Annotated in this window: 209 protein-coding genes, 4 tRNA genes, 1 pseudogene and 2 riboswitches (2 of these 216 only partly in view); of the genes and pseudogenes, 69 read left to right on the plus strand and 145 right to left on the minus strand. The window is 72.8% G+C overall.

Annotated elements, in window-relative coordinates; translation table 11 throughout:
• From rplV to rpoB, 26 genes are all read right to left on the minus strand, one after another.
• Positions 1-259, minus strand: partial view of a 50S ribosomal protein L22 gene (gene rplV, locus ABZK10_RS01375; protein ID WP_281884909.1) — the 5' portion only. Its footprint begins 107 nt before the window's first position; 259 of the gene's 366 nt are visible here — the first part of the coding sequence; it begins with the start codon at positions 257-259; its stop codon lies off the left edge, out of view.
• 25 nt (positions 260-284) lie between these two features.
• Positions 285-566: a 30S ribosomal protein S19 gene (gene rpsS, locus ABZK10_RS01380; RefSeq protein WP_281884907.1), complete on the minus strand. Its 282-nt coding sequence runs from the start codon at positions 564-566 to the stop codon at positions 285-287.
• 12 nt (positions 567-578) lie between these two features.
• Positions 579-1418 (minus strand): 50S ribosomal protein L2, encoded by an 840-nt coding sequence (gene rplB, locus ABZK10_RS01385; protein ID WP_353807390.1) that lies wholly within the window; start codon positions 1416-1418, stop codon positions 579-581.
• Between the two features lie 13 nt (positions 1419-1431).
• Complete coding sequence (rplW, locus tag ABZK10_RS01390; protein ID WP_353807391.1) at positions 1432-1734, minus strand: 50S ribosomal protein L23; 303 nt, start codon at positions 1732-1734, stop codon at positions 1432-1434.
• Positions 1731-2381 (minus strand): 50S ribosomal protein L4, encoded by a 651-nt coding sequence (gene rplD / locus ABZK10_RS01395; protein WP_353807392.1) that lies wholly within the window; start codon positions 2379-2381, stop codon positions 1731-1733. Before rplD ends, rplW begins: the two co-directional genes overlap by 4 nt.
• Positions 2382-2384: 3 nt before the next feature.
• A complete protein-coding gene (gene rplC, locus ABZK10_RS01400; RefSeq protein ID WP_353807393.1) occupies positions 2385-3044 on the minus strand; it encodes a 50S ribosomal protein L3 in 660 nt (219 codons plus the stop codon).
• Between the two features lie 8 nt (positions 3045-3052).
• Complete coding sequence (rpsJ, locus tag ABZK10_RS01405; RefSeq protein ID WP_017201594.1) at positions 3053-3361, minus strand: 30S ribosomal protein S10; 309 nt, start codon at positions 3359-3361, stop codon at positions 3053-3055.
• A 459-nt stretch (positions 3362-3820) separates the two neighbouring features.
• On the minus strand, positions 3821-5374 hold the full coding sequence (locus tag ABZK10_RS01410) for a Mur ligase family protein (RefSeq protein WP_353807394.1): 1554 nt from the start codon (positions 5372-5374) through the stop codon (positions 3821-3823).
• Between the two features lie 157 nt (positions 5375-5531).
• Positions 5532-6554 (minus strand): acyltransferase family protein, encoded by a 1023-nt coding sequence (locus ABZK10_RS01415; protein WP_353807395.1) that lies wholly within the window; start codon positions 6552-6554, stop codon positions 5532-5534.
• 105 nt (positions 6555-6659) lie between these two features.
• Positions 6660-7853, minus strand: a complete 1194-nt coding sequence (gene tuf, locus ABZK10_RS01420; protein ID WP_353807396.1) for an elongation factor Tu — start codon at positions 7851-7853, stop codon at positions 6660-6662.
• A 116-nt stretch (positions 7854-7969) separates the two neighbouring features.
• Positions 7970-10084 carry an elongation factor G gene (gene fusA / locus ABZK10_RS01425; RefSeq protein ID WP_353807397.1) on the minus strand — a complete coding sequence of 705 codons (2115 nt, stop codon included), beginning with the start codon at positions 10082-10084 and terminating at the stop codon, positions 7970-7972.
• A 79-nt stretch (positions 10085-10163) separates the two neighbouring features.
• The gene (rpsG, locus tag ABZK10_RS01430; RefSeq protein ID WP_353807398.1) at positions 10164-10634 is read right to left on the minus strand and encodes a 30S ribosomal protein S7; all 471 of its coding nucleotides are present in this window, start codon (positions 10632-10634) and stop codon (positions 10164-10166) included.
• Positions 10634-11008: a 30S ribosomal protein S12 gene (gene rpsL / locus ABZK10_RS01435; protein WP_281884886.1), complete on the minus strand. Its 375-nt coding sequence runs from the start codon at positions 11006-11008 to the stop codon at positions 10634-10636. The genes rpsG and rpsL overlap by 1 nt, the downstream gene beginning before the upstream one ends.
• A gap of 252 nt (positions 11009-11260) precedes the next feature.
• Entirely contained in the window at positions 11261-11914 is a 654-nt protein-coding gene (locus ABZK10_RS01440; protein WP_353807399.1) for a spermidine/putrescine ABC transporter substrate-binding protein, read from the minus strand.
• A gap of 59 nt (positions 11915-11973) precedes the next feature.
• On the minus strand, positions 11974-12459 hold the full coding sequence (locus tag ABZK10_RS01445; protein ID WP_353807400.1) for a DUF6121 family protein: 486 nt from the start codon (positions 12457-12459) through the stop codon (positions 11974-11976).
• Between the two features lie 84 nt (positions 12460-12543).
• Complete coding sequence (locus tag ABZK10_RS01450; RefSeq protein ID WP_353807401.1) at positions 12544-12831, minus strand: WXG100 family type VII secretion target; 288 nt, start codon at positions 12829-12831, stop codon at positions 12544-12546.
• A gap of 119 nt (positions 12832-12950) precedes the next feature.
• Positions 12951-13886: a hypothetical protein gene (locus ABZK10_RS01455; protein WP_353807402.1), complete on the minus strand. Its 936-nt coding sequence runs from the start codon at positions 13884-13886 to the stop codon at positions 12951-12953.
• The gene (locus ABZK10_RS01460) at positions 13879-14475 is read right to left on the minus strand and encodes a hypothetical protein (protein ID WP_353807403.1); all 597 of its coding nucleotides are present in this window, start codon (positions 14473-14475) and stop codon (positions 13879-13881) included. The genes ABZK10_RS01455 and ABZK10_RS01460 overlap by 8 nt, the downstream gene beginning before the upstream one ends.
• On the minus strand, positions 14472-15095 hold the full coding sequence (locus ABZK10_RS01465; RefSeq protein ID WP_353807404.1) for a hypothetical protein: 624 nt from the start codon (positions 15093-15095) through the stop codon (positions 14472-14474). Before ABZK10_RS01465 ends, ABZK10_RS01460 begins: the two co-directional genes overlap by 4 nt.
• A gap of 58 nt (positions 15096-15153) precedes the next feature.
• Positions 15154-16365: a hypothetical protein gene (locus ABZK10_RS01470; RefSeq protein ID WP_353807405.1), complete on the minus strand. Its 1212-nt coding sequence runs from the start codon at positions 16363-16365 to the stop codon at positions 15154-15156.
• A 40-nt stretch (positions 16366-16405) separates the two neighbouring features.
• Positions 16406-16732, minus strand: a complete 327-nt coding sequence (locus ABZK10_RS01475; protein WP_353807406.1) for a hypothetical protein — start codon at positions 16730-16732, stop codon at positions 16406-16408.
• 106 nt (positions 16733-16838) lie between these two features.
• Entirely contained in the window at positions 16839-21314 is a 4476-nt protein-coding gene (locus ABZK10_RS01480) for a type VII secretion EssC family protein (protein ID WP_353807407.1), read from the minus strand.
• On the minus strand, positions 21311-22474 hold the full coding sequence (locus tag ABZK10_RS01485) for an RDD family protein (RefSeq protein WP_353807408.1): 1164 nt from the start codon (positions 22472-22474) through the stop codon (positions 21311-21313). The genes ABZK10_RS01480 and ABZK10_RS01485 overlap by 4 nt, the downstream gene beginning before the upstream one ends.
• Positions 22475-22695: 221 nt before the next feature.
• On the minus strand, positions 22696-23655 hold the full coding sequence (locus tag ABZK10_RS01490) for a hypothetical protein (protein ID WP_353807409.1): 960 nt from the start codon (positions 23653-23655) through the stop codon (positions 22696-22698).
• Positions 23656-23832: 177 nt separating this feature from the next.
• Entirely contained in the window at positions 23833-27729 is a 3897-nt protein-coding gene (locus tag ABZK10_RS01495) for a DNA-directed RNA polymerase subunit beta' (protein WP_353807410.1), read from the minus strand.
• Positions 27730-27773: 44 nt separating this feature from the next.
• Complete coding sequence (rpoB, locus tag ABZK10_RS01500) at positions 27774-31265, minus strand: DNA-directed RNA polymerase subunit beta (RefSeq protein WP_353807412.1); 3492 nt, start codon at positions 31263-31265, stop codon at positions 27774-27776.
• Positions 31266-31562: 297 nt separating this feature from the next.
• On the opposite strand from rpoB, the gene ABZK10_RS01505 reads away from it, so the two are divergent.
• Together ABZK10_RS01505 and ABZK10_RS01510 are read left to right on the plus strand one after the other, a co-directional pair.
• Positions 31563-32309, plus strand: coding sequence for a spermidine synthase (locus ABZK10_RS01505; RefSeq protein WP_353807413.1), 747 nt, complete (start codon positions 31563-31565; stop codon positions 32307-32309).
• A 22-nt stretch (positions 32310-32331) separates the two neighbouring features.
• The gene (locus tag ABZK10_RS01510; protein ID WP_353807414.1) at positions 32332-33198 is read left to right on the plus strand and encodes a spermidine synthase; all 867 of its coding nucleotides are present in this window, start codon (positions 32332-32334) and stop codon (positions 33196-33198) included.
• Positions 33199-33220: 22 nt separating this feature from the next.
• Here the strand turns inward: ABZK10_RS01510 and ABZK10_RS01515 are convergent, their stop codons facing one another.
• Genes ABZK10_RS01515 through ABZK10_RS01525 form a run of 3 tightly spaced genes read right to left on the minus strand, consistent with a single transcriptional unit; the run spans position 33221 to position 35486 of the window.
• On the minus strand, positions 33221-34087 hold the full coding sequence (locus ABZK10_RS01515) for a 5-oxoprolinase subunit C family protein (RefSeq protein ID WP_353807415.1): 867 nt from the start codon (positions 34085-34087) through the stop codon (positions 33221-33223).
• Complete coding sequence (locus ABZK10_RS01520; RefSeq protein ID WP_353807416.1) at positions 34084-34728, minus strand: 5-oxoprolinase subunit B family protein; 645 nt, start codon at positions 34726-34728, stop codon at positions 34084-34086. The genes ABZK10_RS01515 and ABZK10_RS01520 overlap by 4 nt, the downstream gene beginning before the upstream one ends.
• A complete protein-coding gene (locus tag ABZK10_RS01525; protein ID WP_353807417.1) occupies positions 34725-35486 on the minus strand; it encodes a LamB/YcsF family protein in 762 nt (253 codons plus the stop codon). The genes ABZK10_RS01520 and ABZK10_RS01525 overlap by 4 nt, the downstream gene beginning before the upstream one ends.
• 113 nt (positions 35487-35599) lie before the next feature.
• Here ABZK10_RS01525 and ABZK10_RS01530 point away from each other — a divergent pair, with 113 nt between their 5' ends.
• Positions 35600-36100 carry a SprT-like domain-containing protein gene (locus ABZK10_RS01530; RefSeq protein ID WP_353807418.1) on the plus strand — a complete coding sequence of 167 codons (501 nt, stop codon included), beginning with the start codon at positions 35600-35602 and terminating at the stop codon, positions 36098-36100.
• Between the two features lie 22 nt (positions 36101-36122).
• On the opposite strand, the gene ABZK10_RS01535 is transcribed toward ABZK10_RS01530, so the two are convergent.
• Entirely contained in the window at positions 36123-36866 is a 744-nt protein-coding gene (locus ABZK10_RS01535) for a 2-phosphosulfolactate phosphatase (RefSeq protein WP_353807419.1), read from the minus strand.
• A 56-nt stretch (positions 36867-36922) separates the two neighbouring features.
• On the opposite strand from ABZK10_RS01535, the gene ABZK10_RS01540 reads away from it, so the two are divergent.
• From ABZK10_RS01540 to ABZK10_RS01550, 3 genes are all read left to right on the plus strand, one after another.
• Positions 36923-37483 (plus strand): hypothetical protein, encoded by a 561-nt coding sequence (locus ABZK10_RS01540; protein ID WP_353807420.1) that lies wholly within the window; start codon positions 36923-36925, stop codon positions 37481-37483.
• Positions 37484-37665: 182 nt separating this feature from the next.
• Positions 37666-39204, plus strand: a complete 1539-nt coding sequence (locus ABZK10_RS01545) for a DEAD/DEAH box helicase (protein ID WP_353807421.1) — start codon at positions 37666-37668, stop codon at positions 39202-39204.
• A 107-nt stretch (positions 39205-39311) separates the two neighbouring features.
• A complete protein-coding gene (locus ABZK10_RS01550; RefSeq protein WP_353807422.1) occupies positions 39312-39815 on the plus strand; it encodes a GNAT family N-acetyltransferase in 504 nt (167 codons plus the stop codon).
• Positions 39816-39833: 18 nt separating this feature from the next.
• Here the strand turns inward: ABZK10_RS01550 and ABZK10_RS01555 are convergent, their stop codons facing one another.
• Positions 39834-40418 carry an NUDIX hydrolase family protein gene (locus tag ABZK10_RS01555; RefSeq protein WP_353807423.1) on the minus strand — a complete coding sequence of 195 codons (585 nt, stop codon included), beginning with the start codon at positions 40416-40418 and terminating at the stop codon, positions 39834-39836.
• Positions 40419-40492: 74 nt separating this feature from the next.
• On the opposite strand from ABZK10_RS01555, the gene ABZK10_RS01560 reads away from it, so the two are divergent.
• Positions 40493-41200, plus strand: a complete 708-nt coding sequence (locus tag ABZK10_RS01560; protein WP_353807424.1) for an alpha/beta hydrolase — start codon at positions 40493-40495, stop codon at positions 41198-41200.
• Between the two features lie 86 nt (positions 41201-41286).
• On the opposite strand, the pseudogene ABZK10_RS01565 reads toward ABZK10_RS01560, so the two are convergent.
• Positions 41287-41652: pseudogene (locus tag ABZK10_RS01565) on the minus strand (DUF5997 family protein); the annotation flags it as partial.
• Positions 41653-41750: 98 nt separating this feature from the next.
• On the opposite strand from ABZK10_RS01565, the gene ABZK10_RS01570 reads away from it, so the two are divergent.
• Both ABZK10_RS01570 and ABZK10_RS01575 read left to right on the plus strand, forming a co-directional pair.
• On the plus strand, positions 41751-42419 hold the full coding sequence (locus tag ABZK10_RS01570) for a LysR family substrate-binding domain-containing protein (RefSeq protein ID WP_353807425.1): 669 nt from the start codon (positions 41751-41753) through the stop codon (positions 42417-42419).
• Positions 42416-43144 (plus strand): glutamine amidotransferase, encoded by a 729-nt coding sequence (locus tag ABZK10_RS01575; protein WP_353807426.1) that lies wholly within the window; start codon positions 42416-42418, stop codon positions 43142-43144. The genes ABZK10_RS01570 and ABZK10_RS01575 overlap by 4 nt, the downstream gene beginning before the upstream one ends.
• A gap of 12 nt (positions 43145-43156) precedes the next feature.
• On the opposite strand, the gene ABZK10_RS01580 is transcribed toward ABZK10_RS01575, so the two are convergent.
• Complete coding sequence (locus tag ABZK10_RS01580) at positions 43157-45679, minus strand: ATP-dependent DNA ligase (RefSeq protein WP_353807427.1); 2523 nt, start codon at positions 45677-45679, stop codon at positions 43157-43159.
• Positions 45680-45739: 60 nt separating this feature from the next.
• Here ABZK10_RS01580 and ku point away from each other — a divergent pair, with 60 nt between their 5' ends.
• Positions 45740-46540, plus strand: a complete 801-nt coding sequence (gene ku, locus ABZK10_RS01585) for a non-homologous end joining protein Ku (RefSeq protein ID WP_353807428.1) — start codon at positions 45740-45742, stop codon at positions 46538-46540.
• Positions 46541-46615: 75 nt separating this feature from the next.
• Here the strand turns inward: ku and ABZK10_RS01590 are convergent, their stop codons facing one another.
• Positions 46616-46873: a GlsB/YeaQ/YmgE family stress response membrane protein gene (locus ABZK10_RS01590; protein ID WP_353807429.1), complete on the minus strand. Its 258-nt coding sequence runs from the start codon at positions 46871-46873 to the stop codon at positions 46616-46618.
• 157 nt (positions 46874-47030) lie between these two features.
• Between ABZK10_RS01590 and ABZK10_RS01595 the strand changes: the two genes are divergently transcribed.
• The 3 genes from ABZK10_RS01595 (at position 47031) to ABZK10_RS01605 (ending at position 50226) form a co-directional block, all read left to right on the plus strand.
• Positions 47031-48026, plus strand: a complete 996-nt coding sequence (locus ABZK10_RS01595; protein ID WP_353807430.1) for a hypothetical protein — start codon at positions 47031-47033, stop codon at positions 48024-48026.
• A 57-nt stretch (positions 48027-48083) separates the two neighbouring features.
• Entirely contained in the window at positions 48084-48920 is an 837-nt protein-coding gene (locus tag ABZK10_RS01600; RefSeq protein WP_353807431.1) for a hypothetical protein, read from the plus strand.
• 88 nt (positions 48921-49008) lie between these two features.
• Entirely contained in the window at positions 49009-50226 is a 1218-nt protein-coding gene (locus ABZK10_RS01605) for an alpha/beta hydrolase (RefSeq protein WP_353807432.1), read from the plus strand.
• On the opposite strand, the gene ABZK10_RS01610 is transcribed toward ABZK10_RS01605, so the two are convergent.
• Together ABZK10_RS01610 and ABZK10_RS01615 are read right to left on the minus strand one after the other, a co-directional pair.
• A complete protein-coding gene (locus ABZK10_RS01610; RefSeq protein WP_353807433.1) occupies positions 50170-50442 on the minus strand; it encodes a hypothetical protein in 273 nt (90 codons plus the stop codon). The two genes, ABZK10_RS01605 and ABZK10_RS01610, sit on opposite strands and share 57 nt — an antisense overlap.
• Positions 50439-51920 (minus strand): FAD-dependent oxidoreductase, encoded by a 1482-nt coding sequence (locus ABZK10_RS01615; RefSeq protein ID WP_353807434.1) that lies wholly within the window; start codon positions 51918-51920, stop codon positions 50439-50441. The genes ABZK10_RS01610 and ABZK10_RS01615 overlap by 4 nt, the downstream gene beginning before the upstream one ends.
• A gap of 241 nt (positions 51921-52161) precedes the next feature.
• Here ABZK10_RS01615 and ABZK10_RS01620 point away from each other — a divergent pair, with 241 nt between their 5' ends.
• Positions 52162-53421 carry an MFS transporter gene (locus tag ABZK10_RS01620; protein ID WP_353807435.1) on the plus strand — a complete coding sequence of 420 codons (1260 nt, stop codon included), beginning with the start codon at positions 52162-52164 and terminating at the stop codon, positions 53419-53421.
• A 39-nt stretch (positions 53422-53460) separates the two neighbouring features.
• Here the strand turns inward: ABZK10_RS01620 and ABZK10_RS01625 are convergent, their stop codons facing one another.
• Both ABZK10_RS01625 and ABZK10_RS01630 read right to left on the minus strand, forming a co-directional pair.
• Positions 53461-54120 (minus strand): DUF2461 domain-containing protein, encoded by a 660-nt coding sequence (locus ABZK10_RS01625; RefSeq protein ID WP_353807436.1) that lies wholly within the window; start codon positions 54118-54120, stop codon positions 53461-53463.
• Between the two features lie 46 nt (positions 54121-54166).
• Positions 54167-54541 carry a hypothetical protein gene (locus ABZK10_RS01630; protein ID WP_353807437.1) on the minus strand — a complete coding sequence of 125 codons (375 nt, stop codon included), beginning with the start codon at positions 54539-54541 and terminating at the stop codon, positions 54167-54169.
• A gap of 202 nt (positions 54542-54743) precedes the next feature.
• On the opposite strand from ABZK10_RS01630, the gene ABZK10_RS01635 reads away from it, so the two are divergent.
• From ABZK10_RS01635 to ABZK10_RS01650, 4 genes are all read left to right on the plus strand, one after another.
• Entirely contained in the window at positions 54744-56219 is a 1476-nt protein-coding gene (locus tag ABZK10_RS01635) for a multicopper oxidase family protein (protein WP_353807438.1), read from the plus strand.
• Positions 56220-56249: 30 nt separating this feature from the next.
• Positions 56250-57143: a formylglycine-generating enzyme family protein gene (locus tag ABZK10_RS01640; RefSeq protein WP_353809583.1), complete on the plus strand. Its 894-nt coding sequence runs from the start codon at positions 56250-56252 to the stop codon at positions 57141-57143.
• 63 nt (positions 57144-57206) lie between these two features.
• Complete coding sequence (locus ABZK10_RS01645; protein ID WP_353807439.1) at positions 57207-58757, plus strand: arylsulfatase; 1551 nt, start codon at positions 57207-57209, stop codon at positions 58755-58757.
• Between the two features lie 191 nt (positions 58758-58948).
• Positions 58949-59662 carry a trimeric intracellular cation channel family protein gene (locus ABZK10_RS01650; RefSeq protein WP_353809584.1) on the plus strand — a complete coding sequence of 238 codons (714 nt, stop codon included), beginning with the start codon at positions 58949-58951 and terminating at the stop codon, positions 59660-59662.
• A 173-nt stretch (positions 59663-59835) separates the two neighbouring features.
• On the opposite strand, the gene ABZK10_RS01655 is transcribed toward ABZK10_RS01650, so the two are convergent.
• Positions 59836-59922: transfer RNA gene (locus ABZK10_RS01655), tRNA-Ser, on the minus strand.
• A 117-nt stretch (positions 59923-60039) separates the two neighbouring features.
• Between ABZK10_RS01655 and radA the strand changes: the two genes are divergently transcribed.
• Complete coding sequence (gene radA / locus ABZK10_RS01660) at positions 60040-61404, plus strand: DNA repair protein RadA (protein ID WP_353807440.1); 1365 nt, start codon at positions 60040-60042, stop codon at positions 61402-61404.
• 58 nt (positions 61405-61462) lie between these two features.
• Here the strand turns inward: radA and ABZK10_RS01665 are convergent, their stop codons facing one another.
• From ABZK10_RS01665 to ABZK10_RS01675, 3 genes are all read right to left on the minus strand, one after another.
• Positions 61463-61870 carry a dehydrogenase gene (locus tag ABZK10_RS01665; protein ID WP_353807441.1) on the minus strand — a complete coding sequence of 136 codons (408 nt, stop codon included), beginning with the start codon at positions 61868-61870 and terminating at the stop codon, positions 61463-61465.
• 97 nt (positions 61871-61967) lie between these two features.
• On the minus strand, positions 61968-62612 hold the full coding sequence (locus ABZK10_RS01670) for a hypothetical protein (RefSeq protein WP_353807442.1): 645 nt from the start codon (positions 62610-62612) through the stop codon (positions 61968-61970).
• A gap of 80 nt (positions 62613-62692) precedes the next feature.
• Positions 62693-63217: an amino-acid N-acetyltransferase gene (locus ABZK10_RS01675; protein ID WP_353807443.1), complete on the minus strand. Its 525-nt coding sequence runs from the start codon at positions 63215-63217 to the stop codon at positions 62693-62695.
• Between the two features lie 18 nt (positions 63218-63235).
• Here ABZK10_RS01675 and ABZK10_RS01680 point away from each other — a divergent pair, with 18 nt between their 5' ends.
• Positions 63236-64126, plus strand: coding sequence for an aminoglycoside phosphotransferase family protein (locus ABZK10_RS01680; protein ID WP_353807444.1), 891 nt, complete (start codon positions 63236-63238; stop codon positions 64124-64126).
• A 97-nt stretch (positions 64127-64223) separates the two neighbouring features.
• Here the strand turns inward: ABZK10_RS01680 and ABZK10_RS01685 are convergent, their stop codons facing one another.
• Positions 64224-66749: an ATP-dependent Clp protease ATP-binding subunit gene (locus ABZK10_RS01685; protein WP_353807445.1), complete on the minus strand. Its 2526-nt coding sequence runs from the start codon at positions 66747-66749 to the stop codon at positions 64224-64226.
• Positions 66750-66875: 126 nt separating this feature from the next.
• Between ABZK10_RS01685 and ABZK10_RS01690 the strand changes: the two genes are divergently transcribed.
• Together ABZK10_RS01690 and ABZK10_RS01695 are read left to right on the plus strand one after the other, a co-directional pair.
• Complete coding sequence (locus tag ABZK10_RS01690) at positions 66876-68426, plus strand: glycosyltransferase family 39 protein (RefSeq protein WP_353807446.1); 1551 nt, start codon at positions 66876-66878, stop codon at positions 68424-68426.
• 56 nt (positions 68427-68482) lie between these two features.
• Entirely contained in the window at positions 68483-69490 is a 1008-nt protein-coding gene (locus tag ABZK10_RS01695) for a pirin family protein (RefSeq protein WP_353807447.1), read from the plus strand.
• A gap of 76 nt (positions 69491-69566) precedes the next feature.
• Here the strand turns inward: ABZK10_RS01695 and cls are convergent, their stop codons facing one another.
• From cls to hpt, 19 genes are all read right to left on the minus strand, one after another.
• Positions 69567-71042 carry a cardiolipin synthase gene (gene cls, locus ABZK10_RS01700; RefSeq protein ID WP_353807448.1) on the minus strand — a complete coding sequence of 492 codons (1476 nt, stop codon included), beginning with the start codon at positions 71040-71042 and terminating at the stop codon, positions 69567-69569.
• A gap of 3 nt (positions 71043-71045) precedes the next feature.
• Entirely contained in the window at positions 71046-71234 is a 189-nt protein-coding gene (locus tag ABZK10_RS01705) for a hypothetical protein (RefSeq protein ID WP_353807449.1), read from the minus strand.
• 185 nt (positions 71235-71419) lie between these two features.
• Positions 71420-73480 (minus strand): PTS fructose transporter subunit IIABC, encoded by a 2061-nt coding sequence (locus ABZK10_RS01710; RefSeq protein WP_353807450.1) that lies wholly within the window; start codon positions 73478-73480, stop codon positions 71420-71422.
• Positions 73473-74462 (minus strand): 1-phosphofructokinase family hexose kinase, encoded by a 990-nt coding sequence (locus tag ABZK10_RS01715; RefSeq protein WP_353807451.1) that lies wholly within the window; start codon positions 74460-74462, stop codon positions 73473-73475. The genes ABZK10_RS01710 and ABZK10_RS01715 overlap by 8 nt, the downstream gene beginning before the upstream one ends.
• Positions 74459-75247: a DeoR/GlpR family DNA-binding transcription regulator gene (locus ABZK10_RS01720; RefSeq protein ID WP_353807452.1), complete on the minus strand. Its 789-nt coding sequence runs from the start codon at positions 75245-75247 to the stop codon at positions 74459-74461. Before ABZK10_RS01720 ends, ABZK10_RS01715 begins: the two co-directional genes overlap by 4 nt.
• 344 nt (positions 75248-75591) lie before the next feature.
• Positions 75592-78165 carry a M14 family zinc carboxypeptidase gene (locus tag ABZK10_RS01725; RefSeq protein WP_353807453.1) on the minus strand — a complete coding sequence of 858 codons (2574 nt, stop codon included), beginning with the start codon at positions 78163-78165 and terminating at the stop codon, positions 75592-75594.
• 240 nt (positions 78166-78405) lie between these two features.
• Positions 78406-78648 carry a hypothetical protein gene (locus tag ABZK10_RS01730; RefSeq protein ID WP_353807454.1) on the minus strand — a complete coding sequence of 81 codons (243 nt, stop codon included), beginning with the start codon at positions 78646-78648 and terminating at the stop codon, positions 78406-78408.
• 13 nt (positions 78649-78661) lie between these two features.
• On the minus strand, positions 78662-80182 hold the full coding sequence (gene lysS / locus ABZK10_RS01735; protein ID WP_353807455.1) for a lysine--tRNA ligase: 1521 nt from the start codon (positions 80180-80182) through the stop codon (positions 78662-78664).
• Between the two features lie 172 nt (positions 80183-80354).
• Positions 80355-81236, minus strand: a complete 882-nt coding sequence (gene panC / locus ABZK10_RS01740) for a pantoate--beta-alanine ligase (RefSeq protein WP_353807456.1) — start codon at positions 81234-81236, stop codon at positions 80355-80357.
• On the minus strand, positions 81233-81970 hold the full coding sequence (locus ABZK10_RS01745; protein WP_353807457.1) for a Rossmann-like and DUF2520 domain-containing protein: 738 nt from the start codon (positions 81968-81970) through the stop codon (positions 81233-81235). The genes panC and ABZK10_RS01745 overlap by 4 nt, the downstream gene beginning before the upstream one ends.
• A complete protein-coding gene (locus ABZK10_RS01750) occupies positions 81963-83669 on the minus strand; it encodes a PH domain-containing protein (RefSeq protein WP_353807458.1) in 1707 nt (568 codons plus the stop codon). The genes ABZK10_RS01745 and ABZK10_RS01750 overlap by 8 nt, the downstream gene beginning before the upstream one ends.
• The gene (locus ABZK10_RS01755; protein ID WP_353807459.1) at positions 83666-84190 is read right to left on the minus strand and encodes a PH domain-containing protein; all 525 of its coding nucleotides are present in this window, start codon (positions 84188-84190) and stop codon (positions 83666-83668) included. The genes ABZK10_RS01750 and ABZK10_RS01755 overlap by 4 nt, the downstream gene beginning before the upstream one ends.
• Positions 84183-84650, minus strand: a complete 468-nt coding sequence (locus ABZK10_RS01760) for a DUF3180 domain-containing protein (protein ID WP_353807460.1) — start codon at positions 84648-84650, stop codon at positions 84183-84185. Before ABZK10_RS01760 ends, ABZK10_RS01755 begins: the two co-directional genes overlap by 8 nt.
• The gene (gene folK, locus ABZK10_RS01765) at positions 84647-85189 is read right to left on the minus strand and encodes a 2-amino-4-hydroxy-6-hydroxymethyldihydropteridine diphosphokinase (RefSeq protein WP_353807461.1); all 543 of its coding nucleotides are present in this window, start codon (positions 85187-85189) and stop codon (positions 84647-84649) included. The genes ABZK10_RS01760 and folK overlap by 4 nt, the downstream gene beginning before the upstream one ends.
• On the minus strand, positions 85186-85557 hold the full coding sequence (gene folB, locus ABZK10_RS01770) for a dihydroneopterin aldolase (RefSeq protein ID WP_353807462.1): 372 nt from the start codon (positions 85555-85557) through the stop codon (positions 85186-85188). The genes folK and folB overlap by 4 nt, the downstream gene beginning before the upstream one ends.
• Complete coding sequence (folP, locus tag ABZK10_RS01775) at positions 85550-86401, minus strand: dihydropteroate synthase (RefSeq protein ID WP_353807463.1); 852 nt, start codon at positions 86399-86401, stop codon at positions 85550-85552. The genes folB and folP overlap by 8 nt, the downstream gene beginning before the upstream one ends.
• On the minus strand, positions 86394-86993 hold the full coding sequence (gene folE, locus ABZK10_RS01780) for a GTP cyclohydrolase I (RefSeq protein ID WP_353807464.1): 600 nt from the start codon (positions 86991-86993) through the stop codon (positions 86394-86396). Before folE ends, folP begins: the two co-directional genes overlap by 8 nt.
• Before the next feature lie 8 nt (positions 86994-87001).
• Positions 87002-89020, minus strand: coding sequence for an ATP-dependent zinc metalloprotease FtsH (gene ftsH / locus ABZK10_RS01785; RefSeq protein WP_353807465.1), 2019 nt, complete (start codon positions 89018-89020; stop codon positions 87002-87004).
• A gap of 111 nt (positions 89021-89131) precedes the next feature.
• Complete coding sequence (gene hpt, locus ABZK10_RS01790; protein ID WP_353807466.1) at positions 89132-89683, minus strand: hypoxanthine phosphoribosyltransferase; 552 nt, start codon at positions 89681-89683, stop codon at positions 89132-89134.
• Positions 89684-89815: 132 nt separating this feature from the next.
• On the opposite strand from hpt, the gene ABZK10_RS01795 reads away from it, so the two are divergent.
• Positions 89816-90034, plus strand: coding sequence for an SCO4848 family membrane protein (locus ABZK10_RS01795; protein ID WP_353807467.1), 219 nt, complete (start codon positions 89816-89818; stop codon positions 90032-90034).
• A 17-nt stretch (positions 90035-90051) separates the two neighbouring features.
• Here the strand turns inward: ABZK10_RS01795 and tilS are convergent, their stop codons facing one another.
• Positions 90052-91113 carry a tRNA lysidine(34) synthetase TilS gene (gene tilS / locus ABZK10_RS01800; RefSeq protein ID WP_353807468.1) on the minus strand — a complete coding sequence of 354 codons (1062 nt, stop codon included), beginning with the start codon at positions 91111-91113 and terminating at the stop codon, positions 90052-90054.
• 68 nt (positions 91114-91181) lie between these two features.
• Between tilS and ppa the strand changes: the two genes are divergently transcribed.
• On the plus strand, positions 91182-91667 hold the full coding sequence (gene ppa / locus ABZK10_RS01805; protein WP_353807469.1) for an inorganic diphosphatase: 486 nt from the start codon (positions 91182-91184) through the stop codon (positions 91665-91667).
• 72 nt (positions 91668-91739) lie between these two features.
• Here the strand turns inward: ppa and ABZK10_RS01810 are convergent, their stop codons facing one another.
• Positions 91740-93149: a C40 family peptidase gene (locus tag ABZK10_RS01810; RefSeq protein ID WP_353807470.1), complete on the minus strand. Its 1410-nt coding sequence runs from the start codon at positions 93147-93149 to the stop codon at positions 91740-91742.
• On the minus strand, positions 93142-94500 hold the full coding sequence (locus ABZK10_RS01815) for a M23 family metallopeptidase (RefSeq protein ID WP_353807471.1): 1359 nt from the start codon (positions 94498-94500) through the stop codon (positions 93142-93144). Before ABZK10_RS01815 ends, ABZK10_RS01810 begins: the two co-directional genes overlap by 8 nt.
• Positions 94501-94784: 284 nt before the next feature.
• On the opposite strand from ABZK10_RS01815, the gene ABZK10_RS01820 reads away from it, so the two are divergent.
• The 3 genes from ABZK10_RS01820 to ABZK10_RS01830 all read left to right on the plus strand — a co-directional run bounded on the left by ABZK10_RS01820 (position 94785) and on the right by ABZK10_RS01830 (position 95127).
• Positions 94785-94857: transfer RNA gene (locus tag ABZK10_RS01820), tRNA-Glu, on the plus strand.
• Between the two features lie 31 nt (positions 94858-94888).
• Positions 94889-94962 (plus strand) — tRNA-Asp (locus ABZK10_RS01825).
• An 89-nt stretch (positions 94963-95051) separates the two neighbouring features.
• Positions 95052-95127, plus strand: a tRNA-Phe gene (locus ABZK10_RS01830).
• Between the two features lie 73 nt (positions 95128-95200).
• Here the strand turns inward: ABZK10_RS01830 and ABZK10_RS01835 are convergent.
• The 7 genes from ABZK10_RS01835 to ABZK10_RS01865 all read right to left on the minus strand — a co-directional run bounded on the left by ABZK10_RS01835 (position 95201) and on the right by ABZK10_RS01865 (position 102676).
• A complete protein-coding gene (locus tag ABZK10_RS01835; protein WP_353807472.1) occupies positions 95201-96568 on the minus strand; it encodes an L-serine ammonia-lyase in 1368 nt (455 codons plus the stop codon).
• A gap of 127 nt (positions 96569-96695) precedes the next feature.
• A riboswitch (glycine riboswitch) is annotated at positions 96696-96779 on the minus strand.
• A gap of 3 nt (positions 96780-96782) precedes the next feature.
• Positions 96783-96881, minus strand: a riboswitch (glycine riboswitch).
• A gap of 40 nt (positions 96882-96921) precedes the next feature.
• Entirely contained in the window at positions 96922-97587 is a 666-nt protein-coding gene (locus ABZK10_RS01840) for an MBL fold metallo-hydrolase (RefSeq protein ID WP_353807473.1), read from the minus strand.
• 34 nt (positions 97588-97621) lie between these two features.
• Positions 97622-99118 (minus strand): UbiD family decarboxylase, encoded by a 1497-nt coding sequence (locus ABZK10_RS01845; RefSeq protein ID WP_353807474.1) that lies wholly within the window; start codon positions 99116-99118, stop codon positions 97622-97624.
• Positions 99119-99197: 79 nt separating this feature from the next.
• Entirely contained in the window at positions 99198-100031 is an 834-nt protein-coding gene (locus tag ABZK10_RS01850; protein ID WP_353807475.1) for an ABC transporter permease, read from the minus strand.
• A complete protein-coding gene (locus tag ABZK10_RS01855) occupies positions 100028-100894 on the minus strand; it encodes an ABC transporter permease (protein ID WP_353807476.1) in 867 nt (288 codons plus the stop codon). The genes ABZK10_RS01850 and ABZK10_RS01855 overlap by 4 nt, the downstream gene beginning before the upstream one ends.
• Positions 100891-101658 (minus strand): ABC transporter ATP-binding protein, encoded by a 768-nt coding sequence (locus ABZK10_RS01860; protein WP_353807477.1) that lies wholly within the window; start codon positions 101656-101658, stop codon positions 100891-100893. The genes ABZK10_RS01855 and ABZK10_RS01860 overlap by 4 nt, the downstream gene beginning before the upstream one ends.
• Positions 101659-101680: 22 nt before the next feature.
• Positions 101681-102676 carry an ABC transporter substrate-binding protein gene (locus ABZK10_RS01865; protein WP_353807478.1) on the minus strand — a complete coding sequence of 332 codons (996 nt, stop codon included), beginning with the start codon at positions 102674-102676 and terminating at the stop codon, positions 101681-101683.
• 256 nt (positions 102677-102932) lie between these two features.
• Here ABZK10_RS01865 and ABZK10_RS01870 point away from each other — a divergent pair, with 256 nt between their 5' ends.
• Positions 102933-103874, plus strand: a complete 942-nt coding sequence (locus tag ABZK10_RS01870) for an LLM class flavin-dependent oxidoreductase (protein ID WP_353807479.1) — start codon at positions 102933-102935, stop codon at positions 103872-103874.
• A complete protein-coding gene (locus ABZK10_RS01875) occupies positions 103871-105160 on the plus strand; it encodes an MmgE/PrpD family protein (RefSeq protein ID WP_353807480.1) in 1290 nt (429 codons plus the stop codon). Before ABZK10_RS01870 ends, ABZK10_RS01875 begins: the two co-directional genes overlap by 4 nt.
• Before the next feature lie 45 nt (positions 105161-105205).
• On the opposite strand, the gene ABZK10_RS01880 is transcribed toward ABZK10_RS01875, so the two are convergent.
• Together ABZK10_RS01880 and ABZK10_RS01885 are read right to left on the minus strand one after the other, a co-directional pair.
• Positions 105206-105817 carry a UbiX family flavin prenyltransferase gene (locus ABZK10_RS01880; RefSeq protein WP_353807481.1) on the minus strand — a complete coding sequence of 204 codons (612 nt, stop codon included), beginning with the start codon at positions 105815-105817 and terminating at the stop codon, positions 105206-105208.
• Positions 105814-106305 carry a hypothetical protein gene (locus ABZK10_RS01885; protein WP_353807482.1) on the minus strand — a complete coding sequence of 164 codons (492 nt, stop codon included), beginning with the start codon at positions 106303-106305 and terminating at the stop codon, positions 105814-105816. The genes ABZK10_RS01880 and ABZK10_RS01885 overlap by 4 nt, the downstream gene beginning before the upstream one ends.
• A gap of 100 nt (positions 106306-106405) precedes the next feature.
• On the opposite strand from ABZK10_RS01885, the gene ABZK10_RS01890 reads away from it, so the two are divergent.
• On the plus strand, positions 106406-107299 hold the full coding sequence (locus tag ABZK10_RS01890) for a MurR/RpiR family transcriptional regulator (RefSeq protein WP_353807483.1): 894 nt from the start codon (positions 106406-106408) through the stop codon (positions 107297-107299).
• 8 nt (positions 107300-107307) lie between these two features.
• On the opposite strand, the gene ABZK10_RS01895 is transcribed toward ABZK10_RS01890, so the two are convergent.
• The 11 genes from ABZK10_RS01895 to ABZK10_RS01945 form a co-directional block, all read right to left on the minus strand.
• On the minus strand, positions 107308-108540 hold the full coding sequence (locus ABZK10_RS01895) for an MFS transporter (RefSeq protein WP_353807484.1): 1233 nt from the start codon (positions 108538-108540) through the stop codon (positions 107308-107310).
• Positions 108537-108941, minus strand: a complete 405-nt coding sequence (locus ABZK10_RS01900) for a Zn-ribbon domain-containing OB-fold protein (RefSeq protein ID WP_353807485.1) — start codon at positions 108939-108941, stop codon at positions 108537-108539. Before ABZK10_RS01900 ends, ABZK10_RS01895 begins: the two co-directional genes overlap by 4 nt.
• The gene (locus tag ABZK10_RS01905) at positions 108938-110038 is read right to left on the minus strand and encodes a thiolase family protein (RefSeq protein WP_353807486.1); all 1101 of its coding nucleotides are present in this window, start codon (positions 110036-110038) and stop codon (positions 108938-108940) included. The genes ABZK10_RS01900 and ABZK10_RS01905 overlap by 4 nt, the downstream gene beginning before the upstream one ends.
• 62 nt (positions 110039-110100) lie before the next feature.
• Positions 110101-110853: an enoyl-CoA hydratase/isomerase family protein gene (locus tag ABZK10_RS01910; RefSeq protein ID WP_353807487.1), complete on the minus strand. Its 753-nt coding sequence runs from the start codon at positions 110851-110853 to the stop codon at positions 110101-110103.
• Entirely contained in the window at positions 110850-112052 is a 1203-nt protein-coding gene (locus ABZK10_RS01915; RefSeq protein ID WP_353807488.1) for a CaiB/BaiF CoA transferase family protein, read from the minus strand. The genes ABZK10_RS01910 and ABZK10_RS01915 overlap by 4 nt, the downstream gene beginning before the upstream one ends.
• A gap of 8 nt (positions 112053-112060) precedes the next feature.
• On the minus strand, positions 112061-113254 hold the full coding sequence (locus ABZK10_RS01920; RefSeq protein ID WP_353807489.1) for a CoA transferase: 1194 nt from the start codon (positions 113252-113254) through the stop codon (positions 112061-112063).
• A complete protein-coding gene (locus ABZK10_RS01925) occupies positions 113251-114687 on the minus strand; it encodes an aldehyde dehydrogenase family protein (RefSeq protein ID WP_353807490.1) in 1437 nt (478 codons plus the stop codon). Before ABZK10_RS01925 ends, ABZK10_RS01920 begins: the two co-directional genes overlap by 4 nt.
• Positions 114684-116453, minus strand: a complete 1770-nt coding sequence (locus ABZK10_RS01930) for a thiamine pyrophosphate-binding protein (protein ID WP_353807491.1) — start codon at positions 116451-116453, stop codon at positions 114684-114686. The genes ABZK10_RS01925 and ABZK10_RS01930 overlap by 4 nt, the downstream gene beginning before the upstream one ends.
• A 65-nt stretch (positions 116454-116518) precedes the next feature.
• Positions 116519-117565 carry a glucose-6-phosphate dehydrogenase (coenzyme-F420) gene (gene fgd / locus ABZK10_RS01935; protein ID WP_353807492.1) on the minus strand — a complete coding sequence of 349 codons (1047 nt, stop codon included), beginning with the start codon at positions 117563-117565 and terminating at the stop codon, positions 116519-116521.
• 61 nt (positions 117566-117626) lie between these two features.
• Entirely contained in the window at positions 117627-118460 is an 834-nt protein-coding gene (locus tag ABZK10_RS01940; protein ID WP_353807493.1) for a DNA/RNA non-specific endonuclease, read from the minus strand.
• A 19-nt stretch (positions 118461-118479) separates the two neighbouring features.
• On the minus strand, positions 118480-119331 hold the full coding sequence (locus tag ABZK10_RS01945; protein WP_436408479.1) for a GTP pyrophosphokinase: 852 nt from the start codon (positions 119329-119331) through the stop codon (positions 118480-118482).
• Positions 119332-119459: 128 nt separating this feature from the next.
• On the opposite strand from ABZK10_RS01945, the gene ABZK10_RS01950 reads away from it, so the two are divergent.
• Complete coding sequence (locus ABZK10_RS01950; protein WP_353807494.1) at positions 119460-120422, plus strand: DMT family transporter; 963 nt, start codon at positions 119460-119462, stop codon at positions 120420-120422.
• 1 nt (position 120423) lies between these two features.
• Here the strand turns inward: ABZK10_RS01950 and ABZK10_RS01955 are convergent, their stop codons facing one another.
• A complete protein-coding gene (locus tag ABZK10_RS01955) occupies positions 120424-121152 on the minus strand; it encodes an alpha/beta hydrolase (RefSeq protein ID WP_353807495.1) in 729 nt (242 codons plus the stop codon).
• Complete coding sequence (gene pip, locus ABZK10_RS01960; protein WP_353807496.1) at positions 121149-122126, minus strand: prolyl aminopeptidase; 978 nt, start codon at positions 122124-122126, stop codon at positions 121149-121151. Before pip ends, ABZK10_RS01955 begins: the two co-directional genes overlap by 4 nt.
• A gap of 69 nt (positions 122127-122195) precedes the next feature.
• Here pip and ABZK10_RS01965 point away from each other — a divergent pair, with 69 nt between their 5' ends.
• The 3 genes from ABZK10_RS01965 to ABZK10_RS01975 are packed head-to-tail and all read left to right on the plus strand — an operon-like array spanning position 122196 to position 123945.
• Positions 122196-122690 (plus strand): DUF427 domain-containing protein, encoded by a 495-nt coding sequence (locus tag ABZK10_RS01965; RefSeq protein ID WP_353807497.1) that lies wholly within the window; start codon positions 122196-122198, stop codon positions 122688-122690.
• Between the two features lie 39 nt (positions 122691-122729).
• Positions 122730-123737 carry a malate dehydrogenase gene (locus ABZK10_RS01970; protein WP_353807498.1) on the plus strand — a complete coding sequence of 336 codons (1008 nt, stop codon included), beginning with the start codon at positions 122730-122732 and terminating at the stop codon, positions 123735-123737.
• 34 nt (positions 123738-123771) lie between these two features.
• Positions 123772-123945 carry an HPP family protein gene (locus ABZK10_RS01975; RefSeq protein ID WP_353807499.1) on the plus strand — a complete coding sequence of 58 codons (174 nt, stop codon included), beginning with the start codon at positions 123772-123774 and terminating at the stop codon, positions 123943-123945.
• Positions 123946-124008: 63 nt separating this feature from the next.
• Here ABZK10_RS01975 and ABZK10_RS01980 read toward each other — a convergent pair whose 3' ends face one another.
• From ABZK10_RS01980 to ABZK10_RS02015, 8 genes are all read right to left on the minus strand, one after another.
• The gene (locus ABZK10_RS01980) at positions 124009-126084 is read right to left on the minus strand and encodes an acyl-CoA dehydrogenase family protein (protein WP_353807500.1); all 2076 of its coding nucleotides are present in this window, start codon (positions 126082-126084) and stop codon (positions 124009-124011) included.
• A gap of 158 nt (positions 126085-126242) precedes the next feature.
• The gene (locus ABZK10_RS01985; RefSeq protein ID WP_353807501.1) at positions 126243-126623 is read right to left on the minus strand and encodes a DUF7144 family membrane protein; all 381 of its coding nucleotides are present in this window, start codon (positions 126621-126623) and stop codon (positions 126243-126245) included.
• A gap of 13 nt (positions 126624-126636) precedes the next feature.
• Positions 126637-127071: a hypothetical protein gene (locus ABZK10_RS01990; protein WP_353807502.1), complete on the minus strand. Its 435-nt coding sequence runs from the start codon at positions 127069-127071 to the stop codon at positions 126637-126639.
• 47 nt (positions 127072-127118) lie between these two features.
• Positions 127119-129164, minus strand: a complete 2046-nt coding sequence (gene recQ, locus ABZK10_RS01995) for a DNA helicase RecQ (protein ID WP_353807503.1) — start codon at positions 129162-129164, stop codon at positions 127119-127121.
• Between the two features lie 91 nt (positions 129165-129255).
• Complete coding sequence (locus tag ABZK10_RS02000; protein ID WP_353807504.1) at positions 129256-129870, minus strand: copper resistance CopC family protein; 615 nt, start codon at positions 129868-129870, stop codon at positions 129256-129258.
• Positions 129867-130589: a YcnI family copper-binding membrane protein gene (locus ABZK10_RS02005; protein ID WP_353807505.1), complete on the minus strand. Its 723-nt coding sequence runs from the start codon at positions 130587-130589 to the stop codon at positions 129867-129869. The genes ABZK10_RS02000 and ABZK10_RS02005 overlap by 4 nt, the downstream gene beginning before the upstream one ends.
• Before the next feature lie 80 nt (positions 130590-130669).
• Entirely contained in the window at positions 130670-131287 is a 618-nt protein-coding gene (locus ABZK10_RS02010) for a hypothetical protein (RefSeq protein ID WP_353807506.1), read from the minus strand.
• 77 nt (positions 131288-131364) lie between these two features.
• Positions 131365-133359, minus strand: a complete 1995-nt coding sequence (locus tag ABZK10_RS02015) for a bifunctional metallophosphatase/5'-nucleotidase (RefSeq protein ID WP_353807507.1) — start codon at positions 133357-133359, stop codon at positions 131365-131367.
• 316 nt (positions 133360-133675) lie between these two features.
• Between ABZK10_RS02015 and ABZK10_RS02020 the strand changes: the two genes are divergently transcribed.
• The gene (locus ABZK10_RS02020) at positions 133676-134710 is read left to right on the plus strand and encodes an EamA family transporter (RefSeq protein ID WP_353807508.1); all 1035 of its coding nucleotides are present in this window, start codon (positions 133676-133678) and stop codon (positions 134708-134710) included.
• A 27-nt stretch (positions 134711-134737) separates the two neighbouring features.
• Here ABZK10_RS02020 and ABZK10_RS02025 read toward each other — a convergent pair whose 3' ends face one another.
• Positions 134738-137266: a DEAD/DEAH box helicase gene (locus ABZK10_RS02025; RefSeq protein ID WP_353807509.1), complete on the minus strand. Its 2529-nt coding sequence runs from the start codon at positions 137264-137266 to the stop codon at positions 134738-134740.
• Between the two features lie 238 nt (positions 137267-137504).
• The gene (locus ABZK10_RS02030) at positions 137505-138428 is read right to left on the minus strand and encodes an AEC family transporter (protein WP_353807510.1); all 924 of its coding nucleotides are present in this window, start codon (positions 138426-138428) and stop codon (positions 137505-137507) included.
• Positions 138429-138543: 115 nt separating this feature from the next.
• Here ABZK10_RS02030 and ABZK10_RS02035 point away from each other — a divergent pair, with 115 nt between their 5' ends.
• Positions 138544-139524 (plus strand): aldo/keto reductase, encoded by a 981-nt coding sequence (locus ABZK10_RS02035; RefSeq protein ID WP_353807511.1) that lies wholly within the window; start codon positions 138544-138546, stop codon positions 139522-139524.
• 19 nt (positions 139525-139543) lie between these two features.
• On the opposite strand, the gene ABZK10_RS02040 is transcribed toward ABZK10_RS02035, so the two are convergent.
• Positions 139544-140251, minus strand: coding sequence for a DUF1353 domain-containing protein (locus ABZK10_RS02040; protein WP_353807512.1), 708 nt, complete (start codon positions 140249-140251; stop codon positions 139544-139546).
• 148 nt (positions 140252-140399) lie between these two features.
• On the opposite strand from ABZK10_RS02040, the gene ABZK10_RS02045 reads away from it, so the two are divergent.
• Complete coding sequence (locus tag ABZK10_RS02045; protein WP_353807513.1) at positions 140400-142883, plus strand: phosphoketolase family protein; 2484 nt, start codon at positions 140400-140402, stop codon at positions 142881-142883.
• A 243-nt stretch (positions 142884-143126) separates the two neighbouring features.
• Here the strand turns inward: ABZK10_RS02045 and ABZK10_RS02050 are convergent, their stop codons facing one another.
• Both ABZK10_RS02050 and ABZK10_RS02055 read right to left on the minus strand, forming a co-directional pair.
• Positions 143127-143657: a gluconokinase gene (locus ABZK10_RS02050; protein ID WP_353807514.1), complete on the minus strand. Its 531-nt coding sequence runs from the start codon at positions 143655-143657 to the stop codon at positions 143127-143129.
• Between the two features lie 146 nt (positions 143658-143803).
• Positions 143804-144811, minus strand: coding sequence for an aldo/keto reductase (locus ABZK10_RS02055; protein ID WP_353807515.1), 1008 nt, complete (start codon positions 144809-144811; stop codon positions 143804-143806).
• A 155-nt stretch (positions 144812-144966) separates the two neighbouring features.
• On the opposite strand from ABZK10_RS02055, the gene ABZK10_RS02060 reads away from it, so the two are divergent.
• Positions 144967-146955 carry a BCCT family transporter gene (locus tag ABZK10_RS02060; RefSeq protein WP_353807516.1) on the plus strand — a complete coding sequence of 663 codons (1989 nt, stop codon included), beginning with the start codon at positions 144967-144969 and terminating at the stop codon, positions 146953-146955.
• A gap of 17 nt (positions 146956-146972) precedes the next feature.
• On the opposite strand, the gene ABZK10_RS02065 is transcribed toward ABZK10_RS02060, so the two are convergent.
• From ABZK10_RS02065 to ABZK10_RS02075, 3 genes are all read right to left on the minus strand, one after another.
• Positions 146973-147173, minus strand: coding sequence for a hypothetical protein (locus ABZK10_RS02065; RefSeq protein ID WP_353807517.1), 201 nt, complete (start codon positions 147171-147173; stop codon positions 146973-146975).
• Between the two features lie 21 nt (positions 147174-147194).
• On the minus strand, positions 147195-147398 hold the full coding sequence (gene cspE, locus ABZK10_RS02070) for a transcription antiterminator/RNA stability regulator CspE (protein ID WP_281884655.1): 204 nt from the start codon (positions 147396-147398) through the stop codon (positions 147195-147197).
• A 185-nt stretch (positions 147399-147583) separates the two neighbouring features.
• Entirely contained in the window at positions 147584-148681 is a 1098-nt protein-coding gene (locus ABZK10_RS02075) for a fatty acid desaturase family protein (RefSeq protein WP_353809586.1), read from the minus strand.
• Between the two features lie 133 nt (positions 148682-148814).
• Here ABZK10_RS02075 and ABZK10_RS02080 point away from each other — a divergent pair, with 133 nt between their 5' ends.
• Positions 148815-149651 carry an NAD-dependent epimerase/dehydratase family protein gene (locus ABZK10_RS02080; protein ID WP_353807518.1) on the plus strand — a complete coding sequence of 279 codons (837 nt, stop codon included), beginning with the start codon at positions 148815-148817 and terminating at the stop codon, positions 149649-149651.
• A 105-nt stretch (positions 149652-149756) separates the two neighbouring features.
• Here the strand turns inward: ABZK10_RS02080 and ABZK10_RS02085 are convergent, their stop codons facing one another.
• Together ABZK10_RS02085 and sigK are read right to left on the minus strand one after the other, a co-directional pair.
• Positions 149757-150593 carry an anti-sigma factor gene (locus ABZK10_RS02085; protein ID WP_353807519.1) on the minus strand — a complete coding sequence of 279 codons (837 nt, stop codon included), beginning with the start codon at positions 150591-150593 and terminating at the stop codon, positions 149757-149759.
• Positions 150590-151177 carry an ECF RNA polymerase sigma factor SigK gene (gene sigK, locus ABZK10_RS02090; RefSeq protein ID WP_353809587.1) on the minus strand — a complete coding sequence of 196 codons (588 nt, stop codon included), beginning with the start codon at positions 151175-151177 and terminating at the stop codon, positions 150590-150592. Before sigK ends, ABZK10_RS02085 begins: the two co-directional genes overlap by 4 nt.
• 114 nt (positions 151178-151291) lie before the next feature.
• Here sigK and ABZK10_RS02095 point away from each other — a divergent pair, with 114 nt between their 5' ends.
• Both ABZK10_RS02095 and ABZK10_RS02100 read left to right on the plus strand, forming a co-directional pair.
• Positions 151292-152107 carry a sulfite exporter TauE/SafE family protein gene (locus tag ABZK10_RS02095; protein WP_353807520.1) on the plus strand — a complete coding sequence of 272 codons (816 nt, stop codon included), beginning with the start codon at positions 151292-151294 and terminating at the stop codon, positions 152105-152107.
• Between the two features lie 82 nt (positions 152108-152189).
• Positions 152190-152747, plus strand: coding sequence for a YceI family protein (locus ABZK10_RS02100; RefSeq protein ID WP_353807521.1), 558 nt, complete (start codon positions 152190-152192; stop codon positions 152745-152747).
• A 69-nt stretch (positions 152748-152816) separates the two neighbouring features.
• On the opposite strand, the gene ABZK10_RS02105 is transcribed toward ABZK10_RS02100, so the two are convergent.
• Positions 152817-153281 carry a hypothetical protein gene (locus ABZK10_RS02105; protein WP_353807522.1) on the minus strand — a complete coding sequence of 155 codons (465 nt, stop codon included), beginning with the start codon at positions 153279-153281 and terminating at the stop codon, positions 152817-152819.
• A gap of 85 nt (positions 153282-153366) precedes the next feature.
• Here ABZK10_RS02105 and ABZK10_RS02110 point away from each other — a divergent pair, with 85 nt between their 5' ends.
• The 3 genes from ABZK10_RS02110 to ABZK10_RS02120 all read left to right on the plus strand — a co-directional run bounded on the left by ABZK10_RS02110 (position 153367) and on the right by ABZK10_RS02120 (position 155075).
• Complete coding sequence (locus ABZK10_RS02110; RefSeq protein ID WP_353807523.1) at positions 153367-154032, plus strand: alpha/beta hydrolase family protein; 666 nt, start codon at positions 153367-153369, stop codon at positions 154030-154032.
• A 69-nt stretch (positions 154033-154101) separates the two neighbouring features.
• Entirely contained in the window at positions 154102-154563 is a 462-nt protein-coding gene (locus ABZK10_RS02115) for an NUDIX hydrolase (RefSeq protein WP_353807524.1), read from the plus strand.
• 83 nt (positions 154564-154646) lie between these two features.
• The gene (locus ABZK10_RS02120) at positions 154647-155075 is read left to right on the plus strand and encodes a VOC family protein (protein ID WP_353807525.1); all 429 of its coding nucleotides are present in this window, start codon (positions 154647-154649) and stop codon (positions 155073-155075) included.
• Positions 155076-155091: 16 nt separating this feature from the next.
• Here ABZK10_RS02120 and ABZK10_RS02125 read toward each other — a convergent pair whose 3' ends face one another.
• The gene (locus ABZK10_RS02125; protein ID WP_353807526.1) at positions 155092-156054 is read right to left on the minus strand and encodes an oxygenase MpaB family protein; all 963 of its coding nucleotides are present in this window, start codon (positions 156052-156054) and stop codon (positions 155092-155094) included.
• 189 nt (positions 156055-156243) lie between these two features.
• On the opposite strand from ABZK10_RS02125, the gene ABZK10_RS02130 reads away from it, so the two are divergent.
• The 5 genes from ABZK10_RS02130 to ABZK10_RS02150 all read left to right on the plus strand — a co-directional run bounded on the left by ABZK10_RS02130 (position 156244) and on the right by ABZK10_RS02150 (position 161876).
• On the plus strand, positions 156244-156921 hold the full coding sequence (locus ABZK10_RS02130) for a DUF4956 domain-containing protein (protein ID WP_353807528.1): 678 nt from the start codon (positions 156244-156246) through the stop codon (positions 156919-156921).
• A complete protein-coding gene (locus tag ABZK10_RS02135; RefSeq protein WP_353807529.1) occupies positions 156918-157772 on the plus strand; it encodes a polyphosphate polymerase domain-containing protein in 855 nt (284 codons plus the stop codon). Before ABZK10_RS02130 ends, ABZK10_RS02135 begins: the two co-directional genes overlap by 4 nt.
• Positions 157769-159565 (plus strand): carbohydrate-binding domain-containing protein, encoded by a 1797-nt coding sequence (locus tag ABZK10_RS02140; RefSeq protein ID WP_353807530.1) that lies wholly within the window; start codon positions 157769-157771, stop codon positions 159563-159565. The genes ABZK10_RS02135 and ABZK10_RS02140 overlap by 4 nt, the downstream gene beginning before the upstream one ends.
• Positions 159566-159702: 137 nt before the next feature.
• Positions 159703-160317 (plus strand): histidine phosphatase family protein, encoded by a 615-nt coding sequence (locus tag ABZK10_RS02145; protein ID WP_353807531.1) that lies wholly within the window; start codon positions 159703-159705, stop codon positions 160315-160317.
• Positions 160318-160406: 89 nt separating this feature from the next.
• Positions 160407-161876, plus strand: coding sequence for a maltokinase N-terminal cap-like domain-containing protein (locus ABZK10_RS02150; RefSeq protein ID WP_353807532.1), 1470 nt, complete (start codon positions 160407-160409; stop codon positions 161874-161876).
• A gap of 15 nt (positions 161877-161891) precedes the next feature.
• On the opposite strand, the gene ABZK10_RS02155 is transcribed toward ABZK10_RS02150, so the two are convergent.
• Positions 161892-162428, minus strand: coding sequence for a nucleoside deaminase (locus ABZK10_RS02155; protein WP_353807533.1), 537 nt, complete (start codon positions 162426-162428; stop codon positions 161892-161894).
• A 171-nt stretch (positions 162429-162599) separates the two neighbouring features.
• Here ABZK10_RS02155 and ABZK10_RS02160 point away from each other — a divergent pair, with 171 nt between their 5' ends.
• From ABZK10_RS02160 to ABZK10_RS02185, 6 genes are all read left to right on the plus strand, one after another.
• The gene (locus tag ABZK10_RS02160; RefSeq protein WP_353807534.1) at positions 162600-163079 is read left to right on the plus strand and encodes an aromatic ring-opening dioxygenase LigA; all 480 of its coding nucleotides are present in this window, start codon (positions 162600-162602) and stop codon (positions 163077-163079) included.
• A 157-nt stretch (positions 163080-163236) separates the two neighbouring features.
• Positions 163237-164091 (plus strand): SDR family oxidoreductase, encoded by an 855-nt coding sequence (locus ABZK10_RS02165; protein ID WP_353807535.1) that lies wholly within the window; start codon positions 163237-163239, stop codon positions 164089-164091.
• A 104-nt stretch (positions 164092-164195) separates the two neighbouring features.
• On the plus strand, positions 164196-164603 hold the full coding sequence (locus ABZK10_RS02170) for a YchJ family protein (protein ID WP_353807536.1): 408 nt from the start codon (positions 164196-164198) through the stop codon (positions 164601-164603).
• Positions 164604-164731: 128 nt separating this feature from the next.
• Complete coding sequence (msrB, locus tag ABZK10_RS02175) at positions 164732-165253, plus strand: peptide-methionine (R)-S-oxide reductase MsrB (protein ID WP_353807537.1); 522 nt, start codon at positions 164732-164734, stop codon at positions 165251-165253.
• Positions 165250-165801: a peptide-methionine (S)-S-oxide reductase MsrA gene (gene msrA / locus ABZK10_RS02180; protein ID WP_353807538.1), complete on the plus strand. Its 552-nt coding sequence runs from the start codon at positions 165250-165252 to the stop codon at positions 165799-165801. Before msrB ends, msrA begins: the two co-directional genes overlap by 4 nt.
• A gap of 299 nt (positions 165802-166100) precedes the next feature.
• The gene (locus ABZK10_RS02185) at positions 166101-167066 is read left to right on the plus strand and encodes a transcriptional regulator TrmB (RefSeq protein ID WP_353807539.1); all 966 of its coding nucleotides are present in this window, start codon (positions 166101-166103) and stop codon (positions 167064-167066) included.
• Between the two features lie 49 nt (positions 167067-167115).
• Here the strand turns inward: ABZK10_RS02185 and ABZK10_RS02190 are convergent, their stop codons facing one another.
• Positions 167116-168123 carry an SdpI family protein gene (locus ABZK10_RS02190; RefSeq protein ID WP_353807540.1) on the minus strand — a complete coding sequence of 336 codons (1008 nt, stop codon included), beginning with the start codon at positions 168121-168123 and terminating at the stop codon, positions 167116-167118.
• Positions 168120-168470 carry a GntR family transcriptional regulator gene (locus ABZK10_RS02195; RefSeq protein ID WP_353807541.1) on the minus strand — a complete coding sequence of 117 codons (351 nt, stop codon included), beginning with the start codon at positions 168468-168470 and terminating at the stop codon, positions 168120-168122. Before ABZK10_RS02195 ends, ABZK10_RS02190 begins: the two co-directional genes overlap by 4 nt.
• A gap of 130 nt (positions 168471-168600) precedes the next feature.
• On the opposite strand from ABZK10_RS02195, the gene ABZK10_RS02200 reads away from it, so the two are divergent.
• Positions 168601-169902 carry an MFS transporter gene (locus tag ABZK10_RS02200; RefSeq protein WP_353807542.1) on the plus strand — a complete coding sequence of 434 codons (1302 nt, stop codon included), beginning with the start codon at positions 168601-168603 and terminating at the stop codon, positions 169900-169902.
• A gap of 5 nt (positions 169903-169907) precedes the next feature.
• On the opposite strand, the gene ABZK10_RS02205 is transcribed toward ABZK10_RS02200, so the two are convergent.
• Positions 169908-171179, minus strand: coding sequence for an MFS transporter (locus ABZK10_RS02205; protein WP_353807543.1), 1272 nt, complete (start codon positions 171177-171179; stop codon positions 169908-169910).
• 178 nt (positions 171180-171357) lie between these two features.
• Complete coding sequence (locus tag ABZK10_RS02210; protein ID WP_353807544.1) at positions 171358-171825, minus strand: methyltransferase family protein; 468 nt, start codon at positions 171823-171825, stop codon at positions 171358-171360.
• A gap of 114 nt (positions 171826-171939) precedes the next feature.
• On the opposite strand from ABZK10_RS02210, the gene ABZK10_RS02215 reads away from it, so the two are divergent.
• Complete coding sequence (locus ABZK10_RS02215) at positions 171940-173013, plus strand: DUF308 domain-containing protein (protein ID WP_353807545.1); 1074 nt, start codon at positions 171940-171942, stop codon at positions 173011-173013.
• A gap of 35 nt (positions 173014-173048) precedes the next feature.
• On the opposite strand, the gene ABZK10_RS02220 is transcribed toward ABZK10_RS02215, so the two are convergent.
• The 3 genes from ABZK10_RS02220 to ABZK10_RS02230 are packed head-to-tail and all read right to left on the minus strand — an operon-like array spanning position 173049 to position 180098.
• Complete coding sequence (locus ABZK10_RS02220; RefSeq protein ID WP_353807546.1) at positions 173049-176135, minus strand: DEAD/DEAH box helicase; 3087 nt, start codon at positions 176133-176135, stop codon at positions 173049-173051.
• Between the two features lie 46 nt (positions 176136-176181).
• Positions 176182-177843 (minus strand): FAD-dependent oxidoreductase, encoded by a 1662-nt coding sequence (locus ABZK10_RS02225; RefSeq protein ID WP_353807547.1) that lies wholly within the window; start codon positions 177841-177843, stop codon positions 176182-176184.
• A 2-nt stretch (positions 177844-177845) separates the two neighbouring features.
• Positions 177846-180098: a PAS domain S-box protein gene (locus ABZK10_RS02230; protein ID WP_353807548.1), complete on the minus strand. Its 2253-nt coding sequence runs from the start codon at positions 180096-180098 to the stop codon at positions 177846-177848.
• Positions 180099-180419: 321 nt separating this feature from the next.
• On the opposite strand from ABZK10_RS02230, the gene ABZK10_RS02235 reads away from it, so the two are divergent.
• Together ABZK10_RS02235 and ABZK10_RS02240 are read left to right on the plus strand one after the other, a co-directional pair.
• Positions 180420-180770 carry an L-rhamnose mutarotase gene (locus ABZK10_RS02235; RefSeq protein WP_353807549.1) on the plus strand — a complete coding sequence of 117 codons (351 nt, stop codon included), beginning with the start codon at positions 180420-180422 and terminating at the stop codon, positions 180768-180770.
• On the plus strand, positions 180767-181630 hold the full coding sequence (locus ABZK10_RS02240) for an amidohydrolase family protein (RefSeq protein WP_353807550.1): 864 nt from the start codon (positions 180767-180769) through the stop codon (positions 181628-181630). Before ABZK10_RS02235 ends, ABZK10_RS02240 begins: the two co-directional genes overlap by 4 nt.
• A 103-nt stretch (positions 181631-181733) precedes the next feature.
• Here ABZK10_RS02240 and ABZK10_RS02245 read toward each other — a convergent pair whose 3' ends face one another.
• From ABZK10_RS02245 to ABZK10_RS02280, 8 genes are read right to left on the minus strand one after another with little or no spacing between them, the layout of a single operon-like run.
• Positions 181734-183251 (minus strand): aldehyde dehydrogenase (NADP(+)), encoded by a 1518-nt coding sequence (locus ABZK10_RS02245; RefSeq protein WP_353807552.1) that lies wholly within the window; start codon positions 183249-183251, stop codon positions 181734-181736.
• Between the two features lie 23 nt (positions 183252-183274).
• Entirely contained in the window at positions 183275-184489 is a 1215-nt protein-coding gene (locus ABZK10_RS02250; RefSeq protein WP_353807553.1) for a fumarylacetoacetate hydrolase family protein, read from the minus strand.
• A 28-nt stretch (positions 184490-184517) separates the two neighbouring features.
• A complete protein-coding gene (locus ABZK10_RS02255) occupies positions 184518-185300 on the minus strand; it encodes an enoyl-CoA hydratase/isomerase family protein (protein WP_353807554.1) in 783 nt (260 codons plus the stop codon).
• Positions 185297-186436, minus strand: coding sequence for a hypothetical protein (locus ABZK10_RS02260; protein WP_353807555.1), 1140 nt, complete (start codon positions 186434-186436; stop codon positions 185297-185299). Before ABZK10_RS02260 ends, ABZK10_RS02255 begins: the two co-directional genes overlap by 4 nt.
• Entirely contained in the window at positions 186436-187758 is a 1323-nt protein-coding gene (locus ABZK10_RS02265; RefSeq protein ID WP_353807556.1) for a CaiB/BaiF CoA transferase family protein, read from the minus strand. Before ABZK10_RS02265 ends, ABZK10_RS02260 begins: the two co-directional genes overlap by 1 nt.
• Complete coding sequence (locus ABZK10_RS02270; RefSeq protein ID WP_353807557.1) at positions 187755-188846, minus strand: Gfo/Idh/MocA family protein; 1092 nt, start codon at positions 188844-188846, stop codon at positions 187755-187757. Before ABZK10_RS02270 ends, ABZK10_RS02265 begins: the two co-directional genes overlap by 4 nt.
• Complete coding sequence (locus ABZK10_RS02275; protein WP_353807558.1) at positions 188843-189814, minus strand: MBL fold metallo-hydrolase; 972 nt, start codon at positions 189812-189814, stop codon at positions 188843-188845. Before ABZK10_RS02275 ends, ABZK10_RS02270 begins: the two co-directional genes overlap by 4 nt.
• Before the next feature lie 56 nt (positions 189815-189870).
• The gene (locus tag ABZK10_RS02280) at positions 189871-191022 is read right to left on the minus strand and encodes a mandelate racemase/muconate lactonizing enzyme family protein (protein WP_353807559.1); all 1152 of its coding nucleotides are present in this window, start codon (positions 191020-191022) and stop codon (positions 189871-189873) included.
• 129 nt (positions 191023-191151) lie between these two features.
• Between ABZK10_RS02280 and ABZK10_RS02285 the strand changes: the two genes are divergently transcribed.
• Positions 191152-191940, plus strand: a complete 789-nt coding sequence (locus tag ABZK10_RS02285; RefSeq protein ID WP_353807560.1) for a FadR/GntR family transcriptional regulator — start codon at positions 191152-191154, stop codon at positions 191938-191940.
• A 272-nt stretch (positions 191941-192212) separates the two neighbouring features.
• Here ABZK10_RS02285 and ABZK10_RS02290 read toward each other — a convergent pair whose 3' ends face one another.
• The 6 genes from ABZK10_RS02290 to ABZK10_RS02315 all read right to left on the minus strand — a co-directional run bounded on the left by ABZK10_RS02290 (position 192213) and on the right by ABZK10_RS02315 (position 199266).
• Positions 192213-194423 carry a right-handed parallel beta-helix repeat-containing protein gene (locus ABZK10_RS02290; RefSeq protein WP_353807561.1) on the minus strand — a complete coding sequence of 737 codons (2211 nt, stop codon included), beginning with the start codon at positions 194421-194423 and terminating at the stop codon, positions 192213-192215.
• A gap of 3 nt (positions 194424-194426) precedes the next feature.
• Positions 194427-195254 carry a carbohydrate ABC transporter permease gene (locus ABZK10_RS02295; protein WP_353807562.1) on the minus strand — a complete coding sequence of 276 codons (828 nt, stop codon included), beginning with the start codon at positions 195252-195254 and terminating at the stop codon, positions 194427-194429.
• Positions 195254-196207, minus strand: coding sequence for a carbohydrate ABC transporter permease (locus ABZK10_RS02300; protein WP_353807563.1), 954 nt, complete (start codon positions 196205-196207; stop codon positions 195254-195256). Before ABZK10_RS02300 ends, ABZK10_RS02295 begins: the two co-directional genes overlap by 1 nt.
• Before the next feature lie 2 nt (positions 196208-196209).
• On the minus strand, positions 196210-197469 hold the full coding sequence (locus tag ABZK10_RS02305) for an ABC transporter substrate-binding protein (RefSeq protein ID WP_353807564.1): 1260 nt from the start codon (positions 197467-197469) through the stop codon (positions 196210-196212).
• 190 nt (positions 197470-197659) lie between these two features.
• Positions 197660-198418 carry an SDR family NAD(P)-dependent oxidoreductase gene (locus ABZK10_RS02310; RefSeq protein WP_353807565.1) on the minus strand — a complete coding sequence of 253 codons (759 nt, stop codon included), beginning with the start codon at positions 198416-198418 and terminating at the stop codon, positions 197660-197662.
• On the minus strand, positions 198415-199266 hold the full coding sequence (locus ABZK10_RS02315; RefSeq protein ID WP_353807566.1) for a fumarylacetoacetate hydrolase family protein: 852 nt from the start codon (positions 199264-199266) through the stop codon (positions 198415-198417). Before ABZK10_RS02315 ends, ABZK10_RS02310 begins: the two co-directional genes overlap by 4 nt.
• Positions 199267-199313: 47 nt before the next feature.
• Here ABZK10_RS02315 and ABZK10_RS02320 point away from each other — a divergent pair, with 47 nt between their 5' ends.
• Positions 199314-200072 (plus strand): FadR/GntR family transcriptional regulator, encoded by a 759-nt coding sequence (locus ABZK10_RS02320; RefSeq protein WP_353807567.1) that lies wholly within the window; start codon positions 199314-199316, stop codon positions 200070-200072.
• Positions 200073-200106: 34 nt separating this feature from the next.
• Here the strand turns inward: ABZK10_RS02320 and ABZK10_RS02325 are convergent, their stop codons facing one another.
• Positions 200107-201417, minus strand: a complete 1311-nt coding sequence (locus ABZK10_RS02325) for an L-fuconate dehydratase (protein ID WP_353807568.1) — start codon at positions 201415-201417, stop codon at positions 200107-200109.
• A complete protein-coding gene (locus tag ABZK10_RS02330) occupies positions 201414-202424 on the minus strand; it encodes an aldo/keto reductase (RefSeq protein WP_353807569.1) in 1011 nt (336 codons plus the stop codon). Before ABZK10_RS02330 ends, ABZK10_RS02325 begins: the two co-directional genes overlap by 4 nt.
• A gap of 178 nt (positions 202425-202602) precedes the next feature.
• Between ABZK10_RS02330 and ABZK10_RS02335 the strand changes: the two genes are divergently transcribed.
• The 6 genes from ABZK10_RS02335 (at position 202603) to ABZK10_RS02360 (ending at position 208093) form a co-directional block, all read left to right on the plus strand.
• Complete coding sequence (locus ABZK10_RS02335; RefSeq protein ID WP_353807570.1) at positions 202603-203670, plus strand: zinc-dependent alcohol dehydrogenase; 1068 nt, start codon at positions 202603-202605, stop codon at positions 203668-203670.
• The gene (locus tag ABZK10_RS02340) at positions 203667-204422 is read left to right on the plus strand and encodes an SDR family oxidoreductase (protein ID WP_353807571.1); all 756 of its coding nucleotides are present in this window, start codon (positions 203667-203669) and stop codon (positions 204420-204422) included. The genes ABZK10_RS02335 and ABZK10_RS02340 overlap by 4 nt, the downstream gene beginning before the upstream one ends.
• A complete protein-coding gene (locus tag ABZK10_RS02345; protein WP_353807572.1) occupies positions 204419-205036 on the plus strand; it encodes a bifunctional 4-hydroxy-2-oxoglutarate aldolase/2-dehydro-3-deoxy-phosphogluconate aldolase in 618 nt (205 codons plus the stop codon). Before ABZK10_RS02340 ends, ABZK10_RS02345 begins: the two co-directional genes overlap by 4 nt.
• Positions 205033-206046 carry a sugar kinase gene (locus ABZK10_RS02350; protein ID WP_353807573.1) on the plus strand — a complete coding sequence of 338 codons (1014 nt, stop codon included), beginning with the start codon at positions 205033-205035 and terminating at the stop codon, positions 206044-206046. The genes ABZK10_RS02345 and ABZK10_RS02350 overlap by 4 nt, the downstream gene beginning before the upstream one ends.
• Positions 206047-206267: 221 nt before the next feature.
• A complete protein-coding gene (locus ABZK10_RS02355; protein ID WP_353807574.1) occupies positions 206268-207671 on the plus strand; it encodes an alpha/beta hydrolase-fold protein in 1404 nt (467 codons plus the stop codon).
• A 188-nt stretch (positions 207672-207859) separates the two neighbouring features.
• A complete protein-coding gene (locus ABZK10_RS02360) occupies positions 207860-208093 on the plus strand; it encodes a hypothetical protein (protein WP_353807575.1) in 234 nt (77 codons plus the stop codon).
• A 51-nt stretch (positions 208094-208144) separates the two neighbouring features.
• On the opposite strand, the gene ABZK10_RS02365 is transcribed toward ABZK10_RS02360, so the two are convergent.
• From ABZK10_RS02365 to ABZK10_RS02395, 7 genes are all read right to left on the minus strand, one after another.
• Positions 208145-209584, minus strand: coding sequence for an amidase (locus ABZK10_RS02365; protein WP_353807576.1), 1440 nt, complete (start codon positions 209582-209584; stop codon positions 208145-208147).
• Between the two features lie 82 nt (positions 209585-209666).
• Complete coding sequence (gene yicI, locus ABZK10_RS02370; protein WP_353807577.1) at positions 209667-211979, minus strand: alpha-xylosidase; 2313 nt, start codon at positions 211977-211979, stop codon at positions 209667-209669.
• The gene (locus ABZK10_RS02375) at positions 211976-214027 is read right to left on the minus strand and encodes a beta-galactosidase (RefSeq protein WP_353807578.1); all 2052 of its coding nucleotides are present in this window, start codon (positions 214025-214027) and stop codon (positions 211976-211978) included. The genes yicI and ABZK10_RS02375 overlap by 4 nt, the downstream gene beginning before the upstream one ends.
• A 78-nt stretch (positions 214028-214105) precedes the next feature.
• Positions 214106-216655: a glycosyl hydrolase family 95 catalytic domain-containing protein gene (locus tag ABZK10_RS02380; RefSeq protein WP_353807579.1), complete on the minus strand. Its 2550-nt coding sequence runs from the start codon at positions 216653-216655 to the stop codon at positions 214106-214108.
• 21 nt (positions 216656-216676) lie between these two features.
• The gene (locus ABZK10_RS02385; RefSeq protein WP_353807580.1) at positions 216677-217645 is read right to left on the minus strand and encodes a carbohydrate ABC transporter permease; all 969 of its coding nucleotides are present in this window, start codon (positions 217643-217645) and stop codon (positions 216677-216679) included.
• On the minus strand, positions 217635-218579 hold the full coding sequence (locus ABZK10_RS02390) for a carbohydrate ABC transporter permease (protein WP_353807581.1): 945 nt from the start codon (positions 218577-218579) through the stop codon (positions 217635-217637). The genes ABZK10_RS02385 and ABZK10_RS02390 overlap by 11 nt, the downstream gene beginning before the upstream one ends.
• An 11-nt stretch (positions 218580-218590) precedes the next feature.
• Entirely contained in the window at positions 218591-219886 is a 1296-nt protein-coding gene (locus ABZK10_RS02395; protein WP_353807582.1) for an ABC transporter substrate-binding protein, read from the minus strand.
• A 184-nt stretch (positions 219887-220070) separates the two neighbouring features.
• On the opposite strand from ABZK10_RS02395, the gene ABZK10_RS02400 reads away from it, so the two are divergent.
• A complete protein-coding gene (locus tag ABZK10_RS02400; protein ID WP_353807583.1) occupies positions 220071-221042 on the plus strand; it encodes an acetylxylan esterase in 972 nt (323 codons plus the stop codon).
• Between the two features lie 54 nt (positions 221043-221096).
• Here ABZK10_RS02400 and ABZK10_RS02405 read toward each other — a convergent pair whose 3' ends face one another.
• Genes ABZK10_RS02405 through ABZK10_RS02415 form a run of 3 tightly spaced genes read right to left on the minus strand, consistent with a single transcriptional unit; the run spans position 221097 to position 224205 of the window.
• Positions 221097-222236 (minus strand): ROK family transcriptional regulator, encoded by a 1140-nt coding sequence (locus ABZK10_RS02405; RefSeq protein ID WP_353807584.1) that lies wholly within the window; start codon positions 222234-222236, stop codon positions 221097-221099.
• Between the two features lie 10 nt (positions 222237-222246).
• Positions 222247-222768, minus strand: a complete 522-nt coding sequence (locus ABZK10_RS02410; RefSeq protein WP_353807585.1) for a DUF2834 domain-containing protein — start codon at positions 222766-222768, stop codon at positions 222247-222249.
• Positions 222769-222798: 30 nt separating this feature from the next.
• A complete protein-coding gene (locus ABZK10_RS02415; protein ID WP_353807586.1) occupies positions 222799-224205 on the minus strand; it encodes an HNH endonuclease signature motif containing protein in 1407 nt (468 codons plus the stop codon).
• 418 nt (positions 224206-224623) lie between these two features.
• Here ABZK10_RS02415 and ABZK10_RS02420 point away from each other — a divergent pair, with 418 nt between their 5' ends.
• On the plus strand, positions 224624-224932 hold the full coding sequence (locus tag ABZK10_RS02420) for a hypothetical protein (RefSeq protein WP_353807587.1): 309 nt from the start codon (positions 224624-224626) through the stop codon (positions 224930-224932).
• A 111-nt stretch (positions 224933-225043) separates the two neighbouring features.
• Here ABZK10_RS02420 and ABZK10_RS02425 read toward each other — a convergent pair whose 3' ends face one another.
• The 4 genes in view from ABZK10_RS02425 to ABZK10_RS02440 are tightly spaced (at most 35 nt apart) and all read right to left on the minus strand, a layout consistent with a single transcriptional unit that may run on beyond the window.
• On the minus strand, positions 225044-225577 hold the full coding sequence (locus ABZK10_RS02425) for a hypothetical protein (RefSeq protein ID WP_353807588.1): 534 nt from the start codon (positions 225575-225577) through the stop codon (positions 225044-225046).
• Between the two features lie 35 nt (positions 225578-225612).
• Positions 225613-226170, minus strand: a complete 558-nt coding sequence (locus ABZK10_RS02430; protein WP_353807589.1) for an Lrp/AsnC family transcriptional regulator — start codon at positions 226168-226170, stop codon at positions 225613-225615.
• A 35-nt stretch (positions 226171-226205) separates the two neighbouring features.
• On the minus strand, positions 226206-226943 hold the full coding sequence (locus ABZK10_RS02435) for an SDR family NAD(P)-dependent oxidoreductase (RefSeq protein ID WP_353807590.1): 738 nt from the start codon (positions 226941-226943) through the stop codon (positions 226206-226208).
• Positions 226940-227237: the 3' portion of an Lrp/AsnC family transcriptional regulator gene (locus ABZK10_RS02440; RefSeq protein ID WP_353807591.1), read on the minus strand. It continues 209 nt past the right edge of the window; 298 of the gene's 507 nt are visible here — the last part of the coding sequence; its start codon lies off the right edge, out of view; the stop codon is at positions 226940-226942. Before ABZK10_RS02440 ends, ABZK10_RS02435 begins: the two co-directional genes overlap by 4 nt.

Here is a 227237-nt window from a genome sequence, read left to right on the forward strand (position 1 = left end):
TGACACCCTCGTCGACGAATGCGCGCGACACGTAGAGGTCCTGCTCGTCCAGGTAGGTGTTCGAGGCATCGGCCTTGACGCGAGCGTTCGCGATGGCCGAGGCGACGAGCTTGTACACCGGCTCGCTCGCACCCTGGGGCGCGAACTTCAGGATGGCCAGGGCCTCCTGTGCCTGCTTGCCGCGGATCATGTTGACGACGCGGCGGGCCTTCATGGGGGTCACGCGGATGTGACGCACGCGTGCGATCGACTCCACCATTTCTCTCCTCCTTCACGCCACCGCGTCAGCGGCGGCGGCCCTTCTTGTCGTCCTTCACGTGTCCACGGAAGGTGCGGGTGGGCGCGAACTCGCCGAGCTTGTGGCCCACCATGGTCTCGGTGACGAACACCGGGATGTGCTTGCGGCCGTCGTGCACGGCGATCGTGTGACCCAGCATCGCGGGGACGATCATCGAGCGACGCGACCACGTCTTGATGACGTTCTTGGAACCGGCCTCGTTCTGCGTGACGACCTTGCGAAGCAGGTGCTCGTCGACGAAGGGGCCCTTCTTGAGACTGCGCGGCATCTTCTCTTACTCCTACTTGCGCTTCTTGCCGACGGTGCGACGACGGACGATGAGCTTGTCGCTCTCCTTGTTGGGTCGACGGGTGCGACCCTCTGCCTGGCCCCAGGGGCTGACCGGGTGGCGACCACCGGAGGTCTTGCCCTCACCGCCACCGTGCGGGTGGTCGATCGGGTTCATCGCGACACCGCGGACGGTCGGGCGGACGCCCTTCCACCGCTTGCGGCCGGCCTTGCCCCAGTTGATGTTCGACTGCTCGGCGTTGCCGACCTCGCCGACGGTCGCGCGGCAGCGCGCGTCGACGTTGCGGATCTCGCCCGACGGCAGGCGGAGCTGCGCGTAGGGGCCGTCCTTGGCGACGAGGCGCACCGAGGCGCCCGCCGAACGAGCCAGCTTGGCGCCGCCACCGGGGCGGAGCTCGATCGCGTGCACGACGGTACCGGTCGGGATGTTGCGCAGCGGCAGGTTGTTGCCCGGCTTGATGTCGGCCGAGGGGCCCGACTCGATGCGGTCGCCCTGCGAGAGGCGGTTCGGCGCGAGGATGTAGCGCTTGGTGCCGTCCACGAAGTGCAGCAGCGCGATGCGCGCGGTGCGGTTCGGGTCGTACTCGATGTGCGCGACCTTGGCGGGCACGCCGTCCTTGTCGTTGCGACGGAAGTCGATGACGCGGTACTGGCGCTTGTGGCCACCGCCGATGTGGCGGGTGGTGATGCGGCCCTGGTTGTTGCGCCCGCCCGACTTGGACAGGGGCTTCAGCAGGGACTTCTCCGGCGTCGACCGGGTGATCTCCGCGAAGTCGGCGACGGACGAACCGCGACGACCCGGGGTCGTGGGCTTGTACTTGCGAATAGCCATTCTCGGTTGCTCCTTAGCCGACAGCCGTGAAGATGTCGATCGAGCCCGACTTCAGCGTGATGATGGCGCGCTTGGTGTCCTTGCGCTTGCCCATGCCGAAGCGGGTGCGGCGGGTCTTGCCCTGGCGGTTGAGGGTGTTCACCTGCGCGACCTCGACCTTGAAGATCTGCTCGATGGCGAGCTTGATCTCGGTCTTGTTGGCGCGGGGGTCCACGACGAACGTGTACTTGCCCTCGTCGATCAGGTTGTAGCTCTTCTCGGAGACCACCGGCGCGATGATGATCTCGCGGGGGTCCTTGTTCCATGCGGCGCTCATGCGGAGACCTCTTCCTTCGTGGCCTTCGAGGCGATGAAGCCCTCGAGCGCGGCCGTGGTGAAGACGATGTCGTCGGAGACGAGCACGTCGTAGGCGTTCAGCTGGTCGAACGTCAGCACGTGCACGGTCGGGATGTTGCGGACGGCGCGCTCGTTGAGCTCGTCGTCGCGGGTCAGCACGACCAGGACGTGCTTGGACGCGGCCACGCCGTCGAGCAGCTCGACCGCGGCCTTCGTCTTCGGCGCGTCACCGGCGAAGAGGCCCTCGACGACGTGCACGCGGCTGCCGCGGGCACGGTCGGAGAGCGCGCCGAGCAGGGCCGCGGCGATCATCTTCTTCGGGGTCCGCTGCGAGTAGTCGCGCGGGGTCGGGCCGTGGACGACGCCACCGCCGGTCATGTGCGGGGCGCGGATCGAACCCTGGCGGGCGCGACCGGTGCCCTTCTGCTTGAACGGCTTGCGACCGGCGCCGGAGACCTCACCACGGTTCTTGGTCTTGTGCGTGCCCTGGCGCGCGGCGGCGAGCTGGGCGACGACGACCTGGTGGATCAGCGGGACGTTGGTCTGCACGTCGAAGAGCTCTGCGGGCAGCTCGATCGAGCCGGCCTTCTTGCCCTTGACGTCGACGATGTCGAGTGCGGTAGCCATGGACTACGCTCCCTTCACTGCGTTGCGGACGAAAACGAGGCGGCCACGAGCGCCGGGGACGGCGCCCTTGACGAGCAGCAGGCCCTTCTCGGCGTCGACCGAGTGCACCTTGAGGTTGAGCACGGTCACGCGCTCGCCGCCCATGCGGCCGGCCATGCGCATGCCCTTGAAGACGCGGCTCGGGGTCGAGGACGCGCCGATCGAACCGGGCTTGCGGTGGTTGCGGTGGGCACCGTGCGAGGCGGAGACGCCCTTGAAGTTGTGGCGCTTCATGACACCGGCGAAGCCCTTGCCCTTCGAGGTGCCGACGACGTCGACCAGCTGGCCGGCCTCGAAGGTGCCCTCGACGGTGAGCTCCTGGCCGAGCGCGTACTCCGCGGCGTCGGCGGTGCGGACCTCGGCGAGGTGGCGGCGCGGGGTGACCCCGGCGGCCTCGAAGTGGCCGGCGGCCGGCTTCAGGACCTTGCGGGGGTCGATCTGGCCGGCGGCGATCTGGACGGCGCTGTAGCCGTCCTTCTCGGGCGTGCGGAGCTGGGTGACGACGTTCGGAGCGATCTCGATCACGGTCACCGGGACGACGCGGTTCTGGTCATCCCACACCTGGGTCATGCCGAGCTTCGTGCCCAGGAGACCCTTGACGGTCTTGGTAGCAGTCGTGGACATGGGGTTCCTCAGAGCTTGATCTCGATGTTGACGTCGGCCGGGAGGTCGAGGCGCATGAGCGAGTCGACCGCCTTGGGGGTCGGGTCGACGATGTCGATCAGGCGCTTGTGGGTGCGCATCTCGAAGTGCTCGCGGCTGTCCTTGTACTTGTGGGGCGAGCGGATGACGCACACCACGTTCTTCTCCGTGGGAAGCGGCACCGGGCCGACCACGGTCGCACCCGCGCGGGTCACCGTGTCGACGATCTTGCGCGCCGAGGTGTCGATGACCTCGTGGTCGTACGACTTCAGTCGAATGCGGATCTTCTGTCCCGCCATGGCTGACTCTCTCTCTGTCAAGGCGTCGTACAGCTCTCGCTGCATTGGACGCCGTCGTAGCACTCCGTGTGGTGCACCACTGTTCTTCTGTCAACGGCCCGTGATCGAGCCTGTCGAGACCACCGGGGATCCTCGCGGATCCGATCGCCTCGACACGCTCGACCGTCGAACCTGTCACCGGCAGCCGCACGCGGGCGCGAACCCGCTCGAGGACATGGCTGCGCCATGTCCTTGCAGTTGTCGGTTGAGTCGTGTCCTGCTGCCCGCGGCCTAGCCTGACCCCCACGGCATCGGATGCCCGAGGTGGCTATGCACTGCCTGGCAGTGATCCGAAACGCGCGCACGTTCGCCTCGCGTTCGAAATGTTGAACTCAACGAGTTTGCCACATCGCACGACGTTCATGCAACCCGGGCGTGTCGCACCCGGCGTGTCGCCCAGCGGACTCCCAGCGAACCCGCTCAGCGCGCCTCCCAGCCCTGCTCGCGGAGGGCCTGGCGCGCCTGCTCGCGCGCGGAGTAGGCGGTCTTCACGCCCCGGATCTCGCGGTAGTTCTGGTGGCCCGGACCCGCCCAGAGGATCGAGTCCTCGGCCTCGCACAGCGACACGGCGAGGCGGATCGCCCGCGGGGGCGGCGACACCACGTGCAACTCGGCATCGGGCCTGGCCGCGAGCGCACCCTCGGCCAGGGTGCGGCGGATCGACGCGGCGTCCTCGAACCGGGGGTGGTGGTCGGTGACCACCAAGATGTCGCTGCGCCGGACGGCCTCCGCGGCCATGTCGTGCCGCTTCGTCTTGTCGCGGTCGCCGTCGGCGCCGAAGACCATGATCACCTTGCCGCTCGTCACCGCGCGGACCGCGTCGAGGGTCTTGGCGAACGCGTCGGCGCTGTGCCCGAAGTCCACGTACACCGCCGGCGAACCGGGCGCCGCCACGTTCTCCGTGCGACCGGGGATCGGCGGGATCGCGCCGTCGTGCGCGAGCGCCGCCGCGACCTGCGCGAACGGGCGTCCGCCGGCGATGAGCATGACGATCGCGAGGCCCGCGTTCGCCGCGTGGTGCTCGCCGATCGCCGGGATCATCGCCTCGAGGTGCGCCCCGTCGGGGCCGTCCAGCGCGAACCGCGTGCCCTCGCGCGAGACCGCGGTCGTGCGCACGTGCCAGTCGGCAGCGACCCCGTCGCGCGACGTGATCGTCTGCACCGGGATGCCGGCGCGCTCGACCAGCCGCGCACCCCAGTCGGTGTCCAGCGACACGACACCGGTCTCGGCACGGTCGGGCTGGAACAGGGCGACCTTCTGGTCGAAGTACTCGTCCATGGACGCGTAGTCGTCGAGGTGGTCGTGGCTGAGGTTGGTGAAGCCGGCGACCTGGAAGCGGATGCCGTCGATGCGGTGGCGCGTCAGCGCCTGGGCCGAGACCTCGATCGCCGCCGTGGTCACGCCCCGCTCGCGCATCGTGGCGATGAGCGCGTGCATGTCGCTCGCCTCGGGCGTCGTGAGGCCGGCGACGACGATCTCCCCCGCGATGCGGCGCTCGGCCGTGGAGCTCAGCCCAGCGGTCTCGCCGAGCGCGCCGAGCATGCCGTCGAGCAGGTGGACGGTGCTCGTCTTGCCGTTGGTGCCGGTCACCCCGATCAGCTGGGGGTCACCCTCGGTGTACGCGTACACGACCGCGGCCACCGCCCCGAGCACCTCGCGGGGCGCCGGGACCACGAGCACGGGCAGGCCCGTGCCGGCGGCCAGTTCCGCCCCGGCGGCGTCGGTGAGCAGCGCGACCGCGCCCGCGTCGGCCGCCTGGCCGGCGAACTGCGCGCCGTGCGCGTTGGCCCCGCGGATGCCCACGTAGAGGTCACCCGGACGCACCTGGCCGGACGCGAACGTGACGCCGGTCACCCGGACGTCGGCGTGCTCGGGCGCGACCTCGGCGCCGGCCGCAGCCGCGAGGGCCCCGAGCGCGACCGGTTCGGTGCGTTCCGGGCGCAGGGCGATCGGCGCGGGGGCGATCTCGGTCAACGAAGGCTCCTCTCGAGGCCGCAGGCGGCCGGGCGATCCACACGCGTCGACGGCCGGCTCGTGCCCGGCGTCGGCACGCGGGCGGGTCACCCGCGCATGCGCTCCCAGCGATTCTAGGCGAGCGGGCGGCGCGCCCGCGCTCCCCGAGGGGCGATCCTCACTCGACCGCCGCCCCGTCCCCCGACCGCGGTCCGGGGTCGGCCACCGGTGCCGGTCGGCGCCGATCCCGGAGGCGCAGCACGGGCTGCTCGATCCAGCGATACGACGCCTCGGCGACGAGCAGCGAGGCCGCGACGCCGACGATCACGCGGGTCCACCCCGGCACGCCCGCCGGTGCGTGGTGCAGTGCGAGCGACATGATCGGCAGGTGCCAGAGGTAGAGGCTGTAGGAGCGGAGGCCGAACCAGCGCAGCGGTGCCCACTCCATCGGCGGCACCGTCCACGCCACCAGTGCGGCGACCATCGGCGCCGCGAGCACCGCCCCGATCGAGATCGGCCAACCCGTGGTGAGTGCGGCGGGCAGCGGCAGGAATACCGCCAGCGCGAATCCCGCGGCGGCGACCGGCGCGAGCCTCCCCAGCACGCCCAGCGTGCGCGGGCCGGCGAACGCGAGCGCGCAGCCGAGCGGCAGGCCCATGGCGCGTACGTAGGAGTGCACGGCCGGCGGGGCGCCCGGCAGGAGGTCGACCACGAGGATCGCCGCGATGAGCGCGACCTGCGGCAGCCACGCCCAGGGTGCGCGCCAGCGGAGCGAGAGCAGCAGCAGCGCCGGCCAGACGAGGTAGAACTGCTCCTCGAGGCTGAGCGTCCAGGTGTGGTCGAGCAGGCCGCCCTGCATCGCCACGAGGTTGGACGTGTAGGTCAGTGAGACCAGCACGTCGCGCGTCAGTTCCGGGACGGCCCGCCCCGTGACGAGGGCGACGGTCAGCACGAACGCGCACGCCGCGAGCAGGGCCGGGTAGAGGCGGAGGAGACGGCGCGCGGTGAAGCGTGCGAGGCGGATCGTGCCCGTGCGGTCGTACTCGTTGCGCAGCAGGCGCGTGATCAGGAAGCCGGAGAGGACGAAGAACACGTCGACGCCCAGGAATCCACCGGGGGCCAGGCCGGCGTGGAAGAGCACGACGACGATGACCGCGACGCCCCGGAGGCCGTCCAGTCCCCGCCATCGTGCCGCCGACATGGGCCCCATCCTCGCACGCGGCGGCGTCGGGTGCGGGGACGACGAAGGGGCCGGGCCCGAAGGCCCGACCCCTGTCGGCACGACTGCTCCTGACGGAGCGGGTCGCTACTTGATGATCTTCGTGACCGTACCGGCGCCCACGGTGCGACCACCCTCGCGGATGGCGAAGCCGAGGCCCTCCTCCATGGCGATCGGCTGGATGAGCTCGACCGTCATGTCGGTGGTGTCGCCGGGCATGACCATCTCGGTGCCCTCGGGCAGCGTGATGACGCCGGTGACGTCGGTGGTGCGGAAGTAGAACTGCGGACGGTAGTTCGCGTAGAACGGGTTGTGGCGGCCACCCTCGTCCTTGGACAGGATGTACGCGGTGCCCTCGAACTCGGTGTGCGGCGTGACGGAACCCGGAGCGACGACGACCTGGCCGCGCTCGACCTCCTCGCGCTTGAGACCGCGGAGCAGGAGACCGCAGTTCTCGCCGGCCCATGCCTCGTCGAGCTGCTTGTGGAACATCTCGATACCGGTGACCGTGGTCTTCTGCGTCGGGCGGATGCCGACGATCTCGACCTCGGAGTTGATCTTCAGCGTGCCGCGCTCGGCGCGACCGGTGACGACGGTGCCGCGACCGGTGATCGTGAAGACGTCCTCGATCGGCATGAGGAACGGCTTGTCCTTGTCACGCACGGGGTCGGGGATCGAGTCGTCGACGGCCTCCATGAGCTCGACGATCGAGTTGACCCACTGCTCGTCGCCCTCGAGTGCCTTGAGGCCCGAGACGCGCACGACCGGAGCGTCGTCGCCCGGGAAGCCCTGGCTCGAGAGCAGCTCGCGGACCTCGAGCTCGACGAGCTCCAGGATCTCCTCGTCGTCGACCATGTCGGCCTTGTTCAGCGCGACCAGCAGGTACGGGACGCCGACCTGCTTGGCGAGCAGCACGTGCTCGCGGGTCTGGGCCATGGGGCCGTCGGTCGCGGCGACCACGAGGATCGCGCCGTCCATCTGGGCGGCACCGGTGATCATGTTCTTGATGTAGTCGGCGTGACCCGGGGCGTCGACGTGCGCGTAGTGGCGCTTCGGCGTCTCGTACTCGACGTGCGAGATGTTGATCGTGATGCCGCGCTGGCGCTCCTCGGGAGCGGAGTCGATCGAAGCGAAGTCGCGCAGCACGTTGACGTCCGACGGGTACTTCTCTGCGAGCACCTTCGAGATGGCAGCGGTGAGCGTGGTCTTGCCGTGGTCGACGTGACCGATCGTTCCGATGTTGACGTGCGGCTTGGTCCGCTCGAACTTGGCCTTAGCCACTGTGGGTCCTCCTCAGGACTTACGTGTAGAAGCGCCGGGCGCCGGATTGCGCTCGGTGATCTACGGGGTGTGTTGGGTATGTTACGCGAACCGGCTGGTTGCGCGCTGTGCGAGGGCTACTCGCCCTTGTTCTTCTGGACGATCTCGTCGGCGACAGCCTTCGGGACCTCCGCGTAGCTCTCGAAGGTCATCGAGTACACGGCGCGGCCCGAGGTCTTCGACCGCAGGTCGCCGATGTAACCGAACATCTCCGACAGCGGGACGTTGGCGCGAATCACCTTCACACCACTGGCGTCCTCCATCGACTGGATCTGCCCGCGACGCGAGTTCAGGTCGCCGATGACGTCGCCCATGTACTCCTCGGGCGTACGCACCTCGACGGCCATCAGCGGCTCGAGCAGAACCGGGTTCGCCTTCCGAGCGGCCTCCTTGAAGCCCATCGAACCGGCGATCTTGAACGCCATCTCCGAGGAGTCGACGTCGTGCGCGGCACCGTCCAGCAGGGTCGCCTTCACACCCACCATGGGGTATCCGGCGAGGATGCCGTACTGCATCGCGTCCTGGAAGCCGGCGTCGACCGAGGGGATGTACTCCCGCGGGATGCGACCACCGGTGACCTTGTTCTCGAACTCGTAGGTCGTGTCGGCCGTGACCTCCAGCGGCTCGATCGAGAACTGGATCTTCGCGAACTGGCCCGAGCCACCCGTCTGCTTCTTGTGGGTGTAGTCGTGCTTGTCGACCTTGCGCTTCAGGGTCTCGCGGTACGCGACCTGCGGCTTGCCGACGTTCGCCTCGACCTTGAACTCCCGCTTCATGCGGTCGACGAGGATGTCGAGGTGCAGCTCGCCCATGCCCTTGATGACGGTCTGGCCGGTCTCCGCGACCTGCTCGGTGCGGAAGGTCGGGTCCTCCTCGGCGAGCTTCTGGATCGCCGTGCCCAGCTTCTCCTGGTCGGCCTTGGTCTTCGGCTCGATGGCGACCTCGATGACCGGCTCCGGGAAGGTCATCGACTCGAGGATGACCTGGGCGTTCGGGTCGGACAGGGTGTCACCGGTGGTGGTGTCCTTCAGGCCGATGACCGCGTAGATGTGCCCGGCGGTGACGAAGTCGACCGGGTTCTCCTTGTTGGCGTGCATCTGGAAGATCTTCCCGATGCGCTCCTTCTTGCCCTTGGCCGTGTTGATGACCTGGCCGCCCGAGTCGAGGCGACCCGAGTAGACGCGGATGTAGGTGAGGCGCCCGAAGAACGGGTGCGTCATGATCTTGAACGCGAGCGCGGCGAACGGCTCGTCGGCGTCGGCGTGACGCGGGACGATGGTCTCCTCGTCACGGGCGTCGTGCGCCTCGATGGCCGGCATGTCCAGCGGCGACGGCAGGTAGTCGACGACCGCGTCCAGCATCGGCTGCACGCCGCGGTTCTTGAACGCCGAGCCGCAGAGCACCGGGTAGATCTCGCTGTTGATGGTGAGCTTGCGGATCGCGCCCTTGATCTCGGCGACCGTGAGCTCCTCGCCGCCGAAGTACTTCTCGAGCAGCGCGTCGTCGGTCTCGGCGACGGTCTCGAGCAGCGTCTGGCGGTACTCCTCGGCCTTGTCCTTCAGGTCGGCCGGGATCTCCTGGACCTCGTACTTCGCGCCGAGCGTCACGTCGCCCTTCGCGTCGCCGGGCCACACCAGGGCGCGCATCTCGACGAGGTCGATGACGCCGAGGAAGTCGTTCTCCGCGCCGATCGGCAGCTGCAGCACGAGCGGCTTGGCGCCGAGGCGGCTGACGATGGTGTCGACGGTGAAGTAGAAGTCGGCGCCGAGCTTGTCCATCTTGTTGACGAAGCAGATGCGCGGCACGTTGTACTTGTCGGCCTGGCGCCAGACGGTCTCGGACTGGGGCTCGACGCCCTCCTTGCCGTCGAACACGGCGACCGCGCCGTCGAGCACGCGGAGGTTGCGCTCCACCTCGACGGTGAAGTCCACGTGACCGGGCGTGTCGATGATGTTCAGCTGGATGTTGTTCCAGAAGCACGTCGTCGCGGCGGACGTGATGGTGATGCCGCGCTCTTGCTCCTGCGCCATCCAGTCCATCGTCGCGGCGCCGTCGTGCACCTCGCCGATCTTGTGCGTGATGCCCGTGTAGAACAGGATGCGTTCGGTCGTCGTGGTCTTGCCGGCATCGATGTGGGCCATGATGCCGAAGTTGCGGACCTTGGTCAGGTCGGTGAGCACATCCTGTGCCACAGGGTTCCTCCGGGGGATTCAGTGAGTGGGGTGGGGGTGAGCGGATGCCGCGGGTCGCCCTGCGGCATCCGCTCGCCTCTTACCAGCGGTAGTGGGCGAAGGCGCGGTTCGACTCGGCCATCTTGTGGGTGTCCTCGCGGCGCTTGACCGCGGCACCCAGGCCGTTCGAGGCGTCGAGGATCTCGTTGGTGAGACGCTCGGTCATGGTCTTCTCGCGGCGGGCCTTGGCGTAGCTGGTGAGCCAGCGCAGCGCCAGGGTGTTCGCACGGTGCGGCTTGACCTCGACGGGGACCTGGTAGGTCGAGCCGCCGACGCGGCGCGAACGCACCTCGAGGGTCGGGCGCACGTTGTCGAGGGCCTTCTTGAGCGTCACGACGGCGTCCTGGCCGGACTTCGAGGCGACGGTCTCGAGCGCGTCGTACACGATGCGCTGGGCGAGGTCCTTCTTGCCGTCGACGAGGATCTTGTTGACGAGCTGGCTCACGACCGGCGACCCGTAGACCGGGTCGGCGACGACGGGGCGCTTCGGAGCGGGTCCCTTGCGAGGCATTACTTCTTCTCCATCTTCGCGCCGTAGCGGCTGCGCGACTGCTTGCGGTTCTTGACCGCCTGCGTGTCGAGCGCGCCGCGGATGATCTTGTAGCGGACGCCGGGGAGGTCCTTCACACGGCCGCCGCGCACGAGCACCATCGAGTGCTCCTGCAGGTTGTGGCCCTCGCCCGGGATGTAGGCGGTGACCTCGGTGCCGTTGGAGAGCTTCACTCGGGCGACCTTGCGCAGGGCCGAGTTCGGCTTCTTCGGGGTGGTGGTGTAGACGCGCGTGCAGACGCCGCGCTGCTGGGGGTTGGCCTTCAGGGCCGGGGCCTTGGTCTTGTCGACCTTCGGCGAGCGGCCCTTGCGGACCAGCTGCTGAATGGTGGGCACTCGTTCTCCTCGTTCATGCTGCACGGTGACAGCGGTGATGGATTGTGTCGCATCATGACCCACCGGCGCCGCAGAGCTGCGATGCCTTCATATGGTGGGTATGCCGTGGGGGTAGCTCGTCCAGAGCTCCCTTGGAGTGTGATCTCGTTCCCGTTCCCGAACCGACCCGGGGGCACGATTCAGGCGCGCGGCGAAGCGCACACCAGATCAATGTTACCCGTGCCCCGCAAGGCGGTCAAATGGCGCCCGTCCTCACGCCCCCGGCCACATCGGCGAATCGAGTTCGCGGTCGAGGTCGGCCAGCATCTCCGCCACCTGGGGCTCGACCACGCCGGCGATCCCCTCCCCGATCCTGGCGCGGTGCTCGCGCAGCGCGGCGCAGATGCGACGGCCGATCTGCTTCGCGAACTCGTCTGCCAGCCGGACCTCCTCGCGGATGGCCGCCTTCTCCTCCTGGGTCAGCGGTCGCGGCTGGTCGCCGCCCTCGGCTCCGGCCGCCGCGTCGCGCTCGAGGCCGCCGATCGTGAACAGGAACGGCTGGTCGGGCGCGGGGTCGGGGTCGAGGTCGAGGCCGCGGTACTCCGGGTCGAGGCCGTCACCGGGACGATAGGGCCGCCGGGCCTTGCGCTCCTCGGCCTGCCGGAGCTCCCGGTGCAGCAACGGGAGGTTGCGGTCGGTGTAGTCGTCCACCGCGACGTCGATGATGCCCTTCATGCGCATCGAGAACGCGTGCTGCACGCCGTGCGGCACGTCCACCTCGAGACCGGCCGCGGCGAGGATCGGCGAGCCGAAGCAGCGTCGGCAGAGCCGCACCCGGGCACGCGTCGTGCCGGGGCGCCACCGCGGGAGCCAGCGGAGCCAGTTGTCGACCTCGTGGCTGACCCGAGCCTCGATCGAGCCGTCCATCGCGCTTCACGCTAGCGGGTGCGGGCCCCGGATGCACCGCGACGCGGACGCTCGGCGCGTCACGGACGGTCCTCGCGGTCCTCCCACGGCCAGCGGGGCGGGGCGTCGTGCCTGCGGCGTCGGTGCACGAGTGCGATGTCCGCCCAGGTGATCGCCGCGGCGAAGAGCGCGACCATCGACGTGAACGGGCTCAGCACCAGCACGACCGCGAAGTCGAGCGAGTCGACCACGCCCGCGTAGCCGATGACGCCCGTGCACACGTACCCCGCCCAGGCCGCGAGCCCGGTCCAGATGCCGAACCAGGTCGAGGCGGCCTGGTCCCGGAACCGCCGCGCCGGCACGGCGAACAGGAGCATCGCGAACAGGACGGCGACCGCGACGCCGACCATCGCCGGCCCGAGCAGCAGGCCCGCGTCGGGCAGGGAGACCGGGTCGCCGCCGAAGAGCAGCGCGAGGAACCCGAACGCGCAGACGAGCGCGGCCAGGTAGGCCGCGGTCGCGAAGGGGGCGAGTGCGCGTGCGTAGCGTCGATCGACGGCGTCCATCGCGTCGAGCCTACGTCGGCGGACGTACCGAGGGGGAGGCGCGTCGCGCCTCCCCCTCGCCGGTCCGTACTGGTCGCTGCGCGCTCAGCCGCCCGCGAGCTGCGAGTCGAGCTCCTGGATCGCCGTCATCATGCCGCGCAGGGACTCGCCCATCTCGCCGATGCCGTCCACGGCCGACTTGAGGCCCGTCGTCAGCTCCTCATAGCCCTGGCCGAAGCGGCCCGACGCGTGCTGCGTGCGGAAGTCCTCGCCCAGCAGGCTGTCCACCGACGACTTCAGCTGGTCGAGCTGCGACTGGATGTCGTCCCGCGCATCGCCCAGCTTGGTCGCCATGGCCTCCATCTCACCGTAGGACGCTCCGAAGTCCGCCATGAGTTCCACCTTCCCGATCGTCTGAGTCGGTCCCACTCGGACCGAACGACCCCTACGCTAACCCGGGCCGCGGGCACGGGCGATGGGCAGCACTGCCCACCGGTGGATGACTGCGTCGCTCAGGCCGAGCGGGGCGCCCGCGACGGCGGATGCGGCGCATCCGCGGCGACGAGCAGCAGGGCGCCGACCGTCTCGGATGCGAGCGCTCGGGCGCGCCGCTGGGGCAGCAGCCCGCGCCGCACGAGCACGTCGAGCGCCGCAGTCCGTGCGGAATCGATGTCGCGGCGTCGCTCCGCGTCGAGCCGGCCGACCGCCGCCCGAACCTCGTCGAGCGCACGCCGCCTCGCGTCGGCGGACTCCGCGAGGTACGGGTCCGCGATCGCACGGTCGGCCGCCGTGTCGGCCAGCTGCGCGGCATGCATGCGCACCCTGCGCACGGAGTCGACCACGGCGAGCACCACCAGGAGCGCAGCCGCCACCACGATCACCGAAACCATTCCGACCGCCGAGGAGCCGCCCGACGGGTCGCCGGCGATCCGAGCGCCCGCGACGGCCGCGGTCACGACCCCGACGCCCGCCGAGCCGATCGCGATGCGCGGCAGCGGCTGGAGCAGGCGCGGCGACGCGAGCGCGGCGACCAGCAGCACCAGCGCGGCCGCGCCGGAGACGGCCGCGAGCACGCCGCCGACCGCGACGGCGTCGTCCCGCGCGACCGCGCCGCCGGCGGCGAACAGCGCGAGCGCCACCGTGATCGGCAGGAGCAGCGCACCCGTGAGCAGCAGCGATGCGCAGCCCGCACGCGGGTGGTCGGCGTCGACCCGTGCGGCGATGCGCGCCATCGCCGCGACGCCGTCCTGCGCGAGGCCCGACGATGCCGCCGCGTCCGCCTGGCCGCGCGCGGCGCGCTCGACGTCCGCCAGCACGTCCGGCGCGACGGCGAGCAGGCGGCGGTCGAGCTCCGCGAGCTCGGCGGAGCCCGCGCGCTTCAGGGACCGGGCCCAGCCTGCGAGCTGGTCGGCCCGTGGCATCCGGTCGCCCTCGGACCGCTCAGGCATCGACGGGAACGATGCGGAGCGTCTGCACGATCTGCTCGAGCTGCTCCTCGAGCAGCCCGATCACCGTCGGCGGGGTCGGCGAGGTCAGCACGTGGACGACGAACCCGTCGGCCGCGATGGCGTAGCTGATGCCGCCGACCGTGCGCCCCGCGGCATCCGATGCACCCATGACGAAGCTGGACCGGCGCCCTGCGCCGAGTGCCGGTGCGATCATGTCCTCGACCACGGGCGGGATCGCCAGCGGCAGGTCGGGCGTGAGCGCGGTGCGGAGGGCGGAGTCGACGTCGTCGCCCGCGGCGATCTCGGCGACGCGCACGTGCACGACCGCAGTGACCGGCACGAGGTACGGCCGGAACAGCAGCGTGACCACGTCGTCGGGGGCGACCTGCGCACGCACGTCGTCGAGCATCACGCCGAGCGCCATGCGCTGGTCGCCCGTGAGGCCGTCGCCCTCGCGCACGGCCGCATAGCCGGTCGCGAGCTCCGCAGAGAACGCGTCCCACTGCTCGGGCGACGCATCGCGCGGCACGAGGCTCCACGAGACATCCGGAACCTGCAGGTCGAGGCGCATCCCCGTGGTCGCGCTCATGCGGTCGCCCCCTCGCGCGGCATCCACGCGAAGGTGCCCATGATGGCATCTGCGACGAAGATGAAGTCGGCGAGCGGATGCTCCGTGGGTGCCATGCCCACCGGATGGGTGACGACCGCGGCGAAGCGCAGGGCGCTGCGGCGGCGCGTACCCGGGATCGGCGTGAAGTACGACACGGTGTGGGAACCGACGCGCTCGCCGTTCAGCTCGTGCGAGCCCGTGCGCTCCCAGCGGATCATCGAACGGTCCTCGTTCAGGGCGCGCGCGCCGTGCGACCGGATGAGTTCGGCGACCTGGGCGTCGAGCGTGCCGCCGTCGGGCGCGCTCATGCGGGTCGCGGTGATCGACATCGGCATGATCGCGTCGCCCGGCGCGGTCTCCTGCACGTAGTACGCGACGGCATCGAGGCGACGCAGGTCGGCGAACGCCTGGCGGGTGAGCGAGCGCAGCTGCGCGTTCAGGTCGGGCCGGTGCTGCCGGCGCAGGCGATCGGATGCCCGGGAGAGCATCGCCTGCTCCCCCGCCGCGTCCGGTGCGTGCTCGACCCATCCCGGTGGGAGGAGGAGCTGGAACGGGGGGACCTCCGGGCGCGTGCCGAGGAGTTCGTCTCTCAGTGACATCCGTCACATCCTGCCGGTTCGGGGCGGGCCTGTGCGAACCGTCGCGTCACGCGTCGGCTCACGGGGTCGCGGCCAGCTGCTCGCGCCAGGTGTCGGCGGGGTCGTCACCGGGGAACAGGCCCGCGATGTCGCGCATGGTCGTCACCTTCGTCCGGGTGACGTCGAGGTGGCCGATGATCAGATCGGCGACCTTGGACTCGTCCGCGGCGAACTCGGCCAGCTCGGCCGCGCTCCCGGCACCCATGTAGCGGGCGAAGATGTCGGAGGCGACGATGTCGTCCGCGAGCGTGGCGTACAGGTTCCGCCCACCCTGCTGGAGACCCGAGAGGCCGGCGCCACCCGCCGAGAGGCCGGTGCTGACGGCCGTCCAGCCGCTGCTCACCTGGCCCATCGCCGGGCCGATCTCGTCGAGTGCGACGAACCCGCGGAGGAACGTCCGCGTGCCCACCTCGGCGCCGTCGGCGAACGCGCCCAGCTTGCCGAACGGGATCACCCCGACGACCGCCCAGGCGACCTCGCCCCAGTCGGCGCGACCGTAGTGCTTCATGTACAGCGTGCCGATCAGCGAGAGGATGCCCACGATGGTGCCGAGCACCGCGATGAGCGGGCCGCCCACGATGATCGCGAGCACGGCCAGCACGATGCCGACGACGGTCAGCACCGTCAGCGCGGTGTCGACGAAGCCGGCGAGGTCGTCCTTCCACGAGTCGGAGATGCCGCCCTCGGTGGCCGTGCCGATCGCGTCGGTCGCGCGATCGAACGCGGCCTCCCACGTGTCGTAGCGGGCGTCGTAGTCGACCGCGAGCAGCTCCCAGGCGTCGTGGGCGACGTCCCGCGCGATGCGGGCGTTCTCGCGCGTGGTGTCGTCGACCGTGCCCGTCTCCGGGTCGGGCATCGGCAGCGGCATCGTGCCGTACTCCATGTGCCGCGACGTGTACTCGACCCATGCCTGCTCGCAGTCGTCGATGAGGGTCGCGAGGCCCGTCTGCACCGTCTCGAGCGACCCGGCGTAGGTCTGGAGCGCGAGCCCGGTGGGCGTGTAGCGCTCGCCGGCGAGGCGCAGCTCGGTGTACACATCGCCGACGACCTCCCGCAGCTTCTCGACGCTGAGGCCGTCCATGCCCTCGGCGCCGTCGGCGATCGCCTGCAACAGGCCGGCGGACTCGCGCATCTGCATGCCGAGGGAGACGATCTGGTCGGCGCGCAGGGCGATGTCGTCGACGTCGCCCTCGATCGGTTCGATGTCGCGGCCCCTGGGTGTGCGGTCCATTCGCGTCGCTCCTCGTCGGCGTCGGTCGGTCGGTGGTCGGTCAGCTGCGCGGCAACTGGCTGGTCTCGTCGGCGTCGACGCTCAGCGAGGAGGACGCCTCGAGGTCCCAGTCCTCCCAGGCCCGGCCGACCTCCTCGACGTGCTGCTGCACCGTCGCGATGTCCTCGCGGAGGAACCGCCTGCGATCGTCCCAGCCGGACTCGAACTCGTCGACGGCGTTTCGCAGCTCGTTCCGGCCGCACGGGGTGCCGATCGCGTGCTCGAGCGCGCCGGTGCGACCGGCGGCGTCGTCGAGTTCGACGATGATCTGCTTGAGCGAGCCGTTGAGCTCGTTCAGCACCGAGTAGCTGATCAGTACGTCCGACACGGTTCGCCTCCTCGGGGTTCGGCCGGTGCATCGCCGGCGATCGCGAGCCTATTCGCGGCTCGGGCTTCGTGGACATGGGGAGCGATCCCCATCGGCGGCATCCGGCTCATGACAGCGGCAGCTGCACGGTGTGGATGCGCCCGTTCTGCACGAAGATCCCCCGGCCCTCCGGGAAGTCCGCGCGCTTGACCTTGGGGAACGGCACCTTGAACACCGAGTCTCCGTCGAAGGCGTCGGGCCGCAGCGCCACGCCCCGCCGCCCGGCCTTGAAGTCGCCGATGAAGCCGAATCCGCTCGAGAGCAGCGACACGTCGGCATCGCCCACGAGGAAGTGGTCACTGCGGTTGACGGCCTGGAAGAGCTCCTTGAGCGGGCGCTCCGCCTCGGTGTCGGCGAACTGCGTGACCTGCTCGACCACGACCATGATGCGATGGTCGAGGCGCTCGTCGGGGATGAGCTCGACGAGCTCCTTCGCCAGTGCCTTCGCGTCGGCGATGTTCGTGGCGCTGCGGGTCCACGGCGCATGGTCGCCGAGCTGCGCACGCCGGCCAGCGAAGTGGAACAGGCGCACGTCGGGGTCGAACCGCCGCATCGCATCGACGAGGCCGCGCAGGGCCTGCGACTTGCCGCTCTGCGGAGGGCCCGTCACCGCGAACGTGCCCACGGGCTCGAAGCCGATCGGCCCGAGCGTCGCATCGGCGAGCCCGAGCACGGGCTCCCCCGCGACCGTCTCCGGCAGCGTCGAAGCGGGGTACGCGACGGGCAGCGCGCCGATCTCGGGCGCCTCGGGCGCCCCCTCGCGCCGCAGGCGTGCGGCGAGCGCCTCGAGCGCGACGGTCTGGGTGGCGACGTTCGTCGACCCGCCGAGGACCGCGACCTGCGCCTCCGCGCCGTCGACGACCGCACGGCCCGGCACCGAGCGCTCGTCGAGCACGTCCTTCGGCACGCCCAGCACCTGGTACGCGGTCTCCTCCGACAGCCGGAGCACGATGCGCTTCGTGACGTTCGCCGCGACCGCGGTGGGCACCGCACCCGCGCGATCGGCGGTCGCGACCACGTGCACGCCGAGCGGCCGGCCCTCGCCGAGGATGCGCATGAACGCGTTGTAGGAGGGCGCGCGGACCGTCGCCCCGTCCCACTCCGAGCGGAACTGCCCGAACCCGTCGATGAGCACGAACACGCGCGGCTCGGCCGCACCGGTGAGGTCGCGGTACTCGGTGAGGCTCGCCGCGTTGACCGCGCTGAACGCGCGACCCCGGCGATCGAGCAGGTCCCCGACCGTACGCAGCAGGCGCTGCACGCGCTCGGGATCATCGCCCGGAATGACCGCGCCGACGTGCGGCAGCGCCTCGAGCGAGCGCAGGGCGCCCGAGCCGAAGTCCAGCCCGTACACCTGCGCCGTGCCGGCGTCGGGCCGCATGCCGGCCGCGATCGCGACCGTGCGCAGCGCGGTCGACTTGCCCGAGCCGCTCGTGCCGTAGACGAGCATCGAGCCGTCGCGGTCGGGCACGAAGTGCACCGGCTCCTGGAGCTGCCGCTCCGGCCGGTCGGCGAGTCCGACCACGACCTGCGAGTCGCCCGCGACCGGGAGGTCGACGAGGTCGACCGCGGCCGCGAGGTCGTCGAGCCACGGGCGCCGCGGCGTCGGGATCGACGCCTCCGTCGCGGCGGCGACCATGCTGCGCACCATGCGCTTCTGGTCGTTCGGCCCGGGGTCCGCGGCGAGCTCCGTCGCCTCGGGCTCGGCGTCGGCCTCCCAGAGGACGACGCCGCCGAAGCGCAGCTCGGCGACGCGCACCTCGGCGACCGCCTCCTCGTCCACGCTCCAGCCGCCGGCGTACGCCGACTGGAACGGGACCAGCCGCCCGGGCCCCGTCTTCGCGATGCCGCGGCCCGGCAACGACGGGTCGAAGCCCGCCGCGACCGCATCGCCCACGACGTCGCGGGAGTCGGACTCGTCCGCCATGCGCAGCGCGACCCGCAGGTTCGTGTTCGCGCGCAGGTTGTCCTTGATCACGCCCGCGGGGCGCTGCGTGGCCATGATCAGGTGGATGCCGAGCGACCGACCGCGCTGGGCGATGTCGACGACGCCGTCGACGAACTCGGGCACCTCGTTCGCGAGGGCGGCGAACTCGTCGATCACGAGCACGAGTGCCGGCGGGCACTCGGGGTCGCGACGCCGCTCGAGCTCGAGCAGGTCCTTCGCCTTCTTGCGGTTGAACAGCCGCTCGCGATGGTGCAGCTCGGCGCGGAGGCTCGTGAGCGCGCGCCGCACGAGGTGCGGGCTGAGGTCGGTCACGAGCCCGACGCAGTGCGGCAGGTCGACGCAGTCGGCGAACGCCGAGCCGCCCTTGTAGTCGACGAACAGGAAGGTGACCCGGTCGGGGCTGTACTCGGCGGCCATGCCCAGCACCCAGGCCTGCAGGAACTCCGACTTGCCGGCGCCGGTCGTGCCGCCGACGAGCGCGTGCGGCCCCTGACTGCGCAGGTCGAGTGTCATCGCGTCGGGACTCGACTGCCCGACGAACGCCTTGAGCGTGCCGGCGCGCTTCAGGCGTGGCAGCGGTGCGCCGGAGCGGTCGGCGACCGAGTCGTTCTGTCGCCAGCGCTCGACCACGCTCGACGCGGAGTCGGCGAGCTCGTGGCCGATGAGCCCGAGCATCGACACCGAGCGCGGCAGGTCACTCGAGTCGGCGACGACGGTGCTCGCGTCGACCACCGGTGCGAGTCGCTTGGCGAACACGTCGGCGTAGGCGGCCGAGACGCCCTCGACGCGCACGTGCTCGTGGGTGATCCCCGCGCGCACCATGCCGACCGATGCGTCCTCCAGCCCGCCGGACGCGTCGATGAACGTGCGACACGCGGCGGGCAGCGACTCGACGGTCGACCCGAGGAAGATCGTGTAGATGCCGGCATCGGCACCGCGCTCGATCACCTGGGTGAGGCGCGGACGGTCCACCGGGGCATCCGCCGAGACGAACAGCACCAGCGCCATGTCGCCGTCGCCCTGGCCGGTCTGCTCGATCGCGTCGCCGACCTGCGCGCCGAGCTCCATCGCGGTGTCGGCATCGCGCAGGGGACCGCGACGGGTGGCGGGACCGGAGAGACGCTGGAGGATGGTCTCCTCGAGCGCGTTCAGCAGCGCCGTGCCGGTCGCCTGGCTGTCGGCGAGCGCGAACTCGGCGAACGGCGACCGCGGGCTCGTGGTGTGCGGCATCCACTTCAGCCACTCGAGTTCGCGCGCCCACCCGGGGTCGACGATCGCGGCCGTGATGATCTCGTTCGGCGCGTGCAGGCCGAACAACTGCACGCCGAGGCCGCGCACCACGTCGGCCGCCACGGCGCGCGGCCCTGCGACGCCGAGGGCGCCGGCGCTCGGGAGCAGCTCGACCACGGGCACGTCGTCGATCGTCGAGAACCGCTCGCGGAGCTGCTCGACCCGTTCGGCGTACTCGGGCACGCCGCCTCCCCCGGGTGCGGGCGCGATCGAGTTCCGGCTCGCCGCACGGCCCACCCCGAGGCGGAACGACAGGAAGTTCCAGTGCTCGGGTCGCCGTGTCCAGAGCAGCGGTCCGAGTCTCATCCCCTGCTCGTAGACGGTCGCGACCGCCGGCGCCTCGCCCTGGCGACGGTCGAACTCGACCTCGACCTCCGCGGCGAGCCGGTCCTCGAGCGACTCCGCCTGGACCTCGAAGGTCTCGATCTCCTGGCGGAGCTTGCGACTCGTGAAGCTCTTCTGGCCGAACCAGTTGGCGAGCATCATCAGCGGCGCCATCGCCACGATGACGAGCGAGAGCACCCGCTGGGTCAGCGCGAAGATCGACAGCCCCATGATGACCGGCGCGATGATCATCGGCCAGGGGAACATGCGCGGGGACGCCTCGGTCGGCAGGTCGGGGTGCGGGTACTCGGTGCCCGGGTACCGGGCCTCCACCCGGGGCGAGCGGTTGAACATCAGGCCGCCGCCGCGTTCGAGCACCGTGTCGTGCTCCACCTCGGCGGATGCGACCGGGGTGATCGTCACCTCGGTGTCGCCCAGCACGATCGGCTGGCCCGGAATGACCTTGAGGCGCGGCACCAGGCCGCCGTCGACGAGGATGCCGTTCGCGGAGTTCAGGTCGACCAGCTCGATGCCGTGGCCGACCTCGATGCGCGCGTGGCGCTTCGACACGAGCGGGTCGGCCAGCAGGACGTCGGCGTCGCCGCCTCGCCCGATCACGCTGTGCCCCTCGGGGAGCTCGATGCGCCGACCCGCCTCGGGGCCGCTGCGCACCTGGAGCACGGCGGCGGCCGACGGCGTGCGGGCCCCGGACCGTGCGCCGGTGTCGGGGACGACCGCGGCGCGGAACCCCGATCCGATGGCAGCGTCGGCGAACAGCGCGCCCGACGCGAGGGTGGTGGCCTCGCGTGCGGTCGGCGCCGCGACGGCGAGCGTCACCGGCACGTGCGCAGTGCCCGTACCGGCCGGATCGCTGGCCGCGATCGCGCGGGCGACGTCGCCCACCGTCGCGGTGGCGTCGGACGTGATCACGATGTCGACGTCGGCGCCGCCCGGACGCCGATAGCTCAGCTTGACCTTCATGCGCCGACCTCGGCGCGCTCGACCGTGAACGCGCGGCCACCGACCTCGACCCGCGCCCCCCAGGCCAGCGCGGTGCGCTCCCCCGCGACGAGCGCGACCGCGTCGCGACCCGGCTGGCGCACCGCGGTGCCGTTCGTCGAGCCCCGATCGGCGATCCAGAACCCGGCATCGTCGATGCCGAACGCGGCATGGGTCTTCGAGATCTCCATGCGCGCGTCGTCCAGCGGCAGGAGCTGCGCGATCCGCTCACCGCCGCGCGGCTCCGGGGCGCGGCCGAGCAGGCCGTCCCCGGTGACGTCGACCCGAGTGCCGTCGTCGAGCACGAGCACGACCGCGGGCGGCGCGGTGCCGGCCTCGGTCGTCGTCGCGCCGAGCGTGGGAGGCGTCGAGCCCAGCTCCGGCGGCACCCATGTCTCGTCGACCGCGGGCGCGGCGACCACGCCCGACGCGGACCGCGCCTGGGGCACGAACGACGGCGTGCCCGAGGCATCCGTGGCCAGCGACGGCAGCGACTCACGGCGGGTGGACGGCGCCGGCGCGAGGGCGCGACGCGCCTTGCGGATCGCCGTCGCATCCGACGGGTCCAGCCCGTGGCGGGCGTCGACGAGCCAGACCGAGCCCAGCCGGTCGAGCCAGCTGCGGCCGCGACCGCTCGCATCCCAGAGGCCGGAGGCGAACAGCAGGGCCGGTCCGAACACGGGCAGGAACGACCAGGAGAGCCAGAGCACCGCCGCGCGCCAGGTGATGCGCCAGAAGCCGGGGCGGCCGAACGTCACCATGCTGACGCTGCGCAGGCCCGTGCTCGCCTTGCCCACGGTGATGCCGCGTCGGCCGTGCAGGATGAGCTGCACCAGGCCGAACGCCGAGAGCAGCACCTGGCTGACCAGTACCAGCACGAGCGGGAGCGCGAGGTCGGCGGGGTCGACGACGGATGCCTCGCCCAGCGCCGCGGGCAGCGCGACGCGCAGCAGCAGCACCGCGCCCACGGCACCCGGGGCGACGAGCACGGACCAGATCGCGGCGTCGATCACGAACGCGAGCGCGCGCCGACCGGTCGGCGCCGAACGCACGCCGAGCACGTCGGCCTCGGCCGGGTCCGCGATGCCCGCCCCTCGTGCGCCGGGCAGGTCCGCAGCATCCGTTCCGGGGGTGACGCTCACGCCGGGTTCCTTCCTCCTCGGCGCGATCGCGCACCTCGAACGGGTGACGCGCAGCGCCTCACGACGAGGACACCATCCGATCGGCTCCGCTGTCGATGGGGAGCGGTCACCACCGGTGCCAGCCTACGTGGACCGCAGGGTCCTCCACGTTCGCCGGACGTCGTCGGTGGACAGACGGATGCCACGGGCGGTCGTCCGCCCGCGGCATCCGTCGCGTGTCGTCAGGGCCGGCTGAGCTGCGGGCCCGCGGCCAGCTGGCGGTCATACTCCTCGAGCGCCGCGCGGTTGCGCGCCGTGACCGTGCGCCCCCGGGCGGCCACCCAGCCGCCGAACCACAGCGTCACCTCGCGGGCGAAGACACCGGCGAGGATCGCGCGCGGATCGAGCCAGCGTGCGGCGACGAAGTCGCCCACCTCGGCCGCGGTGAGGTTCCATGCCTCGCCCAGCAGCGCGCCCCCGACGTAGGAGAGGTACACGACGATGCCCACGAGCAGGCCGAACACGGCGTACGCCCACCAGCCGTTCCGGTTGACGATGGCCGCCAGCACGATGAACGACAGGAAGAAGACCAGTACCGGCACCCAGAAGGCCGGGTGGCCGAGGAACTGCACGAACGCGTCCACGGGCGCCGCGGTCGAACCCTGGACGAAGACCAGCAGGTACGCGGCGAGGGCGTAGAGCGCGGCGAACGCCACGGTCGCGATGAGCCCGACCACGACGCCGAAGCCGCGGTTGCCCTTCGCTCGGGGCGGGGTGGGCGCCTGCACGTAGATCGCCCGCTGCTGCGCGGGCTCCTCCGCGGCCGCAGCGGCCGCAGCGGGGGCGACGGGCGCCGGCGGTTCGGTGGTGGGACCATCGTCGGTGCCGCCCTCGGCGGCGGGCTCGGTGGGCGCGGCCTCGGGCTCGGCCGCCGCAGGCTCCTCGGAGGCCGGCTCGTCGGGCGCCGGGTGCTCCTCGCGGGCGCGCTGCACCGCCGCGTCGAGCTCGGAGGTGTCGGACGCGGTCGTCTCCTCGTCCGCACGGGTCGGCGGCCCCGGAGGCGTGGGGGCTGCGGCGGGCGGTGCCTCCGCAGCGGTCGACTCGCCGGTGGCCGACTGCTCCTCGGGCGTCTCCGGAGTCGTCTCGGAGGCGGTGGTCGGCTCCTCGTCCTCGGGCCGCGCGCCGGGCGTCGTGTCGCTCATGTGGCACCCCTTCCGGGCGCACCAGCGCCCCGTCGCGGCTCACTCTAGCAACGCGGATCCCCGGCGCCGCGGCGCCTCGCGGCGGGTGTCGCGCGGCGCGATCGGCGGCGCGTCCGGGCGCCGCCGGAGACGACGACGGCCCCGGATCGCTCCGGGGCCGTCGTTTCGGGTCACTCGCTAGGAGTAGTTGCCCGGGGTGAAGTCGTCGCTCGAGAACGAGTCGAAGTCGACGAAGCTGAGGTCACCCTCGGAGAACACCGCGTCCTCGGAGAAGATGCGGTTCGGGTAGCGCTCCGCCTTCGCCTCCTCGGTCGCCTCGACCGTCACGTTGCGGTACTTGCCGAGCCCGGTACCGGCCGGGATCAGCTTTCCGATGATGACGTTCTCCTTGAGGCCGACGAGCGGGTCGGACTTGCCCTCCATGGCGGCCTGCGTGAGCACGCGGGTCGTCTCCTGGAAGGATGCGGCCGACAGCCACGACTCGGTCGCGAGCGAGGCCTTGGTGATGCCCATGACCTCCTGGCGGGCCGACGCGGTCTTCCTGCCCTCGGTGAGCGACGCGCGGTTGATCTCGTTGTACCGGCTGCGGTCGACGAGCTCGCCCGGCAGCAGGTCGGTGTCGCCGTGGTCGACGACGGTGACCTTGCGCAGCATCTGGCGCACGATGACCTCGATGTGCTTGTCGTGGATCGGCACGCCCTGCGAGCGGTACACGTCCTGGACGCCCTCGACGAGGTGCTTCTGCACGGCGCGGACGCCCTTGACGCGGAGCACCTCCTTCGGGTCGACCGTGCCCACGATGATCTGCTCGCCGAGCTCGACGTGCTGGCCGTCCTCGACGAGGAGCGTCGAGCGCTTGAGCACGTTGTACGCGATGGGCTCGTCGCCGTTGTCGGGCGTGAGGATCACCTTGCGCTGCTTCTCGGTCTCGTCGATCGTGATCTTGCCGGGGGCCTCCGCGATCGGCGACGCGCCCTTCGGGGTGCGCGCCTCGAACAGCTCCTGCACGCGGGGCAGACCCTGCGTGATGTCGTCGGCCGACGCGGAACCACCGGTGTGGAAGGTACGCATGGTCAGCTGCGTGCCGGGCTCGCCGATCGACTGGGCCGCGATGATGCCGACGGCCTCGCCGATGTCGACGAGCTTGCCGGTCGCGAGCGAACGGCCGTAGCACTTCGCGCAGACGCCGACGCTCGACTCGCAGGTGAGCACCGAGCGGACCTTGATCGACTCGACGCCCGCCTTGACCAGGCGGTCGATGAGCACGTCGCCCACGTCGGCGCCGGCCTCGGCCAGCACCTCGCCCTTCGCGTCGACCGCGTCGGACGCGAGGTTGCGCGAGTACACCGAGTTGTCGACGTCCGCGGCCTCGCGCAGCACGCCCGCCTCGTCGGCCTCGGCGATGGTGAACGCCAGGCCACGGGTCGTGCCGCAGTCCTCCTCGCGGATGATGACGTCCTGCGAGACGTCGACCAGACGACGCGTCAGGTAGCCCGAGTCCGCGGTGCGGAGCGCGGTGTCGGCGAGACCCTTGCGGGCACCGTGCGTGGCGATGAAGTACTCCGCCACGGTGAGGCCCTCGCGGTAGCTCGAGATGATCGGGCGCGGGATGATCTCACCCTTCGGGTTGTTCACCAGGCCTCGCATGCCGGCGATGTTGCGCACCTGCAGCCAGTTACCACGGGCGCCCGACGACACCATGCGGTTGATGGTGTTGTCCTCCGGGAAGTTCTCGCGCATGGCGTGCGCGACCTCGTCGGTGGCCTTCGTCCAGATCTGGATGAGCTCCTGGCGACGCTCGAGGTCGGTCGTCAGACCCTTCTCGAACTGCGCCTGGACCTTCGCGGCCTCCTTCTCGTGCTTCGCCACGATCTCCGCCTTCTGCGGGGGCGCAACGACGTCGGAGAGGGCGACGGTCACGCCGGAACGGGTCGCCCAGCGGAAGCCGGCGTCCTTGATCCGGTCGAGGGTCGCGGCGACCTCCACCTTCGGGTAGCGCTCGGCGAGGTCGTTGACGATCTGCGAGATCTGGCCCTTGCCGGCCTGCGCGTTGAAGTACGGGTAGTCCGTCGGCAGCGCCTCGTTGAAGAGGGCGCGACCGAGGGTCGTCTCCAGCGCGAACGGCTTGCCCGGCTCGAAGCCCTCGGGGGCCTCGCCCTCGGCGAAGTACAGCCCGTCGAGGCGGATCTTCACCGTGGCGTTCAGGTCGAGCTCCACGTGCGACGGCGAGTTCTGGTCGAACGCCAGGATCGCCTCGGCGACCGAGGAGAACGCACGGCCCTCACCGGCGGCGCCGTCCTTCTGCGTCGTCAGGTGGTGCAGGCCGATGATCATGTCCTGCGAGGGCAGGGTCACCGGACGGCCGTCCGACGGCTTCAGGATGTTGTTCGACGCGAGCATCAGGATGCGGGCCTCGGCCTGGGCCTCGACCGACAGCGGCAGGTGCACGGCCATCTGGTCGCCGTCGAAGTCCGCGTTGAACGCGGCGCAGACGAGCGGGTGCAGCTGGATGGCCTTGCCCTCGACGAGCTGCGGCTCGAAGGCCTGGATGCCGAGGCGGTGCAGCGTGGGCGCGCGGTTCAGCAGCACGGGGCGCTCGCGGATGATCTCCTCGAGCACGTCCCACACCTGCGGACGCGACCGCTCGACCATGCGCTTGGCGGCCTTGATGTTCTGCGCGTGGCTCAGGTCGATCAGGCGCTTGATGACGAACGGCTTGAACAGCTCGAGCGCCATCTGCTTGGGCAGGCCGCACTGGTGCAGCTTCAGCTGCGGGCCGACCACGATGACCGAACGGCCCGAGTAGTCGACGCGCTTGCCGAGCAGGTTCTGGCGGAACCGGCCCTGCTTGCCCTTGAGCATGTCGGACAGCGACTTGAGCGCGCGGTTGCCGGTGCCCGTGACGGGGCGGCCGCGGCGGCCGTTGTCGAACAGCGCGTCGACGGCCTCCTGGAGCATCCGCTTCTCGTTGTTCACGATGATCTCGGGCGCGCCGAGGTCGAGCAGGCGACGGAGGCGGTTGTTGCGGTTGATCACGCGACGGTAGAGGTCGTTCAGGTCGCTCGTGGCGAACCGGCCACCGTCGAGCTGCACCATCGGGCGCAGCTCCGGCGGGATGACCGGGACGACGTCGAGCACCATCGCGGCGGGCGAGTTGCCGGTCGCGAGGAACGAGTTGACGACGCGCAGGCGCTTGATCGCACGGATCTTCTTCTGGCCCTTGCCCTCGGCGATCTGCAGGTGCAGATCCTCCGCCTCGGCCTTCAGGTCGAAGCTCTCGAGGCGCTGCTTGATCGCCTCGGCGCCCATGTAGGCGTCGAAGTAGATGCCGAAGCGGTCCTGGAGCTCGTGGAACACCGGGTCCTCGGGCTTCAGGTCGCCGACCTTCAGCGAGCGGAACTCGTCCCACACGCGCTCGAGGTGCGCGACCTGCTCGTCGGCCGACTTGCGGACGCCGGCCATCTCCTTGTCGGCGGCGGCCTCGGCGCGCTTCTTCTGGTCGCTCTTGGCGCCGTCGGCCTCGAGCTGCGCGAGCTCTTCCTCCTTGCGGGTCATGAGCTCGGCGATGCGCGCGTCGCGCTGGTCGCCGATCGTCTTGATCTCGAGGCGGAGCTCGTTCTCGAGCCCGGGCATGTCGGCGTGACGACCCTCGTCGTCGACGTCGATGATCATGTACGCGGCGAAGTAGATGACCTTCTCGAGGTCCTTCGGCGCCATGTCGAGCAGGTACCCGAGGCGCGAGGGCACGCCCTTGAAGTACCAGATGTGCGTGACGGGCGCGGCCAGCTCGATGTGGCCCATGCGCTCACGGCGCACGGACGACTTGGTGACCTCGACACCGCAGCGCTCGCAGACGATGCCCTTGAAGCGCACGCGCTTGTACTTGCCGCACGAGCACTCCCAGTCGCGGGAGGGCCCGAAGATCTGCTCGCCGAAGAGGCCGTCCTTCTCGGGCTTGAGCGTGCGGTAGTTGATCGTCTCGGGCTTCTTGACCTCGCCGTACGACCAGCGGCGGATGTCCTCGGCGGTTGCCAGGCCGATGCGAAGCTCGTCAAAAGTGGTTGCGTCGAGCAATTTCTCTCCTAGAGATGTTCCTGAGGTTCTTCTATCGGCCTGGTTCAGATCTCGTCGATGTTCGACGACTCGAACCGGGTGGAGATGTTGATGCCGAGCTCCTCCGCTGCGCGGAAGGCCTCGTCATCGGTGTCGCGCAGGCTGACCGCCGTGCCGTCGGCCGACAGCACCTCGACGTTCAGGCACAGCGACTGCATCTCCTTCATGAGCACCTTGAAGGACTCGGGGATGCCGGGCTCCTGGATGTTCTCGCCCTTGACGATCGCCTCGTACACCTTGACGCGGCCGAGGATGTCGTCGGACTTGATCGTGAGCAGCTCCTGCAGCGCGTACGCGGCGCCGTAGGCCTCGAGCGCCCACACCTCCATCTCACCGAAGCGCTGGCCGCCGAACTGGGCCTTACCGCCGAGCGGCTGCTGGGTGATCATCGAGTACGGGCCCGTCGAGCGCGCGTGGATCTTGTCGTCCACCAGGTGGTGCAGCTTCAGGATGTACATGTAGCCGACCGAGGTGGGGTACGGGAACGGCTCGCCGGAGCGGCCGTCGAACAGCTGCGTCTTGCCGGTGGAGTCGATCAGGCGCTCGCCGTCGCGGTTCGGGTGCGTCGAGTCGAGGAGACCTGCGATCTCCTCCTCGAGCGCGCCGTCGAACACGGGGGTCGCGACCTTCGAGCCCGGCGCCGCCTCGCGGGCGACCTCGGGCAGGCGCGCGGCCCACTCGGGCTCGCCGTCGACCTTCCAGCCCTGCTTGGCGACCCAGCCGAGGTGGGTCTCCAGCACCTGGCCGAAGTTCATGCGGCCGGGGATGCCGAGCGGGTTCAGGATGACGTCGACCGGCGTGCCGTCGGCGAGGAACGGCATGTCCTCGACGGGCAGGATCTTCGAGATGACGCCCTTGTTGCCGTGGCGGCCGGCGAGCTTGTCGCCCTCGGTGATCTTGCGCTTCTGGGCGATGTAGACGACCACGCGCTGGTTGACGCCCGAGCCGAGCTCGTCGTCGCCGTCCTGCGCGTCGAACACCTTGACGCCGATGATCGTGCCCTGCTCGCCGTGGGGGACCTTGAGCGACGTGTCGCGCACCTCGCGGCTCTTCTCGTTGAAGATCGCTCGGAGCAGGCGCTCCTCGGCGCTCAGCTCGGTCTCGCCCTTCGGCGTGACCTTGCCGACGAGGATGTCGCCGGGGCGGACCTCGGCGCCGATGCGGATGATGCCACGCTCGTCGAGGTCGGCCAGCAGGTCGGGGCTCACGTTCGGGAGGTCGCGGGTGATCTCCTCCTTGCCGAGCTTGGTGTCGCGGGCGTCGACCTCGTACTCCTCGATGTGGATCGAGGAGAGGACGTCGTCCTTCACCAGGTTCTGGCTGAGGATGATCGCGTCCTCGAAGTTGTGGCCCTCCCACGGCATGAACGCCACGAGGAGGTTCTTGCCGAGCGCCAGCTCGCCGTTGTCGGTCGCGGGGCCGTCGGCGATGACCTCGCCGGCCTCGATGCGCTCACCGGCGTTGACGATCACGCGGTGGTTGTACGAGGTGCCCTGGTTCGAGCGGTCGAACTTGCGCAGCCAGTAGGTCTGCGTGCCGCCCTCGTCGAGCTGCACCGTGACGAAGTCGGCCGACACCTCGGCGACGACGCCCGAGGCGTCGGCGGTGAGCACGTCGCCGGCGTCGATCGCGGCGTAGCCCTCCATGCCGGTGCCGACGTACGGCGAGTCGCTGCGCAGCAGCGGCACGGCTTGGCGCTGCATGTTCGCGCCCATGAGCGCGCGGTTCGCGTCGTCGTGCTCGAGGAACGGGATGAGCGAGGTCGCCACCGACACCATCTGGCGCGGCGAGACGTCCATGTACCCGATCTCGTCGGCGGGGATGAGGTCGACCTCGCCGCCGGTCTTGCGGGCCAGCACGCGCTCCTCGACGAAGTGCCCGTCCTTCTTCAGGGGGGCGTTCGCCTGGGCGACGACGAAGTCCTTCTCGTCCATCGCCGTCAGGTAGTCGATGTGCTCGGTGACCTTGCCGTTCTCGACGCGGCGGTACGGCGTCTCGATGAAGCCGAACGAGTTGATGCGCGCGAACGACGCGAGCGAGCCGATGAGGCCGATGTTCGGGCCTTCCGGCGTCTCGATCGGGCACATGCGGCCGTAGTGCGAGGGGTGCACGTCGCGCACCTCGACGCCCGCGCGGTCGCGCGAGAGGCCGCCGGGGCCGAGCGCCGACAGGCGGCGCTTGTGCGTCAGGCCGGCCAGCGGGTTGTTCTGGTCCATGAACTGCGACAGCTGCGAGGTGCCGAAGAACTCCTTGATCGCGGCCACGACGGGGCGCACGTTGATCAGGGTCTGCGGCGTGATCGCCTCGATGTCCTGCGTGGTCATGCGCTCGCGGACCACGCGCTCCATGCGCGAGAGGCCGGTGCGGACCTGGTTCTGGATCAGCTCGCCGACGGCGCGGATGCGACGGTTGCCGAAGTTGTCGATGTCGTCGACGTCGAGGCGGAGCTCGACGTCCTTGCCACCGCGGCGACCGGGCAGGGTCTTGCGCTCGTCGTGCAGGGCGACCAGGTACTTGATGGTCGACACGATGTCCTGGACGGTCAGCACCGAGTCGGTCAGCGGGGCCTCGAGGCCGAGCTTGTTGTTGATCTTGTACCGGCCGACCTTGGCGAGGTCGTAGCGCTTCGGGTTGAAGTAGAAGTTGTCCAGCAGCGCGCGGGCGGCCTCGGCGGCGACCTGCTCGCCCGGACGGAGCTTGCGGTAGATGTCCTTGAGGGCCTCTTCCTTCGTGAGGATGTTGTCCTTCTCGAGGGTGAGGGCGATCGACTCGTAGCCGGCGAACTCCTCGAGGATCTCCTCGGAGGTGAGGCCGAGGGCCTTCAGGAAGACCGTGACCGACTGCTTGCGCTTGCGGTCGATGCGCACGCCGACCTGGTCGCGCTTGTCGATCTCGAACTCGAGCCAGGCGCCGCGGCTCGGGATGACGCGGGCGGAGTAGATGTCCTTGTCGGAGGTCTTCTCCTGCGCGCGCTCGAAGTACACGCCGGGCGAACGGACGAGCTGCGAGACGACGACGCGCTCGGTGCCGTTGATGACGAAGGTGCCCTTCGGGGTCATGAGCGGGAAGTCGCCCATGAAGACCGTCTGGGTCTTGATCTCACCGGTGAGGTGGTTCATGAACTCGGCGTTCACGTAGAGCGGTGCCGAGTAGGTCTTGCTCTTCTCCTTGCACTCGTCGATCGAGTACTTGGCGGGCTCGAGCTCCGGGTTGGTGAAGCTGAGCTGCATGGTCTCGCCGAGGTCCTCGATGGGCGAGATCTCCTCGAAGATCTCCTCGAGGCCGCTGGCCTCGGCCAGGTCGGTGCGACCGGACTCGAGCCCCTCCTCCACACGCGTCTTCCACGCGTCGTTGCCCACGAGCCAGTCGAACGACTCGGTCTGGAGCGCGAGGAGATCGGGTACGGTGAGGGTGTCGGTGACCTTCGCGAAAGACAGTCGCTTCGCGTTGCGTCCGTTCTTGGGAGTGGGCATGTTCGCGTTACGCGCAGCAGCCAAGGAAATTACCTCCATGGGCCCCGTCGGGCCGGATTACCGTCAGTAGTGGTGGAAGTACCCCGCAGACTCACGTGTTGCGTAGGTGCCGGGCACGCCGACGGACGCCGAATCCGCCGATGTCTCCGGACACACGAAGCCGACCGCAATATGAAGGCAAGAATGGTCTGGGAGCGCAAAGCTCAACTATAGGCCGGATGCCACGCCGTGTCCAGTCGGATTCTTGACCTCGTGATCGGACTGGGGTATAAGCCTCTCACGGAACACCCGGAGACGGCGTCGCAGGGAGCGGAGGTGTGGATGACCGACCCCCACGTGCGCGTCGAGCCGAGCCCCGTCTACCCGGGGGCGCTCGAGCTGATCGTCGACGACCGCCCGCAGTCGGTGGTCGATCCCTCGCGTCCGGTGCGCCTGCACTACGACTACGCGCACCGGGTCGGCGCGGTGCTCGCGGTCGCCGCGCCGCCCGGCGCTCCGCTGCGCGTCCTGCACATCGGCGGCGGCGCGATGACGCTGGCCCGGCACGTGGCCGTGACGCGGCCGGGGTCGCGGCAGCTCGTGGTCGAGGCGGACCCCGAGGTGGTGCGGGCGGTCGGCGAGCGGATGCCCCTGGATGCGATCTCCGCCCGCTCGGTCCGCGTGCGGGTGGGCGACGCGGCGGACGTGCTCACGACGCTGGACGGCCCCTTCGACGTCGCGATCGTCGACGCCTACGTCGGCCTCGACGCCCCGGCGTTCGCCACCTCGTCGCGCTGGTACCGACGGCTGCGTGCGCTCGTGCCGGACGGCGTCATCGTCGCGAACGTCGTCGACGACGGCGACCTCGGGCGCGTGCGGGCGGTGGCCCCCGTGCTCGCCGGTGCCACGGGCGGCCTCGTCGCGCTCGGGCCGCGGGACGTGCTGGACGGCACCGCCGGCGGCAACGTGGTGCTGGTGGGCGGCGACGCGGAGCGCATCGCGACCTGGCTCGACGCCCTCCGGCAGGCCGGCCCCCACCCGGCGACCGTGCTCGGGCCGGACGAGGCCTCGGCCGCGCTGCTCGCCTGAGGCGCTCGGGTAGCGTGGGCGCATGCCAGACGACGTGCCCGAGCGCACCCTCGCCGCGAGCGGGCACCGCGCGCGACTCGAGGAGGACCGCGCCCGCCCGGGGTCGTGGACGCTCTACGTCGACGGCACGCCGCAGTCGCACGTCGACCTCGAGCGACCGGAGTGGCTGGGGTTCGAGTACGTGCGCCGCATCGGGCACGCCGTCGACCTGGTCGCCGAGCCCGGCGCGGCGATCACCGCCGTGCACCTGGGCGCCGGGGCGCTCACCCTGCCGCGGTACGTCGCGGCGACCCGGCCCGGCTCGCGCCAGCAGGTCGTGGAACTCGAGTCGGAGCTCGTCGAGCTGGTGCGCGAGCACCTGCCGCTCCCCCGCACCGCGCAGATCCGGGTGCGCCACGGCGACGCCCGCGAGGTGGCGGCCCGGTTCCCGCGCGGGCTGCACGGCGCGGCCGACATCGTCGTGGTCGACATCTTCTCGGGCGCGCGCACGCCCGCGCACGTGACCTCGACCGAGTTCTACGAGCTGCTCACGCCGCTGCTCGCGCCACGGGGCATCCTCGTCGTGAACATCGCGGACGGGGCCGGCCTCGCGTTCGCGCGCAGCCAGGTGGCGACGCTGTCGCACGTGCTGCCGGAGGTCGCGATCGCCGCCGACCCGGGCATGCTGAAGGGGCGCCGGTTCGGCAACGTCGTCGCGTACGCCAGCCCCCACGAGCTGCCGTTCGCGCAGCTCCCGAGGCTGCTCGCGAGCGATCCCGCGCCGGCGAAGGTCGTCTCGGGCGAGGAGCTGCGCCGATTCGTGGCGGGTGCGTCGTTCGTCACCGACGCGACCGCGGTGCCGTCGCCGCCGCCCGCGCGCTCGGTGTTCCTCACCAAGCCGAACGCCTGAGCCGGCGGCGCCCGCTCGCAGCTCAGGCGTGCCCGTGCCGGAAGCGCACCGTCTGTCCCGGCCGCAACTGCGCGAAGCGGTCGACCGAGGCATCCGACACCACCGCGATCACGGGGTAGCCGCCCGTCACCGGATGGTCGGCGAGGAGCACGGTCGGCGTGCCCTCCGGCGGCACCTGCACCGAGCCGCGCACGACGCCCTCGCTGGCGAGCTCCCCCGGCACGAGCCGCTCGAGCGCCGGACCCTCGAGGCGCACGCCGATGCGGTCGGAGCGCGGCGAGACGCGCCAGTCGGTCTCGAACAGCGCGAGGCGCGCCGCGTCGGTGAACCAGTCGGCACGGGGGCCCGGAGCCAGCTCGGCGACCACCTCGTCGTCGACGGGCGCCCACCGCGTGAGCGAGTCCACCACGGGGATGGCGCCTGCGACCTCGTCGCCGACCGGCAGCACGTCACCGGCTGCGAGGGGCGCGGGGCCGAGGCCCGCGAGCGTGTCGCGCGAGCGTGAGCCGAGCACGCGCGGCACCGCGATGCCGCCGCGCACCGCGACGACGTAGCGCAGCCCGTGGGCGGCGATCGGCAGCACCAGTTCCGCGCCCGGGGCCGCGCGCGTCGCGGTCTCCGGGTGCACGGGCGCACCGTCGAGCGCGACCTCGCCCCACGCGCCCGTCACCGCGAACCAGCCGCCGTCGTCGAGCCGCAGGCGCAGGCCGCCCACCGTGCACTCGAGCGCCGCCGCCTGCGGCGCGTTGCCGACGAGGCGGTTCGCGAGGCCGAGCGCTGCGCGATCGGCCGCCCCCGAGCCGCCGACGCCGAGGTGCGCCCAACCCGGGCGCCCGCGGTCCTCCACCAGCGTGAGGGGCCCGGGCTCGAGCACGGTCAGCCGGGTCATGCGCCGCCCTCGCTCCGCACGAAGCGCACGAGGGCGCCGGGCACGAGTCGCGCAGGCGGGTCCGCCGCGGCGTCCCAGAGGGGCACGTCGGTGCGCCCGATGAGCTGCCAGCCGCCGGGGCTCTCGCGCGGGTACACGCCGGAGTACGGGCCGGCGAGGCCGATCGAGCCGGCCGGCACGCGCGTGCGCGGACTTGCCAGGCGCGGCACGTCGTAGGGCCAGTCGTCGCTCACGAGGTAGCCGAACCCGGGGGCGAACCCCGTGAACGCGACGCGCCAGGTGGCCGCGAGGTGCGCGGCGACGAGGACGTCGGCGGCGAGGCCGATCGCCGCTGCGGCACCCGCGAGGTCGTCGCCGTCGTAGCGGGCGGGCAGCTCGACCGGCTCGGCGGATGCGGCGGCGGCGGTCGCGGCGGGCGTGCGGGCGACCCAGGCCGACGCGGTCTCGAGCGCGATGTGCGCCGGGTCGACGGTCACCAGCACCGTGCGCGCCGCGGGCACCAGGTCGACGACGCCGTCGGGCCGGGTCGCCGTGAGCGCCGCGTGCAGCCCGAGGACGTCCTCGTCGGGCCCGCACTCGACGAGCACGGCGCGCTCCCCCGAGGGCAGGATGCGTCGACCCGCGGACACCGCCGCCGTCATGCGAACGGCTCCACCGGGACGCCCGCATCGGCGAGCGCTGCGCGCACCGCCCGGGCGATGCCGACCGCGCCCGGGGTGTCGCCGTGCACGCAGACGGATGCGGCGTCGAGCCGCACGACCCCGCCGTCGACCGCGACCACCTCGCCCGTCTCCAGCATGCGCACGACGCGCCGCGCGGCGGTGTCGGGATCGGTGACGAGCGCGCCCTCGGCGCTGCGCGGCGCCAGGCGGCCGTCGGGCAGGTACCCGCGGTCGGCGAAGGCCTCGGCGACGAAGCGCAGGCCCGCGTCATCCGCCGCCCGCTCCACCGCGGAACCGGGCATGCCGAGCACCGCGAGGTCGCGATCGAACGCGGCGACGGCGCCGGCGAACGCCGCGGCCAGGTCGGGGTCGGCGGCCACGGCGGCGTACATGGCGCCGTGCGGCTTCACGTAGCGCACGGCGGCCGAGGCGGTCGCGGCGATGCCGGCGAGCGCACCGAGCTGGTAGAGCGTGTCGGCGGCGAGCTCGGAGGGCGAGACGTTGAGGTGCCGGCGGCCGAACCCGACCAGGTCGGGGAACGACGGATGCGCGCCGACGACGACGCCCGCCGCGGCCGCGGTGCGGCAGGTCGCGAGCATGGTCGCGGGGTCGCCGCCATGGAAGCCGCAGGCGACGTTCGCGCTGGAGACCGCGCCGAGCATGGCCTCGTCGTCGCCCATGCGCCAGCTGCCGAACGACTCGCCGAGGTCGCTGTTCAGGTCGATGCTGCCCGCCACGTCTCCATTGTCTCGCGCGCGAACCCGCACCGCACCCGCGGCGGCGCGGCGCTGCCCGGCGCGTCGCGCCGTGCCCCGGCCGCGATGACGTCGGCGCCGCATATCCTCGTGCCATGGCCGAACTCGATCGGGTGCGACGGTGGGCGGATGCGCTCATCGCGCTGCACCTCGACCCCGCGGCGTGGACCTTCGCCTTCGACAACGCGAAGAAGCGCGCCGGCCTGTGCGACTTCCAGGCGCGCCGCATCTCCGTCTCGCGATACCTGGCGGCGCGCTACGACGACGACGAGATCCACCAGATCCTGCTGCACGAGGTCGCGCACGCGCTCGCCGGGCCGAACGCCGGGCACGGCCCGCGCTGGAAGGCCGAGGCCGCGCGCATCGGCTACGTCGGGCGCCGCACGCACGACGGCGAGATCGCCGACGAGCTCGCACCCTGGGTCGGCACCTGCCCGTCGGGGCACCGGCACGTGCGCTACCGCCGGCCGACGCGCTCGCTGAGCTGCGGCGTGTGCGCCCGCGGCTTCGACGACCGCAACCTCATCACCTGGCGCCACCGGGAGATCACCCCCGCCATGCGGCGGCGGGCCGCGGCGAGCGCCGAGCCGCGCTGAGCCGGCCTCGGAGCGGCGCCGATCAGGCCCGGAACACGCCGTGCTGCAGCACCGGCACGACCCGGGTCACGTCGACCTTCGTGGCGAACGCGACGTCGGCGCGACGGCCGTCGGCGGCGAGCTCGCGCGCGCTGCCGGTGGCACTGATGAGGTGGTGCGCCGCGCGGCCGAGGCCGGTGTACGCGGCCGACGCCACGGCCGCCTCGGGAGAGGTGTGGTCGATGCCGAGCTCCATGAGCGCGTCGACCACGGCGCCCGCGGTCAGCTGGTCCTCGACCGAGACGCGCAGCGAGCCGTCGGGCCACTGCTCGCCGGCGGCGACGATGGCGATCGAGGTACGCGCCTGCCGCTCCTCCTGGTAGGCGTGGATGTACCGTGCGACCGCGGCCCGGTTGCGCAGCGACGCGGCGATCACGCGCGCCGGCGAATCGGCCAGGCGTTGCGCGAGGCGCGAGCCGTTGACCGACGGCACCACCACGATGCGGTCGCCGTCGGCAGGCGGCTCCGCGGCGAGCGCCGCGGTGGACGGGCGGTCCGCCAGCTCGGCGCCGAGCTCGGCGGCGCGGGCCTCCGCGCCCTCGCCCCACCACGGGGCGACCGCGATGCCGCGCTCGGCGGCGACCACCACCGCGGTGCTGAACTGCACCGCGTCGACGATCACCACGACGTCGGCGTGGGCGGCCACGGCGTCGACGCCCGCATCGCCCCACTCGAGGCGCACCTGGTACGTGGTCTGGTCGAACGGATCGGTCTGCGGGGCACTCACCCGGACAGGCTAGCCGCCCCCTTCCGCCCCGCCCGACGCACACGTAGCGTGGGGTCATGCGGCTGCTGCTGAAGCTGGTGCTCGACTGCACCCCGGATGCCGCGTGGCGTGCGCTGCACAGCCCCGCGGTGCTCCGCGAGGTCGTCGCGCCGTGGCTCGACTTCTCGTCGCTCGAGGAGGGAGGCCTGCCCACGCGCTGGGAGGCCGACGGCCCGCACCGGGTGATGTCGCTGGCGTTCCGCCGGTTCCCGACGGGCGAGGAGGTCATCGACCTCGACCACCCCGACGGGCTGCCGGCGGGGGTGCGGATGCTCCGCGACACCGGCGGCGGCCGCAGCGGCCTGTTCGCCGCCCTCGACCGCTGGGACCACCGCATGGCGGTCTCACCCGCGCCCGACGGCAGCGGCCGCACGCTGTACCGCGACCAGCTGCTCGCCGGCGGCGGCGCGATCGACCTCGTCGCCTGGTACCCGACCTGGGCGTTCTGGCAGTGGAGGGGGGCGCGCCTGAAGCAGCTCGCGCCGACCTGGTCGTACGACCCGCCGGGCACCGCCGACGCCGACGCCGCGGCCGCCGCCCGCGAGGCGCACAGCGCGCGCACAGCGCACCTGGGCTAGGCTGGCCCTCGGCCGGTGCGCCGTTGCGCCCGCCACGCGTCGTAGAACGCTTCTGCCGGGCACCCGCCCGATGACTCTTCGTACGGCGAATCGGATGCGCGGAATCCCGCGCCTTCGCCACCCGCTCCCCCGCAGCACCCTGCCCGGGCGGAGCTCGATGCCCCGAAAGGCACCACACCTCCGTGACCACGCACACCTTCAGCACGCTCGGCGTGCCCGCCCCGCTCGTCGCCGCCCTCACGGCCGACGGCAAGACCACCCCGTTCCCCATTCAGCAGGACACGCTGCCCGACACGCTCGCCGGCCGCGACGTGCTCGGCCGCGGCAAGACCGGCTCGGGCAAGACCCTCGCGTTCTCGCTGCCCATGGTCGCGCGCCTCGGCGGCGAGCTCGCCGGCGGCCGCCGCCGCGCGGGCCGCCCGCTCGGCCTCGTGCTCGCCCCGACGCGCGAGCTCGCCACCCAGATCGCGGCGACCATGCAGCCGCTCGCCGACGCGTACGGCCTGGCCACCACCACGATCTACGGCGGCATCAACCAGAAGCGCCAGGTCGAGGCCCTGAACCGCGGCGTCGACATCGTCGTGGCCTGCCCGGGCCGCCTCGAGGACCTCATGAAGCAGGGCTTCGTGACCCTCGACGCCGTCGAGATCACCGTGCTCGACGAGGCCGACCACATGGCCGACCTCGGGTTCCTGCCGGTCGTCACCCGCATCATGGACAAGACCCCGAACCGCGGCCAGCGCATGCTGTTCTCCGCGACGCTCGACAACGGCGTGGACAAGCTCGTCAAGCGCTACCTCGAGAACGAGGTGCTGCACTCGGTCGACGAGGCCAACTCGCCCGTCGCCGCGATGACCCACCACGTGTTCGAGGTCGCCGACGTCGACGCGAAGAACGACCTCGTGCGCGCACTCGCGTCGGGCTCCGGCCGTCGCATCCTGTTCATGCGCACCAAGCACCACGCGAAGAAGCTCGCGAAGAAGCTGACGGATGCCGGCATCCCGGCCGTCGACCTGCACGGCAACCTGTCGCAGCCGGCGCGCGACCGCAACCTCGCGGCGTTCCACGACGGCTCGGTCAAGGTCATGGTCGCGACCGACGTCGCCGCCCGCGGCGTGCACGTCGACGACGTCGAGCTCGTCATCCACGTCGACCCGCCGATGGAGCACAAGGCGTACCTGCACCGCTCGGGCCGCACCGCCCGCGCCGGCAGCGAGGGCGACGTCGTCACGATCTGCCTGCCCGCCCAGCGCTCCGACCTGAAGTCGCTGCTGCGCAAGGCCGCCATCACCGTCACGCCCGAGCAGGTCACGCCCGACTCGGCGTCGGTCGTCGCCCTCATCGGCGAGGTCGCCGCGTACGTGAAGCCCGCGCCGCGCGAGCAGCGCCAGCCGCAGGGCGGCGGCCGGTCGCAGGGCGCCAACGCGCAGCGCAAGCGCGCAGCGCGCGACGCCGGTCAGGGCCAGGGGTCGCAGGGCTCGCGCCGCGGCGGCCGCGGACGCGGTTCGCGCGACGCGGTGCCCGCCGGCACGGCCGACCAGGCGCCCGCGCGTCCCCGGCGGGACCGCTCGGGCCGCCCCGCCGACGTGAAGTCGCAGGCCCCCCGCCGCGGCTCCGGCCAGAGCCGCGGCGCGCAGACCACGGGCGCGCAGCGCCAGCAGCGCGCCCAGGCCCCGCAGGGGTCGGGCGGGCAGCGCACGAACCGCCGCGCGCAGGGCTGACGCACCCCGCTCCACGACACCCCGGATGCGGGTGCCCGCGCACCGCGCCGGGCACCCGCATCCGCTCGATTTCGCATCGGGGCCGAGGCTGGCCTACCCTCTGAGCCATGGGCACCGAGGTCGTTGCAGAAGTCGTCATCCGTCCGATCCGCGATGTGGACGCCGAAGCGCTCGGCAGGGTCCACGCGCAGTGCTGGCACGAGGACTACGACCAGCTGGTCGACGCCGCGACGCTGGCGAACCTGTCGCCCCGCCGCATGGCCGAGCTCTGGACCCACTGGGTCAACCAGGGTGACGACTACACGCACGTCGCAGCCCTCGTCGACGGCGAGATCGTCGGCTTCGCCGGCGCCGGCCCCGCCCGCGACGAGGACGCCCCGCGCGAGCGCGAGCTGTTCTTCATCCACCTGCTCGACGCCTTCCACGGGCGCGGCATCGGCCAGCAGCTGTTCGACGCGGCCGTCGGCGAGGCATCCGTCTACTGCTGGGTGCCCGACAGCAACGAGTACGCGCTGCACTTCTACGACCGCAACGGCTTCGCGCGCGACGGCGTGGAGCACGACGAGCCGTTCCTCGGCGAGACGATCCACGAGGTGCGCCTGGTCCGCTGACCCGGCGAGGCGGATGCCCTAGGGCAGGCGGCCGACCGAGGCGAGCGCCTGGCGGATGAGCGTGCCGCGGCCGCCCTCCATCTCGGCGGCGACCTCGGGCGCGCACGCCTCCTCGGGGGTCATCCAGGTGACCTCGAGCGCATCCTGGCGCGGCTCGCAGGTGCCCGTGACGGGCACCACGTAGGCGAGCGACACGGCGTGCTGGCGGTCGTCGGTGAACGGCGAGATGCCCGGCATCGGGAAGTACTCGGCGACCGCGAACGGCACGGGGCTCGCCGGCAGCAGCGGGAACGCCATCGGCCCGAGGTCCTTCTCGAGGTGGCGGAACAGCGCATCGCGCAGCGTCTCGCCGTAGAGCACGCGACCGGAGACCAGCGTGCGGGTGATCTCGCCGGTGGGAGTGCCGCGCAGCAGCACGCCCACCTCCACGACCGTGCCGAGGCCGTCGACGCGCACCGGCACCGCCTCGACGTAGATCAGCGGGAGGCGCTGGCGCACCTCCTCGAGCTCGATGTCGCTCAGCCAGCCCGGGTTGGCCGGCGGCGCGGCCGGCTCGCCCTCGGGCTCCCAGTCGGGATCGGGGTCGGGGGTGCGCACGCTCATGGCTCCATTGTGTCTCAGCGTCCGCGCGTGTCCAGCCCGCATCGCAGCACCTCGGCGGGCGGCCGGATGCGAGGATGGACCCCACGCCCTGCGGGGCACGACGGGAGGGGCGAACCATCGACGCACGCGAACCGGTGACCATCGACGAGGCATCCGTGCTGTGGTCGTCGTCCGACGCCGACCGCGAGGGGCGCCCGCTGCTGGTGCTGCTGCACGGCTACAACTCGCACGAGGGCGACCTGTTCGGGCTCGCGCCCTACCTGCCGCTGCAGCCGGTCATCGCGTCGCTGCGCGCCCCGATCGATACCGGCTACGGGTTCGCGTGGTTCCCGCTGCAGGTGCGCGCCGACGGGGGCGTCGGACTCGGCGAGGCGGAGGCGCGGCGCGCGGAATCGGCGGCCGACGCGGTGATCGCGTGGGCGGAGGCGCTCGACCCGGCGCCGACCGCGATCGGCCTGCTCGGCTTCTCGCAGGGCGGGGCGCTCTCGATCGAGCTGCTGCGCCGGCGCAGCGACCTGTTCGACTTCGCCGTGTCGCTGGCGGGCTTCGTGCTGCCCGGCGAGCGCGCGGGCGACGCGGAGCTCGCGGAGCGGCGGCCGCCGGTCTTCTGGGGCCGCGGCACCGACGACCAGGTGATCCCCGCCGACGCGATCGCGCGCACCCAGGAGTGGCTGCCGGGTCGGGTCGGCCTCGACGCGCGCATCTACGAGGGGCTCGGGCACGCCGTGTCCGAGCGCGAGCTCGGCGACGTGACGGCCTTCCTCAGCGCGCGCTACGCCTGAGCGTCGCCGGGTCGATCGACGGATGCCCCGGAGCTGCGCGGCCCCGCGGCATCCGCTCGCCCCGAGCGCCCGCCGCCGCCCGACTCGTCCGCGCGCCGCGCGGCGCGCTCGGCGTCGCGCTCCTTGACCCGGCGGTTCTCGGCCCGCACGGCGGCCTGCGTCGACCGCTCGGCGGAGAGCCACTCGGGCATCTCGGCGAGGAGGTCCTGGATCTGCGCGGTCGTGAGCGGTTCGTCGATGCCCGCGCGGGCGAGGCCGGAGTTGGAGACGCCGAGCTTGCGCGCGACCTCCTGACGCGGGTGCGGGCCCTCGCGCCGCAGCACCTGCAGCCACTCGGGCGGGTCGGCCTGCAGCTCGTCGAGCGTCGCGCGGGTCACCGGCCCGTCGCGGAACTCCTCGGGCGCCGCGGACAGGAGGATGCCCAGCTTCTTCGCCGCCGTCTCGGGCTTCATGGTCTGGCCGCCTGCACTCACCGGACCAGCGTATAGCCTTGGCATGGCCGCGACACCGGGTGCGGCCGGGGAGGCGATCGGGGCTCGTGGCGCTCAGGATGAGCTACGTCGAGGGCGTGAGCCCGTCGAAGTGGTTGCGTGCGTGGGCCGATCGGCGCCCCGACCAGCCGCTCGAGGCGACCCGCGTGCCCGAGGCCGAGCAGCTCGCGGGTCTCGCGTCGGGCGAGGTCGACCTCGCCTTCGTGCGCCTGCCGGTGCCGACCGACGACCTGCACGCGATTCCCCTCTGGGAGGAGGTCGCGGTGGTCGTCGCCCCGAAGGACCACGCGATCGCCGCGGTCGACGAGGTCACCCTCGCCGACCTGGAGGACGAGCCGCGCGCGCCGGTGCAGCCGAGCCCGGCCGGCACGATCGAGCTCGTCGCCGCGGGCACGGGCGTGGCGATCGTGCCGCACTCGATCGCGCGCCTGCACCACCGTCGCGACGTGGTGGCGGTGCCGGTGACGGATGCCCCGACGACGCGCATCGCGCTGGTCTGGCGCATCGCGCGCGACGACGACGACATCCAGGAGTTCGTCGGCGTCGTGCGCGGGCGCACGTCGCGCTCGTCGCGCGGGGCCGCCGACGAGGCATCCGCCGCCGCCGAACCGAAGCCCGACGATCGCCGCGGTCGCCGCAGCGCACGGCCGGGCCGCGAGCGCCACGACCGGCGCGGCACCACCTCGGCGCGCGACGGCCGCAGCAGCCGACGGGGGCGCCGCCGGTGAAGCCGTTCCTGTTCCTCTCCGCCAGGCCCGAGGTCGAGGCCGTCGGGCCCGAGTACGAGTCGGTGCGCTCCGCGATGGACCTCGATGCGGGCCGCCTCGAGCACCACCGGCTCGACGTGGCGGGCCTCGAGCGCCAGGACCTCTCCGCGTTCGCGGGCGTCGTGGTCGGCGGCAGCCCGTTCAACGTGACGACCGCGCCCGAGCACGTCTCCGACGTGCAGCGGCGCGTCGAGGACGACCTCGCCTGGGTCGCCGAGCGCGGCCTCGCCGGCGAGGTGCCCGTGCTGTTCACCTGCTACGGCATCGGCGTGCTCACGCGCGTGCTCGGCGGCGAGGTCGGGCTCGACCACGGCGAGGAGGCGCAGGCCGTGCGCGTGGAGCTGACCGACGAGGGGCGGCTCGACCCGCTGACCGGCGTGCTGCCGCCCGAGTTCGAGGCGCTCGTCGGGCACAAGGAGGCGACCGTGCGGCTGCCGGAGCGGGCCACGCTGCTCGCCGGCTCGGCGACCTGCCCGGTGCAGGTGTACCGCGTGGGCACGCGCGTCTACGCCACCCAGTTCCACCCCGAGGTCACCTCGGCCGACTTCGTGGCGCGGGCGCGGGTGTACCGCCACCACGGGTACTTCCCGGCGCGCGAGATGGCCGCGGTCGAGGCCCGCATCAACGGCGCGTCCGTCACCTGGCCGCGCACGATGCTCGCGCGGTTCGCCGAGCTGTTCGGGTAGCGGGCCGGCCGGTCACGCCTCCTCGGTGACGTCGGCGGGGTCGACGTCGGGGCGCAGTCCGCGCCAGGTGGGGTGGCGGGCGAGGCCCGCGGGCGTCCACTCGCCGAACGCGATCTCGCCGACGAGACGCGGGTCGACCCACACGGCATCGGATGCCTCGGCCGGCGGCATCTCGACGAACGGGCTGTCCGCCCGGCGCAGCGGCTCCAGCAGCCCCGCGATGCGGGTGAGCTGCGCGTCGCTGAAGCCCGTGCCGACCCGCCCCGCGTAGCGGAGTCCCCCGGCGCCGGGGATGCCGATGAGCAACGAACCGAACGTGCCCTCGCGCATGCCCTTGCCCGGCCGCCAGCCGCCGACGACCACGGACTGCACGCGCTCGTGCTTGACCTTCAGCCAGTCGGGCGAGCGGGCGCCGGGCCGGTAGCGCGAGTCGGCGTCCTTCGCCACGACGCCCTCGAGGCCGAGCGCGCGGCTCTGCTCGATCGCGGCGGCGACGTCGCCGACGAACGCGGGCGGCACCTGCACGGGCGATGCGGGGTCGGGCGGCACGAGGCGTTCGAGCAGGTCGCGGCGGTCGCGGTACGGCCGGTCGACGACCGACTCGCCGTCGACGGCGAGCACGTCGAACAGCAGCAGGCGCACGGGCACGCGCTCGGCCGCGGCGCGGATCTCGCGCGGCGCGGTGAGGTGCATCCGCTGCTGCATGCGCCCGAAGTCGGGGCGGCCGCTCGCGTCGAGCGCGACGACCTCGCCGTCGAGCACCGCTTGAGCGGCATCGACGCGGGTCGGCAGGCCGGCGAGCTCGGGGTAGCGCGCGGCGACTTCGACGCCGTTGCGCGTGAACATCCGGAGCCCGCCGTCGTCGACCTCGACGAGGGCACGCATGCCGTCCCACTTCATCTCGGCGACCCAGTCGCCCTCGCGGAGATCGAGCGGTCGGGCCACGGTGGCGAGCATGGGGCGCCACGTGAAGGGGCGATCGGGCTCGGGGGCCGCAGCCCCGGGCGCCCGCGTGGCGGGAGCCGGCGCGGAGGTCGACGGCGCGGCGGGCTCGGTCGACTCCACGACGCGCGGGCGCGGCGCCGGCCGCATCCGCGCGGGCCGCTTCATGCGGTGCAGCAGCCAGGTCGACTTCTCGCCCGACCCGTCGGTGCGGATGAGCGCGAACCGCCCGTCGCCCGCCGGCCCGCCGCGGTCGGTGTGCAGCGTCACGATCACCTCGTCGTCGCGCCACTTCTCGAGGTCGTAGACCCCGGTATCCCACAGGTCGACCCGGCCGGCGCCGTATTCCCCTGTCGGAATGGTGCCCTCGAAGGTGGCGTACTCGAGCGGGTGGTCCTCGGTCATGACCGCGAGGTGGTTGCGCCCCGACTCCTCGGGCAGCCCCTTCGGCACGGCCCAGCTCACCAGCACGCCGTCGTGCTCGAGGCGGACGTCGTAGTGCTCGCGGCTGGCGAAGTGGTGCTGGATCACGAATCGCGGCAGGTCGCCCGGCGCGGGCGGCGCGGCACCGGCGGCGGGCACGGGTTCTGGCGTGCGGTCGGCCGAGCGCTTCTCGCGGTAGCGGCCGAGGCGATCGGATGCCCCCTGGGCGGCGGCGTCCGCCACGGTCGCCATGAACTCCCCCGGCGACGCGCCCACGTGTCCCTGGCGGAGCGGCTCCATGGGATCGCCGCGCTCTGCGACCAGCGCGAGCACCTCGCCGTACTCGAGGTGGCGCAGCTCGGCGTCGGCGAGCTCCTCCCACGTGCGGGGCGCCGCGACCGTCGGCCGGAACCGGCCGCGCAACGAGTACGGCGCGATGGTCGTCTTCTTGCCGTTGTTCTGGCTCCAGTCGAGGAACACCCGGCCGGGCCGGACGGACTTGCTCATGGAGCTCACGACGAGCTTCGGGTGGTCGGCCTCGAGGCTGCGGGCGAGCTCGCGGGCCAGGGCGCTCGCCTGGTCGCTCGAGAGCGTCCCGTCGAGGGGGGCGTAGAGGTGGATGCCCTTGGACCCGCTCGTCACGGGCACCGAGGCGAGGCCCATGCCGTCGAGGATCTCGCGGACGAGGAACGCCACCTCGGCGCATCCGCCGAGCCCCACCCCCTCGCCCGGGTCGAGGTCGAGCACCAGCCGGTCGGGGTGCTGCGGAGTGCCGGCCGCGTCGAACCGCCACTGCGGCACGTGCAGTTCGAGCGCCGCGAGCTGGGCGAGCCAGACCAGCGTCGGCAGGTCGTCGACCACGGGGTAGGTGTTGTCGTGGTCGGAGTGCGGGATGCGCGCCCGCCGCACCCAGTCGGGAGTGCCCTGGCCGAGGTCCTTCGCGAAGAACGTGCCGCCCGGGGCATCCGCCGTGCCCACCCCGTCGACCCAGCGCTTGCGGGTGCACGGGCGCCCGGCCACGTACGGCAGCAGCACCGGCGCGATCTCGGCGTAGTAGCCGATCACGTCGCCCTTGGTCGTGCCCGCCTCGGGGTACATGACCTTGTCGAGGCTCGTGATGCGCAGGCGGCGTCCGCCCACCTGCACGACCTGCTCCCCCGACCCCGGCATGCCCCCATCCTGCCGCGCGAGGGCTGGCCGTGGCATCCGTTCGGGTGTTCACTAAGGGGTATGCGTTCCATCTGGAAGGGCGCGCTGACCTTCGGGCTCGTCAACGTGCCGGTGAAGTTGTACAGCGCCACCGAAGACCACGACGTGTCGCTGCACCAGGTGCACGAGGCCGACGGCGGGCGGATCCGCTACGAGCGGCGCTGCGAGGTGTGCGGCAAGGTCGTGAAGTACCAGGACATCGACAAGGCGTACGACGACGGCGAGCACACCGTCATCCTCACCAAGGACGACTTCGACGCGCTGCCCGCCGAGCGCAGTCGCGAGATCGAGGTCGTCGAGTTCGTGCCGAACGATCAGATCGACCCGCTCATGTTCGAGCGCAGCTACTACCTCGAGCCCGACTCGAAGTCGCCCAAGGCGTACGTGCTGCTGCGACGCACGCTCGAGTCGACCGACCGCACCGCGATCGTGCGCTTCGCCCTGCGGCAGAAGACGCGGCTGGCCGCCCTGCGCGTGCGCGACGACGTGCTCGTGCTGCAGACGCTGCTCTGGGCCGACGAGGTGCGCGAGGCGAAGTTCGGTTCGATCGACGAGGAGGTGAAGATCTCGCAGAAGGAGCTCGACCTCTCGAACAGCCTCGTCGAGAGCTTCGCCGACGACTTCCACCCCGAGAACTTCGAGGACGAGTACCAGGTCGAGCTGCGCAAGCTCATCGACGCGAAGATCGAGCAGGGCGAGGCGATCGACACCGCCGCGACCTTCGGCGAGCGCGAGGAGGGTGAGCCAGGCGGCGAGGTCATCGACCTCATGGAAGCGCTGCGGCGCAGCGTCGACTCGGCGCGGGCGCGCAAGAGCGGGTAGGGATGGCGGGCGTCAGGGCCCGGAGACGACGGATGCCGCGGCGGAACGTTCCGCCGCGGCATCCGTCGTTCGTGCTCAGCGCTTGCGCGTGAACAGGCTGAAGATGAGGATGACGACGATCGAGCCGAGGATGGCGACGATCCAGGTCTGCCAGCTCCAGAACTCCTCGAGTCCGACGCCGAAGAGGACGCTGCCCAGCCAGCCGCCGAGGAGCGCGCCGACCACGCCGAGCAGCAGCGTGATGAACCATCCTCCGCCCTGCCTGCCGGGGAGGATCAGCTTGGCGATCGCGCCGGCGAGGAGGCCGAGGATGAGAAATGCGAAGAATCCCATTGGGGTGCCCTTCTTTCATTCAGGTAGTGCTCAGCAAACCACCACCGAGCGTGCGGGGGAAGCCCTTGCCCCGGGTGTGCTCCGACTGGTAACCGGCCGGCCATGATCGGTCGGACGACCGATGCCGGGGCGGATCGGTCGCCGTAGCGTTCGGCGCATGCGCACCGCACCACCCGCCACCGCCGTCCATTCGTCCACCCGCCGCACCCCGGGCCGACGCACCGCCGTCGCCGGCGCGACGCTCGTCGCGCTCGTCGCGGTGCTCGTCACCGGCACCGCCGTCGCCGCCGACGAGACGCCGGAGTCGTTCCACGCCTGCATCGACGACAAGGGGCGACTCAGTGACGTGACCTTCGGGGGTGAGCCGGCCGAGTGCGGGCCGAAGGCCGCTCCGGTGTCGTGGAGCGCGGGCGGCGAGACCGGGCCGCAGGGGCCGCAGGGCGAACCCGGCCCGCAGGGCGAACCCGGCCCGACGGGCGACACTGGCCCGCAGGGCCCGCAGGGCGAGCCCGGCGAACTGCCCGACCAGATGTGCCCCGACGGCGAGTTCGTCATCGGGGTCGCGGACGGCGCGCTGGTGTGCGGTCCGCTCGACGGCGGCGGGCCCGGGCCGGACCCCGAGCCGGAGCCGCTCGCGCCGCTGCGGGTCAGCGTGCAGCCGATCTCGGTCTGCCTCGACGACGGCACCGAGTGCGCGCCCGTCTCGATCGACGAGACGCTGCTCGACGAGATCTGGGCGCAGGCCGCGGTCGACGTCGAGGTGCTGCCGACGACCACGCTCGACTCGACCCGGCTGGTCGAGACGCAGTGCGGCGGACCGTTCCTCGACGCGGTCGAGGACGTGCTGCCCGACAGCCTCCGCGAGGACGCACCGCTGAAGCTCTTCGTCGCGAACTGCATCGAGGCGGGCGGGAACGCGTGGGTGGGATTCAACGGCATGAACGCGCACCCCGACCTGATCACCGCCGTGCCCCTGGTCGTCGCGAGGCACGTCGGGTACAACCTCGGGCTGTCGACCCGGAGCATCTACGATCCCGCGTACCAGCCGGGCGCGTTGATGAATCCGACGCTGGCCGACGCCGGGAACCTGCTCCTCGAGGACGAGATCGCACAGGCCCGGGAATCCCGGTTCCTGGAGCCGGTCGCTGGTTAGGGCGGCCGGATGAGCGACGGAGCCGACCAAGAGCCACGCACCGACGACGCTGCCCCGGTGAGCGAGCAGCCTCGCACCGGCGGAGGGCCTTCGAAGCGCACGATCGGGCTCATCGCGGCAGGCGCGGGGGTGCTGGTGCTGCTGATCTCGGGATCGGTCGCGCTGGGCATGGTCGCGGGAGCGGCGATGTTCCGGTCGCAGGCTGCGCCCGTGGTCGAGGCGGCGAGCGCGACGGATGCCCCTGAGACGACGGCTCCGGAAACGCCATCGGCGTCGCCGACCCCGTCGCCCGACGGCTCGACGGCCGCCGCGCCGGCGCCTGCGCCTCCCGCCGGCGGCGCCGACGACGACAGCGACGGCGACGGCGACGGCGGCACCACGGACGGTGGAGTGCAGCAGCTGCACGTGAGCGTGCAGCCGATCTCGGTCTGCTACGACGACGGCAGCCAGTGCGCTCCGGTGGGCGCGTTCGAGGCGCGAACCAACGAGATCCTCGAACCGGCCGGCATCACCGTCGAGGTCCTGCCGACGGTCGAGCTGTACCGGTCGTCACTCGTGACCGGCGGGTGCGGCCGGGAGTTCCTGACCGCGGCGCACGTCGCCGGCGACAGCTACGAGGACCCGGCGCCGATCCGGTACTACGTCGCCGACTGCGAGCGCGTGGGCGCGGGGCACGCCTGGACGGGCTTCAACGGCTTCGTGGTGAAGTACGGTGAGCCCGACCCGGCCGGGAAGCTCCCCGCGATGTACCTCGCGGCGAACCTGGGGGTGCCGTACACCTACGATCTGGACTCACCCGCGCGACTCATGGAGCGCAGTACCTACGGCGTCGCCCTCACCGAGGCGGAGATCGAGATGGCCCGCGCGAGCCACTTCCTCGCGACCGTGGGCTGACGCGCCCCCGGGCGCCCGATTCAGTGCCACCCCCGGGATCGCCGGGAATCGACCGTCGCGGAGATCGCCCGCCGGTAGGCTCGCCCCCGTGGCCGGCGAGACCTACCTGTTCGATGCGTATGCGCTCGACACCGCGCGCCTGCAGCTGCGCCGCGACGGCGACCCCGTGCACGTCGAGCCCCGCGCGTTCGACGTGCTCGTGCACCTCGTCGAGCGCCGCGAGCGGGTGGTGACCAAGGAGGAGCTGCTCGACGCCGTTTGGGGCGACCGGTTCGTCAGCGAGGCCGCGCTCACCACCGCCCTGCGCACCGCGCGTCGCGCGGTCGGCGACAGCGGCGAGGCCCAGCGGGTCGTGCGCACGGTGCACGGGCGCGGGTACCAGTTCGTGGCGGATGCCGCGCTCGAGCGCCCGGCCGCCGAGGCATCCGCTGCGGAGGCATCCGTCACCGCCGCTCCCCCGCTCGCCGCCCGCCAGGACATCCGCTTCTGCCGGGCCGCCGACGGCGCCCGCATCGCCTACGCGAGCGTCGGCGACGGACCGCCGCTGCTGAAGGCCGCGAACTGGATCACCCACCTCGACCTCGAGTGGCGCAGCCCCGTGTGGGGGCACTGGATGCAGGGGCTCGCGCAGGGCCGCACGCTCGTGCGCTACGACGAGCGGGGCTGCGGCCTCTCCGACTGGGACGTGGGCGAGTTCACGTTCGACGACTGGGTCGACGACCTCGAGACCGTCGTCGACGCGGTCGGCATCGAGCGCTTCCCGCTGATCGGCGTGTCGCAGGGCGCCGCGGTGGCGCTCGCGTACGCGGTGCGCCATCCCGAGCGCGTGACCAAGCTGATCCTCGCCGGCGGCTACGCACGCGGGCGCCTGGTGCGCGCGACCAGTGCCGAGGAGCGCTCCGAGGCGGCACTCGACCTCGACCTCGCCCGCGTGGGCTGGGCCCGGCAGGACCCGAGCTTCATGCGCGTCTTCGCCTCGCAGTTCCTGCCGCAGGGCAGCCAGCAGGAGTGGGACGACTTCACGACCTTCCAGCGGGCGACCACCTCGGGCCAGAACGCCGTGCGGTTCCTCGAGGAGTTCGCCCGCATCGACGTGTCGGACATCGCGCACCTGGTGCGATGCCCGACCCTCATCGTGCACTCGCGCGACGACGTGCGCGTGCCCGCGTCGCAGGCCACCGAGCTCGCCGCGCTCATCCCCGACAGCCGGCTCGCGCTGCTCGACAGCGCGAACCACCTGCTCGGGGCCTCAGAGCCCGCGTGGCCGCAGTTCCTGGCGCACGTGGACGACTTCCTCGCCGCCTGAGCGCCCCGCGTCGGGGCGCGGGCGTGCGAGGTGGAACGCGTTGACCGCGACCAGCACGATGTTCAGCGCCACCATCGACGCGATGCCGATGATCGCGTTGAAGACGACCAGCACCACCGCGGCCGCGAGGCCGATCCAGCGGAGCCGGCGCACGTCGCGCTGCATGAGCGAGCAGACGATGAGGGCCGAGCCGACCCAGCCGAGCGCCTCGATCATGCGCGCGCCCGGTAGTCGCCCACCCAGCGGATCGCGGCGCCGCCGGTGAGCGCGCTGCGCAGCAGGTGGTCGGCGGATGCCACGGGGCGGGCGGGCACGCGCCACGGGCGCGTCGAACGTGCGACGTGCTCGCGGTCGCCGGCCGGCGGCTCGGCGTGGTGCCGGGCGGTGAGCACGCGCCACACGATCGGCGGCGACAGCAGGAGCGCCGGCGACGCCAGCAGGTTCTGGACGCGCATCATCGCGTCGGCGACCGGCACCGAGACCTGGCAGGCGCGCAGCACCCGCAGCAGGTAGGCGTTGAGCAGGCGCGTGCCGCGCGGCATGTCGCCGGTGGTGCGCGGATCGGCGAAGTCGCCGCCGGCGGCGATCCGCCACGGGGCGTCGACGACCTTCGCGGCGCGCCGGTAGTACGCGCGCGGCAGGGCAGGGTCGTCCGGCGTCATGCCGTCGAGCACGCGGCCCAGCTGCTGCGCCTGCAGGGCCGCGGACGACATGCCCTGGCCGTACACCGGGTCGAACGTGCAGAGCGCGTCGCCCAGCAGCACGAGGCCGGCCGGAACCTGCCGCAGCCGCTCGAGGCGGTTCCGTCGGCTGGCGCGCATGCCGTAGCGCTCGACGACGTCGGAGCCGTCCGGGTGCGCGCTCGAGCGATCGACGACGTGCGTGAGCTCCGCGGAGGGCAGCCCGTAGGCGAACCGCTCGAACGCGAGGGCGTCGTCGGGTGCCGGGTCTCCGTGGAAGCTGGCGGCGGTGAGCATCCACCGGTCGCCCTCGATCGGCGTCATCGTCGCGCCCCCGCCGCCGTGCTCCACGTCGCGCAGGATCACGGCTGCGGTGCCGTCCATGTCACGGCGCCGGCGCGACACCGTCCGCGTGCGGTAGGCCACGTCGATGCGGACCTCCTCGCGCTCGGGCTCGGGGTAGCCGGTGCGGGCGAGCTCGGCGAGCATGCGCGAGTTCCTGCCCGAGCAGTCGACGACGAGGTCGGCGTACCGGTCGACGCCGTCGGCGACGACGCCGACGACGCGTCCCTCGCCGTCGAGGAGCGGGCGCTCGACGCGCACGCCGTCCTCGAGGGTCACGTCGTGGTCCTCGAGCAGGCGCGTGCGCACCGCGCACTCGAGCATCGGACGCGACAGGGACATGGCGAGGAAGCCGATGCCGGAGCGCACGCGGTGCCCGCCGGCCTGGTGCCAGACGAGGTCGCCGGCGTCGAGCGGCACGGCGCCGCGATCGCGGAGCTCGTAGGAGAGCAGCGGGAACCACTCCTCGAGCAGGCGCTGGCCCGACGCCAGCAGCACGTGCGCGTGACGCCCCTGCGGCACCCCGCGGCGGGGCGCGGGCGTCCACGGGACGAGGTCGCGCTCGAGCATGGTGACGCGGTCGACGTGGCCGCTCAGGACCCGGGCCGCGAGGAGCCCGGCGATGCCGGACCCGATGACGATGGCGGAGCTGCCGCCGCTGGACGTGTGCATGATGGTCGGTGTTTCCCCTGGGTTCGGCCGTCGCCCGATCAGGCTCCGGCGGTGTGTCCGGGCGCCGTCGTGTGGCGCCCAGTCGATGCTCGCGGCAACGCGGCACCGCGTACTCCGTGGGGTGGTGGCGAACTCCTGAGGAACCCTGCGGGCGCCTCGGGACCGGGATCGCAACCTTCGGTTGCAGCGCCGCACGCCCCACGAGTTGCCTCGCGGCGCCGGCGCGGGCGATGCTGGAGCGATGGGGACCGTCGTGCACTCCCTCGATCCGGGGACCAGCCGCATGCTCGCGCGCTTCGCCCCGATGATCTACGGCCCCACGCTGCTCTTCGGGCTCGGAGAAGGCGCCCTGCTCCCCCTCCTGCCCGTGATCGCCACGTCGCTCGGCGCGGATGTCGCGCAGGCCGCGCTCGTGGCCGCGGCGATCGTCGTCGCCCGGCTGATCGGCAACCTCCCCGCCGGCTGGCTCGTCGCGCGCATCGGCGAACGCCGCACGATGGCGATCGCCGGCTGCCTCGCCCTCGCCGGCGGCATCGGCGTGCTGCTCGCGCCGAACCTCGCCGTGCTCGGCATCGCCGTCTTCTGCATCGGCCTGTGCGCCGCAGCGTTCGGCCTGGCCCGGCACGCCTTCATGACCACCCGGGTGCCGCTGCACTACCGCGCGCGGGCGCTCTCGGTGCTGGGCGGCGCGTTCCGGCTCGGCATGTTCGTCGGCCCCTTCCTCGCCGCCGCCCTGCTCGCGCTCACCGGCACCGAGACCGCCGCCGTGTGGTGCTTCATCGTGACGCTCACCGGCCTGGTCGCACTCGTGCTGCTCGGGCGCGACCCCGAGGAGCAGCTGCGCGACGAGGGGATGCTCCCCGCGCCGCGCCGACCGCGCGACGGGCGGCGCTCCCGGTCGGCGGGCGTGCTGCCCACGATGTGGCGCAACCGCGGCATGCTCGCGAGGCTCGGCCTCCCGGCGGCATCCCTCTCGGGCCTGCGCCAGGCGCGCGTGTACCTGCTGCCGCTCTGGGGCGTCTCCCTCGCGCTCGCCCCCGAGACCATCGCGCTCGTCGTCGGCGTGACGGGCGCACTGGAGTTCGCCCTGTTCTACTCGAGCGGGCAGATCATGGACCGCTGGGGACGCCTGTGGGCGGCACTGCCGTCGATGGTGCTCATGGGCGGGGCGTTCGTCGGCCTCGCGTTCACGCACGACCTCGACGCCGCGTTCGGCTGGTTCGTCGCCGGGGCGGTGGTCGTCGGCATCGGAAACGGGCTCTCGAGCGGCATCCTCATGACCCTCGGCGCCGACCTCGCCCCACCCGACGACCCGGCGCCGTTCCTGGGCTCGTGGCGCACGCTCACCGACGCCGGCGCGGCGGCGGCGCCCCTGCTCATCGCCGGCGTCGCCGCCGTCATCGGCCTGCCGGTCGCGACGGCGGCCATCGGAGTCGCCGGACTCCTCGGCGCCGCCGGATTCGGCGTGTGGGTGCCGCGGTACGTGCCCCACGGCGACTGAGGCCCAACGGCGACCACGCACGCCGGTCGGGGGGGGGGATCAGCGGCGCCGCGAGCCCCCGTCCCCGATCTCGGCACCGAGGTTCTCACGCAGCCACTCGCACCAGATCGACACGGTGCGCCAGCGCTCGCGCACGACGTCGATCGCCTCGGGCGTCCACATCCAGTCGGCGAGCGGGTCCGCGCGGCCGACGGCGAGGTGCTTCAGCTGCAGCAGGGCGATGCGCGGGTGGTCGACCGAGTAGCCGCGCGGGGCGGTCTTCAGGGCGTCGTCGCGCATGAGCGCGAAGCCCTGCTCGCCGACCTCCTCGATCGTGGCCTCCACGTCGCCCGACAGCCGGGAGTCGTCGACGATCTCGCGGAACCGTGCCAGCGCGGCCGTCGGCACCTCGAAGCTGCCGCCGCCGACGAGCATCCCCTCGGCGCTCAGCTGGAGGTAGTGCGCCACCGGCGCGCGCGACACCATGCCGATGTGCAGCTTGTAGGGCGTCTTGTCGGCACTGAAGCGCACGTCGCGGTAGGGGCGGAAGATCTTCAGTGGCCCGAACTCGGCCGCGAGCTCCTCGCCGAGCGCCTCGAACGGGCCGCGCACGTGCGCGTCGTAGCGTTCGCGGTTGGCCGCCCACCAGGCCTTGGAGTTGTCCGCGGCGAGCTCGGCGTAGAAGCGCGGGGCGTCGGGGTGGAGGCCGGTGAATGCCATGCGCCGATGGTAGCGCCGACGCGTACCGGTCGGCGGCGGGCCGACCCTAGGCGGCCCCGGCGAGGGCTCGGACGGCCGGGGCGACGCGATCGGGGTGCGCGGCCGCCATGCGCCGGGCACCCGCGAGCGCGGGCGAGCCGTCGTCGCCGAGCACGGCGATGACGTGCTCCCCGGGCAGGAGCACCTCGCTCTCGAGGCGCTCGTCGAACCCGACCACGCGCAGCACGCCCGACCCGACCTGCTCGCCGATCCATCGCTGCGCGAGTTCCGGTCGCACCCCCGCCAGTTCGGCGAATCCGGTCGCGGTGATCGGTCCGGCGTCGAACAGCAGCGCGAACCAGTGGCGGCGCGAGGCGAGCGAGGTCCGCGGACGCCACTCGTGGCGGACCTGGGAAGCGGCGGGCACGGGAGCAGTGGTCACGGTGGTCTCCTTCACGATCTTCGGGCACGCTCGTGACGTCCCCGCATCCGATGCTCCCGAATGCGCGTTCCCGAGTCCTCGCGGTCACCTGAGGAGCTCCTGAGGGATGCCCGCGTGAGGCGTCCGGCGAGGTCGGGAGCGTACCCTAGGGGTATCCGCGCGGCGGGTCCGATCGCCGCGGGCGACCTCGGATGGGAGCAGGATGGCCGACCGCAGGATCACGCGGAGACAGGCGCTCGCGATCGGCGGCGCGGGCGTGGGAGTGCTGGCGCTGGGCGCTGCGGGCGTGGTCGGCGTGCGCGAGCTGGTGGGCGGGCCCCTCGGCGCTGCGGCGCCCGGGGCGGCCCCCTGGCTGGAACCCGAGGTGCGGAGCTCGGACGGCGGCGTGCTGGACCTGGAACTGGTGGCCGCGCCGGTCGACGTCGACCTCGGCGACGGACCGGTGCGGATGCTCGGCTACAACGGATCGGTGCCCGGACCGACGCTCCACCTGCGACCCGGAGACACCCTGCGCGTGCGACTGGTCAATGCACTGGACGCCCCGACCAACCTCCACACGCACGGTCTCGTCGTCTCTGCGGCGGACAACTCGGACAACCCGTTCCTCAGCATCGCGCCCGGCGAGTCGTTCGACTACGAGATCGCGTTGCCGGACGACCACCCGCACGGCACGTACTGGTACCACCCGCACCGCCACGGCTCGGTCGCCGACCAGCTCTTCGCGGGGCTCGCCGGCGCCATCGTCGTCGACGAGGACGACTGGTCGAGCGGCGCTCCGCGCGTGGTCGTGGTCTCCGACGTGACGGTCGCCGGCGGGGCGGTCGCCGCGGTCTCCGCGATGGAGCGGATGCAGGGCCGCACGGGCGAGACGCTGCTCGCCAACGCGCGGGTGGCACCTGCGATGCACGCCCGCCCCGGCGCGCAGGAACGGCTGCTGCTCGTGAACGCGTGCACGAGCAGGTACCTGGACCTCGGGCTCGCCGGCCTCTCGGCCGCGGTGCGCCGGGTGGACTCGGGCGCCGTGACGCCGCCGGCGGAGCTCGACCGCCTCGTGCTCGCCCCGGGCAATCGCGCCGACCTCGTGGTGACCGTGCCCGAGGACGCCCGCGTCATCACCGCGGCAGCCTACGACCGCGGGGCCGCGGGGATGGGAATGATGGGCGGGACCTCGAACGCCGGCTCGGACGCAACCGTCCTGACGCTGGTGCCGGATGCCTCGGCGGAATCCGCGCCGGTCGCGGAGCCGGTCGCCGACGGCCCGCGCGATCTGCGCGGGCTCGACGTCGACACCGTGCGCACGCTCACGCTCTCGATGGGTGCGGGCATGGGGATGGGCGGCGGCATGGGGTTCGCGATCGACGGGCGGTCGTTCGACCCGGACCGCGTCGACCAGTCGGTGCGGCTCGGCACCCTCGAGGAGTGGACCATCCGCAACGACTCCCCCATGTCGCATCCGTTCCACCTGCACATCTGGCCGATGCAGGTCGTACGCGCCGGCGGCCGGGTGGTCGACACGGTCGCGGTGCGCGACGTCGTCGACGTGCCGGCCGGCGGCGAGGTCGTGGTGCGGATCGCGTTCGACCGCTTCCCCGACCGCACGGTCTTCCACTGCCACATCCTCGACCACGAGGACCTGGGCATGATGGGCGTGGTCGAGGCGACCGCCGCGGGCGGATAGCGTGGGCGCATGGACTCATCGACCCGGGACATGGTGCTCCTGCCGGGCGGCACGTTCCGCATGGGCTCCGACGACTTCTACCCGGACGAGCGGCCGGTGCACGAACGCACGGTTGCGCCGTTCCTCCTCGACCGCACCGCGGTGACGAACGCGCAGTACGCCGCGTTCGTCGACGCGACCGGGTACGTGACCGTCGCCGAGCGCGACCTCGACCCGGCCGAGTTCCCGGGCGTCGACCCGGCCGACCTCGTGCCCGGCGCGATGGTCTTCACGCCGACGGACGGGCCGGTGGACCTGCGGAACTGGCGGAACTGGTGGCGGTGGCAGCCGGGCGCCTCGTGGCGGCATCCGTTCGGGCCCGACTCGTCGATCGACGACCGCCTCGAGCACCCGGTCGTGCACGTCGCGTTCGCGGACGCCACGGCGTACGCCGACTGGGCGGGCCTGCGGCTGCCCACCGAGGCGGAGCACGAGTACGCGGCCCGCGGCGGGCTCGTCGGCGCCCGGTTCGCCTGGGGCGACGAGCCCTACCCCGACGGCGCGGCGCTCGCCAACTCGTGGCTGGGCCGGTTCCCGTACGACAACCAGGGGGTCGGCGGCACCGCCCCGGTCGGTTCGTACCCGGCGAACGGCTACGGCCTGTACGACATGACCGGCAACACCTGGGAGTGGACGAGCGACTACTACACGCCCCGGCACGTGCAACTGTCGGATGCCCCGGTCGACCCCGGCCGCCGCACCAACCTGCTCGCCGCCGCGAGCGCCCAGGAGGGCCTCCCGGGCATCCCCCGGCGGGTGCTCAAGGGCGGGTCGCACCTGTGCTCGCCCGACTACTGCCTCCGGTTCCGTCCGGCGGCGCGCTCACCGCAGGCCGAGGACACCGGCATGTCGCATGTCGGCTTCCGGTGCGCGCGCGACGCCTGAGGCATCCGCTCGACCCTCGCTGTTGACCCGCACCCCTGTCGCCGCGCGGCCGGGGATGGTTGGATGACGGTGTCCCCACTCGACGGTTCCCCCGCCATGCAGGAAGGACTCGTCATGGCCGACCGCCCGAACATCCTCGTCATCTGGGGTGACGACATCGGCATCTCCAACGTCAGCGCCTACTCCGACGGGTTGATGGGGTATCGCACCCCCAACATCGACCGGGTCGCCGACGAGGGCATGCGCTTCACCGACTACTACGGCGAGCAGAGCTGCACCGCCGGGCGCGCCGCGTTCATCACGGGCCAGAACCCGTACCGCACGGGGCTCACGAAGGTCGGGATGCCCGGTGCCGACGTCGGCCTGCGGGCGGAGGACCCGACCATCGCGACCGCGCTCAAGGAGCAGGGGTACGCCACCGGGCAGTTCGGCAAGAACCACCTCGGCGACCGCGACGAGTTCCTGCCCACCGCACACGGGTTCGACGAGTTCTTCGGCAACCTCTACCACCTGAACGCCGAGGAGGAACCCGAGCACCCCGACTACCCGACCGACGACGAGATCCCCGACTTCACGGCGCGGTTCCGGCCGCGGGGGGTCATCCGCTCCTGGGCGAACCCCGACGGCAGCCAGCGCATCGAGGACACCGGGCCGCTCACCCGGAAGCGCATGGAGACCTGCGACGAGGAGTTCCGCGACGCGGCAGCCGACTTCATCCGCCGCCAGGCCGACGCCGACACCCCGTTCTTCGTCTGGTTCAACTCGACGCACATGCACTTCCGCACCCACACGAAGCCCTCGTCGGTCGGGCAGGCCGGCAGGTGGCAGTCGGAGTACCACGACACGATGATCGACCACGACCGCGTCGTCGGGAGCCTGCTCGACCTGCTCGACGAGCTCGGCCTCGCCGAGGACACGATCGTCGTCTACTCGACCGACAACGGGCCGCACATGAACAGCTGGCCGGATGCCGGCATGACCCCGTTCCGCAACGAGAAGAACTCGAACTGGGAGGGCGCCTACCGCGTGCCGGCGATGGTGCGCTGGCCAGGTCATGTCCCGGCGGGCAGCGTACGCAACGGCATCGTGAGCCACGCCGACTGGTTCGTGACCCTGCTGTCGGCAGCGGGCGACCACGACGTGGCGGAGCGGCTGCGGGCGGGCACCACGCTCGCCGGACGCGAGTACCACGTGCACCTCGACGGGGTCGACCAGCTCGACTACGTCACCGGCGTCGTCGACGAGAGCCCGCGCAGGCACTTCTTCTACGTCTCCGACGAGGGCGACCTCACCGCCCTCCGCTACGACAACTGGAAGGTGGTCTTCCTCGAGCAGCGCACCCAGGGCACGCTCGCGGTCTGGCTGGACCCGTGGGTCGTGCTGCGCGCGCCGAAGCTGTTCAACCTGCGCACCGACCCCTTCGAGCGGGCGGACCGCACCTCGAACACCTACTACGACTGGGTGCTCGACCGGGTCTTCCTGTTCCTGCCCGCGCAGGCGTACGTGGCGAAGATGCTCGAGACCTTCGCCGAGTTCCCGCCGCGGCAGCGGCCCGCGTCGTTCACGATCGACCAAGTGCTCGAGAAGCTGGTGAGCGTCGCCGGCAACTCCTGAGGGCCGGATGCACCGTCAGGCGAACACCCCCAGCAGGGCGTCGAGTTCGGCGCTCCTGCCCACCATGATCGGGGCGGACACCGTCGCGGGCATGCCCTCATGATGGCAGTTCGCGCGTCGCGCGACCCCTCCCAATATCGGGGGCACGCGGGGCTGCCGCGCCATAGAGTGACTGGCGAGGGGAGGGCGTGATGATCGCAGCGGCATCCGATTCGGTCGGGGCGGCGCTCGGCATCGTGCAGGCGTCGCTCGAGTACACCGGCACCGTGGCGTTCGCGATCTCCGGCGCGGTCGCGGCCGGGCGCAAGCAGATGGACCTCGTGGGGGTCGTCGTGCTCGCGTGCATCGTCAGCGTCGGCGGCGGCACGGTGCGCGACCTGCTGCTCGGCAACACGCCCGTGTTCTGGGTCGCCAACCCCACGTTCCTGCTCGTCGGCGCGGTCACGGCGCTGGTCGTCGTGCCGCTCACCCGCACCCGGGCGATCGACCTGCTGCGGCGCTACCGCATCGTGCAGCTGTCGGATGCCGCGGGCATGGCGCTGTTCGTCGTCGTCGGCACGAACGTGGCGATCCAGGCCGGGGCCGACCCCGTGGGCGCGGCGATCATCGGCGTCATCGCGGGCGTCGGCGGCGGCATCATCCGCGACATGCTCGCCAACGAGATCCCCGACGTGCTGCGCGGCGGGCAGTTCTACATCACCGCGGCGCTCGTCGGCGCGCTGGTCTACGTGCTGCTGCTCCAGCTCGACGTGCCCGAGCTCGTCGTGTTCTGGGTGCCGATCGTGATCATCCTCACGATCCGCATCGTGTCGGTGCTCGCCCGCTGGGGCGTCCCGACCTTCACCTACGACGCCCCGCCGACCGGCCAGCTGCCGCTGATCGACCCCGACGACCTGCGCCGGTGAGCCACTCCCGCGCGGCACCCACGCCTCGCGGCATCGCGGCTCGCGCGGCCGGAGTGACGTTTCTTGGCCTGAGGGCGAAATCTCTCGCCCTCAGGCGAAGAGTCCGCCCTCGAGCGCGGTCCAGCACTCCCTCGGAACGACGAAACCCCCTCCGGAGAGGGGGTTTCAGCGAGCGGTACCGGTGGGATTTGAACCCACGGTGGGCTTTCACCCACACAACTTTTCGAGAGTTGCACCTTAGGCCGCTCGGACACGGTACCGCCGACTATCCTAACCGCGACGGCGGCCTGCGCCAAAACGAGGGCGGATGCCCCGGACGGGGGCGGCACGCGCGGAGCATCCGCTGCCGTGTCGGCGGCCGCGCCTACACTCGCAGCATGGCCCGCCCCTCCACGTCGTTCCGCTGCTCCGAGTGCGGCTGGAGCACCGTCAAGTGGGTGGGCCGCTGCGGCGAGTGCCAGCAGTGGGGCACCGTGGTCGAGCACGGTGCCGCGGCGGCCGAGGCGAAGGCCGTGCGGCCGGCGGCGGTGGCGGATGCCTCGCGGGCGCGCCCCATCACCGAGGCGGTGGCCGACGACTCGCGGCATCGCCCGACGGGCGTCGGCGAGTTCGACCGGGTGCTCGGCGGCGGCATCGTGCCGGGCGCGGCCATCCTGCTGAGCGGCGAGCCGGGCGTCGGCAAGTCGACGCTGCTGCTCGAGGTCGCGGCCCGCGCCGCGGCATCCGGTCGCCGCGTGCTCTACGTGAGCGCCGAGGAGTCGGTGGCGCAGGTGCGGCTGCGCGCCGAGCGCACCGGCGCGCTGCACGACACCCTCTTCCTCGCCTCGGAGACCGACCTCGCGACGGTGCTCGGGCAGGTCGACGCGGTCGCGCCCGACCTGCTCATCGTCGACTCGGTGCAGACGGTCTCGAGCGCCGAGTCCGACGGCGTCGCCGGGCAGCCGAGCCAGGTGCGCGAGGTCGCCTCCACGCTGATCCGGCTCGCGAAGCAGCGGCACCTGCCGGTGCTGCTCGTCGGGCACGTCACCAAGGACGGCACCATCGCGGGGCCGCGCCTGCTCGAGCACCTCGTCGACGTGGTCTGCCAGTTCGAGGGCGACCGGCACACGGCGCTGCGGTTCGTGCGGGCGCTGAAGAACCGCTTCGGGCCCACCGACGAGGTCGGATGCTTCGAGATGACCGGCGAGGGCATCTCGGAGGTGCCCGACCCGAGCGGGCTGTTCCTCTCGCGGTCGCGGGTCGCGGTCAGCGGCACCTGCGTGACCGTCGCGCTCGAGGGGCGCCGCGCGCTTCCCGTCGAGGTGCAGGCGCTCGTCGTGTCGACCAACGCGCCCCAGCCGCGACGCGTGGTGAGCGGCGTCGACTCGTCCCGCGTCGCGATGATCATCGCCGTGCTCGAGCGACGCGCCGGGTACTCGCGGCTCGGCGCGCACGACGTGTACGTCTCCACCGTCGGCGGGGTGCGGCTCGCAGAGCCGGGTGCCGACCTGGCCATCGCGGTGGCCATCGCGAGCGCCATGAGCGACCGCGCCGTGCCCGCCGAGATCGCCGCCGTCGGCGAGATCAGCCTCGCCGGCGAGGTGCGACCGGTCGCCGCCGCCCGCCAGCGCGCCGCCGAGGCCAGGCGCCTCGGCTACCGCCGCCTCATCGACGACGAGGTCGGCAGCGTCAAGGCGGCCGTCGAGCACGCGCTCATGACCCGTGCCTCCGCCCGCGAGCAGGAACTCGACGCGGTCTTCTGAGGCGCACCGCCGGTGGGCGCGGCCAGCTCGGGGCATCCGCTCGCCCCGCACCCGGGAGCTACGCGTCGAGTGCGGCGAGCAGGTCGTCGGGCGACGCCTGCATGGGGTGCGGGCCGGCGATGTCGAGGAACACGGTCGTGATCGCCTGCCGGTGCGTGGTGAGGAACGAGCGCAGCCACGCCGGGCTGTGCAGGCCGACGGCGGGCGGCAGGTTCGCCGGCTTGTTCGCCGCGTCGCTGAAGAGCAGCAGCGCGACCTCGGAGGTGTTCGGGTCGCGGTAGGTCCAGACCTCGCCGCCGTCGAGCGGCTTGTCGCGCGGGCCCGGCTTCAGGAGGGGCACGACGGTGTTGCCGTGGCGCAGGGCGAGGGCGACCGCCGCCATGTCCTGCCGCTCGAGGGCCTCGGCGAGCGCCTGCGAGCGGAACTCCTGCGGGCGCGCCGGTTGACGCTTCTTCTTGGAGGCCATCCCCCCACCCTACGTTCCGCACGCTCCCAGACCCGTCGATTTCCTGCGCTCTGATCGCGCAGAGCGCAGGGAATCGACGGGTCTCGCACCCGAACGGTCAGTAGAGGAGCATCTGCTTCGTCATCGACGAGTCGAAGCCGTCGACCGAGACCGACAGGTGGTACGAGGCACCACCGGCCGGCACGGGCTCGCGCGCGTCGTCGTCGCAGGTCTCCGGATCGGAGCGCGTGCGGTCCCACACGATCGGCGCCGCCGAGCTCAGCGGCTCGTTCGGGGTGAGGCTCACGTCGGCGTCGATCGGGTCGACCTGGCAGTCCGACGAGGTCCAGTACACGTCGCTGCCGCTCGTGATCGTGAACACCTGGGCGGCGGTGCCGGCGTTCAGCACGCACACGTTCGGGCCCGTGTTGGTGATCGTCACCGACAGCTCGGGCAGTTCGCCGGCACCGTAGGACGTCGCGTCGGTCACGGGCTCGACCACGATGTGCTCGGGTGCGCACGGCGCGCCGTCGACGGCGGCCTCCTCGGTGGGCAGCGTCGTCGCCGACGGGTCGTCGGTCGCGACGACCGGCGACCCCGATGCGCCGTCGGGGTCGGGCTGCGCGCCCTCGCTGGCACCGGGCCGCACGATGATGAGCACGACGACCGCGATCACCGCCACGAGGCCCAGCAGCACCAGGATGCGACGACGCCAGTACACGCGGGGCGGCTGCGGCCCCACCGGCGTGCGGATCGTCGACATGGCCTCAGGGTACGGCGGCGGATGCGCCGGGCCGGGCCTTCCCCGCGGCGTGCCGCGCCCTCCGCGGCGAGGCGGGGGTGCTAGGGCGCGTCCACGCCGCCGAGCAGCTTCAGCATGCGGGTGTTGCCGAGCGTGTTCTGCTTCACGCGGGCGAGGTCGAGGAACTCGGCCACGCCCTCGTCGTGCGAGCGCACGAGCTCGGCGTACAGCGCGGGGTCGACCGTCTCGTGGCCCATGTCGCGGAACCCGTGCCGGCCGAAGAAGTCGACCTCGAACGTGAGGCAGAACAGCCGCGACAGCCCGAGCTCCACCGCATCGGCCTCGAGCCCGTCGAGCAGCGCGTGCCCGATGCCGTGCCCGAGCCACGCCTCCGAGACGGCGAGGGTGCGCACCTCGCCGAGGTCCTCCCACATGACGTGCAGCGCGCCGCAGCCGATGAGCGTGCCGTCGCCGGCCTCCGCCACGCGGAACTCCTGCAGTGCCCCGTAGAGGTCGACGCGCTCCTTGCCGAGCAGGATGCGCCGCTCGACGAACGGCTCGACCAGGCCCATGATGCCGGTGACGTCGGCGGCACGCGCGCGGCGCACGCGGAAGTCGTCGGTCATCCCGCCAGACTAGCGTCCGTGGATGCTCCGGAGGCCGAGGTGACGATCGACGCGTCGCTCATCGACCGGCTCGTGCGGGCGCAGCACCCCGACCTCGCAGGGCCCGTGCGCATCGTCGCGAACGGCTGGGACAACGTCGTCGCCCGGCTGGGCGACGACCGCTGCGTGCGGATGCCCCGGCGCGCCGTCGCCGCGCCGCTCATCGAGCACGAGGCGACCTGGTTGCCACGCCTCGCGCCGCACCTGCCGGTGCCGGTGCCCGCCGCCGAACGCCTCGGCGCCCCGGGGCTCGGCTACCCGTGGGCGTGGGTGATCTGCCCGTGGTTCGCGGGCCGCTCGCTCACCGAGGTGCCGGTCGCCGAGCGCGGTGAGACGGCCGTCGACCTCGCGCGGTTCCAGGTCGCCATGCACCTGCCGGCCCCGCCCGACGCGCCGCACAACCCGGTGCGCGGCACCCCGCTCGCGGCCACCCGCCCGCGCGCCGAGCAGCGCCTCGCCCACCCGGGCGTTCCGGAGCCCGCACACCTGCGACGGCTCTGGGAGGCGGGGCTCGCCGCCCCGGAGCATCCGGGCCCGCCGCTCTGGCTGCACGGCGACGCGCACCCCGGCAACCTGCTCGTCGGGGCCTCGGATGCCCGACTGGCGGCCGTGCTCGACTTCGGCGACCTGACCTGGGGGGACCCTGCGAGCGACCTCGCCGCGGCGTGGCTCGCGCTCGACGCGCCGGGACGCGCCGCGTTCCGCGAGGCGTCCGCCGACCGGCATCCGCCCGACGACCCCGTGTGGCTGCGCGCCCGCGCCTGGGCCGTGGTGCTGGGGCTCGCGCTGCTGACGATGAACGACGACACCCCGCGCATGACCGCGATCGGTCGGCACGCGATGGCGCAGCTGCTGGCAGAGACGCCCTGAGCCGCTCAAGGACGCCCGTCGCCGCGAGTCGTCACCCAGCACGGACACGACGACGCCCCCGGCGGCCGGAGCCGGGGGCGTCGAACGATCGTGCGGGCTACTCGCCGGATGCGGCGAGGTCGGGCGTCTGCGGCCCGGTGCCGATCGCGGCGTTGGTGTTGACCCCCACGCCCACCGGCAGCTCGCGCTTGGTGGTCGTGAAGACGAACTCGCCGTCCTGGTAGTCGACGTGCACGTGGTCGCCCGAGTTGAGCTCGCCGTGCAGGATCTTCTCGCTCAGGCGGTCCTCCACCTCGTGCTGCACCGCGCGGCGGAGCGGACGGGCGCCGAGCGCAGGGTCGAACCCGACCTCGATGAGGCGCTCCTTCGCCGGCACCGTCAGCTCGACGGTCATGTCGCGGTCGAGCATGCGGTCGGCGAGTCGCTTGACGAACAGGTCGACGATCTGCAGCAGCTCCTCCTTCGAGAGCTGCGGGAACACGATGATCTCGTCGACGCGGTTCAGGAACTCGGGCTTGAAGTTCTTCTTCAGCTCCTCGTTCACCTTGCCGCGCATGAGCTCGTACGCGTTCTGCGAGTTGCCCTCGACCTGGAAGCCGACGGGGCCGCCGGCGATGTCCTTCGTGCCGAGGTTCGTCGTCATGATGATGACGGTGTTCTTGAAGTCGACCACGCGACCCTGGCCGTCGGTGAGACGACCCTCCTCCAGGATCTGCAGGAGCGAGTTGAAGATGTCGGGGTGCGCCTTCTCGATCTCGTCGAAGAGCACGACGCTGAACGGCTTGCGACGCACCTTCTCGGTGAGCTGGCCGCCCTCCTCGAAGCCGACGAACCCGGGAGGGGCGCCGAACAGGCGGGAGACCGTGTGCTTCTCGCCGTACTCCGACATGTCGAGCGAGATCATCGCCGACTCGTCGTCGAACAGGAACTCGGCGAGCGCCTTGGCGAGCTCGGTCTTGCCGACGCCCGTGGGGCCGGCGAAGATGAACGAGCCCGAGGGGCGCTTCGGGTCCTTCAGGCCGGCGCGCGTGCGCCGGATGGTCTTCGACAGGGCCGCGATGGCCTCGTCCTGGCCGATGACGCGCTCGTGCAGCGCCTTCTCCATGAAGACCAGGCGGCTCGACTCCTCCTCGGTGAGCTTGAACACCGGGATGCCCGTGGCCTGCGCCAGCACCTCGGCGATCAGGCCCTCGTCGACCGTCGCGGTCGTCGTGACCTCGCCCGACTTCCACTGCTTCTCGAGGCGCAGGCGCTCGCCGAGCAGCTGCTTCTCCTCGTCGCGGAGGGAGGCGGCCTTCTCGAAGTCCTGGTCCTCGATCGCCTTCTCCTTCATGCCGCGCACGACGCCGATCTTCTGGTCGAACTCGCGCAGCTCGGGCGGGCTCGACAGGATCGACAGGCGCAGGCGCGCGCCGGCCTCGTCGATCAGGTCGATCGCCTTGTCGGGCAGGAAGCGGTCGGAGATGTAGCGGTCGGCGAGGTTCGCCGCGGCGACGATCGCACCGTCGGTGATCGACACCTTGTGGTGCGCCTCGTAGCGGTCGCGCAGCCCCTTCAGGATGTTGATCGCGTGCGGCAGCGAGGGCTCCGCGACCTGGATCGGCTGGAAGCGGCGCTCGAGCGCGGCATCCTTCTCGAAGTGCTTGCGGTACTCGTCGAGCGTCGTGGCGCCGATGGTCTGCAGCTCGCCGCGGGCCAGCAGCGGCTTCAGGATGCTCGCCGCATCGATCGCGCCCTCGGCGGCGCCCGCACCGACCAGCGTGTGGATCTCGTCGATGAAGACGATGATGTCGCCGCGGGTGCGGATCTCCTTGGTGACCTTCTTGAGGCGCTCCTCGAAGTCGCCGCGGTACCGGCTGCCGGCGATGAGCGAGCCGAGGTCGAGCGAGTACAGCTGCTTGTCCTTCAGCGTCTCGGGCACCTCGTTCTTCACGATCGCCTGCGCGAGGCCCTCGACGACGGCGGTCTTGCCGACGCCGGGCTCGCCGATCAGCACCGGGTTGTTCTTCGAGCGGCGCGAGAGGATCTGCATGACCCGCTCGATCTCCTTCTCGCGGCCGATGACCGGGTCGAGCTTGGAGTCGCGCGCGGCCTGGGTGAGGTTGCGGCCGAACTGGTCGAGGATCTGCGAGCCGCCCTGCGCGGCCTGCTTCTCGTCAGCGCCGACCTGCACCTGCTCCTTGCCCTGGTAGCCCGAGAGCAGCTGGATGACCTGCTGGCGCACGCGGTTGAGGTCGGCGCCCAGCTTCACGAGCACCTGGGCGGCGACGCCCTCGCCCTCGCGGATGAGGCCGAGCAGGATGTGCTCGGTGCCGATGTAGTTGTGGCCGAGCTGCAGCGCCTCGCGCAGGCTCAGCTCGAGCACCTTCTTCGCGCGGGGCGTGAAGGGGATGTGGCCGGTGGGCTGCTGCTGCCCCTGGCCGATGATGTCCTGGACCTGCTCGCGCACGGCGTCGAGCGAGATGCCGAGCGACTCGAGCGCCTTCGCGGCGACGCCCTCGCCCTCGTGGATGAGGCCGAGCAGGATGTGCTCCGTGCCGATGTAGTTGTGGTTGAGCATCTTGGCCTCTTCCTGGGCCAGGACGACGACACGGCGGGCTCGGTCGGTGAATCTCTCGAACATTCGTCACACTCCTCACGGTGCCGGGCAGGGTTGCGGCTTCCGATACAACGAGGGTAGCCACGGCCCTGCACAGGGAGGGCCGTGTTCGCCGTGGGCGCATCACGGTTTCGCCCTACGATGTGCGGCATGCCCGAGGTCGCACGCCCCCGCACCCCGACCGCGCCGGCAGTCGCCTCGGTGGCGGTCCCGATGCTCCTCGCCGTGCTCGTCGCCCTCGTGCGGGCATCGACCAAGCCCCTCTGGCGCGACGAGTACGCCACGGCGATGCACGCGTCGCTCGACTCCGGCGGCCTCGCACGGGCGGTCTCGCACGTCGACGCCGTGCTCGGCCCCTACTACGCGCTGGTGCATCCGCTCCAGCCGCTCGGCAGCATCGACGAGGCCTGGTACCGCGTGCCGTCGATCATCGCCTTCGTCGTCGCAGTGGGCGGCACGGCACTGCTCGCCCTGCGCTGGTGGGGCGCGCCCGCCGCGCTCGTCGGGGGCGCGGTGCTCGCGCTGAACCCCGTGATGCTCTCGCAGGCGACGAACGCCCGGCCGTATGCGATCTCGGTCGCGTTCCTCGTGCTGGCGCTCCTCTCGCTCGACGTCGCACTCCGGGCCGGAACGCGCGGGTGGCTCGCCTGGCTCGGATACGGGCTCGGCGCCGCGTTCGCGACGCTGCTGCACCCCTTCGCGGCGGTCGCGGTCGCCACGAGCGCGATGCTCCTGTTCGGTCGGCCCGCGCGCACCGTCGTGCACTGGCTGCTCGCCAGCGTGCCGGCGGGCGCCGTCGGCGTCACGATGCTCGTCGCCAACTCCGGCCAGAGCCGCCAGCTGGCATGGCTCGACCGATACGACCTCCGGCGGACGATCGCCACCCTCGCCGACGTCGCCGCGGTCTCGCCGGGACGCGCCGTCGCGTTCGACCTCGCCGCGCTCGCGGTCGTCGGCGTCATGACGGTCGCGACGCTGCTCGCCCTGCTCCGGGCGGACTCGGATGCCGGCGACGATCGCCTCGGCCGGGTCCGACCGGTGGCCTTCGCCGCGGTGCTGCTGCTCGCCCCGGCGGTCGTGCTGTTCGCGGGCTCCTGGCTCGTCTCGCCCATGCTCACCGAGCGCTACCTCATCTGGTCGGCCGTGGGCGGCGCGCTGCTCGTCGGCGCTGCGGCCGGGGCGGCCGCGGCGCACGTCGGGGCCCGGAGCCTCGCCGCCGGGATGCTGGCCGTGGTCGTCGCCACGGGCGTGCTCGCCTTCGCGCTGGAGCGGGGCATCGCTCGCCCGGCGGGTCCGAGCAGCGTCGCGCAGATCGTCGAGGCGCTGGAGGCGTCGGCAGCGCCGGGCGACCGGCTGGTGGTCGTGCAGCGCTACTGGGAGGGCGGTGTCGCCTACGAGTTCGCCCGGACCGCGGGCGACGACGCGTACGCCGGTGCCATCCGCGACCGGGCGCCCGACGGCGCACAGCCGCTGGCCGACCTCCGCGTGGTGACCGGTGTCGATCCGCTGACGACGGCGCCCGCCGCGGACCTCAGCGGCGACGGCGCGCTCTGGCTGGTGATGACCGCACCGATCACGGAGGACGATCACGCGGGGCTCGGCGCCGACCTCGCCGGGTGCATCGCCGGGATCGACTCGGAGCCCACGATGCAGGTCGGGGCGTTCCGCCTGGAGCAGGTGGACTGCGGCGGCGCGAGCTGATCGCGACCTGGTCGCGGGCCGACCCGGCGGTCGATGCGCGGGCATAGGATCTGCGCATGAGCAACCTGGAGCGGGACCCCCGCGAACTGCTCTGCGACCCGGATGCCCCGAGCACGTCGCGCATCGAGATCCTGTCGGCGCGCGCGGTGCCGCTCGGCGGGCCGCGCGCGATGACCGTGCGCCGCACGTTGCCGCAGCGCGGGCGCACGACCATCGGCGCGTGGTGCTTCATCGACCACTACGGTCCCGACGACGTCGCCGCGACCGGGGGCATGGTCGTCCCGCCGCATCCGCACACCGGGCTGCAGACCGTGAGCTGGCTCTTCGAGGGCGAGATCGAGCACCGCGACTCCGCCGGCAGCCACGCCCTCGTGCGCCCCGGCGAACTGAACCTCATGACCGCCGGGCACGGCATCCAGCACTCCGAGGTGTCGACTCCGGCGGCCACCACCCTCCACGGCGTACAGCTCTGGACGGTGCTGCCGGACGCCTCGCGCGACGCCACCCCGTTCTTCGAGCGCCACGAGGCGGTGCGCGTCGCGGTCGACGACGCCGACGTGCGCGTGTTCGTCGGGTCGCTCGCCGGCGTCGACACCGGGGTCACGGTGTTCTCCCCGATCGTCGGTGCGCAGGTCGACCTGCCGCCGCACGGGTCCGTCGCGCTGGACCTCGACCCGGCCTTCGAGCACGGCGTGCTGGTCGACGCCGGGCCGGTGCGCATCGAGGCCACCGGCACCGCCGCCGATGCCGCCGACGTGGCGGATGCCGAGCCGAGCGAGCTCGCCTACCTCGCGCCCGGGCACCGCGGCATGCGCCTGGCCGCCGACGACGCGCCCGTGCGCGTGCTGCTGCTCGGCGGCGAGCCGTTCGGCGAGCAGATCGTGATGTGGTGGAACTTCATCGGCCGCAGCCACGACGAGGTCGTCGCGTTCCGGCAGCGCTGGCAGGACGACGTGATCGCCGATCTCGACCCCGAGGGCCGGTTCGGCCACGTCGAGGGGTACGACGGCGACCCGCTTCCCGCGCCCGAACTGCCGACGGTGCGCCTGAAGCCCCGGGGCTGACGCGGTTCCGCCGCGCGGACGATGAGCGGCGGGTGCGTGCGCCGGAGGCATCCGCCCGCCCCGGCACCGCCCGGCGCTACTGCAGCGCCGAGGTGAGCCGCGCGAGGTTGTCGAGCACCGTCGAGCGCAGCGGCTGCCGCAGCCACTCCTCGAGGGTGAGCTCGCGGCTGTCGGCGCGGTACTTCGCCTCGACCGCGCGCATGTCGGTGACGAACTGCTCGCCGCGCACGAGCAGCGAGATCTCCATGTTGAGCAGGAACGAGCGGATGTCCATGTTGCTCGTGCCGATGACCGCGACGTCGTCGTCAATCGACAGGTGCTTGGCGTGCAGGATGTACGGCGCCTTGTACATGTAGATGCGCACGCCGGCACGCAGCAGCGCCTCGTAGTAGGAGCGCTGCGCATGGTAGACGAGCGCCTGGTCGCCGATCTCCGAGACGAACAGCTCGACGTGCACGCCGCGCTGCGTGGCCGACGAGATCGCCGAGAGCATCGCGTCGTCGGGCACGAAGTACGGGCTCGTGATGATGATCTTCTCGCGCGCGGCGAAGAACAGGGTGAGGAACAGCTTGAGGTTGTTCTCGTTCTGGTACCCGGGGCCCGACGGCACGACCTGGCAGTCGAGGTTCTCCGAGGCGGCCTCCTGCGAGAACGGCACGATGTCGCGTTCGAGCAGCACGTCGGTCTCGAGGTACCAGTCGGTCAGGAAGATCGTGTTGAGGCCCGAGACGATCGGGCCCTCGAGCCGCGCCATCAGTTCCTGCCACTGCAGGCCGCGCTTGATGTTGCCCGGCTTGTTGTAGCTGCGGTCGATGACGTTCTGCGAACCCGTGAAGGCGACCTCGCTGTCGACCACGAGGAGCTTGCGGTGGTTGCGCAGGTCGGGCCGCTGGTACTTGCCCTTCAGCGGCTGCACCGGGAGCATCAGGTGCCAGTCGATGCCCGCATCGGTGAGGAACTTCACCGTGTCGCGGTACCCCTTCACCCGCACGGATGCCACGTGGTCGAGCAGCACCCGCACCGTGACGCCGCGCGCGGCGGCGCGCGCCAGCGCCTCGAAGAACGGACGGGTCGTCGGGTCGAGCGCGAAGATGTAGAACTCGACGTGCACGAACCGCTTGGCCCGGTCGATCGCGTCGGCCATCGCCAGGATGGACGCCTCGTAGTCGTCGATGAGCGTCGCGGAGTTGCCGCCGATCAGCGGCATCGACCCGAGGTTGCGGTTCATGCGCACGAGGCCCTCGAACCAGACCGGCCAGCCGTCGGTGCTCGTCACGCGCTCCATGCCGTGGGTCGACTCGCGGATGTACCGGTCGACCTCGGACTGCTTCTCACGCCGGTGCTTCGGGAGCTTCGGATTGCCGATCAGCAGGAAGAAGAGCACGCCGATGAACGGGATGAAGAAGATGGCGAGCAGCCACGCCATGCCGGCGGTGGGCTTGCGGTTGCGCGGGACGACGATGATCGCGACGATGCGGATGACCAGGTCGAGCAGCAGCGCGACGCCGGCGACGATCAACGTGATGAACGCGTCCTGGCCCGCCTCAGTCATGCGTCAGGCGGCCGTGCCGTCGGCCGGGGCGTCGAGGCCGAGCTTCGCGCGCTCCTCGGCCTCGATGCGGGCGTACGCGCGGCGCTCGTTGCGGTCGGCGCGGATGACCGCGCGCATCACGAACCAGAACACCAGCCCGATGAGCACGGTCGGCGCCAGCGACCAGATCGCGTTCGCCCAGAAATCGTCCATAGCCCCTTCAGGATACGTGCTGGCGCGGCGCGCGCGCGACTCGCCCGATCGGGGGGCTGCGCGTTGTCGTGGAAACATGCAGATCTGCGCGTCCGCTGCGGGGGCGGGGCGAGGCGAACGGGCAGTGGGCGAGCAGGCGGATGCCCCGGGGCGAGCACCGCCCCGGGGCATCCGTCGTCTCGTGGTCAGGCGGCGGCGGGCACCGTGGCGGCCGGGAGTTCGGCCTCCGCGGGCGCGCGGCGCGTCCACTTCTTCAGGGCGATCACGGCCAGCGCCGAGACGACCATGCCCGCGAGGATCGCGATGACGAACCAGAGCAGGTTGCCGATCGCGAAGAACACGAAGATGCCGCCGTGCGGGGCCTGCGAGGTGACGCCCATCGCCATGCAGATCGCGCCGGTCGTCATGCCGCCGAGGATGCCCGCGGGCAGCACGCGCAGCGGGTCGGCCGCGGCGAACGGGATGGCGCCCTCGGAGATGAAGGCGGCGCCCAGCAGCCAGGCCGCCGTGCCGTTCTCGCGCTCCAGCTCGTTGAACTGCTTGGGCGCCAGCACCGTCGCGAGCGCGAGGGCGAGCGGCGGCACCATGCCTGCCGCCATGACGGCGGCCATGATCATCCACGGGGTCTGGTTGTCGATGGAGCCGGCGGACAGGCCCGCCACCGCGAACGCGTACGCGGTCTTGTTGATCGGGCCGCCCAGGTCGAACGCCATCATGAAGCCGAGCAGCGCGCCGAGCGCGACCACCCCGACTCCCGTGAGCGAGTTCAGCCAGTCGGTGAGGGCCGCCATGAGCGTCGCGATCGGGCCGCCGAGCAGCATGAGCATGATGCCCGAGGCGACGATCGAGGCGAGCAGCGGAATGATCACCACCGGCATGAGGCCCTGCAGCCAGCGCGGCCCGCGGAGCTTGCCGATCCAGTAGGCCGCCGCGCCGGCGAGCAGGCCGCCGACGAGGCCGCCGATGAAGCCCGCGTTCATGATGAGCGCGACCGCGCCCACCGTGAACCCGGGGGCGATGCCCGGCCGGTCGGCGATCGCGTAGGCGATGTACCCCGCGAGCGCCGGCACCAGGAACGCCATCGACGCGTTGCCGATCGTGAAGGCGACCGCGCCGAGGTACTCGCCGAGCCCGCCGGGCGGGAGGTTCCAGAGTGCACTGCTCAGCACGATCTCGCCCGCGTTGCTGGAGATGTCGTAGCCGCCGAGCAGGAAGCCGAGCGCGATGAGCAGGCCGCCGCCGGCGACGAACGGGATCATGTAGCTCACGCCGGTGAGCAGCCAGCGCTTGAGCTTGCCGCCGATCGACTCGTTCGCCGCGGCCGACGTCGCCGCCTGGGCGCCGCCGCCGGTGGCCGCGACCCGCGCGGCATTCGGGTCGGATGCCGCGGCGAGCGCCCGCGCGACCAGCTGGTCGGCCTCGTCGATGCCGCGCTTGACGGGGACCTGGATCACCGGCTTGCCGGCGAACCGCCCCTTGTCCCGGACGTCGACGTCGACCGCGAAGATGACGGCGTCGGCGGCGGCGATCACCTCTGGCGGGATCGGGGTCGTGCCCGCGGAGCCCTGCGTCTCGACGTGGTAGTCGGCGCCGGCCCGCTCGGCTGCCGCGGCCAGGGCGTCCGCCGCCATGTAGGTGTGGGCGATGCCGGTGGGGCAGGCGGTCACGGCGATGATCGACGGGCGGGGTGCGGCGGCCGCGTCCGCCGTGGCGGTGGCGGCAGGGCCGGTCGACCCGGTGGCGCCCGCCGCGGCGGCGCCGGCCGCAGCACCCGCGGCCGCGGGAGCGGGCTCCGCGTCCTCGTGGAGTGCCCCGCGCACGATCTCGACGACCTCCTCGGGCGTCGCGGCAGCGCGCAGCGACGCCACGAAGTCCTCCTTCATGAGCGAGCGCGCGAGGAGGGCGAGGAGGGCGAGGTGGTCCTGTGCCGCACCCTCGGGGGCGGCGATCATGAACACGAGGTCGGCGGCCTCGCCCTCGTCGAACTCGACGCCCGGGCTCAGGCGCGCGACGGCGAGGCTGGCGCGCGTCACGGCGGCGGACTTGCAGTGCGGGATGGCCATGCCGCCCGGCAGGCCGGTCGCCGACTGCTGCTCGCGCTTCCAGGCATCGGCGTACAGCGCCTCCGCGCTCGTCGCGCGGCCGGCGGCGGCGACACGACCCGCGAGCGCACGGATGACGTCGGACTTCTCCGGGCCGAGGTCGGCGTCGAGGACGACGAGCCCGGGCTCGATGAGCTCACTCATGAGGTGCTCCTTGTGGTGCGGAGGCGGCGTCGGCGCCGGCCTCGGTGACGACGACCCGGTCGGGGTCGACCTGTGATCGGGTGGGCACGACGCTGCCCGGCAACGAGGCCGCCGCGGCGCCGTAGGCGACGGCGCTCGCCAGCGCCGCCGATGGATGCGCACCCTCGACGGATGCGATGAGGTAGCCCGCGAGCGAGCAGTCGCCGGCGCCGACGGAGCTCCTCGCGGTGATCTTCGGGGCGGCGGCGAACCACGACCCCTCCGGCGCCACGACCGCGGCGCCCACGGCGCCCAGCGTGACGAGGCTCGTGCGCACGCGCGACGCGGGGATCGTGCGGGCGAGCGCGATCGCGGCATCCGGCCCGGCCTCGAGCTCGGCCTCGCTCGAGCGCCCGAGCAGCTCGGCGAGCTCCTCGGCGTTCGGCTTGATCACGTCGATGGCGAGTTCGGCGTCGACGAGCGCGGCGAGCGCCGGGCCCGACGTGTCGACCGCGATGCGCGGGGCCGGGTGCGTCTCCGCGCGGACCGCGCGGACGACCCGCGCGTAGAAATCGTCGGGCGCGCCGGGCGGGAGCGAGCCCGCGAGCACCAGCCACTCGGCACCCTGGGACGCCTCCACGACGGCATCGACGACGGCGCGCTGCGCGGCCTCGTCGAGCTCCGGCCCGGGCTCGTTGATCTTGGTCGTGGGACCGCCCGCCTCGGCGATCGTGAGGTTGGAGCGGATGCGACCACGGATCGGCACCGCACGATACGGCACCGACTCCGCGTCGAGCGCCGCGAGCATCGGGTCGCCGGGAGCGGCGGGGAGCACGGCGATGGAGGTCACCCGCGCGGCACGGAGCGCCCGGGTCACGTTGACCCCCTTGCCGCCCGGGTCCTCGCGCGTCGCGACGGCACGCTGCACGGCGCCGCGCTCGAGCGGCTCGTCGAGCTCGACGGTGCGGTCGATCGAGGGGTTGGCGGTGAGCGTGACGATCATGCGAGGACCACCTCCACGTCGGCAGCGGCGAGCGCCGCGGCCAGGTCGGCCTGCGGCGGGGTGTCGGTGATGAGCGTGTCGACGTCGGCGAGGTCGGCGAAGCGCACCAGCGCCTCGGACGCGAGCTTGGTCGAGTCGGCCAGCACGACGACGCGGCGGGCCGCGCGCACCATGGCGGCCTTCGCCGCCGCCTCGGCCTCGTCGGGCGTCGACAGCCCGAACTCGACGCTCACGCCGTTCGTGCCGATGAACGCGATGTCGGGGCGCAGCTCGGCGAGCTGGCGGACGGTGGCCGGCCCCACCGCGGCACCGGTGATGCCGCGCACGGCCCCGCCCAGGATGCGCAGGCGCAGGTGCGGACTGCCGTGCAGGGTCGAGGCGATGGGGAGCGAGTTGGTCGACACGTCGATGGTCGCGTCGCTCGCGGCGGGCTGCCAGGAGGCGAGCAGGTCGGCCAGCCGCGAGGTGGTGCTGCCCGCGTCGAGCAGCAGCGACCCTCGGAAGCTGCCGGGGACGAGGCGGACGGCGGCCCGGGCGATGCGATCCTTCTGGTCCGAGCGCTGCGGGAGTCGTTCGCCCAGGGACGTCTCGGCCAGCGTGGTGCTGCCCGCGCCGACGGCGCCGCCGTGGACGCGACGGAGCCGGCCCTGCTGCTCGAGCTGGTCGAGGTCGCGCCGGACGGTCTCCGCGGTGACCCCGAACTCGCGCGAGAGCTCGGCGACCGAGACGCGGCCGACCTGTGCGATCGCACGTGCGATGTGCTCGTGCCGCTCCGTCGCGTACATGCGCCCCCCGCTGGTCCCCTCGTCGCGGTGGTCACCGGCGACGTTCCTCAGAGTCCCACAGATTCCCACATTTAGCAACACATACGCAGAATCACCCACAGAATCGCGGCATGGGAGCGATCGACGCTGTCGCGAGAACATGCAGATCTGCAGGTTGGCGGCGAGCACATGCAGACACGCCGCGCTTCGCGCGCGATCGCATGTGCTCGCCACGCGGCGGGTCACGCACGGCGGGACGCCGGCGAGGCGTGCGGGACGCACGGCGGGACGCCGGCGAGGCGTGCGGGACGCACGACGGCGCCGGCCGGGACGAACCCGACCGGCGCCGCCGGCTCACCCGATGGTCAGGGGGCGGGGACCTCCGCTCCCTCGGCACCGGCCCAGAGGAGCCCGCGGCCGATCTGGCTGAACATGCCGACGGGATGGGTGCGGAAGTTCATCGACGTGCCGAACATGAGCACCCGGTTGCCCGCGTCGGTCTCCGCGGAGACCGCGGACGCCTGGCCCGCGGCATCCGTCGTGGAGCGGCCCGTCTGGTCGCGCCAGTGGCCGGCGATGAACGGATCGGCGGCGTAGGTCTGCTCGACCACCGCGTTCGGTCCGAGGTCGCTGTACCAGACCGCCGGGTAGACGAAGGCCGTGTCCTGCGGGTACGTGCCGAGCAGTCCGCCGTCGACCGGGTCGACCGAGACGACGCCGTTCGAGCCGTTGCGGCCCGACGTCGCCGTCGATTCGACGAGGCCGAACGAGTTCGCGAAGGACGAGATCGCCGTACCCTCGCCGACCACGCCACCGCCGGCGGCGAGGTACTCCTCGACCTCCGCGCGAGCCACCGAACCCTCGCCGAGGTTCAACGAACCGCCGACCCAGAGCACCTCGACGTCGTCCAGCTGGAGTCCGCCCTCGAGCGCTCCCGACGAGATCGACACCGGGTCGTCGAAGCCGAGCTTCTGCAGGGTGAGGAGCTCCTCGCCGCCACCGGTGTAGCCGACCGTGAGCGCGTCGAGCCCGCTGCTCTCCTCACCGGCGAGTCGCGAGCCGTCGGACGCCGTGAAGGCGACCCCGTACGCGTCGGCGACCTCGACGGCCGCCGCGTGGCTCGCGGCGTCCGCACCGAGGATCACCGAGCCGTCGGCGAAGACGGACACCGGAATCTCGGACTCGAGCAGCGCGTTGATCGCCTGATACTCGGCGACGCCGCTCGTGGCGAGCTCGAGGTAGCTGCCGGCCGCGGGCACGAAGCCGGTCGGCACGGCCTCGGCCACCGGCTTCAGCTTCGCCGTGAGCGCCGGGTCTCCCGTCGACCCGATCGCGTCGACGTCGGCGCCCCACAGCAGCGCGAGGCTCCACGCGGAGATGTCGTACATCGACGGCACGCGGTCGGAGATGTCGGACCCGTCTGCGAGCAGCACGTTCGCCATGCCGCGCAGCGGCTGGTGCATGTCGACCACGTACGATCCGGCCGGGTAGCTCGTGCCGCCCGCCGTGAAGGCCGCGCTCGCGCGCTGCACCTCGACGCCGTTCGCGATGAGCTGGTCGACCAGGGTCGCCGCGTCGGTGTCCGAGCGCTGTCCGTCGCCCATCGGGATGACGTAGGCGCGTGGGAACTCGGCCGTGTACACGTCGGTCTCGTCCCAGATCTCGGCCCACTCGCTCGGCTCGGCGACCGAGGTCGGGTCGACGTCGGCGGGGATCTCGACCAGGGGGTCGCCCGCGAGGCCACGGCGGAAGATCTCGATCTGGTTCGACAGCAGCGCCGACGAATGCTCCATCACGTAGTCCACCGAGGTGTCGATCACCACGCCCGCGACCTCGATGTTGATCGCCGCGCGCTCCTTGCCCAGCTCGGTGTTCGAGGTGCGGCCGAGCGGGAGCTCGACGGTGTTCGTGATGGCGCCCTGGTAGGCGACGTACTGCGGCGTGAAGATGGGGGGCCAGTCGTCCCAGCCCGACCGGATGTCGCGGTACGGGATGCGGATGTGACCGGTGTTCTCGGTCGTCACGCGGTTGGTCGCGAGGTCGAGGTAGGTGTTGCCCGGGATGTCGGCCTCGGTCACCGCCTCCTCGATCTCGAGGGCCGCGGCGTAGGCGTGCGGCAGGAACAGGTCGTACTCGTAGTTCTCGCCGTGCGGCGGCCCGCAGGGCTCGATCTGGAGCACGCTCGTGTAGCCGTGCAGGTCGATGTAGAAGGTCGGCTGGAGCACGCCGGAGAGGTCGCGGATGATGCGCGCCTCGCTCGTGGCACCGGTGACCATGTCGCGATTCGCGTCGAAGCCGTCGGCCGTGGCCCGCTGTCCGAGTGCACGGCCGTCGGGGTTGTTGGTGACCGTGAAGTAGAGGCGGTTGCGCTCCAGCGTCTCGGCCACCTCCTCGTAGGGCGCCGTGGCCAGGTACTCGATGTACTCGAGCACCGCGTCGGTGCCCTCCCACTCGTTGCCGTGGATGTTGGCGTTGAACCAGATCGGCACCTTGTAGTGCTCCATGAGCGACTGGTTCTTCGCCGCGGCGGTCGGGTTCTGCTTGATCATCTCGCGGAACTTCGCCTGCCGAGTCGTCTCGCCGCGCGTCTCCGGCGCGGTCAGCGTGACCAGGTGGATGTCCTTGCCGAGCGCGGACTGGCCGACGACCTGCACCGAGATGCGGTCGCTGACCGCGGTGAGGTCGTTCAGCATCGGTGCGATCTCGTCGTAGGGAATCACGCCGCGGTCGAGCGACGCGTCGGACGGGTCGTCCGGGACGGTGTCGAGCAGGGGCTGGAACGGGTAGCTCGTCGGTGCCGCGACGAGCGACGACACCGGAGTGACGATGGGGACGGCGGGTGCACCGTCGAGGGCGGCCGCGGGTGCGGCTCCGGCGACGAGTGTCGCGGCGAGGATCGCCGTGATGCCCGCGCCGGCGGTGGCGCGATGGAACGACATGTTGCTCCGATCTGGGAAGGTAGGGACCAGTCCGACCGTGCGGCGCCGGAGGATGCCCGGCGACCGTCCCGGCCGGTCACACCATCCGGTTGCGGAATCGTGCGCCATACAGGGGGTACAGCCAGCCTGTCATTCGGCTGAATCGGTCAACCAGACCAGTTCATTGCGTCCTGTGCATACTCGCGCATGGATCGTGCGTTTGCATTTCGTGCAGGTTTCGTGCGGGTCGATTCGCTTCGATCAGCTCCCGGAGAGCAACTGCCAGAGGCCCAGGCCGATCAGCCAGAGACCCATCGCGGATGCCACGATCCAGCCGCGCACGCGGTTGCGATCGGCACGTGCGCGCGCCTCGGCCGCCTCGCGCTCCGCCCGCTCGGCCTCGGCCCCGCGCTGCTCGGCGTCGCGCTCCTGCTGCTCGGACTCGGGCTCGGGGTCCGGGTCGGAGCCGGGCCCGGGCTCCGGCTCGGGGCGGTCGGCGCTCACCGGGGGCATCCGCTCACTTGACCAGCGGGAAGAGGATGGTCTCGCGGATGCCGAGGCCCGTGACCGCCATCAGGAGGCGGTCGATGCCCATGCCCATGCCGCCGGTCGGGGGCATGCCGAACTCGAGCGCCCGCAGGAACTCCTCGTCGAGGCGCATCGCCTCGGGGTCGCCGCCGGCGGCCAGGCGCGCCTGCTCGACGAAGCGCTCGCGCTGCACGACGGGATCGACGAGCTCGGAGTAGCCGGTCGCGAGCTCGAAGCCGCGCACGTAGAGGTCCCACTTCTCGACCACGCCGGGGATCGACCGGTGCGCGCGCACGAGCGGCGACGTGTCGACCGGGAAGTCCAGCACGAACGTCGGCCGCTCCAGGCCGCCCTTGACGTGGTGCTCCCAGAGCTCCTCGACGTACTTGCCGTGCAGCGGGTGGTCGATCTCGATGCCCTCGGCGTCGGCGAGCTCGCGCAGCCGCTCGATGGGCGTCTCGGGCGAGATCTCCTCCCCCACGGCTGCCGAGAGCGAGTCGTACATCGAGATGCGGTCCCACTCGCCGCCGAGGTCGAACTCGGTGCCGTCGGCCCAGGTCACGACGTGGCTGCCCGAGACCGCCTGCGCGGCGTCCTGGATGAGGCGCTGGGTGAGGTCGGCGATCGAGTGGTAGTCGCCGTACGCCTGGTACGCCTCGAGCATCGCGAACTCGGGGCTGTGCGTGGAGTCGGCGCCCTCGTTGCGGAAGTTGCGGTTGATCTCGTAGACGCGCTCGATGCCGCCCACGACGGCGCGCTTCAGGTACAGCTCGGGCGCGATGCGCAGGTACAGCTCGGTGTCGAAGGCGTTGGAGTGCGTGACGAAGGGGCGAGCGGATGCCCCGCCGTGCATGACCTGCAGCATGGGCGTCTCGACCTCGACGAAGCCCAGCTCGGTGAACGTGCGGCGCAGGCTGGCGTTGATCGCCGCGCGGTCGAGCACGTTGCGGCGCGCCTGCTCGCGCGCGATCAGGTCGAGGTAGCGGCTGCGCACGCGCGTCTCCTCGGAGAGCTCGTTGTGCAGGTTCGGCAGGGGCTGGATGGCCTTCGCGGCCATGCGCCACTCGGTCGCCATGATCGACAGCTCGCCGCGGCGGCTCGTGATGACCTCGCCGGCGACGAACACGTGGTCGCCGAGGTCGACGAGCTCCTTCCACGCGGCGAGCTGCTCCTCGCCCACCTCGGCGAGGGAGACCATCGCCTGGATGCGCGCCCCGTCGCCCGACTGGAGCGCCGCGAAGCACAGCTTGCCCGTGTTGCGCAGGTGCACGATGCGGCCGGCCACGCCGACCTGCTCGCCGGATGCCTCGTCGACGCCGAGCCCGACGAACTTCGCCCGCACGTCGGCGATGGCGTCGGTGATCGGCAGTGCGACCGGGTACGCGCCGCCGCCGAGGTCGTCGGCCTCGGCGATGAGCCGTTCGCGCTTCGCGCGGCGCACCGCCTGCTGCTCGGAGATCTCCTCCGCGGTGGGCTCGGTCGCGTCGGCGGGGCTCTGCTGCTCGGCCATGCTCTCTCTCACGGGTCGTCGAGTGGTGGTGGATGCCGCGGAACGGCGCCCGACGAGAAGCGGGCGCGCGCGGCGCGCGATGCGCGGACCCCAGCCTATCGCCGCGCGCCGGGAATGCCGTGGTCGGTGCGCCGTCCGGAAGGCGTGGGGCGATTCCCCGGAGGGTGGGGCGTCAGCCGAGGACGATCTCGGCGTTGTCGATGAGCCGGGTGCCGGCCACGTCGGCCGCGACCAGCACGCGCGCGGGGCCGCGGTGGTCGTCGTCGACGGGCAGGAGGGTCGCGGGGTCCACCACGACGAGGTAGTCGAGCACGGCCGCCTCGTGGTCGCCGAACGCGCCCGCCGCTTCGGCGAGCACCTCCGCGAGGCCGGAGCCCGCGACCTCGCGCGCCGCCTGCAGCGCGTCGGGCAGGGCGCGCGCGGCGACCCTGGCCTCGGCGTCGAGGTAGCGGTTGCGGCTCGAGCGGGCGAGCCCGTCGGCCTCGCGCACGGTCGGCACGGGAACGATCTCGACGGGGAGGTCGAGGTCGGCGACCATGCGGGCGACGAGGAAGCACTGCTGGGCGTCCTTCTGGCCGAACATGGCCAGGTCGGGCCCCGCGATGTGCAGCAGCTTCGCCACCACCGTGAGCACGCCGTCGAAGTGACCGGGACGCGACGCGCCCTCGTAGCGGGCGCCGATGGGGCCCGCGACGACGCGCGTCTCGCTCGGGCCGTTCGGGTACATCTCCGCGGCGGTCGGCGCGAACACCAGGTCGACGCCCTCGGGCGCGAGGGCGGCCAGGTCGGCATCGAGGGTGCGCGGGTAGCGGTCGAGGTCCTCGGTGGGGGCGAACTGCAGCGGGTTCACGAAGATCGAGACCACGACCACGTCGGCCAGTTCGCGGGCGCGGCGCACGAGTGCGAGGTGCCCCTCGTGCAGCGCGCCCATGGTGGGGACGAGGGCGACCCGACCGGCGTGCTCCCCCGCCGCGCGCTCGGCGCGGAGGGCGGCGATCGCCGCGCGGAGGTCGCCGATGGCGCCGATCACCCGCGGTGCGTCTGGCGTGCTCACTCGTCCTCCTCCGCGAACGGTTCGGCGAGCGCGGACAGGTCGATCGTACTCGGGGCCCAGCGGGCGAGCGCGTTCTCGACGGCCGACCGCACCAGCGGCGCGATCACCCGGCCGGGCTCGTCGACGCCGATGCCTGCGAGCAGGCCGGTGGCCTGCTCGACGATCGCCGTCGAGAACGAGGTGGCCGTCTCGATCGCCTCCGCGTAGGCGGGCCGGTCGGCCTCCGCGAACACGAGCGGCTCGCCGCCCATCTCGACGACGAGCGCCTGCGCGATCGGCAGCACGGGCGTCGGCGCGGTCACGCCGAACCACGCACCCGCGAGCCGCGTGCGATCGACGCTCGTGCCGGTGAACGTCAGCGCCGGGTGGATCGCCAGCGGGATGGCGCCGCGCCGCAGTGCCGGCGCGAGCACGTCCGTGCCGTACCGCGCCGAGGTGTGCGCGACGAGCTGCCCGGGCTGCCATGCGCCGGTCTCGGCGAGGCCGGCCACCAGCGCCGCGAGCTCGGCGTCGGGCACCGCCAGCAGCACGAGCTCGCTGCGCTCGACCACCTCCGGCACGGTGAGCACCGGCACGCCCGGCAGCATGGCATCGGCCCGCTCGCGGCTGGCCTCGGAGACGGCGCTAATGCCGGTCAGCGCGTGACCGGCCCCGGCCAGCGCGGAGGCCAGGACCGGGCCGACCCGGCCCGCGCCCACCGTGCCGACGCCCAGGCGCCCGGTGCGCTCAGCCATGGGCGCCTCCGACCGCGGGCTCGCCGCCGGCGGCGCTCCCGCCGCGTTCCCCGGACGCCGCGACCGCCGCGTGCGCGCCCGCCCAGTGGTCGCTGACGTCGAGCCGGGCCCAGGTGATCGCCCCGGCCGCCACGGCGTCGAAGAGCGCCTCTGCGTCGGCGAGGCCGATGACCGGCAGCGTCGCGGTGATGGGACCCGCCACCGTGTGCACGCGCACGAGCGAGAGCCCGAGCGCCCGGCGGAGCGGCCCGCGGTGCACCGCGACCGACTGGGTGCGCGCGAGCGGCACGATGACGAGCTCGCGCCAGGCCACACCGCGGCGGATCAGGGCCACGTCGGCGTCGACCGCGTAGCCGGTGCGGCGCCACGAGAACGGCCGCAGCCAGGCCGCGCGCCGCGGCGCGCCCACGTAGGTCGCGTCGCCGCCGGGGCCGACGAGGCCGGTCTCCGTGACCGCATCGAGCACCTCGGGCGGGGTCTCGGGCAGCAGCAGGCCGAGCACGCGGCGCACGTCGTCGAGCGTGCCGACCGGCAGCACGAGGCTGCGGCGCGCGGCGTCGCCCGAGGCGCCGGCGCTCTGCCCGGCGACGTTGATGCGGATCGTCCACCAGCCGAACGGACGCCAGAGCAGCGGCTGCCCGACCTGGATCGCGTGGATGCGTCCCGGGGGCAGCGTGTCGTTCTGAGTCGACAGGAGCCCGTACCCGATGCGCACCCCGTCGGGCGTCGCGGCGATCGTGTACCGCAGCGACTTCGTGATGCGCGACCACATGTAGGTGACGAGGCCGATCACGGCCGGCACGAAGGAGAACAGCACCCAGGCCGATCCCGACGTGAGTCCCCAGGTGATGACGCCCGCGAAGATGAGCACGGCCAGCGTCGATCCGCCGAGTACCGAGGAGCCGACGATGCGGCCGAGCGGGATGTGCACGACCGACTCCGGCGGCGCGAGGTCGGGGTCGAGTTCGGGGGCGAGCAGCTCGTCGACGCGGCGGTGCACCAGCCCCGGCGCGTGCGATGCGCCGTCACCGGCCCGGCCCGAGGCATCCGTCACCGGCTCGCCCGAGGCATCCGTCACCGGCGCACCACCGGCCGCTCGAACGGTCCCGGCCCGCTCGGCCTTCGCCCCCGACGCGAGCCGGAGGATGTCGGCGCGCAGCGCGTCGGCGAGGCCCGACTGCAGGTACGACAGCTGCACGCTGGCCGACTGCCCGGCGACCGCGACCTCGAGCTTGGCCGCACCGAGCAGCCGCGGCACGAGCGACCGGGAGATGCTGATGCCCTGGATGCGGTCGAGCCGCGCGCTGCGGTGCGAGCGGAACAGGATGCCGCTGCGCACCTCGACCGCCTCGCCCGTGATGCGGAAGGTGTGCATGCGCCAGCTCAGGGTGAAGCCGCCGAGCAGCAGGAAGAGGATGCCGAGCACGATGAGCAGGCCCCACCCGACGTTGCCGGTGCGGACGAGGATCGAGATCGGGTCGCCGTCGAAGTCGTCGGCATCGATGGGCGAGTCGGGCGAGATCCCGATGAGGAACAGGTCGACCACGCGCTCGCGCAGGTTGGCGATCACGAAGCCGATCAGCGCGATCAGGAAGATGCCGCCGCGCAGCAGCGGGGTGAGCGGGTGCAGGCGGTGCCACTGCCCGTCGGCGAGATCCGTCGACAGGCCCGCGCGCGCTCCCGGGGCGGGTGCGGTCACAGCCCCGCCCGGCGGGTCTCGGCGAGCGCCACGAGCCGGTCGCGCAGCGCCTCCGCCTCGGCGAGCGGGAGCCCCGGCACGGCGACGCCGCTCGCGGCCGCGGCGGTCACCAGCTTCAGGTCGGCGAGGCCCAGCCAGCGCGCCACCGGCCCGCGCGTGATGTCGACGAGCTGCATGCGCCCGTAGGGCACCGCCACCCGGCGCTGGTACAGGATGCCGCGGCGGAAGAGCAGGTCGTCCTCGCGCAGCCGGTACGCGATGGAGCGCACGCGACGCGGCTCGAACGCGATCGAGACGAGCGAGACCAGGATGATCGCGCCGGCGACGGCGGCGATCCACCAGGCCTGGAAGATCCACCAGAGCACGGATCCGATCGCCGCGACGACCAGGACGCCGATCACGGAGCCGACGACCTCGACTACCACGTACCGGGGCGACACCCGCCGCCAGCCGTCGTCGATCACGGACGGGGCCGGCGCCGCGGCATCCGCCCCCTCGGCGGGGACCTCGGGCTCAGACATGCGCCTCCTCCTGCTGTTCGTCGTCGTCGGGCGGGAGGGTGCAGAAGTGCTCGGCCACGAGGCCCGCCGCGAGCAGCGCGCCGGCGGCCAGCAGCGACGCGAGCGAGAGCCAGGTCGCGCCGCCGCCCGGCAGCACCGTGCGGGTCACGAGGTACAGCAGCACGCCCGCGCCGAAGCCGAGCAGCAGCGCGCCGCTCAGGCTGCACGCCTTGGCGAGCACGGCCACGCGCATCGCGCGGAACGGGTCGACGTGCCGCGGGCCCGTGCCCTTCACCGCCCGGCGGATCGGCCAGGCCAGCGCGACCACCACGGCGCCGACGCCGACGAGGGTGACGGCGAGCGAGATCGGGGGCACGATGGCGGCCCGTCCCGCATTCACGACCAGCACCTCGAGCAGGAAGGCGACGGCCGCGCCGCCCACGGCGAGCAGCAGCACGGTGGGAGTCCCGGTGCGCCTCACGCGTCCTCCCCGCCCGGCTCGTAGGGCGTGACCTCGTCGTAGGCGACCGCGCGGAGCTCGTCGATGCGCCCGTAGCCCGGGATCACCGCCCTCGGCTCGATGTCGAGCCACGGCTGCAGCACGAATGCCCGCTGCCAGGCCCGCGGATGCGGGATGACGAGCGTCTCGTCGGAGAGCTCGAGCGTGCCGAAGGCGATGATGTCGATGTCGAGCGTGCGCGGACCCCAGTGCTCGTCGCGGACCCGGCCGTGCCCCCGCTCGATGGTGTGCACTGCGTCGAGGAGCGCGTGCGGGCTGAGGTCGGTGCGGATCGAGATCACGCAGTTCAGGTACGCCGGGGCATCGGGATCGGCGCCGTCGTCGGTGATCGCGACGGTCTCGTAGGTCGGCGAGATGTCCTCGACGCGCGTCTCCCGGAGCATGTCGACGTCGGCGATGGCCTGCCCGATGGTGCCCTCGCGGTCGCCGAGGCTGCTGCCGAGGGCGAGCACCACCCGGGTGCCGGGCTCGCGGCGCCGCGGCCGGAACAGGGCGCTCACCCGCGGCCCCGCACGATCGTGACGGCGACGTCGTCGAAGGGCACCGAGATGGGCGCCTGCGGCTTGTGCACGGTGACCGTGGTCTCCTCGACCGCCTCGTGCGCGAGCACGACGGCCGCGATGCGCTCGGCGACGGTCTCGATGAGGTCGACCGGGTCGTCGCTCACCGCGGCGGCCACCTGCTCGGCGAGCTCGCCGTAGTGCACGGTCGCGGCGAGCGCATCGCCGGCGGCGGCGGGGGCGAGGTCGAGGCGCGCGTCGACGTCGATGACGAACTCCTGCCCCTGCTCGCGCTCGAAGTCGAAGACGCCGTGGTGGGCTCTCACGCGGATGCCGCGCAGCGAGATGCGGTCTCGGGCACTACTCACGCGCACCACTCTGCCACGCCTCGGAGACCGACAGCGCGATGCGTGTGGACGCGACGTCGTGCACGCGCACGGCCCACGCGCCCGCGCGGGCGCTCAGCACGCTGACGACCGCGGTCGGCAGGTCGCGGGCCGCGACGGGGGCGTCGTCCGGGAGCAGTGCCCCGAGGAACCGCTTGCGCGAGGCGCCGACGAGCACCGGCAGGCCGAGCGCGGCGAGCTCGTCGAGTCGTGCGAGCAGCTGCCAGTTGTGCTCGGCGCGCTTGGAGAACCCCAGGCCGGGGTCGACGACGATGCGCTCGCGCGGCAGCCCGGCCGCGCCGAGCGCGTCGATGCGGGCGGACAGCTCGTCGCGCACCTCGGTGACGACGTCGTCGTACTCGGCGAGGGCGTCCATGCGGTCGGAGTGGCCGCGCCAGTGCATGGCGACGTAGGTGGCATCCGATCCGGCGACGACCTGCGCCATGTCGCGGTCGGCGAGCCCGGCCGACACGTCGTTGACGATCACGGCGCCGGCCTCCACTGCGGCTGCGGCGGTCGCGGCGCGCATGGTGTCGACGCTGACGCGCAGCCCCATCGCGGCGAGCTCGCGCACCACGGGCACGACCCGGCGCAGCTCCTCGGCGGGGTCGACGCGCGCCGCGCCCGGCCGCGTCGACTCGCCGCCCACGTCGATCAGGTCGGCGCCGTCGCGCACGAGCTCCAGCGCGTGCGCCACGGCCGCGTCGGTGCCGAACCAGCGGCCGCCGTCGCTGAAGGAGTCGGGGGTGACGTTCACCACGCCCATGATGAGCGGGTACCCCGGGCGGGCCTCCCGCGCACCGGCCGGGGCGTCGGGCTCAGGCATCCGCCCGCCCCAGGATGAGCGCCATCGCCTCGGCGCGCACCGCCGCCTCGGCGAGGGTGCCGCGGGCGACCACCGTGACGGTCGAGCTCGTGACCTGACGGGGGCCGCGCGTCGTGACGCAGCCGTGCACGGCGTCGAGGACGACGAGCACCCCGTGCGGGTCGAGCACCCGCTCGAGCACGTCGGCGATCTCCTCGGCGAGGCGCTCCTGCACCTGGGGGCGCGCCGCGAGGGCGTCGATGGCCGCGGGGATGCGGCCGAGCCCGACCACGCTGCCGGCGGGCGCGTACGCCACGTGCGCGGTGCCCGTGAACGGCAGCAGGTGGTGCTCGCAGACCGAGCGGAAGGCGAGGTCGCGCACGACGACGGTGTCGGACGTGGTCGCACCGCCGTCGCCGGTCACGCCGAGCGGCACGGCGTCGCCGAGCGCTTCGACGGGGTCGAGCGCGAGGCCGCCGAACAGCTCGCCATACGCGTCGGCGACGCGGGCGGGCGTGCGCTCGAGGCCGGGGCGTTCCGGGTCCTCGCCGATCGCGAGCAGCAGCTCGCGCACGGCGGCCTCGATGCGCGGCCGGTCGATCGCCTCGCCCATGGCGCGCGTCAGGCCGTCGCGGGGCGCGGGTTCGAGCGCGCGGGGCGGCTCGACTCCTTCGACGCGGCGACCTCGGGGTCGGAGTCGATGCCGCCGTCGACCGCGCCGGCGTCGATCGGCGCCTTCGCGACCGGGATCTCGATCGGCGGGCGGTCGGACACCGGGCGCTGGTCGCTGGAGAGCCAGAGCGGCCGCTCGGGCAGCTTCGTGACGTCCTGGAAGATCTCGGCGATCTGGTGGTGGTCGAGCGTCTCGTGCTCGAGCAGCTCCGCGGCCAGCTTGTCGAGGATGTCGCGGTTCTCGTTGAGCACCTTCCACGCCTCGTCGTGCGCCTGCTCGATGAGGGCGCGCACCTCGCCGTCGACCTCCTCGGCGATGCGCTCGGAGTAGTCGCGCTGGTGTCCCATGTCGCGGCCGAGGAAGACCTCGCCCTGCGCCTGTCCGAGCTTCACCGCGCCGACGTTCGCGCTCATGCCGTACTCGGTGACCATCTTGCGCGCGGTCGAGGTGGCCTTCTCGATGTCGTTCGAGGCGCCGGTCGAGGGGTCGTGGAACACGATCTCCTCGGCGACGCGGCCGCCCATGGCGTAGGTGAGCTGGTCGAGCAGCTCGTTGCGGGTGATCGAGTACTTGTCCTCGAGCGGCAGCACCATGGTGTAGCCGAGCGCGCGGCCGCGCGGGAGGATCGTGATCTTGGTGACCGGGTCGGTGTAGTTCATCGCGGCCGCGGCGAGGGCGTGCCCGCCCTCGTGGTAGGCCGTGATGAGCTTCTCCTTGTCCTTCATCACGCGGGTGCGTCGCTGCGGGCCGGCGATCACGCGGTCGATGGCCTCGTCGAGGGCGCGGTTGTCGATGAGCTGCGCGTTCGAGCGGGCCGTCAGCAGGGCGGCCTCGTTCAGCACGTTCGCCAGGTCGGCACCCGTGAAGCCCGGGGTCTTGCGCGCGACGACCTCGAGGTCGACGCCCTTGGCGAGCGGCTTGCCCTTGCCGTGCACCTCGAGGATGCGGCGGCGGCCGTTGAGGTCGGGCGCGTCGACGCCGATCTGGCGGTCGAAGCGGCCGGGGCGCAGCAGCGCGGGGTCGAGGATGTCGGGGCGGTTGGTCGCCGCGATGAGGATCACGTTGGTCTTGGGGTCGAAGCCGTCCATCTCGACGAGCAGCTGGTTGAGCGTCTGCTCGCGCTCGTCGTGGCCGCCGCCCATGCCGGCGCCGCGGTGGCGGCCGACGGCGTCGATCTCGTCGACGAAGATGATGGCCGGCGCGTTCTGCTTGGCCTGCTCGAAGAGGTCGCGCACGCGGGAGGCGCCGACGCCGACGAACATCTCGACGAAGTCCGACCCGGAGATCGAGTAGAACGGCACGCCCGCCTCGCCGGCGACGGCGCGCGCGAGCAGCGTCTTGCCCGTGCCGGGAGGGCCGTACAGCAGCACGCCCTTGGGGATGCGTGCGCCGACGGCCTGGAACTTCGCCGGCTCCTTCAGGAACTCCTTGATCTCGTGGAGCTCCTCGATGGCCTCCTCGGCCCCGGCGACGTCGTCGAAGGTGACCTTGGGGCTCTCCTTCGAGACGAGCTTCGCCTTCGACTTGCCGAACTGCATGACCCTGCTGCCGCCGCCCTGCATGCTCGACAGCATGATCCAGAAGAAGACGCCGATGAGCAGCAGCGGCAGCAGGATGCCGAGCATCGAGAGGAACCAGTTGGTCTGGGGCACCTCGTCGGTGAACCCGTCGGCCGGCGCGGCCGCATTGACCGCGTTCACGACGTCGGCGCCGCGAGGCGTCACGTAGTAGAAGCGCACCTGCGAGCCGTACTCCTCATCGGCCGTGGCGAGCGTGAGGTCGACGCGGTTCTCGCCGTCGACGATCTTCACGGCCGACACGTCGCCGTCGGAGAGGAACTGCAGGCCCTCCTGCGTCGACACCTCCTTGAATCCGGAGGCGGTGATGAGGCTCGAGCCGATCCACACCGCGACGACCGCGAGCAGGATGTACAGCAGCGGTCCGCGCAGGATCTTCTTGAAGTTCATGGTGCTGCAAGGCTACCCCGCGGGTCCTCAGCGTCTGCCGAGTGTTCGCTGTGGGCGGTGCGTGCGTCGCATGCCGCCGCGGGGCCGCCGGAGCGGCGCGGCGGGCGGATGCTACGAGTAGACGTGCGGCGCGAGCACGCCGACGTCGCGCAGGTTGCGGTACTTCTCCGCGTAGTCGAGGCCGTAGCCGACGACGAACTTGTTCGGGATGTCGAAGCCGACGTACTTCACGTCGACGTGCACCTTGAGTGCCTCGGGCTTGCGGAACAGGGCGCAGATCTCGACCGATGCGGCGCCGCGCGTGCGCAGGTTCGACGTGAGCCACGAGAGCGTGAGCCCGGAGTCGATGATGTCCTCGACGATGAGGACGTCACGGCCGGAGAGGTCGGTGTCGAGGTCCTTCAGGATGCGCACGACGCCGCTGGAGACCGTGCCCGCGCCGTAGCTCGAGACGGCCATCCAGTCGGTCTGCACGTGCCGGTCGAGCTCGCGCGCGAGGTCGGCCATGACCATGATCGCGCCCTTCAGCACCCCGACGAGCAGCAGGTCGCGGCCCGCGTAGTCGGCCTCGATGCGCCGGGCGAGTTCGGCGAGCTTGCCGTGGATCTCGTCCTCGGTGCAGAGCACCTCGGTCAGGTCTGCCTCGATGTCGCTCGCGCGCATGGTGGGTCCGCTCCTCGTTCGTCGCCCGACGGTTCCGCCTCCGAGCCTACGAGTCCGCGGCGCGCGGCGCATGTCCGGCGCCGGCGCCGGCGAGGGCGAGCGGATGCACCGGGCGCACGTAGGATGCCCGTGATGCCCGAGATCCTCGCCGCCGTGCTGCTGTTCGCCAACGCGCTGTTCAACCTCGTCGTCTGGCCGCGCTTCCTCCCCCGCATCGCGAACGACCCACGGGCGCGCGACGCCGAGGGCCGCCGCACGCCGTTCTACACGGTGCACGTCGTGCTCATCGCGATCGCGCTGGTGCTCGGCGTCGCGTCCGTCGTCGCCGGCATCGTCGTGCTCGCCGCCTGACCGCCCGCGCGGGCCGGTCAGCCCGCGGCGGTGAACTCCAGCCGCCCGCCCGCTCGCGCCGCGCGGCAGCCCGGCAGGTCGATGGGGCCCTGCCCGTGCCAGTCGGTGACGAGCCGCGCCACCTCGAGCGTCTGCACGCGTGAGAGCGACGTGCCGAACTCGCTGGCGACGACATGGCGGATGATGCGCTGCCGGAGCGCGGCCGGATTCGCCGCGAGCGCCTGCACCGACACCGCGATGCCCGCCTCGGCCGGCTCGCAGATCTCCTCGATGAACTCGTCGATCTGGTCGGCGAACGCCGCCTCGTCCTCGCGCAACTGCTCGGCCGTGCGTGCGAGCGCCTCGGCCACGCCCGGACCGAGCGCGTGCTCGAGCACCGGCAGGACCTGCTCGCGCACCCGCACGCGCGCGGAGGCGGGGTCGAGGTTCTGCGGGTCGTCCCACGGGTCGAAGCCGGCGTCGTGGCAGGCCTGCCGGGTGGTGCGGCGCCGGATGCCGAGGAGCGGCCGGGCGTACTGTCCGTTGTCGGCGGACATGCCCTGCAGGCTGCCGGCGCCCGAGCCGCGGGCGAGCCCGAGCAGCACGGTCTCGGCCTGGTCGTCGAGCGTGTGCCCGAGCAGCACCCGCACGGCGCCGTTCCGCCGCGCCACCGCGTCGAGCGCGGCGTAGCGCGCGGCGCGGGCGGATGCCTCGGGGCCGTCGCCGCCGGCGCGCACCTGCACCGGGTGCACCACGACCGGCTCGAGCCCGAGCGTGCGGGCCTGGTTCGCGGCCGCGGCCGCCGCATCCGCCGACCCCTCCTGCAGTCCGTGGTCGACGATCACGGCACCGGCGCGCAGGCCCGCGCGGGGCGCCTCGAACGCGGTGCCCGCGGCGAGCGCGAGCGAGTCGGGGCCGCCGGAGAGTGCGACCAGCACGAGCGGCGCGTCGCCTGCGGGCCCGTCGCCGCCCGGGGCATCCGGCACCAGCCCCTCCAGCGCCTCGCGCACCGCGCGACGCACGTCCGCGATCGGCGGCGTGAGGCGCGGCCGGCGGTCGTCGGGGGCCGCGCGCTCGTCCATCGGCGGGTCGGAAGGCATCAAGTAACCTTATTCCCGTCTTCCCGCGCGGCCGCGAGCCCCGGGGCACCTCACACACAAGGAGAACCATGGGCGAGTACGCCGCGATCATCGAGATCCCGAAGGGCAGCCGCAACAAGTACGAGGTCGACCACGAGACCGGGCGCGTCTTCCTCGACCGCGTGCTGTACACGAACTTCGTGTACCCGACCGACTACGGCTTCTTCGAGCACACCCTCGGCGACGACGGCGACCCCCTGGACGTGCTCGTGCTCACCCAGTACCCGCTGTTCCCCGGCGTCGGCGTGACGGTGCGCCCCGTGGGCGTGTTCCTCATGGAGGACGACGGCGGCGGCGACGCCAAGGTCATCGCGGTGCCCGCGGGCGACCCCCGCTGGGACGGGATCCAGGACGTCGCCGACGTGCCCGAGTACACCAAGAAGGAGATCCAGCACTTCTTCGAGCACTACAAGGACCTCGAGCCCGGCAAGTGGGTCAAGACCGAGGGCTGGGCGGATGCCGCCGAGGCCGAGCGCCTCATCGCCAAGGCGATCGAGGCCTACCCCGGTCACTGACCCCGCGGGTTTCCCCGCATGACGGCCCGGCGCGCGATGCGCCGGGCCGTCGTCATGCCGTGGGCGGGACGCTCAGCCCGCCGGCCGTGCGGCCGCCGACGGCGAGCCCCAGATGTAGTACTCGCGCACGGGCTTCGTGGGGTTCGGCGCCTCGATGATGCGGCCCCCGCCCAGGTAGATCGCGACGTGGTAGTAGTTGCCCGGCACGCCCCAGAACAGCAGGTCGCCGCGCTGGACCTGCGAGAGCGGCACGGCCTTCCCGCGCGACGCGAGGGTGGCGTACTGGTTGGTGGCCGAGTGGGTGCCGATGGCGATGCCGGCCGCGCGGTACGACATGAGCGTCAGCCCCGAGCAGTCCCACACGTCGGGTCCGGCGCCGCCGAGCTGGTAGCGCTCGCCGAGCTGGGCGCGCGCGTAGGCGATCGCGGTCTCGACGGCGGTCGTGTTCGGCGCCGCCGGGGCGGGTTCCGGTTGCGGCGTCGGGGTCGGGGTCGAGCCGCCGGATGCCCCCGACGAACCACCCGACGAACCCGACGAGCTCCCGCCCGACGACGACCCGCTCGAGCTCCCCGAGCCGGCGGCACCCGAGTCTGCGTCGGCGTCGGCACCCGAGTCTGCGTCGGCGTCGGCCTCCGCCTGCTCGCGCGCCGCCTGCTCGGCGGCCTCGCGGGCGGCCTGCTCGCGGGCGACCTGCTCGCGCAGCGCCAGCTCCGCAGCCTCCTGCCGCTGCCCCTCTGCACGCTCGCGCTCGAGGGCGGCCGTCGTGTCCTTCAGCGAGGCGAGCTGCGCGTACAGCTCGACCGAGCGCTGCTCCTGCTCGTCGACCGCTGCCTGCGCGGCGACGGCGGCCGCCTCGGCCTCGTCGGCACGCGCCTCGGCCGCCGTCGCGAGCCGCTCCCGCTCCGCGGCGGCATCCGCCGCCTCCGCCGTCAGCGCATCGGCCGTGTTCCGGTCGGCCACGGCCTCGTCGTACACGAGCTGCGACTGCTCGCCGACCTTGCTCGCGCGCCCGAGCTCGTCGAGCAGCGTCTCGGCGTCCGCCCCGCTCAGCACGAGCTGCAGCGACAGGTCGGTGCCCGCGGTGCGTGCGAGGTGGGCGACCAGGAGCCCTGCGCGCATCTTCGAGATCTCGGCGCGCGCCTCGGCCTCGTCGGCCTGGGCGGCGAGCTCCGCCTCCCGCGCGAGGGCCGCGTCGAGCTCGTCCTGCGCGAGGTGGAACGCCTCCGCGGCGACCTGCGCGTCGCGCACCGCGGCATCCGCGGCGTCCTGGAGCCCGGCGAGGAGCTCGGACACCCGGTCGATCTCCGCCTGCGTCGCCGCCTCGTCGCCCTTCGCCGCCTCGATCTCGGCCCACGACGGGTAGTCGGGTGCCGCGAAGGCGGGAGCGGCGACGCCGCCCGACGCCGCGAGCACCCCCACCGCGACGCCGGAGAAGAGCGTCGCGGACTGCCGCCGCCGCAGCGGCCCGCGGGCGTCAGCCAAGCGGCACTCCGCGCGCGGCCATGAACGGCTGCGGGTTGATGCGGTACCCGTTCTGGAACACCTCGAAGTGGAGGTGGCACCCGGTGGACGCACCCGTGCTGCCGGAGCTGGCGATGTTCTGCCCGGCGCTCACGGTCTGCCCGACACCGACGAAGACGCCGCCGTACCGGATGTGCGCGTAGCCCGTGGCGATGCCGTTGCCGTGGTCGATCTTGATGAAGTTGCCGTAGGTGCCGGAGTAGCCCGCGTAGACGACGACGCCGGAGTGGGCGGCGTAGATGGGCGCGGAGCATCCGGTCGCCAGGTCGGTCGCGTAGTGGAAGCCGCCGGAGCACCCGCCCGGGGTGCAGATGCTGGTGCGCGGGCCGTAGGTGCCGCTGATGTACCCGTACGCCGGGATCGCCCAGCCCTGGCTGCTCGTGGTGCCGCCCGCGAGGCCGCCTCCACCGCCCGACGCCGCCGCTGCGGCGGCCGCCGCAGCGGCCCGCGCCGCCGCCGCAGCCGCAGCCTTGCGCCGGCGCTCCTCTTCTTCCTTGCGCTTGCGCTCGCCCTCCTGGTAGGCGGCGATCGTGGTCGCCTCCTTGTCCTTGAGGTACTTCAGCTGCTGCTCGAGCTCGATCTTCTTGTCCTCGGACTCGGCGAGCGCCGCCTCGGCGGCGGCCTGCGCCTCCTGCGCGGCGACGAGCGCCTCCTCCGCCGCGATGCGGAGCTGTTCGCGCTCGTCGCGCGCGACGGCGGCCTGCTCCCCGAGCGCCTTCGCGGTGTTCGCGGCCTGCTGCGCCTCCTCGTAGACGCCTGCCGTGCGCTCGACCATCTTGCTCATGTTGCCCAGCTTCGAGAGCAGCTCGTCGGTCTCGGCCGCGGTGCCGGCCTCCAGCATCATGTTGATGCCGAGGTCGGTGCCGCCTGCGCGGTACAGCTGCGCGGCGAGCTGGCCGGCGTTGTCCTCGGCCTCGGCCGCCTCGGCCGCGGACTCGTCGGCCTGCTGCTGGATCTCCTCGGCACGCCGGTTCGCCTCGTCGAACGCCTGCTGGGCGGCGAGCAGCTCGTCGGTACGCCGCTCGGCCTCGGCCCGGGTCTCCTCCACGCGCACCTCGAGCTGCGCGATCAGGTCGGTGATCTCCGAGACCGCGGCAGCGCCGGCGGCGGTGTTCGCCTTGGCCTTCTTGACCTCGTCCCAGGTCGGGTAGTCGGCGGCGTTCGCGGGTGCGGGCGCGGCGACGGACATCGACGCGACGATGAGCAGGGCGCCGAACACCCCGATGGCGCGGCGGAGGCCGGGCAGGGCGGTTCCGACGCGCCGCGCGCGTCGCGGTGCGACCTGCGTCGCCTCCCCCGCCCCGTCTGCCATGGTTCCCCGTTCCCGCCGTTCGGCCGGTTTCGTCACGATCGTCACATCCGTCACATCCGCAACGTCAGCCACAGTAACAACGGACCGCCTGATCCTCGGTATTGCCGGCCGACGTGGTGCTCGGCCCCCGGACGAGGGACGTGCCGAGCGCGACGCTACCCGGGGTCCGGGCCCCCGCCGGGAGCGCCGACGGCCCGTCGCGGGATCGGTTCCGGCCTCGTTTTGGAATCTGGCGGAACTGCCCGTATGCTTGGCTGTCGGCGGTCGCGTCCAGCGCGACACCCGGCCCCATCGTTTAGCGGCCTAGGACACCGCCCTTTCACGGCGGCAGCACGGGTTCGAATCCCGTTGGGGTCACGCTGAACGAAGGTTACAATTCAATACGCAAGGCCCTGTGGCGCAGTTGGTTAGCGTGCCGCCCTGTCACGGCGGAGGTCGCGGGTTCAAGTCCCGTCAGGGTCGCTTCGGCGGATGGGCTCTCCTCGAGAGCCCATCTCCGTATGGGGAACATCTTCGGATGCCCCGCCTGAAACGCATCGTCGGATGCACCAGGCTCTGTAGCTCAGTTGGTAGAGCGCACGACTGAAAATCGTGAGGTCACGGGATCGACGCCCGTCGGAGCCACCAGAACGAGAAGCCCGGGTTCGCCCGGGCTTCTTCGCGTCTCCGGGTGCCGCGGCGCGGCACCGCCCCGCCGCGCTCAGCACTCGATGACGTTCACGGCGAGTCCGCCGAGCGAGGTCTCCTTGTACTTGCGCTTCATGTCGGCGCCGGTCTCGCGCATGGTCGCGATGGCCTGGTCGAGCGAGACGTGGTGCGTGCCGTCGCCGTGCAGGGCGATGCGCGCGGCGTTGATCGCGGTGCTGCTCGCGATGGCGTTGCGCTCGATGCACGGGATCTGCACGAGCCCGCCGATCGGGTCGCAGGTGAGGCCGAGGTGGTGCTCGATGCCGATCTCGGCGGCGTTCTCGACCTGCTCCGGGGTGCCGCCGAGCAGCGCGCAGAGCCCCGCGGCCGCCATGGAGCAGGCCGAGCCGACCTCGCCCTGGCAGCCGACCTCCGCGCCCGAGATCGACGCGTTGCGCTTCAGCAGCAGGCCGATGGCCGCGGCCGTCAGCAGGAAGCGCACCACGGCGTCGTCGCCGAGCTCGCCGACGAACCGGTCGGCGTAGTGCAGCACCGCGGGCACGATGCCCGCCGCGCCGTTCGTCGGCGCGGTCACCACGCGGCCGCCCGCGGCGTTCTCCTCGTTGACCGCGAGCGCCCACAGGCTGACCCAGTCCATCGCGCCGCTCGGACCCGACTCGCCCGCCGCGGACAGCTTCCGGGCGAGGCCGGGCGCGCGCCGGCGCACGCGCAGCGATCCCGGCAGGAACTCCGCCTCCGCGGAACATCCGCGCTCGACGCACTCCCGCATGACGCGCCAGACCCGCAGCAGCTCCTCGCGGACCTCGGCCTCGGGCCGCCGCGCGCACTCGTTCGCGAGCATCGCCTGCGCGATGTCGATCCCCTCGGCTCGACACGTCGCGAGCAGCTCGGCGCCGGACGCGAACGGGAACGGCACGTCCGCGCGCTGCTCGACGACGGTCGGGCGGCCGCCGAGGTCGTCGGCGACGAAACCGCCGCCCACGGAGTAGTACGTCGCCGTGCGCAGCGTCGCGCCGGCGCCGTCGAACGCCTCGCAGGTCAGGGCGTTCGGGTGCCCCGGCAGCCGCTTCCGGCGGTGGAGGACCACGTCCTCGTCGGGATCGAACGCGATGCGCTGCGACCCGCCGAGCAGCAGCGTCCGCTCCGCCGCGACCCGCGCCACCCGGGCGCCGACACTCGCCGCGTCGACCGTCTCCGGGTGCTCGCCGGCGAGGCCGAGGACGACCGCGGCATCCGACCCGTGCCCACGCCCCGTGGCACCGAGCGAGCCGAGGAGCTCGACCCGCACGCGCGCGACCTCCGCGAGCATCCCGTCCGCGGCGAGGCCGTCGACGAACCTGCGAGCGGCGCGCATCGGCCCGACCGTGTGCGAGGAGGACGGCCCGATGCCGATCGTGAACAGGTCCAGCGCGCTCGGCATCGGCGCGGACTCCGCGATCGGGGACGCGGCTGCGGGCCGCATCCGCTCTGCTGCGGTCGTCGGAGGGTGGGTCATCGGAACTCCCGGGTCGGGGCCGGCCGCGCCGGCGTCGGGTGGTTCCTCCCCGCTCTGTCGATGACCTGAGAGATTCGCGCGGCTCGCGCCGCCTTGCCCCGTCGGTGAGCAGACCGTGGCCTGCTGCTTTCCAGAGTTCCCTGTCGTGGCGGTACGGGTGCCTGAGAGATTCCCGGGGAGGGGCTTGCTCCTACGGCGCCGCCCGGGCGGACCCGGCGGGCTCTCCCGCCACGATGCGGGTATTCAGTTCGCTGTTCGTCACGCTAACACGCGGCGCGTCAGCGCGCGCCCGAGGCAACGACCTCGATCACCCCGTCGTCCAGCCCCGGCGCCGGTTCGGCACCGCCGAGGCCGAGCACCGTCGACCAGAAGTACCGGCGCCACACCGGGGCCAGGCCCGCATCGTGGATCGGCAGGACCCACCGCGGCGCGACGCGACGCACGAACTCGACGGTGTCGCCGAGGCGCGCCCACGGCGCGGCGATCGGCACCGCCAGCAGGTCGACCCCCTCCGGCACCGCCGCGTACGAATCGCCCGGATGGAACAGCGAGACCCCGTCGCGCTCGGCGAGCACGAACCCGAGGTTGCCCGGCACGGGCAGCTCCGGGTGGATGGCATCGTGCGTGCCGCCGACCGCGCGCACCGTGAGCCCGGGCAGGTCGAGGTGCCGCCCCGCCTCCATCGCGACGGTCGCGCTCCAGCGCTCCCCCGCCCTCGCGATGACCTCCGGCAGTGCGCAGAGCACCGCGTTCGGATTGCGCGCGTGCAGCGCGGCGAGCCGGTCGGGATCGAAGTGGTCGGCGTGGGCGTGCGTGACGGCGACCACGTCGACCCCCTCGAGCGCGAACGCCGACTCGTCGGCGTACGACCCCGGATCCAGCAGCATCCGCACCTCGTCGCACTCGACGAGCAGCGCCGCATGACCGTGACGGGTGACCCTCATCGCGCGCACCCGACCGCCGGTTCGGCCGGACGCGTCATCCGAGGATCCAGGACCACGTGTCGCGCGTGTACTGCTTCACCTCGGTCGAGGGCCCGATCGCGGGTGGGAACCGGTCGCGCCACTCGTAGGGCCGGGTGGCGTCGATGATCATGCGCGAGTTCGTGCCCTTGCGATCGGGATGGATCGCGGGGTCGAGGTGTCCGCTCAGCGCCCCGGTGAGGATGATCGTGTCGCGCTCCGGATCCGCCCGCGTCGAGACCGCCCAGATCACCTCGTGCAGGTCGGTGATGTCGATGTCGTCGTCGACCACCACCACGATGCGACCGAGGTAGTTGGCCTGGCGCACCTGCGCCGCGACCGTGCCGACCTGCCGCGAGTGCCCCTGGTACTTCTGGGAGATCGCGATGACGTTGAAGAGCCGGCAGCCGCCGACGCTGTGCGTCCAGGCCGCGGTCACGCCGGGGATCCCCGCGGCCGTGATCTCGCGCTTGAGATTGGCACTGCGGCCGTACTGCTGGAACCGCTGGGCCTCGTAGGGCGGCTTCTCGGGCGGGCAGCCGAGGATGATCGGGTTGTTGCGGTAGTAGACCGCACTCACCTCGAACACCGGCTCGGGTCGCGCGGTCGAGGCGTAGTACCCCGTCCACTCGCCGAACGGCCCTTCGATGCGCTCCTTGTCGTGGCGGAGGAACCCCTCGATCGCGATCTCGGCGTCGGCGGGGATCGGCAGGCCCGTGAACCGGCCGGTTATGGTCGGGATCGGGCTGCCCTGCACACCTCCGACCCACTCGAGCTCGTTCACCCCGTTCGGGATCTCGAGGCCGCTCGCCATGAACTGCAGCGGATCGAGCCCGGCGACGATCACGGCGGGCATGTCTTCGCCGTTGTCGAAGTAGCCGTCGCGGTGGAGGCGGCCGTGCTTGCCGGGCGAGATGTACAGCCCCGTGGTGCGCTCGTCGTGCACCTGCACGCGGTACGCGCCCATGTTCACGATGCCGTCGTCGCGGCCGCGCGTGATGATGCCGCAGCCGGTGCCGATGTACGGGCCGCCGTCCTCCGGGTGCCAGAGCGGGGTGGGGAACTTCCACAGGTCGATGTCGTCGCCGGTCATCACGTTCTCGGTGATCGGGCCCTCCGCCACCTCCTCGGTCGGCAGCGGCACGGCCTCGTCGAGGTGCCGGCCCCACGCGTCGCAGAGCGCGAACGTGCCGATGTCGGCGGGGAGCCCGAGCGTCGCCGCGAGTCGCGCGCGGTTGCCGAGCGAGTTCACCAGCACCCGCCACCCCGGCTCGTAGCCCGGGATGCGGTCGAACAGCACCGCAGGCGAGTCCTCGGTGTGGTGCAGCATCTCCGAGACGTGGCCGATGCTCGCCTCGGCGTCGACGCCCTCCACCACGCGCAGCTCGCCGAGCCGATCCATCTCCGCGAGCCACCGGCGCAGCCCGGTCGGCGCGTCGCCGCGGTCGTCGAAGGGCACCGCCTCCGCGTCACCGCGTCCGGGCATCGAATGGGTCGTCAGGGTGTCGGTCACGAGTCCTCCTCGATCGTGCTGATGCTGATGCTGATGCGGCCGGGACGGCGGGGCGGGCGGACGCCCACGCCTCCCGGGGTCATTCGAACGCCCCGCGACCGGGTTGCCACGGCGTGAGCTTCTGCTGCGCCCACGCCGCGAGTCCCTGGATCGCGACGGCGATGATCATGATGATGAAGATGGGTACGAACATCTGCGCGGTGAGGTACTCGATCGCGAAGAGCTCGATCATGCCGCCCACGCCGACCAGCGTCGACGTGATCTCCGCCACGATCACGCCCGACCACGCCTCCGCGAACGCCTGGCGGCCACCGGCCACCATGAACGGCGAGGCGGCGGGCAGGACGATGCCGCGGATGATCTGCCGCTCGTTCGCCGTGTAGGCGACGCCGGCGTCGATGAGCGCCTTGTCGACCGCCCGGACGCCGGCCATGGTGTTGATGATCACCGGCCAGACCGCGGAGAGGACGACGTACGCGTACCGGAACTGCCAGTCGAAGCCGAGCACGATGATCATGAGCGGCACGAGTGCCACGTGCGGCAGGGAGTACAGGAACGTCACGTACGGGTCGAGTGCGAATGCCACCGGCTTCCACCGGCCCATCGCGATGCCGATCGGCAGGCCGATGGCGAGTGCCGTGGCGAGGCCCGCGACGAGCAGCAGCAAGGAGGTGAGCAGCGGCCCCCAGACGACGCCGGTGACGAACAACTGGTCCCACGCCGCCACGAAGATCTCCGACGGCGGCGCGGTGAGCGCCCGGTTGATGTCCTTGGCGGTGAACTCCCAGAGCAGGAGCACGAACACGAGCATGCCGACCCGGATGCTCCACTGCCCGACGGGCGTGCTCGTGAAGCGGTTCTTGCGCGACGCACGGCGCAGGTGCGCCTGCGCGGCCTCGGTCTGGGCGCTCATTGGCGCACCCCCTTGATCCGGGTCAGCCACGATCGGCGATGTGCATGGTTCCACGGCTCGGTCAACCGGACGTTGAGCCGGGCCATGAACTCCTGGATCACGACGGCGATGAGGCCGAGCAGCACGATCGCCACGAACATCGCGTCGATCTGGAAGTACTTGGCGTACAGCGTGATCAGGTTGCCGATGCCGCCCGCCGAGGTCGCGACCTCCGCGAGGACGACGCCGGTGAGCCCCTGCCCGAGACCGAGCCGGAACCCGCTGAAGACGTAGGGCAGGCTCGACCGCAGCATGATGCTCCGGTAGACCTTGAACGGCGACGCGCGGAACGCGCGGCCCACGTCGAGCAGTCCCCGCGGCACCTCCTTTCCGCCGAGGTAGGTGTTCAGCAGGATCGGGAACACCGCACCGAGGAAGACGATGCCCACCCGCATCTCGAAGCTGATGCCCAGCCAGAGCACGAGCACCGGGATGAGCGTGATGCGCGGCGTGGAGTAGAGCGCGTAGACGTAGGGCGCCAGCGCGATCTCGACGACCTTGCTGAACGACATCAGCAGTCCGAGCGGCACGCCGACCACCACGGAGAGCGCCATGCCCGCGAACAGGCCGCGGAGCGTCTCGCCGAGCGCCGGCAGGATGTCGGGGACGAAGTTCTCGACCGCCGCCTGGGCGATCGCCGACGGGCTCGAGATGACCAGCGGCATGTCGCGCCCGAAGTACTCCCAGACCGAGAGGAACAGCAGCAGCGAGAGCGCGCGGATCGTCCAGGGGCTCCGGAGGACGCGCTGCACGCGCGAGGTGACGGGCTCGTCGTCGGGGATGAGCACCGCCTTCGTGCGCGCCGCGTCGCGGACGTCGGTCACAGCTTCGCACCCACCTGCATCTGCGACTGGAGCAGGTTCCAGCACTCGTCGCGCAGCTGGCCGTACTGCTCGGTGCCGCGCCAGTGCCCGTCCTTGCGGGGCTTGTCGATGGCGACCGGGAGGTCGGCGATCACGCGCCCGGGGTCGACGCCCATCACCACGATCCGGTCGGAGAGGTAGATCGCCTCGTCGATCGAGTGCGTGACGAACAGCACGGACAGCCCGCGGTCGGCGACGATGTCGAGCAGGAGTCCCTGCAACTGCTCGCGGGTGAGCGCGTCGAGCGCACCGAACGGCTCGTCCATGAGGAGGAGCTTGGGCTCGATGGCGAGCGCCCGGGCGAGACCGACGCGCTGCTGCTGCCCGCCCGAGAGCTGCGTCGGGAAGTGGTCCTTGCGACTGCCGAGACCGACCAGGTCGAGGTACTCGGCTGCCCGCTCGAGGCGTTCCTTCTTCCCGACGCCCTGCACCTCCAGGCCGTAGGCGGCGTTCTGGAGCGCGGTCTTCCAGGGGAAGAGGTTGAAGTTCTGGAACACGATGGCCTTGTCGCGCGAGGGACCCTCGCTGACCCGACCGTCCACCTGCACCTCGCCACCGGACTGCCGGAGCAGTCCGGTGACGATGCGCAGTGCCGTCGTCTTCCCGCAGCCGCTCGGACCCAGGAGTGATACGAATTCCCCGGCCCCGACCTCGAGGTTGAAGTTCGCCAGGATCGGCGGCTTCTCGGGGTCGTAGCTCTTCGAGAGATTGACGACGCTCAGCATTGAGTGGTTCTCCGTTCCTGTCTCAGAACCGGCCGTTCTCGGCAAGGTAGTTGTCGACGAACGTGCTGTCGAGCCATTCGCTCTTGTCGGGAATGGTCGCGGCGTCGAAGTCCCCGGCGTCGATGGACGTCTGGATCCAGTTGTCGACGAGTTCGTCGTCCAGCCCGCCGTCGACGGCGAAGAAGTCGATGTCGACGAACTGGTCGTACGCCGACTGGCGCAGCTCGTCGGAGCTCTCCGTGTCGACCTCGTAGGAGAGCTCGATGTACTCCTCCTTCTCGGTCGCCGCCCAGCGCAGCGCGTCGAGCATCGCGTCCACCGCGCCCTGCGCGGCCTCGGGGTTGCCCTCGGTGAACTCCGTCGAGGCGATCAGGCCCGTCTGGATGTACGGACCGAGCGCCGGGCCGCAGTAGAGCAGCGCGGTGAACGGGCCCGCCTGGATCGCGGCCTCGGCGTTGACCAGGTGCGCGACGGTCGCCTGCACCTGCCCGGCCTGCAGCGCCGCGACTCGGGCGCTCGTGCCGCCGATGACGACGTACTCGGGCGAGTCGATGTCGAAGCCCTCCGCCTCGAGTGCGAGCTTCATGATGGTGTCGCCCGCGGAGCCCGGCGTGTTCACGCCGATGAGCTGGCCCTCGAGGTCGTCGATCGAGTCGATGCCCTCCTCGGCCAGCACGACGTAGTCCGTCGCCTGGGCGTTCACGGCGATCAACTCCACCGGCGCCTCGGTGTTCTGCACGGCGGTGATCATCGACGGAAGCGAACCGATGTACACGTCCGCTGCACCTGCGACGACCGCGCGGAGCGCCGCATCCTCCTCCTCGACGCTCTTGAAGTCGACGTCGAACCCTGCCTCTTCGAGGTTCATCTGCCACTTCGCGACGTCGACCGCACTGAAGTCGGGGGTGCCGATGCCGATGATCCTGATACTCAGGTCGGCTTCGGGGTCTCCGCCGTCTCCTCCTCCTCCGTCCCCGCCGGAGCACCCGGCCAGGACGATCGTCGCAGTCGCTGCCAACACTGCCAGCGTGTGCCTTCTCATTGGTGCAACCTTCCTCCGCAGGCCATTCTGCGGTCGGGTTACCCCGGCTTTCCGGGGCATGGGATCATAGAACCAAACGCACGTTCCATAAGTCAAGGAATCGTGGCACATTTGTTTCTTTCTGGCGATGGTGCAATATTCTTCTCCGAGAGGACGGGCGTCGCACGACCCGTGCGCGTCCGCGACGACGGACGCGCGGACGCGTCCACACCACCAGGGAATCGGAGGAGCGATGACGCCCTCGCAACAGACCGTGGCCGGCATGAAGCTGGGGCTGGTCCTGCCCAACAAGGGGGCGGGAGCCGGGCCCGAACTCCTGGACGCCGCCGCATCGGCGACCGCCGAGGTCGGCTGGAACTCGCTCTGGGTGACGGATCACCTGATGGTGCCGCGCGGCGAGGAGGAGGACGAGTACGGCACGATGCTGGAGGCGCTGACCACCATCGCCTGGGTCGGCGGCCGCCACCCCGCACTCACCATCGGCACGTCCGTGGTGTCCCCCGCGATGCGCGACGCGCCCCTGCTCGCGAAGGAGCTCGCGACCATCGACGTGCTCCTCGGGGGCCGCCTGGTCGTGGGCGTCGGCGTGAGCGACAGCGGCGACCTCCAGGAGTACCGCAACATGGGCAAGGAGGATCGCTTCCGCACCCGAGGCGCCTACGTCGACGAGACGATCCGACTCTGGCGCCACCTCTGGTCGGGCACTCGGGAGCCGTTCGAGGGCGAGTTCCACACGATCGACGACTTCACCTTCGCCCCGCTCCCCCTCGCCCGCGAGCAGCTGCCGGTGTGGTGCGGGGGCCGCAGCCGGCGGGCGCTGCGACGCACCGCCGAGCTCTGCGACGGCTACCACGCGGCCCAGACGTCCCCGGACGACCTGCGGGAGCGGATGCCGCAGCTGGAGGCCGCGTTCGCCCTGACGGGCCGCCCGATGCCGGTCGTCTCGACCCGCGCACGCGTGTACTTCGACCGCCCCCGTGGCGACGTGTACGCGATCACCGGCTCCCCGGAGGAGATGGCCGCCGATCTCGTCGCGTTCCGGGAGGCGGGCAACGACGAGCTGATCGTGGTGTTCGACGCCCATGAGCCCGATGCGCTCGCCGCCCAGATCCGGCGCTTCGCCGACGACGTGGTGGCACGGGCCGATGCGGCGATGCTGGACCGGGCCGGATGACGCCTCCCTCACCCGAGCGTGCGCTCGCCGACTTCGCGGCGACGCCCGCCGCACTGCCGCCCGCCGTGCGCGCCAGGGCGGAGGACCTCCTGATCGACGCACTCGCCTGCGCCGTCGCAGGGCGGCACGCGCCCGGGCGCGACGGGTTCGACGCCGCCGTCCGCAGCCTGACGGGTGCGGGCGACGGCCTCGTGGTGGGCGACCGGCGGGCGGCGCCGGCGGGCGCGGCCATGCTCGACGCGTGGCAGGCGACGGCGCTCACGATGTGCGACGTCTACCGCCCGAGGCTCTGCCACGTCACGCCGCCCGTGCTCGGCGCCGTGCTCGCCGCCGCGGGGGACGCGACGCCGATGCGCGAGGTGGTCTCGGCATTCGCGATCGGTGCAGAGGTCACCGTGCGACTGTGCGACGCCCTGCCCGCGGAGGCCTTCGACGGCCGCCGATGGCACGCGCCCGGGGTCGTCGGTCCGTACGGCGCGGCCGCCGCGGCCGGGGCGCTCCTCGGGCTCGACCCCGAGGCCATGACCCAGGCGTTCGGCGGTGCGGGCCTGCACTCCGGCGGATCCTTCGCGACCCTCGGCAGCCCCGGGGTCAAGCTGACCCAGGCGCGCGCGTCGGCCGCCGGCCTGACCGCTGCCGAGCTCGCCCGTGCCGGCCACGGCGGCGGCGCGCACGCGCTCACCGCCCCGGCCGGCGGACTCTACGCGGCGTTCGGCTCGGGAACCGCCGCCGCCGATCCCCGCGACCGGCTCGGCGAGCACTGGTCGCTCGACCGCCTCGCACTGCGACGGTGGCCCGCGTCGAGCTCGCTGCAGTCGCTCATCGAGGCCGCGACCGGCGCGTCCGACGCGAGCGCGCACCCCCGCCTGGAGGTCGAGCTGCCGGAGCAGGGCCACGCCCTCTGCGCCGAGATGGGCTGGGACGACTCGCTGTCGGCGATGCAGTCGGCGAGGTGGATCGCCGCCGTGTCCTGGCTCGACCGGTCGTTCTGGGTCGAGCAGACCTCGTCGGCCCGACGCGACGACGAGCGGGTCGCCGCCCTCGCCCGCACCGTCGAGGTACGACTCGACCCCGACCTCCCCCAGGGCGGCGTGCGCCTGCGCTCGGCCGGGAAGGTCGTGGCGGAGATCGACGTCCCGCTGGGCGCCCCGCAACGTCCGCTCCGGCGCGAGGACGTGCGCGGCAAGCTCGACCGCGCCGCCGGCCCGGACGCCGCGGCGGGCATCGTCGCAGCGGTCACGGGCGACGGCGACGTCGGCGCGCTCGCGGCGCTGCTCGCCGGCTGAGACCGGCTCGCGCGCGGCATCCGCTCGCCCGCCGCCCGGTGGCGGTCAGGCCGGCATCCGGCCCTCGACGACCACCCGGCCGCCCGCGCGCACGAGGCGCCCGTCCCAGCGCACGGTGGCCTCCGAGTGGAGGCCGAACTGGTCGAGGGTGCGGGTGACGAGGTGGTCGACCACGTCCTCGACCGACTCCGGGGCGTTGTAGAAGGCGGGCACGGGCGGCATGATGCACACCCCGAGGCGGGCGAGCTTGAGCATGTTCTCGAGGTGGATCGCGCTGAGCGGCGCCTCGCGCACCATGAGCACGAGCGTCCGCCGCTCCTTCAGCACCACGTCGGCCGCGCGGCCCACGAGGTCGTCCGCGAGCCCGGAGGCGATCGACGCGAGGGTCTTCATGGAGCAGGGCGCCACGACCATGCCCTCGGTGGCGAACGACCCGCTGGAGACGACTGCGCTCTGCTCGGAGTGGCCGTGCGCGACATCGGCCAGTGCCCGGACCTCCGCGACCGAGTAGCCGGTCTCGTGCTCGATGGTCTTGGCGCCCCACTTCGAGATGATGAGGTGCCGCTCGACGTCGAACTCCGCGAGCCGTTCCAGCATGCGGATGCCGAACACGGCCCCCGTGGCCCCGGTGATCGCGACGACGATGCGGCGGGTCATCGCTCCGCCGCCGTCCGGAGCACGTCCAGCTGCCCGCTCCAGCGCTCGAGCACGGGCGCCGGGTCGGCGAGCTCGTACCCGATCCCGTGCGTGACGCGCGCGTACCCGACCTCGTCGCGCTCGACGTCCGCGACCTCGCCGCGGAGCACCATGCGCGACATGCGCTCGGCGGCCGCGTCGTGCACGCGACGCAGGGCCAGGCGCACCCGCACCAGGCCGCCGTCGGCGTCGGCGACGAGGAGCCCGCGACCGGATGCCTCGAGGGCGGCGGCCGTGCGGCCGCCGGCGTGGAGCATCAGCATCACCACCCGCCCCCCGTCGACGACGAGGATCTCGCCCGCACTGAGCAGGGCCGGCCTCGGCCAGCCGTCCGCTCCCGGCGCGATGACGAGGCACGTCTCGCCCGGCTCGCGCGCCGGGTCGCTGCCGTCGTACCGGCGCGCGAGGGTCGCCGGCACCACCAGATCAGATTCGGTCCGCATTGACACGCCTCCAGCCTATCCAAGTGAAGCAATTGTCGTTGTACTCTCGACGTGTACATGGCACGGTCTTTGCACTCGGTGGCCGTGCGAGAGAGGAACGACCAGCATGGACGAGTCCGACGTCCTCACGACGGTACGGCGGAAGTACGACGAGCTGACCCATTCGCAGAAGCGCATCGCGGAGGCCGTCGTCGAGGATCCCGAGTTCGTCGCCTTCGCGACGGTGGACAAGCTCGCCGACCGGCTCGCGGTCGCACCCTCCACGGTCGTGCGCTTCGCCTACAAGATCGGGTTCAGCGGCTACCCCGACCTGCAGGAGCGCGTCCGCAAGGTCGTGCGCGGGCAGATGCGCGGCGCCGTCGGCGAGGGGGCCGACCAGCCGACGGGCGTCGAGCACCTCGCACCCGGCCAGGCGACCTCGCTCAGCCACGACCTCGACAACCTGCGCAAGACCATCGCCGGGCTCGACGCCGACGTGCTCACGGCGGCGGTGGACGCCATCGTCTCCGCGCGCCGGGTGTTCCTGGTCGGCGGCTACGCCTCGGGCGCCCTGGCCGCCTACGCGGCGCTCACCCTCGAGCGCGTGCGCGACGAGGTCTTCCTGCTCGAGAATCCCGGCGGCCCGCACATGCCGCTGCTCTTCCATGCGGGCCCCGACGACGTCCTCATCGCGGTGGGGTTCGCGCCCTACAGCACGGCCACCGTCGAGGCGATCGAGCTCGCGAAACGTCGTTCGCTGCACGTGATCGGCATCACCGACACCCCGATCTCCCCGGTCGGCCAGCGGGTCGACACCGTGATCGCCTCCCGGGTGTCGGGCGTCGCCGCGCAGAACTCGCTGGTCGCGCCGCTGGCGATCGTGAACGTCCTGCTGAACGACGCGACCGCACGCATCGAGGACGCGGTGCCCCGGTACGAGTCCATCGTGGGGACCCTCGGGGGCTGGGGCAGGTTCGTGCTGAACGACGCGGGCAGCGGCGAGGACTCGGCCGAGCAGTAGGCGGCCGTTCACGAGGCGGCCGACCGCCGGAGCATCGTCAGCACGAGCACCCCGACCAGCACGAGCGCCCCGGTCGCCCCGACCGCCGCGGTCGGGCCCAGCGCGTCGGCCAGCGCACCGTCGAGCAGCGCCCCCAGCGGTCGCGAGCCCACGAACGCCATGCTCCAGAGCGCGAGCACCCGGCCCCGCACCTCATCGTCCACCTCGTCCTGGATGCCCGCGACGACGTCGGAGTTGCCGAGCAGGAACCCGACGCCGGCGACCGCGAAGAGCACCAGGACCGCCCCCATGGCCGCTGCGGCGGTGGCCCCGACGACCGCCACTCCCGCGAAGGCCGCACCCACGAGCACGAGCGCGACGAGCGACGTGCGGTCGGGACCGAGTGCGTCGCGGAGGCGCCCGACGAAGGGCGACACCAGCACCGCGCCCGCCCCGAACGCCGCCACGAACCAGCCCGCGCGGGCGGTGCCGGCGTCGAACGCGTCGGCGAGCGCCGGACCCAGGGTGATCGCGGGGTCCGTCGCGATGCCCACGAGCACGCCGGCGCCGAGCAGCCGGCCGATCCTGGGCCGCCGGCGCACCACGCGGATGCCGCCGAGGATGCCGCCGCGGCGTCCCGCCGCGGCGCTGCGCGGCACGTGCACGAACCCCAGCAGCAGCGCCGCGAACAGCAGGAAGGACGTGGCGTTCACCGCGAACGCCGGCCCCGCACCGGCCAGCGCGACGACCGCAGCGCCGAGCACGGGGCCGATCACCCGCGCGAGGCTGTAGGTCATCGAGACCAGCGCCGTCGCCTGGGCGATGTCGCGGCGCTCGACGATCGCGGGCACGAGCGACTGCAGCGCCGGGTTGTTGACGGCGCGCCCGATGCCGAGTGCGAACGCCACCGCGAGGATCGCGGGCACCGTCGCCGCGCCGGCGAACGCGAGCGCGGCCAGTACCGCGGCGGCGACGCCCTGGGCGGCGTTCGCGGCGACCAGCAGGCGGCGGCGGTCGAACCGGTCGGCGAGGTCGCCGCCCAGCGGTGCGAACGCGATGGTCGTGCCGTGCGCGCACACCGCGAGCACGGCGACGAGCGTGGCCGATCCGGTGGCCTGGAAGATGACGATCGCGGCGGCGATGTCCTGGAACCACGTGCCGACGTTCGATGCCGCCGCACCGGCCAGGAACGCCCGGAAGGCGGGCAGCCGCAGCACCCGGCGGGTCGCACCTCCCCGCGCGTCCGCGGGGTCGTCCGTCACGTGCCGACGATCCGGAAGCGCGGGATCGCGACGCCGGACTCCTCCTCGAACGCGACGTGGACGCGGCTGCCGACCGGCACGTGGGTCTCGGAGAGCGGCGTGACGTTGCTGAGCATCCGGGGCCCCTCGTCGAGCTGGACCAGCACGACGTTGTACGGGAGGCGGTCTGCCCACGCCGGGTGGTACCGCTGGTGGAAGACGAGCGTGCTCAGCACCTCGCCGTCGCCCGAGAGCGGGGTCCAGGTGCACTCCTCGGCGAGGCAGCGCGGACACCACGGCGCGATCGGGTAGCGGAGCAGGCCGCAGCGGTCGCAGGCCTGCACCCGCAGTTCGCCCGCGGCGCAGCCCTCCCAGAAGGGCGCGTTCGCCTCAGTGACGTTGGGCAGCACCGGCTCGCTCATCGGTCCGCCCCCAGCACCAGCGCCGCCGACGTGTTCAGCGTCATGCCGCGCCCGGTCACGAGCGCGACCTCCGCGCCCTCGACCTGCCGCGCACCGAGGCCGCCGCGCAACTGCCGCACGCCCTCGACGACGTGGAGCCAGCCCTGCATGTACGACTCCGACAGGTTCCCGCCTGAGGTGTTCACGGGCAACTCCCCTCCGATCGCGATCCGTTCACCGCCCTCGACGAACGGGCCGGCCTCGCCGACCCCCACGAACCCCGCGTGCTCCAACCAGAGCAGGACCGAGATCGTGAAGTTGTCGTAGAGCTCGGCGACGTCGATGTCCCCGGGGCCCACGCCCGCCATGCGGTAGGCGTCGAAGATCGCCTCGCGCTGGTGGGGCATGTACCACCAGTCCTCCTTGTCGAGCTTCTGCAGGCTGTGCGCCTGCCCCATGCCCATGATCGTCACGGGCGCCGTGCCGTTATCGCGTGCACGCTCGGGGCTCGTGACGATCACCGCGACGCCGCCGTCCGTGATGAGGCAGCAGTCCAGCAGGTGGAGCGGGTCGACGATCATGCGCGACGCCTGGTGGTCCTCGATGGAGTACGGCGTGCGCATCACCGCCCCGGGGTTCAGGGCCGCGTGGCGACGCGTGGACACCCCGACCCAGCCGAGCTGCTCGCTCGTGGTGCCGTAGAGCGCCATGTGCCGGCTCGCGGCGATCGCGCTGTTCGCCGCGTTGCCGAACATGCCCCAGATGCCCCACGAGTCGTCTCCGCCGGCGGCGGCGCCGAAGCGGCTGCCGCCGGTCTTCGCCGCGTCGCCGAAGACGCATGCGACCGTGGTGGCCATCCCGGCGTCGATCGCGAGGGCGGCCTGCTGGACGAGCGTGCCGACCGTCGCGCCGCCCATCGAGATGCTCCAGGCGATCCGTGGGTTCAACCCGAGCAGCTCCCCCAGGGCGAGGTAGTGCCGAGCCCCCTCGGGCGAGGTCGTGCCGGGCATCGTGATGAGGCCGTCGACCTCGTCCTTGGCGATGCCCGCGTCGGCCAGGGCGTCCTCGAACGCCTCCTTCGCGAGCGAGTTCGCCGTCGACCCGGGGAAGGTCCCCATGCGACTCGATCCCACTCCCGTGATCGCGGCGCGGCTCCAGGCCATGCGCGCTCCTTCCTCTCCTAGCGTCCTTCGAATGCGGGCGGTCGACGTTCCCGGAACGCGGCCCGGCCCTCGGCCCGGTCGCGCGTCTCGGCCAGCTCCGCCCAGAGCGCGCGCTCGAGCGCGAACCCGTCTGCGTGCTCCGACGCCGCGCGCGCCGCGCGCTTGGCGGCGCGCAACGACAGCGGCGCCGCCTCGGCCACGCGCCCGGCGAGCGCACGCGCCCGCTCCCCGAGCTCCTCGGGCTCGACGACCTCGCTCACCAGGCCCCAGCGGCCTGCGGCCTCGGCGTCCAGCGGCAGGCCCGTGTACAGCAGGTGCGCCGCGATCGCCGCGGGCAGCGCCCCGAACACCCGCTGGGTGCCGCCGCTGCCCGGGAGGGACCCGATGCGCAGTTCCGGCAGCAGGAACGTCGCCGCGCTGCTGCACAGTCGCAGGTCCGCGGCGAGCGCGAGCTCGAAGCCGCCGCCGGCCGCGGGCCCGTTCACCGCGGCGACGACCGGACGGGTGCACGTGGCGACGGGTTCCGCGAGGGGCCGCGTCGCGAGTTCCGGGGGCACCGGGCCGCCGCGCAGGTCCGTGCCGGCGCAGAACGCGGTGCCGGCGCCGGTGAGGACCACCACGCGCACGGCGTCGTCCGCGTCCACCGCGGCGAACGCCTCGACGAGGGCGAGCCGCGCGTGGGCGTCGAGCGCGTTGCGGCGCTCGGGCCGGTTCAGGGTCACGGTCGCGACCGCGCCGTCCACCTCGAGGAGGATCGGATCGGCGCTCATGCGAGCACGCCGTCGTCGACGAGCCGGTCGTAGTCCTCGCGCGACATGCCGAGTTCCGTGCTGAGCACGTCCCACGTGTGCTCGCCGAGCAGCGGCGGCCGGGTCACGGGCGCGCGCTCGACGCCCACCTTCCTGATCGGGGTGCGGGAGATCGGCATCCGGCCGATCACGGGGTGCTCGACGTCCTCCCAGTACGCCCGCTCCCGGAGCAGGGGGTCCTCGACGATGTCCCGCGAGTCCTTCACCAGGGCGTGCGGCACGCCGTGCTCGGCGAGCCGGGCGAGCACGTCCTCCATCGCACGGGCGCCCACGGTCGCGTCGAGCAGGGCACCGAGCTCGTCCTCGTGGCGCGCGCGGCCCGCGGCATCCGCGAACCTGGCGTCGTCGACGGCGTCGAGCTCGAGCGCCGCGCACAGCGCCCGCCAGGCCGCCTCGTCGGGGCACGAGACGGCGACCCAGCGGTCGTCGGCCGTGCGGTACGCGTCGTGCGGCACGCGACCGGGCCAGCGGTTGCCCGAGACGTGCGGTTCGTGGCCCATGCTGGACTCGACGATCGCGGGGCCGACGACGTTCACGGTCGACTCGAGTTGCGACAGCTCGATCCACTGCCCCTCGCCGGTGACCCGTCGGTGGCGCACGGCCGCGAGCACGGCGACGAGTGCGTGGCCCGGGTTCGGCAGGTGGTCGGGGTAGTGGGTGCCGGTGCCGACCGGCGCGCGACCCTCGATGCCCGACAGGCCCACGATGCCGGCGAGCGCGGAGATCGTCGAGCCGAATCCGATGTAGTTGGCGTGCGGTCCGTCGGCGCCCTGCATGGGCATCGTGAGGTACAGCAGCGACGGGTTGGCGGCCGCCAGCTCCGCGTAGGTCATGCCCCAGCGCTCCATGATGCCGGGGCGGAAGTTGCTCGCGACGAGATCGACGCGGCCGGCGAGCTCGCGCGCGACGTCGCGCCCGGCGGCCGTCGACATGTCGATGGCGACGCTCTGCTTGCCCGGATTGCGCGACGCGAAGTAGCCCGAGCCCTCGATCCCCTCCCGTCCGGGCCGGAACGGGGGCGAGAGCCGCAGGTTGTCGGGGTGGGTGCTCGACTCCACCCGGTAGACGTCCGCACCGAGCTCCGCCAGCGTCTTGGTCACCAGGGCGCCCGCCCCGATCCAGCAGAAGTCGAGGATCTTGAAACCCTCCAACGGTCGCATCGCACGCGTCATCCGTCTGCTCCCCCCACTCGCACCAGCGGCGTCCGCCACGCCGCCGTCGGCTCCTCGACCACGGGCGCCGCGGGCCGGACCGGACTCCCGGACAGCCGGTAGGGCGGTCCGGGGAACACGAGCTCCCCGTCGGGTCCGGGCACGTGCACGAAGAACCTGCGGTGCAGCAACTGCGGGTTCTCCCGCAGGTCGGCCACCGTGCTCACGGGCGACAGCGCGATCATCCGCGACTGCGCCTCGCGATAGAGCTCGGCCTTGTCGTGCTGCGCCGCGAACGGCAGGAACACGGCCGCGAAGCCGTCGACGCCCGCGGGGCTCTGGCGGAAGGCGAAGTCGCCCCAGCGCTCCTCGCGCAGGTGCTCGGCGCCCGGGGCGCCCGCCTCGTTCAGCCAGTCGACGAGCGCGCGCCAGGCGCGGGCGGTGCCGAGCCGGCCCGCGACCATCGAGACGTGGCCGTCGCGGCACGGGTACACGCCGGTTCCCGCCTCGCGCGGCCGCTCGCCGAGGCGCTGCCGCACCGCCCCGGTCAGGGCGTAGCCCGGCGCGCTGTCCTCCAGCGCCTGCGCGATGCACTCCTGCGCCGACACGTCGTAGGTGCCGCCGTCGCCCCCGCGCTCCTTGTCGAGCACGCCGGCGAGCGCGGCGACCGCGCCGAAGATCGACGAACCGAGCCAGCTCTGGGCGCCGTGGGCCACCACCGGCCCCTCGTCCACGTACCCGCCGAGGTGGAGCAGGCCGCCGTCGGCCATGACCAGCAGGTCGTCGGACCGGCCCTCCGGCCCGCCGACGCCGAGTCCGCGGGGGCTCAGCACGACGTGCACCAGGTCGGCATCGCGCACCTCGGCCATGCCCGCCGTCCAGCGCGGGGCCCCGTCGGCACCCACCTCCTCGATGAGCACGTCGGCCTCGGGCGCGACCGCGCGCACCTGGGCGCGCAGCCGTTCGGGGTCGGCGAACACGGTGCGCCGCTTCCCGGCGTTCGTGAAGGCGTCGTAGGCCGCGAGCCAGTGGTCGCGCACGCCGGGATCGTCGGCGTCCGCCGCGATCTCCAGCCGGAGCACCTCCGCACCGAGGTCGGCGAGCAGCCGCGACGCGTACGCGCCCGGCTCGCCCGCGAGGTCGAGCACGCGCAGCCCGGCGAGGGCGCGTCCCGGCTCCGGTGACGGCACGGCGGCGGGTGCCCCGCTCATCGTGCCGGCCGATCGGTGTTCACGACCAGCGTGCGCAACTCGGTCATGTGCTCGATGGCGTAGCGGATGCCCTCGCGGCCGACGCCGGACTCCTTCATGCCGCCGTACGGCATGTGGTCGACCCGGAACGTCGGCACGTCGTTGACGATGACCCCGCCCACGCGCAGTTCCTCGAACGCCTCCCAGATCGTGGGGAGGTCGTCGGTGAACACGCCCGCCTGCAGGCCGTACGCGCTCGCGTTGACGGCGTCCCACGCCTCCTGCATCCGCTCGAAGGACTCGAGGGTCACGATCGGGGCGAAGGCCTCCTCGCGCGCGAGTCGCACGGTCGGCGGGACGTGCTCGAGCACGGCGGGGCGGACGTAGGCGCGATCGCGCGTGCCGCCCGTGAGCAGGTCGGCTCCCGAGGCGACGGCCTCCTCGACGAGGCCGACCGCGCGCATCGCGGCGTCCTCCGAGATCATCGGCCCGAGGTCGACCCCGTCCTCGAGCGGGTCCCCGACCCGCAGGCCGCGCGCACCTTCCACGAGCCGTTCGCGCAGTTCGTCGATGCGCGAGGCGTGCACCAGCACCCGCTGCACGCTGATGCAGATCTGGCCGGCGTACTTGAAGCCGCCGACGAGCAGCCGCCCCATGACCCGGTCGAGGTCGGCGTCGGGGGCGACCACCACGGCGCCGTCGCCACCGAGCTCGAGGACCACGTGCTTGCTGCCGGCCCGCGCCCGCATGTCCCAGCCGACCCGTGCGGAGCCGGTGAACGACAGCAGCGCGAACCTCGGGTCGGTCACCATCGCATCGGCGACCGCGACGTCCATCGGCAGCACGCTCACCGCGCCCGCGGGCAGCCCGGCGTCGTCGATCACCTCGGCCAGCATCAGCAACGTGCCGGCGACCCGGGTGTCGGGCTTCAGCACGATGCTGTCACCGGCCGCGATCGCGGGCGCGAGCTTGTGCGCCGACAGCGACAGCGGCACGTTGAACGGGCTGATGCCCGCGACGGGCCCGAGCGGCATCCGCCGGGTGATCGCCCACTTCCCGCGCGCGCTCGGGATGACGTCGAGCGGGAGCACCTCGCCCTGGATCCGCACGGCCTCCTCGGCCGCATGCCGGAACGCGAACACGGTGCGGTCGACCTCGACGAGCGAGTCGGCCAGGGGCTTCCCAGCCTCGCGCGCGAGCATCCGTCCGAACTCCTCGCGGCGGTCGCGCAGTCCGTCGGCGATGCGATGCAGCGCATCCGACCGCTCGTACGACGCCATGCGCCGCGTCTGCTCGAACGCGGCGACCGCCGCCGCCGTCGCCCGGTCGAGCTGCTCGGCGGTCGCGAGGTGCACCGCGCCGATCTCCGCGCCGCTGCCCGGCTCGCGGGAGACGACCGTCTGCTCGGACGTCTCCCACTCGCCGGCGAGGTACACGGGGCGGGCCTGGGTCACTGCTGCTCCATCTGCCCGTGCGCGCCGTAGCTCTTCGACCAGGTGTCGGGGTATGCGCGGTCGAGGCCGCGGGTGAAGTAGGTCGGCACGTCGGGGTCGGTGTCGACGTCGACGACGAAGGGCCTGCCGCTGGCGAACGCCGCGTCGAAGGCGGCGGGGAGCTGGTCGGCGCTGGTCACCTTGATGCCGTCGCCGCCGAAGGCGCGCGCCATGGCCACGAAGTCGGGGTTGTACGGCTCGCCGTCGGGCGTGCGGAAGAAGATCCAGGGGTGGTTGCGCCCGAACTGCTTCTCGGCGCCCTTCTTCTCGATGCCGAGTTCGTGGTTGTTGACGATGACCCAGACGCACGGCACGCCGTACTCCATGGCCGTGGCCAGCACCTGCGGCCCCATGAGGAACGCGCCGTCGCCGGTGAGCGCCACCGGGATGATGTCGGGGTCGGCGACGGCGGCGCCGAGCGCGCCCTCGGTCGCCCAGCCCATCTCGGCCATGCCGGAGCTGATGTGCCAGTGCCCCGGCTCGTGGATGGTCATGTAGGGCTCGGCGTACTGGATGATGTCGCCGACGTCGATGTACGCGTGCGCACGGGGCTCGCGCGCCATGGCCTCTCCGAGCTCGTAGGCGAGTCGGCCCGGGTGGATGCGCTCGAAGTCGCCGGCGACGACCTCCTGCACCTCGACCTCCCAGTCGCGCTTGAACCCGGCGATCGCCTCGCGCCACGGCGCGATGTCCATGCGCTCGTCGCCGAGCGCCTCGGCGAGGTCGTCGAGGAACGTGACGCCGTCGCTGATCAGGCCGAGCTCGACCTCGTAGTTGCGGCCGACCTCGTCGGGGGCGACGTCGACCTGGATGAGCTTGGTCTTCGGGATGTCGTAGATCGCGCCCTTGCGCCAGTTGCCCGCGTTGTTGTCGGAGAACCGGGCACCGACGGCGATCAGGACGTCGGCGTCGCGGGTCGCCCGGGCCGCGGCGATCGTGCCCGATCGCCCGACCGTGCCGACCGAGAGCTCGTGGTCCTCCGACAGGAGCCCCTTCGCGGTGAGCGTCGTCGCCACCGGGATGCCGGTGCGGGCCGTGAACGCCTCGATGTGGCTGGTCGGGTCGGCGCCGCGGGCGACGCCGCCGCCCACCAGCAGCACGGGGCGCTCCGCCTCCCGGACGAGCCGGGCGGCCTCGGCCACGTCGTCGCGCGATGCGCGGTGGCCCGAGCGCACGGAGCGAGCGGCGGGCGGCACGATCTCGCCCTCGATCTGCGCCCACTGGATGTCGGTCGGGATCTGCACGAGCACCGGCCCGGGCCGGCCGCTGGTGGCCACGCGGAGCGCGTGGTTCAGGGTGTCGATGACGGTGTCGGGGCGGATGGTCAGCCAGGCGCCCTTCGTGATCGGGCGGAGGACGCTGATCGTGTCCTCGTTGCCGTGGTAGTACATCTCCTGCATGCCGGCCTTGCCGAAGAAGTGGGTGGCCGTGCCGCCGCAGATCACGAGCAGCGGGATCGAGTCGTGCATGGCGCTGGCGATGCCGCCGACCGCGTTCATGATGCCCGGGCCCTTGGTCACGATCACGGGGGCCACGCGACCAGTCTCGCGGAAGTAGATGTCGGCCTGGTGGACCGCGTGCGACTCGTGCTTGGCCTGCACGCCCCGGATCTCGGGGTGCTCGATCAGCCCGTCGAGGATCGGCCAGATCGCACCTCCCGCGTAGCCGAAGTAGTGGGTGAATCCTGCTGCGGAGAACCAGTCCGCGATGGCATCTACGACACGCATTTTCCTTCAGTGCCTCCCTTGGCTCCGAGTCTCGTCATTCATCGTTTCAGCAACAAATCTTGCTGTCAAGTTGCAGTCTGCAACTCTCGCGTCGACTCCAGCGCACGCAGTCGCGGCGCGAGATCGCGCTCGAACAGGGCCAGGAACCGACGCTGGTCGGCGCCCGGCGCATGGAACACCAGATGGGTGAAGCCGGCGTCCACGTACTCGCCGATGCGGCCCACCACCGCGTCGGGGTCCGCGCCGACGATCCAGCGGCGGGCGATCGCCTCGATCGGCTGCGCGTCGGCGACGCGCTCCATCTCGAGGGGGTCGGTGATGTCGTGCTTCTGCGCGGCACCGAGCGACAACGGCGACCAGAACCGGGTGTGCTCGAGCGCCGCCTCGGGGTCGGTGTCGTACGACAGCTTGATCTCGATCATCCGCTCGACCGCGCGCGGGTCGCGTCCGGCGGCAGCCGCGCCGGCATCCACCGCCGGGATCAGCTGCTCGGCGTACAGCTCGCGGCCCTTGCCGGACGTGCAGATGAACCCGTCGGCGACGCGCCCGGCGTACCGCGCCACCACCGGGCCACCCGCCGCGATGTACACGTCGATCGGGACGTCGGGGCGGTCGTACACGGATGCCCCGTGCAGCGAGTAGTACTCCCCGTCGAAGTCCACGCGCGCATCCGACCAGAGCGCCCGGATGAGCCGGACGGCCTCGCGGAGCCGGGCGAACCGCTCGCGGAACTCGGGCCAGGGCTGGTCGCCCGCGCCGGCGTGACCGGGCGCGATCTCGTTCAGCGCCTCCCCGGTGCCGAATCCGGCGAAGACGCGCCCGGGCGCGAGCATGCCCACCGTCGCGAACGCCTGCGCCACCACGGCGGGGTTGTACCGGAACGTGGGCGTCATGACCGACGTGCCGATGCGCACCCGCTCGGTGCGCACGGCGACCGCGGCGAGCACCGCGAGCGCGAACGGCGCGTGGCCGCCGTGGTGCCGCCACGGCTGGAAGTGGTCGCTGATCGCGACCGACTGCATGCCCCGCCGCTCGGCCTCGACGGCGAGGTCGACGAGCTCCGGCGGGTCGAACTGCTCCGCGGACGCCTTGTAACCGAGGGTGAGCTGCATGCAATCAATATTGCATGCGAGGCTCTTTTAGGCAATACTCTTGCCGATGTGATGCGGGCGGTCAGAGCACGACGTCGTCGAACGACGCGAGGCGGATGCGGCGGGCCCGCACGCCGGGCGCGCCGAGCACGTCCGCCCCCGCCAGGTCGCCGAAGGCGACGCCGCTCACCGCCGCCACGTCCGCCACCGGCACCTGGAACGTGCGGAACGGGCCGAGCGGCGGTACCGCGTCGGTGCCCGCCGGCACGGCCATGCGACGGGCGAGCTCGTCGGCGTTCAGGAGGGGCGTCTGGTCGAGCAGGAACCCGGCCGACGCGAGCGCCCCGCCCGACGTCCACGCCACGACCTTCCAGAACGCCAGCGGCACGCGGATGCCGCGGTACTCCGGGTCGGTCGGGCGCAGCACCGGCGCCGTGAAGACGCTGATGCGGGCGCCCGTCGCGTCGGCGAACGCGAGCACGTGGTCCTCGAGGCCGAGCCAGAGCTCGCGCGACTGGTTGAATCCGCTCGCCTGCGGCGCCGCGTTCGGGTACGTGAACGTGTCGGCGTTCGCCTGCGCCGCGACGTCGGCGGCCCCCCAGACGGGGTCGCGCCGGCGCACCAGGTGCCCGCGGTCGAGGTCGTTGCGCAGGTAGACCTCGGGGCCCGCCTGCCACTCGGGGGGCACCCGGTCGTCGAGCCGCCAGTCGTCCACCCGCGGCAGGTCGCGCAGGGCCGCGCCGTCGACGTTGACGCCGGTGACGGCGGCGAACCGCCGCTCCCGGTCGAGCAGCACGGTGAAGTGCGTCGAGTCGAGCGGCACGTGGGCGCCCGGCGGGGCATCCGGCACCACCGGCAACGGCACGTCGACCATCAGGAACGCGGGGTCGTAGCCCCGGCCGATCTCCCCCGCCATCGCCGCTCCCCCGCGGGCCTCAGACCCGACGGGTGCGGGCGCGGTAGTCGTGCAGGGCGCGCACGGCGCGGTCGCCCGGCAGCACCTCGGCGATCGCGTCGCCCGTGGCATCCGGCACCGGCTCGGCGGCCCGTTCGCCGCGCGCCGCAGCCCGCTCGCCGCGCGCCGCGGCCGGCTCGTCGCCTCCGCCGTGCACCTCGTGGTGCAGCCGCTCCATGTCGGCGTCGAGGCGCGCGGCGGTGTCGGCGGCCTCCTTCAGGCCCTCGAGCAGGGCGGCCGGCACCTGCGCGTCGTACTTGTAGTAGATCTTGTGCTCGAGGCTCGCCCAGAAATCCATCGCGATGGTGCGGAACTGCACCTCGACGAGCACCGGCACGATGCCGTCGGAGAGGAAGATCGGCACCTCGATGATCGCGTGCAGGCTCTGGTAGCCGTTCGCCTTCGGATCGGCGATGTAGTCCTTCACGCGCACGACCCGCACGTCGGACTGGCTCGTGAGCACGTCGAACACGCGGTACACGTCGGACACGAAGCTGCAGGTCACGCGCACGCCGGCGATGTCGGTGACCTGCTCGCGGATCGCCTCGAAGCTCGGCTCGACGCCCTTGCGCTGGATCTTCTCGACGATGGAGTCGGCCGACTTCAGCCGGCTCGAGATGTGCTCGATCGGGTTGCCGCGCTCCGACCGCGCGAAGTCCTCGCGCAGGATCGTCAGCTTCGTGACGATCTCGTCGATGCCGAACTTGTAGCGCTGCATGAACCGGGCGAACTCGTCCTGCAGCGAGCGGAGGGCCTGCAGGCCCTGGTCGTCGACGCCCTCGAAGGCGGCGGCGGCACTGTCGAGATCGGGGCCGGAGGTCGATGCGGTCACGTCGCCGACGCTACGGGGGAAGTCTCGGCATCGGCTGTGCGGTTGCGGTGCGGCGTCGTGGTAGTGCGACGGATGCCCCGGGGCGACCGCGCCATCGGCCCGTGCCCGCCCGTGCGACACTGTTCCCCGTGCGTGCAGTCCTCGCCGTGCTCGCGGCGGCCGTGTGCTTCGGCACCACCGGCACGGCCCAGGCGCTGGGCCCCGAAGCCGATCCCCTGTCGCTCGGTGCTGCGCGCATCCTCATCGGCGGCGGCGCGCTCGCGCTGATCGCGCTCGTGCTGGCCCGGCGGAGACCCCGCGACGACGCGGCGCTGGTCCCCGAGATGCCGGCGCTCGACGCCGCGCCCACGGGCCGGCCGCCGGTGACCGACCCGCGTCGCGTGCGCCTCGTCTCGTCGGCCGTCGTCGTCGCGGGCGCGCTCGGCGTGCTCGCGTACCAGCCCGCGTTCTTCGCGGGCACGGAGCGCAACGGCGTCGCGGTCGGCACGGTCGTCGCGCTGGGCTCCGCGCCCGTGCTCACCGGGCTGCTCGAATGGGCGTTCCGCGGGCACCGGCCGTCGGGCCGCTGGGCCCTCTCCACGGTCGTGGCGACGGCGGGCATCGCGACCCTCGGCCTCGCGAGCGGTGACGCCGAGCACGCGATCGATCCCCTCGGCCTGGCCGCCTCGCTCGGCGCCGGGCTCTCGTACGCCGTCTACGCGCTCGCCAGCAAGGGGCTCCTCGAGCGCGGCTGGTCGGGCTCCGGCGCGATGGGCGCACTGTTCGGCCTCGCCGCGGCGGTGAGCCTGCCGCTGCTGCTGGCGACGGATGCCTCCTGGCTCGCCACGCCCGAGGGGCTGGCGATGGGCCTCTGGCTCGGCCTGGTCACCACGACGCTCGCCTACCTGCTCTTCGCGGCCGGGCTGCGTCACCTGACGGCGGCGACCGTCTCGACGCTGACGCTCGCCGAGCCCCTCACCGCCACCCTGCTCGGCCTGCTCCTGCTCGGCGAACGGCTCCCGGCGGGCGCCGCGATCGGCCTCGCGGTGCTCGCGGCGGGGCTGGCGATCCTGGCGGTGCCGACCGGGCGTCGCGCGTCGCGCGCAGCCTGACCTACGGCGCGAGTGCCTCCGTCAGCGCGTCGGTGATCGCCGCGAGCGACGCCTCCCTCGGCATCGTGGCCTCGCCGTCGCCCGGCTGCACGCCGTAGTCGCCGAATGCGGCGTGGTTCGCACCCTCCAGTTCGACGAAGGTCGCATCGTCCGGCAGGAGGTGCGCGTTGCCGGTCACGTCGTCGGGCGTGGTGAGCCCGTCGTTCGAGCCGCTGATGCTCAGCACCTCGAGCCCCGAGTCCGACAGGTCGTTCGCGCAGTAGCTGCCGAACAGCACCAGGCCGGTGGCATCCGCCCCCGCCTCGCCCGCCATGAGGCAGGCGCGCACGCCGCCGAGCGAGTGCCCGCCGACCCACCAGTCGTCGACGCCGGGCGCGAGTCCGGTGAACGCGTCGAGCCCCCGCGGGTCGAAGAACGCGAGGTTCAGCGTGGGCTTCGTGATGACGACGGTCGCCCCCGCATCGACGACGCCGGAGAGCACGCGAAGGTACGCGTACGGGTCGACCTTGGCGCCGGGCACGAAGACGAGCCCGGTGCCGGAGCCGCCGTCGGCGGGCTCCATCAGCACGGCACCCGACGTCGAGGTGATCGTGATCCCCTCGTCGCGCCACGCGTCGAGGGCCGCGTCGCGCTCGCCCTGGAACACGGTCTGGGTCCAGGCGACGAAGACCACGACCACGAGCAGGAGGGCCGCTGCGACCGTGCCGAGCCAGCGGAGCGCGCGGCTCATCCGCGGTGCTCGCCGGGCGCGCGCGCGAAGCGGTCGGTGGCCTCGATCATGGCGTCGAGGATGCCCGGCTCGTCGAACGCGTGGCCCGCGTCGGGGATGATGCGCAGGTCGGCCTCGGGCCACGCCTCGTGCAGGTCCCACGCCGTCATCACGGGCGTGCAGATGTCGTAGCGCCCCTGCACGATGACCGCGGGGATGCCGCGCAGCATCTCCGCGTCGCGGATCAGCTGCCCCTCCTCCCACCAGCCGCCGTGCCGGAAGTAGTGGTTCTCGATGCGCGCGAACGCGGTGGCGTACTCGGGCTCGGTGAACTTCGCGATGACCTCCTGCTGCGGCAGCAGGGTGATGGTCGACGACTCCCAGCGCGACCACGCGATCGCGGCGGGCTGGTGCACGCTCGGGTTCGGGTCGTCGAGGAGGCGGCCGTACGCGGCGACCATGTGGTGCCGCTCGCGCTCGGGCACCTGCGCCAGGAAGTCCTGCCAGAGGTCGGGGAAGATCGCCGAGGCGCCGCCCTCGTAGAACCACTCCAGCTCGCTTCGGCGGAGCGTGAACACGCCGCGCAGCACGATCTCGGTCACGCGATCGGGGTGCGTCTCGCAGTACGCCAGCGCGAGCGCGCTGCCCCAGGAGCCGCCGAGCACCTGCCAGCGATCGATGCCGAGGTGCTCGCGCAGCTTCTCGATGTCGGCGACGAGGTGCCAGGTGGTGTTCACGCTGAGGTCGGCGTCGGGTGCGCTCGCGTGCGGGATGCTGAGCCCGCAGCCGCGCTGGTCGAACAGCACGATGCGGTACCGTTCCGGGTCGAACAGTCGCCGGTGCGCCGGGCTCGTGCCCCCGCCCGGCCCGCCGTGCAGGAACACCACGGGCTTGCCGTCGCGGTTGCCGGACACCTCCCAGTAGATGTGCTGTCCGTCCCCCACGTCGAGCATGCCGGTCTCGAGCGGCTCGATCTCCGGATACATCTCTCGCATGCTTCACGATAACGGCAGGGCGGATGCCGCATGCGGGCCCCGTCCAGCGAGTCGGCGTACCCTCGGCGCATGCGACCGACCCCCGACGCCCTCCGCCCCGGCCAGGAGTCCGTGTGGGACTACCCGCGCCCGCCCGCGATCGACGCCTCCGGCGAGCGCGTCACGGTCACCCTCGGCGGCGTGGTGATCGCCTCCACCCGCGACACGGTGCGCGTGCTCGAGACCAGCCATCCGCCGACCTACTACCTGCCGATCGACGCGTTCGCCGACGGCGCGCTGCGCCCGGCGGCCGGCGGCTCGTTCTGCGAGTTCAAGGGCGGCGCGCGCTACTTCGACGTGCTCGGCGGCGACGCGGTCGCCGAACGCGCGGCATGGAACTACCCGTCGCCGACGCCCGGCTTCGAGGTGCTCGCCGACCGGGTCGCGCTCTACCCGGGGCGCATGGACGCGTGCACGGTCGACGGCGAACTCGTCCGGCCGCAGCCGGGCGGCTTCTACGGCGGGTGGATCACCGACCGGGTCGCGGGCCCGTTCAAGGGCGCGCCCGGCACCATGGGCTGGTGAGCCCGGCGGCCGCCTCGCCCCCGGAGTAGGCTCGCGCACATGAGCCGTTCACCGGTCACGATCACCATCACCGGCGCCGGGGGGCAGATCGGCTACGCGCTGCTCTTCCGCATCGCCTCGGGCGCCATGCTCGGCGCCGACACCCCCGTCAGGCTACGCCTGCTCGAGATCCCGCAGGGGCTCGGCGCGGCCGAGGGCGCCGCGCTCGAACTGCAGGACGGGGCGTTCGGGCTGCTCGACTCGGTCGACGTGACCGATCATCCGGGGCAGGCCTTCGACGGCGCGAACCTCGGGCTGCTGGTCGGCGCCCGCCCGCGCGGGCCCGGCATGGAGCGGGCCGACCTGCTCGAGGCGAACGGCGGCATCTTCGGTCCGCAGGGCGCGGCGATCAACGCCGGCGCGGCCGACGACATCCGGGTGGTCGTGGTCGGCAACCCGGCCAACACGAACGCCCTCATCGCCGCCGCGCACGCGCCGGACGTGCCGCGCGACCGGTTCACGGCGCTCACCCGGCTCGACCACAACCGCGCGCTCGGGCAGCTCTCCGACGCGCTCGACGCGCCGGTCGGCGAGATCGAGCGCGTCGCGATCTGGGGCAACCACTCCGCCAGCCAGTTCCCCGACGTGTCGCACGCGCTCGTGCGCGGCCGTCCCGTGCCCGACGTGCTCGAGGAGGAGATGGGCGCCGAGGCCGCGCGCACCTGGCTCGCGGACGTGTTCATCCCGCGCGTCGCCCAGCGCGGCGCCGAGATCATCCGCGTGCGCGGGTCGAGCTCGGTGGCATCCGCCGCCTCGGCCGCCATCGACCACGTGCGCGACTGGGTGCACGGCACCGACGGCGCGTGGACGAGCGCGGCCGTCGTCTCGACCGGCGAGTACGGCGTGCCCGAGGGACTCGTGTGCTCGTACCCCGTGACCGGGTCGGGCGGCTCGTGGCACGTGGTGCCCGGGCTCGAGCCCGATGCGTTCGCGTCGCAGCGGATCGCCGCGTCGGTCGAGGAGCTCGTCGCCGAACGCGACGCGGTGCGCGCGCTCGGTCTCGTCTGAGCGGCAGCGGCGACGGCTCGTCTAGGCTCGACGCGTGGCCACGCAACCCTCCCCCGCAGCACGCCGGAAGCAGATGATCGTCGGCATCGTGATGGGGCTCATCGTGGGGGTCGTGATCAGCCTGATCACCGGGTTCTGGCTGTGGCTCGCGGCCGGAGCGGCCGTCGGACTCGCATCCGGCGCGCTGCTGAAGCCGCCGAGCGAGTAGGCCCGCGGGGACGACGAGGGCCGACCCGCCCGGCGGATCGGCCCTGCGTGCGACGGTTCGGCGCTACTTCTTCGACTTCTCCGGCACCGGCGCGGTGCCCGATGCGCGCTGCGCCCGGAAGTACGCCGCGGCCTCGGCCTGGCGCTCCGCCTCGGCACCGGTCGCGATGCTGGCGCGCAGGTGCTCGGGCTCGAAGCCGAACGCGTCGACCAGGTCGAGCGCGTGCGGGCGCAGGCGGGCGATGAGCCGGTCGACGTACGCCGTCACGGCCTGCGCACGCTGCGGCGAGAGCCGGCCGTGGATGAGGTACCACGACATGTGCCGCTCCAGCAGCCCGAGGCCGAACAGGTCGCGCACCCAGGTGAGCACCTGCTTCGTGCCGGGGTCCTCGGTCTGCTCGAGGCCGCGCGTGAACGCCTCCCACTGGAGCAGTTCGGCGTGTGCGCGGGCCGCCTCGATGAGCTCGTTCTGGTTCGCGTTGAACAGCGCCGCCGACTCGGCCTTCGACAGCTTGCGGGCGTCGCGCAGGCGGCCGGCGATCTCCTCGACCATGGTCTCGACGCGGTCGGTGAGCAGGCCGCGCTGGGTGTCGGGGTCGCGCAGGTCCTTGACCGAGCGCGCGGTCGAGCCGAAGTCGCTCACCGTCTGGGCGATACGGCGCAGGCCGCTGCCGTGGAGCGCCCGGTCGGCCGCCTGCGCCACCACGTACCGCGCCAGCGCGCCGGCGTCGGCGCCGGCGAACTTCTTCGAGAAGTCGGTGAGCAGGCGCTTCGCGACCAGCTGCAGCAGCACGTTGTTGTCACCCTCGAAGGTGACGTAGACGTCGAGGTCCTGGCGGAGGCCGACGAGGCGGTTCTCGGCGAGGAAGCCCGCGCCGCCGCATGCCTCGCGCGCCTCCTGGAGCGTGTCGAGCGCGTGCCAGGTCGACAGCGGCTTCAGCGCGGCGGCGAGGGTCTCCAGGTCCTGCCGGTCGTCGTCGGTGTCGGCCTTCCCGCTGAACACCGCGTCGAACTTCACCAGGAACTCGTCGTGCGCGAAGACCTGCGCGTACGTGGTCGCGAGGCGGGGCAGCAGTCGGCGCTGGTGGCGCTGGTAGTCGAGCAGCACCTCCTCCTCGGTGTCGCTCGCCGCGTTGAACTGTCGGCGCTCGCTGCCGTAGCGGATCGCGATGGCGAGGCCCACGGCGGACGCCGTGGTCGCGGCGCCGTCGAGCGAGACGCGGCCCTGCACGAGCGTGCCGAGCATCGTGAAGAAGCGGCGGCCCGGGCTCGAGATCGGGCTCGAGTAGGTGCCGTCGGCGGCGACGTCGCCGTAGCGGTTCAGGAGGTTCACGCGCGGCACGCGCACGCCCGAGAAGTGCAGCCGTCCGTTGTCGATGCCGTTCAGGCCGCCCTTCAGCCCGTCGTCCTCGCCGCCGATGCCGTCGAGGAACCCGCCCTGCTCGTCGCGGATGGGCACGTAGAAGGCGTGCACGCCGTGGTTCACGCCCTTCGTGACCAGCTGCGCGAAGACCACCGCGTGCTTGCCGTGCAGCGCCGCGTTGCCGAGGTAGTCCTTCCACGCGCCGCGGAACGGCGTGTCGATGACGAACTCCTCGGTGTCGGGGTCGTAGGTCGCCGTGGTGGCGATGGACGCGACGTCGGAGCCGTGGCCGGTCTCGGTCATGGCGAAGGCACCCGGCACGTCGAGGGTCATGATCGCCGGCAGGAAGGCCTCGTGGTGGTACTCGGTGCCGAGGTGGAGCACGGCGGCGCCGAACAGGCCCCACTGCACGCCCGACTTGATCTGCAGGCTCGGGTCGGCGAGCACGAGCTCCTCGAACGCCGCGATGTTGCCGCCGGCGTCCTCCTGGCCGCCCAGCGCCTTCGGGAACGCGCGGTTCACGTGGCCGTGCTCGACGAGGTAGTGCAGCTGCCCGAGCACGCGCTCGCGGTGCTCGGCCATCGGCTGGCCCTCGATGCGCTGCACCTCCGGGCGCTTCGCGACCTCGCGCGAGGACAGGCGCACGTCGGCCCAGGTGCCGAGCAGCTGCCGGCCGAGCGCGGCCACGTCGACGCGCGGCTCGGCGCCGGCCTCGTCCTCGTGCTGCTCGATCGTGGGTTCCACGGCGGTCTCGGGGCGAACGGCGGTGTCTGCCATGCGATGTCCTCTCTGCACAGATCGTCGAGCATCACGGTAGGTCTGGGACAAGGTTCGACCAACTGGGCTGTACGGATGCCACAAATCTGGCGTGCGCCGCGCGCGATGCCGATTGTGCGCTCCCCACATCGGCGGGCGCGCCCGGGCGGCCGCCCGGCTCAGCCGCGGAAGAACGCGTTCGCGCGCCGGGAGAAGAGGAGGGCGATGATGAGCAGCCCGAAGGCGATGCTGAAGTACTCGGCGATGGCGCTGGGAGTGACGACGATGACCCAGACGGAGCCGGCGATCGAGAGCACCTCGACAATCGTGACGATGATGCGTGCGGCGGAGTTGCCGCGCAGCAGCCCGGCCGCCACGGCGATCGCCACGACGCCGACGATGATCGAGACGATCGCGATCGTCGTGAGCGACACCCGCGCCCCCTCGGCTGCCTGGCCTGCGCCGAACAACAGCACCAGCGCGCCGCCGAGGATGTCGAAGAAGCCGCCGATCCAGGTCAGGATCGCGACGAAGGTGACGCCGCCCGGTCGTGTGGCCACGTGGGTCCTCCGCTCAGTCGGCGACGGGCTCGCCGGGCGCGAGGCCCCGGAAGTACCGGGTGGACTCGGGCATCCAGAGCAGCGTGATCGCCGCCACGGCGACGAGCGCGCTCAGGATCTCCCCGGCCATGCCGGCCGGGTTCATCACGCCGATCACGATCGACGCGAGTGCGCTGAGCGCCTCGAGCACGGTGACGGCGATACGCGAGACCGGGTTGCCGCGCAGCAGCCCGATCGCGGCGACGATGACGATGACGCCGAGCAGGAGGGACACCGTCGACGCGGCGATGAGCGCCGCCGTGCCGCCGAACTGCTCGGCGAACTCCGGGTCGGATGCGGCCGTGAACAACAGGATCGACGCCAGGATGTCGATCGCCGCGCCGATCCAGACGAGGAACGCGACGATCGTGATGCCCACGGGCCGCTTCGGTCCGAACTGGTCTGCCATGCGCTCTCCCCCGATGCTCGGCGATATCGCGATCCTAGCGAGACGACTCAGCCGTCCGCGACGACCTTCAACAGCTCCTCGCCGTACGCCTCGCGCTTCTTCGCGCCGATGCCGGTGATGCCGTCGAGCTCGGCGATGCTGCCCGGACGAGCCTGCGCCACCGCGCGGAGCGTGGCGTCGCCGAACACGATGTACGCCGGGACGCCCTGCGTGCGGGCCTGGTCGGCGCGCCACGCCCGCAGTGCCTCGAACAGCTCCAGCTGTGCGGGCTCGAGGTCGGCCGCCGCGGGCGCTGCGGCGCGGGAGGCCCGCACCGGCCGATCGGGCTCGGTGCGCAGCGACACGGTGCGCTCACCGGAGAGCACCGCCCCCGAGGCATCCGTCAGCCCCAGCGTGCCGTACTCGCCCTGCGCCTGGATGAGCCCCTGCGCGAGGAGCTGCCGCACCACGCCCCGCCACTGCTGGTCGCCGAGGTCGTCGCCGATGCCGTAGGTCGCGAGCCGGTCGTGGCCGTACTGGCGCACGCGCGCCGTGTCGTTGCCGCGCAGGATGTCGATGAGGTGCCCGGCCCCGAAGCGCTGCCGCCGTTCGCGCTCGAGGCGCACGATCGTCGAGAGCAGCTTCTGCGCGGGGACGGTGCCGTCCCACGACTCGGGCGGCGCGAGGCACGTGTCGCAGTTGCCGCACGGGGTGCTCTGCTCGCCGAAGTAGCCGAGCAGGTTCTGGCGGCGGCAGCTCACGGTCTCACAGAGCGCGAGCATCGCGTCGAGGTGCTGCTGCATGCGGCGCCGGTGCGCGAGGTCGCCCGGGCTCTCGTCGATCATGCGGCGCTGCTGCACGACGTCCTGCAGGCCGTACGCGAGCCACGCGGTCGCCGGCTCCCCGTCGCGGCCCGCACGACCGGTCTCCTGGTAGTACCCCTCGACCGACTTCGGCAGGTCGACGTGGGCGACGAAGCGCACGTCGGGCTTGTCGATGCCCATGCCGAACGCGATCGTGGCGACGACCACGACGCCGTCCTCCTGCTGGAACCGGCGCTGGGTCTCGGCGCGCACCTCGGCCGGGAGCCCGGCGTGGTACGGCAGGGCGCGCACGCCGTTGCCGTCGAGGAACGCGGCGAGCTTCTCGGTGCTGGCTCGCGAGAGCGCGTAGACGATGCCCGAGACCGGGTGCCCCTCGGCGTCGCGGCCCTCGCGTCGGATGAACTCGAGCAGCTGCTGGCGCACCTGGCGCTTCGACTCGATGCGGTACTGGATGTTCGGGCGGTCGAAGCTCGACACGAAGTGGCGCGCGTCACCGAGCGACAGCCGCTCGGTGAGCTCGCGGTGCGTCGCCTCGGTCGCGGTCGCGGTGAGGGCGATGCGCGGCACGTCGGGCCAGCGCTCGGCCAGTTCGGCGAGCGCGAGGTAGTCGGGGCGGAAGTCGTGGCCCCACTGCGAGACGCAGTGCGCCTCGTCGATGGCGAACAGCGCGATGGAGCCCGACTCGAGCAGGCGCTTCGCGCCCTCGGTGTTCAGGCGCTCCGGGGCGATGTAGAGCAGGTCGAGCTCGCCGGTGCGGTACGCACGCTCGACCTCGCGCCGTTCGTCGGGCGACTGCGAGGAGTTGAGGTAGGCGGCGCGCACGCCGTTGCGCACGAGCGCGTCGACCTGGTCGTGCATGAGCGCGATGAGCGGCGAGACCACCACGCCCGTGCCGGGACGCAGCAGCGCGGGCACCTGGTAGCAGAGGCTCTTGCCGGCGCCGGTCGGCATGAGCACGACCGCGTCGCCGCCACCCGCGACGTGGGCGATGACCTCAGCCTGGTGACCGCGGAACTCGTCGTACCCGAAGACCGCGTGCAACGCCTCGCGCGCGTCGGCGAAGCGGGGCGGGGCGGGTGCCGCAGGCGCGGCGGCGGGGACCGCGTCGGCCGGGACCGCGTCGGCCGGTACCGCGGTGGCCGGGACCGACGAGACGGCGCCCCCGCCGCCGGGGATCACGGTCTCCCACTCGGGCTCGGGCGGCGGCACGTCGTCGGGGTCCGGCGGCGGCGCGACGGCGTCGGGGTCCCACCAGTCGTCGTCGGGCGCCGATGCTGCGTTCCAGGTCACCCGACGAGCCTAACCAGCCCCGGCGACGAGCGGGCGGGCGAGGCCGCCGCCCCGCCCGCCCTCCCGCCGGGCACGATGTGGAGGAAGCGGCTCAGTCGTCGCCGGAGCCGTCCGGCTTCCGCCGGGTCAGCAGCAGGGTCGCCCCGACCGCCGCCGCGACCGCGAGTGCGGCGCCGCCGATCCAGAGGGCCTCGGCCGGCACGGCGAACCCGTCGCCGTCGGCCGCCTCGGAGGCTTCCGCGCCGTCATCGCCCGCGCCGGCGCCGCAGGCGAAGTCGGCCTCGCTCCCCGTGCCCAGCTCGACGCCGTCGCCGGGCGCCCAGGTGAACCCGAACTCGCCGGAGATCGGGTGCCCGTCGGTCGACACGGCCTGCCAGGTGACGGTGTACTCGCCCGGGTCGCCGAGGTCGGTGTCGAGCTCGACGGCCGAGCCCGCCACCACGCCGCATCCGTCGCCGTAGTGCCGGCCGTCGGGGCCGACCACCTGCATGATCGCCCCGTTGCCGAGGTCGAGCAGCGCATCGTTGGTCGTGACCGAGATCGTGCCGGGCTGCTCGGTCACGGTCGACCCGTCCTCGGGCGCCCAGGCGACCGGGTAGTTGTGCGCCGCGGCCGGGAGTGCGGGCAGCAGCGCGAGCGCGAGTGCGGCGGCCGCGCCGCCGAGCGCGCCCACGACGCCGCGGCGGCGCGCGTCCCGCACGGTCACCGCTTCGCTGCCCCGCGCCGTGCGGTCACGGCGAGCACGATGCCCACCGCACCGACGACGAGTCCGCCGATGCCGAGCACGCGGGCCAGGACGTCGGACTCCGCGGCATCCGACGCCTCGGACGCCTCGGCGTGGTCGTCGTCGGCGTGCTCGTCCTCGTCGGACTCCGCGGTGCCGTGCGAGTGGGCGTCGCCGGTCGACTCCGTCACGGTGAAGAAGGGTGCCGCGTTCTCGGGCTCCTCACCGCCGGCCTCGGTCACCTCGGTCCAGAGGTTCTCGCCCTCGGTGCACTCCTGCACGACCGGGAACACGAGGTCGGTCCCCGCGGCGTCCTCGGGGATGAGCACCTGCATCGAGACGGTGTCGCGGTAGGCGTCGGGCAGCGGCTCGACCGCCGTGTAGACCACCTGGGCGACGCGCTCGGCGTCCTCGCCGCCGACCGGCTCGGTGACGGTCTCGACGTCCCAGGTCGCGCTGACGGTCGGCTTGACCGCGTCGACGCCCTCGGGGATCTCGATCGTGAGCGAGGTGGTCGGGGAGCCCTCGCAGCCGTGGCCGACGGCGAAGGTCATCACGGAGTACGACCCGGCGGCCGTGCCGCTCGGGGTGACCGAGACGTGGGCGCTGGCGGCCAGCGGGGCCGCGAGCGCGAGGAGGGTGCCGCCGCCGAGTGCGGCCGCGGCGAGGGTGGTGGTGCGGAGGGTGGTGCGGAGGGTCATGGCTGTCCTGTTCGAAGCGCGCGCCGGATCGCTCGCTGGCGCCGGCGCGAAGTGATGGGGGGGGGTGGCGGGGTCGCGACTCAGGCGACGGATGCCACGGGCGGGCCCCGGTGCCGCAGGCCGGACAGCACGACCAGGGCGGGGCGCATCGACGGGCCGGTCCACGCGACGAGGCGCGTGCCGGTCGGGACGGGGGCGGGCAGCCGCACCTCGGGCAGCAGCAGCCGGATGGCCGTGGCGGCCGCGCGCGCGAGCGCGGCGACGGCGAGGTCGCCGCGCTGGAGGGCGACGACCGTGAGCAGCGCCGCGACCGCGTGGGAGACGAGCATCCACGCCGACGCGTGCAGCGTGCTGCCGCCGAGCCCCGCGAGTGCGTCGTCGAAGATCGCCGGGTCGACGGGTGCGTGGGCGGCGTGGACGCCCGCGGTGGCCGACGTGGCGGCGGACGCGGGCGTGGTCACCGAGAAGAGCGCGTGCAGCGCGAGCTGGCTGAGCACGGCGCCGGCCGCGGTGCGCGGCAGGCTGGCGGACGGCCCGACGAGGACCATGCAGACGAGTCCGGAGAAGGTCAGCGCGAGCACGATCGCGAGCCCCCCGGGCGGATGCCCGCCGGCGACCACGTGCGAGAGCGACGCGATCACGGTGGCGGCGGCGGCGACGAACCAGCCGCGCGCGACTGCCTGCCACCTGGTGTTCACGCCGACAGCCTACGTGAACGCGCCGCGGCCCCGCGCACCGGTGCGGTGCGCGGGGCCGCGGCGTGCGATCGGTCGCGTCAGAGCGGAGCGACGTCGAGCGTGAAGGAACTCGTCGTCCCGGTGCTCGGCACCACGATATCGAACGTGGTGAGGCCGGTGTTCCCCGGCACGTCCACGATGACGGTCGCCGTGCCGACCTCGTCGGTCGTCGGCGTGTAGGCGGTGTCGATCGGCGCACTGCCGACCAGCACCCCGCCCACGTAGACCTCGGCCACGTCGGCGTCGGTCTCGTCGCGCGTGAAGTCGAGCGAGGAGAGCTCGACGGTCACCTGCGCGCCGCCCGCGACGGTCGTTCCGCCGGGCACGTGCACGCCCACCGCACGCTGCGCGAGGTCGGGCGCGGCGCTGCCCATCGCGGCGAAGTAGTCGACCATCGACTGCAGGTCGATCTTGCCGCTGTCGGACACGTTCGTGCCGGCGGCGAAGGTGCTGAAGTTGTCACCGCCCGAGGCGAGGAACGAGTTCACGCCGACCGAGTAGGTGTCACCGGGCAGGACGGGCGAGCCGGCGAGCCACATCTCGGTGATCTTGTCGCCGTCGAGACCCTCGGGGTCGTAGGTGTAGGTGAAGTCCGCGCTCGCGCCGAGCTTCAGGAACGGCCGCGAGGCGCCTGCGGGCTGCCACTGCTCCTCGAGCACCTGCTTGAGCTGTGCGCCCGTGAGGTCCATGGACACGAGGGTGTTCGCGAACGGCTGCACGCCGGCCGCCTCCGCGTAGGTCACCTCGCCGGAGGCCAGGTCGGCGCGCAGGCCGCCCGGGTTCATGAAGGTGACGTCCACGTCGCGCGTGCCGTCGACGTTCAACGCCCAGAGCTGCACGTCGGCGACGAAGTTGCCGAGCGTGGACTCGCCGCCGCGGTTCTCCGGGAAGGAGGTCGAGGTGGCCGGGTCGGCCGCGACCGCGCGCCCGAAGTTCGCATCGGCGGTGCCGAGCACCACGCTGCCGAGCTCGTCGGCGACGGCGACCGCGTCGTCCACGATGCGCTGGACCTTGTTGTCCTCCTTGTAGGCGTAGCCGACGACATCGCCCTCGGCATCGCGCACGGCGACGTCGTAGACGGTGTTGTGCATCGAGACGATGGAGTCGCTCAGGGTGTCGTACTCGATCACCATGTTGCTGAACTTCTGCCCGTACTGGCCGCTGGAGATCACCGGTCGACCGTCGATGACGTGGTTGTACGCCAGGTGGGTGTGGCCGGAGACGATCGCGTCGATGTTGTCGTTGGCGTTCAGCACGATGTCGCCGAACCGCGAGGCCGGGTCGATCGCCGACGCGAGGCTCGTGGTCGCCGCGCCCTCGTGGACGAGCATGACGACGATGTCGGCCTCGCCGTTCGCGGCGACGCCGTCGCTCAGCTGGTCGGCCACGCGGTTCGCGGCCGCCACCGGCGACCCCACGTCGATCGTCGCGATGCCGGCGGGGCTCACCAGCGACGGGAGCTCGTCGGTGACCGCGCCGACGAAGCCGATGCTCACGCCCTTGAAGTCCTGCACCCAGTACTCGGGGAGCGCCGGGTCATCGGTGCCCTTCTCGTAGATGTTCGCGCCCAGGTACTCCCAGTCGGCGAGCGGCATCACGCGGTCGGTGAGGTCGGCGAAGCCGAGGTCGAACTCGTGGTTGCCGACCGCGCTGACGTCGAGCCCCATCTGGTTGAGGGCGGCGATGGTCGGCTCGTCCTGCTGGATGAACGAGGTGAACGTCGAGGCGCCGATCATGTCGCCCGCGGCGGCGAACACCGTGTTGGTGTTGCCGCGCGAGAACTCCTTCACGGCGCCGGCGAGCGCCGCAGCGCCGCCGGTGGAGCCGGACTGCTCGAGGCGGCCGTGGAAGTCGTTCACCGTCATCAGGTTGATCTCGGTGATCTTCTGCTTCCCGGCCGGCGGTGCGGCCTGGGCGGTCATCGCGCCGCCGAGGGTGAGCGCGGCGGCGGCCGCGACGGCCACCGTCCCCGCGGCGAGGCGTCGGCCCCGACGTGATGTGCGGGCCGGTGCGCCGGCCGTCCTGTGCTGCATGTTCCGGGTACTCCTTCGTTGCGGATCCGACACCGGCGTCGCCGGGCGACGCGTCCGAAGGGTGCCGGACCCGGACCCGAGGGCCCCGGTGCGCGGCGTCCCCTCCGACCGCACGGTGTCCCCGACCACGGGCAGGGTGGCAGGGGGTGCTGTTCACACTAGGGACCGCATGGGGCACTGCCAAGGCCCCGGCGACGCACAGAACTCGCAATTCACGACGATTTCATGCACGAGTCCGTCGCCGGTGCGCAGATGTGCACGCGAAGCGGTGCGCTGCGCTCAGATGAGCGCCGCGCGTCGCCGCTACGCTGAGCGGATGCTCACGGTCGTGATCGGGCTCGCCGGCGCCCTCGTGTACGGCGCGGCCGACTTCCTCGGCGGGCTCGCCGCCCGACGGGTCAGCGCCCTGCTCGCCACGGCGGTCGCGGCCTCCTCCGGGCTCGTCGCCCTCCTGGTCGCGTACCCGTTCGTCGGCGGCGAGTGGCACCGCGAGGACGTGCTGCTCGGCGCCCTGTCGGGCGTCGCCGGCGCGATCGCCCTCACCCTCCTGTACGCCTGCCTGGCCGTCGGGCCGATGAGCATCCTCTCCCCGCTCACCGCCGTGGTCTCGGCCATCGTGCCGATGGCGTGGGGACTCGCGGCCGGCGAGGCCCTCGCGTCGATCGGCTACGTGGCGCTGGGGCTCGCGCTCGTCGCCGTCGTCCTGGTCGGGTTCGTCCCCGAGCAGGGTGCCGTGCGACCGAGCGTGCGCGGCATCGCGATGGCGATCGGCGCCGGCACGGCGATCGGGGCGTTCCTGATCATCATCGACGGCACGAGCGACGCCAGCGGCATCGTGCCCCTGGTGCTGAACCGCTCCGTCAGCGTGGCCGTGATGACCACCGCGCTGGCCGTACTCGTGCTCGTGGCCCGGAGCCGCTCCCGCGCGTGGTCGAGGCGGGCGGCGGATGCGGCGGGGGCACGCGCGTCCGACGACGAGCCGATCGCGGCGGAGGCGGCGCACGCGGCCGGAGCGGCGGGCGTCGCGGTGCACGCGGCGGCGCGCGAGGACGACGCCGGGCCGCGGGACGCGGCGGGTGCCGCACCGCGGACGTTCACGCTGCGCACGCCCGGCATGGCCCGTGGCATCCGCTTCGCCCTCGCCTGCGGGGTCGTCGACGTCGCCGCGAACGTGCTGCTGCTCGTAGGGCTCCGCATCGGCGACCTCACGGTCGTGAGCGTGCTGACCGCGATGTACCCGGCCGGAACGATCCTGCTGGCGGCGATCGTGCTGCGCGAGCGCATCGCGCCGGTGCAGTGGGTCGGGCTCGCGCTCGCGATCACGGCGGCCGCGATGCTCGCCGCGGCGTAGCATCCGCTCGCGGTCGCGTGCCGGTCGCTAGAGCCGCCCGGCCCAGGACACCCGCACGACCGCGGCGCCCTGCTCGGCGCTCGCGGCGAGGTCGACCTCGCCGCGGATGCGCCAGTCGTGGTCGCCGGCCGGGTCTGCGATGACCTGCTCGACGCGCCAGACGCCCGCATCCGCGTCCTCGTCGATCGACAGCAGGCGCGGCGCGCGAGCCGCGCCATCGGTGCCGATCGCGTCGTGCTCGGCGTAGTACGCATCGAGCACCTCGGGCCAGCCCACCTCGGGATCGAGCTCGGCGAGCTCCTCGTCGCGCTCGAGCGCGGCGAGCTGCACGCGCCGGAACAGCTCGTTGCGCACGAGCACCAGGAAGGCGCGGCGGTTCGACACCACGCTGGGCGGTGCCGGGGGCACGACCTCGGCAGGCTCCGGGCCGTCCTCGAGCGGGTGCGCGAGCCGCTCCCACTCGTCGACCAGGCTCGAGTCGACCTGGCGCACCAGCTCACCGAGCCACTCGATGAGGTCGAGCAGCTCCTCGGTCTTCGCCTCCTCGGGCACCGTCTGGCGCACGGCACGGTAGGCGTCGCTCAGGTACCGCAGCACGAGGCCCTCGCTGCGCTGCAGCTGGTAGAACGACACGTACTCGCCGAACGACATGCTGCGCTCGAACATGTCGCGCACGACCGACTTGGGGCTGAGCTCGAAGTCGCGCACCCACGGCTGGCTCGACGCGAACGTCTCGTAGGCCTGGGCGAGCAGCTCGTCGAGCGGCTTCGGCCAGGTGACCTGCTCGAGGGCCTCCATGCGGTCGTCGTACTCGACGCCGTCGGCCTTCATCGCGGCGACCGCCTCGCCGCGGGCGCGGAACTGCTGCTGCGACAGGATCGGGCGCGGGTCGTCGAGCGTCGACTCGATCACGCTCACCACGTCGAGCGCGTAGTGGCCGGTGCCGACGGATGCCCCGCCGGACGTGTCGTCCGGGTCGAGCAGCTCGATCGCAGCGAGCGCGAACGGCGACAGCGGCTGGTTCAGCGCGAAGTTCGGCTGCAGGTCGACGGTGAGGCGGATGACCGGCGTCGCGGGATCGGCCCGGTCGACCTCGACCACGCCCGCGGCGACGAGGGTGCGGAAGACGCCCAGGGCGCGGCGGGCGAGCTCGCGCTTGCGCGCGAGCGGCTCGTGGTTGTCGAACACGAGCGCGCGGGCGTTCGCGAACACGTCGCCGCCACGCGCGATCACGTTGATGAGCATCGCCGCGGTGAGCTGCAGGTGCGAGGTGAGCGGCTCGGGCTCGGCGTCGATGAGCCGCTCGAACGACCGCTCGGTCCAGTTCACGAACCCCTGCGGCGCCTTCTTGCGCACGACCTTGCGGAGCTTCTTCGCGTCGTCGCCCGCCTTGCGCACGGCGACCGCGTTCTCGATCTCGTGCTCGGGGGCGAGCGCGACCACGGTGCCCGCCGTGTCGTAGCCGGCGCGCCCCGCGCGCCCCGCGATCTGGTGGAACTCGCGGGCGGTGAGCTGCCGCATCCGCTGCCCGTCGTACTTGGTGAGCGCCGTGAGCAGCACGGTGCGGATCGGCACGTTGATGCCGACCCCGAGCGTGTCGGTGCCGCAGATGACCCGCAGCAGCCCGCGCTGCGCGAGCTGCTCGACGAGGCGCCGGTAGCGCGGCAGCATGCCCGCGTGGTGCACCCCGATGCCCGCGCGCACGAGGCGCGAGAGCGTCTTGCCGAACCCCGTGGTGAAGCGGAACTCGCCGATCTCGCGCGCGATCTCGTCGCGCTGCTCGCGGGTCACGACCCGGATCGACGACAGCGCCTGCGCCCGCTCCATGGCCGCCGCCTGCGAGAAGTGCACGATGTAGACCGGCGCCTGCTTCGTCTCGAGCAGCTCCTCGACCGTCTCGTGGGCGGGGGTGACCGCGTACGAGAACGACAGCGGCACGGGCCGCTCGACGCCGGTGACCCGGGCCGTGTCGCGCCCGGTGCGGCGGGTCAGGTCGTCGGCGAGCGCCGTCACGTCGCCGAGCGTCGCCGACATGAGCACGAACTGCACGTCGGTCAGGGTGATGAGCGGCACCTGCCAGGCCCAGCCGCGATCGGGGTCGCCGTAGAAGTGGAACTCGTCCATGACGACCTGGTCGAGGTCGGCCTCGGGGCCGCGACGCAGCGCGAGGTTCGCGAGGATCTCCGCGGTGCAGCAGACGATCGGGGCGTCGGGGTTCACCGACGAGTCGCCGGTGACCATGCCGACGTTCGCCGCGCCGAAGATGTCGACGAGCTGGAAGAACTTCTCGCTCACGAGCGCCTTGATCGGCGCGGTGTAGTAGCTGCGCCCGCCTCGGGCGACGGATGCCGCGTGGGCGGCCACGGCCACGAGCGACTTGCCCGTGCCGGTGGGCGTGGACAGGATGACGTTCGCGCCGGAGACGATCTCGATGACGGCCTCGTCCTGCGCCGGGTAGAGCTCGAGGCCGCGGTCGGCGGCCCAGTCGACGAACCCGTCGTAGGCCGCGTCGGCGTCGAACGGCGTCGGCATGCGGTCGAGCAGCGTGGCGGTCATCCCCACGAGTCTGCCCCATCGGGGCGTGCGCCCGGGAAACGGCCGCCGGGGCCACCCGGACATGAGAGTGGCCGGTGCGCCCCGAGCTCGGGTCGTTGCGCACCGGCCGTCCAGGTCTCGATCGACAGTCAGTTCCCCCTGCATACGCCGTGTCTCGACCCACTCATACGGTAGGAACGCGGCAGGCCCGGGGCATCCGGGGAATCCCTGAAACCGTGCGCTCCGGGGCCGGAACCGGCTACACGCCGAGCAGCAGCGAGACGACGAACAGCACCGGCACGGCGCCCACCGTGGTGAGGAGCACCGTGTCGCGGGCGATGATCTCCGCCGTGTCGTAGCGCTGCGCGATCGTGAACACGTTCTGCGCGCTCGGCAGCGCCGCCAGCACCGTCACCGCGTAGAGCGTGTGCCCGTCGAGCCCGAACGCGAACCGGCCGACCGCCCAGGCGACGACCGGCATCACCAGCAGCTTCAGCGTCGAGGCGAGCAGCACGTCGCGGCGACCGGAGCCGGGCGCGAGCGGGCGCTGGCCGTGCAGCGAGATGCCGTAGGCGATGAGCATGATGGGCACCGCCGCGTGCCCGACGAGCGCGATCGGCTCGGTCACGATCGCGGGCAGCTCCACGCCCGTGACCGAGACCAGCACCCCGAGCAGCGACCCGATGATGATGGGGTTCGCGAGCGCGCGCAGCACGGTGCGCCAGACCGATGCCCCGCCGCGGACGACCACGTCGAGCACCGAGAGCGCCGCGGGCATGAACAGCAGCAGCTGCAGCAGCACGACCGGCGCGGAGAACGCCGCGTCGCCCAGCATGTAGACCGAGATCGGGATGCCGATGTTGTTGCCGTTGACGTAGCCGGAGCCGAGGCTGCCGACGACCGTCTGCGCGACGGGGCGCCGCCAGACGAGCAGCGCGACCGACGCGAACACCACGAACATCGCCACCGCCGCGATGGCGGAGACCGGCAGGAGCACCGAGAACAGCTCGCCGACGTCGGCGTCGGAGAGCACGCTGAACAGCAGGAACGGGCCGAGCACGCTGAACGCGAGCCGGCTGAGCACGTAGCGCGCGTGCGGACCGAGCACGCCGCTGCGCCCGGCGACCCAGCCCACGAACACCGCGACGCCGATGACCGCGAACCCGGTCAGGACATCCAGCACGCGGGCCTCCTCCTGCGCCGGGCGCGGGTTCGTCGTAGGGTCGAGTCCGATCCTCCCACCTCCCGCGACGCGCGCGTCGCCGGTGGTGGGCGCACACGGACGAGGGAGACCGCAGATGACCATGCAGACCACGCTGCCCACCACGCCGCTCGGCACCACCGGCATGGACGTCACGCGCGTCGGGTTCGGCGCCTGGGCGATCGGCGGCGGCGACTGGGCGTTCGGCTGGGGCCCGCAGGACGACGACGCATCGGTCGCGGCGATCCGGCACGCGGTCGCGCGCGGGGTCAACTGGATCGACACGGCGTCGGTGTACGGGCTCGGCCACTCGGAGGAGGTCGTCGCACGCGCCCTCGCCGACCTGCCCGAGGACGAGCGCCCCTACGTCTTCACCAAGGGCGGCATGGCGTGGGACCTCGCCGATCGCCGCCGCCGCGCGCAGCGGGTCGGGGCGCCCGCGACGATCAAGCGCCAGGCCGAGGAGTCGCTGACGCGCCTCGGCGTGGAGCGCATCGACCTGTACCAGATGCACTGGCCGGCCGAGGACGGCACCCCCATCGAGGACTACTGGAACGCGTTCGTCGAGCTGCGCGACGAGGGCAAGGTGCGCGCCATCGGCCTGTCGAACCATTCCGTGGCGCAGCTCGAGGCGGCGGAGGCCGTCGGGCACGTCGACACCTTGCAGCCGCCGTTCTCGGCGATCGCGCCCGCGACCGCCGACGAGCTGCTGCCCTGGTGCGCCGCGCACGGCACCGGGGTGATCGTCTACAGCCCGATGGGCTCCGGCCTGCTCACCGGCGCGTTCGACGCGGCGCGCGTCGCCGCGCTCCCCGACGACGACTGGCGCCGCAGCGCGCCCGCGTTCACGACCGACCTCGAGCGCAACCTCCGCATCGCCGACGCGATCGGCCGCGTGGCCGAGCGCCACGGCGTGCCGCAGCCCGCCGCCGCCGCGGCGTGGACGCTGGGCTTCGCGGGCGTCACCGCGGCGATCGTCGGCGCGCGCTCCGAGGCGCAGATCGACGGCTGGCTGCCGGCGAGCACGCTCGCACTCACCGAGGCGGACTACGCGGAGGTCGCCGCGGCGAGCGCCTGACGCGACGCGGGCCGGGCGGTCAGCCCCGGATCGTCGGTCGCACCACCGACGCGGGGCGACCGCCCGACACCAGTTCGACCACCGCCTCGACGAGGCGGAACGGCAGCAGGGCGACCAGGTGCAGGAGCACGAGCGGCCCGAACGCCGCGCCCGAGTACGGCAGCCACACCATGAGGCGGCGCTCGGCGCCCCACGGCAGCGCGAGCACCGCCGGCACGAGCGCGAGCAGCAGCCACAGCGGCTGCACGAACGCGAGCACGGTCGCGGCGATCACGAGGCCGGCGCCGACCAGCGTCTGGAGCACGAGCAGCACGCCGACGGGCGGGCGCGCGTACCGGATCGTGCGGTCGGCCGAGACCCAGCTCCACATGAGCCAGGCGCGCAGCAGCGGCACGCCCTGCTCGCGGAGCGCCGTGCGGAACACGCGATCGTCGATGCGCCGCTGCGCGAGCGTCGCCGCGCGGCTCCCGAGCCGGTCGGCCGCCCGGCTCTGCGCGTCGTGCACGATCGCGGGGGCGGACTGCCGCCCGTAGCTCGCGATGAAGCTCCACAGGAACGGCGGCACCGACGCGAGGTCGGTCGCGACGGGCTGCGCGCGATACGCGCCGCCGTCGACGGGGTCGTCGTAGCGCACGGGCTCGAGCACGTCGAACACGTACCCGTCCGCGGGCCGCTGCGCGAGCACGAGGTGCTCGAGCGGTCGGCCGTCGTCGTCGCTGAACGGCATCTGCATCCCTCCGGTCGCTCCCATCCTGCCGGTTCCCGCCCACGCCACGCCGCAGGCACTGTCGCAACGACGGTCGCGGGCCATAGGGTCGAGATGACCTCCCCGTTCGGGGGACGCGCACCGCCGACCACTGCGAGGGGAGACGGCCATGGCCCGACGGACTGCTCCGGCTGCGACGCTCGAGACGGTGGACCTCTGGTGGCGTGCGGCCAACTACCTCACGGTGGGCCAGATCTACCTGATGCGGAACCCCCTGCTGCGGCATCCGCTCGCCCCGACCGACATCAAGCCCCGGCTGCTCGGGCACTGGGGCACCTCACCCGGCCTGAACCTCGTGTACGCGCACCTGAACCGCGTGATCGTCGAGCGCGGCATCCCGACCCTCTTCGTCTGCGGCCCCGGTCACGGCGGGCCCGCGATGGTCGCGAACGCCTGGCTCGACGGCACGTACTCGGAGCTGTTCCCGAAGGTCGGGCAGGACGTCGAGGGCCTCGGCGAGCTGATGCGGCAGTTCTCGTTCCCCGGCGGCATCCCCTCGCACGCCGCGCCCGAGACCCCCGGTTCGATCAACGAGGGCGGCGAGCTCGGCTACTCGCTCATGCACGCCTACGGCGCGGCCCTCGACAACCCCGGCCTCGTGGTCGCATGCGTGGTCGGCGACGGCGAGGCCGAGACCGGCCCGCTCGCCGCGAGCTGGCGCGCGCACGCCTTCCTCTCCCCCGCCACCGACGGCGCGGTGCTGCCGATCCTGCACCTGAACGGCTACAAGATCGCCAACCCGACGCTGCTCGCGCGCATCCCCGAGGACGAGCTCGTGCAGTTCTTCCGCGGGCAGGGCTACGAGCCGCTGCTCGTGACCGGCGGCTTCGACGGCGAGGACCCGATGCGCGTGCACGAGGCGCTCGCGGCCGCGCTCGACGAGGCGTACGGGCGCATCCACGACATCTGGGCCGAGGCACGGGGCACGAACGGCGACGACGGGGGCGAGACGGATGCCGGCGCCGACGCGGCCCACGACGACGCCTCGCCCGCGGGCGAGGACGCCACCAGCGCCCCCGACGCGCGCCCGCGCTGGCCCATGATCGTGCTGCGCACGCCGAAGGGCTGGACCGGTCCGAAGGTCGTCGACGGGGTGCAGGTCGAGGGCACGTTCCACGCCCACCAGGTGCCGCTCGCGGGCGTGCGCGAGGACGAGGCGCATCGCGCCCTCCTCGAGGAGTGGATGCGCTCGTACTGGCCCGAGGAGCTCTTCGACCTCGAGGGGCGGCCGGCGGCCGGGCTCGCGCCGCTCCGGCCGGTCGGCGGCATGCGCATGAGCGCGTCTCCGCATGCGAACGGCGGCGTCGGCGAGGCGCTCGACCTGCCCGACACCGCCCCGTTCGCGGTCGACACCGGCGGGGCGCGTACGAACCGCGCATCCGCCACCACCGTCTTCTCGCACTGGCTGGCCGAGACGATGCACCGCAACGCCAGCTCGTTCCGGCTGTTCGGGCCCGACGAGGTGGCCTCCAACCGCCTGCAGGCGGTCTTCGACGTCACGCCGCGCGCGTGGATGGAGGCCATGCACCCCACCGACCAGCACCTCGGGCGCGAGGGCCGGGTCATCGAGGCGCTCAGCGAGCACCTCATGCAGGGCATGCTCGAGGGGTACCTGCTGACCGGCCGGCACGGCCTGCTCACGTCGTACGAGGCGTTCATCCACATCGTCGACTCCATGTTCAACCAGCACGCGAAGTGGGTCGAGTCGGCGCACGAGGTGCCCTGGCGGGAGGACATCGCCTCGCTCACGTACCTGCTGTCCAGCCATGTCTGGCGCCAGGACCACAACGGCTTCTCGCACCAGGACCCGGGGTTCCTCAACGTGGTCGTGAACAAGCAGGCCGACGTGGTGCGGGTCTACCTGCCGCCCGATGCGAACACCCTGCTCGCCACGATGCGGCACTGCTTCGCCACGACGAACCGGGTCAACGCCGTCGTCGCGGGCAAGCAGCCCCAGGGCGCGTGGCTCTCGATGGCGGAGGCGCAGGCGCATGTCGACGCCGGCGTCGGCGTCTGGGAGTGGGCGGGCAGCGAGATCGGGTACGTGCCCGGCGACCCCGGGGCGTCCGTGCCCGACGCCGTCATCGCGTGCGCCGGAGACGTGCCGACGACCGAGGCGATCGCCGCGGCCCAGCTGCTGCGGGAGCGGATGCCGCGGCTGCGGGTGCGACTCGTGAACGTCGTCGACCTCATGCGCCTGCAGGATGCCCGGGAGCATCCGCACGGCCTGTCGCACGCCGAGTTCGACGGGATATTCACGACCGACCGGCCGGTGATCTTCGCCTTCCACGGCTACCCCGCGCTCATCCACCAGCTCACCTACCGGCGCGCGAACCACGCCAACATCCACGTGCGCGGCTTCAAGGAGCGTGGCACGACGACCACGCCGTTCGACATGGTGCACCTGAACGACCTCGACCGGTACCGCCTCGCGCTCGACGTGCTGGAGCGCGTGCCCGGCCTGGCGGAGCAGGACGGCGTCGCCGGTCTCGCCGAGGACTGGCACTCGCAGCGGGTCGAGGCGCGCGCGTACGCGTACGAGCACGGCGAGGACCCGCCGTTCGTGACCGACTGGGAGTTCTCCGGGCGCTGAGCGCTCGGCGCGCCGGACGACGTGCCCCGGACGACCTGCCCCGGACGACCTGCCCCGCGGGGTTCACTTTTCAGGACCCCGGCCCGGTCGGATGCCGGATTCCGCCGCGGGCGCAGGCTCGAGCGCCGGAATCGTGCGAGCGACGGGCCGCAACGCCGGATTCCGGCATCCGCCCGGGCCGGCTTCCTGAGAAGCGACCAGCAACCGCGGGGCGAGCGGATGCCTCGGGGGGATCGCGCCCCGTCAGCGCGGGGCGAGGGCGGCGGCGCGCAGGCGTGCCGCCGCGTCCGCGGCGATACGCTCGACCGGGGGTGCCACGTCGACCGCCACGCCGGGCTCGTCCTCGGCGAGCGGCTCGAGCGTGGCCAGCTGCGAGGCGAGCAGGGCCGGCGGCATGAAGTGCCCGGTGCGCGCTGCGGCACGCGCCGCGAGCATCTCCGGGTCGCCGTGCAGGTGCACGAACACGGTCTCCGGCGCACGGGAGCGGATGCGATCGCGATACGTCCGTCGGAGCGCCGAGCAGGCCATCACGAGGCCGTCATCGGATGCGGCGAGCGCATCGCCCACGAGATCGAGCCAGGGCGCGCGGTCGGCGTCGGTCAGCGGCACACCGGCGGCCATCTTCTCGACGTTCGCCCGCGGGTGCAGGTCGTCGGCGTCGGCGAACGGCACCCCGAGCCGCGCGGCGAGCGCCGCGCCGACCGACGACTTCCCGACCGCGGAGACGCCCATCACGACGATGCGGGGCGCTGCGGGCGGCGTGTCGTCGGGCATCCCCCCATCATCGCGCACCGCGGCACCCGACCGACGCGTCACGAGGACATGCGACGGCGCACGACACGCCGCGCGACTGCATGCGTGCGGAGCGGGTCGGTCGGATCTGCATGTTCTCGGCGGGCGGGGTGGGCGGGACGGGCCGCCTACCAGCGCTCGTGCACGGCGGCGCGGAACTCGCGGTCGTAGAGCTCGCGTACGGCGTCGTCGAGGCCCTCGTCGAGCGTGATCGAGCCGGCGGCGGCGTTGGCGCGCGCCTGCTCGGGGGTGCGTGCGCCCGGGATGACGGTCGACACGCCCCGCTGGCCGGCGACCCAGGCGAGCGCGAGCTGCGCGGTCGTGGGCACGCCGCCGCCCGGGGCATCCGTCACGAACTGCGGGGCGAAGTGCGCGAACTGCTGCGCGGCGCGCACGCCGGTGGCGAAGTCGACGCCGGCGAAGGTCTCGCCCACGTCGAACGCCGACCCGTCGCGGTTGTAGGTGCGGTGGTCGTTCTCGGCGAACGTGGTGTCGGTCGTGTACTTCCCCGAGAGCAGGCCGCTGGCGAGCGGCACGCGCACGATGATGCCCACGCCCTCGGCCTCGGCGGCGGGCAGCACGACGTCGAGCGGCTTCAGCCGGAACGGGTTCACGATGATCTGCACGGATGCCACGCGCGGACGCGCGATCGCCGTGAGCGCCTGGGCGACGGTCTCGACGCTGACGCCGTAGGCGGCGATGGCGCCCCGATCGACCAGCGTGTCGAGCGCGTCGAAGACCTCGTCGTCGGCGAAGACCGCCGTGGGCGGGCAGTGCAGCTGCACCAGGTCGAGCGTGTCGGTGCCGAGGTTGCGGCGTGAGCGGTCGGTCCACTCGCCGAAGTTCACGAGCGAGTAGTTCTCCGGCTCCTGGGGCATGCGCCGACCCATCTTGGTCGCGACCGTGACGCCCGAGTCGGGGTGGTCTGCCAGCCAGCCGCCGATGATCGACTCGCTGCGGCCGTCACCGTAGACGTCGGCCGTGTCGAAGAAGGTCACCCCCGCCTCGGCGGACGCGTCGAGCACGGCCCGCGCGTCGGCCTCGTCGACGTCGCCCCAGTCGGCCCCGAGCTGCCAGGTGCCCAAGCCGATCGCGGAGACGGTGCGTCCGGTGCGTCCGAGGGTGCGGGTCTGCATGTCGGGTCCTCCCGGGTCGGTGCTGCAGTGCCTGCGGCCGGGCCGTGCGGATGCGGCCGCCATGCGAGCCTACGCGCGACCGGCACCGCATGCAGGCGCCTGACACCCGCGGAGCGCCTCGCTAGGGTGGGGAGGGACGACTGAGGGGGCTCCCGATGACGACGACCGGAACACCGAAGGCCGAGGGCGGCGCGGAGCAGGATCCGGAGTCCGCCGCCTCGACGACATCACCACCGTCGCCGCACCTGCCGAAGACGACCATCGAACGCTGGGTCTTCTGGCCGGCCGCCGTGGTCGTGCTCCTGTTCAGCGGCTTCGCACTGCTGCTGCCGGATGCCGCCGAGGCCGCGTTCGGCGCCGTGCAGACGTCGATCGTGAACGCGTTCAACTGGTACTACGTGCTCATCGCGGCGTTCTTCGTGGCGTTCGCCCTGTTCGTCGGCTTCAGCCGGTACGGCAGCATCCGCCTCGGCGCCGACGACGACAAGCCCGAGTTCTCGCTGGGCGCGTGGTTCTCGCTCCTCTTCGCCGCGGGCATGGGCATCGGGCTCGTGTTCTACGGCGCGAGCGAGCCGCTCAGCCACTTCGTCTCGCCGCGGCCGGGCGTCAGCGGCACGCCCGAGCAGCTCGCGCAGCAGGCGCTCAGCCAGACCTACCTGCACTGGGGCGTGCACGCCTGGGCCATCTACGTGGTGGTCGGGCTCGGACTCGCCTACGCGATCCACCGGCGCAAGCGCCCGATCTCGATTCGCTGGACCCTCGAGCCGCTGCTCGGCAAGCGCGTACGCGGCGCGTGGGGCAACGTGATCGACGTCGTCGCGCTCGCGGGCACGCTGTTCGGCGTGGCGACCTCGCTCGGGCTCGGCGTGCTGCAGATCAGCGCCGGCCTCGACTTCATCGGCCTCGCCGAGCCGACGGAGGTCTCGCAGGTCGTGATCATCCTGGTGATCACGGTCTTCGTACTGGCATCGGTGCTCTCGGGCGTGACCCGTGGCATGAAGTGGCTGTCGTCCATCAACCTGATGCTCGCCGGGCTGCTCGTGCTCTACATGCTCACGTTCGGGCAGACCGAGTTCCTGCTGCGCGAGTTCGTGCAGTCGATCGGCGCGTACATCCAGAACTTCGTCGGGCTGTCCTTCAACGTGAGCGCGTTCCAGGGCGCGGCGGGCGAGTCGTGGCAGGCCAGCTGGACCTCGTTCTACTGGGGCTGGTGGATCTCCTGGGCGCCCTTCGTCGGCATCTTCATCGCGCGCATCTCGCGCGGTCGCACCGTGCGGGAGTTCGTCGCGGGCGTCATCCTCGTGCCCACGCTCATCGGCATGCTCTGGTTCAGCGTGCTGGGCGGCTCGGCGCTCTACATCGAGCTGACCGACCCGGGGGCGTTGATCGGGCCCGAGGGCACGGTCGACGTCGAGGCGACGCTCTTCCACCTGCTCGACTTCTTCCCCGGGACGGCGTTCCTCACCGTCGGCGTGATCCTGCTGATCTCGATCTTCTTCATCACCTCGTCCGACTCCGGCGCGCTCGTCATGGGCATGATCGCCACCGGCGGGCAGATCAACCCGCGCAAGTGGGTGCGCACGTTCTTCACGCTCATCACGGCGCTGCTCGCGATCTCACTGCTGCTCGCCGGCGGCCTGGTGGCCCTGCAGACCGCCGCGATCATCATCGCGCTGCCGTTCAGCGTCGTGATGCTCATGATGTGCTGGTCGACGATCATCGCGTTCAGCCGCGAGCGCCGGGCGTACGAACTGGCCCGCCGGGCACAGTTCGTCGACCACATCGGCGAGTACTACGGACTCGAGGTCGAGCAGCCGTTGGAGGCGGGAGCGATCGGCAGGGGTCCACGCTGGATGCGCCAGATCGGGCGCAGGCTCAAGCTGCGCACGGACCTGCCGACCGAGCAGATCCCGACCGTCGGCACGCCGCTCAAGCCCGTGCTCACGCACGTCGACGACGAACTGCCGGTGCGCCACGCCAGCAAGCGCGCGCTCGAGGCCGAGGAGCGCGACTCCATCGGCGTGCCGACCGACGACGTCGACGAGGTCGTCGAGCACGACCCCCGCGCCCGCGGCGATGTCGCGGACGTGCCCGACCGCACCACCGACGACGACGGACGCGACCCCCTGCACGGGCGCGACTAGCACTCGTTCTTCCCCGACTACGTCGCACCCGGCACGCTGGCCGACGGGAACTGGGGCGGGCCGCGTCCGAGCGTGATCCAGGTCGTGCGCGACTCGACGGGAGACGAGCGGATGCCGCGGAACCGGCGCGCCCCGAGCGGCGTGCCGCCCGCGGCATCCGTCGTCTGCGCCCGTGCCCGGAGACGCCGATGGCGGCGGCGCCGGAGCGCCGCCGCCATCGGACGGGGTGGTGCGGGGTCCTAGAGGACCTGGATGTCCGCGGCCTGCGGGCCCTTGGGGCCCTGGGTGACCTCGAACTGCACCTTCTGGTTCTCCTCCAGGGTGCGGAAGCCCCCCGAGTTGATGGCGCTGAAGTGCGCGAAGACGTCGGCGCTCCCGTCGTCGGGAGCGATGAAGCCGTAGCCCTTGTCGGCGTTGAACCACTTGACGGTTCCGGTAGCCATACTGTGTATTCCTTCGTTGTACTCATTCGGCCCGCCGGTGCGGGCGCGAAGCGGACGGCACGGTGGCCGACCGCAGCCTCCCGACGCCTCGTGTGGCGCGGGGAGCTTCGGTGGATGGGGCGATGCGACGGCGAGTGCGGTCGGATGCGGCATCCGGTCGTGGGTGGAGGCCGGGTCGACCGGGGTCAGACCCGTCGGAATCGATCGACCATGGGGCAATCGAAGGGATCGCGGGCGGCGAGGCCGACCCGGTTGAGGTAACGGATGACGATCCCGTACGAACGTACGAGCGTCGTCTCAGTGTAGGGCACGCCCGTGGTGCGGCAATGCTCCATCACGATCTCGCGTGCGCGGGCGAGGTGCGGACGCGGCATGCTCGGGAACAGGTGGTGCTCGACCTGGTAGTTGAGGCCCCCCATCAGCGCGCTCGCCCAGAACCCGCCGGAGATGTTGCGGGAGGTGCGCACCTGCTTGCTGAAGAAGTCGAGCTTGGCATCGCGCGGCACGATCGGCATGCCCTTGTGGTTGGGCGCGAACGAGGCGCCCATGTAGACGCCGAAGACGGCGAGCTGCACGCCGAGGAAGGCGAACGCCATGCCGAGCGGCAGGAACCAGAACACGACACCGAGGTAGGCCGCGAAGCGCACGGCGAGGAGGACGAGCTCGAGCGCGCGGCCGTCGACGCGGCGGCGCTCGAACAGCGAGCGCACCGAGATCACGTGCAGGTTCACGCCCTCGAGCGTGAGCAGGGGGAAGAACAGGTAGCCCTGCCGCCGGGTGATCCACGCGATGAGCCCGCGCTGCTTCGCGGCCGACTCCTCGGTGAACGAGATCGTGTCGAACTCGATGTCGGGGTCCTTGCCGATGCGATTCGGGTTCGCGTGGTGACGGCTGTGCTTGCTCATCCACCACTGGTAGCTCATGCCGACGACGAGCGTGGCGAGCAGGCGACCGACGCGGTCGTTCGCCGGCCCGGAGGTGAGCACCTGGCGGTGCGCCGCCTCGTGCGCGATGAAGGCGAACTGGGTGAAGATGATGCCGAGGGCTCCGGCGATGAGCAGCTGGAACCAGCTGTCGCCGAGCAGCCAGAACCCGAAGCCGGCGGCGACGAGCGCGACCACGAGGCCGCCGAGGACGGCCCCGTAGAACCACGGGGTGCGGGCGAGCAGCCCCGATTCGCGCACGACCTGCGAGAGCGCCGTGTAGCTCTGGGGGATGTTCGGGCGGTCGGTACGGGGGACCGTGCGACGGAAGCCGTCGACGGCCGGGGTGTCAGTGATGATGGGGGTCCCAGCTGGTAGTCCGACTTCCCAGCCGCGGTGCACGGGCGAGTACCCGCTTGTCGATACCGGCGAAGCTAGGTGCGTGCGCTGGGAGGGGGCTGTGAGACACGCCGCCCGGTGCAAGACTGTGACCATGAGAGTCGCCATCACCGGAGGATCGGGCAAGCTCGGGCGCACCGTCGTGCGCGAGCTAGCCGCAGCCGGACACCAGGTCGTCAACTTCGATCGCGTGGGCGAGCGCGGGCCGGGCTTCGTGCAGCTCGACACCACCGACTTCGGGCAGGTCGTCGACGCCCTCGGCGGGGTCGACCGCACCGAGCCGTTCGAGGCGCTCGTGCACCTCGCGGCGATCCCCGCGCCGGGCATGCTCACCGACGCCGCCACGTTCCGCAACAACATGCTGACCACGTTCAACCTGTTCTGGGCGGCGACGCGGCTCGGCATCCGGCGCATCGTGTACGCGTCGAGCGAGACGGTGCTGGGGCTGCCGTTCGACGTGCCGCCGCCGTACATCCCGGTCGACGAGGACTACCCGGCGCGCCCAGAATCGGTGTACTCCATCACCAAGGTGCTCGAGGAGCAGCTCGCGATCGAGCTCGTGCGCTGGCACCCCGACCTGTCGATCACGGCGCTGCGGTTCTCGAACGTCATGGAGCCGGCCGACTACGCCCAGTTCCCGTCGTACGACGCCGACGCCATGACGCGCAAGTGGAACCTCTGGGGCTACATCGACGCCCGCGACGGCGCCCAGGCCATCGACCTCGCGCTGCGCAAGGCGCCCGCCGGCTTCGACCGCTACATCATCGCGGCGGCCGACACGGTCATGTCACGTCCGAACGCGGAGCTCGTGGCGGAGGTGTTCCCCGACGTGCCGGTGCGCGGCGACCTCGGCGAGCACGACACGATGCTCTCGATCGACAAGGCGCGGCGGATGCTCGGCTACGCGCCGCGCCACTCCTGGCGCGACTGAGTCGGGGCCGCGCGCCGCGCCGGTCGCCGGTCGGCGCTGCCGCCCGGCGGTCCCGGCGGTCCGGGCGGCTCGAGCGGCTCGAGCGGTTCGGGCGGCCCGGGCGGTTCAGGCGGTGGGGATCGCGATGATCGGGTCGGTGGTCGGCTGGTCGGAACCTCCGGCCGGCTCGACCGTCACGCCGATGGTCGCGCCCGCGGGTGCGCCGTCGATGAGGTGCACGGTCACCCCGTCGGCGCCCGCGTCGAAGAGCCCGGCCGCCGCGATGCCGGCCTCGGTGATCACCCACGCCTCGTAGGTCTGGTCGCCACCCAGTGCGGGCAGCTCGTCGACCAGCAGCGCGGTGCGGTCGAGCTCGTCCGACCAGACGAGCGTGGCCGTCGCGCCGTCGGCGAGCGGCACGGACTGCCGCTGCGCGTCGGGTGCCGCGCTGATCTCGGCGACGACCGACTCGGGTGAGACGGCCGACCCCGAGAAGCCGCCCCCCAGGGCGATGCCCGCCACGAGCAGCGCTCCCGCCGCGGCGACCGAGGCGACCGCGGTCACGGCGCGGATGCCCCAGCGATCGCGCGCACGGCGCTCGGCCGGCCCCGGAGCGTGCGGGGGCTCCACCGACTCGGCCGATGCGTCGACCTGCGGCGCCGCAGGGGCCGCGACTGCCTCAGGTGCGTCGGGGGCGTCGGCCGTGGTCGCGGCCGCGGGAGCCGCCTGCGGCGTGCGCGCGATGCGCGCCATGAGGGCGTCGCGCATCGCCGGCGGCGGCGCGACCGGCTCGACGGCGGCACCGAGGGCCGCCGCGGCATCCTCGTATCCTGCGGCGCTGCGATCGAGCTCCGCGTCGGCAGCGCGTGCGGCGGCGAGCCGCGCACGCTCGTCGGCGTCGAGCGCCCCGAGCGCGCCGGCCGCGGCGAGCTCCTCCGGCTCGTCGTGATCGCGTTCGGTCATGTCGTCACCCCCAGTGCGTCTCGCAGTCGTCCCATCCCGTCGCGTATTCGGGTCTTCACCGTGCCGAGCGGCACCTCGAGCCGTTCGGCGATCTCGCGTTGCGTGAGCCCGCCGTAGTAGGCGAGCTCGATCGATTCGCGCTGCGGCCCGGAGAGGCCGCCCATCGCCCGCACCACCCGCTCGTGCTCGATGCGGACCTCCACCGACTCCGACGGATCGGGGACCGGAGCGGCCAGGTCGCGGTGGCCGGCGGCGACGTCGCGGTCGTGCGCCGACTGCGCGGAGCGGATGCGATCGACGGCGCGCCGGTGCGCGAGCGTCAGCATCCACGACACGGCGGAGCCTCGGACGGGGTCGAAGCGCGGCGCCTGCTGCCAGACCTCGAGGAACACCTCCTGCGCGACCTCCTCCGACTGGGCGGGGTCGACGAGCAACCGGCGCACGAGGCCGAGCACCCGCGGCGCCATGCGGTCGTACAGCAGGCCGAACGCCTCCTGGTCGCCGGTGCCGACACGCACCAGCAGCGCGTCCGGCGTGGTGGCCGGTGCGTCGGTCTCGGTGTCGGGGCGCACGAGTTCCAGCATGGCAGGTCCCACGGCGTCTCCCCTCGTTCATTCGTGATTCGGTGGCGGGCGCGCTGCGGATTGCGTCCGTCCGCCCGACGCGCACGCCGAGCGGCGGACGGATAGCCTGTTCCGATGACGACTCCCCCGGCATCCCCCGCCGACGAGACCGCCCGAGGCGGCCGCTACTGGTTCTGGCTCGCGACCGTCGGCGTGATCGGCGGCGTACTGTCGGGCGCGTTCGGCGTCGGCGGCGGCATCATCATGGTGCCGCTGCTGATCTTCCTGACCGGCATGGACCAGCGCCGCGCCTCCGCCACCTCGCTCGCCGCGATCGTGCCCACGGCGATCGCGGGTGCCGCGACGTACCTCGCGAACGGCCAGGTCGACGTGCTCGCCGCCTTGTTCGTCGCGGTCGGCGGCGTCGTGGGCTCGTACCTGGGGGCGATGCTCCTGCGCCGGATCAGCCTGACCTGGCTGCGCTGGATGTTCATCGCGGTCATGCTCATCGCGGCGGTCCGGCTCTTCCTGGTGGTGCCGACCCGCGACGAGGGCGTGCTCGACATCGACGTCTGGACCGCGATCGCGCTGACCGGCCTCGGCCTCGCCATGGGCATCGCGTCGGGCCTGTTCGGCGTCGGCGGCGGCATCATCGCGGTGCCCGGCCTGATGGCCCTGTTCGGCATGGGCGACCTGATCGCGAAGGGCACGAGCCTGCTCGTCATGATCCCCACCGCGATCAGCGGCTCCGTGGCGAACACGCGCGGCGGGCTCGTGCGGCTCTCCGAGGCGGCCGTCGTGGGCGTCGCGGCGACCGTCGCATCGTTCGGAGGCGTCGCGCTGGCGTTCGTCATGCCGCCGGCGCTGGCGTCGTACCTGTTCGCGGCGCTCATCCTCTTCGCGGCGGTGCAGCTGGCGATCCGGGCGGTGCGCGCGCAGCGGAAGGGCTGAGCCGCGCGCGGCGCGCGACGCACGTCGGAGGAATCTCGCGGACCCGGGAATGAATCCGCTTTCCATGCAATTGCATATGACCATGGATACGCAGATCGCCACCCACCCCCAGTTCATCGCCGGCACCTGGAAGCTCGACCCCATGCACGCCGAGCTCTCGTTCTCGGTGCGCCACCTCGCCATCAGCAAGGTGCGCGGCTCGTTCGAGACCTTCGACGTGACCGTCGTGACCTCGGAGGACCCCGCCGCGACCACCATCGAGGCGACCATCGACATCGCCTCGGTCACCACCAACCAGAAGGACCGCGACGCGCACCTGCGCACCGGCGACTTCTTCAAGGCCGAGGAGTTCCCCACGGCGACGTTCCGCTCGACCAGCGTCGCGATCGACGGCGACGACTTCGTCATCGAGGGCGACCTCACCCTGCGCGGCGTCACGAAGCCGATCACCCTCAAGGGCGAGTTCGGCGGCGTCGCGACCGACGCCTACGGCCAGACCAAGGCCGGCGCGACCGCCACCACCAAGATCAACCGCCACGACTTCGGCGTCAGCTGGAACGCCGCGCTCGAGACCGGCGGCGTGATGCTGGGCGACGACGTCACCCTCACCGCCGAGCTGCAGGTGACCCTGCAGGCCTAGACCCCCCTGTGACGCCGAGCGGGCGGTGCCGACATCGGCACCGCCCGCTCACTCGTTGCCGAGGGGAGGTCAGTAGCGGTCCATCGCGGCGCTCGCACCCGCGATCAGCACCCAGGCCAGCGCCGTGAGCACGATGATCGCGAGGGTCGCGGCACCGAGCCACAGCCCGGCCGTCGCAGGGCCCCGACCGATGCCGACGTGCGCGGCGCGGTGGCGACCGACGGCGCCGAAGACGACGGCGAGCAGCGCGGGCAGGAAGGCGACCAGCCCGGCGATGATGCCGAGGACCGGGATCACGGTCCAGATGCCCGTGGCGATCGCGACCGCACCCAGCGCGAGTGCCGCGACGGCGATGCCGTTGGCCCCCCGGCCGGTCGCCGCGGGCTCCGCGTCAGCGGATGCGGGGCCGGACGGGGCTGCGGAGCCGGCGCCGGTCGTCGCCGGCGTGGGCGGCGCCGCGGATGCGACGGGTGCGTCGGTCGCCTCGCCGGAGGCGGATGTCGGGTCGTCGGGATGCGGGGGGAGCGCGCTCACCCACCCGAGTATGCCCCTCGATCCTGATCGGCGCATGCGAGCATCGCTCGCCTGTGGGCAGAACCCGCGATGGCACGATGGACGCATGACCGGCTGGACCGAGGACGTGCGCATCGCCGTCGACGACGCGTGGGTGCCCGGCGCGTTCACCGGCCCCGCGGACCCGACCGCGCTGCTGGTCGTCGCGCACGGCGCGGGCGCCGGCATGGAGCATCCGTGGCTCACCGGGTTCTGCGGGGCCGTCGCCGAGGCGGGCGTGGCGACGCTGCGCTTCGACTTCCCGTACCGCGTCGCGGGACGCCGGTTCCCCGACCGGCCGCCGGTCGCCATCGCCACCTGGCGGGCGGTGCTCGACGCGGCACGCGAGCGCGCCGGCGCGCTGCCGGTCTGGGCCTCGGGGAAGTCGTACGGCGGACGCATGGCGTCGATGGCGGTGGCGGAGGGGGCGGACGCCTCGGGGCTGGTGTTCCTCGGGTATCCGCTGCATCCGCCCGGGCGCCCCGAGCGGCTGCGCGACGCGCACCTGTACGGCATCACCGCGCCGATGCTGTTCCTCCAGGGCGACAACGACCCGTTCGCGAAGCCGGTCGAGCAGCTCGAGGACGTCGTGCGGCGCATCGGGCCGAACGCCCGCCTCGAGTGGGTGCCGGGCGGCGGGCACTCGTTCGAGGTCGCGGGCCGCAGGCGGTCGCAGGCCGAGCTCGGGGCATCCGTCGCACCCGCCGTCGCCGCATTCCTGCGGGAGCACTGACCCGCTCCCGTGCTCAGGGCGGCACGGCACCGCGGGGCGCGAATCGGCCGATCATGCCAGAATCCCGTCATGGGGGAGACGAGTGCGGGCATCCTGCTGCATCGGCGGGGGCCGACCGGCGTCGAGGTGTACCTCGGCCACATGGGCGGCCCGTTCTGGCAGGGCAGGGACGCCGCGGCCTGGACGATCCCCAAGGGCACCTTCACCGACGAGGAGCCGCTCGACGCCGCGCTGCGGGAGTTCGAGGAGGAGATCGGGTTCGCGGCGCCCGAGGTGACGTACCGCGAGCTGGGCCGGTTCCGGTACAGCTCGGGGAAGGTCGTCACGGTCTTCGCGGGCGAGTCCGACTTCGATCCGGGTCCGGTGCGCAGCAACACCTTCGAGCTGGAGTGGCCGCCGCGCTCGGGTCGGCGGCAGGCGTTCCCCGAGCTCGACGACGCGCGCTGGGTGCCGATCGCCCACGCGCGCGAGCTGCTCGTCCGGGGGCAGCGGCCCGCGCTCGACGCGCTGCTCGCCCTGCTCGAGGCCTGACCCCCTTGCCGGGTGTCGGCGGCGGGGAGCATGATCGCATCGGATGCCGCGGGGGCGGCACCGCGAACAGGAGGCGTCAGGCCATGTCCATCCTCAATCCGTACCTCAGCTTCGACGGCGTCGCCCGCGAGGCGATGGAGTTCTACCGGTCGGTCTTCGGCGGCGAGCTCACCACGAGCACCTTCCGCGACTTCCACATGGAGGACCTGCCGGAGGACGAGCTCGACGGCATCATGCACGCCCAGCTGACGACCCCGTCGGGTTTCACGCTCATGGGCGCCGACGCCCCGTCGACCATGGGGCCGGCCTCGCCCAACGGGCAGATCTCGCTGTCGGGCGAAGCCGACGAGGAGGCGGACCTGCGGGGCTGGTTCGCGGGACTCGCCGAGGGCGGCTCGGTCGACATGCCGCTCGACGTCGCCCCGTGGGGCGACGCGTTCGGGCAGGTGACCGATCGCTACGGCGTGACCTGGTACGTGAACCTCGCAGGGCCCGGCAGCCAGGCGGGCTGAGGCCGCACGCCCCCGCTCAGACGAGCGGGATGCCCCGGCGGACGCGTCGGTCGAGGTCGGCGAGCAGCAGGTTGAACGGCACCTCGCGCAGCGGGCGGGGGGACAGCGCGACGATGCCGCTGCAGGCGGCGAGGAACCGGTCGAAGCGGCGCTGGCGCTGCGCGTCCCAGTCCCAGCGCATCTCGTCGCGGAACCGCTGCGGCAGGAAGCCGGTCGCGAGCAGCATGGCGACGTCGTTCACCGGCTTCGCCAGCAGCTTCGGCAGGTCGTCCTGCCGCACCAGGTCGTTCAGGTACTGTCGCACGGCGTCGTCGATGTGCACCTCGTCGAGGGCGTCGTTCCAGTAGCGCTCGAACGCGGCGAGGTCCTCCGGCCACTGGTCGGGGTGCACCTGCAGGGTCGTGCCGAGCACCGCACCCGCCCGATAGTGCGCCTCGGCCTGCTCGGGTGTCATCTCGCCGATGAACCGGTGCCAGACGTCGACGCCGCCCTTGTACAGGCACGCGGCCACCCAGAGCTGCAGGTCGCGGTTGAACGCGTTGTACTTCACCGGGCTCTCGGGCGTGGAGCGCACCTGTCGGTGGGAGCCGTCGACCGCCGCGCGGTAGACGGACTTCTGCGCGTCGGTGCCGCGGTAGGCGACGGCGAGGTACGTGAAGGTCGTGCGTGCGCGCTTGACCGGGTGCAGGTCGGCGCGGCCGCCCTCGACCCGGGACTCGGCGACGCCGTGCCCGACGCCCGGACGGGCGAGCTGCATGATGACGTTGGCTCGTCCCGCGAGCAGCGTCACCCACATGAGCCCGTCGCGGAACTCGGGCGCCCGGCGCTCCCAGATGCGCCGCTGCCACCGCGGTCGGGGCACCACCGGCATGAACACGGACTCGCCCGCCCCGCGGACCGCCGCGACCGCGGTCGCCGCCGCGGCCCCGAGCGCGGTCGCCGCCTGCACGGCCCGGCCGGACTCCTGCTCCACGGTCATCGTGCACTCCCTCGCGCGTCGTCCTGCATCACGATGTTAATCGAGATTCGCAGGCTTGGCGAGCCCCGCACGCGCGCTGCGCGTGCCGGACCCGGACCGGACGGACCCGCGAACGCCTCCGGAACGCGGAGCGGATGCATGCGGCCGCCACAGGCGAGGCATAGGAAGCGCATAGCGGCGCCGGGCTGAATGGGGGCACACCCCGAGCAGAACCCGGAGAACCACGTGCAGCAGCTCCTCGTCATCGCGATCGACCTGGTCGCCATCACCGTCCTCGCCTTCGGCGTCTACTTCCCCCGCCACCGCCGGCGCGACCTCGTGGTCGCGTTCATCGGCGTCAACGTCGGCGTGGTGGCCGTCTCGATGGTGCTCGGCTCGACGACCATCGGCGCGGGCCTCGGCCTGGGCCTGTTCGGCGTGCTGTCGATCATCCGGCTCCGGTCGCGCGAGATCGAGCAGCACGAGGTGGCCTACTACTTCGCCTCGCTCGCCCTCGGCCTCATCGCCGGGCTCGGCGGCACCGCCGACTGGATCACGGGCGGCCTCATGGCGCTCGTCGTCGGCGCCATGTTCCTCGGCGACCACCCCGGCCTCCTGCGCCGCTACCGCCAGCAGACGGTGGTGCTCGACCGGGCGGTGACGGATGCGGCGGAGCTCGACCGCACCCTCGAGGAGCTGCTCGGCGGGCGCGTGCACCGCGCCACGGTGCTCCGGCTCGACCTCGTCAACGACACCACGCAGGTGGACGTGCGGTACGAGGTCGCCCGCGACGGCCGCCGAGCCGCGGGACCCACCGCGCGTGCCGCCGTCGCGACCGACACCGACCGCCTCGCGACCGCGGCCGAGCTCGCCGAGGTGCGCCGGTGACCGCGGCGACGCGGGCCACCGCCGGCGCGCTGCGCCCGATCTCGCTCGACGAGCTCAACGCCGCCGCCGCACTGCAGACCCGCGTCGACCGCAAGTACGTGCTCGGACGCGACCGCCTCGGCGAGGTCCTGACCGGACTGGACCGCGACACCCGCGTGCTCGAGATCGACGGCGAGCGCCGCAGCCGGTACGAATCGGTCTACTTCGACACCCCCGAGCTCACGAGCTACCTGCTCGCCGCCCGTGGACGGCGGCGCCGGTTCAAGATCCGCACCCGGCACTACGTCGACGTCGGCACCAGCTTCCTGGAGGTCAAGACCCGAGGCGGCCGCAGCCTCACGGTGAAGGACCGGATCGAGTACGACGGCGTCGACACCGAGACGCTCAGCCCGGAGGGCGCCGCCTACGCGGCATCCGTCTTCGCCGAGGTCGGCATCGACGCGCCCGGCCGGCCCTTCGCGCCCGTGCTGACGACGGCCTACCGCCGCACGACACTGCTGCTCGCCGACGGCGCGAGCCGCGCGACCGTCGACGTCGACCTCGCCTGGATCGACCACGGCGGGCACGAGCACTTCGCCCGGCGCCTCGAGCTGCCGGACGCGGTGATCGTCGAGACGAAGTCGGCGGGACAGGCGAGCGAGCTCGACCGCCTGCTGTGGGCGCGCGGGCACCGCCCGACGTCCATCTCGAAGTTCGGCACGGGGCTCGCGGCGCTGCGCCCGGGACTCCCCCGCAACAAGTGGTCGCGCGTGCTGCGCCACCACTTCGACCCCCACGCCACCCGCACCACCGACGACGCCCGCACGGGCGCGCACGACCCCGCGCACACCCCCACGAGGAGCACCCGATGACCGCCCACGACCGCGACCGGCCCGAGTCGACCCCGACCGGGGGCCGCCGCGCGCGGACGATGCTCCGCCGCCCCGCCGTGCTGCTGCCGCTCGTGCTGACCGGTACGCTGCTCGCCGGCTGCACCGCGACCGCCGCGACCGACGCGTTCGGCACGACGAGCTCGACCGACGACACCGCGACCGCCGAGACCGTCTCGGTCGACGTGGGCCAGACCGCCGCCGAGGCGCTGGCCGAGAACCAGGAGTCGCACGCGAGCGACGACGACGCCGAGTACGACGAGGCGGACGTCGTCGACGTGACCCTCGACGGCGACTCGGCCGAGGTGTCGGGCGGCGACGCGGACGCGGTCACCGTGAGCGACGGGACCGTGACGATCACCGCCGGCGGCACCTACCGCCTGCGCGGCGAGTACCGCGGCGGCGTCGTCGTCGCGGCCGGCGACGACGACACGGTGCAGCTGATCCTCGACGGGGTCGACATCGCCGACGACTCCGACGCGGCGATCGCGGTGACCTCGGCCGACGAGGTCGTCGTCATCCTCGCCGACGGCTCGACCAACACGCTGAGCGACACCGACTCGTACGCGGACGACGCCGACATCGACGCGGCCCTCGACAGCACCGCCGACCTCACCATCACGGGTGACGGCGCGCTCGAGGTGACCGGCAACGGCAACGACGGCATCGCCAGCTCCGACGGCCTCGTGATCTCGGGCGGCGACATCACGGTGGACGCGGTCGACGACGGCATCCGCGGCAAGGACTACGTCGTGATCACGGGCGGGTCCGTCTCGGTCACCGCGGGCGGCGACGGCGTGAAGTCCGACAACGAGGAGGAGGCCGAGCGCGGCTACATCGCGATCGGCGGCGGGACGCTCGACGTCGTCGCCGACGGCGACGGGCTCGCCGCCGAGACCGACGTCATCGTCTGGGGCGGCACGACGAGCATCGAGGCGGGCGGCGGCAGCGGGGCATCCGTCAGCGACGACACCTCGACGAAGGGCGTCAAGGCCGGCGTGCTCGTCGTCGTGGACGGCGGCTCGCTCGACATCGACGCCGCCGATGACGCCGTGCACTCGGACGGAGGCGTGCACGTCGCCGACGGCACCCTCACCGCCGCCACCGGCGACGACGGCGTGCATGCCGACACCGCGCTGTCGATCTCGGGCGGCGTGGTCGACGTGCGCACCTCGTACGAGGGCCTCGAGAGCGTCGACATCGACATCTCGGGCGGCGCGGTCTCGGTCGTCGCGAGCGACGACGGCATCAACGGCTCGGGCGACGGCCAGCCGACCATGTCGATCTCGGGCGGCACGATCGAGGTCGACGCGGAGGGCGACGGCATCGACGTGAACGGCTCGCTGTCGATCTCGGGCGGCGACATCGTCGTCTTCGGGCCGACCGGGCAGGGCAACGGCGCACTCGACGTCGACGGGACGTTCGAGGTGACGGGCGGCACGCTGCTCGCCCTCGGCAGCTCGGGCATGGTGGTGGGGCCGAGCACCGACTCGGCGCAGGCGTCGGTCGGATTCACGTTCAGCGGCACGGCGAGCGGCACGGTGACCATCACCGACGCCGACGGGAACGTGCTCGCGACGCTCGACAGCGACAAGGCCTTCCAGTCGGTGGTCTTCTCCTCGGCCGAGGTCTCATCGGGCGCGACCTACACCGCCACGGCGAGCGGCACGAGCGCGACCGGCACGGCCGGCGAGCAGATCGGCAGCGGCATGGGCGGCGGCGGCGGCATGGGTGGCGGCGGCATGGGTGGCGGCCCCGGCGGCGGTCGGCCCTAGACACGACCGCGCAGCGCCCCCGTCCCACGGCGGGGCGCTGCGCGGTCCACCCGGCGTCCAGCCTCGCGCGGTAGCGTCACCGGTGGGCGCAGCGTCGCTCCCGTCGCATCCGCATCGAGGGAAGAGGACCCGCCCGCATGACCCGCATCGCCTTCGTGCGCCACGGAGAGACCGACTGGAACCGCGCCAGACTGCTCCAGGGACGCACCGACATCCCGCTCAACGACCACGGCCGCTCGCAGGCCGCCGCGGCCGCCGTGCTGCTGGCCGATCGGCCGGCCGAGGTGCTGGTGACGTCGCCCCTCGGGCGTGCGGTCGAGACGGGCCGCATCCTGGCCGAGCGGGTCGGCCTCGAGGTCGACGGCACCGTCGACGACCTGGTCGAGCGCGACTTCGGCGAGGCGGAGGGCTGGTTCGTGCCGGACGCGCGTCGCCGCTGGCCCGACTTCGACCTGCCGGGTGCCGAGTCGGATGCCGCGCTGTCGCGACGCGGCCGCGCCGCGGTCGAGCAGCTCGCCGCGACCTACCCGGCGGTCATCGCGATCGCGCACGGCACGTTCATCCGCGCCGCGGTCGACGCGGTGGCCGGGGGCCGGCTCGACCGCCTGGGCAACGGGGACGTCGTGCTGCTCGAGCGCACCGGCGAGGCCTGGCACGTGGAGGTGCGCCGGAACCCGGTGCCGGCATCGCCGGAGGCCGACCCGTCCGAGGTCGCCGAGGTGCGCGCGGCCGCGGCGAGCCGCGTCGCCTGAGCCGGACCCGAGCGACCCGACCCCACGCGCCCGCGGGGTGAGCGGCGCGGCGCTGGACACGCCCGCCCCCGGCGTCTAGCGTCGGCGACATGGACGCGGGGGCGGGTATCGGGAGCACGTTCCCCGAACGCGCACTCGAACCCCTCGCCGAATGGATCATCCGGCAGCGCTGGTACGGCGGCACGGGCCGCGCGCCCAGGCTGCGCCTGCTCGGGTCGTTCGGCGTGCCCACGGGCGACCCGGAGGTCTCGGCGCACTCGCTGCTGGTCATGGACGAGGCGCCCGAGGCGCCCGTGCTCTACCAGGTGCCGGTCTCGCTGCGCCGCCCGCCGGTCGACGCCGCCCAGCACCGCATCGGCGCGCTCGAGGACGGCACGCTGATGTTCGACGGCCCGCACGACCCGGTCGTCGCCCGGGCGCTGCTGCGGCTCGTGCTCGGCACGACCCGCGCGCAGGCGGCGGGGGTCGAGGTCGTCGGGCGACCCGCCGTGACGGATGCCGCGGGGCGGGTCGATCCCGACGCCCTCGACGCCCACGTGCTGACCGGTGAGCAGTCGAACACGTCGATCATCTTCGAGCCGCGGGTGGCGGGCACCGCGCGGCCCGTGATCTGCAAGGTGTACCGGCGCCTGCACCACGGCGAGAACCCGGACGTGAGGCTGCCGACCGCGCTCGCCGAGGCGGGGTCGCCGCACGTGCCGGCGAGCGTCGGCGCATTGACGGGCACCTGGGCCGACGTGGGTCGCGCATCGGGTCGAGCCACCGGCCACCTCGCGTTCGCGCAGGAGTTCCTCCCGGGCGTCGAGGACGCCTGGCGGGTGGCGCTGCGCGCGGCGGCCGACGGCCGCAGCTTCGACGGCCCGGCGCGCGAGCTCGGCGTGGCGACGGCCGACGTGCACGCGAGCCTCGCACGCGCCTTCGGCACCCGGCCGGCCGCGCGCGAGCGCGACCTGCCCGCGGTCGAGGCGTGGCACCGCCGGCTCGCCACCGCCGTGCGCGAGGTGCCGTCGCTCGCACCGCAACGCAGCGCGATCGAGGCGGTGTACGCCCGGGCCGAGCACGCGACCTGGCCGCCGATGCAGCGCATCCACGGCGACCTGCACCTCGGGCAGGCGGTGGCCGCACCGGGTCGGGCCTGGGTGCTGCTCGACTTCGAGGGCGAGCCGCTGCGCCCCATGCAGGAGCGCACCGGCGACGACCTCGCACTGCGCGACGTGGCCGGCATGCTGCGCTCGTTCGACTACGTCGCCGGGTCGACCGCGCGGGCGCGGGCGGCGGCCGGCAGCGCAGCGCCCGAGGCGGGGCCCGGCGACGACCCGGACGCGGACCTGCGCGATTGGGCGCGCGTCGCCCGCCGCGCGTTCCTCGACGGCTACGCCGAGGTCGCGGGCGAGGACCCGCGGTCGCACGGCGACCTGCTGGCGGCGCTCGAGCTCGACAAGGCGGTCTACGAGGCGATCTACGAGACCCGCACCCGTCCGGACTGGGTCGGGATCCCGCTCACCGCGATCGACCGGCTGCTCGCGGGCGCCGAGGCCGCGGCCGACGCGGCGCCCTGACCGCGGCGCCCGCCGTCAGTCCCAGAACCCGGCGTGCACCGAGGCGGCCTCGGGCAGGTCGGCCGGTCCCACCACCTCGACCGGGCGGCCACCGCGGGCGAACACCTCGCGGCAGGGCAGGTCGAGCGTCGGAACGCCCTCCTGCTCGGCCACGAGGTCGCGCAGCGCGTGCTCCGCGAGGGCGTAGACCACCCGGCCGATGCCGCTCCAGTAGATGGCGCCGGCGCACATCGCGCACGGCTCGGTGCTCGTGAAGAGGGTGCTCGCGGCGAGGCGCTCCGCCCCGAGCACCGCGGCCGCGAGACGCACGACGTTCGTCTCGGCATGGCCGGTCGGGTCGCTCCCGGTCACGACGGAGTTGCGCCCCTCGACGATCACGCCGTCGGGCGCGACCACGATCGCGCCGAACGGGTGGTCGCCCCGGTCGCGCGCCTCGCCGGCGAGGCGGATCGCGTGCCGCAGGCGGTCGAGGTCGCCAGCGCCGAGGCGGGCATCGGGCCGCTCGGGCCCCGGCGTGTCGGGGCCGATCGGCCCGGTCGCATCCGTCGTCATCGCACCATGTTCGCGCACGAACGGCGTGAATTGTGGATACCCGCCAAATCCACCGGTCCACGGATGGGCAGGGAGCACATGATCCTACGAATGTGTGGAAGTGATTGTCGGAAACGTTGTATGGTCAGACCACAGAAACCCACCGGATCACGAAGCAAGGGGACGGAAACCATGACCACCACCATCAGCCCGGTCCGCCGCACGACGGCCCGAGTCCTCAGCATCATCGCCATCGCCATCGGCGCCGTGTTCGTCACCGCGGGCGCGGTCGCATGGACGGCCGTCAGCACCCAGCTGGCCGACGAGCAGATCGTCGTCGCCGAGGACGCCGCCTTCCTGGCCGGCGAGCCGGTCGCCGGACCGCTCACCGCCTACGCCCAGGCCGACATCATCAACCACCACGCCCTCGAGGCCAGCAACGGTCTCACGTACGCCGAACTCGACCGCGACGACCCCGTGCGCGCCACGATGATGAACGCGTCGTTCCTGCGGGCGTCGCTGTTCACCTCGGTCGTCTCGTTCGGCGTCGCCCTGTTCGCCGTCGGCACGGGCGTCGTGACCATCCTGCTCGGCAGCGCCGGACTCCTCGTCACCCCGGCCGCCGCCAAGGTCGAGGAGGCTCCGGCCCGCGAGGCCGTCGCCGCAGGCTGACGCCCCGGCCGCTCCTCCCCGACACGGGCCCCGCACCGATCCGGTGCGGGGCCCGTCGCGTGCGCGGCGCACGCACTCGGGACGATCGCGCGGGCCGGGAAGGATCCGACGCGCCCGCGGGTTGGGCCCTTCGACACCTGTCGAAAGGACCCCCTGCATGACCATCCTCGTCACCGGCGCCAGCGGCAAGCTCGGCGCGCTCGTCATCGACGCCCTCCTCGCCCGCGGCGCCGCCCCCGCCGACCTCGTCGCCGGCGCGCGCACGCCGTCGGACCTCGACGCGCTCGCGGAGCGCGGCATCCGCGTCGTGCACCTCGACTACGACGACCCGTCGTCGCTCGCCCCCGCGCTCGCGGGCGTCGACGCACTGCTGCTCGTGTCGGGCTCGGCACCGGGGGCCCGCGTCGCCGGCCACGCGAACGTGATCGCGGCGGCCGCCGAGGCAGGCGTCGGCCGACTCGTCTACACGAGCGCGCCGCAGGCCGACACGAGCGACCTCGTGCTCGCACCCGACCACAAGGCCACCGAGGAGGCCATCGCCGCCTCCGGCATCCCGGCCGTGATCCTGCGCAACAACTGGTACACGGAGAACTACGCGGGCGACCTCCGGGTCGCCGCCGACACGGGCAAGGTCTTCGCCGCCGTGGGCGACGGCCGCGTCGCCAGCGCGCCGCGCGCCGACTACGCCGAGGCGGCCGCCGTCGTGCTCCTCGAGGACGGCCACGTCGGCGCCACCTACGAGCTGGGCGGCGACCACCCCTGGACCTTCGACGAACTGGCCGCCGCCATGGCGGAGGTCACCGGTCGCGACGTCGAGTACGTGCGCCTCACGACCGACGAGCGCATCGCCGCCCTGCAGGATGCCGGGCTCGACGCCGGCACCGCCGGGTTCGTCGCCGCGCTCGACGCGAACATCGCCGCCGGTGCGCTCGCCGACTCCGACGGCACGCTCGCCCGGCTGATCGGCCGCCCGACGACGCCGCTCGTCGAGGCGCTGCGGCAGGCGGCGTAGCCCACCGGCCGTGCCCCGCGGGCGGCGCCGACCCGGCCCGACCGCGGGGCCCGACCGCGGGGCGCGACGCGGGGCCGCTCGACGCGGCCGCGCATACTGGGACGATGACCGCGACGACCCCGCTGCCCGACGAGGCGCGCTGCCCCTGCCTCAGCGGCCTCACCTACGGCGAGTGCTGCGGCCCGCTGCACCGGGGCGAGCGCGTCGCGCCCACGGCGCTCGCACTGATGCGCTCGCGCTACTCGGCCTTCGCGGTGCACGACGGCGAGTACCTGTCGGCCACGTGGCATCCGCGCACCCGCCCCGACGCCATCGGGCTCGACCCGCGCGAGCGCTGGTACCGGCTCGACATCGAGGACACGGTCGGCGGCGGCCCCCTCGACGCGCAGGGCGTCGTCGAGTTCACCGCCCACCACCGCAGCGCCGACGAGCGCGGCAGCCTGCACGAGCGCAGCGGCTTCGTGCGCGAGCAGGGCCGCTGGTGGTACGTCGGCCGGGTCGGCCGCGGCTGACGCGAACTCCCAGCGCGCTCACAGGCTCGGCGGAACAGGCTCGCAGCCCCATCCGTTCTCCTAGGTGTCGCCGAATCACCGGTGACGCCACGGCGCCGCAGCCGGCCGCGCCGAGAAGGAGGAATGCAATGTCCGCCGACTACCGCAGCACCCCCGAGGCGATCGCACGCCTCACCCCGATGCAGCATCGCGTGACGCAGCAGGAGGGCACCGAGCCCGCGTTCCGCAACGAGTTCTGGAACCACCACGAACCGGGCATCTACGTCGACGTCGTGTCGGGGCAGCCGCTCTTCGCCTCGACCCACAAGTACGACAGCCGCTCGGGCTGGCCGAGCTTCACCCGGCCGATCCACGAGCAGGTGGTGACCGAGCACGTCGACCGCACGTTCTTCATGAAGCGCGTCGAGGTGCGCTCGGCGGGCGCCGACAGCCACCTCGGCCACGTCTTCGACGACGGGCCGACGGATGCCGGCGGCCTGCGCTACTGCATCAACTCCGCCGCGCTGCGCTTCGTGCCGGTCGACGAGCTGGAGGCCCAGGGCTACGGCGAGTACCGCAGCCTGTTCGCGACGCCCGGTGACGCGGGCGAGGCATCCGACCCACCGGCGGATGCGACGATGGAGACGTCCGAGAAGGAGAACGCATCATGACCACCACCCCCGCTCCCGGCGAGCTGACGACGACGCCCGGCACCGAGACCGCGGTCCTCGCGGGCGGATGCTTCTGGGGCATGCAGGACCTGATCCGCCGGCGCCCGGGCGTGGTCTCCACGCGCGTGGGCTACACCGGCGGCGAGGTCGACCACGCGACGTACCGCAACCACGGCGACCACGCCGAGGCGATCGAGATCGTGTTCGACCCGACGCGCACCTCGTACCGCGAGCTGCTCGAGTTCTTCTTCCAGATCCACGATCCGACCACGAGGAACCGCCAGGGCAACGACCTCGGCCGCAGCTACCGCTCGGCCATCTACCCGACGTCGGCCGCCCAGCACGACACCGCGATCGACACGATCGCCGACGTCGACGCCTCGGGCCTGTGGCCGGGCGAGGTCGTGACCGAGGTCGCCGACGCCGGCCCCTTCTGGGAGGCCGAGCCCGAGCACCAGGACTACCTGGAGCGGTACCCGAACGGCTACACCTGCCACTTCGCGCGGCCGGGCTGGGTGCTGCCGAAGCGCGACGCGACCGTCGGGTAGCCAACGGCTCGCGTCATCGGGTGCAGGCAGACCCGTGGCCGCTGTCCGGGGATTCACCCGGCGGACAGCGGCCACGGGAGCCCCGCCGCGAACCGACGGTGAAGCCAACACACTGCAACGGCCGTTGGGGGGAACGACCGGTGGTGCACGGGGCTCGTCGGGGGGAACGACCATCGGGTTCGGTACAGGGCTTGAGGACAGGATCGCACGAGCCGGACCGCTAGAGTGTGGCGGAGACATGCCATGGCCGTGAACCGCCACGGGCATCCATCCGCCGGAGCGCAGCGAGGAGGCCGCGAGTGCTCGACGTCATCGGACTCGACGAGGTGCACACCGCCGTCTACCGCGCGATCCTCGCCGACCCCTCCGTCGACGTCGCCGACCTGGCGCGGCAGCCCGACCTCGCCGGAGTCGACCTCGCGCCCGTGATCGACGCGCTCGAGCAGGGCGGACTCGTCGCCCGCCGGGCCACCGATCGCGACCGGCTCGTGGCGTCACCCCCCTCGATCGCCCTGCGCCCGCTGCTGCTCGAGCGCGAGCGCGGGCTCTCGGCCGCGCACGAGGCGCTCGTGCAGCTGAGCGAGCTGTACCGCTCGGCGTCCGCCCGCCGGGCCGACGTCGAGGTCGTCGACACCGTCGTGGGCGAGGCCGCCATCCGGCAGCGCGTCGCGCAGCTGCAGGCGGCGGCGACCACGTCGGTCGACCTGTTCGTGCGCGACGATCGCACGCTCCGCGGCCCCGGCGAGAACGTCGAGGAGTCGCGCGCGCTCGAACGGGGCGTCGCCTACCGGGCGCTCGTCGAGACCGCGGTGCTCGAGCGCCTCGGCATCGTCGCCGCGGCGCGCACCTCGGCGCGCATCGGCGAGCAGATCCGCGCGGTGGGGCGCCTGCCCGCGCGCCTGGTCATCGGCGACCGCGCCGGTGCCCTGCTCTGGAACGTCTCCGACGACGAGGCCGAGGAGCCGAGCGCGCTGCTCATCCACCCCGGGGCGCTGCTCGACCTGGTGGTCGCCGCGTTCGAGCAGCACTGGCAGTTCGCCACCCCGCTCACCTCCGAGGGCGAGCTGCGCTCCGGCGGCGAGGCGTGCACCGACACCGACCTGCTGCGCCTGCTCCTGCTGGGGTTGACGGATGCGGCCGCCGGCGCGGAGCTCGGCATCTCCGTGCGCACCGTGCAGCGTCGCATCGCCGGGCTCATGGAGACCGCGGGCGTCGGCACGCGCATCCAGCTCGGCGCCGAGGCCGTGCGGCGCGGCTGGGTCTGAGACGACCCCTTCCGGCCCATCCGCCCTCCCCCGCCCTCGGGCGATCGCGTCAGCTCGCGCGCAGCGCGGAGAGCAGTCCCGCCGCGGTCGCCGCGTCGTCGACCGTCACGACGAAGGTGCGCCCGCCGGAGCGGTGCACCTGCAGTGCCTCGCCGCTGTGCAGCACGATGCCGAAGCGCCCGTTCGGCGCGAGCCGCACGCCGATGCCGCCGAACTCCGCCATCGCGCGGATCATGACGACCTCGGCGCGCTCCACCTCGGCCATGGGCACGCGGAAGCGCAGCAGGCCGAGCAGCGAGCGTGCGGTCACCCCGTCGGCGTCGATCCGCACGCGGAACGCGAGCGTGGTGGCGGCGAGCGCGAGCGCGCCGGCCGCGATCCAGAGCGGCCAGGTGCGGGCCCCCGACATCACGCCCAGCCCGACGGCGAGCCCCGCCACCAGCACGATGGCCGTGACGATCAGCACCAGCGCCGGCGTGGCGACCGCGGTGGTGCGCACCCAGACGGCCCGCTCCCCCGGTGCGAGCGCGATGGGCTCGCCGGGCTCGACCGTGGCCTCGGGGAGCTCGGTGGCCGGCTGGGCGAACCAGGCGGCCACGCCGGCGACGACGGCCGCGCCGGCGGCGACCAGCAGCGGCATGCCGACGCCGGGGGCATCCGCTCCGTCGGCGAGGCCTCGCTGCATGGCGACGGCCCACGTCATCGAGACCGCGATCAGCGTCGAGACGCCGAGCATGAGCGAGGCGAGCAGCCGGGTCACGGTGCCGAAGCCGTCGGGCGTCGCCTGCGGCACGATCGCCGCGGCGAGCAGGGCCGGCACGCCGAGCCCGATCGCGGCGGTGAGCGCCGGGTAGGTCCAAGCGGGGCCGAACCCGTCGGGGGCCGCGCCGCTCCAGTGCGTGGCGACCTCGGCGGGGAGCTCGGGCAGCCAGACGAGCTGGAGGGCGGTCGCCACGGCGACGAGGAGGGCCGGCACGGCGAGCGTCACCACGAGGAACGCGGTGCGGGCGCGGCGCATCGACGGGGTCATCGCGGCGGACGCGGTCGGGCTGGTCATCGGAGGGCCTCCTTCACGAGGGACGCGAGCGCGTCGGGGCTGAGGCCGAGCGCACGGGCGCGCGCGGCGAGTTCGGCGATGTCGTCGTGGAGCTCGGCGAGCCCCGCGGCGGCGGGAGTGAGCACGGCGCCCCGCCCGCGGCGCAGGTCGACGAGTCCCTCGTCGCGCAGGTCCTGGTAGGCGCGCAGCACGGTGTGCAGGTTGATGCCGAGCGACTCGGCGACGTCACGGGCGGCGGGCAGGCGGTCGCCCGCGCGGGCGTGACCGGCCGCCACCTGGGTGCGCACCGACGCGGCGACCTGGGCGAACAGGGGCACGTCGCTGCCGGGATCGATGCGGATGAGCATGCGCCCACGCTAGCACATTGTTTGCATTGCAATAGAACAAGTCACCAACCACGTCCGGGGCGGAGGATTACGCTGGGACCGCGACGCACTGCGGCGGCGCGACCCTCCCGCTCGCTCCCCTGAAGGCACCGTGACCACTGCACCGCCCCCGACGCCGGCCGTCCACCGCTGGTGGCTCTGGTTCGTCTGGATCGTGGGCGTCGGCGCGTACGTGCTCGCCGTGACCAACCGCACCTCGCTGGCCGCGGTCGGCGTCGACACCGCGGTGCGATTCGAGGCGGATGCCTCGACGCTGTCGCTGTTCGCCGTCATCCAGCTCGCCGTGTACTCCGGCATGCAGGTGCCGGTCGGCCTGCTGCTCGACCGCTTCGGCAGCCGCCCGGTGATGGTGCTCGGGATGCTGGTGATGGCGTCGGGACAGCTGATCATGGCGTTCGCGACCGACGTGGGCGTGGCCATCGTCGCCCGCGTGCTGATCGGCGCCGGCGACGCGGCCATCTTCCCGGGCGTGCTCCGTGTCGTCGCCGCGTGGTTCCCCGCACGGCAGGCCCCGCTCGTCGTGCAGCTGACGGGCATCATCGGCCAGCTCGGCCAGCTCGTCTCGGTGATCCCGCTGGCACTGCTGCTGCACGCCACCACCTGGACCATCGCCTTCGGCGCGCTCGCCGGCACCTGCCTGCTCTTCGCGGTGCTCATGCTCGCCGTCGTGAGCGACCGCCCGCCCGGCGCGATCGTCGAACGCCGGGTCGTCTCGAGCGCCGACCTGCGGCAGGGGTTCGCCGAGTCGTGGCGGCACCCGGGCACCCGCCTCGGCTTCTGGTCGCACTTCACCCCGCCGCTGTCGGTCAACGCCTTCATCCTGCTCTGGGGGTATCCGTTCCTCACCGTGGGCGAGGGGCTGTCGACGGCTGCTGCGTCGACGGTGATGTCGGTCATCGTGATCGCCGGGCTCGTCGCGGGCCCCGTCATCGGCGCGCTCTCGAACCGGCACCCGATGCGGCGTTCGCGGCTGCTGGTGCTGCCGATCGTCTGGTCGCAGGTCGCCGTGTGGCTCGCGGTGATCCTCTGGCCGACGGCGGCGCCGCTCTGGCTGCTGCTCCTGCTGGCGATGGTGATCGGCCTCGGCGGACCGGGCTCGCTCGTCGCGTTCGACCACGCCCGGACGTTCACCCCGAGCCATCGCCTGAGCACCGCGACCGGCATCATCAACGCCGGCGGGTTCATCGCGGGGCTCGCGGCGATCCTCGCGATCGGCGTCGCGATGGACCTCCAGGGCGCCGGCACGCCCGACACCTACCGCCTGGAGGCGTTCAGGGTCGCGTTCCTCACCCAGGTGCCGCTCTGGGCGATCGGCATCACGGGCATCATCGTCGAGCGCCGCCGCACCAGGCGCCTGCTCGGCATCGACCCGCCGCGGGCGCCGCGCCGGTAGCGCGCTCAGCGCGCGACGCGGATCGGGAGCACCGCGAGCGCACCCAGCGTGGCGATGACGCCCGACGCGATGAACAGCGCCCAGAAGCCGCCCGCCGCGGTGACCACGAGCGCGCCGAGCATCGGGCCGATCGCCTGGGGCACCACCGAGGCGATGTTCATGATGCCGAGGTCCTTGCCGCGGGAGTGCTCGTCGGGCAGCACCTGCGTCGCGAGCGCCTGGTCGACCGCCAGGAAGCATCCGTAGCCCGTGCCGAGCACTGCTCCGGCGACCATGATGACCGCGAAGTCGGTCGACACGAGCAGCAGGAGTGCACCGGCGGCCTGGAGCGCGGATGCCGCGAGCACGAACGGCTTCCGGCGCTCGAGCCGGTCGGAGAGGCGCCCGCCGACGAGCGCCGCGGCGATCGAGCACGCCGTGTAGACCAGCGTGAGCAGCAGCAGGTCGTCCTCGGCCTGCTCGGGGGTGTCGCCGTGGCTGTAGATGAGGAAGTACAGCAGCAGGCCGGTGATGATCGCGTTGCCGACGTTCACGAGCACTCGGCTGAGCAGGGTCCAGCCGAAGTCGGGGTACGCGCGCGGGCTGATCCAGAACCCCTGCAGCATGCCGACGAACGTCAGCGGCTGGCGTTCGGCACGCGGCAGCACCGCGTCGGGCGCCACCAGCAGCAGCGGCACCACGAGCACGGCGAGCAGCACCGCGAGCGCCGCGTAGCCGGCGACGGCCCCGGTGAAGAGGGTCGTCACGAGCAGGATGCCCGCGATGATGCCCACGCCCTGCGGTGCCGAGATCACGCCCGACACGAAGCCGCGCTGGTACACCGGCACCTGGTCGGAGATCATCGCCGTCATCGCGGCCGACAGGGCGCAGAACCCCGTGATCGCGAGCGACCACCAGATCGCGACGCCGACGAGCGTCGTCTGCGCGCCGAGGGCGAGCAGCGAGGCGGCGAACAGGAGCGCACCGCCGGCGATCCACGGGCGGCGACGCCCGAACCGCGACGTGGTGCGGTCGGACAGCGCGCCCGTCACCGGGTACGCGATGATCGCGGCGACCGACGAGATGCCCGAGACGATGCCGAACGCCAGCACGCTGTCCTGCCAGGTGTCGGTCGCCACGAGCGCGTCGACCTGGGTCGGCAGCAGTAGCTGCACGGGCGTGAGCTGCGCCATCCAGAGCCCGAGCCAGGCGGTCGCGAACGCCGCGATCCAGCCGCCGCCGACGCGCTCCTGCGGCCGGCCGAACAGCGTCGTGGTCGTGCTCGGGGTGGTGGTCATGGGTCGGATGCTCCTCGCGATCGGATCGCGACGGCCGCCCTCGCCCGTCGCCATGAGTGGGTCAACTGTCCCAGAGCGGGGCGGCGGCGACAAGACGCGATGCCGAACTGTGGACAGCGGGCGGCGCGCCCTGGCGCGGGAAGCCCGCACGCGGGCGCGCGGGCGCGCGGCGGCGAGCTCAGCGCGTGGCGCGACCGCGGAGTCCGCGCCCCCAGAGGAGCAGCGGGGTGCGCCGCGCGTACTCCCGGTACGCGTCGCCGTAGGCTTCGAGCAGGGCGCGCTGCTCGACGTGCGCCTTCACGACGAGCACCACCGCGAGCAGCACCCACACGACGACCAGCTCGATGCGCCCGCGCCAGAGCACCCACCCGAGCGTGCCGGTGAGGAGGCCGAGGTAGATCGGGTTGCGGGTGAGTCGGTACGCACCGCCGGTGCGCAGCGGGGCGCCCGTGCGAGGCGCCACCCAGGGCACCAGGTCCCGGCCGAGGGCCACGACGCCGCCGACCGCGAGCGCACCGCCCAGTGCGCCGAGCAGTGCGGCGAGCACGTCGACCCACGGCCCGCCCCAGAGCGGCCCGCCGGGCAGCAGGAGCAGGGCCAGCAGCACGAACTGGGCCGCGACCAGCAGGTTCCTGCGATCACCCATGACTCCCATCCTGCCCCGCGCGCAGGGCGGCGGGGCGCGCGAATCGCGGCCGCACCCGTTGCCGCCGCGCGGCGACGCTGGCAACATGGCGCACGGAGACGAGGGGGATCCGCCATGACGAGCCCGCACGACGACGACGCCACCCGTCCGCTCCCGCCCACGACGGGCGCTGCGGGGCCGGACGATCCGACGGGACCGGTCGGCCCGCGCGAGCCCGGAGGCCCGGCAGGTCCCGGTGGCCCGGCCGGCCCCGGCGACACGCCGGAGCCGCCCACGAAGGCCAGCGGCCTCGGCATCGCCGCCCTCGTGATCGGCATCGTCGCCGTCGTGCTCGCGTTCTGGCCGATCGCGTGGATCGCCGCGATCGTGCTGGCCGTGGTCGGCCTCGTGCTCGGCATCATCGGCCTCACCCGGAAGGACCGGAAGCCCGGCATCTCGACCGCCGGCACCGTGGTCTCCGCCGCCGCGCTCGTGATCGCCGTCATCTTCGGCGTGCTGTACGCGAACGGCGCGCTGGGCGGCGACACCCCCGAGCCGACGGCCACGCCGACCGAGAGCGCCTCGCCCACCCCGACCGCGAGCGAGTCGCCGACCCCGACGCCCACGCCGACGCAGACCGTCGCCGAGTGGGCCGACTCGACGTGGGGCACGTTCGACGCGGTCGACCAGAGCGGCACCGGCGACGGCACCGTGACCCTGCCCGCCGACGCCACCGGCGGCCTCGTGCAGGCGAGCCACTCGGGCGACGACGCCTTCCAGGTCACCGTGCTCGACTCGTCGGGCTCGGCCACCGGCGACCCGCTCGTCGACGTCGAGGGCGACTACGACGGCACCACCGCGTACGGCGTGTCCGACGCATCCGCCGCCGTGACCCTGCAGATCACCGCCACCGGCGACTGGCAGGTCACGGTCTCGCCGATGTCGGGCGCGCCCGAACTGCCCGACTCGGCAGGGCGCGACGGCGACGAGGTGTACCTCTACGGCGGCGACGCCACCACGCTCTCGGCGACGCACTCGGGCGACGACGCGGAGGACCCGTTCGTCGTGCGCCAGCAGGCGCAGCAGGCCTTCTCGACCTCGGCGCTCATCGACGTGACGGGCGCGTTCGACGGCAGCGCGCCGCTGGCCGCGGGCCCGTCGGTCGTGACGGTGCAGGCCGACGAGGACTGGACGCTCACGCTCGGCTGACCCACGCTCGGCCGACGCGCCCGCGCGGCGGTCGCTCAGCCGTCGAGCAGGCCCCGCAGGTCGTCGGCGGTGAGGGCGGCATGGTCGACGGATGCCCCGGCGCGGTGCTCGCCCGAGGCATCCGCCTCGGCGCCGTCGAGGATCGACGCGACCAGCTCGCCCTTGCGCGCCTTCAGCGCCATGACCTTGTCCTCGATGGTGTCCTCGGCGACGAGCCGGTAGACCATGACCTGCCGGTCCTGGCCGATGCGGTGCGCGCGGTCGATCGCCTGCGCCTCGCTGGCCGGATTCCACCACGGGTCGAGCAGGAACACGTAATCGGCCTCGGTGAGGTTCAGCCCGAACCCGCCGGCCTTCAGCGAGATGCAGAAAACGGATGCCTCGCCCGAGCGGAACCGCGCGATCGCCGCGTCGCGCGCCGCGGACGAGAGCGATCCGTCGAGCCGCGCGAAGGGCACGCCCTCGGCGCGCAGGCGCGCGGTCACCCGGTCGAGGAACGACGTGAACTGGCTGAAGACGAGCGCGCGGTGCCCCTCGGCCAGCACGTCGGCGAGCTGCTCGAACAGCGCGTCGAGCTTCGCCGAGCGCATGCCGGCGTGGGCCTCGGCGTCGACCAGGGTCGCGTCGAGCGCGAGCATGCGCAGCAGGGTGAGCGAGCGGTAGACGATGAACCGCTGGCGGTCGAGGTCGTCGATCAGGCCGAGCAGCTTCTGGCGCTCCCGCTGCAGCGTGACGTCGTAGAGCCGCCGGTGCGCGGGCTCGAGGGCGACCTGCAGCACCTGCTCCTGCTTCGGCGGCAGCTCGGGCGCGACCTGCTCCTTCGTGCGGCGGAGCACGAGCGGACGGATGCGGCGGCGCAGCGTCTCGCTCCGCTCGGCGTTGCCGTCCTGCTCGATCGGCCGGCGGTAGCGCTCGTCGAACGCGCGCCGCGACGGGAACAGGCCGGGCGCGACCAGCCGCAGGATCGCCCAGAGCTCGGAGAGGTCGTTCTCGATCGGCGTGCCGGTGGCCGCGAGCACGAACGGCGTGCGCAGGTCGGCGGCGGCGCGGTGGGTCTTCGTCGCCGCGTTCTTGACGAACTGCGCCTCGTCGAGCACGACGCCGCCCCACTCGAGCGCCGCGAACGCGGCGGCGTCGCGACGGAGCACGGCGTAGGTCGTGACGACCAGGTCGGCGCCTGCCGCCGCACCGGCGAGGGTCGCGCCGCGTCGCCGCTCGGTCGCGGTGACGGCGGCGACGGCGAGGCCGGGCGTGAAGCGCGCCGCCTCGGCGACCCAGTTCGACGCGACCGACGTGGGCGCGACGACGAGCCAGGGGCGGCGGGGCGCCGTATCCGTACCGGGTGGCGTGCGACCGGGCTCGTCGGTCGAGTGCGCGATGAGCGCCAGTGCCTGGGCGGTCTTGCCGAGCCCCATGTCGTCGGCGAGCACCCCGCCGATGCGATGCCGGTGGAGGAACGCGAGCCAGCGGAACCCGTCGAGCTGGTACGGCCGCAGCGGCAGCGCGACGCCCTCGGGCTGGGGCAGCGGCTCGACGGCGCCGTCGGCGAGCCCGCGCACGAGCTCGCGCCAGGCGACCGCGGGCGCCGCCTCGTGCGCGAGGTCCTCGAAGTCGGCGACGAGGCTCAGCCGGCTGGCCGGCACCCGCAGGCCGGTCTCCCACTCGGCGAGCGTGCCGGCCTCGTCGATGAGCTCGCGCAACTCGTCGAGCACGGGCTGGTCGAGCCGCAGGTACGTGCGATCGGGCAGGCGCAGGCGCTTCCGTCCGAGCGACAGCGCCCGGAAGAGCGGCATGAGCGGCACCTTCCGCCCCGCCACCGTGACGACGAGGCCGAGGTCGAACCAGTCGGCCCTGTGGGACTCGACCAGCGTGACGGCCAGGTGCGGGGGTTCCGTCACCTCGCGCACGGCCGCGGGGTCGCCGCGGCGCTCGACGCGGAGCCCCGCGATCGGCGCGAGGTCGGGCAGCACCTCGAGGTCGAACGCGGCCGCATCGTCGCCGCGCAGGATGATCGCGGGCTCGAGGCCCCCGCGATCGGTCGCGTCGGCGATGCCCGACGACCCGGTCGCGAGCGCCAGGCGCCCCGCCGCGGAACGGCTCAGTACGACGTCGACCGCGCCGAGCACCTCGCCCTCGCGCTCGCGCGCCGGGTCGGCGAAGTCGTCGTCGGGCGCGTCGAGGGGGCCGGCGCGACCGTCGGCGTGCTCCCATCGCCAGGCGAGCTTCAGCCCGCCGTCGTCGGCGTAGCGCATGTCGAGCACGAGGGTCGCGGGCGGGATCTCGGGCGGCACGAAGCTGCCGTCGCCGCTGGTGATCACGAGCCTGCGGGCGAGCGCGGGATGGTGGCCGCGCACGAACTCGGGCACCTCGTCGGCCGGCACCGTGATGGTGGCGCGGCGGTCGAGCAGGTCGCGCTCGGCCGCGCGGAGGGGTGCCGCGAGCGGCGCGAGGTCGAGCCTGCCGGCGTCGAGGTCGCAGCGCACCAGGCCGTGGTCGCCGACCGGGCGCACGCCGTCGAGCGGACCCGGCACGCCGTCGAGCTCGAGCGCGGGCCCGAGCGTCAGGGCCGTCGCGTCCTGCCGGGCGTCGAGCACGATGCGCGCAGCCGCGTGCAGCCGCACGTCGGGCGCGGCATCCGACCCGGCGAGCGCGATGCCGAGGCGCGCCGCCTCGTCGAGCAGCGCCCAGAGGAGCGGACTCTCGTAGGCGTCGAGCGTGATCCACGCCGAGCCGTACGGGTTGTAGGTGCCGGGGTTGCCGCCCTTCAGCAGGGCGAACTGCGCGAACCAGCGCGCCTGGGCCGGGTCGATGCCCGCCCCCTCGCCCTTGTACGCGATGTTCTGCCAGGTCAGGTCGCCCTTGGCCCAGCCGCCGCGGGCCCCGCGCTGCACGGGTCGCACGGCGATGCGATCGACGGATGCCGCGTCACCGGCCGGCTCGTCGCGGGGACCCTGCCACTGGTCGCTCGACCGGCGCAACAGGTGCCGCGGCGCGAACTGCAGGCCCAGCTCGCGCAGGCCCGCGCCCGTCGCGACGGGCGCATCGCCGACCGCTCCGGCGAGGGCGTCGAGCGACGACCGCCAGTCGCCGCCCGCGCGGGCGGGATCGGGCGGCGTGGGCATGCGACCATGCTCGCACGGGCGGCCGACGCCGCCGTCGGCGGGCCCGTCAGACCGTCTCGAGGTACTTGTGCACGAGGCTCACCGCGACCGCACCCTGGCCCACCGCGGAGGCGACCCGGCGCACCACGTCGTGGCGCACGTCGCCCGCGGCGAAGATGCCCGGCACGCTCGTCTCGAGGATCATCGGGTCGCGCGGCAGCGTCCAGCCGCGCGGTCGTCGGTGGTCGCCGAGGAGGTCCTGGCCGGTGAGCACGAACCCCTGCTCGTTGACCTCGACGATGTCGCGCACCACGTCGCTGCCGGGCACCGCCCCGATGAACGCGAACATCGCGTCGGCGGGCAGCTCCACCGTGGCATCCGTCGCCCGGTCGTGCACCGCGACCGAGGTCAGGCGGTCGTCGCCGGACAGGGAGGCGACCTCGCTGTGCGGGCGCACCGTGATGTTCGCGGTCGCCTCGATCTGGTCGATGAGGTACTGCGACATGCTCGCGGCCAGCGACTCGCCGCGCACGAGGATGGTCACCTCGGCGGCGAACCGCGACAGGTACATCGCCCCCTGGCCCGCCGAGTTCGCGCCGCCCACGACGACCACGCGGCATCCGGTGTAGCTCACGGCCTCGGACGCCGCGGCGCCGTAGTAGACCGAGCCGCCGAGCAGCCGCTCCTCCCCCGGCACGCCGAGCCGGCGCACCTCGACACCGGTCGCAACCAGCAGCGCCTGGCAGCGCAGTTCGCTGCCGTCGTCGAGCGTCACGACCTTGTACGAGCCGTCGACGCGCACCCGCGTGACCTCCTGCGCGGAGAGGATCTCGGCGCCGAGGCGCTTGGCCTGCGTCGCCGCTCGGCGGGCGAGGTCGGCGCCCGAGATGCCGTTCGGGAAGCCGAGGTAGTTCTCGATGCGCGAACTGGTGCCGGCCTGGCCGCCCGGCACCTCGCGCTCGACCACCGCGGTGCGCAGGCCCTCGGATGCCCCGTAGACCGCCGCCGCCAGCCCGGCGGGCCCCGCCCCGATCACGATCAGGTCGTAGAACGGCTGGAGCGCCGGCGCGCGGATGCCGACCTTCTCGGCCAGCTCGTGCAGGTCGGGGTCGACGAGCACCAGGCCGTCGGGCAGCAGGACGACCGGCAGCTTCGCGTGGCCGTCGCCGAGCGCCTCGACCATCGCCCGCGCGCCCTCGTTCTTCTCGACATCGAGCCACTCGTACGGCGTCTGGCTGCGGGCGAGCAGGTCCTTCACGGCGTGCGAGCCCGGCGACCAGCGCGTGCCCACCACGCGGATGCCGTCGTACGGGATCGCCGCGCTCGCCCGCCAGTCGTCGAGCAGGTCGTCGAGCACCGGGTAGAGCCGCTCCTCGGGCGGGTCCCACGGCTTCAGCAGGTAGTAGTCGAGGTTGATCGCGTTGATGCTCGTGATCGCCGCGTCGGTGTCGGCGTACGCGGTGAGCAGCACGCGACGGGCCTGGGGCGCGTGCACGAGCGCCTTCGCGAGGAACTCGGTTCCGGTCATGCCGGGCATGCGCTGGTCGACCACGAACAGCGCGATCGGCGTGCCACGGCGCTGGTACTCCTGCACGGCCTCCAGCGCCTCCTGGCCCGACGAGGCCTGCGCGACGCGGTAGTCGCGCCGGTACCGCGCCTGCAGGTCGCGGGCGATCGCGTTCAGCACCTGGGGCTCGTCGTCGACGGCGAGGATCACGGGCTTGGCCATGCTCACGCCTCCGCGGGGGCGGCCGACTGGTCGGCCGTCGGGTCGACGTCGAGCGGCAGGCGCACCGTGAAGCAGGTGCGGCCGGGGCGCGAGGCGACGGTGAACTGGCCGCCGTGCTTCTTCACGATGATGTTGCGCGAGATGTTCAGGCCGAGCCCGGTGCCCTGACCCGGGGGCTTGGTCGTGAAGAACGGGTCGAAGACCTTCGACACCACCTCGTCGGGGATGCCCGGGCCGTCGTCCTCGAACTGCACCTCGACGCAGTCGCCCGAGCGCCGGGCGCGCACGATGAGCGTGCCCTGCCCGCCCATCGCGTCGATCGCGTTGTCGATGAGGTTCGTCCAGACCTGGTTGAGCTCGCTCGCATACGCCTGGATGGTCGGCAGCTGCTCGTCGTACTCCTTGACCACCTGCACCCCGCCCTTGAGCTTGTTGTGCAGGATGATCAGCGTGTTGTCGAGGCCGTGGCGCACGTCGACGTCCTGCACCGGTGCCTGGTCCATGTAGGTGTAGGTCTTCATGGCCTTCACGAGCTCGACGATGCGATGGGTGCCGATCGCGATCTCCGACAGCAGGTTGTAGATCAGGTACTTCAGGCCGAGCCACTCGACGACGACCGCGAGCTCCTCGCGCGAGAAGGAGCCGCAGAGCTCGTCGAGCTGGCGGCTCGTGAGCCCGAGCGCGACGAGTGCGGGGGCGAGGTCGCCGACCGACTTCGCACCGAGGTCGTCGAGCCAGTCCTCGAACTCGTCCTCGCGGTCGCCGCGCTCGACCGCGGAGAGCTGGGCCGGCTCGCGCGCACCGGCCTCGGCCAGGTGGTCGAGCTCGCTCAGCTTGTCGATCTGGCTGTCGTAGAGCCCGAGCCGCCCGAGCTCCAGCTGCGCGTCCTGGAGCTTCGCGAACACCGCCATCGCCTGGGCGGCGCCGCGCTGCGCCGATGACGCCGGGTTGTTCAGCTCGTGCGCCATGCCGGCGCTCAGCTTGCCGAGCGAGGCCATCTTCTCCTGCAGGATGAGCTGGTCCTGCATCGTGCTGATCTGCTCGAGCGTCTCCTGCAGCGCATCGTTCTTGCCGCGCAGCTCCTCGCCCTTCTCGCGGAGCTCCTGCTCGCTGCGCTTCAGCGCCTCCTCCGCCGCCTTGCGCTCGGCGATGTCGCGGATGATGCCCGTGTAGTAGCGGTCGTCGCGCACCGTCCAGGTCGACAGCGACAGCTCGATCGGGATCTGCACGCCCGCCTTCGTGCGCGCGGCGAGCTCGACGGTGGTACCGATCACGTGCGCCTCGCCGGTCTCGGTGAAGCGCGCCATGCCGGCCCGGTGCAGCTCGTGGTACTCGGGCGGGATGATCAGCTCCAGCCGCTGCCCGACGGCCTCCTCCTCGGTGTAGCCGAGGATGTGGGTCGCTGCCGAGTTCCACGACACGATGTTGCCCACGTGATCGGCCGAGATGATGGCGTCGATGGCCGACTCGGTGACCGACCGGAACTTCTGCTCGGCCTGCTTGCGCTCGCTGATGTCGCGGATGATGCCCGTGTAGTAGCGGTCCTCGTCGAGGAACCAGGTCGCGAGCGACAGTTCGACGGGGAACTCGCTGCCGTCGGCACGGATCGCCGCGAGCTCGACCGTCGTGCCGATCACGTGGGTCGGCCCGCCGCCGGTCACGCGCGCGATGCCCGTGCGGTGCCCCTCGTGGAAGCGCTCGGGGATGATCATCTCGAGCCGCTGTCCGATCGCCTCGTCCTCGGTGTGGCCGAAGAGGGCACGGGCCGCGCTGTTCCAGCTGCGGATGATGCCGGTCGAGTCGGCCGAGATGATGGCGTCGATCGCCGACTCCATGACCGAGCGGAACTTCGCCTCCGACTCCCGCAGCGCCATGCGCACCTTCGAGACCGTGACCTGGCGCTCGATGCGCGCCAGCACCTCGAGCGCGTCGAACGGGGTCGTGATGAGGTCGTCGCCGACCTCGAGGCCGCGCACGCGCGACTCCACGTCGGCGTCGCCGGCGACGAAGATCACGGGGATGTCCCGGACCTCCTCCGTGCGCCGGTGCTCGGTCACGAGCGTGAACGGGTCGGTCTCCTCGAGCGCGGCGTCGACCACGATGAGGTCCGGATGCCGCGCGAGCACCTGGCGCAGGTGCTCCCGCTCGCCGTCGGTGGCGACGACCTGGTACTGGTCCTCGCCGAGCACCACGCTCAGCTGGCCGATGACCCCGGCGTCGTCGGAGACGATCAGGATGAGACCGCGATCGGGCACGCTGGCCCCTTTCTCTGCGACGGCGCACGGCGGAGCGCTCCATCGTCAGGGTAGCCATGCCCGAGCAGCGGAGGCCAGCACCCGTGCGGGGGACGCCGCCGACGGAATGCCGCAGGCGCCGAGCCGGTCGCAGCCGAGCATCACGACGTTCGGCATCATCGGAGCAGGCGGGATCGGCAGCCGGGTGGGTGGCACGGGCGGTGCTGCCCTGCGGGCGGCGGCGCGCCCGCGCCGCCCGAACGCGGGAAGGTCGGCTCAATCAGGCCGGGCCGGGCCCGTCCAGGCAGTCTGCGACGTCGTGATCGTGAGAAGATCAGATCTATGACGTCAACGACGATGCGAGTCGCCCTCCACTCGACGGTGCGCGACGGCTACCGCGCCGCACACGCCACGATCCCCGAGGACCTGGTGGACACGTTCGCCCGCGTGGGGATCCGGGAGTGGACCATCTGGGGCTCGGGCGACCGCATGTTCCACCTCGTCGAGTGCGACGACTGGGACGCCGCGATGGCCGCGCTCGACGGCGACCCGGCGAACGCGCGCTGGCAGGCCGAGATCGGCCCGTTCGTGGAGCTCTACCGCGACGGGGCAGGCGAGCCGGGCTTCGTGCCGCTCGACGAGGTCTGGGACCTCGGTCGCCAGCGCGCCGCGCGCGCCGCGGGGCAGGCGTGAGCGGGGCATCCGGCGCCCCCTCGGGGCTGATCGACGCGCACGTCCACGTGTGGGACCCCGCCCTGCACCGCTACGACTGGCTCGACGGCCTGGAGATCCACCGTCGGATGCCGCCGGCCGACGTCGACCGCGCCGACGGCGCCACGACGGGCATGGTCTTCGTGCAGGCGGGCGCCGCGCGCCAGGACGCCCTCGCAGAGGCGCGCTGGGTCGCGGCCGCCGACTGGCCCGAGCTCGTCGCGATCGTCGCCGACGCCGACCTGCTCGCTCCGCCGGACGCCCTCGGCGCGCACCTCGACGCGCTCGCCGCGGTGCCGAAGGTCGTGGGCGTCCGGGACAACCTGCAGGACGAGCCCGTCGAGGCCTTCCCCGACCGTGCGGCCGGCCTGGCCGAGCTCGGCCGGCGCGGGCTCACGTTCGACGCCTGCATCCGCCACGGCCAGCTGCCCGCGCTCGTCGACCTGCTCGCCGCCGCCCCGGAGACGACGGTCGTGCTCGACCACCTCGGCAAGCCGCCGATCGATGCGGGCATCGACTCGCCCGAGGGACGCGCCTGGTCGGCCGGGATCGGCCGGCTCGCCGAGCGGCCGCGCACCTTCGCGAAGCTCTCGGGCCTGACCGCCGAGACGGCCGACGCCGACGCCTTCGCTCGGCACGCCGACGCGTTCATCGACCGCGTGCTCGACGCGTTCGGCCCCGAGCGCACCATGGTGGGCAGCGACTGGCCCGTGAGCGCCACCTTCGGCGTCGGCGGCCCGTTCGCCGACTGGGTCGCGCGGGTGCGCACACGCGTCGGCGCGGGCGACTGGGCGCACGTCGCGACGGGCAGCGCGGGCCGCGCCTACCTCGGCGGCGCCTGAGCCGCCACGGGCGCGCCCCGGGCGGTGCGGAACCGCCCGGGGACGCCCCGCGGGCGGCGCCCGCCCGGGAGTCGGGTCGACCGGACGAGCGCCTGATCGGATGCTACGCCTCGGTGGGCACCACGAGCACGCCATCGATGCGACGTGGGATGCCCGCGTACCCGTCGCGCAGCTCCTCGGGCAGCGCCGACGCCGGGGCGCCCTGGTAGGCGATCGGCCGCAGGAAGCGGCGGACGGCACTCACGCCCACCGACGTGTGCTGGGAGTTGGTCGACGGCCAGGTGCCGCCGTGGTGCTGCGCCCACGAGACGCGCACGCCCGTCGGGTACCCGTTGAACACGATGCGGCCGGCGCGCGGCGCGAGGTCGGCGAGGAGCGTGTCGACCACCTCGGTGTCGTCGTCCTCGCTGTGGATCGTCGCGGTGAGCGAGTCGGGCACCGCGTCGAGGGCTGCGCCGACCTCGGACGGGTCGTCGTAGCGGGCGACCACGATGAGCGGCCCGAACGCCTCCTCGGCGTGCTCGGGCGACAGGTCCGATGCGGCCACCTCGAGCACGACCGGCGTCGCGGCGAAGCCCTCGCCCGGGGCATCCGCCCCCTCGGCCAGCCTGGTCGCACCGGCGGCGAGGATGCGGTCGCGGATCTCGCCGAACGACCCCGAGATGCGGCCGTTCAGCAGGGTCTGGGCGGATGCCTCGCCCGCACGCTCCGCGAGGCCGGCGACGAGCGCGTCGCCGTCGGCGCCCCGGGGCACGAACGCGATGCCGGGCTTGGTGCAGAACTGCCCCGCACCGAGCGTGAACGAGCCGAACAGGCCCTCGGCGATGGCGCCGGAGCGCGCCGCGGCGGCCGCGGGTGTGACGACCAGCGGGTTCAGGCTCGACAGCTCGCCGTAGAAGGGGATCGGCTCGGGGCGCGCGTTGATGATGTCGAGCAGGGCCGTGCCGCCCGAGAGCGACCCGGTGAAGCCGACGGCGCGGATGCGCGGGTCGGCGACCAGCGTGCGGCCCGCCTCGGTGCCGTAGACGATGCCGACGGTGCCCTCGGGCGCGCCGTACGCGGCGACGGCCCGCGCGATCGCGGCGTGCGAGCGCTTCGCGGTCTCGAGGTGCGACGAGTGCGCCTTCACGACGACCGTGTTGCCGCCGGCGAGCGCCGACGCCGTGTCGCCGCCCGCGACCGAGAACGCGAACGGGAAGTTGCTCGACCCGAACACGCCGACCGGGCCGATCGGCACGAGCATGCGGCGGATCTCGGGCTGCGGGCCGAGCGGGGTGTCGCCGGCGTGGTCGATGGTCGCCTCGACGTAGGAGCCCTCGCGGAGCGCCTCGGCGAACAGGCGGAACTGGTACGCGGCGCGGCCGACCTCGCCGGGCAGGCGCGGGCTGCCGAGGCCGGTCTCGCGGTCGGCGGCCTCGACGAGCGCGTCGCGGTCGGCCTCGAGGGCGTCGGCGATCGCGTCGAGGAGCCCTGCGCGCCACGCACGGCTCGAGCGGCCGAGCACCTCGAACGCGGCGGCGGCGCGGCCGATGACGGCGGCGGTCTCGTCGGCGGTGCAGGGCGCGATGCCGGTGTCGGTCGTCTCGCCGGTGCGCGGGTTCGTCGACAGCAGGGTGGTCATGCGGGTCTCCTCGAGGATCGTCATCAGGTCAGCAGGCCACGACGGGCGAGGCCGCGGTAGAGGTCGTCGATGCCGAAGGTCCACGGCTCCGCGGCATCCGTCGCGCGCACCCGGTTCACGAGCGCACCGAGGCGCGGCTCGGCGATGCGCACGATGTCGCCGTCGCGGTGGGTGAAGCCCCGGCCGGGCTCATCGCGGTCGTCGACCGGCGCGAACATGGTGCCGAGGAAGAGCACGAGGCCGTCGGGGTAGCGGTGGTGTGCGCCGATGGTCTGGGCGACGAGGTCGGCGGGGTCGCGGCTGATGCGCGCGAGCTCGCTCGTGCCGTCGAGGCGGTAGCCCTCCTCGCCGTCGATGCCGAGCGACACGACTGCGCCGCGCAGGTCGTCGAGCCCGTAGCCGGCGTCGAGGAAGCGGACGAACGGGCCGACCGACGCCGACGCGTTGTTGTCCTTCGCCTTGCCGAGCAGCAGCGCGCTGCGGCCCTCCACGTCGCGCAGGTTGACGTCGTTGCCGAGACTCGCGCCCACGATGCGGCCGTCGGATGCAACGACGAGCACGACCTCGGGCTCGGGGTTGTTCCAGTGCGAGGCGGGGTGCACGCCGACGTCCACGGCGGGGCCGACCGTCGCGAGCACGGGCGCCTTGGTGAAGACCTCCGCGTCGGGGCCGATGCCCACCTCGAGGTACTGGCTCCACCAGCCGCGCTCCAACAGCAGGGCCTTCAGGGCCGCGGCCTCCTCCGAGCCCGGCTTCAGGTCGTCGAGCGAGCCGCCGATGGTGCCGAGGATCTCGGCGCGGATCGTCGCGGCGGCGTCCTGGTCGCCGCGCGCACGCTCCTCGATCACCCGCTCGAGCATCGACACCGGGAAGGTCACGCCCGCGGCCTTCACGACCTGCAGGTCGATCGGCGAGAGCAGCCAGGGGCGCGACGGGTCGCGCGTCTCGGGCGGCGTGTTCGCGACGAGCTCGTCGAGCGTGCCCAGCAGCGGGCCGGATGCGGCAGCCAGCGCCGCGGCCGGGTCGGGCGTCTCGCACAGCGCGCGCATGGTCGCGAAGCTCGCGCTCACGTCGACCACGCCCTCGTCGCGGAGCGCCACGACGCTGGGCCCGCCGGCGGCGGGGTCCCAGGCGCGGCCCGCGAGCGCGCCCGCGGTGCCGTCGACGGGAAGCAGGTCGGCCGCGGCGGGCGGCCAGGCGGCGGTCGCCGGCGCGGCGCCGGTGGTCGTGGTGCGCATGGTGCTCCTGGGGGTCGTCGTGTCGAACCTAGCGGCGGTGGAAGACGCCCGCGCGCTTCTCGGCGAACGCGGCCCGCCCCTCGTCGGCGTCGGCGGTGGCGAAGGTGATGGTCTGGAGGTCGCGCTCGTAGCGGAGCGCCTCCTCCTGGGTCATGTTGACCGCGGCGCGCAGGTTCGCCTTCGCGGTCTCGGCGGCGATCGGCGGGCGGCTCGAGATGGTCGCGGCGAGCTCCTGTGCGCGGGCGACGAGCCGCGCGGGCTCGACGAGCTCGGTCACGAGCCCCCAGCGCAGTGCCGTCTCGGCGTCGATCGGGTCGCCGGTCATGAGCATGACGGCGGCGTTCGACGGGCCGATCGAGGTGGTGAGGAAGGTGGCCATGCCGCCGCCGCCGATCCAGCCGAGCTTGATCTCGGGCGACGCGAAGCTCGCGGTGGTCGCGGCGAGGCGGATGTCGCAGGACAGCGCCGTCTCGAGGCCGCCGCCGAACGCGTAGCCGTTGACGGCCGCGATCACGGGCTTGCGGGCCGCGCGGATCGCGTCGCAGTAGTCGGTGCGGTTGCGGAACTCCCACGGGGTGGCGTACGTGTCGAGCGAGCGGATGTCGCTGCCGGCCGAGAACGCGCGCTCCCCCGCCCCGGTCAGCACGATGGCGCGGATCTCGTCGGCGGCATCCGCCCACTCGACGATCTCGACCAGCGCGTCGGACATCTCCTGCGTGACCGAGTTGAGCTTCTCGGGACGCGCGAGGGTGATGGTGGCGACGTGTCCGTCGACCTCGAGCCGCACGTGCTCGCTCGTGACCTCGATCATCGGTGGGTTCCTCCTGAAAGCGCGGGCGCGGCGGCCAGCGCGTCGAACATGGTGTTGATGCGGGCGACGGATGCCACGGGGTCGGCCCCGCCCGTGAGCGCCTCGCGCAGCACGGCCGACGCCGCCGACTGGAACGGGATGTACCCCGGCACGCGCGGGCGCACCCACGAGTCGTCGATCGTCGCGAGCGTGCTGCGGTAGAAGTCGCCGGATGCGGCGTTGACGGCGTCGTCGGTCCACGCCGAGCGCAGGCTGGGCTGGCCGTCGTTGGCGGGGATGAACCCGGCCTGCAGGTCGGGCGCGAGCAGCCCGCCGAGGTGCTCGATGAGCGCCTCGTCGGGGTGGCAGCGCGCGGAGATCGCGATGCCCGTGCCACCGATGGTCGAACCGCGACGGCCTCCCGGGGTACCCGCGGGCGCGTTCTCGAACGCCAGCGCGCCGGGGCCGGTGGCATTGGTGACGTAGCCGTAGACCAGCGGGATGTACGCGATGTCGCGCGCGTGCTGCATGCGGTCGAGCAGGCCGATCGGGTTCTGCGCATCGGCGCCCACGGGCTGGTGCGCGGCGAGGCGGGCGAGGATGCCGAACGCCTCCGCGCCGACCGGCTCGGAGACGAAGCCCTCGCCGGGCACGACCCGGGGCTCCTCGCCGAGCGCGACGCAGAGCGAGGCGAAGCTCAGGAACGCGTGCGGGCCGGCGAGGCTGAGCGCCACCGGCACGTCGAGCGCCAGGACCTCGGCCCAGGTCTCGGGTGCGGTCTCGAGCAGTTCGGGCACGCGCACCGCGACCTGCGTGGCCGCGTCGAGCGGCAACGCCCAGAGGTGGCCGTCGAGCCGGTACGACGTGAAGCTCGGGCCCACGCAGCCGGCGGCCAGCGCGTCCGTCAGCTCGGCGTCGAACAGGTCGTCGAGCGGGCGCAGCGAGCCGTGCGCGAGCGCGTCGCCCAGGTGCGGGTGGTCGAGCACGATCACGTCGTAGCGCTCGGCGAGCTCCTCGATCGGCGTGGACTCGAAGCCCTCGAGCGGGTGCACGTCCCACGAGATGAGGGGGCGGTCGTCGCCGCCGAACGCGTCCGCGGCGGCGCGCTCGAGCGCGTGCCGGCCGCGCGGGTGGTCCCAGGTGAGTCCGCGGTACATCAGGCCTCGACGGGTGCGGGAGCGGGGGCGGGTTCGGGCGCAGGGGCCGGTTCGGCGTCGGCGCGGGGCACGGCGTGCGCGGGGGCCGCCGGGTCGGGCGCGGAGGCCGACTCCGGGGCATCCGTCGTCTCCTTCGCTGCGCCAGACGCGAGCAGCGCGTCGATGGCGGCGTCGTCGAACCCGGCCTGCGCGAGCACCTCGCGCGTGTGCTCGCCGACGCGCGGCGCGCCGCGCACGAGCTTCGGCGGGGTCTTGGAGAACCGGTACGGGAACCCGGGGGTCTTCACGTGCCCCTCGGTCGGGTGGTCGTACTCGATGAAGGTGCCGTTGTGCGCGATCTGCGGGTCGTCGACCAGCTCCTGGTAGCCGTGCACGGGGCCGATCCACATGCCGGCGGCGCCGAGCGTCTCGATCCAGTAGCCCGACGGCTTCTCGGCGAGCTTCGCCGCCGTCTTCGCGTGGATCTCGTCACGGCGGGTCCAGCCCTCGACCTCGGAGTTCCAGCCCGCGAACGCGGGCTCGCCGATGAGGCGGCCGAGTTCGTGCAGGTCGGCGAAGGCGAGCGCGACGAACCCGTCGCTGGTCGCGAACACGCCGTACGGGGCACGGATGTAGACGTGCGCGTGCGGCTCTGCCGAACGCTCCTGCGTCTTCCTGCCGACCGTGAACACCGACAGCTCCTGCATCTGCAGGGTGGTCAGCGCGTCGAGCATGTTCACGGTCACGAGCTGGCCCTCGCCCGTGCGCTCGCGGTGCAGCAGCGCGGCGAGCACGCCCTCGAACGCGGTCGACGCGGTGACGGCGTCGGCGAGGTACTGGCCCGCGGGGGTCGGCTCGTCGCCGTGGCGACCTGCCGAGAGCATCGCGCCCGACATGGCCTGCAGCAGCAGGTCCTGCCCGGGGCGGTCGCGGTACGGGCCGTCCTCGCCGTAGCCCGAGATCGACACGTAGACGATCGACGGGTTGATCTCGCGCAGCGACTCGTAGTCGACGCCGAGGCGCGCGGCGACGCCCGGGCGGTAGTTCTGGAGGAAGACGTCGGCGTCGGCGACGAGGGCGCGGAGCGCCTCCTTGCCGGCGTCCGACTTCAGGTCGAGGGCGACCGAGCGCTTGTTGCGGTTCAGCGACAGGAACGAGACGTTGATCTCGTTGCCCTGCGCGCCGCCGGCGGCCGCGTGGCGCTGCCACTCGCCCGTGGTCGGCTCGACCTTGACGACGTCGGCGCCCAGGTCGCCCAGGCGCTGCGCCGCGAACGGCCCCGCCATGGCGATGGAGCAGTCGAGCACGCGGTAGCCCGCGAGCACTCCGGTGGACTCGGTCATCGTGTTCCCTTCGCGGCATCCGCCGTCTCGTGCTGATGGACGCGCACCTCGGCGCCGCCCGCCTGGGACGACCGCAGCATGGCGTCGATCAGCTCGATCGAGCGCGCCGCCACGGTGGCGTCCGAGTTGTTCTCCGTGCTGCCCCCCGTGATGAGGTCGATGAACCGGTTGGGCGGCACGATGCACTCGTAGGCGCCGGCGCCCGGCTCGATGTCGAGGTCCCACTTCTGCCCGTCGTGGCGGTGCAGGCTGACCCGCTCGCGCTCGGTGTCGACGAGCAGCATGCCCTCGGCGCCGAAGATGCGCAGGTCCACCTGGTACGGGTCGCCGTCGGGCACGGTCGCCGCGCCCGAGAGCGAGCCGATCGCGTGGTTCTCGAACGTGATGACGGCGGCGTCGTAGAGGTCGACGGCGGCACCCGCGGTCGACACCTTCGCCATGACGGATGCCGCGCGCAGCTCGGTCAGCCAGAACAGCAGCGCGCTCGAGTGGGTGACCTGGCCGTGCGCGTACCCGCCGCCGCGCGCCGGCGACTGCCAGGTCGACGGGTCGGGGCCGCTGGTCTGCGAGTCCCAGAGTGCGCGGATGTGGTTCGTGTCGCCCGCGAAGAGCCCGGTCGTGGGCGAGGCCATGTTGCAGACGACGTGCTGGATCTCGCCCAGGTGGCCCGCCTCGACGAGCCGGCGCGCCTCGACCGTGAACGGCTTGTAGTTCCAGCCGTACGGGGCGAGGAAGTGCACGCCGGCCTCCTCGACCCGGCGGGCGAGCTCCCAGCCCTCCTCGGCGTGCAGGGTGACGGGCTTCTCGACGAGCACGTGCAGGCCGCGGTCGACCGCCTGCACCGCCTGCGCGAAGTGCAGGTCGTGCGGGGTCGTCACGACGACCGCGTCGAGCCCCTGGTCGAGCAGCTCGTCGTAGTCGCGCGTGGCCATGCCGAAGCCGAACTGGTCGCGCACGGCCTCGAGCTCGGGGCCGATGCCGCAGACGCCGACGAGCTCGACGTCGTCGCGCCCGGCGAAGATCGGGAAGTGGTTGCTGGTCGCCCACCAGCCGGCGCCGACCGCGCCGAGGCGCACCTTCCGGGTCATGCCGCGTCCCCCGTCCAGGTCCAGCGTCGTCGACCGTCTTCGGCGGTGGCGGATGCCACGAGGCCGCGCGACTGCAGGCGCTCGAGGTTCCCGGTGACCGGGAAGATCGAGTAGTCGAGGGCCTCGGGCGGCCACGGGCCGAGTGCTGCGCCTGCGGCGCGGATCAGCTCGAGCGCCGTGCTCGGGGCCTCCTGCGCCCGCAGGAGCCCGGCGAGCACCTCGTCGACCTGCTCGGTGTACGCCTCGCTCTCGTCGAGGAACGCGGCGACGCCGGCGCCCTCGTAGACCGGGTAGTGCGCGGTGAGCAGCAGGTCGGCGTCGAGCGAGCGGAAGACGTCGATCGAGTCGACGTAGTCGGCGGTGTCGCGGTAGGTCGGCGGGAAGGCCGGGCTGCCGTCGGCGAAGGGCACGGTCGCGCCGAGCGTCGCGTCGCCGATCATGAGGGCGCGGTTCGCCGGGTCGTGCACGGCGACGTGGCCGGGGCTGTGACCCGGCACGTGCAGCACGGTCACGCTGCGGCCGCCCAGGTCGAACACCTCGCCGCCGGCGAGGCTGCGGTCGACCGGCACGAGCTGCGCCCACTCCCGGATCGACGCGGTGAGCTCGGGCGGGTCGACGAACCCGTCGGTCTGGACGAACTCGCCGTAACGGGCGTCGATGAGCGCCTCGACGTCCTCGACGAGCGGCACGTCGGCGGCACCGGCCATGATCTCGACGTGCGGCAGCGCCTGCTTCAGCGCGCGGTTGCCGCCTGTGTGGTCCCAGTCGCAGTGGGTGTTGACCGCCCACTTCACCGTCGAGCGCGGGATGCCCGCCTCGTCGAGGTACGGCAGCAGCGTCTCGGTGATCGACGCCGGCACGCCCGTGTCGACGAGCAGCGCGGCATCCGTGCCGACCAGCAGGTAGAGGGCGACGAATCGCTCCTCGAGGGGCGCCTGCACGCGGTGCAGGCCGGGGCGGATCTCCATCGGTCCTGGTCTCTCTCGTCTCGTGGGGTGCACGGATCGGGTCTCGGGCTCGGCCCTCAGCGCTCGACGCCGTCGAGCAGCATGCGCAGGCCGGCGCGCGTGGGCCGCATGTGCGGGCCCGCGGGCAGGGTCCAGCCGGCGCCCTCGCGCGCGGCGGCGATCTCGGCCTCGTCGATGCGGATGCCCGCTCCGGGCTCGTCGCCCAGCACGATGCCGCCGTCGGCGACCTCCTGGTCGACGTGCACGCCGGGGGCGTAGTCGAGCGCCTGCACCTCGGTGGTGAGGTGGTTCGGCACCGCCGCCGCCACGTGGGCCACCGCGGGATTGGCGTTGTGGCCCACGATGCTCACGGGGAGGTCGCGGACGGTGGACGCGAAGGACAGTCGCTGGAAGTGCGTGACGCCCCAGATGGCGCCCGCCTGCACGATGTCGGGCGCGCCCGCGTCGAACAGGGGCCGGAACTGCTCGACGCCGGTGAGGTTCTCGCCCGACGCGACGGCGGCCCGGATGGCGTCGCTGAGGCGCGCGTGGCCGACCGCGTCCCACCGGCGCAGCGGCTCCTCGACCCAGACGAGGTCGAAGTGCTGCTCGATGGCCGAGACGTATCGGACGGCCTGCTTGACCTGCCACGACTCGTTCGAGTCGATCATCAGCCCGGGGGCATCCGTGTGGGCCGAGAGCGCGTCGCGGATGACGGCGAGCCGGCGCAGGTCGGTGTCGAGGTCGAGGCCGCCCTTCAGCTTGCCCGCCACGAAGCCGCGCTCGGCGTACTGGGCGTAGAAGGCGTGCAGGTCGTCGTCGGGCAGGGCGATGTCGAGGCCCGAGGCGTAGCCGGGCACGAAGCGGTCGCGTGCGCCGAGCATGCGCCACAGGGGCTCGCCCGCCGCCTTCGCCTTGAGGTCCCAGATCGCGGAGTCGAGCGTGGCGATGCCGCCGTAGGTGGCACCGGCGTGGCTGGACTTGAACACCTGCGCGAGCATGCGGTCGAAGAGCGCCTGGACGCCTCGCGGGTCCTCCCCCTCGATGGCCGGGAACAGCCGTGCGAGGTCGGCGTGCGAGCCCATGCCGACGCCCTCGATGCCGGCGTCGGTCTCGAGGATCACGATGGGCACGTCGGTGACGGCGTCGCGGATGTGGCCGTTGGCGTCACCGATGGCGCGTCGCCACTCGTGCTGCGCGGTGAGGGTGCGATACCCGGTGATCTTCATATCGTCCTTGATGTCGTCACGCGGTAGGATTCAACATACATCATACAACTTTGCGGAGCGGATGTCACGGGCGGGCGTCCCGGGGGCGTCGTCCCGGCCGCGCCGAACCCGACCGTTAGGATGCAAGCCATGTCCAACCCCGCCGGTCGCCCGACCACTGGCCTGCCGAACGGCGACGCGCCCGCGATCCTCGGCGCGGGCTCGCGGCGCACGCCGAACGCCCGGCTCGGCGTCGTCGTGGTGCACGACCTGGTGAGCGCGATCGTCACCGGCGAGGTGCAGCCCGGCGACCTGCTGCCGACCGAATCGGTGCTCACCGAGCACTTCGGCGTGAGCCGCACCGTCATCCGCGAGTCGGTCAAGCGCCTGGAGGAGAAGGGCCTCGTGCGCGTCACCCAGGGGCGCGGCACCGAGATCACCGACCCGTCGGAGTGGAACATCCTCGACCGCGTCGTGCTCGGCGCCTTCGTGGAGCACGACGCGACGCTCGGCATCCTCGACGAGATCGCGGTGATCCGCGCGCAGCTCGAGTCGGTCATGGCGGCCGGCTGCGCCGAGCGCCGCACCGACGCCGACCTCGACGCGCTGCGCGCGGCGATGGACGAGATGCACCGCACCGTCGACGACGTCGAGGGCTTCTCGCAGACCGACATCGACTTCCACGTGCTCGTCATGGATATCTCGGGCAACCGGCTCGCCGAGGGCATCGCGCGCACGCTCGTGGCGCGCGCGCGCGACAACTCGCGCTTCTTCGGCGCCCCCGGGCCGGAGGCGCCGACCGAGACGCTCGCCGAGCACGAGGCGATCCTCGACGCGATCGCCGCGGGCGACGGCGAGGCCGCCGCGCGCCTCATGTCCGACCACATCACGACCGCGTGGGAGCGCCGCCGCATCCCGCGCGAGGTCGAGCCCGCCTGACCCGCGCCGCTCTCCCTCACCCACCCCCTCCGAACTCACGACCCGTCAACAGAGTGCGCTTCACGACTTGAGAACGCAGTCTCTTGACGGGTCGTCCAGCACGATGGCCAGGAAGTCCACGACCCGTCGAACGGGTGCGCTTCGCGCGCTGAGAACGCACCCTCTTGACGGGTCGTCCGCGCACGATGGCCCGGAAGTTCACGACCCGTCAAATGGGTGCGCTTCGCGCGCTGAGAACGCACCCATTCGACGGGTCGCTGCTCCGCGGGCGGTCAGCCCTGGGCGCGAGCGAACTGGTCGCGGCGGGTGCGCGCGGCGAGCGGGTGCAGGCGGTCGGCGACCGGGCGCGGGCCGGCGCCCGAGACATCGGGCACGCGGATGCCGAGGTCGTGCGCCGGGGAGTCGTCGGCCACCGCGAACTCGCGGCGGGTGCCGGGCTCGCCGGAGGCATCCGCTCGCCCCTCGGCGGACTCGCCCGAGAGGTCGCCCGACGGGGCATCGACGAACCGCGGGTCGGCGACGACCGAGTGCCGGTCGTGGCCGAGCGCACGCCATTCGTCGTCCATCGGCTCGACGATCGCCCACTCCAGACACCCGTCGGCCCCGGGCGACTTCTCGCCGTTCGCCGCGAGCACGGCACCGTCGACGGGCCGCTCGTCCCAGAACAGGTTGAGGTCGCTCACGATCGTGTACTCGCGCAGGTCGCGCGGGCCGGGCGTGCCCGTGTAGCCGGGAGACGCCGAGCCGAGCAGCAGGTTGCGCTCCATCGTGAACGACACGAGCTGCTCGGGGCGGGTGATCGACACCTGGCCGTTGCCGCCGTACGCGAACACGTTGTTGCGGATGATCGACTCGCGGCCGTAGTGGTGGTGGTAGCACTGGCTCGACACGTGGTGCACCACGTTGTCCTCGATCACGACGTGACTCGAGCCCTCGTCGAGGTAGATGCCCCAGCCGCCGTAGTTCGCGCACTCCACGTCGTGGATGTGGTTGCCGCGCACCGCCGTGCCGGGCGCGATGCCGAGCAGGTAGACGCCGCCCATGTCGTTCAGCAGCCCCTGGCCGAGGTCGTGGATGTGGTTGCCGACGACGAGGTTGCCCTGCGAGGGGCTGTCCTCGTAGTCCCACATCCAGCCCACGGAGACGCCAGTGTAGAAGAAGTCGCGGATGTGGTTGTGCGCGATGACGTTGTGCGCGCCGTGCTGGAAGAGCACCGCGACGCAACTCGGGTAGACGCGTCCGCCGCGCTCGATGTCGTTGTCGCTCACCTCGTTGGAGCGGTTGAAGTCGTCGGATGCCGCGTCGACCGAGCCGCCCGAGCGCACCGCGCCCGCGCCGAGGTCGAAGAACCGCGTGCCGCTCACGAGGTTGCCGCGGCTGCCCGGCCCGAGGCTCAGGCCGTAGCCGCCGACGTGCGAGACGCAGCCGTCGACGAAGGCGCACGAGCGCGCGCCGTCGAACTGCACCGCGGCCGGCACGGTGCTCGCCGCCTGCACGTCGGCCGCGAAGGCCACGCCCTCGGGCAGCACCGGGTCCTCGCGCACGCCGAACGGCGGCACCGCGGGCGGCACCTCGGCGAAGTCGGCGTAGGCGAACGAGACGCCCTCGAAGCGCACCTCGCGCACGGGCACGGCACCGGTGCCGGTCAGCCGCACGAACACGTCGAGCACCGGCATCCGCACGTCGAGCGTCTCCGCCGACTCACCCGGCCGCGGCAGGTACAGCACCTGCGGGCCGTCGGCGCCGGCGAGCAGCCCGGTCGCGTCGAGGTACCACTCGCCGGCCACATGCCCGAACGCCTCGGCCACGTTCTCGAGCCGGTAGCGGGCGAACGTCTGGGCCGCGTCGTCGCGCAGCGCGAAGATGCTGCGCAGCGGGCTCGTGATCTCGCGTCGCTCGCGGTCGATGGATGCGACGGGCATGCGCTCCTGCACCCAGTAGTGGGGCACGACGACCTCGACGCGCTCGGGCTCGGCGAGCTCCGGCACGTCGCCTGCGGCGTAGGTGAACCGGTCGGCGCCGTCGAACAGCGTCTCGACGAAGCCGGCGGTCGGGTCGAGCCCCGCCACCGACTCCATGCGCAGGAACCCGCCGCCCACCGGGTACGACGGACGCGGCGCCCGCTCCCCGCCGACGTACAGGGCCCGGCCGCGCGCCGCGGGCGCGGGCGCGGCGAGGGCCGCCACCCCGTTCACGACGACCGCGCGCCACCCCGTCACCGGCTCGGCGCCCTCGAACACCGGCGGCGCCGACGCGTCGAGTGCGCAGAATGCGGTGAACGAGTCGTCGGGCCCGAGCTCGAGGGTCTCCCGCTGGCGGTACACCCCGCCCATGAGCCAGACCACGGCCCGCTGCCCCGGCGCCCGGCGCTGCCGCACCAGGCGCATGGCCGAGTGCAGGTCGCGCACGGGGTACCCGCGCGAGCCGTCGCCGTAGACCGAGCCCTCCGGACTCGCGTACACCTCGATCCGGTCGGTCGTCATGGCCTAGCCCTTCGTCGCGCCCGCGGTGACACCCGCCGTGATCTGCCGCTGGAAGATGAGGTAGACCACCACGAGCGGCAGCACCACGAGCAGCACGCCGGCGAGGTAGGTCGGCACGTTGTCGGGGTACTGGCCGCGCAGCGCGCTCACCCCGACCATCACCGTACGCTGGTCGGGCGACTGCATCACGAGCAGCGCGATGAGGATATCGTTCCAGCAGAACAGCGCGTTCAGGATGCCCATCGACAGCAGCGCGGGCTTGCCGAGGGGCAGCATGATGCGACCCCAGACGCCCCACAGGCTGTTGCCGTCGACGCGCGCCGCCTCGGTGATCTCCTTGGGGATGCCCGAGTAGAACGAGGCCATGAAGAACACCGTGAACGGCAGGAACTGCGAGACGTACGCGATGATCAGTCCCGCGTAGGTGTTGATGGTGCCCATGTCGCTCATCAGCTTGATGAACGGCACCATGATCACCTGGAACGGGATCATCATCGTGCCGAGGATCACGAGGAACATGACCCGGTTGCCGCGGAACGTCAGGTGGCTGATCGCGTACCCGGCCATCGAGGCGAGGATCAGGATCAGCGCGACGGATGCCACGGTGACGATGATCGAGTTCAGGTAGTAGCGCCCCATGTTCGCCTGGTTCCAGGCGTCGACGAAGTTCTGGATGTTGAAGGTGGTCGTCACGCCCAGCCGGTCGAGCACGTACTCGCGACGGTCCTTCAGGGCGATGTTGACGGCGTACACCATCGGGTAGATGGTCGCGATGGCCAGCAGCGCCATCGGGATCGCGATGACCCACCGCGAGATGCGTTCGGCGCGCATCACGACTCCTTCGTGGCGCGACGGAGCACGCGGATCTGGATGAGCCCGATCACGAGCACGATCAGCAGCAGGAACACGGATGCCGCGGAGGCCAGCGCCGGGCGCGCCTCGCCGTTGAGCTTCCAGATGAGGAACTCGGGCAGGTACGACGCCGCGCCGGGGCCGCCGGCCGTCATCGTGTACAGCAGGCCGAAGAGGCCCGTGAGCATGCCGATGGTGGTCGTGACGAACACGAACTGGATGGTCTGGCTGAGGCCGGGGATGATCACGTGCCAGATGGTCTGGGGGAAGTTCGCCCCGTCGATCCTGGCCGCGTCGAGCAGCTGCTGGTCGAGGGTCGAGAAGCCGGCGAGGAAGATGACCAGCGCCATGCCGAACGTCGCCCAGATGTGCACTGCGAGCACGCTCGGCAGCGCGGTCATGGTCTGGCCGAGGTAATCGACGGTCGGCAGGCCGATCGACTCGGCCATGGCGTTCAGCGGGCCGTTCGCACCGAGCACGATGTTGAAGATCGCGCCGATGATGATCGGCGAGAGCACGACCGGCAGGAAGTAGACGCTCCGGTAGAAGCGGTGCCCGGGCACCTTCACGAAGATGAAGGTCGCGAGGAGCCCGGCGACGAGCACCTCGATCGGCACGAACAGCAGCACCACGAGCACGTTGCGGGCGGAGGCCTGGAAGCGCTCGTCCTGCAGGAGGAACAGGTAGTTGTCGAAGCCGACGAACACGCCGTTCAGCTCCTGGTCTCCGGTGAAGGAGAAGTTGATGCCGAGCAGCAGCGGGTAGATCCGGAAGACCAGGAGGATCAGCAGCACCGGAAGCACCAGCAGGTACGGGGTGATGGTCTCCGACGTGATCTTGCGCTTTCGCCGCGGCACCGAGGGGGTGCGCCGCGGCCAGCCCGGGCTGGGGTCCGAGAGGACCACAGCCCGGGTGGACGTGGGGGCGGTCATGTTCAGCCTTCCGAAGCCGCCAGCTGGCTCGCCGCGTCGTCGACGGTCACCTCGCCGACCAGCATCTGCTGGCCGAGGCGGTGGAGGAGGTCGAGCGTGTCGCCGCCGAGCGCCGTGTGCAGGAGCGGCTTGCTGCCGGGCAGCTCCGCCACGATGTCCTGCGCGGACTGGATGTCGGTGTCGAGTTCGATGGTGGTGTCGGAGACGATCTGGCCGCCGGCGATCGAGTAGTTCGCCAGCGCGTCGCGGTCGACGGTCGCCTTGATCCAGTCGACGCCGAGGTCGACCTTGTCGGCGTTCAGCACGCCGTAGCCGATGCCACCCTCGATCGGGAGCGCCAGCGTGGTGCCGTCGTTGACCGTGACCGGCATCATGAAGCCGAGGTCGTCACCGAGGAAGTCGTCGAACTGCTTCCAGTGGGCGATGCCCGAGGAGAGGCCGATGACCATGGCGGCGCTGCCGCCCGAGAACAGGTCGAACGAGTCGTTGAACATCGCGGTGGAGTTCGCGCCGTCGTTGTACCAGCCGTCGGCGGCGGTGTCGGCCCAGAGCTGGAGCACCTGCGTAGCGTGCTCCGACTCCCAGTCGCGCTCGCCGTCGATCCACGCGTCGTACTCCTCGGGGGTGAAGATGCCCGAGGCGAAGCCGGAGAGGAAGAACTCGATGCCGAGGCCCTCCTTGTTGCCGAGCGCGAAGCAGGAGACGTCGGTCTCGCTCGCGATGGCGTCGCAGGCGTCGGCCAGCTCGTCCCACGTGGTCGGCGGGTTCTCGGGGTCGAGGCCGGCCTCGGCGAAGATCGCCTTGTTGTAGTAGATCGGGAAGCCCTGGAGGAACATCGGGGCCGAGTAGGTCTCGCCGCCGTCCTCGAAGGCGGGCCAACCGGCGAGCTGGTCGTGGATGTCGGCGAGCTGCTCGGTGACCGGGGTCAGCTGGTTGGTGCGGGACTTCAGCTGCGTGCCGCCGTTGAACAGGGCCAGGTCGGGGCCGGTGCCGGCCTCGATGGCCGAGCCGAGCAGCGTGTAGTACTGGTCGAACGGCTGCGAGACGATCTCGACCTCGACGTCGGGGTGCGACTCGGCGAAGACCGCGAGGACCTCGTCCTGGTACGCGGCCGCCGCGTCGTCGGAGTTGCCCCAGTTCCAGATGACGAGCTTGCCGTCGTCCGCCGACTCTCCGGTGGGGGTGGTTGCTGCGCCGCCACACGCGGAGAGGGCGAGGACCGCCCCGACTCCGATGGCGACCGGTGCTACGAACCGCTTCATTGCGATGCCTCTCATCTCTGGGAATGCGTGCCGGCACCGCAGGTCGACGGTGACAGCCACAGGGGGGTACTGCTTGCGAGCAAACATACTACGTATCATCACTACGGTCAAACACTCATCGGATGATCGCCGCCCGCACACGACGGCGGGCCGGGGAGTACCCCGGCCCGCCGTCGATTCTCCCCCGCGGTCAGCCCTTCGGACGAACCCGCAGGTGGGTGACGCCCGCGTCGACGTCGAGCGAGATGCCCGCGAGCGAGACCGAACGCGGGTCCGCGAGGTACAGCACGGCGGCCGCGACCTCGTCGGGCGTCACCATGCGACCGGTCGCCTGGCGCGCGTCGAGCGCGGCGCGCTCGGCGACGGGGTCGTCGAAGCCCTGCAGCATCCGCTCGACGAACGGGGTGTACACGGTCGCGGGGCTCACGCAGTTGACCCGGATCCCCTCCCCGATGTGATCGGTCGCCATCGCGTAGGTGAGGCCCATGACGGCACCCTTCGACGCGCCGTACACCACGCGCTGGGGCAGGCCGTTCAGCGCCGCGATCGAGCACATGTTCACGATCGCCGCGTGCTCCGATCGACGCAGCCAGGGCAGCGCCGCGGCGCTCACGCGGGCCATGCCCACGACGTTCACGTCGAGTACGCGCGCCCACTCCCCGTCGGATGCCTCCTCGACGGTGCCGACCGAGCTCACGCCCGTGTTGTTCACCAGCACGTCGATGCCGCCGTGGTCGGCCGCGACCGCGGCGATCGCGGACTCGACGGACACGCGGTCGGTGACGTCGGCGGTGTAGCCGGCGATGCCCTCGGGCAGCCCGTCGGCGTTGAGGTCGAGCACGGCGACCGTGGCACCCGCCCCGGCGAGCGCGGTCGCCGTCGCGAGGCCGATGCCGGACGCGCCGCCCGTCACGACCGCGACGAGGCCGTCGAACGCACCGGCGCTCATGCCTGCACCATCCGCTGCGACTGGCGGCCGAGCCCATCGATCTCGAGCTCGACGACGTCGCCCGCGCGCAGGTAGGGCTGGCCCTCGATGCCGAGCGCGACGCCCGCCGGGGTGCCCGTGTTCAGGACGTCGCCCGGGTGCAGCACCATGAACTGGCTGAGGTACCAGATGACGTACGCGACGTCGAAGATCATCGTGGCGGTCGTGCCGTCCTGGTGCGTGACCCCGTTGACCGAGAGGCGCAGGCCGAGCGCCTGCGGGTCGGGCACCTCGGATGCGGGCACCAGCGCGGGCCCGAAGGGGTTGAACGTCTCGCAGCTCTTGCCCTTGTCCCACTGGCCGCCGCGCTCGAGCTGGAACTCGCGCTCGGACACGTCGTGCGAGGTGGCGTAGCCGGCGACGTGCGCGAGCGCGTCCGCGGGCGACTCCAGGTACCGGGCGGTGGTGCCGATCACGACGCCGAGCTCGACCTCCCAGTCGGTCTTGGTCGAGTTCCGCGGGATCAGCACGTCGTCGTAGGGGCCGACCATCGTCGACGGGTCCTTCATGAAGACGACCGGCTCGGCGGGGATCGCCATGCCCGACTCCTCCGCGTGGTCGCGGTAGTTGAGGCCGATGCAGACGATCTTGCCGGGACGCGCGATCGGCGCCCCGACCCGGAGGTCGGCGGCGCCGTCGAGGGCCTGCAGCTCACCCGCCTCGAGCGCCGCGCGGGCGCGGGCGACGCCGTCGGCTGCGAGGAAGGCCCCGTCGACGTCGGCGGTCAGGGGCCGGAGGTCGTACGAGACCCCCTCGTGCTGGAGGACGGGGATCTCTGCGCCGGGGGCGCCGAGTCGTGCGATGTTCACGGGGTTCCTTTCGGTTGCGCACCGGGTCGGGGTGCAAGAATGGTCAGATGACTGAGACGTCGACGGCGCGGGGCCGGGCCGAGATCCCGGCACGTTCGCAGACCGACGTGGTGATCGCGGGCATCAAGGGCATGATCACCGACGGGCGACTCGGTCCGGGTGCCCGGCTGCCCATCGAGCGCGACCTCGCCACCGAGCTGGGGGTCTCGCGCGGGTCGCTCCGCGAGGGCGTGCGTGCGCTCGCGATCCTGGGGGTGCTCGAGACCCGCCAGGGCGACGGCACCTACGTGACCTCGCTCGACCCGGCGCAGCTGCTCAGCCCCCTCGGCATGCTCGCCGAGCTGCACACCCCGGCCCACGCGGGCCACCTGCTGGCCGTGCGACGCGTGCTCGAGGCGGAGAGCGCCGCCCTCGCGGCATCCGCCGTCACCGACGACGACCTCGCGGCCCTCGACGGGATCCTCGCGGAGGTCGACGAGATCCTGCGCAGCGACCCCGACATGGACCTCGAGCGCTTCATCGACACCGACACCGCGTTCCACCGCCGCATCGCCCAGGCGAGCGGCAACCCGGCGCTCGCCGGCATGATCGACAGCCTCGTCGGGCGCACCCATCGCGCCCGGCTCTGGCGGGCCATCAGCGAGCGCGGCACGGTGCGCGAGACCCAGGGCGAGCACCGTGCGATCCTCGCCGAGCTGCGGGCGCACGACCCGGAGCGGGCGCGCATCCGCATGGCGGTGCACATCCTCGGCGTCGAGGAGTTCGCGACGGCGCACGCCGACGAGGACGCGGCCGCACCCGAGTGAGCGCGGGGCCGCGCCCACGGGCGCTCGGACGGGATCAGGCAACGTCGCGCACCCCGGACCAGTAGGCGCCGTCGGGATACGCGTACTCCGCGACCGACGCCGCGTGCATCTCGGCGCTGTAGCCGGGCTGCGACGGCAGCACGTAGTTCCCGTGCTCGACCACGCACGGGTCGACGAAGTGCTCGTGCAGGTGGTCGACGAACTCGGTGACGCGGTCGTCGAGCGAGCCGGAGACGGCGACGTAGTCGAAGATCGACAGGTGCTGGACGAGCTCGCAGAGCCCCACGCCGCCCGCGTGCGGGCAGACCGGCACGCCGAACTTCTTCGCCATGAGGTAGACCGCGAGGATCTCGTTGATGCTCGCGAGTCGCGCGGAGTCAAGCTGGCAGTAGTCGATCGCGCCGGCCTGGAACATCTGCTTGAACAGCACCCGGTTCATGCCGTGCTCGCCGGTCGCGACGCCGATCGGCGCCACCGCGCGCCGGACCGCGGCGTGGCCGAGCACGTCGTCGGGGCTCGTCGGCTCCTCGATCCAGTGCGGCTGGAACTCGGCCAGCGCGCCGACCCAGTCGATCGCCTCCGGAACGTCCCAGACCTGGTTCGCGTCGATCATGAGCTTGGCGTCCCACCCGATGACCTCGCGCGCGATGCGCAGGCGCCGGATGTCGTCGTCGAGGTTCGCGCCGACCTTCAGCTTCACGTGGCGGTAGCCCTCGTCGACGGCCTCCTGCAGCAGGCGCCGCAACTTCTCGTCGCTGTAGCCGAGCCAGCCCGCGCTGGTCGTGTAGCAGGGGTAGCCGCCGCGCGCCGCCAGGTCGGCGATGCGGTCCGCCCGGGTCGGCGCCATCTCCGCGAGCATCGCGACGGCCTCCTCGCGGGTGAGGGCGTCGGAGAGGTAGCGCAGGTCGGCGACGTCGACGAGCTGCTCGGGCGTCATGTCGGCGAGCAGGCGCCAGAGCGGCACGCCGGCGCGGCGCGCGGCCATGTCCCAGAGCGCGTTCATGACGGCGGCCATGCCGAGGTGCACGACGCCCTTCTCGGGTCCGAGCCAGCGCAGCTGCGAGTCGGAGGCCAGCTCGCGGTACACGCCGCCGAGGTCGTCGAGGAGCGCGTCGACGTCGCGGCCCACGAGCGGCGCGGCGTACTGGCGGGCCGCCTCGGCGCAGAGGTCGTTGCCGCGGCCGATGGTGAACGTGAATCCGTATCCGGCGAGCTCGCCGTCGGTCTCGAGCACGACGTAGGCGGCCGAGTAGTCGCCGTCCTTGTTCATGGCGTCGGAGCCGTCCATGCTGAGCGAGGTCGGGAAGCGCACGTCGTGGACGACGGCACCGGTGATGGTGGTCATGCGGCGGGTGCTCCGTTCGGGGCGTCGGCCGGGAAGGCGTCGGGGCGCAGCAGGCCGCGCTCGGCGAGCGCCCGCCAGAGGTCGTCGGGGAGGTCGGCCCGATACCGCTCGAGCGTGCTCGCGACGTGCGCGGCGGTGCGGGTGCCGACGACGACCGAGACGACCGCCGGGTGCCGCAGCGGAAGGCCGATCGCCGCCTCGGGGAGCGTCGCGCCGAACTCCGCGCAGGTCGCGGCGATCGCGCGGGCGCGCTCGATGACCGCGGCGGGCGCCGGGCCGTAGTCGTAGTGCGCGTCGTCGGGCACGGTCGGGGCGGCGAGCAGGCCGGAGTTGTAGACGGCCGCCGCCACGACCCCGACCCCGCGCTCGAGTGCGACCGGCAGCAGGTCGTCGAGCGCGTCCTGCTCGAAGAGCGTGAAGCGGCCGGCGAGCATGACGACGTCGAGATCGCTCTCGCGCACGAAGCGCGCGAGCATGGCCGACTGGTTCATGCCGGCGCCGATCGCGCCGACGACGCCCTGGTCGCGCAGCTCGACCAGCGCCGGGAAGGCGCCCTCGAGCGCCTCGTCGCCGTGGTCGTCGGGATCGTGGACGTAGACCACGTCGATGCGGTCGAGTCCCAGGCGCTCGAGGCTCGACTCCAGCGAGCGCAGCACGCCGTCGCGGGAGAAGTCCCACACGCGCCGCGCGGTGGCGGGCACGAGGAAGCCGTGCCCGTCGAGCCGGTCGGCCGTCTCGGGCGACGGCTCGAGGAGGCGACCCACCTTCGTCGAGACCACGTACTGGTCGCGGGGCCGCCCGGCGAGCGCTGCACCGAGGCGGCGCTCGGAGAGGCCGATGCCGTAGTGCGGCGCGGTGTCGAAGTAGCGGATGCCGGCATCCCATGCCGCGTCGACGGCGGCGACGGACGCCTCGTCGGTCGTCTCGCGGTTGAGGTTGCCGAACTGGGCGACGCCCATGCCGATCTCGGTCAACGGCAGGCCGGTGCGGAGCGCACGGCTCTTCATCGAGGTGCCCCTTCGTCGTCTCTCGCCGCCGCGCGCGGATCACTGCGCGACGTACACCCACAGGTGCAGCTAAAGATTAGATCAATTTGCGAATGGGCGCATCCTGTAGGCTGCGGATTGCGTGATTCGGGCAAACATCATACGATTGCGCCGCCCATTCATCGGACATTCTGGAGCAATGATGCGCACAGTCGCGTACGTCGGCGAACACACCCTCGAGACCTCGGAGGCGGAGCCGGCGCCCCCGGGACCGGGCCTGGTGCGCATCCGCGTGGCCTACGTCGGCCTCTGCGGCACCGACCTGCACATCCTGCACGGCAACATGGACGCGCGCGTCGAGCGCCCGCTCGTCTTCGGCCACGAGATGAGCGGCACGATCGAGTCCGTCGGCGAGGGCGTCGACGGCTGGGCCGTCGGCGAGAACGTCACGGTCATGCCGCTCGACTGGGACGGCACCTGCCCGGCATGCCTCGCCGGCAACACCCACATCTGCCAGCACCTCGACTTCATCGGCATCGACTCCCCCGGCGCCCTGCAGGAGCTGTGGAACGTGCCCGCCCACACCCTCGTGCGCATGCCCGCGGGCATCGCGCTCGATGCGGCCGCGCTGGTCGAGCCGGTCGCGGTCGCCGTGCACGACGTGCGCCGATCCGAACTCACGACCGGCGACCGGGCCGTCGTCATCGGCGGCGGCCCGATCGGCGTGCTCATCGCCACGGTCGCGCGCCACTTCGGCGCCGAGGTCGCCGTCATCGAGCTCGACCCCGCGCGCCGCGCGCAGGTCGCCGGCCTCGGCTTCGCCACGATCGACCCCCGCGAGACCGACCAGGTCGCCTGGGTCGAGGAGTGGACCGGCGGCGCGGGCGCCGACGTCGTCTTCGAGGTCTCGGGCGCGGCCGCCGCCGTGCTCGGCGCGACCTCGCTCGCCAAGGTGCGCGGCACGCTCGTGGTCGTCGCCATCCACCCGACGCCCCGCGAGATCGACCTGCAGCGCGTGTTCTGGCGCGAGCTGCGCATCCTCGGCGCGCGGGTCTACCAGCGCCCCGACTTCGAGACCGCGGTCGAGCTCATCGCCGGAGGCCTGATCCCGACCGACCTGATGATCACGCGCATCGTGCCCATGGAGGAGACCCGGGCCGCGTTCGCCGACCTCGAGGGCGGCACGGCGATGAAGATCCTCGTCGGCGTCTCGGCGGATGCGACCGGCGATGCGGCCGACGCCGAGCGGGCGGAGGCGACGGCATGAGCGCCTTCGACCTGACGGGCACCCTCGCCGTCGTCACCGGCGCGAAGCGCGGCATCGGCTTCGGCATGGCCGTCGCGCTCGCCGAGGCGGGCGCCGACGTCATCGGCGTGAGCGCCAGCATCGAGACCTCCGGCAGCGCGATCGGCGAGGCCGTCGAGGCCCTCGGCCGCCGGTTCGAGGCCCGCGCCGTCGACTTCGCCGACCGCGGCGCCGTGCTCGCGCTCGGCGACGAGCTCGCGGAGCGCGCGCCCGACATCCTGGTGAACAACGCCGGCACCATCGAGCGCGCGCCGGCGGCGGAGCATCCGCTCGAGCTGTGGGACCGCGTGATCGAGGTCGACCTGTCGAGCCAGTTCGCGCTGACCCAGAAGGTCGCGGCACCGATGCTCGCGCGCGGTTCGGGCAAGGTGATCTTCACGGCGAGCCTGCTCAGCTTCCAGGGCGGCATCAACGTGCCGGGCTACGCGTCGGCCAAGTCGGGCATCGCAGGGCTCACCAAGGCGCTCGCCAACGAGTGGGCGTCGCGGGGCGTGAACGTGAACGCCATCGCCCCCGGCTACATCGCGACCGACAACACGCAGGCGCTGCAGGACGACCCCGACCGCTCGCGCGCGATCCTCGAGCGCATCCCGGCCGGGCGCTGGGGGCGGGCGTCCGACCTCGGCGGGGCGACCGTGTTCCTGGCGTCGCCGGCCTCGGACTACGTCTCGGGTATCGTGCTGCCGGTGGACGGCGGGTGGCTCGGACGATGACGCTCGACGGGGTCGGCATCGTGCCGGTCGTCGTGATCGACGACGCGGCGCGGGCACCGGGTCTCGTGGCCGCGCTCGCCGAGGGCGGCATCCGCTGCGCGGAGATCACGATGCGCACGGATGCGGGGATCGACGCGATGCGCGAGGCGAGCGCCGCACTGCCCGAGGGCTTCCTCGTCGGGGCGGGTACGGTGCTCACCGGCGCCGACGTCGAGCGTGCGGTCGACGCGGGCGCGCGGTTCATCGTCTCGCCGGGGCTCGACGACGAGGTGCTCGCGCGCTGCGCGTCGCTGGACGTGCCGGTCGTGCCGGGCGTCGCGACCGCCACCGAGGTGCAGCGCGCGCTGCGCGCGGGCCTCGACCGGCTGAAGCTCTTCCCCGCGGGCGTGCTCGGCGGGCTCGCCATGATCTCCGCGCTCGCGGGCCCGTTCCCGCAGGTGCGGTTCCTCCCGAGCGGCGGCGTGGGGCCCGCGAACGCGGCGGAGTACGCGGCCTCGCCGCACGTCTTCGCGGTCAGCGGCAGCTGGATGGCGCCGCGCGAGCTCATCGCGGCGGGCGACTGGGACGAGATCACCCGGCGCTCGCGTGCCGCGATGGAGCTGGTGGGCGCGTGACGGGCGCCGGCGGGCAGCGGGCGGATGCCGCAGTGCCGGCGTCGTCCGGCCGCGCCGGCGGCGTGCTGACCGTCGGCGAGGGCCTCGGCGTGCTGCGCGCACGCGACCTCGGTTCGCTGGCGACGGTCGGCGAGCTCGTGGTCGGCACCGGCGGGGCGGAGGGCAACGTCGCCATCGGGCTCGCCCGGCTCGGCACGCCCGTGACCTGGCTCGGCCGGGTCGGCGACGACGGGCTCGGGCGCCGCGTCGTGCGCGAGCTGCGTGCGGAGGGCGTCCATGTCGTGGCCCCGGTCGACGCCGACGCGCCGACCGGCCTGCTCGTCAAGACGACGCCCGCCGCCGGGCGCACCGACGTGGCGTACTACCGCGCAGGCAGCGCGGGCAGTCGGCTCCGGGCATCCGACCTCGATGCGCTCGACGTCGCCGGCCACGCACTCGTGCACGTGACCGGCATCACGCCCGCGCTCTCGGCGAGCGCCTCCGCGGCGATCGACGCGCTCGTGGCGCGGGCGCGGGCGGCCGGGGTGCCGGTGTCGTTCGACGTGAACCACCGCTCGACCCTCTGGGCCGACGCCGATGCCGCCGCGGCGCGGTACCGCGAGCTCGCGGCGGCCGCCGACGTGGTGTTCGCCGGCGACGACGAGGCCGCGCTGCTCGTCGGCACCGGGACTCCCGATGAGCTCGCCGAGCGCGTCGCGGCCCTCGGCCCGTCGGAGGTCGTGGTCAAGCTGGGCGCCGCGGGCGCGCTCGTGCGCGTCGCGCGCGAGCGCGGGCCCGAGGTGCTGCGCCGCGGAGCGGTGCCGGTCGAGGTCGCCGACACGGTGGGTGCGGGCGATGCGTTCGTGGCCGGCTACCTGGCCGAGCGCGTCGCGGGCGCGCCGGTCGCGACGCGGCTCGAGACGGCGGTGCGCACGGGCGCGGCGGCGTGCACCCACCCGGGTGACTGGGAGGGTGCGGCGACGCGCGCCGACCTGGCGCGCCTGGACGGCGGCGACCCGGTCCGACGCTGAATCCGCCTGCACGATCTGCAACCACTGCGTGCACGGTCGTACGGTCCGGCGCGATTCCGGACGTTCCGACGGCCGTGCGCAACTCCCGAACCCGGAACTGAGTCATCTTCGACGAAATTTTCCATTCAACCCTTGACAACACCCGTCGCCGATCCTCTACTTTTGCGTTCATCACTTGAATCCAAGGGCCGCACCGACGCGGCCCGAGAGGGGATACGACGATGACGTCACGATCTACGCACGCACGCCGTCGGCTCGCCGTCGGTGCCGCCCTGGCCCTCGCGGTCGCCGGCACCACCGTCGCCGGGGCCGCCTACGCCGTTCCGCCGCAGGCACCGGCGGCCGCGGGGCCGACCACGACGAGCCTGGCGCCGGCGGTGAAGCACACCGGGAAGGCGCCGACCGGCTACGAGGTGACCTTCAGCCTCTACGCGCCCGACGCCGATCGCGTGCAGATCAAGGGCGAGTGGTACTTCGAGCGCCCCAGCGAGCTCACCCGGATCGCGGGCACGCCCGACAACCCCGTCGTCGAGACGCAGGGCATTCTCCCCGCCGACTGGGAGCCGGGCGACGTGCCGATCGCCTACCCGAACGCCACGGCGGCCAACTGGCCGGTGATCGACATGTCCGAGCGCGGCAACAGCGGCGTCTGGACGTGGACCACCCCGCTGCCCTCCGGCGTGTTCACCTACGGCTACTTCGTCGACTGCGAGACCGACGACGGCAGCGGCTGCACCCAGGTCGCCGACCCGGCGAACCTCCCGTGGAACGAGACCGAGGACGGCACGATCGGCTCGACCGAGCCGAACAGCCAGGTGTACGTGCCGTCCGACCCCGAGTTCGACACCGTCGACTACTCGTGGAGCGGGCCGGCCGACGAGCAGGGCGAGCTCACGCACGTGACCTACGCCTCCCCGGGCCACGTCTCGCCTGCGGACGAGAACTACCTGACCGTGTACACCCCGCCGGGGTACGACCCCGAGCGTGCCGAGCCGTACCCGACGCTCTACCTGCTGCACGGCGGTGGCGGCAACGAGATCGACTGGACCACCCAGGGCGCGGCGAACGACATCCTCGACAACCTGATCGCGACCGGTGAGACCGTGCCGATGGTAGTCGTGATGCCGAACAACGGCGGGTACCCGGGCTCCGACTTCAACGAGGCGTTCGACCGCGACGTCATCGACAACGTCATCCCGTACATCGAGGCGAACTACCATGTCGTCGAGGACGCCGACGGCCGCGCCTTCTCGGGCCTCTCGGCCGGCGGCATCGCGACCAACTCGTTCATGCTGAAGTACCCGGAGACCTTCCAGTACTACGGCATGATGAGCGCAGGGCTGGCACCCGCCTACGCCGAGCTGACCGAGGAGCAGGCCGACCCGCTGCGCGACAAGTCGATCCTGATCGGCGGCGGGTGGCAGGACCCGATCCACGCCGTCGGGTTCCGCACCAACCACACCGGCCCGGCCAACCAGGTCGCCACGTTCGTCGCGGCGGAGATCCCGGTGACCACGGACTTCTTCCACGGCGGGCACGAGTGGTACGTCTGGCGCATCCTGCTCAAGGACTTCGTGACCAAGGTGGCGTTCGCCCCGGCCGCGTTCGGCGAGTGGAACGGCTGATCGCACGCTGACCCACGGCGGGCGGGGCGGAGGCCCCGCCCGCCGTGGCGGGCAGGGGGGTCGGGCGGCGGATGCCACGGGCGAACCTGACGACGCCGTCGGACGTGCGTCCGTCGAACCGTTGCGGTTCGCGGGAGCACGCGTAATGTGAGGCTTGCTCAGTTCTCCCCGGATCAGAGAGCACCCCGATGTACACGTCCGAGATCCCGTTGATGGACAGCGCCATCACCGCGCACGAACGACGACTGCACGAGCGCGCCTGGGCGGTGCGCCGCCGCGAGCTGGAGGCCGCGCGCGCCGCGGACGTCGCCACCGCACCCGAGCCGGAGCCGCTGCACCACGGCCTGCGCGCCCTCTTCGACCGCTGGTTCGGCGGCCACGGACACGGGCACGGCCACCACGGCGCCCGCATCGCGCACTGAACGCACCGCCGCCCCGCCCGGCGGCCCGGGGCATCCGCTCGCCCGACCGACTCAGCCGACCGAGGCCCAGTCCGGCGTCGCAGAAGCGCCCCGCGCGCGCTCGAACCATCGCGCCGCCCGCAGCAGCTCGACGTCGTCGAAGCGTCGGCCCGCGAGCTGCACGCCGACCGGCCGCCCGTCGGCCGTGAAGCCCGCGTTGACCGAGACCGCGGGCTGGTCGGAGACGTTGTACGGCGCCGTGAAGCCGATGTGGTGCAACGAGGTGTCCGGATCGTTCGACGGCATCGGCCATTCGGCGGGGAAGGCGGCGTCCGGCGAGACCGGCGAGACGACGACGTCGTACGGCAGCGTCGCGGCGACGGTCGCCGCCCGCAGCGCCTGCACCTGCTGGAAGGCGTCCAGCACGGCGAGGCCGTCGGCGCCGCGCGCGCCCTCGGTCCAGTCGAGGATGAACGGCAGCACGCGCGCGCGTCGCTCCGGGGGCATCCGCTCGAGGTCGAGCAGCGAGCGGGCGCGCAGGAACAGGTCGAGCCCGTCGAGCATCTCCGGGCTCGCGAACGGTGCGATCTCGTCGACCTCGGCGCCCGCGTCGGCGAACCGGCCGACGACACCGCGCACGACCGCGGCGACCTCGGGGGCGACGGCCGCACCCCACCCGGCGTCGAGGTGCCAGGCGACCCGCAGCCCGCGCACGTGCTCGCGCGGCCGATCGCGCACCCGGGCCCACGGCAGCGCGACCGGCACCTGCGTGTGGTCGCGCGCGTCGGTGCCCGTCGCGACCTCGAGGAACCGCGAGGCGTCGTCGACCGTGCGGGCGAGCGGCCCGATGCAGCGCCAGGGGTAGGGCGGGTCGACGGGCACCAGCCCGTGGGTCGGCTTGTGCCCGACGAGCCCGAGCCAGCTCGCCGGCAGCCGCACCGAGCCGCCGATGTCGCTGCCGGAGTGCACGGGGCCGAGGGATGCCGCCGCGGCGGCGCCCGCACCGCCGCTCGACCCGCCGACCGTCCAGGCCGGGTTCCACGGGCTGCGGGTGATGCCGTGCAGGCTCGAGACGCCCGACGAGAGCATGCCGAAGTCGGGCATGACGGTCGTGCCGAAGCGCACCGCGCCGCCGGCGGCGAGCAGTCGTGCGATCGGGCCGTCGGTCGCGGCCGGGCCCGCGTCGTCCCACGCGGCGGTGCCCGACGGCTGCGGGGTGCCCGCGGTGGCGACGTTCTCCTTGATCGTGATCGGCACGCCGTCGAGTGGTCCGGCCGGGGCATCCGCCGCCCAGCGTCGTGCGCTCGCGATCGCCGCGGTCCGGGCCTCAGCGGGTGCGAGCCGGTAGAAGGCGTTCAGTCGCGGCTCCAGGCGGTCGACGCGGGCGAGCACTGCGTCGAGCACGTCGACCGGGTCGAACGCACGGGTGCGGTAGCCGGCGACCACCTCCCCGGCGGTGCGCAGGGCCAGGTCGTCGGATGCGCCGGGCGCACGCGCGTCGGAGCCGCTCATGTGCGTTCGGCCTCCCCTCCCCGCGCCTCGCGGTGCGAACAGCCTAGGGCGCGGAGCCACGCAGGCACCGCGCCCGGGGCGATCACCAGGCCAGCTCGGCCCCTCCCCCGGCCGCCTCGACCGCTGCGCCGCCCGCGATGCGCAGGCGCCACCCGTCGGCGACGTCGCCGGTGGCCGTCGCGCGGCCGTCGGCCCACTCGACCACGAAGGTGCCGACGCGACCCTCGGGCGTCGTGACCGTCACCTCGCGGCGGCCGGCGCCCTCGCCCGGGTAGAGCTCGAGCACGAGCCCGTCGAGGTAGTCGTGGTCGGGCCGGTCGTCGCGGCCGCCCCGGGCCAGCACCGCGCCGTCGCGCACGTAGAGCGGCAGCGAGAGCATGTCGTGCACCTCGCGGCGCCAGCGACCGCCCGCGACGCGCTCGCCGGTCAGCAGGTGCGTCCAGCCGCCGTCGGGCAGGTAGAGGTCCACCTCGCCGTCGGCCGAGAACACGGGTGCGACGAGCAGGTCGTCACCCAGCAGGTACTGGCGATCGAGGTGGGTCATCGCGGGGTCGCCGGGGTAGGCCAGCTGCATCGGGCGCATGACGGGGATGCCCCGCTCGTGCGCCGCGATGCCCGCCTGGTAGAGCATCGGCATGAGCTCGAGCTTCAGCCGGGTGAAGCGCCGGGTGACCTCGACGGCCTCGTCGTCGAACGCCCACGGCACCCGGTACGACTCGCTGCCGTGCAGCCGGGAGTGGCTCGAGAGCAGGCCGAACGCGGTCCAGCGTTTGAACACGCCGGGGTCGGGCGTGCCCTCGAAGCCGCCGATGTCGTGGCTCCAGAACCCGAAGCCCGACATGGCCAGCGACAGCCCGCCGCGCAGGGTCTCGGCCATCGACTCGTACGTCGACGTGCAGTCGCCGCCCCAGTGCACGGGCATCCGCTGGCCGCCGGCCGTCGCGGCACGCGCGAACACGACCGCGTCGCCCGCGCCGCGCTCCTCCTCCAGCACGGCGAAGACCGCCTCGTTGTAGCGCTGCGCGTAGAGATTGTGCATCGCCTCGGGGTCGCGGCCGTCGGCGTAGACGACGTCGATCGGGATGCGCTCGCCGAAGTCGGTCTTGAAGCAGTCGACGCCCTGGTCGAGCAGCACGCGCAGCTTGGACTGGAACCATGCCGAGGCATCCGGGTTCGTGAAGTCGACGAGGGCCATGCCGGCCTGCCACATGTCCCACTGCCAGACGCTGCCGTCGGGGCGGCGCACGAGGTAGCCGAGCTCCCGCGCCTCGGCGAACAGCGGCGAGCGCTGCCCGAGGTACGGGTTGATCCAGACGCAGACGCGGAGGTCCTTGTCGTGCAGTCGCGCGAGCATGCCCTCGGGGTCGGGGAACACGCGCGCATCCCACTCGAAGTCCGACCAGTTGAACTCGCGCATCCAGAAGCAGTCGAAGTGGAACACCGACAGGGGGATGTCGCGGTCGGCCATGCCGTCGATGAAGCTCGTGACCGTGGCCTCGTCGTAGTCGGTGGTGAAGCTCGTCGACAGCCAGAGGCCGTACGACCAGGCGGGCACCTGCGCGGGCCGGCCGGTGAGCCGGGTGTAGCGGTCGAGCACGGTCGCCGGGTCGCCGGCGATCACGTAGTACTGCAGCGCCTCGCCCGAGACGGAGAACTGCACGCGCTCGACGCTCTCGGTGCCGACCTCGAACGACACGTGGCCGGGGTCGTCGACCAGCACCCCGTAGCCGCGATCGGAGAGGTAGAACGGCACGTTCTTGTACGCCTGCTCGCTCGAGGTGCCCCCGTCGGCGTTCCAGATGTCGATCGCCTGGCCGTTCTTCACGAGCGGGCCGAACCGCTCGCCGAAGCCGTAGACGTGCTCGCCCACGCCGAGCGCGAGCTGCTCGTGCAGGTAGGTGGGCGCGTGGTGGCGCTGCCCGTTGCGCCCGGTCTCGTTGATGGGCGCGGGCTCCACGTGGGCGTCGGGCGCGAGGCGCAGGTAGCCGACCGACTTGTGCCCGCTCGAGGTGAGGGTGCGGCCCGCCGACTCGAACGCGAGCGACCACGGGGCGCCGGCCGTGACGCGCGCGGTGAGGTCGCCGCTGGTGAGGGTGCCGCCGTGCTCGTCGACGACGACCGTGCCGTGGCCGGGTTCGGCACCGGGCAGGTCGAAGCCGCCGCGCTCGTGCGCGCCGCGGTGGTGCTCGACGCGCACGCCGATGACGCCGGGCAGCGGCGACGTGAGCGTGACGGTGAGCGTGGGCCGGTTCAGCGTGTCGCCGCGGCGGTCGATGACCTTGGTGGGCGCGGTGACCTCGAGCGCGTGCTCGCGCGGCGCGAGGTCGTACGCCTCCTGCGCGTAGAGCGCGTCGACGCCGGGGCGGAGCGCCCAGAACCCGTCGGTGAACTTCATCGGGGGTCCTCCTCGATCACGCGCACGGCGCCGGCGGGCACGACGAGCGCGCCGTCGACGGCGGTGCCGTCGAGCAGGTCGCGTCCGGTCGCGATGATGGTGCGGTCGGATGCCGCGTGGTTGATCGCGAACAGGTAGGAGCGGCCGTCGTCGTGGACGCGCCGCACCACCTCCGTTCCCGGGCCGTCGACGTCGGCGACGGGGGTCACGCCCGCGTGCGCGGCGAACGTGCGCGCGAGCGCCACGAGGCCGTCGTGGTCGAGGCGGGTCGCGAGGAAGGTCGCGCTGCCGGCGCCGGCGGTGCGGCGGGTCACGGCGGGCGTGCCGGCGAGGGCGCCGTCGGCGAGCCGGGCGAGCACCTCGGTGCCCGGGCCGACCTCCACGCGCTCGGTCCAGAGGGTCGCGACGGACCCGTCGTCGAGCGCGAGGCGCTCATCGGCGAACAACGGGAAGAACTCGTCGACGCGCACGCCGAGCAGGTCGCGGAACGCGCCCGGGTAGCCGCCCGTGCGCACGCGGTTCGTCTCGTCGACGATGCCGGAGAGGTAGCTGACGAGCACGTGCCCGCCCGACTCGGCGAAGGCAAGCACTGCGTCGGCTGTGGCATCCGTCGCGAGGAACAGGGTCGGCACGACGAGCGCCCGGTACCCGTCGAGCGGGTCGCCCGGGCGGAGCACGTCGACGGCGATGCCGAGCTCGGTGAGGGCGCGGTGCAGCGCACGCGGCAGGTCGACCGCGGTCACGAGCTCGCTCGGCGTGCGGCCGCTCGCCCAGGCGGCGGCCGCCTCGTGGTCGAAGAGCAGCGCGACCTGCGCGCGCGCGACGCGCGAGCCCACGACGGGTGCGAGCGCACGCAACGTGGCGCCGAGCGCCACGACGTCGCGGTAGACCTGCGAGTCGGCGCCGGCGTGGGGCACCATCGCCGAGTGGAACTGCTCCGACCCGGCGGTCGACTGCCGCCACTGGAAGAACATCGCGCCGTCGGCGCCGCGCGCGATGTGGGCGAGGGTGTTGCGCGCCATCTCGCCCGGCTCCTTGGCACGGTTGACGGGCTGCCAGTTGACCGCCGCGGTGGAGTGCTCGATGAGCAGCCACGGGCGACCGCCGGCCATGCCGCGCGAGCGGTCGGCGCAGAACGCCAGGTCGGCCTCGCGGTGCGGGTCGGCGCCGATCGTGTAGTGGTCGTTGGCGACGAGGTCGACCTCCTCGGCCCAGCGCGCGTAGTCGGCGACGCCGGGGTTCGCCTGCACCATGAAGTTGGTCGTCACGGGGATGCCGGGCGTGACCTCGCGCAGCACCCGGCGCTCGGCGAGGTGGTGGCCGAGCAGCGCGTCGGAGGTGAAGCGCTCGAAGTCGAGCAGCAGGCCCGGGTTGTGCTGGGTGCGGTTGTGCCGGGGCGGCTCGACCTGCGCGAACGACGTGTAGCGGTGGCCCCAGAAGGCACTCCCCCAGGCGTCGTTCATCGCGTCGACGTCGCCGTACCTCGCGGCGAGCCAGTCGCGCCACGCCACCGCCGTCTCCTCGCCGTAGCAGCGCGCGTTCTCGTTGCCGAGCTCGTTGCTCACGTGCCACATGCGCAGCGCGGGGTGGTCGCCGTAGCGCTCGGCGATCGCCCGCACCATGCGCAGCGCGTAGCGCCGGAACGTCGCCGAGCTCGGCGACCACGCGAGCCTGCCGCCCTGCGCGGTGCGACGGCCGTCGGCGTCGACGGTCGCGATCTCGGGATGCGCCTGCAGCAGCCAGATCGGCGGCGCGGCGGTCGGCGTGGCCAGGTTCACCCCGATGCCGCCGGCGTGCAGCAGGTCCATGATGCGGTCGAGCCAGCCCCACTCGAACACGCCGTCGGCGACCTCGAGCAGCCCCCAGCTGAACACGCCGAGGTTCACGAGGTTCACCCCGGCGCGCTGCATCAGCGCGACGTCCTCGGCCCATACGTCCTCGGGCCACTGCTCGGGGCTGTAGTCGCCGCCGTAGGCGAGCCCGTCGGCGAGCCACGGGAACGCCGTGGGGCCGGCCAGGTCGGCGGAGTGGGAGGTGAAGCTGGTCATCGGGGTCTTTCTCGTGAGGGGCGACGGTGGCGGAGGCGGGTGGGCTGCGGCGGGCTGGGCGGATGCGGTCGGAGGCGGTCAGGGCGACGCGGATGCCCCGGGCGGCACGGTCGCGGCCGGCCGGCCGTGCGCGGTCGGGCGTGTGCCGGTCCTCCCGGCAGCATGCGACGGGCCCGCGAACGCCGGACCGTCGAACGCCGACGGCTCGAGGCGCACGGACTCGCCGTCGCGCAGCCGCACCGAGCGGTCGATGCCGGCGTACCGGATGACCCGGAGGCCCTCGGCGCCGGCGTGGGCGCGCACGGTCGCACGCACGAGCGCGCCGCTCGCCCACTCGACGTCGACCTCGATGCCGGGTCGCGCGATCACGCCGCGCACGCTGCCGTCGGCGAGCGCGGGCGGCAGGGCGGGCAGCAGCTCGATGCATCCGTCGTGGCTCTGCACCAGCGCCTCGAGCACGCCGGCCACCGATCCGAGGTTGCCGTCGATCTGGAACGGCGGATGCGCCGCGAGGAGGTTGGGGTACAGGCCGCCCGCCCACTCGCCGGTGACGTCGTCGGCGGGGCGCAGCAGCAGCTCGAGGAGGTCGCCGACCTTGTCGCCGCGGCCGAGGCGCGCCCAGAGCGCGAGCTTCCAGGCCAGCGACCAGCCGGTCGACTCGTCGCCGCGCCGCTCGAGCGTCGCCGCGGCGGCGGCGCGGTGCGCCTCGTCCCACGTGCCGGCCCCGGGGTAGAGCCCGTACAGGTGGCTGACGTGCCGGTGGTGCGGGTCCTCCTCGGTACGCGGCTCCGACCACTCGAGCAGGCGCCCGGCGGAGTCGATCGCGGGGGCGGCGGGCAGGTCGCCGAGGCGTGCGCGGGCGTCGTGGGCGATCGCGTCGTCGGCGAGGCCCAGCCGCTCGGCGGCCTCGACCACGATCTCGAACAGGTCGCGCAGCAGCGCGAGGTCCATGGCCGACGCGCGGTCGAGGGAGGCGGGTGCGCCGTCGTCGGCGAGGTAGGCGTTCTCGGGCGAGGTCGACGGCGCGGTCGACCAGTCGCCGCGGCCGTCCCGGTGGTGCCAGTGCAGCGCGAACTCCGCCGCGCCGCGCATCGCGGGCCAGGCCTCGCGGAGCTCGTCGTCGGATGCCGCACCGAACGCGACGGGCTCCCAGAGGTGCCGTGCGAGCCAGGCGCCCGCCATCGGCCAGGCGGCCCAGCGGGGGTCGGCGCCGCCGCGCCCGGCCGGTGCGGCGAATCCCCACGCGTCGGTGTTGTGGTGCACGGTCCAGCCGGGTGCGTCGTAGAGGCGCCTCGTGGCGGCGACGGCGTGCTCGGCGAGCGCGAGCACGAAGTCGCGGAGCGGCGCGGCGGTCTCGGGGAGCGCCGCGGTGAACGACGCCCAGTGATTCATCTGGGTGTTGATGTTCACCGTGTAGTTCGAGCTCCAGGGCGGACGCATCTCGGCGTTCCAGATGCCCTGCAGGTTGGGCGGGAGGCCGCCCGGCCGGGCGCTCGACCAGAGCAGGTACCGGCCGTACTCCACGACCAGGGCGACGAGCGCGGGATCGTGGGCCAGGGCGCCCTCGGGAGCGGATGCGGCGGCCCGCAGCCGCGCGTCGGTGGCGGGTGCGCCCGCGGGCTCCTCGCCGAGGTCGATGCGCACGCGATCCATCGCCGCGCGGTGCTCGGCCTCATGGCGGGTGCGGAGGCCGTCGAGCCCGTGGGCGGCGGCCAGGTCGATGCGCGCCCGGGCCCGGTCCGCGGCGGCGGTCGCGTCGCCCTCGGGTGCGCGACCCGGCGCGGTGTAGGTGGTCTCGGTCGCCACGAGCCACCCGGCGCGATCGCCGGCCTCGACGCGGCGCACGACGAGCGCGCCCTCGAGCGCGGCGCCGGGGGCGTCGTCCCACTCGGCGGCGGGGAGGTCGGGCTCGTGGCCGGGTGCGACGTCGGAGGGCATCCGCAGGTGCAGCACCTGCTCGTCGCCCTGTGCCACGGCGTCGAGCACGCGCAGCTGCGACGAGAGCGCGACCGTCGTGCCCGCGACCGCGCCCGGCGGCAGCCCGTCGACCACGATCACCAGCACGCCGTCCGTGCCGGAGGCGAAGGACGACACGGTGAGCGCGCCCGAGCGCACCTCGTGCACGCCCGACGGCAGGTCGAGGCGACGCCGGTAGGCGGAACGGCCGGCGGGGGCGGGCGACGCGCCGGAGGCATCCGCCCCAGCCGCGCCCGCCCCCGTGGCCGTCGCGACCGGGCCCCCCGACCCGGCCGCTCCGGTACCCGCGGTCGCCTCCGGCGGGCCCCCCGGCCCCGCCGCATCCGCTCCGCCGATCGTCAGCACCAGATCTGCGAACGGCAGGAACGCCTGCGAGTACCGCGACTGCAGTCCGCGCACCGCCTGCTCGGCGACCCGCACGTCGCCGTCGGCGAGCGCCGCCCGTGATCGGGCGAGCGCATCGGCGGACCGCGCCGCGTCGGGCGCGTCGCGCAGCTCGCTCGCGGGCGAGCCCGACCACGCGGTGCCGTCGTTCAGGTGGAACGTCATGGCGGGCAGCGCGCCGTCGATCATCGCGCCGAGGCGCCCGTTGCCGAGGGGCAGGCACTCCACCCACCGTTCGGCCGGGGCGTCGTAGCGCAGTTCGCTCATCGTCTCGCTCGTCTCCCGCGCTCAGCCGCGCACGCCGCCGGCGGTGAGGCCGGACTTCCAGTAGCGCTGCAGCGACAGGAACACGATCGCGATCGGGATCACCGAGACGAGCGACCCGACCACGGTCAGGACCTGCAGGCCCGGAATGGTGATCGACGCCTGGCTCCAGCCGGTGAGGCCGACCGTGAGCGGCATGAGCTCCTGGTCGGTGAGCACGAGCAGCGGGAGCAGGTAGCTGTTCCAGCTGCCGAGGAACGCGAACAGCAGCACCGTCACGAGTCCGGTCGACATCAGCCGCAGTCCCATGCCGGCGAAGATGCGGAACTCGCCGGCGCCGTCGAGGCGCGCGGCCTCGATCAGCTCGATCGGCACCGACGACTGCGCGTAGATGAACGACAGCAGCACGCCGAACGGGAACACCAGCGCCGGCAGCAGGATGCCCCAGTAGGTGTTGTTCAGCCCGAGGTTCACCAGCAGCACGTAGGTGGGCTGCGCGATCACGGTGCCCGGGATGAGCATGCTGCCGAGCACGATGCCGATGAGCACGTTGCGGCCGCGGAACCGGTACACGGCGAGCGCGTACCCGGTGAGGGCGCAGACGAACGCCGTGAGCGCCGAGCCGATGACCGAGTAGATCACCGAGTTGAACGCCCAGCGCCAGTAGATGCCGCCGTCGTAGGTGCTGAGCTCGGCCAGGTTGTCCCACAGGTGGAAGTCGGCGAACGCGAACCCGGGCGTGGAGAAGAGGTCGCCGGTCGACTTGGTCGAGGCGACGACGAGCCACAGCACGGGCACCAGGAAGTACGCGGTCGGGATCAGCAGCGCGGCGGTCGTCACGATCATGCCGACGCGGCTCACGCGGTCGCCGTTCACGAACGTCGTGGCGCCGCGTGGGCGCTTCGGCGGCTTCGGCGCGCGAGGTGCGGCGCCGGGCTCGGGGGCATCCGGTATCGTCGACGCCGCGGTCACGGAGAGGGTGTCAGAGGCCATCGCTCGCTCGCTTCGTGGTGCGGTTGTTCAGTCGGAGGACGATGACCGAGACGATCAGTGTCGCGATGCCGAGGATCACGGCCATCGCCGACGCGAGGTTCGGGTCCTTGCCGAGCGTGGAGGCGGCGTAGATCGCCATGTTCGGCGTGTAGTCGCTCGAGATGTTCGCGGTCACGTTCTTCAGCACCTGCGGCTCGTTGAACAGCTGCAGGGTGCCGATGATCGACGAGAGCGTCGTGAGCAGCACGGCCGGCGCGATCATCGGCAGCTTGATGCCGACCGCGATGCGGAAGTCGCTCGCGCCGTCGATGCGCGCCGCCTCGTAGATCTCGCGCGGGATCGCCTGCAGCGCGGCGAACATGATGATCATGTTGATGCCGGTGTACGACCAGATGCTCACGTTCGCGATCGACCAGAGCACGGTGCCGGGCGCGAGCAGGTCCGCGTCGACGCCGAGGCTGGAGAGCGCCTGGATGAGCGGGCTCACCGACGGCTGGTAGAGGAACCCCCAGAGCAGCGCGGCGATGACGCCGGGCACCGCGTACGGCAGGAACGCGGCGAACTGGAAGAACCGGCGGCCGCGCACGAGCGCGCTGTCGAAGAGCAGTGCGAGGGTCGCGGCGATGAACATCATCACCGGCACCTGCACGAGGCCGTACAGGGCGACCCGGCCGAAGCTCACGAGGAAGTCCTGGTCGCCGAGCGCGCGGGCGAAGTTCTCGAACCCGACGAACTCGGTGGTGGTGCCGCCGAAGCCGAGGCCGCTGGACTGCTGCGAGAACAGGCTGTTCCAGACCGCGACGATGATCGGCGAGACCAGGAACACCAGGAACAGCAGCACGAACGGCGCGACGAACACGTAGGGCACCCACGGCTTCCCGGCGCCGGTGAAGCGGCGCCGGGAAGCCGTGGGACGAGCGATGACTGCGGTCATGGATCCGCTCGTCACTCGCTCACGTTCAGGCCGCGGTCCTCGAGGTCCGCGACGGTGATCGCCTGGGCGTTGTCGAGCGCCTCGAGGAAGGTCTCCTCGCCGTTGATCACCTTGGCGAACTCGTCGGTGATCGCGGTCTGCGCGGTGCCGTAGTTCGGTCCGTCGACCCACGTCGCGGGCGTCTGCTCGGCCGACTCGATGAACACCTCGTTGATGACCTGTCCGCCGTAGAACTCCGACTCGGTGAGCAGGGCGTCGGATGCGAGTCCGTTGACCGTCGACGGGAAGAGCCCGCCGACCGTGATGAGCGCCTCCTGTGTGTCGTCCGACCCGTTCAGCCAGCTCGCGAACTCGGCGGCGGCACCGGGGTTCTCGGCACCCGCGAGCACGACGACCGCCGCGCCGCCGGAGTCGCCCGAGTTGTCGGAGCCGGCGTTCTTCGGCATGGGCGCGATCGCCCAGTCGCCGGAGGTGTCGGCCGCGTTCTCGGCCAGCAGGCTCGGGAACCACGCCGCGTAGGTGACCGTGGCGATGGTGCCGTTGTTCACGAGGGCCCAGTACTCGGGGGTCCAGACCTGCTCCGTCGTGACGAGTCCCTCGTCGAGGAGGGTCTGCCAGCGCTCGGCCACCAGCTGGCTGCCGGCATCGTTCACGCCCACGGTCCAGCTGTCGCCGTCGATGCCGTACCAGCTCGACTCGGCCTGCTGGATCTCCTGCGACCACTGCCCGATCTCGCTGGGCGACATGTTCGCGATGTAGACGTCGGGGTTCGCCTCGTGCAGCTCGCGGGCCGCGTCGACGTACTCGTCCCAGGTCGTCGGCATCTCGATGCCGTACTCGTCGAAGATATCGGTGCGGTACATGGTGGCCGCCGGGCCGATGCCCTGCGGCACGCCGTAGACCTGGCCGTCGAAGCTGACCGAGGCCCACGAGCTCGCGGTGTAGTTCGACTCGTCGTCGGCGACGAACTCGGTGATGTCCTGCACGCGGCCGGCGATCACGTAGTCGGGCAGGTTGTGGGTGCTGAGCTGCACGAGGTCGGGGCCGGCGCCGGCGTCGACCGCGGCCTCGACCTTCTGGCCGTCGTCGCCGGTCATGCGGTGGAACGAGACCTGGATGTCGGGGTTCTCGTCGTTCCACTGGTCGACCAGGTCCTCGAGGCCGGGGACCCAGCCCCAGAAGTCGATGTCGACCGGGCCGTCCGCGGAGGCGGAGCCCCCGTCGTCGCCCGTGGAGCAGGCGGCGAGTCCGGTGATTGCGACGGCCCCGGCGAGTGCCACGGCCGCAACGCGTCGAGTGCGCGTCATGAGTCTCATCTCGTGTGTCCTTTCCAGACGACGTTGTCGGAAAGGTCGCGGCGCGACCTGTTCCCCTTGGTGCGATGCCAGACTGCGTCTCGGGTGAGTAGTCTGACGTTCGTCGTTATTTTGTCGCACCTCGAAACATAAAGTCAACCCCCTCTTCGCGAGGAGATTGGATGAATCCGTTCCCATGGCACTGACCGACCTCTCTCTGGACGCCCTGCGCGAGTACCGCGCGAACGTGCACGACCCCGTCGACTTCGACGACTTCTGGGCGCGGACGCTCGCGGAGTCGCGTGCGGTCGCGACCGCTCCCGTCGTCGCCGACGTCGACGCGCCGTTCCGCACCGTCACCGTCGAAGATCTGACCTTTTCCGGATACGCGGGCGACCCGATCCGTGCCTGGATCGTACGCCCCGCCGACGCGACCGGCGACCTGCCCGCCGTCGTCGAGTACCTCGGGTACAACGGAGGGCGCGGCCTCATCGGCGAGAAGCTGTTCTGGGCGTCGGCCGGCTACGTGCACGTGATCATGGACACCCGCGGCCAGGGCAGCGGGTGGGGCTCGGGCGGCGACACCCCCGACCCGCACGGTTCGGGCCCCGCGGTCGCCGGCTTCATGACCCGTGGCATCCTCGACCGCGACGACTACTACTACCGCCGTGTCTACACCGACGCGGTGCGCCTGCTCGACGTCGTCGCAGACCTCCCGGGCGTCGACGCGTCGCGCATCGCCGTGACCGGCGGCAGCCAGGGCGGCGGCATCTCCGTCGCGGCCGCCGCGCTCTCCGACGTGCCGCGTGCGGTCATGCCCGACGTGCCCTTCCTCGCCGACTTCCGCCGGTCGGCCGAGCTGACCGCGGCCGCGCCGTACAGCGAGCTGGTGCGCTTCCTCGCCGTGCACCGCGGCACCGACGAGCGCGTGTTCGAGACCCTCTCGTACTTCGACGGCGTGAACTTCGCCCGCCGCATCTCGCTGCCCGCGCTGTACTCGGTCGCGCTGATGGACGACATCGTGCTGCCCTCGACGGTGTTCGCGTCGTACAACGCGCTGCGCAGTGACGACCGCGAGCTCGAGGTCTACGCGTTCAACGGGCACGAGGGCGGCCAGACCGCGCAGTGGCTGCGCCAGGCGGCCTGGTTGCCGCCGCGACTGGGCTGAGCCGGCGAGCGGATGCCTCCCGGCGGCGGGCGCCGCGAGGCATCCGCTCGACGCTCAGGCCACCCGGCGGATCGCGCTGATCGCCGCGCCCCAGGCGTAGTCGGCGAACCGGAAGTCGTGCACGTCGAGCTCGAACGGCTCCATGGCCGGGTCGAGGTACTCGGCGACGACCCGGTCGAGCAGCCCCCGGTCGACGTTCGCGACCTCGCGGCCCTCGCCGCTGACGATGACCTTCTGCGGGTCGATCAGGTTCGCGATCTGCGCGATCACGATGCCGAGGGCGCGGGCGGCGCCGGCCACCGCCGCGGACGCGCGGGGTTCGCCGGCCCGGGCCGCGTCGATGGTCTCCCAGAACCCGTCGACGCCGGAGTTGCGCAGCAGCGCCGGGATGGTCACGTACGCGCTCGCGCAGCCGACGTGCCCGCGGTCGCACGACGGACCGGTCTCGCTCACGCGCAGGTGCCCGACCTTGCCGGGGTGGCCGCGCGAGCCCCGCACGAGCTCGTCGTTCACGACGAGCCCGGCGCCGATGCCCGCGCCGAGGCCGATCACCGCGAGCGTGCCGAGGCCGACCCCCGCACCGAACCAGTGGTGGGCGAGCGTCAGGGCCTGCACGTCGTTCGAGATCGTCGCCGGAAGCCCGGTCGCCCGCTGCACGAGCGCCTCGAGCGGCACCTGGTCCCAGCCGAGGAAGTGGGATCCGACGACCACCGCGCTGCCGCGCTCGAGGTGCACGTCGCCGGCGAGGCAGACGCCGACGGCCGACAGGCGGGGGGAGGCGGTGCGCGCACGTGCGACGACGTCGGCGATCAGCGCCACGACGTCGGCGACCTCGCGTGAGGCGAGCGGATGCTCCTCCGTGACCAGCACCTCGGCGTGCAGGTTCGTGACGGCGGCGTAGAGGGCCTCGCCGGTCAGCTTGACGCCCACGAAGTGCGCGGAGTCGGGTCGGATGCGGAGCATCTCCGAGGGACGCCCGCGGCCGTTCGGCGGCGTCGCGGGGGCGACCTCCTCGACGAAGCCGAGGTCGACGAGCTCGCGGGTGAGGCGCGCGAGGCTCGCGCGCGAGAGGTTGTTGCGGCGGGCGAGCTCGGCGCGCGACCGCTCGCCGTGGATGAGCACGTCGAGCAGGACCGCACGCTGCCCGTCGTGCAGGCGGGGGAAGCTCCAGTCGTCGGATGCCGCGCTCGCCATGCGATCGAGCCTATCCGGGCGCGTCGGCGGCGGATGCCGCCCCGCCGTCGCCGGGCTCCCCCGCCCGCTGCGCGGCGAGGCGCCGTTCGCGCATCGCGAGGAACAGCGGGAACGTGAACGCGAAGGCCGTGAGCGCCGAGCCCACGACGTAGAGCCAGGCGAAGCGCATGCCGATCCGCCGCGCCTCGACGATGATGAGCACGCTGCCGGCGGTCGCGACGATCAGCAGGTCGACCGTGAGCGACGACACGGCGGGGCCCGACCCGACCCAGTCGCCGACGAAGTCACGCAGCTGCACGATGGCGAGCGCGTTGAACGTCCAGGTGCCGACGAGGCCGACGATCGAGAGCGCGAGGTAGACGAGGGCGAGCGGGGTCCAGTTCCTGGCCATGCGCCAGTCTTGCACCCGGGCATGCCGGAGCGCCCGCTCCTGCACGGGCGGATGCCACAGGCGCCATTGCACGAGCGGATGCCGCACGCCCTCCTGCACGAGCGGATGCCGCGTGCCCTCCCGCACGAGCGGATGCCGCACGCCCTACTGCACGAGCGGATGCCGCGTGCCCTACTGCACGAGCGGATGCCGCTCACGCTCGATGCGGTCGGCCAGACGCGTGCGCGAGCCCGGCGCGGGTCGCCACGCCCCGTCGGGATCGAGCCAGCTCGGCGGGCGGATCCACGGCGACCCGCGCTGCATGCGGATGCCCCACCCCGACGTGTCGATGCTGCGGTGGTGGAACCAGCAGAGCAGCACCCCGTTGTCGGGGTGCGTCGGGCCGCCGTCGACGTCGGGCACGACGTGGTGCACCTCGCACCAGGACGCGGGCACGGAGCATCCGGGGATCAGGCAGCCTCCGTCGCGCAGGGTGATCGCGCGCCGCTGGTGCGGGGTGAAGCACCGCTCGGGCGAGCCGAGCTGCAGGATGCGACCGTCGTCGTCGACCGCGACGGCCTGGATGCCGCCGGTGCAGATCATGCGTCGTGCGGCGCGCAGCGACACCGGCACGTCGATGCCGTCGGCGTGCGCGACGCCGTGGCCGGACTCGAGGTCGGATGCCCGCACGCTCACCAGCACCGTCGGCGGCGCACCTCCGATCGTCGGGCTGTCGGCGGCGCGCGCGGCGACGTCGATGATGCCGGCGACCACGTCGTGGCGCTGCTGGTCGGGCGTACGCACCTCGGACTCGCGCTCGAGGTCGGCGCGCTCCGCCGCCGTGAGGAACCCGCCGCCCGACCGCGGCGCGAGGTGCGCGTCGAAGAGCCGGCGCAGCCCCGCGGCGACCTCGGGAAGGAGCTCGCCGGTGAGCGAGACGAGGCCGTCGCGCGTGCGCCCGAGCCGCACGCCGCGACGACGCATGGCGCGCTCGTCGGCGGGCTCGTCGCCGTCCTGGTCGAGGAACGCGGCCCACGCCTGCGCCTGCGTGCGCAGCTCGTCGGCGGTCGCGCGGATCGGAGCGCCGTCGCCCCTGCCGGTCGCCTCGGCGACGAGTGCCCGTTCAGCGGCGGCGCCGTGGGCCGGGTCGGCCACCCGGCGCGGCTTCGCGAGTTCGCGCACGACCACGTGCGCCGCATCCGCCCCGATCTCGCCCGCATCGACGGCGGCGGCGAGCACCGGGAACTCGGCCGCGGCGGGATGCCCCGTGAGCCCGTCGCGCTCGCGGATCGCCGACCCGACGAGCACGCGCCGGCGCGCCTCGGCACCCGAGACCTGCGTGACCCGCTCGATGAGCTCGGACACCGACCGGCAGCCCTTCCGGGCGCTCAGTCGCGCGGAACCGAGCTCGACCCGGGAGCGCTCGGCGACCTCGCCCGCGACGACCGCGGCGAACCCGTCGACCCGGCGCCGCAGCGCCTCGACCTCGCCCGCGACGCCGAGCAGGTCGTCGTCACGCAGGCCGCGGGCGGCGTCGGCGTCGAGCCCGGCGGCCAGCACGGCCCGGGCCCGATCGAGCGCCTCGCGGAGTTCCTCCATACCTGCATCATGACGGATGCCACCGACATCCGGATCGCGCATCGAATGCCCGGTCAGCGGCGCTTTCTACACCATTCAGCCGTCTTGCGGAGACCACTCCCCCGCACTCGCTGACACGCCCTCCGCGACGCACCTGTGGAGGAGCCGACGCGCGTTCGGCGGTCCGGAGTCATCCGCCGCCCGTCGGCCGAATTCCCGCGACGACGGGAAGTCGCACGCCCACGGGTGGCCGCCGACGGCCACGCTCAGTGCCGACCCCCACTCCCCTCCCGGGCTGCTCCCGACGCGCAGCGACGTCGATCGGCGAAGACTGGGGTCACGGCGCGCGCCGCACCCGCGCCGTCGCAGTCGCCGCTCGCCGGCGGTCGCATCACCGGCAGTCGCATCACCGGCAGTCGCATCGCACCAGGGGGAACCGATGTCCGCAGCATCCGCTCGACCGATCACCGAAGTCCGACCCTCGCGGGTCGTCACCGCGGGCCCGACCCGCGAACTCCCCGCCGACCTGCCGGCCGAGCATCGACCGGAGACCGTGCCGGTCGCCGCCCGCGACCACATCGCCGCCACGCGCGGCGGTCGCACCTACACCGAGCGGGGTCGACACCGCGCAGCACCCGAGCGGCCGGCGCGCACCCCGGTGCTGCCCGCGGGCACGACCGCGCGTCGCACCGTCGAGCGCTGGCTCGGCATCCCCGGCGTGCGTCGCTCGCCGGGCTTCGCGGTCTGATCCCCGCTGCCGCCGACCGGGAGTGCCGAGCGACGCACCTCGCAGCGCCTCGGCACCCCGACGTACGCCGGCCTGCGCGCCGGGCCGCATTACGGCTCAGCCTGTCACGAATCAGCGGCCGGCGACCCCGCCCGTGACGCGCGTCGCACGCATGTGCTGCTCGAGCCACCAGGTCGCGCCGCCGTCGGCCGACGACCATCCGTCCCACTCGAACGCGTCGTCGCCGATCGCGCTGAAGTTCCACCGGATCGGCACCTCCGCGCCGTCGACGAACTCCACGCCGTCCTGACGGATGCCGTCGTCGCCGTGCGCCCGCGCGACGAGCGCGCAGTGGTTGCCGTGCAGCGTGCCGAACCACTGCACCCGCCAGGCGCCCAGCGCCGGGTCGTACGCCCGCACCGTCGTGCCCGCCGTCACCGGCTCGGCGCCGCGGTCGCTTCCGACGATGACGTCCTGCACGGCGCGTCCGCCCGCGATCCACGAGAAGATCCAGGTGCGCTCGCTCTCGACCCAGTCGGCCTCCGGACCCGGCCGGTAGCGATTGCGTACCGCCCAGGTACCGACGAACCGGCCGAACAGCGCCAGCTCACCGGCCAGCGACGGTTCGGGAGCGGATGCTTCGAGTGCACGCGCGAACTCGCTCATGCCGCGAGGCTACGCCGACCCGCCGTCGTTCGGGATCACGTCGGCGTGTCCTCGAGCCCCGGCACCGGCCGCGAGGAACCCAAGCGCTCCATCGACATCCCCTCGACCAGCGAGCCGAGCGCGAGCACGGTCTCGAACCGCCGGATGTTCGGGATCTGCCAGACACGATCGAGCAGCAGCTTCCGGAGGTTGCGGTGGTCGCTGAGGCGGAACTTCGCGAACAGGTCGAACTGGCCCGTGACCACCGTGAGCTCCTCGAGTTCGGGGATCTCCCGGAACGCGCGGAGCGTCTCGGAGAGGTCGTTCCCGGAGTCGAGGGTCACCGGCATGAACACGACCACGTCGTGCCCCAGGCGATCCCAGTCGATATCGACTGTGTAGGAGCGGATGACGCCGAGCCGTTCGAGGCGAGCGATCCGCTCGCCCACGGCAGGCGCCGACATGCCGACCGCGCGGGCGAGCGCACGTTGCGACTGACGCGCATCACGCGAGAGCTCGATCAGCAGCAGCCGGTCGATGTCATCGATCTCCACCGATTCGGACGGACGGTCGACCGCATCGACGAACGCCGACATCGGGCTCCTGCTGGTCATCCGCTCCCCATCCCGGTCGCACTCGGTGGGACAGTCTAGTCGGCGAGGATCGCCGCGACGTCAGGGTAGTTCCCGACCTCCCAGCCGCCGTCCACCACGATCGACGCACCCGTCACGTACGACGCCGCAGGGCTCGCGAGGAACAGCGCAGGCCCCGCGATCTCGTCCGGTTCGGCGGGGCGACGGAGCGCGATCCGGTCGTTCATCGCCGCCGCCAGCTCGGGGACCGACCGATACCCCTCGGTCAGTGGGGTGACGACCAGGCCGGGGAGCACGCAGTTCGCACGGATGCCTCGCGGCGCAGCCTCGATCGCCGTGTTCCTCGTGAACGCCTCCACACCAGCCTTCGCACTGACGTACGCGCTCCCCGCGTGCATCGGGATCCGGCCATTGATCGATCCGACGTTCACGATCGACCCGCCGTCGCGCATCACGGCGAGCTCCGCCTTGGTCGACAGGAAGACGCCGGTGAGCACCAAGCCCAGCGTGAACTCCCATTCGGCCCGCTCCATCCGATCGATCGGTGCGCCCCTCGACGCGCCGGCCACGTTGAACGCCAGGTCGATCTCCGCGGGCATCGCGTCCCGGAGCGCTGTCTCGTCGGTCACGTCCGCCCGACGCGGCGTGAATCGCGGATGTGTAGCGTCCTGAGGCGCCAGGTCGAGGCCGAAGACCACTGCGCCCTCCTCGAGCAGGGCGCGCGTGATCGCCAGGCCGATACCCGACGCAGAGCCCGTGACGACCGCCACGCGACCCGCGAAGCGGGCGCTCATGCGTCCTCCGCGAGATGCGTCTTCCGCAGGCGGACTCCCTCGGACCGGTCGGTCGCGAGATCGCCCAGGCTCAGCAGGGTCTCGATGCGGAGCACGTTCGGGATCTGCCAGACCCGGTCCAGGAGGAGTGCGCGCAGCTCCGCATGGTCGGCGAGCCGGAAGCGTGCCAGCAGGTCGTAGCTGCCAGCGATGACGGTGAGTTCCTCCAGCTCCGGGATATCGCGGAAGGCGCTCAGCGTCGGGGCGAGGTCCGTGCCGGAGTCGACGGTCACCGGCATGTACACGACGACCTCG

The sequence above is a fragment of the Agromyces sp. SYSU T00194 genome, from assembly GCF_040496035.1.
Lineage (GTDB): Bacteria > Actinomycetota > Actinomycetes > Actinomycetales > Microbacteriaceae > Agromyces > Agromyces chitinivorans.

Bases quoted from the DNA above. Each gene is read 5' to 3' on its own strand.
- rpsS (WP_281884907.1), bottom strand. From the start codon at position 566: ATGCCGCGCAGTCTCAAGAAGGGCCCCTTCGTCGACGAGCACCTGCTT.
- rplB (WP_353807390.1), bottom strand. From the start codon at position 1,418: ATGGCTATTCGCAAGTACAAGCCCACGACCCCGGGTCGTCGCGGTTCG.
- rplW (WP_353807391.1), bottom strand. From the start codon at position 1,734: ATGAGCGCCGCATGGAACAAGGACCCCCGCGAGATCATCATCGCGCCG.
- rplD (WP_353807392.1), bottom strand. From the start codon at position 2,381: ATGGCTACCGCACTCGACATCGTCGACGTCAAGGGCAAGAAGGCCGGC.
- rplC (WP_353807393.1), bottom strand. From the start codon at position 3,044: ATGTCCACGACTGCTACCAAGACCGTCAAGGGTCTCCTGGGCACGAAG.
- rpsJ (WP_017201594.1), bottom strand. From the start codon at position 3,361: ATGGCGGGACAGAAGATCCGCATTCGACTGAAGTCGTACGACCACGAG.
- ABZK10_RS01415 (WP_353807395.1), bottom strand. From the start codon at position 6,554: ATGTCGGCGGCACGATGGCGGGGACTGGACGGCCTCCGGGGCGTCGCG.
- rpsG (WP_353807398.1), bottom strand. From the start codon at position 10,634: ATGCCTCGCAAGGGACCCGCTCCGAAGCGCCCCGTCGTCGCCGACCCG.
- ABZK10_RS01440 (WP_353807399.1), bottom strand. From the start codon at position 11,914: ATGGACGGCTCGATCGAGGCTCGGGTCAGCCACGAGGTCGACAACTGG.
- ABZK10_RS01445 (WP_353807400.1), bottom strand. From the start codon at position 12,459: ATGGACGCCGTCGATCGACGCTACGCACGCGCACTCGCCCCCTTCGCG.
- ABZK10_RS01450 (WP_353807401.1), bottom strand. From the start codon at position 12,831: ATGGCGGACTTCGGAGCGTCCTACGGTGAGATGGAGGCCATGGCGACC.
- ABZK10_RS01455 (WP_353807402.1), bottom strand. From the start codon at position 13,886: ATGCCTGAGCGGTCCGAGGGCGACCGGATGCCACGGGCCGACCAGCTC.
- ABZK10_RS01460 (WP_353807403.1), bottom strand. From the start codon at position 14,475: ATGAGCGCGACCACGGGGATGCGCCTCGACCTGCAGGTTCCGGATGTC.
- ABZK10_RS01465 (WP_353807404.1), bottom strand. From the start codon at position 15,095: ATGTCACTGAGAGACGAACTCCTCGGCACGCGCCCGGAGGTCCCCCCG.
- ABZK10_RS01470 (WP_353807405.1), bottom strand. From the start codon at position 16,365: ATGGACCGCACACCCAGGGGCCGCGACATCGAACCGATCGAGGGCGAC.
- ABZK10_RS01480 (WP_353807407.1), bottom strand. From the start codon at position 21,314: ATGAAGGTCAAGCTGAGCTATCGGCGTCCGGGCGGCGCCGACGTCGAC.
- ABZK10_RS01490 (WP_353807409.1), bottom strand. From the start codon at position 23,655: ATGAGCGACACGACGCCCGGCGCGCGGCCCGAGGACGAGGAGCCGACC.
- ABZK10_RS01505 (WP_353807413.1), top strand. From the start codon at position 31,563: ATGACCGACCCCCACGTGCGCGTCGAGCCGAGCCCCGTCTACCCGGGG.
- ABZK10_RS01510 (WP_353807414.1), top strand. From the start codon at position 32,332: ATGCCAGACGACGTGCCCGAGCGCACCCTCGCCGCGAGCGGGCACCGC.
- ABZK10_RS01515 (WP_353807415.1), bottom strand. From the start codon at position 34,087: ATGACCCGGCTGACCGTGCTCGAGCCCGGGCCCCTCACGCTGGTGGAG.
- ABZK10_RS01520 (WP_353807416.1), bottom strand. From the start codon at position 34,728: ATGACGGCGGCGGTGTCCGCGGGTCGACGCATCCTGCCCTCGGGGGAG.
- ABZK10_RS01530 (WP_353807418.1), top strand. From the start codon at position 35,600: ATGGCCGAACTCGATCGGGTGCGACGGTGGGCGGATGCGCTCATCGCG.
- ABZK10_RS01540 (WP_353807420.1), top strand. From the start codon at position 36,923: ATGCGGCTGCTGCTGAAGCTGGTGCTCGACTGCACCCCGGATGCCGCG.
- ABZK10_RS01550 (WP_353807422.1), top strand. From the start codon at position 39,312: ATGGGCACCGAGGTCGTTGCAGAAGTCGTCATCCGTCCGATCCGCGAT.
- ABZK10_RS01555 (WP_353807423.1), bottom strand. From the start codon at position 40,418: ATGAGCGTGCGCACCCCCGACCCCGATCCCGACTGGGAGCCCGAGGGC.
- ABZK10_RS01560 (WP_353807424.1), top strand. From the start codon at position 40,493: ATGGACCCCACGCCCTGCGGGGCACGACGGGAGGGGCGAACCATCGAC.
- ABZK10_RS01570 (WP_353807425.1), top strand. From the start codon at position 41,751: ATGAGCTACGTCGAGGGCGTGAGCCCGTCGAAGTGGTTGCGTGCGTGG.
- ABZK10_RS01580 (WP_353807427.1), bottom strand. From the start codon at position 45,679: ATGCCGGGGTCGGGGGAGCAGGTCGTGCAGGTGGGCGGACGCCGCCTG.
- ku (WP_353807428.1), top strand. From the start codon at position 45,740: ATGCGTTCCATCTGGAAGGGCGCGCTGACCTTCGGGCTCGTCAACGTG.
- ABZK10_RS01590 (WP_353807429.1), bottom strand. From the start codon at position 46,873: ATGGGATTCTTCGCATTTCTCATCCTCGGCCTCCTCGCCGGCGCGATC.
- ABZK10_RS01595 (WP_353807430.1), top strand. From the start codon at position 47,031: ATGCGCACCGCACCACCCGCCACCGCCGTCCATTCGTCCACCCGCCGC.
- ABZK10_RS01610 (WP_353807433.1), bottom strand. From the start codon at position 50,442: ATGATCGAGGCGCTCGGCTGGGTCGGCTCGGCCCTCATCGTCTGCTCG.
- ABZK10_RS01615 (WP_353807434.1), bottom strand. From the start codon at position 51,920: ATGCACACGTCCAGCGGCGGCAGCTCCGCCATCGTCATCGGGTCCGGC.
- ABZK10_RS01620 (WP_353807435.1), top strand. From the start codon at position 52,162: ATGGGGACCGTCGTGCACTCCCTCGATCCGGGGACCAGCCGCATGCTC.
- ABZK10_RS01625 (WP_353807436.1), bottom strand. From the start codon at position 54,120: ATGGCATTCACCGGCCTCCACCCCGACGCCCCGCGCTTCTACGCCGAG.
- ABZK10_RS01635 (WP_353807438.1), top strand. From the start codon at position 54,744: ATGGCCGACCGCAGGATCACGCGGAGACAGGCGCTCGCGATCGGCGGC.
- ABZK10_RS01640 (WP_353809583.1), top strand. From the start codon at position 56,250: ATGGTGCTCCTGCCGGGCGGCACGTTCCGCATGGGCTCCGACGACTTC.
- ABZK10_RS01645 (WP_353807439.1), top strand. From the start codon at position 57,207: ATGACGGTGTCCCCACTCGACGGTTCCCCCGCCATGCAGGAAGGACTC.
- ABZK10_RS01650 (WP_353809584.1), top strand. From the start codon at position 58,949: ATGATCGCAGCGGCATCCGATTCGGTCGGGGCGGCGCTCGGCATCGTG.
- radA (WP_353807440.1), top strand. From the start codon at position 60,040: ATGGCCCGCCCCTCCACGTCGTTCCGCTGCTCCGAGTGCGGCTGGAGC.
- ABZK10_RS01665 (WP_353807441.1), bottom strand. From the start codon at position 61,870: ATGGCCTCCAAGAAGAAGCGTCAACCGGCGCGCCCGCAGGAGTTCCGC.
- ABZK10_RS01670 (WP_353807442.1), bottom strand. From the start codon at position 62,612: ATGTCGACGATCCGCACGCCGGTGGGGCCGCAGCCGCCCCGCGTGTAC.
- ABZK10_RS01675 (WP_353807443.1), bottom strand. From the start codon at position 63,217: ATGACCGACGACTTCCGCGTGCGCCGCGCGCGTGCCGCCGACGTCACC.
- ABZK10_RS01685 (WP_353807445.1), bottom strand. From the start codon at position 66,749: ATGTTCGAGAGATTCACCGACCGAGCCCGCCGTGTCGTCGTCCTGGCC.
- ABZK10_RS01690 (WP_353807446.1), top strand. From the start codon at position 66,876: ATGCCCGAGGTCGCACGCCCCCGCACCCCGACCGCGCCGGCAGTCGCC.
- ABZK10_RS01695 (WP_353807447.1), top strand. From the start codon at position 68,483: ATGAGCAACCTGGAGCGGGACCCCCGCGAACTGCTCTGCGACCCGGAT.
- cls (WP_353807448.1), bottom strand. From the start codon at position 71,042: ATGACTGAGGCGGGCCAGGACGCGTTCATCACGTTGATCGTCGCCGGC.
- ABZK10_RS01705 (WP_353807449.1), bottom strand. From the start codon at position 71,234: ATGGACGATTTCTGGGCGAACGCGATCTGGTCGCTGGCGCCGACCGTG.
- ABZK10_RS01710 (WP_353807450.1), bottom strand. From the start codon at position 73,480: ATGAGTGAGCTCATCGAGCCCGGGCTCGTCGTCCTCGACGCCGACCTC.
- ABZK10_RS01715 (WP_353807451.1), bottom strand. From the start codon at position 74,462: ATGATCGTCACGCTCACCGCCAACCCCTCGATCGACCGCACCGTCGAG.
- ABZK10_RS01720 (WP_353807452.1), bottom strand. From the start codon at position 75,247: ATGTACGCGACGGAGCGGCACGAGCACATCGCACGTGCGATCGCACAG.
- ABZK10_RS01725 (WP_353807453.1), bottom strand. From the start codon at position 78,165: ATGTCGTTCCATCGCGCCACCGCCGGCGCGGGCATCACGGCGATCCTC.
- lysS (WP_353807455.1), bottom strand. From the start codon at position 80,182: ATGGCCGAGCAGCAGAGCCCCGCCGACGCGACCGAGCCCACCGCGGAG.
- ABZK10_RS01745 (WP_353807457.1), bottom strand. From the start codon at position 81,970: ATGGCTGAGCGCACCGGGCGCCTGGGCGTCGGCACGGTGGGCGCGGGC.
- ABZK10_RS01755 (WP_353807459.1), bottom strand. From the start codon at position 84,190: ATGTCTGAGCCCGAGGTCCCCGCCGAGGGGGCGGATGCCGCGGCGCCG.
- folP (WP_353807463.1), bottom strand. From the start codon at position 86,401: ATGCCTGAGCCCGACGCCCCGGCCGGTGCGCGGGAGGCCCGCCCGGGG.
- folE (WP_353807464.1), bottom strand. From the start codon at position 86,993: ATGGGCGAGGCGATCGACCGGCCGCGCATCGAGGCCGCCGTGCGCGAG.
- ftsH (WP_353807465.1), bottom strand. From the start codon at position 89,020: ATGAACTTCAAGAAGATCCTGCGCGGACCGCTGCTGTACATCCTGCTC.
- hpt (WP_353807466.1), bottom strand. From the start codon at position 89,683: ATGCGCGCGAGCGACATCGAGGCAGACCTGACCGAGGTGCTCTGCACC.
- ABZK10_RS01795 (WP_353807467.1), top strand. From the start codon at position 89,816: ATGCCCGAGATCCTCGCCGCCGTGCTGCTGTTCGCCAACGCGCTGTTC.
- tilS (WP_353807468.1), bottom strand. From the start codon at position 91,113: ATGCCTTCCGACCCGCCGATGGACGAGCGCGCGGCCCCCGACGACCGC.
- ppa (WP_353807469.1), top strand. From the start codon at position 91,182: ATGGGCGAGTACGCCGCGATCATCGAGATCCCGAAGGGCAGCCGCAAC.
- ABZK10_RS01815 (WP_353807471.1), bottom strand. From the start codon at position 94,500: ATGGCAGACGGGGCGGGGGAGGCGACGCAGGTCGCACCGCGACGCGCG.
- ABZK10_RS01835 (WP_353807472.1), bottom strand. From the start codon at position 96,568: ATGCCGAGCGCGCTGGACCTGTTCACGATCGGCATCGGGCCGTCCTCC.
- ABZK10_RS01840 (WP_353807473.1), bottom strand. From the start codon at position 97,587: ATGAGGGTCACCCGTCACGGTCATGCGGCGCTGCTCGTCGAGTGCGAC.
- ABZK10_RS01850 (WP_353807475.1), bottom strand. From the start codon at position 100,031: ATGAGCGCCCAGACCGAGGCCGCGCAGGCGCACCTGCGCCGTGCGTCG.
- ABZK10_RS01860 (WP_353807477.1), bottom strand. From the start codon at position 101,658: ATGCTGAGCGTCGTCAATCTCTCGAAGAGCTACGACCCCGAGAAGCCG.
- ABZK10_RS01870 (WP_353807479.1), top strand. From the start codon at position 102,933: ATGACGCCCTCGCAACAGACCGTGGCCGGCATGAAGCTGGGGCTGGTC.
- ABZK10_RS01875 (WP_353807480.1), top strand. From the start codon at position 103,871: ATGACGCCTCCCTCACCCGAGCGTGCGCTCGCCGACTTCGCGGCGACG.
- ABZK10_RS01880 (WP_353807481.1), bottom strand. From the start codon at position 105,817: ATGACCCGCCGCATCGTCGTCGCGATCACCGGGGCCACGGGGGCCGTG.
- ABZK10_RS01890 (WP_353807483.1), top strand. From the start codon at position 106,406: ATGGACGAGTCCGACGTCCTCACGACGGTACGGCGGAAGTACGACGAG.
- ABZK10_RS01900 (WP_353807485.1), bottom strand. From the start codon at position 108,941: ATGAGCGAGCCGGTGCTGCCCAACGTCACTGAGGCGAACGCGCCCTTC.
- ABZK10_RS01905 (WP_353807486.1), bottom strand. From the start codon at position 110,038: ATGGGGACCTTCCCCGGGTCGACGGCGAACTCGCTCGCGAAGGAGGCG.
- ABZK10_RS01910 (WP_353807487.1), bottom strand. From the start codon at position 110,853: ATGAGCGCCGATCCGATCCTCCTCGAGGTGGACGGCGCGGTCGCGACC.
- ABZK10_RS01915 (WP_353807488.1), bottom strand. From the start codon at position 112,052: ATGCGACCGTTGGAGGGTTTCAAGATCCTCGACTTCTGCTGGATCGGG.
- ABZK10_RS01920 (WP_353807489.1), bottom strand. From the start codon at position 113,254: ATGAGCGGGGCACCCGCCGCCGTGCCGTCACCGGAGCCGGGACGCGCC.
- ABZK10_RS01930 (WP_353807491.1), bottom strand. From the start codon at position 116,453: ATGCGTGTCGTAGATGCCATCGCGGACTGGTTCTCCGCAGCAGGATTC.
- fgd (WP_353807492.1), bottom strand. From the start codon at position 117,565: ATGCAGCTCACCCTCGGTTACAAGGCGTCCGCGGAGCAGTTCGACCCG.
- ABZK10_RS01940 (WP_353807493.1), bottom strand. From the start codon at position 118,460: ATGGCGGGGGAGATCGGCCGGGGCTACGACCCCGCGTTCCTGATGGTC.
- ABZK10_RS01955 (WP_353807495.1), bottom strand. From the start codon at position 121,152: ATGAGCCGCGCGCTCCGCTGGCTCGGCACGGTCGCAGCGGCCCTCCTG.
- pip (WP_353807496.1), bottom strand. From the start codon at position 122,126: ATGCGAGAGATGTATCCGGAGATCGAGCCGCTCGAGACCGGCATGCTC.
- ABZK10_RS01965 (WP_353807497.1), top strand. From the start codon at position 122,196: ATGCGACCGACCCCCGACGCCCTCCGCCCCGGCCAGGAGTCCGTGTGG.
- ABZK10_RS01970 (WP_353807498.1), top strand. From the start codon at position 122,730: ATGAGCCGTTCACCGGTCACGATCACCATCACCGGCGCCGGGGGGCAG.
- ABZK10_RS01980 (WP_353807500.1), bottom strand. From the start codon at position 126,084: ATGGCAGACACCGCCGTTCGCCCCGAGACCGCCGTGGAACCCACGATC.
- ABZK10_RS01990 (WP_353807502.1), bottom strand. From the start codon at position 127,071: ATGGCAGACCAGTTCGGACCGAAGCGGCCCGTGGGCATCACGATCGTC.
- ABZK10_RS02005 (WP_353807505.1), bottom strand. From the start codon at position 130,589: ATGACCCTCCGCACCACCCTCCGCACCACCACCCTCGCCGCGGCCGCA.
- ABZK10_RS02015 (WP_353807507.1), bottom strand. From the start codon at position 133,359: ATGCAGCACAGGACGGCCGGCGCACCGGCCCGCACATCACGTCGGGGC.
- ABZK10_RS02020 (WP_353807508.1), top strand. From the start codon at position 133,676: ATGCTCACGGTCGTGATCGGGCTCGCCGGCGCCCTCGTGTACGGCGCG.
- ABZK10_RS02025 (WP_353807509.1), bottom strand. From the start codon at position 137,266: ATGACCGCCACGCTGCTCGACCGCATGCCGACGCCGTTCGACGCCGAC.
- ABZK10_RS02035 (WP_353807511.1), top strand. From the start codon at position 138,544: ATGACCATGCAGACCACGCTGCCCACCACGCCGCTCGGCACCACCGGC.
- ABZK10_RS02040 (WP_353807512.1), bottom strand. From the start codon at position 140,251: ATGCCGTTCAGCGACGACGACGGCCGACCGCTCGAGCACCTCGTGCTC.
- ABZK10_RS02045 (WP_353807513.1), top strand. From the start codon at position 140,400: ATGGCCCGACGGACTGCTCCGGCTGCGACGCTCGAGACGGTGGACCTC.
- ABZK10_RS02050 (WP_353807514.1), bottom strand. From the start codon at position 143,657: ATGCCCGACGACACGCCGCCCGCAGCGCCCCGCATCGTCGTGATGGGC.
- ABZK10_RS02055 (WP_353807515.1), bottom strand. From the start codon at position 144,811: ATGCAGACCCGCACCCTCGGACGCACCGGACGCACCGTCTCCGCGATC.
- ABZK10_RS02060 (WP_353807516.1), top strand. From the start codon at position 144,967: ATGACGACGACCGGAACACCGAAGGCCGAGGGCGGCGCGGAGCAGGAT.
- ABZK10_RS02065 (WP_353807517.1), bottom strand. From the start codon at position 147,173: ATGGCGGCGGCGCTCCGGCGCCGCCGCCATCGGCGTCTCCGGGCACGG.
- cspE (WP_281884655.1), bottom strand. From the start codon at position 147,398: ATGGCTACCGGAACCGTCAAGTGGTTCAACGCCGACAAGGGCTACGGC.
- ABZK10_RS02080 (WP_353807518.1), top strand. From the start codon at position 148,815: ATGAGAGTCGCCATCACCGGAGGATCGGGCAAGCTCGGGCGCACCGTC.
- ABZK10_RS02085 (WP_353807519.1), bottom strand. From the start codon at position 150,593: ATGACCGAACGCGATCACGACGAGCCGGAGGAGCTCGCCGCGGCCGGC.
- sigK (WP_353809587.1), bottom strand. From the start codon at position 151,177: ATGCTGGAACTCGTGCGCCCCGACACCGAGACCGACGCACCGGCCACC.
- ABZK10_RS02095 (WP_353807520.1), top strand. From the start codon at position 151,292: ATGACGACTCCCCCGGCATCCCCCGCCGACGAGACCGCCCGAGGCGGC.
- ABZK10_RS02100 (WP_353807521.1), top strand. From the start codon at position 152,190: ATGGATACGCAGATCGCCACCCACCCCCAGTTCATCGCCGGCACCTGG.
- ABZK10_RS02110 (WP_353807523.1), top strand. From the start codon at position 153,367: ATGACCGGCTGGACCGAGGACGTGCGCATCGCCGTCGACGACGCGTGG.
- ABZK10_RS02115 (WP_353807524.1), top strand. From the start codon at position 154,102: ATGGGGGAGACGAGTGCGGGCATCCTGCTGCATCGGCGGGGGCCGACC.
- ABZK10_RS02120 (WP_353807525.1), top strand. From the start codon at position 154,647: ATGTCCATCCTCAATCCGTACCTCAGCTTCGACGGCGTCGCCCGCGAG.
- ABZK10_RS02125 (WP_353807526.1), bottom strand. From the start codon at position 156,054: ATGACCGTGGAGCAGGAGTCCGGCCGGGCCGTGCAGGCGGCGACCGCG.
- ABZK10_RS02130 (WP_353807528.1), top strand. From the start codon at position 156,244: ATGGGGGCACACCCCGAGCAGAACCCGGAGAACCACGTGCAGCAGCTC.
- ABZK10_RS02140 (WP_353807530.1), top strand. From the start codon at position 157,769: ATGACCGCCCACGACCGCGACCGGCCCGAGTCGACCCCGACCGGGGGC.
- ABZK10_RS02145 (WP_353807531.1), top strand. From the start codon at position 159,703: ATGACCCGCATCGCCTTCGTGCGCCACGGAGAGACCGACTGGAACCGC.
- ABZK10_RS02150 (WP_353807532.1), top strand. From the start codon at position 160,407: ATGGACGCGGGGGCGGGTATCGGGAGCACGTTCCCCGAACGCGCACTC.
- ABZK10_RS02155 (WP_353807533.1), bottom strand. From the start codon at position 162,428: ATGACGACGGATGCGACCGGGCCGATCGGCCCCGACACGCCGGGGCCC.
- ABZK10_RS02160 (WP_353807534.1), top strand. From the start codon at position 162,600: ATGACCACCACCATCAGCCCGGTCCGCCGCACGACGGCCCGAGTCCTC.
- ABZK10_RS02165 (WP_353807535.1), top strand. From the start codon at position 163,237: ATGACCATCCTCGTCACCGGCGCCAGCGGCAAGCTCGGCGCGCTCGTC.
- ABZK10_RS02170 (WP_353807536.1), top strand. From the start codon at position 164,196: ATGACCGCGACGACCCCGCTGCCCGACGAGGCGCGCTGCCCCTGCCTC.
- msrB (WP_353807537.1), top strand. From the start codon at position 164,732: ATGTCCGCCGACTACCGCAGCACCCCCGAGGCGATCGCACGCCTCACC.
- msrA (WP_353807538.1), top strand. From the start codon at position 165,250: ATGACCACCACCCCCGCTCCCGGCGAGCTGACGACGACGCCCGGCACC.
- ABZK10_RS02190 (WP_353807540.1), bottom strand. From the start codon at position 168,123: ATGACCAGCCCGACCGCGTCCGCCGCGATGACCCCGTCGATGCGCCGC.
- ABZK10_RS02195 (WP_353807541.1), bottom strand. From the start codon at position 168,470: ATGCTCATCCGCATCGATCCCGGCAGCGACGTGCCCCTGTTCGCCCAG.
- ABZK10_RS02205 (WP_353807543.1), bottom strand. From the start codon at position 171,179: ATGACCACCACCCCGAGCACGACCACGACGCTGTTCGGCCGGCCGCAG.
- ABZK10_RS02210 (WP_353807544.1), bottom strand. From the start codon at position 171,825: ATGGGTGATCGCAGGAACCTGCTGGTCGCGGCCCAGTTCGTGCTGCTG.
- ABZK10_RS02215 (WP_353807545.1), top strand. From the start codon at position 171,940: ATGACGAGCCCGCACGACGACGACGCCACCCGTCCGCTCCCGCCCACG.
- ABZK10_RS02220 (WP_353807546.1), bottom strand. From the start codon at position 176,135: ATGCCCACGCCGCCCGATCCCGCCCGCGCGGGCGGCGACTGGCGGTCG.
- ABZK10_RS02225 (WP_353807547.1), bottom strand. From the start codon at position 177,843: ATGGCCAAGCCCGTGATCCTCGCCGTCGACGACGAGCCCCAGGTGCTG.
- ABZK10_RS02235 (WP_353807549.1), top strand. From the start codon at position 180,420: ATGACGTCAACGACGATGCGAGTCGCCCTCCACTCGACGGTGCGCGAC.
- ABZK10_RS02245 (WP_353807552.1), bottom strand. From the start codon at position 183,251: ATGACCACCCTGCTGTCGACGAACCCGCGCACCGGCGAGACGACCGAC.
- ABZK10_RS02250 (WP_353807553.1), bottom strand. From the start codon at position 184,489: ATGCGCACCACGACCACCGGCGCCGCGCCGGCGACCGCCGCCTGGCCG.
- ABZK10_RS02255 (WP_353807554.1), bottom strand. From the start codon at position 185,300: ATGATCGAGGTCACGAGCGAGCACGTGCGGCTCGAGGTCGACGGACAC.
- ABZK10_RS02260 (WP_353807555.1), bottom strand. From the start codon at position 186,436: ATGTACCGCGGACTCACCTGGGACCACCCGCGCGGCCGGCACGCGCTC.
- ABZK10_RS02265 (WP_353807556.1), bottom strand. From the start codon at position 187,758: ATGACCGAGTCCACCGGAGTGCTCGCGGGCTACCGCGTGCTCGACTGC.
- ABZK10_RS02270 (WP_353807557.1), bottom strand. From the start codon at position 188,846: ATGACCCGGAAGGTGCGCCTCGGCGCGGTCGGCGCCGGCTGGTGGGCG.
- ABZK10_RS02275 (WP_353807558.1), bottom strand. From the start codon at position 189,814: ATGGAGATCCGCCCCGGCCTGCACCGCGTGCAGGCGCCCCTCGAGGAG.
- ABZK10_RS02280 (WP_353807559.1), bottom strand. From the start codon at position 191,022: ATGAAGATCACCGGGTATCGCACCCTCACCGCGCAGCACGAGTGGCGA.
- ABZK10_RS02285 (WP_353807560.1), top strand. From the start codon at position 191,152: ATGTCCAACCCCGCCGGTCGCCCGACCACTGGCCTGCCGAACGGCGAC.
- ABZK10_RS02290 (WP_353807561.1), bottom strand. From the start codon at position 194,423: ATGACGACCGACCGGATCGAGGTGTACGCGAGTCCGGAGGGCTCGGTC.
- ABZK10_RS02295 (WP_353807562.1), bottom strand. From the start codon at position 195,254: ATGCGCGCCGAACGCATCTCGCGGTGGGTCATCGCGATCCCGATGGCG.
- ABZK10_RS02300 (WP_353807563.1), bottom strand. From the start codon at position 196,207: ATGACCGCCCCCACGTCCACCCGGGCTGTGGTCCTCTCGGACCCCAGC.
- ABZK10_RS02305 (WP_353807564.1), bottom strand. From the start codon at position 197,469: ATGAAGCGGTTCGTAGCACCGGTCGCCATCGGAGTCGGGGCGGTCCTC.
- ABZK10_RS02310 (WP_353807565.1), bottom strand. From the start codon at position 198,418: ATGAGCGCCGGTGCGTTCGACGGCCTCGTCGCGGTCGTGACGGGCGGC.
- ABZK10_RS02320 (WP_353807567.1), top strand. From the start codon at position 199,314: ATGACTGAGACGTCGACGGCGCGGGGCCGGGCCGAGATCCCGGCACGT.
- ABZK10_RS02325 (WP_353807568.1), bottom strand. From the start codon at position 201,417: ATGACCACCATCACCGGTGCCGTCGTCCACGACGTGCGCTTCCCGACC.
- ABZK10_RS02330 (WP_353807569.1), bottom strand. From the start codon at position 202,424: ATGAAGAGCCGTGCGCTCCGCACCGGCCTGCCGTTGACCGAGATCGGC.
- ABZK10_RS02335 (WP_353807570.1), top strand. From the start codon at position 202,603: ATGATGCGCACAGTCGCGTACGTCGGCGAACACACCCTCGAGACCTCG.
- ABZK10_RS02340 (WP_353807571.1), top strand. From the start codon at position 203,667: ATGAGCGCCTTCGACCTGACGGGCACCCTCGCCGTCGTCACCGGCGCG.
- ABZK10_RS02345 (WP_353807572.1), top strand. From the start codon at position 204,419: ATGACGCTCGACGGGGTCGGCATCGTGCCGGTCGTCGTGATCGACGAC.
- ABZK10_RS02355 (WP_353807574.1), top strand. From the start codon at position 206,268: ATGACGTCACGATCTACGCACGCACGCCGTCGGCTCGCCGTCGGTGCC.
- ABZK10_RS02360 (WP_353807575.1), top strand. From the start codon at position 207,860: ATGTACACGTCCGAGATCCCGTTGATGGACAGCGCCATCACCGCGCAC.
- ABZK10_RS02365 (WP_353807576.1), bottom strand. From the start codon at position 209,584: ATGAGCGGCTCCGACGCGCGTGCGCCCGGCGCATCCGACGACCTGGCC.
- yicI (WP_353807577.1), bottom strand. From the start codon at position 211,979: ATGAAGTTCACCGACGGGTTCTGGGCGCTCCGCCCCGGCGTCGACGCG.
- ABZK10_RS02375 (WP_353807578.1), bottom strand. From the start codon at position 214,027: ATGACCAGCTTCACCTCCCACTCCGCCGACCTGGCCGGCCCCACGGCG.
- ABZK10_RS02380 (WP_353807579.1), bottom strand. From the start codon at position 216,655: ATGAGCGAACTGCGCTACGACGCCCCGGCCGAACGGTGGGTGGAGTGC.
- ABZK10_RS02385 (WP_353807580.1), bottom strand. From the start codon at position 217,645: ATGGCCTCTGACACCCTCTCCGTGACCGCGGCGTCGACGATACCGGAT.
- ABZK10_RS02390 (WP_353807581.1), bottom strand. From the start codon at position 218,579: ATGACCGCAGTCATCGCTCGTCCCACGGCTTCCCGGCGCCGCTTCACC.
- ABZK10_RS02395 (WP_353807582.1), bottom strand. From the start codon at position 219,886: ATGACGCGCACTCGACGCGTTGCGGCCGTGGCACTCGCCGGGGCCGTC.
- ABZK10_RS02400 (WP_353807583.1), top strand. From the start codon at position 220,071: ATGGCACTGACCGACCTCTCTCTGGACGCCCTGCGCGAGTACCGCGCG.
- ABZK10_RS02405 (WP_353807584.1), bottom strand. From the start codon at position 222,236: ATGGCGAGCGCGGCATCCGACGACTGGAGCTTCCCCCGCCTGCACGAC.
- ABZK10_RS02415 (WP_353807586.1), bottom strand. From the start codon at position 224,205: ATGGAGGAACTCCGCGAGGCGCTCGATCGGGCCCGGGCCGTGCTGGCC.
- ABZK10_RS02420 (WP_353807587.1), top strand. From the start codon at position 224,624: ATGTCCGCAGCATCCGCTCGACCGATCACCGAAGTCCGACCCTCGCGG.
- ABZK10_RS02425 (WP_353807588.1), bottom strand. From the start codon at position 225,577: ATGAGCGAGTTCGCGCGTGCACTCGAAGCATCCGCTCCCGAACCGTCG.
- ABZK10_RS02430 (WP_353807589.1), bottom strand. From the start codon at position 226,170: ATGACCAGCAGGAGCCCGATGTCGGCGTTCGTCGATGCGGTCGACCGT.
- ABZK10_RS02435 (WP_353807590.1), bottom strand. From the start codon at position 226,943: ATGAGCGCCCGCTTCGCGGGTCGCGTGGCGGTCGTCACGGGCTCTGCG.